We start from the raw sequence: 230,686 nt of genomic DNA, 5'->3' as shown, positions 1-230,686 counted from the left end.
TGGATCGGGTCGAGTGATCGAACGATGGCGGCGAGATACAGCTCATGACCCGTCTCGGGGTGAGGGTGCACGCTATCGGGAGCAAAGATAAACTTACCCACCATTGCCTTCTTCTCCTCATCCGTTTTTGGCAGCGGGGCTTTCCACACCAGCGTGCCTTCTTTGGCCAGCTTTGCGACTTCCAGCCCCATGTGAATGGTCGGGATGCCGTAGTGTTCAGCGATCTTTTCCATGGCACTGGCGGAGCGTTGGAACTTGCCCTCCTTTAGCGGTGCCACGAGAGCTTCCGTTACCGTATAGACAAAACAGATGTCGCACTCCGGCAGCGCCTTCCAGGTCTGGCGCACAATGCCCTCCATGCACCTGAAGATCTGTTCGGGGGCAGCTCCGCCATCGTTCACAGCAAATTCCACAAACATGAGATCTGGCTTTTGATCCAAGACATCTTGCTTCAAGCGAAATACCCCCAAGTCTGATCCTGTGCCGCCGATGGCCGCGTGGATTTGGTCGATCTTTGCCTGCGGATAGGTCGTCTGGAAATGTGCCAGTGTCTTAGGCCTCCAGCCCTCTTGGGCTGTGATGCTTCCACCGAGGTAAGCGATTTTCACTTCTGCGCCCGGCTGCTTGACCTTGGCCAAGAAATTCGGCAGACCATTGCGGGGACGGCATTCCTGAGCAGGTGCCAGAGGAAAATCTTCAGCGGCCATCAGAGCTGCCGAGAGGGAGACAAGGCTGAATAAAGTGAGAGCGAGTAAGCGCATGAGGTATCTAGGGTGGAAAGCCTGCTGCGCTTTGGCAAGAGATTCCACTGGTGGAAACGTCATGCTAAGTGCCTTGGGGTTCACGGGGGAAGGGAAGCGACATGCGGTCTTTCGGTTGCTTTACCGGTGGTTTTCGTGGATTCGCTAGAATCACCTGCCACCTCCTGCCGTGCTGACCTCTGATTTTGATTATCACCTGCCACCTGAATTGATTGCCAGTGAGCCGCTGCCGGATCGAGCGGCTTCTCGCATGCTGGTGGTGGATCGGCAGTCGGGCACGATCACGCATCGGATGTTCACGGACTTGCCAGAGTTTGTGCGGGAGGGGGATTTGTTTGTCATGAACAACACGCGAGTGGTCCCGGCTCGATATTTTTCCAATGAAGGCTCGCGCGAGGTGCTGCGTCTGGAGCCACTGACGGCGACGCGCTGGCGCTGTATGGTGAAGCCGGGAAAGAAGTTTCGCATCGGCCACACGGTGGAGATTGGCGAGGCAACGGGGACGGTAGAGCAGATTCTGGAGAATGGCGAGCGTGTCATCCAGTGGGATCGCGAGGTGGATGAGGCGGCGCATGGGCACCTGGCACTGCCGCATTACATGGGCCGGGATGATCAGCCAGCGGATCGGGAGCGTTATCAGACCGTTTTTGCCCAGGCGGCGGGAGCCATTGCAGCCCCAACAGCAGGGCTGCATTTCACACCGGAGATTCTAGCCCAGCTGCCGCATGCCTTTGTGACGCTGCACGTCGGTGTGGGCACCTTTCAGCCCGTGAAGGCGGAAAAAATAGCCGAGCATGTGATGCACAGCGAGCAGTATGAGGTGACTGAGGAGACGGCAGTGGCCATCGGTCAGGCGAAGCGGGTGGTGGCGGTGGGCACGACGGCGATGCGTACGTTGGAGACGGTGGCGCGGGACAATGCCGGGCGGGTAGTGGCCCAGAGCGGTAGCACGGACATCTTCATCTATCCAGGTTATGAGTTTCGCGCCGTGGGGGCGATGCTAACGAACTTTCACCTGCCGAAATCCACGCTGATCATGCTTGTTAGCGCCTTTGCCGGGAAGGAACTGATCTTGCGGGCCTATGAAGAGGCGATCCGAGAGCGGTATCGTTTCTTCAGCTATGGCGACTGCATGCTGATCCTCTGACGCAACAAAAAGGGCCAGCGCTGGGCTGGCCCTGTCGAAAATGACTGGAAGCGATCCGTTAGATCATGCCGAGCTTCATCTTGCCCTCGATGGAGATCATACCTTGATTCCAGGCAGGCTCCCAGACGAGTTCGACGGCTGCGTCGTCCATGTCTTCGATGGTCATAATGCGGCTCTGGGCATCGGCGGCGATGGTGGGGCCCATGCCGCAGCCCGGGGCGGTGAGGGTCATCTTGACCACAGCGCGGTTTTTGCCCTCATCGGTCTGCTCGACATGGCAGTCATAGACAAGGCCGAGGTCGACGATGTTGACGGGGATTTCGGGGTCATAGACGTTCTTGAGCTGGTTCCAGACCTGAGCTTCGAGGTCGCTGGCATTCTCGGGAATGTTGGAGGAGGTGCTCTCAGATTCTTTTTTCGAGGCCTCGGGGTCAATGCCGAGGGCGTCCACATCCTTGGCGCTGATACGGGCGAGGCCGAAGTCAGTCGCCACGGTATAGGTGCCACCGAGGGATTGGGTGATGATCACCTTCATGCCGAGGGGCAGTTTGATGGAGTCACCACTGGGGATCTGGATGGCGTCCACTTCACGTTTCAGTTCGAGGGAGGAGTGCATGGAAAAAAGATAAAGATTGTCTGAGGATGGAGGTGGCAAGGCCAGTGTCAACCAAGAGAGCTAGGGATACGCTTATGAGGAAGAGATGAGTGAAGGCTTGTTTGTCCAAGTTTGCCAAGGCGAGAGGCTTCTCAAAAAAGAGACGAGAGGTTTTGGCAATGGAGACCTGAACGAACACTTGAGAATCAATTCTGAATCGCCTTTTGAGGGGGAAGTGAGGGGAATTTGGAAGGGGAGGCTCTGGTTTCTCTAGCTGGAGCAGAAAAAGTAATCATAAGCTGGAAAATCGAACTCATTTCTGACAAAATTTTCATAAATTATGAAAATTATCGTATCGGCCTTGTGATTTCTCGATATTAGACCATTGAATTCCGATTCCCCCCCCGACAAATGCGGCTTCTTCTCACACTCGACGATATTGAAAAATCCCTACATTCGCTTCCTGGTTGGAAGCGAGAAGGGGCGGAGTTGGTGAAAACCTATCGTTTCGCCTCCTACCTAACGGGTATCGAGTTTGTTCGGTTGCTCGGCACGGCGGCAGAAGCGGCGAATCATCATCCAGATCTCGCTGTCGGTTGGAGAAAGGTCACCGTTAAGCTTACTACACACAGCGAGGGCGGCATCACCTCTCTGGATGTAGAAATGGCCCAGAATGCCGAACGTCTGAGCAAAGCAGCGGAAGAAACAGCATCGCCTAAATGAGTGAGGTCAGGGCTAGAGTTTCTTGAGCAGCCCTTGGAGGAGATCACCGAGGCCATCACCCTGGAGGAGGTTCTTGAGAACACGGTCCACCTTGGGTTTCACTTTGGGACTGGAGAGAGAGCCTTCGGACTCGATGTCGAAAGTCATGCGGCCTTGCTCGTCTGAGAGAGCTTTAGTGACAGCCCGGGCCAGGGAATCCCCGAGCTTAGCATTGGCAATGCCCGTGGTCAGGCGACTCTGAAGGGCTGGTCCGCAGGACAGCCGAAGTTCGATCTCATGCTTGTCCTGAGCGGCATTCACCCAAGATTTGGGTTCGATGGCCACCTCGTATTCGGGAAAGACGAAACGGGTGAGGGAACGAGTCTGGAAGCGGTCATTGGCAAAGGTCCCTGTGACCACGGCATCCGCCTGCAGCGGCCCTCCGATCACCACGGGAGCGAGGTCCACCCCGTATTCCTGAAGTTTGCGCAGGTCTTTGCCCGCAGCATCGCCGATGGTCATGTGGCCAGCCAAGACGGAGCTTTTAGCTAGGGTGAGCGTAAGATTCGAAACGGGGTGCCACTCTTTCGTGGCTGGGCTGAGAGGGGCGATGTCTCCCTGACCACTCAAAATGAGGTGAGCCAGCTCAGCGGGGCGCTTGGCCCCCTGAATGCGGGCCATGCCGGAGACATTCACCACAGCGCTGAGTGCCGCTTTCATTTGGTTGTGATTGACCAAGTCATTGGTGTTCACATCGATATCGGTGAGCGCGAAGTCTAGATCTTGAATGACGACCTTCGTGGTGCCATTGGCAATATCCAGGTTACCTTTCTCAATCCGGGCCGATTTGACGGCGTAAGCGAAGGCTGGGGCGGGGCTGCTCTCTGAGGCGGCTTTGGTTTCGACCTGGGCGGGGGGCGGAGAGGTCTCGGGGGTGGCGGCGACAGCTTCGGCGCTGCCGGGTTTTTTAAAGAGAGCCTCCAGGGAGCTTTTGCCTTTGGCGTCCTGAGTCTCCCGCACGCTGGGGCGGATAATGCTAAGCTGCTCGACAAAGAGGCGGCGATTGAGGAGGTCATCCAACTTCACTTCGAGAGTGATCTCCGGGATCTCCACGAGCGCGCTGACGGCGGGCAAGGGGGCGCGTTCCGCATAAGGCTTGGCGACTTCGAGATCACGAGGAGCCAGCCGCACTCCGGTGAATTTCAGGGTGGCCGGGCGAGTGAAGAGGCTGAGGTGAGCGTCATCGATCTGAGCTCGGCAATTCCAGTTTTTTTCTGCCAGTTCCACCCAGGTTTCTGGCCCCATTTTCTGCATGACCCACCAGGAAACGGCGCCTAGGGCCGTGGCGGTGAGCAGGCCGAGGGCAACCAGGATGTAGAGCAGCTTTTTCATGCTCTCAGGCTAGTCCTGATACCGCAGCATTCAAGAGAAGAAGGTAGCGACTCCGAAGGGCGGCTCGATCTTCATCTCTTCGTTGAAATGTCCTTAGGCGTCAGTTTAGGCTCCAGAGGCATCTGAGGCGGCAGCACTTTTCCGTTCGTTCACGATGCGGTCCACGGCGTGCTTGGTCACGATATTGCCCTGAGAGTCGCGACCTTTGATCGCGAGGGCAGCCACGGGGAACTTCAGGGAAAGGGTGCGCAGATACAGGGCCGGTTTGAGATGAACCAGCAGGTTCTGGGCATCGCTGTCCGCTTCGTTTTCGTGGCGGGCAAAGAAGAGCACCATGGTGCCGGGTTTGCCCTTGGCGAGGTTATACACCTTATCCCGTGTGATACCGCCAATGCGGAAGCGTTTAGCTAAAACGGGACCGTTTTTGCCATCGCGGTAGATGAGGGTGTAAACGGCCTCTTCGTCTTTCTTGAAGAGATTGATGTAGATGGGGTTTTTCCCCACGTGGATCTTCGGCGCGACTTTGGAGACGGTCATCGTGCCTTCCTTGCTGAAGTAGATGATGTCATCCAGAGGCGAGCATTTGCAGATGGCTTCGCCCTCTTTCTTCAATCCGGTTCCAGCGAAACCTTCCTTGGCATCCAAGTAGAGGGTTTCGTTGGCAATGATCACCTGGGCGGCGGCCACGCGGTCAAAGCTGCTGACGTCGGTGCGGCGCTCTTTGCCGGGGCCATAGGTTTTTTTCAAACGCTCAAAGTGAGCAATGGCAAAGCGGGTGAGCTGCTTCAGGTTTTTTTGCACCTGATCGATGTCCTTCTCCAAGCTGCGGATATGTTCGTCGGCTTCGAAGCTGTTGAACTTGGAGATGCGCTTGATTTTGATCTCCGTCAGACGAGCGACATCCTCATCAGTCACGGCTCGCTTTAAGACGCCGAGATGAGGTTTGAGACCCTTCCAGATGGCGGCCATGACGGCATCCCAGGTCTCGGCTTCTTCAATCTTCCGGTAGATGCGGTTCTCGATGAAAATCTTTTCCAAGGAGCTGAAGTGCCATTTCTCTTCCAGTTCGTTGAGTTGGATTTCCAACTCCTCACCGAGAAGCTTTTTGGTGTGCTCGGCGCTCTCCTTGAGGAGATCGTTGACGTTGACGAAACGTGGCTTGTCATTCTGGATGACCACCGTGTTGGGGGCGAGGGATACCTCACAATCCGTGAAGGCATAAAGGGCCTGGATGGTGGTCTCCACATCCGTGCCGGGAGGCAGTTGCACGACGATCTCGACAAACTCTGCCGTGTTGTCATCCACACGGGCGATCTTAATTTTGCCCTTCTCATTGGCTGCCACGATGCTGTCCATGACGCCGCCCGTGGTGGTGCCATAGGGGATCTCGTAGATGCGCAGGGTGTTCTTCTTGGAGCCCTCTTCGATCTTGGCTCGGACACGGACACGACCACCGCGCAGACCGCCATTGTAATCCGTGGCATCCATGATGCCGCCCTGAGGGAAATCGGGCACCAGGCTCACTTCCTCTCCCCGGAGCGCCGCGATGCTGGCTTCGCAAAGTTCGATGAAGTTATGCGGCAGAATACGGCAGCTCAGACCGACGGCGATGCCTTCTACTCCTTGAACAAGAAGCAGGGGAAACTTCACCGGCAGGGTCACAGGCTCCTTGTTACGACCATCGTAGCTGGCCGACCAATCGGTGACCTTGGGGCTGAACACGACGTCCAGCGCAAATTTGGACAGCCGCGCCTCGATGTATCGTGGTGCAGCGGCGTTGTCACCGGTGAGGATGTTGCCCCAGTTTCCCTGGGTATCGATGAGCAGGTCCTTCTGCCCGATCTGCACGATGGCATCACCGATGCTGGCATCCCCGTGCGGGTGGTATTTCATCGTGTTCCCCACGACGTTGGCCACCTTGTTGTAACGACCATCTTCCAGCTCATCCAGGCTGTGCATGATGCGCCGCTGCACGGGTTTGAAGCCGTCATTGATGTGCGGCACCGCACGTTCCAGGATCACATAGCTGGCATAGTCCAGAAACCAATCCCCATAGAGATCATCCACCGGTTTGATCTCGATGGGGGCGCTGTCTGCCAGGATGGGGGAAGTGTCTTCGGTCTTGGAGGATTTTTTAGCCACGATGAAAGGGGAGGGGTGGTTTTGAACGACCAGTTAGCCCCCGTCGAGGCTTAGCTGGGAATTAAAACGGCCCGCGAGAATAGACAGACTAGCCGGGCTGGCAAGCCTGGGTTGCCAGATCAGGTGTTCAGAGGCGCAGTTGAGGAGGCGGGCCGTCCGAACGAGCCCACCAATTTCGCCCCAGGGATTACAGCTTTGGGGCTTTCGGTTTGATCGGGGCCTGCTGTCCGCTGACCACACCGTGAACCTTCGTTGGGCGCTTGTAGAGGGTATCCCTGCAGGCGATGACGAGTTCGCTGAGATCCTTGCCACCAAAGCAGACATCGGTGGCTTCCGTGGGGGTGGGAATGATGAAGTTGACACGTCCGGCTTGATCACAGACCTGGATGCCGAGGGAGGTGGCGACGTAGAGACGACCTTCGGTATCGACGCAGAGACCACCGGAGTGAGTGTCGCCGGCTTGAAGGGCATCGAGCTGGTAGAACTTTTGCCCCTGACTCAGCAGGCCACCCACTGGGAAACTATAAACGTATTCGGAGTCGGGTTTTTTGGCGTAGAGGAGGGTTTGATCGGGCGAGAGGGTGGTGCTGCTGGAGGCCCAATCATCCGTGAGGGCAGGTTGAGGTAGCGAGGTCTGCCCTTGAAGCCGCGTGCGGGCGTTGGCGGTTGCGGTGAGGCTGATCTCTCCGGTGACGGAACTCTGAAGAACGTGGCCCTGGGCACCTTTGGGGGAGGCGAGGGGCTGCCATGCCCCCATGTCCACCACCTCATATCCCTTCCACTTGGATTCGCCTTTGACGTTAGCTTTTACCTCGAGGTTGGTTTGCCAATCCTTCCAGAGCCAGCGGAGGGCATCGGGGAAGACTTGGCTGGCATGCTTTTGGTTATGTCCGCCTTCGCCCCAGGCGTGGTTGACCTCGTAGCCTGCCCAGGTGAGGCTGCGTTCCATCATTTGATTGGCCATCCACCAGTCGCCGCAATAGAGGTTGTTGTCGTTGGTGCCGCTTTGCAGGAAAACACGCAGGGGCTTCGGCTCGATCTTACGGACGAGCACCGGGAGTTGATCGGCTCCATGGATGCCGACATAGGTGCCGACTCCCGTGAAGACACGATGAAAGCGGTCGGGACGATGCCAGGCCACCATGTAGGCGCAGATGCCCCCGCTGCTGTTTCCGGCGATGGCGGCTTGATCGGGATTCGTACTCAGAGAGAGACGATGTTTTTGCTCGATGGCGGGCAGAAATTCATCGAGGAGGAAGCGCGAGTATTCGGCCGTGACGCTGTCATACTCATAGCTGCGATTGAAGCGAGGCAGGGCGTTGTCATTTGCCGCAGGAACCACCCCAGGTCGGATGAAGATGCCAATGAGCGGTGGGATGTCTTTTTTGGCAATCAGATTGTCAAAGACGACAGGAGCCTGATAGAGGACGCCATCCTGAAAGACCATGAAGGCGGCGGACTTGTCGCGATCCAGTCCGGCGGGGATGTAGATCTGATAGTCGCGCTGGGTGCCGGGGAAGACGCTGGCCTGTCGCGCGGTGTAGGTGTCCTTAATCAAGCTGCCCTGAGGCACCCCCGGCTGGGATTTTGAATCCGCCGTCAGGGGAAATTCGGGCTCGGCGGCAGATAGAGATACGGTGAGGCTGAGGAGTCCGAGCAAGGGAGACAAATATTTCATGGTGGGACAGGGGATTGCGGGATGGGTGACAACGATATTAGGGACGGGATTCTGCCAGATGATTGGGATTGATAACGTTTCGGCATCATAGCGATGCTGGATGGGGATTTTATTTGTAGCGGAGATGGCGGATGTCATGCGCCATGAAACTCCTTGGCACCACCGTGATCTTTTCCGTGCTGTGGCTGGTGCTGATCACCGGTTTGCACGGGAAGCTGAATTTGAACTGGTTTGTCCCTAAAGCTGAAGGGTCAGCGAAGGGTGAGAAGTATAAGATCGGTTTCTTGCCCGTGACCTGCCATCTCACCTGCCCGGTGACGGATTTCATCAATAAGGAGACGACGGGGGATGGGATCTTTGAGCCGGTGCGCTTCAGCGGCTGGCCGGAATTGAAGGAGGCGTATCTATCCGGTTATACGCCAGCGACTTTCATTCTTGCGCCGATGGCGATTGCGCTTCGTGAGCAGGGTGTGCCGATCAAAATCGTCTATCTCGGCCATCGGGATGGTAGCGCGGTGATGGTCCACAAGGACTCGAAGATTTATCGGATGGAAGATCTACGTGGGAAGAAAGTGGCAGTGCCGAATCGTTACTCGAACCAGAGGCTATTGATCTTCCGCGCATTGAAACAGGCTGGCATGACGGTGAATGATATCCAACTGGTTGAGATGCCGCCTCCAGATATGCCTGCGGCACTGTATTCCAAGGCGGTCGATGCCATCTCCAGCGGTGAGCCTTTCATGGCGCAGACGGAGTTGGATGGTTATGGTCGTGTGCTTTGGCTGACCAAGGATGTGTGGCCGAATTTCATCTCCTGCGTGCTGGCTGTGCATGAGGATATGATCAAAAACGATCGTCCGGCGGTGCAGAAACTGGTCGATGGTATTGCCAGTAGCGGCAAGTGGCTGGATGAGACGATGGAGCATCGGATGGACGCGGCACAGTTTGTGGCAAAGAATTACTACAACCAGCATCCCCGCCTGCTGACCTTCGTGCTAAGCAAGCCACCGGATCGGGTGAAATACACGAATCTGGCGCTGAGGAAGAAGGACTTTGAGGAGATCGAGGAGTTGGGAAAAGACGCTGGCATTGTGAATGGCAGTGCACGCTTTGAAGACTACACCGATACCTCTTTTGTCCCGGATGAGTCTCTGGTGAAACCTTATGTGTTTGAAGGCACTGGTAAGACGGAAGCGAAGTGAAGGGCTCTAGGAAACGATTGATTCGATGACATGAAAAACTCTTCTCTACGAGGCATTCTGTTACCCCTCCTGACGGCCGCGTTCTTTCTCGTGATCTGGCACGTCTTGGTGCGTCTTTCGGGTAGCGATCTTTTCCCCACGCCCGTGGATGTCGTGAAAGGTATCCGCGAGCTTTTTGATAAAGGCCTTTTAGCTAAATACATCGTGGCTTCTCTCTTCCGCGTGAGCTGGGGTTTTTCTCTGGCTGTGATCGTTGGAGTGCCGCTGGGGTTGGCTTTGGGATGGTTTAAGATGGCCTATGAGGCCCTGAATCCGATGATTCAGATCCTGCGGCCCATTTCACCCATCGCTTGGATCCCGGTAGCGATTTTGTGGTTTGGCATTGATGACACCGCTCCGGTGTTTTTGATTTTCCTGGCCAGTGTCTTCCCCATCACGGTATCGGCCATGGCGGCAGTGCAGAATATGCAGTTGGTCTATCTACGTGCCGCACGGAACTTTGGCGTGCAGGGCACACAGCTCTTTCGTCGGGTGATTCTTCCGGCCGCGCTGCCCCAGATCATCACAGGGATTCGGATCGCATTGGGCATCGCTTGGCTAGTCGTGGTGGCAGCTGAGATGATCGCGGTGAATAGCGGCCTGGGGTATTTGATCATCGATGCTCGCAATGCGGGCAAACGTTACGACTTGGTGGTGGCAGGCATGGTGATGATTGGCCTGATCGGTCTGGTTCTGGATCTACTCGTGCGCCAACTCGAAAAATTTGATGAAGTTCGCTGGGGCTATGGACAACGCTGATCTCAAACCTCTCATTCAAGTCCGGGATTGCTGGAAGTCATTCCCAGGCAAAGCCAGTGAAACCATTCATGTGCTGGAGCATGTGAATTTGGATATCCATGAAGGCGAATTCGTCTGCATTGTGGGCCCATCGGGCTGTGGGAAATCCACGCTGCTGAACATCATCGGGGGATTCATCAAAGAAAGCCGGGGACAGGTGCGTGTGGACGGTTCCCCCGTGAATGGCCCTAGCCCCAAACGCATTTTCGTTTTCCAGGAAAACGGTGTTTTCCCATGGCTGACGGTGGAGGAAAATGTGGGGTTTGGTTTGATGTCACGTCCACAGAAGGAACGTGAGGAACGCGTGTCGCACTACATCGAAATGGTGGGCTTGAAGGGGTTTGAAAAATCTTATCCGCGCGAGCTTTCCGGCGGGATGCGTCAGCGGGTGGAGATTGCCCGCGCCTTAGCCGCAGATGCGGACGTTCTTTACATGGATGAGCCGTTTGGCGCTCTGGATTTCCTCACACGTCTAAAGATGCGTGCGGATCTGATCCGCATCTGGCAGGCGGAGAAGAAGACGATCCTTTTTGTCACGCATGATATCGAGGAGGCGGTACAGTTGGCGGATCGAGTCGTGGTCATGAGCCGCAGACCGGCGACTGTGGCTGAGACGGTGACCGTGGAGTTGGCTCGGCCTCGGGATTTGGACGCTCCAGGTTACCTTTCCACGCGTGACCGAATCTTTGACATCATGGGAATGGATGTACACGGCGGGGGCTTATCGCAATAGGGCATCACTCTCATGCGTGAATTCGATCATGGAAGCGTTATTGCAAAACGTAAATGATTCCGAGAGCTTCTCTCGTTACGAATTTCCAAGACATGAACAGTCCTTATGACGTCCTCATCATCGGTGGTGGTCCTGCCGGTGCCAGCACTGCCACCATTTTGGCCGAGCATGGCCATCGGGTCCTGGTGATTGAGCGCGAGAAGTTTCCTCGTTACCATGTGGGCGAGTCGCTGATCCCTTTCACCTTCGGTCCGTTGGAGCGGCTGGGCATGATCCCGAAGATGAAGAAGAGCCACTTCATGAAGAAGTATAGCGTCAGCTTTGTGCAGCCGGACGGACGGCGCTCCCAGCCCTTTTATTTCTACACGCGTTACGATAAGGAGACGGTAGCTCAGACCTGGCAGGTGCTGCGCTCGGAGTTTGATGAAATGCTCCTGAACAATGCCCGCGAGCGTGGGGCCGAAGTGCGTGAAGAGACCACCGTGACTCGGTTGCTCAAAAACGACAGCGGTCATGTCATCGGTGTCGAGGTGAAGAATAAGGACGGCAGTCTGGAGTCCCTGTATAGCAGCATGGTCATTGATGCCTCGGGTAAAGAAGCCTTTGCCTCGAATCGAGAAGGATGGCGTGTGGGAGATCCCTACCTCAACAAGATCGCGGTCTGGACCTACTACAAAGGGTCCAAGCGCGCCAAGGATCTGGATGAAGGGGCGACGACAATTGCGTTCATTCCTGAGCGGGGCTGGTTCTGGCACATTCCCCAACACAACGACATGGTGAGCGTGGGCGTGGTGGCCGAGGGCAAATACCTGACTCGTGATGGCGTGCGTGACCCGAAAGCCATGTTCGAGCGTGAGATCTCCGAGAACAAGTGGATCGCTGAACACCTCTCGGCAGGCGAGTGCACCGGAGAGTATTGGCTGACGAGTGAGTATTCTCGTCACTCCCGCTACTGCGCTTCACCCGGGCTCTTGTTGGTAGGCGATGCTTTTGCCTTCCTCGACCCCGTTTTCAGTAGCGGTGTGATGTTGGCTTTGAAAAGCGGTGTGCTTGCGGCTGATGCCGTGCATGAGGCTCTGAAGGCCAATGACTTGTCTCCCGAGCGATTTTCGGGATACAGTGATCAGATCCGTGAAGGCGTGGAAAACATGCGCAAGCTGGTGTATGCGTTTTACGATCCCAACTTCTCCTTCAAGGATGTGGTGATGAAGTATCCTGAGGCCGGGGCTGAGATCACGGATTGTCTTTCGGGGGATCTGAACAAGGACTACACCACCCTGTGGAATCGCATCCGTGAATTTGCCGATTTGCCGGATGAACTGCCTTATGGGGTGCCCTTGGCGGCGTGACCGTTAGCCGCTTCGTTTGACCAAACCCACGACTGCCAGAAAGACGGCGATCACCGTGAAGCCGATGGTGTTTTCCTGCCATGTGGGTGGGAAGATCAGGAGGTAGTTCTTGTCTTTGACCAAGGCGGCAAAGCTGCTCACGCAGAAAGGCATTAAGAAGAGTCGAAACATTACCCACGGGTCCATCGGCGGTCGGGGGCCGTGGCTGGGGCGTGTGCTGATGATCAGTGCCAGACCGATGATGCCGCTGAGCCCCAGCGAGGTTAACCAAATGCGTGGACGAGGATCGAAATGGTGGATCACATTGACCCCATACCAGATGGCATAACACCAAAGAATGATGCGACCGGCGGAAAGATTTTGGAGGTAACGGATCAGCCAAAGCATGCGAGCGAACGTGCCAGAATTCAGGACACTCAGGTTGAGTGAGGAGCAAGTCCCAACCCATGCCCAACGAGAATTACAATTCGTCCGTCAGCGGAACAAAGTTCATTTGATGCGCCTTGGCCACAGCTTCGTTATGAAGCTGACCATTCATCACATTGATGCCACCGATCAAGGCCCGTTGTTTTTGACAGGCTTCTTGCAGCCCATGATCAGCGAGCAATTCGATGTAGCGATGCGTGACATTGATGAGCGCCTGAGTCGCCGTGCGGGCATAGGCCCCGGGCATATTCGCCACACAGTAATGCGTCACCCCTTCCTCAATATACACCGGATCATGATGCGTGGTCGGGCGTGTCGTTTCCGCACAGCCACCCTGATCCACGGCAATGTCCACCAGCATACTGCCAGGGCGCATGCGACGCAGCATCTCACGGCTAATGAGTTTCGGCGCACGTGCCCCTGGCACCAGCACTGCACCGATCAGCAGATCCACGTTCGGTAGCAACTCCATGAGGTGGCTTTCATTCGAGTAGAGCGTGTGCGCGGTATGAATGGTGATGTCGAGGAAGCGCATGCGTTCCACATCCACCTCAAGGATAGTCACATCTGCGCCCAGTCCTGTGGCCATGCGCGCCGCATTGATGCCCGCCACTCCACCGCCCAGCACCACGACGCGCCCCGGCAAGACCCCCGGCACACCGCCCAAGAGCGTGCCACTCCCACCCGCATGTTTGGCCAGAAAATACCCTCCCACCAGCACCGACATGCGCCCCGCGATCTCGCTCATCGGCTCCAGCAGGGGCAGACGGTGATTCACCTCGATCGTTTCATAAGCCAGCGCCGTCACGCCCGAGTCGAGCAAGGCCTCCGTCAGCGTGCGATTGGCCGCAAGGTGCAAGTAGGTGAAGAGAAGCTGTCCCCGCCTCAGCAGAGAGTATTCAGTCGGCAGAGGTTCCTTCACCTTCACAATCATCCCCGCCTGCTCAAAGACCGCTGCATGATCATGGATCAGTGTGGCTCCCACCGCCTCGTAATCCGCATCTGGAAACCCTGATCCCGCGCCTGCCTGTGTCTCCACCAGGACCTCATGCCCACGCTTGATGAGCTGATAAGCGGCCGAAGGGGTGACCGAGACTCGGTTTTCCTGTTCCTTGATTTCCTTGGGGACGCCGATCTTCATGGGAGGTCAGATGTGTGAGGATTCGATGGCCTTGCTAAAGCATCATCTCTATTTCGTCCAGCAACGGCCCGTGGACGCTAGCAACCCCGGTTCAGAGCCACGGCTTATTCACGTGATGCCGCTACGAGGCAGGGAATCGGCGGGACCAGCAGACGGGTTTCCAAACATAGGTTGTCTGAAACTCTCAGGTTTCTGACTTCTCCGACTCCATGCGGCGATGAGTCCGCCCGCAAGCATGAGCCATGCAGGAATCAGAACAACCCTGTGTCGGTCCTTGAGCGCGAGACTCAACTCGCGCATTGCGCCCGAAGCCTGATTCCGGGTAAGCGTGTCGCCGGGAGGCAGGTGTTGTGACTGCCAAACCCACGTCAAATAGGAGTCCATGACAAAGCCACTCGCAACATCCCACGCGATCCAAAGAAACCCGACGATTAACAATACGATTCCGAGAAGTCTCATGGCGCTTGTCTCTTCACACCTTCCGGGGTGTAACGCAACCAGCGTCGATCCAATGCCAACACCGCCTGGGCAAGGACCGTGACGACACCGCCGCACTCTGGGTGCTCTCGCAGGGTCCACTTATCGTTACCGCTTCGGGTCTCTGACTGCACAAGTTGCACAATATAGGTCGAACCGCACTCAAGGCAACGTGGGCCTGACAAACGGGTGCGACGCCATGCCATCCGCGACTCCAGGTCTTGGATTCGACGGGTGAGCAACTCCTCAGGCGTGATGGTGGACTAACAAGGTGTGTGGCCAAGAGTTCTCCGGCTCTCGATCCATTCCCATGGCTCGCGAAGTCGCCCGACCGGAGCGCGTGTATGCTGAGCGAAGCGAAGGCTACTCGCCATTTGTCCTGCCTGCGATGCCGCACGGCCAAGGCCCATGCGATAGCCAAGACCAGCTCAGCTTTCTCGGTCTTCCCTATCCTGGGAAAGTGAGGTGAGTAGGCTCCGCCATACTCGCGCTCCGGTCGCTCGGCCTGCGCTGTCTCTCGATAGGGGGAGATCATGGTGTGAGGCCATCCTGGCCTCATTGACGGCAGGATGCTCTGGGGAACGTAGGCTGGGTTTGTCCGGCTGGGGACTCCCTTTCGCTCAGCGACTTCGTTGCCGAATAACCCGGCTCTTAGTGCGTTGGCTGCTTTTCAAAAAAACACGCCTACTCCGTCTCCGCCCGGGGATCGCGGGAGAGTAGGGTGCGCATGGCTTCACGGGCGGGTTTGGCTTCGTAGAGCATGGCGTAGATTTCATCCAGCAGGGGGGTGCGGACGCCTTTAGCGCGGGCGGCTTGGTGGAGGCTGGCGGTGTTGGGCACGCCTTCGGCCACCATGCGCGTGCTGGACATGATTTCCTGGAGCGGCATGCCTTCGCCGAGGAGTCGCCCCACGCGATGGTTGCGGCTATGCTGGGAGTAGCAGGTGGCCATGAGATCGCCGACACCGCCGAGGCCCATGAAGGACTCGGGGCGGCCCCCCATCGCGCTGCCCATGCGCACCATCTCGGCTAGGGCACGGGTGACGAGGGCGGCGATGGCGTTGTCCCCCAGCTTCAGCCCCAGGGCGATGCCTGCGGCGATGGCGTAGGGGTTCTTCATGGCTCCGGCCCATTCCACTCCTGTGACGTCGTCGCTGGTGTAACTGCGGAACCAGGGCAGGGTGAAGCAGGTCTGCACATCGCGGGCGATGTTTTCCTGGTCACAGGCCACAACGGCGGCGGTGGCCATGCGTTGGGAAACCTCTTCGGCATGATTTGGACCCGTGAGCACGGCCAGAGGTGTGTGGGTAAAGGACTCGGCGAGGATCTGCGTGAGACGTTTGCCGGTTTCCAGTTCCACGCCTTTGGCACAGGAAATGACCACCTGAGTCTGCTGGAGCGCGGGATGCGCGACCATGATCGCTGCGGTTTCACGAACGGCCTTGGAAGGCACCACAAACATCACCAGATCGGCAGGACGCAGAGCCTCCAGATCCGAGATCGCCTGGATGGAATCGGCCAGCACGAGGCCGGGCAGATAGCGCGTGTTTCGGCGGGTGGTCTGGATCTCCTCCATCAGCACCGGATCGCGACCCCAGAATTGAACCTGCAGGCCGCGCTCGGCCAGCACTGCGGCCAGGGCAGTGCCCCAGCTACCGGCTCCGATGACAAGGGCGTTGGAATAGGGAAGGGTGGGCATGAAAAGGGAGAGGGTTTATCAAAGAGCAGTCCAGCCCACCTTGCCAGTGCGTTCTGTGGAAGATGTTCTCTCTTCAAACAGGTGGATGCCGGTGGCTCTGGAAAGGTGTTTCCATTAACGTCACTCGGCATTCCTTGGCCACCCCGACTTTTTCATCATGAATCCTCTGACCCATGCGGAAGGTCGCCGTCAACTGGCGGCCTTTTATCGAGATACACTGCTCCATGATGTGATGCCGTTTTGGCTGAAGCACGGCATGGATGCAGAGCATGATGGCATCATGACGGCGCTGGATCGGGATGGCAGCCTTTTGGATACGGACAAGAGCATTTGGTTCCAGGGACGTGCGGGCTGGATGTTTGCCACCCTGTTTAACACGCTGGCTCCGGATCGGGCCTTCTTTGATGCCGCAGGATCGTGTCTCGCCTTTCTGGAGAAGCATGGCTATGCCACGGATGGTAAGCTCTTCTTCACGGTGACACGTGAGGGCAAGCCCCTGCGCATGCGCCGCTATGTGTATAGCGAGGCCTTCTCCGCCATTGCCAATGCCTCCTATGCCAAGGCCTCGGGGGATGAGCGCTATGCGGATGCCGCCCGGCGCGACTTTGCCTTTTATCTGAGGCATTCGTTTGAGCCAGGATTCATGACGCCCAAGGTGGACTCCACCACTCGGCCCATGGTGGGGATCGGAGCCTTGATGATCGGCATCGTGACGGCTCAGGAACTGCGTGCCAATCTGGATCACTTCGAGGTGGGGGGACGCACGGCCACGGAGTGGATCGATCTCTTCATCCTGGATATCCAGCGCTTGTTCTTTAAACCCGACCTGGAGGTGGTGATGGAAACCGTCGCGCCGGATGGACGCTTGCTGGATCATCTGGAAGGGCGGTTGCTCAATCCCGGGCATGCCATCGAGTGCGCCTGGTTCATTCTCCATGAAGGTCGGCTTCGAGGGGAGAAGGGCTACATTCAGCTCGGGTTACGCATGCTGGATTGCATGTGGAAACGTGGCTGGGATCAGGAGATGGGCGGCCTGTTTTACTATCGTGATGTGGATGACAAACCGGTGCAGGAATATTGGCATGACATGAAATTCTGGTGGAATCACAACGAAACCATCATCGCCACGCTGCTGGCCCATGAGGTGACTGGCGACGCCAAATATGCGGAGATGCATCGTCAGGTGCATGACTGGAGTTTCAAACACTTCCCCGATCCCGAATACGGCGAGTGGTATGGCTATCTGCACCGCGACGGTCGTGTCTCCCAGCAAGCGAAGGGCAACATGTTCAAAGGCCCGTTTCACCTGCCGCGCATGCTGTGGTATTGCACGCAGTTGTTGGAGGAGCAAGACGAGAAGAGGGGATGATGGATTGTTGGTTAGGGGCAGTGGCGTTCAAGCCCAACGGGCTTGTGTCTTTCAGCCCGGGGTTGTTCAAACCCTGGGTGTGTTGGCGCACTGCATCAAATTCAAGGGGGAAGCCTGTAGGGCTTTTGTCCATGGGGGCAACTGATCGGATCATGTGACTAACACCCCAATGGACGGAACCCCGGATGGGGTTCGACGGTGGGCGGAATGTCTCGTGGATCTCATTCCCCAGGGTTAGGGCAACCCTGGGCTCAATGACGCAAACCCTTTGGGTTTGATTCACCCAGAGGCGGCTTATTCGGCAATGGTCTGTCAGGGCGTGGGTGAATCCCTAGCCGAACAAAGCCGCCCTACGGTTTGGCTGCTTCACTTGGTGCGTTTTCCGGGTAGGGCACGTTGTCCTCAACGTGCCGTGTGGGGCCGAGTGACCTCGTCGGCCTGACCCAGTAAATCGACACCCTTAATCGGCATGCGGTGGATGCCGCATTTTCGTCTCACCCGATGGCGCATGGAGGGCAAACACCCTACCATCGATGGCTCTCACTTCGTCACTATCACCTCCACTCTCACACCGCTCCCGCGACCCTTCAGGCCGCGACAGGGCTAATGCATGTCATTCGCCGAATCCCAGGCCTTGCGGCCTGGGCCGCATCCGAGCGACCTTTCAGGCCGCATCCGGATCTCTGTAGTGGAGCCTACTTCGTCACCATCTCATCCAGATTCAGCAGGAGATTCGTTACCAGAGTCCAGGCGGCGAGTTGATCGGCAGGCAGGGAGGTATCGGCTTTGGATTCACCGTAGGCGATGACCTGCTTCGCCTCTTCGGGGCGCGACTGATAGGCTGCGAGGTGTTGATCCAGGGTCTCGCCAATGATCTGGGCTTCCTGAGCCGTGGGGTATCGGCTGGTGACCTTGCGGAAGGCCAGGCTGATGCGGCTATCTCGCGTGAGGTTCGGTGTTTTTAAAAGCTCCTCGGCAAAATGACGCGCGGCCTCGAAATACTGCACATCGTTCATCAGGTTCAGCGCCTGGAGCGGGGTGTTGCTGCGTTCTCGACGCAGGCAGTAAGACTCGCGGTTAGGCGCGTCGAAGGTGGTCATGGAGGGCGGGGGAGCGGTGCGCTTCCAGAAGGTGTAGAGACTGCGTCGGTAGAGAGATTCGCCGGTGTCCTGCACATAATTGCGGGTGTTGCTGCCGCCGAAACCGACCGGCTCCCAGATGTTCTCCGGCTGATACGGGCGCACCCCTTTGCCGCCGATCTTCGGGCTCAGCAGACCACTGACGAAGAGGGCGCTATCTCGCACCACCTCGGCATCGGCACGGAATCGCGGGCCACGGGCCAGCAGCCGGTTTTCAGGATCTTTTTGCAGCACCTCGGGCTGGACTTCCGCACTCTGCCTGTAGGCATGGGAGGTCACCAGCAGCTTCACAAAGGCCTTCATGTCCCAGCCGCTTTCCCGGAAAGTGACCGCCAGCCAATCCAGCAACTCGGGATGACTTGGAGGTTCACCTTGAGAGCCAAAGTCGTTGCTGGTTTTCACCAAACCGGTGCCGAAGAACTGCTGCCAGAGACGATTGACCTCGACTCGGGCCGTCAGCGGATGCTCAGGGGAAAGCAGCCAGTTGGCCAGATCCAGGCGGGTGGGTTCAGCGCCCGCTTTCGTGGTCAGCGGCGGGAAGATGGCGGGTGTGCCGCGGCGGACTTTTTCCCCCGGCTTGTCATACTGCCCGCGCTCCATCACGAAGCTTTCACGAGGCTCGGGTAGATCCGCCATGATGAAGGTGGCCGGGATGACGTCTTCTAAAGCCTTGCGTTTCGATTCGAGCGCCAGCTTCTGCCCGCGCACGCCCTGCACGATCTCACGCGCGCCTTGATACTCGTTTTCAAACCACCAGTGCTGGAGACGCTTCGTCTCTTCCGGTGTCCATTCGGTGGCCTTTTTGCCTCGGACCAGCATTTGCAGATCCTGCGGCAGCTCCGCCACACGGCGACCCTGATTCTTTGCGATCCACTGACTCCACGACCACTGCGGATCTTTGGCGGGATCAACCCGCGAACTCATCGTCATGCGGTCCCAGGTGACCGTGCCGCCGAATTGGGTGAAGGCATAGCCGGTGACCTTCATGCCGGGTTTCAGCCCCACTTTATCAATCGGGATGTCCAGCTTCACCCACTCCCCGGCTTTCGGCATCGCGCCCATCTTCACGCGCTCCGGCGTGCGCACTTTGCCAAAGGGAATGGCACCTTCTTCACCCCAGTAGGCACGATGATTCCACCCGCCCACATGAAACTGAATCATGATGGAGGACGGCGGATTCTTTTCATCGATGAAGCACTGGGCGGTGATGCGGCCATTGGCCGGCACGTCATAGGTGATGCCACCGCTGAAGTAATCCTGAGCCACGGCGGTGGCCGTGCGTTGCAGAGCGCGGTCACCACTGGCCACGGGGCCGTCTTTCTTGCTGATGAAGCGTGTGGGTTCACCCGCACTCTGCACCTTCACGCCGGTGGGAAACTCATCTTCAAACCACACCGCCTCACTGGTCTGCACCGGCGGTGGTGGCTGCTGCGTGGCGGGGTCGGTGTAGGTGAGTTTGGCAATGGACTCCTGAATCTCCGTCTGTTTCGCGGCGATCTGCTGATCCAGCTCCACCAGTTGCTTTGCCTGTTCCGTGCTTGAGAGGCGCAGGATGGGCGGAGTCAGCAGGATGTTGCCATCCATGGCGGGATCGGCAGCGCTATTGAAGAAGGCGTAGAGAGAGTAAAATTCCTTCTGGCTCAGCGGATCATACTTGTGATCATGACACACCGCGCAGCCTGCGGTGAGGCCCATCCACACCGCTACCGTGGTGTCCGTGCGATCCACGGCATAACGAAATGTAAATTCTTCCGGAATGGACCCGCCTTCACTGGTGGTGACATTGCAGCGATTGAACCCTGAAGCGATCTGCTGCTCCATGGTCGGGTTGGGTAAAAGATCCCCGGCCAGCTGCCAGCGCGTGAAGTCGTCAAAGGGCAGATCCGCATTGAACGCCCGCACCACCCAGTCACGATACGGCCACATGCTGCGTTCATTGTCCAGATGCAGACCGTGCGTATCGGCATAACGGGCCGCGTCTAACCAATAACGCGCCATGTGCTCGCCATAGCGTTCCGACTTCAGCAGGCGGCTCACCACTTTTTCATAAGCCTCCGGGCTGTTATCGGCCAAATAGGCATCCACCTCCGCGGGCGTGGGCGGCAGGCCTGTCAGGTCCAGCGTCACTCGTCGGATCAGGATTTCCTTGGAGGCTTCAGGACTGGCGGTGAGCCCCTCATGCGCCAGCCGATCTTGGAGAAAGGCGTCGATTGGGTTGCGGATCGCCCCGCCTGGAATGGCAGGCACCGCAGGCTTCACTGGTTTTTCAAAGGCCCAGTGCTTCTGATACTCCGCCCCTTCACGAATCCAGCGTTGCAGGATCTCCACCTGCTGCGCGGTCACTTTCTTGTGCGACTCCGGCGGTGGCATCACCTCATCCTCATCCGTGCTCAGGATGCGCTGGATGATCGTGCTCAGCTTGGGGTCGCCGGGTTTGATCGCTTGTTCCCCATCCTTCGCTTCATACGCCCCTTCTGCCGTATCCAGTCGCAGACCTGCTTTCCGCTTCTTGGCATCGAACCCATGGCAGGCAAAGCAGTTGTCACTGAGGATGGGGCGGATGTCTCGATTGAAATCGAGCTTCGTGGCCGCCTCAGCAGGCAGCACCACGGCGAAGGCGAAAGTGAAAGCGGAAAGGGTGACAGGAAAGAAACGCATTCCCCACCCCTTACGAAGACGAACCACCTCCCTTATCAAAACCCCCGCCGATAGGCAGAGATCTGCCTGGGCCGTAGCGCGATTGACCAAAGCCTCGTGGTGGGGCTTTGCGGGTTGTCATTGGTAGGTCCGCCGCTGCGACCGCGTTCCCGGGGAGCGCACCCGTCCCGCGTGCAGATCGAGGCGTCCCGCCGCGATCCGTTCTGATGTGTCGAATGCAAGCCTTCCCCGGTGCTGAAAGGGTCCCGCAGTCGTCTCCGAGAACAGTGCCCCGCGAGGACGCAGGCCCCAGCAGGCGAGACGCCCTCGCTCCATGTGTGCCGCTCAGGCCGGTCCCAGAATGGATGCATTGCGGCCTCGGGTTGGGCCTGAACGCAGAAAGCCATGGCTCCAAGTGAAATCGTTGATCATCAATGTTTTGTCCGAAAGGGCTTGTTGAGAAGCCATGGAGGTTTTGGGACGATCCTATAAGTTTTCGCCAGATCCTCTAGGTTTGTGTGAACTCCTTCGAGTTTTCTGAAAAACCATCATGCTTTTTCAAAATTCCTTTAGGTTTTCTGCAAAACCTGAAGGTTTCCGCCAGATCCTTTCGCTTTTCCCAGAGACCGCCTAGTTTTTTCCAAAGGTCTTCAGGTTCTCAGAAAAACCTTCGAGGTGCTGGAAGGTTTCTTCAAGGATTCGCCCGAACGCATAGGACCTGGAGAATCTTTGGCGGCGTGGTGTTACCTATAAAACTCTCAGAACGCCAGCTCATGCATTTCGCTTGCTTGTTGCCTCTAGACAGCTTGGATAAGTAAAAGATGCCAAGTATGCTTTTTGACTGACACTCTGAGGTGATCGGGATCAGTTTATTCAAAATACTCATGCTCAAATCCTATGGCGATATCGCAAATAGTGAATGAAAATCAATTGGATCATTGGGTGCGCGCTAATTCAAGAATTGCGCAAGGCTTAATAGTGGAGCTGGTCTGGCGTTTGGTTTGCGCATCGTGTCCTAGGCCTACTCACCGCAGATTTCCACTTGGAGATAGTATCGGTCAACATGGGGCTGACGGGGAACTGGAAACCGCGCTTGGCCATGATCCATTTGTTCCAGAGGGTAAGAGTCACTGGGAAATTGGGACCAATAACAATGCGCGACAGAAGGCTAATGATGACTACGGCGACTCAACATTGGCAGTGCCACCAGAGGTAAGGAAGGAGGCAACCTTTGTGTTTGTCACCCCCTTATCAGGTCTGCGGGACTGGAAAGACACATGGAAGCAAGACGGGATCGAGACATGGATCAATGAAAAAAAATCGCGCAACGAATGGATGGATATTCGTGTTATTGATGGTGCACAGTTGATTGATTGGGTGTTCCAATTTCCTGCTATTGGACATTGGCTGGGAACTTCGATAGGCCTTTATCTATCTGATTTTGATACAGCAGAGTCTCATTGGAAACTTCTGCGAGGGTTTGGAACTCCACCTGATTTGTGTACCGAACTCTTCACTGTAGGCCGAGCTAATGCTGAAGCAAAGCTCAGACGCTTGATTCTCGATCGAAATGATACGGAACTCCGCTTCGACACCCGTTTTCCGCGCCACCCTAAAGACTACATCAGCGCGTTTGTCGCAGCATTACCCGATGATGAGCGGTTAGAAGTTCAGAACCGTGTGCTTATCTTTGAGTCTGAGCAAGCATTCAAACATGCATGCTCACTGAGCGAGAGGCATGTCTTAGTTGCGGACTTTGATCTCAGTAGCGAGATTGGCGCACAACTCATCCAAAGGGCCAAGCAGCGTCATGCCGTCATTTACTCTTCGCTCCCCGGTGGTCTTCCGCACGGCAATGCTTGTGAGCTTATTCAACCTAGAGTTCATGAAATGAAGGAGGCTTTAGTCAAAGCCGGATATCAAGATGAAAGGGCTCGTATGCTCACCAATAGAGCGGGACGAGATCTTAATATTTTGTTACGACTGGTTCAAGGTTTGTCTGTTCATCCTGATTGGGCAACTCAGTCAGAGGCGGCTGATCTCGCCATTGCTCAGTTGATAGGCGAATGGGAGGATGAAAACAAAGGGGACAGGGAAGCGATTGAGGAACTTTCGGGAAACGGTTATGGGGAGTGGATCGATCAGATTCGCCAAGCCGCCAGCGCCAAGGCCGCTCCCCTTGAGTTTGCGATTGGGCGCTGGAAGTTTACCTCCCGTTATGAGCCATGGATCTATCTCGGAAATCTAATCGGTCCCGACATACTTGAGCGTTTTAAGGTGGTCGCCATCAAAGTGCTTTCGGAGCTTGACCCACGGTTGGGGCTCCCCAAAGAAGAGCGCTTCGCAGCAAGCTTTTACGGACGTAGCCGCATCTATTCGCATCGGGTGAGAGAAGGTATTGCGGAAACCTTAGCTCTCCTTGGTTCCCATGGTGAATCGTTGACGTCATGTCGAGGCAGACTTCCTCAAAATGTGGCAACACAGGTTGTTCGCGAATTACTTGCCGATGCCGATTCGCATCGATGGGCGAGTTTGAATGATGTGCTTCCATTGCTCGCGGAAGCATCGCCAGACGAATTTCTCCGAGCCGTTGGTGGCGCAAGCGAGAAGCCTGATGAACCTTTTTCAGGTGTCTTTTCTGAGGAAGGGGATTGGTTTAGTGGTGGCACTTTTATCACGGGCCTTTTGTGGGCACTCGAGTCACTAGCTTGGAGTGAAAGCTATCTTATCCGCGTATGTGGGATTCTTTCCAATCTCGCCTCTGTCGATCCAGGTGGGAACTGGTCGAATCGGCCTTCAAATTCATTGAGAGGCATTCTTCTCCCGTGGTTTCCTCAAACAGCTGCTAATCCTGATCGCCGTCATGCTGCAGTAAGGTCTATTATCCGTGATCATTCCGATGTGGGGTGGAGGCTATTGTTACAGCTTCTTCCTGAGAATCATTCAACTGGTCATCCTACTCATCGCCCAAAATGGCAGAACTTCGTCCCAGAAAATTGGGAAGATGGAGTAACCAATGGTCAACGATTGGCGGATGAGGGTTTCTATGCGGATCTAGCCTTGGAAATTGCGGGTAACGATCCCGTAAAGCTGACGGAACTTTTGGAGTTCTTTTTTTACATCCATCCGCGGTTTAGTAATTTCGCGGAGAATTATCGAAAACGGCTTCTTTCTGAGGGAGTTTTAAGCTTGCCGGAAGAGCAAAGGTTGTCTTTGTGGATCGAGATTGCGAGTAAAATCTCAAACCATCGTAAATATGCGGACAGCGATGCATGGATGGTGCCAGAAGATCTGCTGCTTCAGCTTGAGGCGGTAGCTGAAAAGTTAAAACCTCAGCAGCTTGAAGTCAGGCACCGTCGATTGTTTTCGGGCCGTGATTCTGAACTCTACGAAGAAAAAGGAAACTGGCAGGAACAGCGTCAACTTCTACTGACCAAGCGGATTGATGCTCTGAAGGAGATTCAGAAGAAAGGTGGCATCCATGCATTGCAAAGCTTCTGGCGTTCTGTGGAGTCGCCTCATGAAGTAGGCAATGCTTGTGGTGCTGATGAGGAGTTGGCTCATGACGCCGCTTTTCTACCCACCTTGCTAGAGTCGGAAACGGACACTGATGTTCGTTTTGCAGTTTCCTATACCTGGCGACGATTCCAAACCAAATCATGGGATTGGATTGACAGTATGGATCGTTCTGGCTGGACTGTCAGAGCGAAGGTTGAGTTTTTTGTGGTTCTTCCGGCGATTAAAAAAGTGTGGCAGCAAGCCGAATTAGAGTTGGGGTATAATCAAGCAGAGTATTGGAAGCGCGTGCGTATCCAGCCCAGTAAAGATGAACACGAAGGTCTTGATTATGCGATTGAACAACTGCTTGCAAATGGGCGTGCGGATGCTGCGATTCAATGCTTGTGGCTCGAAGAAATGTGGGTAGGGCCGTATCCAGAACTGGCTTTAAAGTCACTTGAGACCTTTGACCCTTCTATTAACCACATTGATGTTCACGAAATTTGCGAGGTGTTCCACCACTTGCAGAAGATCAACGAGATCGATGAGGCGCGTCTCGCCTATATGGAGGTGAAGTTCCTTGCTCTATTGGATCGCTTCAATGGGGCACGCCCCCGGACACTGTATCGCCAATTGTCAGAGCGCCCAGAGTTCTTTTGTGAAGTCATTCGAATGATTTATCGCTCGCGACACAAGGTTATAGACTCTGATTCAGATCAGGAGAAACAGGATGAGAATTTGTCAGAAGCTAATGAAACTAAAGGTTCCATGGTGCGGAATGCATACCGATTGTTAAATGACTGGAATCATCCACCTGGCTTGTGCCTGGACGGTGATTTTGACGATGCAAAACTCAGATCCTGGATAGCATCGGTGAAAGAGATTTGCACTGCTTCTGGACATTGGGAAGTGGCCTCTCATCAAATCGGGGAAGTCATATACTATACACCCAAAGATGAAAATGGACTTTGGAGGGAAGCTGTTTGTGAGTTGCTCGATTCTAAAGACGATCCTGAGTTTCGCATGGGTTTGAGAATTCGTATCTTCAATTCACGGGGTGTTCATGGCTTTAGTGGAGGCAAAGAGGAGGTCGAACTTGCTGAGAAATGGGAGAGAATTGCTTCTCAAGCGGAGGACAGAGGATTCTGTAGGCTTGGAGCTACTCTCCGATCTCTCGCTCAAAACTACCGAGAAGATGCCGAACAATCTGTTATCCGACATCGATACGAATTTGATTAGTTAAACTATGCTGTCCCAAATAATCTGTCTGGAAGCGACCGTGTTTCACCGACGACTTTGCAGCTTTCAGTCGCTAGCAATCGGCATGACTTTGTGATCTGATCACCGAATACCGATCTCCGCCCACCCCCAATGCCCCTCCGTCCGTTTATCCTTCTCCTAGCCCTCCTCGTGCTCAGCGTGCAGGTGCAGGCGCAGGAGCTACTCCGCCATGCGGCGGAGGTGCGGGCGTTGCCGCCGGATCGGGCGTTGGCGGGGGTGCCGGCGGAGTTGGAGGTGGTGGTGGGGTTCATTGAGTCGCCTTCGAGCGGGACGGTGTTTGTGCAGGATGAGACGGGCGGGACTTACTTTCGGGTGAATCCCCATGGGGCGGCGCTGAAGGTGGGGGATCGGGTGCGGCTGCGGGGGAAGAGCGTGCCGGGGCTGTATCTGGCGGGGGTGGAGGCGCAGAGCTATGAGGTGATCGGCACGGGGGAGCCGCCGATCCCGGTGACGGCGGATTATGAGGATCTGGCCTCGGGCAGGTATCACTATCAGCGGGTGCAGGTGGAGGGGATCGGGCGTCAGCTTTCGGTGCCGGAGGAAAATCGCACGATCCTGCATCTGGCGCTAGGCAGTCGCGTGATCGAGGTGCGGGTGGATGCGCCGCTGCCGGAAGCGATGGATGACTATGTGGATGCGAAGCTGCAAATCACGGCCTTGGCGGCGGGCGGCATCAATGATCGGCGGCAGCTCGTGTTTCCCTACCTGCGAGTCACAGACTGGAGCGATGTGAAAATCCTCAAAGCGGCCCCGGCGATTCAAGACCTGGGAATCATCTCGGCGGCTCGGCTGCTGCGTTTCGATCCGAGTCGCACGCAGGAATTCGGGCATCGGGTGCGCACGACGGGGATCGTCCTGGCGGCTTTCCCGGATGGGCAGGTCTTCCTGCGCGATCTGGATCAATACGTGCCGGTGCCGACCTCCTCCAAGGGGGCTGACAAAGCGAGCGTGTCGGCGCGTCCTGCGGCACTGGCGGTGCGTCTGGCCAAGCCCTACCGACTGCTGACTGGGCAACAGGTGGATGTGGCGGGTTTTCCTAACATGCTGGGCTTTAGCGCCAGTCTGGTGGATGCGGTGCCGGTGAATGAACCGTCCGGCACGGAGCAGGCGGTGGTGCCGGTGAACGTGACGGTGAAGGAGATTATGGAGGGCAATCTGGACGCAGATCTCGTCACACTGGAGGCGCAGATGGTGGATGCCTATCGCACGGCGGCGGGCTGGGAGCTGCGCTTGCTCTCCGCCGAGCAGCCGCTGAAAGCTCTGGTGCCTGGGTTTGAGCCCTCGGAACTGGTGAAACCGGGGGCGCTGCTGAAGCTGACGGGGATCTGCCGAGTGGAGTCCTCCACCGATAAAGGTTTTCGCTCGCGACCGGACCGAGCCATGCTGCTGCTGCGCGGCCCGGAGGATCTGATCGTGCTCCGGGCGCCGTCTTGGTGGACGGTGGAACGGCTGATCGGCTTGGTGGCGCTGCTGCTTGCGGTGGTGGCCATTGGCGTGCTGTGGATCACCCTGCTGCGGCGTCAGGTGGTCAAGCAAGGGGAGGCGCTGCGGCGGCGGATTTCCCATGAAGCGGTGCTGGAGGAGCGGCAGCGCATCGCTCGTGAGTTCCACGATACCTTGGAGCAGGAATTGGCGGGCCTGTCCCTGCGCCTGGACGCGGCGGTGACGCGGCCTTTGGAAGATAAAGCCAAGGGCCTGCTGGAGTCCTCCAGGCATCTGGTGTCACGCGTGCAGACGGAAGCGCGGAATCTGGTGGCGGACCTGCGCGCTGAACCCGATAGCGTGACGGATCTGCCTGCGGCCTTGCAGGAGCTAGCGGATCGCACGCTGAGTGACTCCTTGCATGTGTCGGTGCATGTCCTGCCGCCGTTGCCGAACCTACCGGTGCATGTGGCGCATCACCTGCGCATGATCGCTCAAGAGGCGGTGACCAATGTGCTGAAGCATGCGCAAGCCAGCTCCATCGCCTTGGGATTGCGAGTCGAAGACGGGAAGCTTTGCCTCACCATCTCCGATGATGGTGTCGGTGTGGAGGCTGTATCCACCCAAGGTCAGAAGGGGCACTTCGGCTGCATGGGAATTCGAGAGCGTTGTCAGCGGATCGGTGCTTCTGTGGAGTGGTTGAATGTCACTCCGCATGGCACTCAGGTGCAGGTGCATCTCCCGCTGAGTGCGCTGTGATGCGCTGTGGCTTTGGTTTCCATTTTCTTACTTTTTCGTTCTCATGTCTTTGCCTTCGATTACTCTTTTGCTCGTGGATGATCACTTCGTGGTGCGCAGTGGCATCGCGGCGTCTCTGGAGCTGGAGGATGATCTGAAGGTGGTGGGCGAAGTGGAGCGCGGCGAGTTGGCGCTTGAGGCTTACACGCGCTTGCAGCCCAGCGTGGTTTTGATGGATCTCCAGCTCCCGGGCATCTCGGGCATCGACGCAGCAGCGCGCATCTTGGAGGCGCGTGCCGATGCCAAGGTGCTGATGTTTTCCACCTTTGCCCGCGATGATGAGATCCAGGCGGCGCTGCGTGCGGGGGCCTTGGGGTATCTGCAAAAATCGTCTTCGCGTGATGATTTACTGGCTGCCATCCGAACGGTGGCAGGAGGAAAGCGATGGCTAGCGGCCGATCTGGAAGCCCGACTGCGTGAGCGAACTGCGGAGCCCGAGATCACCCCACGTGAGAGGGAGATCCTGACGCTGGTGACGCAAGGCAATGCGAATAAAGAGATCGCGGCCATCCTCGGCATCAGTGAGGACACGGTGAAACAGCACGTGAGCCGAATCCTGGGAAAATTGAAGGTCAATGATCGCGCTCAAGCCACCGCCGAGGCGATCCGGCGTGGGCTAGTTTCGGTGTGACGGGGGATGGGATTTCAGGATATAGGCGACAGACCTTACAAACAGCCCCTCACCCCGCAAGCGGGGAGAGGTTAAGTGAGGGGCTGAGTGCGATGATGCTCTCCTTGTCGATCTCACCTCCGTATCAAGCCCCCTTCCGGCTGATGCGGGAAATCACGACCTCGCGGGTCTTTTTGATGATGCCGTAAAAGAGGTTAGGCTCTTTCGGGTCCCACGAGAAGGCTTGGCCTTCGGCAGACATGGGGATGGTATCCACCCATTTCAGCACGGAGCCTGCGGTGGGGAATTTTAAAACGAAGAGCTGCTTGGCATCATGGCCGGTGATGAAGAGGGTGCCATCGGACGTGATGCTGCCGCCGGAGCTGCTGGAGCCGCCGAAGATCTCAACGATGCCTGCTGGAAAAGTCCAGCCACCCGTGCGTCGCCATTCGGCATCGTATTGCACCAGTTCCGTCCAGGAGGGATCACGACCTGTCTTGGGTTGATTCTTGGCGTAGTGGGCAAAACAGGCCAGCCAGTGATTCTCATGCCAGACGATCCAGGTGAGCGACCCTGGGGCAATGCCGAGGCTGTGAGTGCCGATGTGTTGCATGCTCACGGGATCGAAGATCTCGATGGAGCTGGTCATGGGCACACCAGGGAAATTGGAGTGGGCGCAATACAGCTTGCCCTCATGCATGAGGCCGGCATTCAGATGAATAAAGGGGCCGTCTTTGGCATCCTTCCAGCCACCGACTCGCTCGAAGGTATCTTTGCGATACTTGCCGATTTCGACATTGGAAATCACATAGAGATACTCGTCATCGGCGACGACGCCTTGATTGGCTTCTTTGGCTGGGAATCGCTTCAGCTCCTCATGCTGCCACTGACCCGTGCTGATGACTGGCGACGCAGGCGCTGTGGCGCTGTCGGCACCATGGACATAACATGTCAGAAGAGTTAGGCTGAGACTGAGTCCAAGAAAGGCAGGGGGGATTTTCATACGGAAGCGGGAAAGCGACGATCCGACTGCTGGCGAAAGCCTTTCAGGCGCAGAGAACCATCGGCCAGCACATCCAGCAGCGAGTAACTATTGTGCTCCGCACCTGTGCCCTCGATCATTGCCGCGAGGGTGCAGTAAGGAATGCCCGAGATGTCTTGCAGATCGTTCTTGTGAGAGTGGCCCTGAAAGACGGCGGTGACCTTGCCGGATTTCTCCAGAAGAGCGCGCACTTCCGCTGCGTTTTTCACGGCATGGGCCTTGTCCAGATCCAAGCGCTGATGGGCCAGAATGATCACGGGTCCACTGGCTTGGCTCAGTTCATTCTCCAGCCACTTCAGTTCGGCATTCGGAATCGCTGAGTCTTTCCAGTGGGCGTTGTTGCGTCCATACGGCACGCCATCCTCTCGGTAACACGCATCCAGTAGGATGAAACGCGCTCCCTGGATTTCGAAAGAACTGTAGCCTGTGGGCGCGAGTGCGGTGTGATTGGCGAACTCCTGCTTGGTCAAGGTGGTGACACAATGGTTGCCTAACACATAGTGTCGCGGTGAAGTCAGCTTGGCGTAGTGCGACTCCATGGTTTTGAGCCACTCGAGTTCTTGATCCACATCCGGGGCTTGATCAATGAAGTCGCCCAATTCGATAACGGCGGCGGGCTTTTCCCGGTTCATCACCTCCACCGCTTCATCCAGCTTGCCCAGAGCCTCTTGGTAAAAGCGGGTCTTGGTCGCAGGCTTATCCGCGTAGTGCAGATCGGTCATCAAGCCGATACGCAGCAGAGGCTGAGCCTCCGCCTCGGTAGCCAAGACTGAGCGACCTGAAGTCAGACCCGCGATGCAAAGCGTGCCCTGCTGGAGAAAGGATCGGCGTGTCATGAACGAGAGAGTTACTGGGCAGCGTGTTCTTGCAGTCTCCAGTAGGCCGATTCGACCGGGAAGAACTGAGAGAGGTGGGCTTTGTCGAAACGGTAGTGCGTGATGACTTTTTCAATCGCAGCCTGCTGTGTTTCCACATAGGCCTTATCGGGACAAAGACTGACCACCCAAGCGGCAAAGCAAGGCTCGCGCAGATAATCTTTCTCTAGGTGCAGGCGAGGGGAGTTGCGGCTTTGCACACGCAGCCCGGCTACGGCAACATCTACGGCATCTTTTTCGCTGGTTTGGGGCCGCCAGGCTTCGTTCATGACGCGCCAGTCGATGTTAAAGACTTCGGTGCCGTTGACATCGAACTTCTCGATGAGGGAGAGGCTCTTGGCGGAGAGTTCAGCACTGTGGCGCAGTCCTTCGGCATAGAGGGCTTTGAGCTCAGGATCTTTTTCCATTTCCCAAAGCGCGCGCAGGCAGACCACACCCTCGGAGCCGGTCCAGGAATGACGCGGCCCTTGCCCAGGATCGAAGACCATGCCTTCACGACAGAAGTCGATGCGTGGGCGTTCCTTTTTCCCCACCTTCTCATGGGCGGCTGCCAGATAGCGTTTCTGCCAGCTCTCATCACTCGTGAAGTGATACATGGCCTTCAGGCAAAACAGGATGCGCGGCACCCCTTCCCACGTGGGTTTGAGGAAGTCACCACGATAAGGGCAGGGAGGGCCATCCGTGGGCATCTTCCAATCGTGCTGATCGAGGATCTTCATGTTCTCGATGAAGGCCGCGGTCAGTTTGGTTTTTTCTTCCGGTGTCGCTAAGCCGTCGGTGAGGAACCGGTAGATCCCATAGTGCCAAGGCGTCGTTTGGTCATTGGAGCCGAGCGGGTAGGTGGTCTTACCATCGGTGGCGATACCGCGCGCGATGAAGCCCGGTGTTTTACCGACGGTCGAGACGCGGAGCAGACCGTTGATCAGGCGACGTGCCTTGGCGCGGATGTCTTCATCCTGGGTCAGCTTCCAATGGGTGCACAGCGCGTCGAGGTAGAGGCCGTTGAACATGGGGCCGTCTTCATTGGGCACACCCCAACTCAAGGCGCTGGGCTTCATCTCGCGACAGTCTTCTGGCGTCGGTCGGATGATGGTTCCATCCAGAGCGGTGTAGTCGAGAACGAGGTCGTATTCGTCCACGAAGCGCTTCCAGATTTCATCATGAGCCTTCTGCGCGGCTTGCTCAGGCGTGTCGGCGAAGGCGGGAAGTAAAAGACCTGCGATGAGGCAGGCGAGGAAGGTAGGTGAACGAAGCATGGCGAAAAATGAAGGAGGCTCCATACGCTGTCAGAGCCTTCATCTTTGCCTGCTTTGTGAACCTTAGGCGAGATCAAAAATGACCTTGCCTCGTCTTCCCCCCTCCTGAGCACGCTTCAGAGCACGTGTATGTTCCGTCATGGGAAAGATCTCATCCACTGCGGTAACGATTTCACCATGCAGGACCATCTTGGCCAAAGGCTCCAGCACTTCGGCAAGTTCCAGGGAACTGGCCTGCTCAAACCAACGGGTGATCCAGAGGCCTTGAAGATGCAGATTTTTAAAGATGAGGAATTTGTTAGGCACCTTTAAACTGCGGCGGCTCATGGCTCCATAGGTGACCATCGTGCCTTCGGCAGAGAGCAGTTCCATCAACCGGATCGCGCTATCCCCACCGACTGCATTGGCGGCGAGGCGGAGTTCATGTTCGGACAAAAAGTCTTTGGCTTGGGCTAGCCCTTCGTCGGTATCTAAAAAGACGGCGTCCGCACCGAGGGAGGTGAGTTCTTCAACAAGCTCTGGTCGACGGACGAAGCTGGCGGTTTTAAGACCTAAACTCTTGGCGATTTGAATCAGGGCACGGCCGACGCCTGAGTTGCCCGCATTTTGTAGCACCCATGAGCCTTCTTCTAAGGAAGTATAGTTCTTGAGCAAATGCCAAGCCGTGACTGGGTTGATCCTGAGCATGGATGCCTGCACCCGATCAATGCCGGCGGGTAGCTTGGCGAAGTGCAGCTCGGCGGCCGTCATGTATTGACTCCAGCAACCCCCACTGATCAGAGGCATGACCACGTCTCCGACAGCCAGGGAAGTCACCAAGGGCCCAATCTCGACCACTTCACCACAGCCCTCATGGCCGGGAATGGCAGGAGGATGCGCGGCACGGCCATAGGTGCCTTCGATGAAGTTGATGTCGGCAGGATTGATGGGTGCATAACGCATATGCACACGGACCTCATGCCCATGTAGCGGGGCCAGAGGACGTTCGATGTGTTCGATGACATCCACTGGATTGCCAGTAGTGGAGAAAGACAGGCAGTATGACATGTCAGATGATTGGCACAGGTTGGGAGGGATGCAAAAAGAGTCACCAGCACGGCGCGCGTGTTTGGCTATCACGTACTACGTGGGATGAGGGCTTTTAGGGCGGGTGCAACATGACCAAACCGTGGGCTCTTCACTTTTGCTTTCGCAACGCCCATTCAAGGAAACGATAGACGGCTTCGTTGGATTCCTCATTGGGTGAATGATCCGGGCGGTTGGTCATGGCGACACCGTGTTTTTGGCCTAACAAGGAATTTAGATCAATGAGGTGGTTCAAAGGAACCCAGCGTTTGGGTGGATCCTCGGCTCCTCCCGAAACGAGGAAGGGGCGAGGCGCCATGAGGGCTTGGAATTCGACGAGATCATGACCGCGGTCGATTAAGGTTTTATAAGCACCCGTGCGCGGACTGTCTGCACGCACCAGGCCCCGTGGACGAGTGTAAGCGGGATCAAAACCCAGATACCAAGGTTCCTGGTAATTGATGCTCTGGCGTGTTTCATCAAAGACGATGCCGGGATCTGACCAAACGCCGCAGGCATACTTCTCCCACAGGCACGCGCCGAACATGGACCATTTTCCACCATAAGAGTGCCCCATGATCCCGATGCATTTTGAATCCACTTCAGGTCGTTGCGAGAGCGCTGTCCAGGCATTGGCTGAGACATAACCCAAGTAGCTTAGAGGCTGGCATTTGGTGCCAGGGGTTAACACAGGAAGGCGCGCGTCTCCTCCGGGGGAGCCGATGCTGAGGGTGACAAAGCCACGCTTGGTCAGTTGATAGGCAAAGTCCCGAAAGGGTTTCTCGCTGAGACCGATGCTCGTTTCAGGATCGTAGAAAGGGACGAAGACAGCAGGGAAGGGGCCTTGGCCTTCAGGGATCAAAAGGTAGCCGTCACCGGTTTGTTCAGCTGCGATTTGCAGGCGGATTTTATGCTGGGTAAAGTTTTCCCTCGGGGTGGTTTCGATCACCTCCAACTGTGGCTTTTCCAACAGAGGCGGCCATTCGCCCATGATGACATGCCATTGCTGGAGGATCTCGGCTCGGCGGGCCGGCCACTCGCTTGCTGTTTTGACTTGGTGACCGTCTTGAAAGATCAGGGGAGAGCGATAGTCACCCTTTTGCTCAGCGAACTCTGCGGGTGGTGTGAATATCGGAGCGATGGAATCCCACAGGGGATCGGCAGCACACGCAGTGGAGACTAAAAAGGCGAAAAGGCAGGCGCGAGTCATGAACGGACTCATACGCACTGCCTGAACGGAATCTTGAGCGTGTTGGTGATGGGTCTAGATACTTAGCTCTCCATGAGCTTCGTGCTCAGGCGATCCACCATGGCCCGAAAGTCGGTCGTATCATTCATACGCTGGCTGACCACCTTGCAGGCATGGATGACGGTGCCGTGATCGCGGCCACCGAATTCTTCGCCGATCTGGATCAGCGGCAGCTTCACCATGTGGCGGGTCAGATACATGGCCACTTGGCGGGCTTCAGCGATGTTTTTCGGGCGGCGGGGGCCGGTCAGGTCACTGACCCGCAGATCATAATGGTTGGCCACTGCTCTCTGCACGCGATCCACGGTGACGGACTTGGTCGGCTCTTCGTCGATGACGTCATGGAGGAATGCCGCCAGTGCGCTTTCGTTCTGCATGGTGCCCTCAAGAGAGACGTGAGCTGCGACGCGCATCAGAGCACCTTCGAGTTTGCGCACGTTGGTGCGCACCCGCTTGGCGATGAACTCCAGAATCCAGGGCTCGATGGAGACATTGAAGTCACTCATCTTCCGGCGGAGAATGGCCACGCGTGTTTCGAAATCAGGCGTTTGGATCTGAGTCGTCAGACCCCACTCGAAGCGGGAGACGAGACGGCTTTCCAGGTTCTTGATCTCACTTGGCGGACGGTCGCTGGCCAGGACGATCTGCTTGGCGTTATTGAACAGTTCATTGAAGGTGTGGAAGAACTCCTCCTGAGTGCTGTCCTTACCGCCGAAGAAGTGAACGTCATCGATCAGCAGCACATCCACTTTGCGATACTTCTGGCGGAACTGGCTGAAGCTTTGCTTTTTAATCGCTTCCACGAATTCGTTGGTGAACTGCTCTGAGGTCACATAGCGCACGATGGCCTTCTTTTTGCGCAGGAGGACTTCCTGGCCGATGGCCTGCATGAGGTGCGTTTTGCCCAGTCCTGTGGCCCCCCAGAAGAACAGGGGGTTGTAGATGCGGCCGGGTTTCTCCGACACCGCTTTAGCGACTGCTGCTGAGTAGCTGCAATTGGCACCGACGACGAAGCTGTCGAAGTTGAACTTCGGATTCAGGCCTGCATCAGCAAAAGAGCGGATGCCTTGGTTGTTGTCGGCGGAGACATGAGGGCTGGCCAGAGGACGATCATCATGACGCGTGGAGATGGCACGTGCCGCCTTCAGTTCAGGCTGAGCTGAGGAGGTCAGTGTCATCGGAATCGTCATCAGCGGCTCGCTGGCGACGCTGAATTCAATGCTTGCCGCCGTTCCCAAGACTTCTGCTGCAGCATCAGCCAGGGTGCCAGAAAAGTTGCTTTCGATCCACAGTTGATGAATCGGGTTGGGTACATTCACCACAAAGCGATGACCATCAACGATCTGAGCCGTGGTTCCCGAGAAACAGCGTTGGAAATTATCCTGTCCGAGCTTCTTCAACAGAATGTGACAGATCTGATCCCAGGCCGTGGGCTGAAGCTTAAAGAGGTCAGAACCTTCGACGCCTTGTGCAGGAAGGGAGTGAGTAGGAACTGAGTCTTCATGAGCGGTCTCCATGGGATGTTGATGCATGTCGAAAAAAACGGGAGGGGACAAATTAGGCGCTGATTCTGGGGAGGAATGCAGCGCCGTCATTTGTTTTTAAAATCTGCCTCTGTGTATGTCGAAACTGACACCATTCACAAGCAAATCTTGAGCTAAATTTTAAAGTTTTTAAAGCTTGATCGTGCAGTCTTCAAAATTAATTCACGGCATGTCTTAAATATCTATGAACAACCGGTGAATAAGTTGTGAAAATGCTGTGAGAAGCTGTGTCCAACCTCTTTCTGGCACAGTTCATGAAACGCTCTCTTGGCATTCGCCCAGTTTGCAGCAAAAGAGATACGGATTCTTTCATGACGGATCCCACGCAGCATCTCTGGCCTCAGACCTTGGCGGTTCTGGTGGGGCTGATTGTGGGCTTATGGTTACATCTTCGATGGCATCCTTTGAGGGAGTTTTTTTCAGAGGCTTTCAGTCTTTTGCAAGGGATGCCTTGGCTCGTGATCGGCCTTGTTGTCTGCTATGGCCTCACCGTTTCTCCAGAGCCCTGGACCGTGCCACTCGATGATCCGCAATGGGCGTCGTTAAGCCTCAAGTCACAACTCTTTCACATGCTGCCTCATGCAGGTTTGGGACTGGCAATGATGATCCAAGGTCTCGTGCCTCCTTGGCCTCTTGCCTTGGGTTTGCCGGGCTTGTTGGTCTGGCTGCTCTTGAAGTCGAAGGTGCCAATGCGCCGAGCATCGCAACGTCAAAAAAGTCGGCTCAATCATGGTCGTCTGCCGCTGGCTTTGCTCATGGTCGTTTCATGGATTTGGCTCTTGCTCGAAGGTGTGGCCTGCCTGGGGGTGATGCCCACTTGGGGGAGCTGGATCGTCCATGGTCTGCGCTTGGGTATGGAATCCTTCACGATGGTTCTGGGGCAGTTGAGTTTGATCACGTGGGTGATCCTCCGCAAGGAATGTTCGGCATGGGATGTGGAGAAAAGCGTCGAAGATGTGAGGGAGCGCCTCCAGAGCCGATGGCTGGCTGTCACTGTTACCGCAGGGCTGGGGCTCTTGTGGATCTTGGCCTGGCGGGGCGTGGATCCTGCCGAGCCCGGCTTGGCGGAGTTTTTGGTGGTGGAGGCGGCGGTTCTTTTTGCGGCTTTACCGATGGTGGTGGCTCAGGTTCGTGGCTCGCTGACGTTCATCCTCGCTCGGGTGATGCAGGTGCTAAGAGTCACTGCTCTGCCTCTGCTGGCGTGGGTGATCTCAGCTCTTGCCATTTTGGTTTTGGTTGATTTCTCCGGGCAGAGTTTTTTATCTCTGGCTGGTGGCTCTGGCTTCGGGCGTTGGGCAGTTCGTATCTTCAATGCATTGGTGCTTGCCACGATGCAGAGTTGGTTGTTTCTAGCGCTTGTGCTCACCCTTTTACGTCATGGTTTTAACGCTCCCGCTCGTCCTGCGGCGGGGAAATGATGTGTCATGACGGATTCCTCTCTTTCTTCAACGGAAGTGGCTCAGCGTGCCAAGTCGAATCTGGCTCTCGCTCTCGCGTGTTTGCCCGAGGAAAGGCGGCGGGACATGATTTCATTCTATGCCTTTTGCCGTGTGGTGGATGACATCGCGGATGACGTGGCCACGAGTGAGGAGGAAAAAGAAAAGGAACTCCACCACTGGAAGCAATGCGTGAGTGAAGGCATCGCTCCCGGGCATCCCGTGCTGGATGAGGTGGTGCATCTTCCCCGGAAGTATGGATTTCCCCGCGCGTGGCTGACGGAGATCGTCGATGGGGTGGCGAGTGACATCGTGCATGTCCGCTACCAGACCTATGAAGAGCTGCTGACCTACTGCTATAAAGTGGCTTCGGTGGTGGGGCTCGTCAGCGCAGAGATCTTTGGAGCCACGCAGCTACGAGCTCGTGATTATGCGGTGAAATTGGGCTATGCCTTGCAGTTGACCAATATCATCCGTGATGTTGGCCAAGACGCCCGAGAAACCGGTCGCATTTATCTCCCCTTGGAAGACTTGGCGAAGTTCGGAGTCACGGAAAGGGAGATTCTCGAAGGTCGTCACAATCAACGGTTCATTCAGTTGATGGACTTTGAGTATGAACGGGCGCGTCAGCTCTATGACGAAGCGGCTCGACTCCTCCCGGCCCAAGATCGGGTGGCCCTCATCCCAGCCCGCATGATGGGGCAGGTGTATTTCGAGATTCTGGAGAAGCTACATCGGCAGCGGTATCCGGTCTTCGAAAGCCGCTGCCGCCTATCGGCAGCGCGGAAGCTCTGGATCCTCATCCGTTACATGAGCCGTGCCTGGCTGGCGCGTTGGCTTGGCATCGCTTCTTAGAGGGCTTTTTTGTGCTGAACAAATCCATCTGAGGTTTCGTCAGAGCTAGAAGCCCCTTTTCTCGCGGATACCGAGGGCGAGCGGCTGCTTTCAAGAATCTTCTTGAATGAGACACAATTTAAGAAACCTTAAGCATATGAAAAATCGATCCCTTCCAGGGCGCAAGACCCCAAGGCTTTGGCAGGTGCTCATCCTCTGTGGCTTGGCTTTGCCCGCCGTGGCGCAGCAGGGCTACAGCTATCCGCCACCTCCTGGGTATGGCCAATCGCCAGCCTATCCTCAACAGGGGTATGGCCAGCGCGGCTATCCGCAGCAAGGGTATAGCCAGCCTCAATACAGCCAGCCACGCACCGAGTATGTGAGTCCGATGGAGTTCTTGCCGACTTTCGGCCGGAAGTTTGGGGACATGTTCCGTCGCATGTTTTACGGCGATTCTGCTCCCCAAGGCTACTCTTCCCAGCCCCAGTCTCAGCATGGCGGTTACCCTCAAGGCCGCAGCTTGGACAATGCACCGCCCTCCTATCAGAGCCACTACGGTCAGTATCCACAGCAGGGCTATGCCACTCAGCCTAGCTACCCCTCGCAGCAGCCGCGTTATCAGCAGCCCACCGCGCAAGGGCAAATGCCTCCGCAGCAGCCTCAATACCAGACTCCTCCCCAGCAGAGACTGCCGACGAATCCTCCCACACAGCAGGGGAGTCGTATGAACTCCTCTCCGCCTCCGCGGGTTTCGGTCAAGCCGAAGGCTCCCCAGTCCTCTCCTCCGGCCAAATACACGCCTCCGACGATCACCAAGAAGAGTTCTCCAGCAGTTCAAGACACGCCGCCTTCACCTCCAAAAAAAGAAGTGAAGCAATCCAAGTCATCATCTTCATCGGAATACTACCCGCTGCCTGGGGCACAACCCAAGAAAGAAGAAGCTCCTCCTTCGAGCACAGCCTCTTCTTCTAAACCCAAGACGAATAGCAGTTCCACGGCCGGGAATAGCGGTTCATTCCTCAAAGGCAAACGTGCGGGCAAGGAGGGTCGTGTCATCAGTCCCTATCCACCTTATCAAGAACTGGATGTCACCGGTCTGAGCAGCGGTTCATTGGCCTTGGACCCGACCACCCAGAAGGTCTTTGAAGTGCCATAACTTTAGGATGAAACGTTTAGCCCTGAGCTCGGATGTTCAGGGCTAAACGTTCGGTCTGACAGATCTGTGGAGTGCGGAGCCCTAGAGCCTTGGTATCCTACTTTCAGGACTCCGTCCAATTTGGATCAGGGCATGCCTCTCAGACTTGCTCTTTCTTCAGGAGATCACGGATCTCCGTGAGTAGCTTGACCTCTTCAGGCACGGGAGGCGGGACTGGAGAATTCGGTTTGCTGGAAAGGGCGCGGAGCTTGTTGATCGGTTTCACAAAGATGAAGAAGACCACAGCCGCAAGAAGCAGGAAATTCAGGATTCCATTGCCGAGGTCCCAGACGCCTTGCACTAAGGATGGCCAGGTATCTTCTCCTTTGACCATGTTCACGACGGGGCCAATGACGCCTTTAACGACGCCATCCACGAGCTTGCTGAAAGCTCCACCGATGACAACACCGACAGCGAGGTCGATGATGTTGCCCCGCATAACAAACTCTTTGAATTCTTTGATCATGCTCATGAGTATAGGTTTGTTCAGCTCTAACGGTTAAGATTCGATCTGAAAAATGGAGAATTGACCAGCCGATTCTTTGCCAAGATGGGACGGATTTGTTTCGACGGTCATGCGGCGCATGATCTCCAATGGTTTAGTGTCGAGTTCAATGCGCAGCTGATGAACACCGTGGTCGAAAACGTCGGTTTCAGTCCAACGAGGAGCTTTCCGGAAGGAGGCCTGAGAAGGGGCGTAATGCGCAAGCCGTCCGATGTTTTCGTCGATCAATTCAGAGTGTGCCTTACCGGTGAGGTGCGTCACGACCACATGACAGCCGAGTTCGACGGCACGTGCCGACGCGCAGCGATCGACACGCTCGACGCCCAGGATGGTTTCCGTGGCGCTGGGGCAAATGATCAGGTCCACTTCCTGCCCACGCAGACAGGAAGAGATCTCAGGAATCTCGATGTCCAGGCAGATGATCACAGCGATCTTGAACCCGTGGAAGTGCCACAAATGGAGGGTTTTACCAGGGCTAAAGGCCCTCTCCCAAGGCGTGAGATGCAGTTTGTCTTGATGCAACAGTTTGCCGTTTACAAGGATGGGCGCTCGGTTGTGAATGAGTCCTGACGCGGCTTCCTCAAAGGGCACGGTCCCCATCACAACGGCTTTCTCTTCAGTGACTAAACGGCTGCTGATTCTCGGTAGCAGCGTTTGCCAAAAGAGGTCTGAGATCACCGCATGTACATCACGCTGTTTGGTCTCATCTTTGATCAGAGGCTCGAGGCCCATCCAGGTGAACTCTGGTAGCACCGTCAAATCGGCTCCGCTTTCCCAGGAATCAGAAATCAGACGAATCACTTCATCGGCATAAGCCGTGGGTGAAGCGGCGTGAAAACCTGGATCAAAGGTTAAAAGATCGACAATCATGGCCAAAACCAAAAGACATGGCTAAACGATGCGTAGCTTAAGCCAAGGTCTTCGTCCAGAAAGTCAGTGTTTTTGCGGATTCGTGCTCTTCATTCACATCTTTCCAATGAAAGGTCGCCTGCATGTCTGGCTGTTTCACGTAGCCACGCGATTGCCAGAAACTGTCGAGCGATTGGTAATTCGCTGGACGTAGAGAGTGATCCAAAGGCCGATTCACCGCACAGAAGGTGGTCATGCGCATGCCCAAAGATTGAGCATGTTTTTCCCGCTCGATGAAGAATTTTTTGCCCACGCCCCGACCTCGGTATTGCGATAGCAGGATTGATTCTCCCAAGTAGCAAATCTTCGAGAGGTCATGGTCATTTCGGCGAAACGGTTCTTGAAATTCGGGCCCCTCGTCCTCCATGGGCATGCAGGTGGAAGCACCCACGACGGCGTCACCATGGAAAGCCAACACCGCCATACTGCGAGGGCACTCCATGTAAACCTTCAAATAATCCCGCTCATAATCCAGATTCCCATCATACAGATACGGGAAGTCCCGAAACACGGTGATTCGGAGAGCCCCAAGTGCATCCAGATAGGGTTCAATCTCCTGGCCCTGGAAGTTTTGAAGACGCAGCATGGTGAGGGTTAAAACGAGGATTAACGATGAAAATTAGGAGGGAAAACGTGCTTGATGAATGGATTCGCAAGACAAGTGTTTTTCTGTCGTGTTGATTTACGCTGCAAGGAGGCTGTTCATGGCTTGAATGGCTGTTTTTTTAGCCACACGCTATCGCCTTTATGGATAAGCCCACATTTCTCTGGCTGAATGGACGTTTATGGAACGCTCAGGAGGCTTCGATCTCGCCCTTCGATCACGGGCTGTTGGTTGGCGATGGTGTCTTTGAGACTTTGGTGGTTCGTGAGGGACGTCCTGTAGGCGTGAAACCTCACTATGAAAGGTTGGTGCGCTCTTGTCAGACTATTGGTTTGGCTTGCATCACGGAGGCTGAATTTCGACAGGGCATCCAGGCGGTTCTAGAAGCCAATGGGCTGACTGATGCCCGAGTCCGGGTGACCTTGACGAGTGGTGACGGCCCCTTGGGCTCGGATCGAGGTCAAGGCTTGGGCACGGTCATGGCGGTGGCGACAGCGCTTAAACCATGGCCACCTGCGGAGGAGGTCTGGATCGTGCCGTGGGTGAGAAATTCTCGCAGTGCCTTAGCTGGGGTGAAGAGCCTGTCTTATGGGGAAAACGTGCGCTGTCTGTTGCATGCCAAGAACTTGGGATCTGGCGAAGCTCTCTTGTTGAATGAACGTGATGAGCTGTGCGAGGGCACAGGATCGAATGTTTTTATCGTCTCTGAGGGGCGTTTGATGACACCGCCCTTGTCCTCGGGCTGCTTGGCTGGCACCACCCGTGCTTGGGTCTTACAGGCCTGTGAGGTAGCTGGCATTGAATGTCTGCAGTGTGATATCCCTGCTGCTTGGCTTGAAGGCTGTGCTGAGGCATTTTTAACATCCTCGACACGGGATGTGCATCCCATCTCGCGATTGAACGGGAAGCCCTTAACTGCGCCGGGGCCACTGACACGGCGAGTGCAGCAAGCCTATGCCGAATTTGTGGAACGGGAGACCGCTTAACCCGTCACTCCCTGGCCACCACTTCGGTGCCGTCCTTGACGGTATCGGGTGGGTGCATGAGGACTTGATCTCCGGCCTTGAGCCCATCGATCACCTGAGTCCATTTACCATCGGAACGTCCTACGGTGACAGCGACGCTGTGTGCTTTGCCTGCGTTGAACAAAAAGCATTTCCAAGCTGAACCCTCACGAAACAGGGAGCCGCTGGGGGCTTGCAAGACCTGGTCCTCATGCCAGATGGCCACGCGGACTTCGACACGATAACGATCTCCGAGAGCCGCGGCCATGTCGGCCTCGGTATTGTCCAGATCACACAACACAATGACCCGCTGTTCCTCGACTCCTAATGCAGAGACCTTGGTAAAAGCGGCGGGTTCTACACGCCGCACGTGGGCTTTCAAAGGCTTATCGCCACCCCATTGCTCCACACTCACCTCAGCTCCGGGCCGGATGAGCACGGCATCGCGGGAAAGGATTTCTGCTTCAATCTCGAGATCCCGCACGTCCCCGATCTCCAAGATGGCTGTGCCTGCGGCGACGACGAGGGCACTCTCCTGTTCCACTCGGAGGACGCGACCTGAGACGGGTGACTTAACCTCCAGAGGAGTGCCTTGGGCTTCTGGATGGGCGAATTGAATCAACGCCGCCTTGGCTTGGGTGACCTCATAGCCAGCGACCTTTAGGGCAAATTCCTGTGCACGGACTTCTTTCGCCCGAACTTCGGCTTCACGCTCGATGTTGTCGCGATCATTCGCTGAGATGCTTCCTGCGGTAGCGTTCGAGCGGACACGGTCCCAGTTGGTTTGAGCGAACCGGGCGGAAGTCTTGGTCATTTCGAGCGCTTGCTGCGCTTGGGATAAGGCTGCTTCAGCCGCCGCCACTCGTGCTTCGGCTTGAGCTTTGGTGCGGGCATCCAGGAGTGGAGAGAGGCCTGGCTCGATGACCGTGAGCACCGTTTTATTCGCCTCGACTTCATCGCCTGCTTTCAACGATACCCGCTTCATCTGGCCACTCACGGGAGCTGCGACCACATACCGGTTACGGATGCGGGTTTTACCCTCCTCCATGACGTGCACGGTGAGGGGAGCCGTGCGCACCTGGGCTAACTCGACTTCGATCGGTCGTGGCTTCAGGCCATAGAGAACCAAGAGCAAGACACCGGTTGCAATTGACCAAAGAATGATTTTACGCAGGAGCCCACGTTTTGAAGAGGCCTTTTTCGCTTCCCAAGGGGGAGTGGGGGACTTGCCTGTTTGCTCCTCGTTCGCCATTTGTTTCATCTTAACCAGACTCGTGAATAGAGCAGGTGAAATTTTGCGTTTGATGGGTCTGAATTCCTGGTGGCTCTCTGCTTGCCAGAAATATCGGCCCTCCTACCATGATCACTCCTATGAAAGTCTCGTTGCTCTATACATTACTCACGCTGGCCTGCGGTTCTCTGTGCGCTGGTGATGCCGTTTCCCTATTTGATGGTCAGACCTTGAATGGCTGGACGGGAGCTGACGGTGCTGCCCCTGGAGCAGGGTGGGTGATCGAGGGCGGTGTCCTGCATTTGAATGGCACGCCAGGGGGCAATTTGCTGTCTGAAAAAGAATACACCGACTTCGATCTCGAGTGGGAGTGGAAGGTGGAAGACGGCGGTAACAACGGCATCAAATACTGGGTGGCCAAGATCGGTAGCAAGGAGTGGCTGGGCATTGAGTATCAGATGATTGATGATGAGAAGCACCCGGACGGTAAGCGTGGCGGCAGCCACACCACAGCTTCCATCTATGACATCAAAGAGCCGGCCGCTGATAAGCCTCTGAATCCCCCTGGCCAATGGAACAGCAGCCGCGTTGTTGTGCAGGCGGGCAAGATCCAGCATTGGCTGAATGGTCAACTGGTGTGTGAAGCGGATACTACGTCAGACGACTGGAAGGCGCGTATTGCCGCGAGTAAATTTAAAAGTAAGGTGGGTTTCGCTCCTGGCAAAGGCCGCCTGATGCTCACGGATCATCATGACAAAGTCTGGATCCGCAGCATCAAGATCAAAGAGCTGTAATAGTCCGATCAGTCACTCGCTTCAGGCAGCTTGGCCTCGTTCATGGGGCCAGGCTTTTTTGACCGCGAAGTTCTCTGCCGCAGGCACTTGCCAGACGAGATATTTCGAGAGCAGACGCATCAAGCTGCGGCTGTAAAGGGAGCGTGTGTAGCCGCCGGAAGCCATGCTGGCGATGTGGAAGGTGGAATGCCTCTCCATAATGCTGGCTAGATTAAAGGGGGAGGGCTTCATCGCGAGATTCTTGCCCGCAAGATGGATGCGGAAGATGCGCCCATCGTAAAAATAATTCACCAACTCGGTCCAAGCATGGTGCCACTGCACGATGCGGCGGCTGTAGGCGGCTAGGGCTTTCTGGAGAGCCTGGGGATGGTTCAGGATGTCCGCACCTTTTGCAAAGACACAGGCATCCAATTGGCGGGCTCCTTCCAAGGACATGAAGAGCCCCGGCGATAACATGGGGTCCACGAAACCAAAGGCATCCCCCAGCAGAACCCACCCTGGTCCATAACCTTGTGTGGAGAGCAATTGGTAGTTCGTGTAGGTCATGACGGGCGTGAGGCGTTTAGCGCGACGGCCTTTGGCCGCCAGCATAGGCTCCTCACGCAGTGCCGTTTCCAAGCGTTCTTCCGCAGTCGTGCCTAATGTTTTGGCATGGTCTTTATCCACGACAATGCCGACTGAAAGACGACCGGGCAGGGGGATACGCCAACTCCATCCCGCTTTGAGCACAGAAATGATCACTTGGCCGGGCTCCACCTCATCATGGTCGAAGTCTTCGTAGTGAGCAAAATAGGCAATATCATCCCTGCCGCCACGGATGGCTGGAATCTGCATCGCCCGGGCAAAACAACGAGCGCGTCCACTGGCATCGATCAGCAGCGGCTGAGCATCGAGTGGTAAACCCGCCTGCTTCAGACTGGTCTCAGAGAGCCGGACCGTCGGATGTCCCATCTGTTCTGAGGCGATCACCTCAGCCCGTGCATGAATGAATTTGGCACCGAGTTCTTCAGCTCTCAGGCGAAGCAGGTTGTCCAATTCTGGCCGTGGACTGTTAAAAGAATAGGGGGGGAGGTGACCTTCGACATTCTTGAAACTAAAGTGAATTCTAGGGCCATCACCCGTCACAAAAAACGAAGCTCCTGGCTTTCTGACGGAGATCTCCGCGACACGGTCTTCGATGCCGAGTTGGCGAAAAACGGGGACAACACCAGGGATGAGTGACTCCCCGACCAAGAGGTCGGGGCGCTTGTCATCATCAAACACCACACAGGAAAGGCCACGCTGAGCCAGGAATGCGGCTAGCGTGCAGCCCGCTGGACCCGCGCCTACAATCACGATTTGGGGCAGACGATTTGTCATTGAGGGAGAGACATGATTCCGAATACGCGCACCAGCAAGCTGAAGGATGATGCGGACCTCACTCGTTTTATGTGGGTGAGGTTAATGGGTTAAGTGAAAATCGTATGAACGCTAAAGGGTGTCAATCAAGCCGAGGGGTGTTTTTTGCTCACCTTCGGCGTTTTAAATCTTTTTATGTGGCAAATTGCACGTTTATGAAAACAGTAAACACTATATGTGTTCACAAAGTCTTCGACCTCGCTCTTCTGTAACTATTTCATGCAAGTTTATGAGTGATCGATTAATGTTTAACAGTATTGAAAATGAATGTTTTATCACATGCACATGAGCGGTTTCAAAGTAAGTTAATAAATGGTAGTTTTTGATTAACGACTTATTTTAGGTTACCATCTTTGATTTTTGCCCTTGTGAATAATCTTCTTGACCCATTCATCCGTTCTGGACAAACAGGTTACCGTCATTCGAAGGGGACGTCCCCAGTTCATTTTTATTTCATTCTCCTTCATTAAAAGATGTCCGCAGATTCCTCAACATTAGTGTCCGGCACCTCCGGACTTGTAGGAGAGAACCTCAGCATCATTGTGTGCAGGAACAGTCAGGGTGCAGAGGTGCGTGGCACCGTGCATCGACTGAGTCGACACTTGGCTGTTTTTGAAGTTTATAATCCCTACAGTATTCTCCAGCTTTCCGAGGTGCTTACGGATTTCCGAGTTACTGTGAATGACCGGATGCTTTATTCGGGGCGCGCTGTTATTACCAATCTAGTGAATACGGGGATCATGCTGATCCTTGAAGTGTCTCTTGATGATGAGGCCTGGATTGACGTTGATGTATTTAATCCAGTTCAGCAGCAGGAGCGATTGGTTGCGGAGTTTACTGAGTTTTTACAGCAGACCGAACGCACCTATAAAGTTTGGCCAGATTTCAAGGTGGTGGTGGCGGATATGCAGACGCTTCTTACCGATCTGCGCCGCTGGATGGAGCAGGTCGAGTTAGGTGTCCGCTCTATGCCTGCGGGGGACCGTCACCAAGCGGAAATTGAGATCATTCAAAAACTGGAAGCTCCTGTTGTTCCGATCGTTTTGCCGTTAATGCGCCGTTTCGAGGATATTGCCAATCAGATTCCTCAAGACATTCAGCCTGTGCATCGCAGTTACATCAAGCGTCAGTTGCATCCGCTTGTTCTGTGCGCGCCCTTCGTCTATCGCACCTATGCCAAACCGCTCGGCTATGCGGGAGATTACGAAATGGTGAGCATGATGCTCCGGGATCCCTATGAAGGGAGTTCTGTTTTCGCTAAACTCCTGAACAAGCTCTATCTGGAGATTCCGCCGGTGATCGCTCACCGCAATCGTATCATTTACTTGGTGGAACAGTTGACGGCGGAAACACAACGCGCCACGCAATTGCGCGGCAGAGCGCGAATCTATAACCTGGGATGTGGCCCTGCTCAGGAGATTCAGAGATTCCTGAAATCGGATGTCGCGGATACGGCTTGCTTTGACCTCTTGGATTTCAACGATGAAACCCTGGAAAGCACCAGTGGCGTTCTCGGTGAGATCAAGATCGAGAATCGTCGATCAACGGAGATTCAGTTCGAAAAGCGATCCGTGCATCAGATTTTGAAAGAGGCGGGTCGTCCAAATCCGGCGACTCAGGGGCAATACGACGTGGTGTATTGTGCCGGTTTGTTCGATTACCTTTCGGATCGTATCTGCCGCCGCCTGCTGGAGATTTTTTACGACATGTTGGCTCCTGGGGGGCTTTTGATTGCCACCAATGTTCATACCAGCAACCCCTGGCGGAACTGGATGGAGTATTTGGCGGAATGGCATCTCGTCTATCGCGATGAAGAGCAATTTTTGAAACTAGCTCCCTCTCGAGCTCCTGCTGGCGCTTCGTCAGTAAAGGCAGAAGAAACAGGCGTGAATATCTTTTTGGAGGTGAGAAAACCGGGCTCTTGATATGACCGCCGTCTCCAGTCCAGCCTCCAGTGCTGAAACGCTGTCCGCTCCTGAATTGATGCGGCAGTTTCAGGACTATGAGCGCGGCATCCGGGTGAAGAACTATCGGATGTGCGGTGTGCTGGCCTGTATCTTCATGCTGGGTGGCAGCACCCTTGATTGGGTGGTGTATCAAGAGGAAGGCGTGAAGCAGTTCTTTCCGTTTCGCGTCGTTACGGTCGTCATTTTGATCATCATCCGGATGGTCCTAGGCACGGAGTTCGGTCGTCACTGGCACCGTGTCTTCGGGCTGGCCATGGCCGCCCCGTTGATGGGGTCCATTGCTTGGATGATCTATGTGCGGGAGGGCTTTGCCTCTCCTTACTATGCGGGGTTGAACCTCGTCATGCTTGGGGCGGCCATCCTGATGCGCTGGCCTTTGGCTGAAAGCATTGCCGTGGTCTTGATGACGATCTTGATGTATCTGGCGGCGTGTTTCGCGCACGGTCCGATCGAGAAGCCGAGCATCTTTTATAACAACTTGTATTTCCTCTTTGTGACTGGTGTGTTCACCGCTGCGGGCACCTGGTTTTACAACAACATTCGTCTCACCGAGTTTGAACTCCGCCAGCGGCTGGATAGCAGTCGGGAAAAACTCCAGGATGCCAATGATCGTCTGGCCGATTCCTACGGTCAACTTGAGCAATCCAAGACACAGCTTGAAGATTCCAACGCGAAATTGGAGGAGAATAACAAGAAGCTTCGGGAGTTGGATGAAGCGAAGAGCCGTTTCTTCGCCAATGTCAGCCATGAATTGCGCACTCCGCTGACGCTGCTGCTGGCACCGATCGAGACGCTGAAGACACGCGGGCCGCACATGGTCGAGCAGGAGCGGGATGATCTCTTGGCGACGATGCATAATAATGCGATGCGGTTGCTGAAGCTCATCAATGATCTCTTGGACCTCGTCCGATTGGAGTCGGGCACCATTCAGATTCGCAAAGCTCCCGTCGCTTTGGAGGAGTTTGTGCGTGGGTTAGGGAATGCTGCTGGTGGTGTGGCCAAAGATAAGCGGATTCATCTGAGCGTGGATTGTGATTCAGGGCTCGGCCGAATCATGGCGGATTCAGAGAAGCTTGAGCGCATCTGTCTGAATCTCTTGTTCAATGCCTTGAAATTTACCCCATCGGGCGGTTCGGTAAATCTGACGGCTCGGAAAGATGGTGAGTGGCTGCGTTTGGATGTCCGCGATTCCGGTGTGGGCATCGCTCCAGAAGATCTCCCCAATATCTTCAGTCGTTTTTGGCAAGCTGATACCTCCTCTCAGCGCAAGTATCAGGGTATGGGGATCGGCCTATCGCTGGTCAAAGAGATTGCGGAAGCTCATGGCGGTAGTGTCTCCGTGGAAAGTGAGCGAGGCAAAGGGACGACCATGTCGGTCCTGCTGCCCTTCCAAGAAGCCGAAGACGAGGCTGAAGCTCCGCCAGAGACGGATGGTCATGACATGGCTCCTGCCGAGCAAAAAGAATGGATCAGTGATCTGTATCGCCGGGCCGAGTTGTTCCCGGCGATGACTTCTCTCCAGGCTACTCTCCGGCCTGTCGAAGTCTCGATCGGTAAACGCAGCAAGAAACCGAAGCTCCTCATCGCTGATGATGAGCCTGATATGCTACGTTTTCTGCGCACCCAGCTCTCTGAGAGTTTCGAAATTATCGAAGCTGTCGATGGCTATCAGGCTGTCGAGAAAGCGGCTCAATTCCTGCCAGATATCATCCTGTCTGACATGATGATGCCTGAGAAAGACGGCCTTCAGGTGTGTCGGGAACTCCGCGAGCGCACTTCGACGAAAAACATCCCCGTGGTGTTACTCACCGCACGGGCTGATGAGAAGACGAAAATCGACTGTCTTACTGCGGGTGCCAGCGACTTCCTCGGCAAACCTTTCTCGCTGACAGAGCTTTCCGTCCGTCTGAAAAACCTCACGGATTCGCACCTTTATCAACGCGAGTTGGCAGTTCAGAAGCAGCGCTTGGAAGCTGCTCTGGAGCAAGTGAAGGAGACGGAAGCCCTACTCGTCCGAAATGAGAAACTGGCGTCTCTGGGACGCCTGAGCGCTGGCCTGATCCACGAGATTAACAATCCGCTTAACTACGCGAAACAAGCACTCTTCGTTCTCCGGGACACGACAGGGAAGCTGGCAGAGTCAGATCGCCCAGACTTCGTCGAAACGCTGGGCGATATCGAAAACGGGGTGGACCGTGTGGCACGCATCATTAGTGATTTGCGCGGATTCTCGCGTAACTCCAGCCAAGTGGCGGCTTCATTCAATCTCGCTCAAGCTGTCGAGACAACCTTGCGCTTTTTCTCACACGCCTTTAAAGAAGGTGTGGATGTGAATACGGACCTTCCTGCCTATGTGGAGGCTCATGGAGACCAGAACCAATTCATCCAAGTACTCATCAATTTGATTCAAAATGCTCTGGATGCGATGGCGGAAAAACAATACCCAGAGGGGCAACAGCGCGCCCTCAAGATCTGGGCCGTTGAGAAGGGAGATTATATCTCTCTGCACATCCGCGATAATGGCCCTGGCATCCCCGAAGGCATCCGCAATAACATCTTTGATCCGTTTTTCACCACCAAGGATGTGGGGGCAGGCATGGGCCTGGGACTCTCCATCTGTCACCAGATTATCGCTGAGCATGGTGGCCGGATTTTGCTTGAAAGCAATCCTGGTGAGTTCTGTGAATTTGTTTTGGAAATTCCTGTTACCCCTCCCATACTCGAAGCCTAAGCCCTAAACGCCTAATCGTCCCCTCATGCAAAACCTCTACGACTATAAACGCTACGCGATCCTTTACGTGGATGATGAAGAAATGGCGCTCAAATACTTTGAGAAGACTTTCGGCGGAGAGTTTCGCATCATCACTGCGACCAATGCCAACGACGGATTAAAGCTGATTGAATCCCGTGGGGATGAAATCGGTGTGTTGCTCACTGACCAGCGCATGCCGGGTCAGAAAGGCGTTCAGCTCTTGGAGCGGGCACGCCAGATCCGCCCTAAGATCGTCCGAATGATGATCACGGCCTTTGCTGACTTCGGGGTCACGGTGGATGCGGTCAACCTGGGAAACGTCTTCCGCTATGTCTCCAAGCCTCTTCAGGTCGAAGACATGCGCAATACCCTGCGCCGAGCGATGGAGTTCTTCTTGCTCCAGCGTGAGCGGGATGACCTCCTGCGTGAAAAGCTGAGCGTGCTGCAGAATATGGTGATTACAGATCGTGTGATCAGTCTCGGCGTGCTTGCCAGTGGCCTATGCCAGCACCTGCGCAATCCGTTGGAAGCGGTTCAGACCTTTCTCAATCTCACCCCGAGCAAGCTGCGTGAGGAAGCGGTGGACATGGATCGTCTTCAGAATCCTTCGTTCTGGCAAGATTTCCACTCGCAGGTTCTGCGTCAAGCCGGCCGGATTTCCGAACTCATCGGTCAATTGGATGGTGCGAGTTTAACGGACTCCGCCAAGGCCGAATCTCAAGTCAATCCGAAGGAAGCCCTGCTGTCCGTCGTGTCATCCCTGATGCCTGCCTTGGAAGCCAAAGGCATGAGGCTAGATTTGGATGTTGGAGATGATTTGCCTGAAATCTCTTCCGATGGCCGTCGCTTCGAGCGCATGTTTCAGCTTCTCCTCCAAGATGAAGTCGATGTTCTCCCTGCAGGTTCTCGCATTGCAGTGTCTGCTCGCGCCCAGCGCTTCGCTGATAAGCCGGTGTCCATTCAGTTCGTGGTTCAAGACAACGGTCCAGGCTTGCCTCAAAGTTCACTCCGCTCCGTGTTCGATCCGTTTGCTATGCATGCGGAAACCGGGCCTGACTTTGGTCTGAATCTCATGGCGGTTTACTTCCTCGTCTTCCACCATGGTGGGCACATTCAGGCAGAAAATACAGCCGATCAGGGCGCTCGGTTCACCATCGATCTGCCACTGCTGGCGGAGAGCCCTGCTCCCACTGCGACGAGCAGCCGTGACTTCGTCACCAAGGTGCTGATGAACGATCTGCTCTGGGAGCGCCTCTTGGCTGGGGATTGATCCGATGGATAACAAAACGCCGCTCGGCTAAGAGTGGCGTGTTTTCAAACAAGCCCCGGGGTTAATTAAAAGCCTCCGGGTTTTGTTTTTTAGAGTGGAGTCTTCAAGCTCGGGGCCTCAAGGGCAGACTATTTTTTGCGTTCTTTCGGTTGTTTACCTCGCACACTCATGCGGAAGGGCACACCAGGGGCGGGCCATTCTTTGCGGATCACACTCTCGAGGAAGCGCAGATAGCCTTCGGTCATCTTGGCGGCTCGGTTAGCAAACATAACGAAGTGAGGCACGGGGATGGCGACATCCTCGGTTTCGTTAACCTGAGTGACATAGAGCAGCTTGAAGGTTTGTGGACTGCGTCCCAGGGGCCCAGGGGTATTCTCGATCGTTTCATGCATCAGGCGATTCAGCACGCCTGTGCCGATGCGACCTTGAGCTCCTTTACGCACGTTTTCGATCTGGACGAAGAGCTTACCGATATTCTCGCTGTTCTTGGCGGAGGTAGCAATCAACGGGGCGTAACTGAGGAAGAAGAACTCGCGGCGCATGACCTCGGTTAGCTCTTCGATACGATCTTTCTGCTTCGCGTGAGGGTGAAAGAGATCGAACTTGTTCATCACCAGGATGCACGGCTTGTTCTCTTCCACAATCATCTGAGCCACCTTGCGGTCCTGCATTTTGGCTCCGCCGGCGCAGTCGATCACCAACAGGCAGAGGTCTGCTCGTTTGATGGCTTGATAGCTCCGCTGAATGCTAAAGATCTCCACTTGGTCATCCACCTTGGCTTGCTTGCGAATCCCTGCGGTATCAATCAGCTGATAGTTCTTGCCGTTGAAGGTGCAGAAGACATCCAGGCTGTCGCGGGTGGTCCCTGGAACATCACTTACGATGGCACGCTCCTGACCCAGAATCGCATTCACCAGGGAAGACTTGCCCGCATTGGGACGGCCCACGATGGCGAGCTTTAAAGGGCGGGCGTTGCGTCTTTTTTCCTGCTCATCTTCAGGCTCCTCCTCTGCGATGTCGAGGGTTTCGACAATGGTTGTTACGAGATCATTGATACCGTGCCCATGGACCGCGCTGACTTCTGCGGGGTCACCAAAGCCCATGCGCGTAAATTCAGCCGTTCCCATCCGGCGCTTTTCTGAATCGGCTTTGTTGGCCACCAGCAGCACGGGTTTTTTGGTTCGGCGCAGAATTAGGGCCAGGGATTCGTCGATGGTGGTGATACCTGCGGTGACATCCACGACAAACAGCAGTAGGTCTGCCACATCCAGGGCGATGGCGGCTTCCACCTGCACCTGCTCGGTCAACACATCTTCCGTATTGGCACCAATACCTCCGGTGTCCATGATGTTAAACACCTGGGGACCGCGTCGGCATTCAGCGGTGATACGATCCCGAGTCACTCCGGCCAAATCATGGACAATGGAAATGTTCATCCCGGCCAGGCGGTTGAACAGGGCGGATTTGCCCACGTTCGGGCGGCCTACGATGGCGACGGTTTTACGCATGAGGGAAAATGGAGGGCTGAATCTGACGAAAAATGAAGAGGAAGAGATGGCGGCGGAGGGGCGGTGGGTCAAGGGGAGGAAAACCCCTGCGATGCCACAGGATCATCGACTAAACATGCTTACCGCTATGCTTCTGTACCTGACGGACGCCCGCTGCTAAATTTAAGAAGCCGGAGACGGCGGTGAAGGCACCTGCGACGGCTGTCGGCCAAGCCAGGGCTGGGAAATCGAGCATCAACCAGAGGATAGCAGCAAATTGAGCAAAGGTCGCCACTTTGCCCGTCCAGTGCGGCTGGATGACGCATTTCCCCGTGAGGTAGTCGATGAGAAAGGCACCTCCGATGCTGGCGAGGTCACGGGAGATCACAAGCACGGGAAACCACAGGGGGAAATGCTGGCGCCAGCCTGTGAAGCTCAGGGTGATGATGGCGGAGAGCAGCAAGAGTTTATCTGCCAAAGGATCCAAAATAGCGCCTAAACGACTCTTTTGATTGAAGTGGCGAGCGACATAGCCATCCACCGCATCGCTTAGCGCCGCCGTTGCAAACACCGCAATGGTCCACCAACGTAGCATTTCGTTGGCCTGGCCCAAAGCGACGCTATCCCCATAATAGATCGCCAACCCAACGAAGACGGGGATGAGGAGGATGCGAAAGAGCGTGATCTGGGTGGCAAAGGTCACAGAGCGGACCTGTTCTTTAACCCGCTAAGGGCATGATTGCAATGAGACGTTGTCTTTTCCCACAGGAGCGGGGATTCGGAAGTCTTTTTCGACGTGGATGTCTCCCAGACTCTCTGAGCGCGTCTGCACCGGGAAATGAGCATCTGTGTCCGATTTCGTATAAAAGTTGTCCTAGGGAGTGGCTAGAGGGCGAGCGTTATCATGCACGAACTTAAAAGCTGTTAGCCCAACCATGAAGCGTCTCTGCATTTCTCTTTTGTTGATTCCCTTATTCATCTTGGCGGACCGACCCTCGGAAGGGCCGATCCGTGTGCTTTATGTTGATCATGAGGGGGCGGAGCAGACTCAGGTGGGACCGTTGCACGACCTGATGAAGAATCTCGGCCGCGATGCGATTTGGTTCGATTATGCTCAAGACGACTCACGAGCCCATGAGTATGACGTCGTGATTCAATCGTCGGAAGCGGGGTCTTTTGACGAGGTTCGGGAGCGTGTTTTGAAGGCCCTTTCCCCTCAGCGTCGCGATTCCTACATGGCGTTCATCGAGAAGCGAGAACCTGAAATCCGTGAGAGCCATCCGATGGTGGCCAACTACGAGAAACGTCCGCAACCGGTGACCTTTCAACATCCCTTCAGCGTCAAAGGCAGCATGGAGCGCACACAAGTACCAGCTGATGTTGAACTGAAGCTGTTTGCGGCTGAGCCTGACATCCGTAAACCCATTGCCATGGCATGGGATGCGCGTGGACGCTGCTGGGTGTGTGAAACCAGCGATTACCCTCACGGCTTAGAGGAGGATGGACGTGGGCATGATTCCATCAAGATCTGCGAAGACACGGATGGAGATGGGCGTGCAGATAAATTCACCGTGTTCGCCGACCATCTCAATATTCCCACGGCGCTCGTCTTTGCCAACGGTGGGGTGATCGTCAGTCAACCTCCCCGATTCATGTTCCTGAAAGATACAGACGGCGATGATAAGGCGGACATCCGCCAGGATATCATCACGGGTTATGGCATCCGGGATACTCATGCTCAAGCGAGCAATCTTCATTACGGCTTGGATAACTGGATTTACGGCTGCGTCGGTTACAGTGGGTTTGACGGTGAGGTTGGTGGGAAAAAGCTCAGCTTTACCATGGGCACGTATCGTTTCCGCGCCGATGGCAGTGCTTTGGAGTTCTTGCATCAGTTCACCAACAATGCCTGGGGGCATAGTGCCAACGCAGCAGGAGATCAGTTTGGCGGCACGGCCAATGGGGCCCCACTCTTCTATGGAGGTATCCCGGCCACGATCGCCCCGGCAGGGATCCGGGTCATGACGGCCAAGAAAATCAATCAGGTCGATACCGTCCACTCGATCACGCCAAACTTTCGGCAGGTGGATGTCTTCAATGGCTACACGGCTGCTGCTGGATGTGCATTCATTGAGAGCAAGGCACTCCCTGATCGCTTGCAAGGCATGGCCATGGTGTGCGAGCCGACGATGAAGGTCATCTCTCTGATGAATGTTCAAGCGGATGGCGCAGGTTACATCGCCAAGGATGCATTTAATCTGGTGGCGAGTTCGGATGAATGGATGTCGCCAGTTTTTGCCGAAGTGGGACCCGACGGAGCGATCTGGTTTGCCGACTTTCAGAACTTCATCATTCAGCATAATCCCACCCCGAGTATCGAACGAGGCGGCTTTAAGGGGGAGACGGGTGTAGGGGGAGCACACAAGAACGATTTGCGCGATCATACTCGCGGCCGAATTTATCGAGTCGTGGCTAAAGGGAAATCCGCTGTCGTTAAGGCACCCGCCTTGGATGGAGACACTCAGTGGTCCCGGCTGACTGCTCAACGGGAGTTCGTGGAAGCTGGAGAAGTCGATGATGCGGATCTTGTTAGGCGGATCAAGGCGGGTGGTATCGGGGCAGTGCATGCTTTATGGGCGCTGCACGGCCTTGGACGCTTGGATGAGGCGACCCATCGCTCCGCATTACTGTCTCCTGACGGCGTGCTGCGTCGAAATGCGATACGGGCACTGGGGCGTGACGCAGGGGCGTCTTCGATGCTCTTCGGTTCAGGTGTCGTCCAAGATCCTAATTTGCAGACTCGTCTCGCCGCTTGGGTTAAGGTAGCCGAATTTGAAACCTCCGACGAAATCAAAACCCTGGTCGGTCAGTTGATCGCAGATCCTGCGACAGCTCAGGATGAATGGTTGTTAGAGGCAAGCCGTGTCTTGTCGAAAAAGCATCACGTGCAACTCTATCAAGAAGGGCCCAACCTCTTGGTAAACGCTGGATTTGAAAAAGTGGGCGCTGATGGCCTTCCAGAAGGGTGGCGTCGTCGTGACTATGGAGAAAAGCCAGGAAATGCCAAGGCCGAGTGGGCAAGTCTGACAGGTGAGGGTAACGCTCATGATGGGGAACGAGCGGTCCGCTGCATTACCCGCGATGAGGCGGACACCAGCCTGTATCAGGATGTCGCATTAAAGCCTGGTAGAACCTATCGCCTGCGTGGTTGGGTGAAGACGCATGCGTTGAAAGGCAAGGTCAGTTTTAATGATCACATCGGTCGCCACGAGACCGAAAAGGACACCGCAAAAGACAGTGATTGGAATGAGGTGGAAGTGATCTTTACCAATCCGGATAAGACGCGTGCGAGTATCAATTTGCTACACGTCGCCAAAGGGGATGGCTACTTTGATGATGTCAGCTTGTGTGAATTGATTGTTCCCGCAGGGACCCAAGACAAACCTCTCATCGGGGATCGTGAGCGTGGTGAACAAATTTTTTGGAAGCATCCTGTGGCCGCTTGTGTCACCTGCCATTCACTGAGGGGTAAAGGTAGCACTGTGGGTCCTGCCTTGGACGGAATAGCAGGCCGTAAAGACGATGCCTATTTGATCGAGTCCTTGGTCAATCCAAACGCCAAGCTGGCGGAGGGTTATACCGCCACGCCGATCAGCCCGATGCCGCCCATGCAATTGATCTTGAAGCCGCAAGAGTATGAGGACGTCAAAGCTTTCATTCTGAGTCTCAAGTGAAACGGTCAAGAGAGTTTGGAGCGTTACAGCCTCTTGGATAATAGCACGCCGTCACTGAGATCAGCGTAAGGATAGGGTCAGTCTAATTGCTCCGGTAGTTCCGTGAAGATGGTTGTAGGATTTGTTAGGCGTCTCTTCCTTATTCACTACTGCGTCTATGCCTTGATGGATGCTGGGTGATGTTATTGATTGTTAGGTGTCCTTGCGGCTTGTTCTGTGGGTTGAGAAATGAAAAAAACCGCGCTCGATTGAGCGCGGTTTTTCAATGTTTACCTAACTGAATGTGAGTTCTGTGGCTTGCTAAACTTATTGTTTGGCTGAGGCGACCTCTACGGTTTCATCTTTCGTTGCCGCGAATTCAGGTCCCGGATCACGTGTGATTGGCCAATAGGCTTCCATGTTCAGGCTTTCTGGAGGGGTCAATGCAAGGCTATCCGCCCCAGCTTTGGACACTGCTTGATACGCGAGCGGCACCACAGTCACGCACATCCGATCTTCTTCCATCCGCTGGACATGCAACGCGGAGGCATAGTTGCGCTTTTGGAGATTGAATGTGTCTCCGGTGGTGAAGGGAGGCGAGTCTTTGGTTAGCCCTGGCAGGACCAATTCAAGATCCACATCTTCAAGGTCACTGGCACGAGCACGAACGATCCAGCCTTTGGTAAACACATCTGAATCGGTCAGTGCGCGGACATTGAGAACGCGGAAACTGCCCAGCAGGTAGAGGGGCTGTTCGTGTTGGTAATTTTTGAGATAGGAACGCTTCAGCATGTCATTACGCACGCTGAGCTGCTCATAGTTATAGGAATAAAACTCCGCCAACAGATCCCGCGGGCCGAAGGACTTCCCATTAGGAGCGGTGTAGATCGTATAAGGACGAAGTGGCGTAAGTTTTTTAAATTTTGCCAGAACCTTGTAATTGAAGGGTTTTTCAGGGTGTGAAAAAACCATGATGCTGAAAAACCAGCAGAAAGTTGCAGCCCCCATAAGGAGGGTAATCAAAATGGCCCACCAGAAGATGCCACCGCCCTCTTTTTTCTGGGAAAGGCTACCACCACCGTAAGAGCGGTATTCGCTGCCGTCGCTGAGAAAACGAACTTGCATATCAAAAATGAGAAAATTATTAAAAACTGTAAAAGTAGCTCTATGAAATTTTACTGGTTCAAACCAAAAAGAAAAGTTTTTTTTGTGAATAAACCGAAATTTTGTTCCTCACATCTATTCCTTTGGTTCAAAGGATGTTCCACAGCCGCAGCTGCGGGTTGCGTTCGGGTTGATGACTCGGAAGCCTGAATCATTCAGATCGTCCACGTAATCAATTGTGCTACCTTCAAGAAGGCGAAGGCTGTCACGATCCACAATGAGGGTGACACCCCCATCGGTAAAAAGATGATCGGAGGGTTGAGGCTGGGTAATGCTCATTGCATATTGCCATCCAGCACATCCGCCCTTTTCCACACCGATCCGGAGCCCGCTGCCAGCGACAGCCTGCTTGGCGGTCAGCATCTGGGAAAGCTCGCTAATGGCGTTCGAAGTGAGTTGAATCATATTAAAAACAAAGGTCAGGAGGGAAATTGGGAAAACCAGGTGTCGCAATCTGGTGTGATCGTGTCACATGATGGGTTACGTGCATTCGTCCTGCACTATTTGCAGTGTTATGTCAAAAATTCGTATTCTTTCGGATTCTTTAGCCAGCCAAGTGGCGGCAGGAGAGGTGGTGGAGCGCCCCGCCGCCGTCATCCGTGAACTGGTGGAAAACAGCCTGGATGCTGGCGCGAAGCATGTGACGGTCGAGGTGCAGCGTGGCGGCACGGCACTCATACGCATCACCGACGACGGATGCGGGATGGACCGGGAAGATGCCTTGCTTTGCATGGAGCGGCACGCGACGAGCAAGATCCGGACCAAAGAGGACCTGGCAGCGATTCGAACGTTTGGATTTCGCGGAGAAGCTTTGCCGAGCATCGCCAGTGTGAGCCGATTTCGTCTCGCGACACGGGAACGCGATGTCTTGAGTGGGACGGAAATCGAGGTGTTAGGAGGTAAGCTCAGTGGCGTGCGCGACCATGGCGGCGCAGCCGGGACGGTCATTGAAGTGCGTTCGCTTTTTTTCAATGTGCCTGCTCGACGGAAGTTTCTGCGGACGGAAGCCACTGAATATGCCCATATCGAGCAACAGTTTCGGCTGCACGCGATTGCCAATCCCGGCACGGCATTCACGTTGATTCGAGATGGAAGTGTGGCGTTCCATCTACCAGCGACGGAAGATCCCTTGGAGCGTATTCGTGGATTGGTGGGAGAAGATCTGGTATTGCGGTTGATCAAGCTGCCTGAGGTGGAGCATCTGGGCGTCAGTGTGGCGGGTTATGTCGGGGGGCCAGGGTTGAGCCGCTCCAGCCGCCAGCAGCAGATTACTTTTTTGAATGGTCGCCCGATCGAGAGCCCTGCGATCAACTACGGTTTGAAGGAGGGCTTTCACAATGCACTGATGAAGGGGCAGTATCCGGTGACTTTCATGTTCCTGGAGATGGATGCCCACGCTTTTGACATCAACGTGCATCCCGCAAAAAAGGAAGTGCGTTTTCACGATGGTTTTGCGGTTCGTGAAGCCGTGGCCAGAGCTGTCAAAAGGGCTTTGGAGACCGGGAGTAAGCTTCCTACGGGGCATGTGCCCGCCCAACGCCCAGCGGCTCCATCACCTGCGCCTGAACAGGTGGAATTAGCGATGCCATCCGCAGGGCCGGTCCTAGCGCCGCGTTTGAATAGCGAGTTCCCCGCGCAACAGGGGAGCTTACGCATGAAGGACAAGCCCGATTTTGCGCCAGCGTGGCGGGAGAAACCCGCCGAGCCGGTGACGCCTCAGGTCGTTTCCCCCAGCCTTCCTCCACGAGAGGTGGTGGCGCCGATTGAAGAAGCTCCGGATAGGCTGTCTGCTGAAAAAGGGGAGCCGATGGGCCATGATGCATCTTCTTCAGTCGATGGAGGCGAGTCGCCGGATTCGATGTCTCGCATGCCCTCCTTTCGCATCATCGGCGTGCTGCATAAACTGTATGTCCTCATGGAAAGCGCCGAGGGTCTTGTGGTAATGGATCAGCATGCAGCTCACGAACGCGTCAATTTCGAAAAGATGCGCAAAGCCATGGAAAAAGGCGGTGTGCCCTCTCAGAGGCTGCTGATGCCTCTGACGCTCCAGACCAGTCCCCGAGAAGCGGATTTACTGAAACGCCATCTGGATGCGCTGGCGAGGCTGGGAATCGAAGCAGAGCCTTTCGGGCCTAATACCTTTAAGATTGAGGCGCTGCCGACTTTTCTGAAAACCGACGACCCGTTGGCTTGGTTGGACCAGGTGATTGAGGAACTGCAGAGCTTGAGTTCGAAGACCTCAGCGCTGCGGTTGGGGGAGGATATGATCGCTACGACCGTATGTCGCCACTCCGTGAAAGCCAATGACCGACTTTCCATGCCAGAGTTGCAGGCATTGCTGAATGATCTCTTCGCATGCGAGATGCCGTATTGCTGCCCCCATGGACGCCCGACCTTGATTCAAATGTCTTTGGGAGAGCTGGAGAGAAAGTTCGGACGGCAGGCTCCTTGATAAGGTTTCAAAAAAAGCTCGCAACTCGTCTGGCCTAACCGGGTTTCACGTCATCGTAAAAATCGATGACGGCCATGAAGGTATTCTCCAGCCTCTTTTTCTCATTGATCTGGACTGCGGCGCTGAGTGCAGCGTCGGCAGAGATCATGAGCGGTGCCCATGCTGAAGTTTCAGCGGATCAGTTGCAGTTCTTTGAAAAGAACATCCGCCCGGTCTTGGTGGAGCATTGTTACAAGTGTCACTCGGCGGCGTCGGATAAGATTAAAGGGGGGCTGACGCTCGACACCAAGCAAGGATTGCAGCTCGGCGGTGAGTCTGGCCATGCCGGCGTGACTCCCGGTAGCGTCGGCGAAAGCTCCATTTACGAGGCCATGACCTGGCAGCGGGATGACATGCAAATGCCTCCGAAAAACAAGCTGCCCGAAGAGGTGATCAGCAACTTCAAAAAGTGGATTGAGATGGGGGCTCCCGATCCACGTGAGCAAACAGTGGCCAACGCTACGGGGGGGAGACGTGAGATCAATATGAAGGAAGGGCGGCAGCACTGGTCTTTTCAGAAACCGAAGCTGTCGGTTGTGCCTGAATTGAAGGACGCCAGTTGGGCTCGTTCCACCATTGATCAGTGGGTGCAGGCGGGCTATGAAAAAGCGGGGCTTAAACCTGCTCCGGACGCCGAAAGGCGCACCTTGATTCGCCGCATCGCCTTTGACCTGACCGGGCTGCCACCCAGCCCAGAAGAAGTCGAGGCGTATCTCAAAGACACTTCTCCACAAGCCACAGAGCAGGTCATTCAGCAGTATCTCGATTCACCTCGATTTGGTGAGCGCTGGGGGCGTTATTGGCTGGATGTGGCCCGCTATGGGGAGAGCAGTGGTAAGGAAGTGAACGTGCTTTATCCCCATGCCTGGCGTTATCGGGATTATGTCATTGATGCCTTCAATCGCGACAAACCCTACGACCAGTTTGTGAAAGAGCAGATTGCTGGTGATCTCATGCGTCATGAGAGTCAACGCGATCAGGCGGAAAAGATCGTGGCCACTGGTTTTTTGGCCATAGGGTCGAAAGGGCACAACAACCGAGACCGCCGCCAGTTTACGATGGATATGGTGGATGAGCAGATCGATGCGATTTCTCAATCCATGCTGGGGCTAACGCTGGCCTGTGCGCGCTGCCATGATCATAAGTTCGATCCCGTGACGCAGCGCGACTACTATGCGCTGGCGGGTATTTTCCTCAGCAGTGAGACGCTGTATGGCACGAATCGGCAACTCCAGAATAACAATCCGAGTTCGTTGATCGAGCTGGAACCTGGGGCTGGGCAAATCTCAGGATTGGCCTCCATCTCGGCCTCGGAGTATGCCGAGCTCAAACAGCGTTATGAGACGGCGAACGCCTCCGCTGAAGAGGCTGAGCGGGCTGTCTTGGCGCAACGCCGAGAGAGGAGGGAAAACAACAACGCGGCTGATTTGCTGCGCATTCGTGCAGCACGGGATCGGTCGGAGGCTCTCAAGGCCGATCTGGATCAGTTTTACGACGATGGCTCGGTTCGTTCGTTGGCGATGGGGGTCCTGGATCGTGATCTCCCGGTCAACAGCCCGTTGCTCGTGCGTGGGGATTTGAAGCAACCTGGGGATGTCGTTCCTCGTGGCTTGGTCGAGGTGCTATGTGCGGAGGATGAGCCTCGTAACATCAGTCAGGGCAGTGGCCGATTGGATTTGGCTTGGTTCATCGCGAGTTCGGACAATCCCTTAACCGCACGCGTCATGGTGAATCGCATCTGGTCGAAGCTCATGGGGGCAGGTATCGTGACGACTCCCGACAATTTTGGATTCATGGGGCAGAAGCCCAGCCACCCAGAGCTGTTGGATTATTTGGCGATCTCCTTCGTGAAAAAAGGCTGGTCGGTGAAGTCGATGATCCGCGAGATCATGCTCAGTCGCAGTTATCAAATGGCATCGACCTACGACGTGGCCAACTATGCGGTGGACCCAGACAACAAATGGCATTGGCGGATGAATCAGCGTCGGTTGGATGCAGAGGCGTTGCGGGATTCCATGCTTGCTGTCGCAGGCACGCTGAATCTTTATCCCGTGGACGGTTCCCCTGTCGCTCGTGCAGGCGAGGGGAGGGAAGGCTTAGTGACCTTGTTCCGTGACATCTCGACTCCGTCCTACAACTACCGCAGCATCTACCTGCCCATTTTGAGGGATCAGATCCCAGAGTTTCTCACCGTGTTCGATTTCCCAGATGCAAGTTTGGTCAATGGCGAGCGCGATACCACCAATGTGCCGAGCCAAAGTCTGTTCTTGATGAACAATCCGCAGGTGTTGAGTGCCGCCGATGCCTTTGCTGAAAGGTTGGGCAAATATCCCGGCACAGCCCTGGATCGTCTGCACTACGCTTATCAGCTCGCTTTTTCACGAGTTCCCTCGGCTGAGGAATGGACTGCGATCAAGAGTTTTTGGTCGCGCTTTGTGCCTGAGGCGACTGAGGGCAAAGGTTCCCAGCAAGCAAAGGATCGAGCTCAAAAAGTCGCCCTCTCAGCCTTTTGTCAAAGTCTCTTGGCCAGTGCTGAATTCCGTTACCTGAACTGAATCGATTTCCTGATTCCACCTCCTTGATGCCATGAATCCGTTTTTCAATCGCCGTCAGTTTTTGAAGACCACGTCCAATGGCTTCGGCTATCTGGCCTTTGCCGCACTGGCTCAGCAACAGGCCTTGCGCGCCAGTTCCGCTTTAGCGGCCAAGTCACCCCACTTTGCACCGCGGGCAAAGCATGTGATTTTCCTGTGCATGCAGGGGGCACCGTCTCATGTGGATTTGTTGGACTATAAACCCAAGCTGATGGCGGATGATGGTAAAAGTGCGCCCTCAATCGCCGGGCGTTATGGCCAGGCGAAACTGATGCGCTCGCCCTGGAAGTTTAGCCAGTATGGGAAAAGCGGCTTGTGGGTTTCTGAACTGCTGCCGCATTTGGCCAAGCAGGCGGATGACCTGTGCCTCATTCATTCCATGTCCACGGATCTCCCTGCGCATCCGCAGGCAGTGACCCAGATGCATACGGGGACAACCCAGTTTGTCAGACCTTCATTGGGGTCATGGGCTCTCTATGGGTTAGGCACGCAGAATGAAAACCTGCCCGGGTTTATCACCATCAATCCGCCGGGCAATGCCACGCGGAGCTATGGCAGTGCTTTTTTACCCGCTATTTATCAAGGCACAAAAATCGGCGGTGCCGGAGTTCCTGGCGGTGGTGCTTTGGCGCGCCGTTTTGGGCGGGGTGGGGATCAGGCCAGCATGGCGAACATCCAGAACAATCGCTTTAGCACGGAGGCGCAGCGCACCCAGTTGGACTTGGTCCAGGCGCTCAACCAGTCTCGCATGCAGCAGGATGGTGGGGTGAGTGCTGAAGTGGAGGGCGTCATCGAATCCTATGAGCTGGCTTTCCGTATGCAAGCGGAGGTGCCCAAGGTGCTCGATCTCAGTAAGGAAAGCTCAGCGACAAAAGCGCTCTATGGCATCGGCAATGAGACCACGGACACCTTTGGCAAGCAGTGCCTCATGGCGCGGAAGCTGGTGGAAGCTGGGGTGCGCTTCATTGAGATCACACATGGAAATTGGGACCATCATTTCAATCTGCGCACGGCTCTGGAGCGCAATTGCAGTGAGATTGATCAGCCGATCTCGGGTCTTCTTCAGGACCTCAAACAGCGTGGGCTACTCAAAGATACTCTGGTCATCTGGGGCGGAGAGTTTGGCCGCACGCCGTACAGTCAGGGCGAAGATGGTCGGGATCATAACAACAAAGGGTTTACCCTCTGGATGGCAGGCGGTGGGGTCAAAGGCGGCATGACCTATGGCCGCACGGATGACTACGGTTATGAAGCGGTGGAAAACAAGATGCACATTCACGACTGGCACGCCACGGTTCTGCATCTGTTGGGCCTGGATCACGAGAAGCTCACTTACCGCTACGCCGGACGCGACTTCCGGCTGACCGATGTTTATGGAACCGTTGCCAAGGAAATCATGGCCTGAAATCTTATCACGAAGAGTGTGATGGAGACTTTATTCCTGTCCATTCGCTCCTAGAATGTCCGCCAATGACGTTGGAAGACATCGGCTGGAATAAGACCTGGGAAGAACTGTTTGCCCCTTACTACAAGCAAGGCTGGCAACCTGCGCGGCTGACCCGTGACAACAAGATCGCTTACGGGGCTCTCGTGGGTGATGGCGAGGAGTATGAAGCCATCATGAGTGGCAAGGTCTATCATGATGCCGAGACGGATGCGGAGTTGCCTGCGGTGGGAGATTGGGTGGCTCTGGATGTCGGCGATGAAGGCGAGGAGCATGTCATCCGTGCGCGCCTGCCCCGGCACACCTGCTTTTCACGTAAAATGGCAGGCAAGAGCACGGAGGAGCAGGTCCTCGCCGCCAATGTGGATGTGGTGGTGGTGGTGACGGATGCGGGCACCGATTTCAGTCTCGGTCGCATGGAGCGCTACTTCACCCTCATCAAGCGCAGTGGGGCTAAAGCGGTGGTTCTCGTCAATAAATCCGATCTCTACGAGAAGGAGGATAATGAAGAGGCGGCGGCCGAGATTCAGGAGCTCAATCCCGACGCGGATGTCTTCATCACCTGCGCGAATAAGAAGCGCACGCTGTCGGTGCTCCGGCAGTATCTCAAAAAAGGGCAGACCGTGACACTGATTGGCTCCAGCGGCGTGGGGAAATCCTCCATCCTCAATCAGCTCTTGGGCGATGAGTATCAGTGGACGGATGACGTCAATGAACTCACGGGCAAGGGGCGACATACGACGACGGCGCGCGAATTGATCATCCTGCCCAAAGGCGGTGTTCTCATCGACAATCCCGGCATCAAAGAGGTGCAGATGTGGACGGATGAAAAGACCTTGCGGGAGGGCTTTTTGGACATTGAAGAACTGGCTTTGCAGTGCCGATTTTCAGACTGTAAACACGGTAAGGATGCTGGCTGTGCCATCCGGGCCGCCCTTGAGGCGGAGCAACTGGACCCGCGGCGCTATGAGAGCTATCTCCTGCTGGACGAAGAGATCGAGAAACTCCGCCAGAGCCGCCGCAAGCGCCAAATGACGGTGGAGCGTCGCTCCAAGCGGGAGCTGAAAAGCAAGGTGAGGCAGTATGAAAAGCGTCGGGACCCAGATCACGAGTTGGAGCCGAGGGAGCGGCGCCAGCGTTAGTCACTACCGAGTTGTCCACTTGTTTCGGCTTCGATGCCGCTCGGCCAAGGCCCCTGCGACGGTCAAAACCACCCCCACCTTTTTCGGTATTCGTCATCCTGGGAATGCTAGGCGAGTATGGCGGAGCCCTACTCGCGCTCCGGTCCATCGGCCTGCCGCGTCGTTGGCACTGAGGCGGCGGGTGGCCCGATGTGCCCACGATTCCGCCGGAAGTGCGCGCTTGGGGTCCCTGTGTCAGGTGCGTTTGGTGACCGCCTTCTGCTGAATTGTGGGTTTCGAGGCAAATAGAGAATCTTTTGCGGCAAAAAAACGTGGTTCTGTCGTTTTGAACATAGAGGTCCTGTCTTGACTCTCTACCTGCCACCATTGAGCTTTCCTGCCGCATGTCTGTTTCTGTATCACCGCCAGCCATTCCTGATTCAACTTCCATTGAAAAAGCATCCACGTGGGTTGCTCCGTTGCGGGCCGAGATTGCCCGCGTGCTCGTCGGGCAGACGGAGCTTGTGGATCGATTGCTGGTCGCCCTCCTGACCAATGGCCACGTGCTTTTGGAAGGTGTTCCTGGCTTAGCGAAGACACTCGCCGTGCGCACCTTGTCGGGGGCACTGCACGCACAGTTCAAGCGCATCCAGTTTACTCCGGATCTCCTGCCTGCGGATGTGTTGGGCACTATGGTTTATCACCCGAAGGACGGCAGCTTTTCACCTCGCCTGGGGCCGATTTTTGCCAATCTCGTGCTGGCTGACGAAATCAACCGTGCTCCTGCCAAGGTGCAGAGCGCCCTGCTGGAAGCCATGCAGGAGCGTCAGGTGACGATCGGTGACAACACCTACAAGCTTCCTGATCCCTTCATGGTGCTGGCCACTCAGAACCCGATCGATCAGGAGGGGACTTACACGCTCCCTGAGGCGCAGCTCGACCGCTTCCTTTTCAAAGTGCGGGTGGTGTATCCCAGCCCAGCAGAGGAGCGGAAGGTGTTGGATGCGATGGCTACGAGCTCTCCCAAGCTGGAAGTCAGTCAAGTGGCCAAGGCGGAAGACGTTGTCGCCAGCCGTGTTCTGGTGAACTCTCTGTATATGGATGAGAAAATCCGCGACTACATCGTGGCCATCATCCAGGCCACACGTGCGCCAGAGACATTCGCCCCTCACCTGAAACTGCTGATTCGCTGCGGAGCTTCACCTCGTGGCACCATCAATTTGGCTCTGGCTGCCAAAGCCTATGCGTTCTTGGCGGGTCGCAATTACGTCACGCCTCAGGACATCAAGGATCTGGCACCGGATATCTTGCGCCACCGCATTCTGCTTTCGTATGAGGCCGAGGCGGAGGGCGTCAGCAGTGAAGAGGTGATCAAACAACTGCTCGATAAGCTGCCTGTGCCGTGAGTCTGGCCGATGCTCTCGCTTCGGTTTTCAGGTCTCAAGCTCACGCTGTTTCATTTAAGTCCAGCCGGTCTCCATGCTGAATACCCCAGACAACGACGAACAACTCACCCGCATTCTCAAGCGGGTGAGGCGCATTGAATTGATCACCCGTGGCATGGTGAAAGAGACTTTGGGCGGTCAATATCATTCCCGCTTTAAAGGGCAGGGGATCGAGTTCGATGATTTCCGTGAGTATCAAGCGGGGGATGACGTGCGCTTCTTGGATTGGAACGTCACGGCTCGTATGAACGAGCCCTTTGTGCGCAAGTACATTGAGGAGCGTGAGCTGACGGTCATGATCGTTGTGGATGTCAGTGGCTCGGGCGACTATGGCAGCCAGGAGGATAGCAAAAGGGAACGCGCTGCCGAGGTGGCCGCGGTCTTTGCCTTCAGTGCGGTGCAGAATCAAGACAAGGTGGGATTGATCCTCGTCTCAGATCGGATCGAGCACTATCTGCCGGCGCGAAAGGGCAGCCCTCATGCCTTGCGGATCTTGCGAGACATCCTGACCATTCGTCCTAAAAGCGCGAAGACAGATTTGGCTCCAGCGTTGGATTTGGCCATCGAGCGGATCGCTCATCGTGCCCTCGTGGTGGTGGTTTCAGACTTCCTGACGCCGAATGCGAATTGGGAGCACAACCTCCGCGCCGTGGCTGCGAAGCATGATGTCGTCGCCGCCCAAATCAGTGATCCCCGGGAGTGGGAGTTGCCCAAGGTCGGCCGCATCTGTCTGCAGGACCCTGAAACCGGAGAGCAATTTGTCGTTAACACGTCCCATCCTGGGGTGCGGCAGCAATACGCGCAGGCCGTCGGCGAGCGCCAGGATGGCCTGATGCGCATGCTGCGCAAAAACGGGGTCGAGCGCATCGATGTGCGGCTGGATGATGATTATGCTCCCGCGATGAAGGCTTACTTTAGAGCTCGCAGAAGGAGGAAGCGCTGATGATGAATCTTTGGTTAGCCCAGGCGCAGGCCCCGGCAGGGCCGCCTCTTCAGCCCCTGCCGCATCCTGACTTGCCTCAAGTTTTTCTTCCCCCAGCACCGGTTCCGGTCTGGGTTTACCTGCTGGCAGCGCTGCTTTTGGTGGCGTTGCTGACCTTGGTTCTGTGGCTTTTGCTGCGGCCTCGCCAGCCCTCGCCTCCGGCCCCGAAGAAGCCCTGGAGCATTGCCATGAACGCGCTGAAAAATTTGCTGCCGCAAGCGGCCAGCCAGCCACCGGGACAAACAAGCGCGGAGGTATCGGAGATCCTGCGGCGATACTTTTTTGACCGTTACAATATTCCAGCCCCCTTCCGCACCACCCGGGAGATTTTTGAGAGCACTGAAACACCCCCAGCCTCTCCTCGGCTGATGAAGTATGCGTCTCTCGCCGCTCTATGGGATGAGTTGTCGTTTGCTCCCGTGCCTTCGAGTTCCCAGGCTGCACAGGCCTTGGTTGAAAAAGCCATCGGTTATCTGGAGGAGGATCGCCCATGAATGTGCCCTTTCTGCCTGACATCATCTTAGCTCGGCCGGAATGGCTGTATGCGCTGGTCTTACTGCCGCTGATGGCTTGGTGGCGTGGCAAGCCGGGGAAGGCCCCGGCGGTGAATTTTCCCACCGCCTTCATTCTCAAAGATCTGGGTTTTAAGGCCAAATCTTCGAGGGGGAATACCTTGCTGGGATGGGTGTTGTTCAGCCTCTTTGCCGCCATTGTGGCTTTAGCACGACCTCAGAAGGTCATTTCGCATGATGAAGATAAAACGGAGGGCATCGCCATCTGCCTGACGGTGGACGTTTCATTGTCCATGCTGATCGAGGACTTTTACATCGGCGGTTCTCCGGTCAACCGCCTCACGGCCGCTAAGCGGGTGATGCGTGATTTCATTCGTGGGCGTAACAATGACCGTGTGGGCATTGTGGCGTTTGCGGGCGCACCTTATCAACCTTGTCCGCTGACTTTGGATCACGAGTGGCTTGAATCGAACCTGGATCGTGTGCAGACAGGCGTGATGGAGGATGGCACCGCGATTGGTTCCGGCTTGGCGGCTGCGGCACGGCGTCTGGATAAAGAGGATGTGCCGAGTAAGGTCATCATCTTGCTGACCGATGGCGCGAACAACAGCGGTAAGCTGAGCCCGCAGGATGCAGCTAAACTGGCGGCCACTCTGGGACAGAAGATCTACACCATTGCCATCGGCACGCCCGGGGTTCACATGATTCCGTTGCCGAATGGCCGAGTCATCACCAGTGGCCGTCAGGAGTTCGATGAAGGCACGCTCCAGGAGGTCGCACGGATCGGGGGGGGCAATTTCTACATGGCGCAGGATCTGTCCGCACTGAAGGACATTTTTGATACCATTGACCGCTTGGAGAAATCCGAGATCAAAAAGCGCAGCATTGTCGAGACCGAGGAACTCTTCTTTGTGCCGGCGGCTCTAGCCGCTGCCTTGCTCGCGCTGGGCTTGCTGCTGCGCTTCACTTTACTCGATACGGCTCCCGTGGCTGTGGCTACTTGACCTGTTCTCATGACGTTCGCTTCTCCTCATCTGCTTTATCTGCTGCTCGCTCTGCCGATCTTAATCGGCCTGCGCTGGTGGTCAGGTCAGCGTGCTCAAAGCATTGTCAGCGGGATGACGGCCCCGCGCTTGCGTGAGCAACTGGTCACGCGTCTGCCCAGCGGACAAGCGTGGGGGATCTTTGTGCTGCAATTGCTCGCTCTGACCTGTTTCATCATCACCATCGCCCAACCACGTTGGGGGGAAGATAAAACCGTGCAGATGGAGTCAGGGCGTAATGTAATTATTGCGATCGATACCTCCCGCTCGATGCTGTCCAATGACATCACTCCGGATCGACTCACTCGTGCTCGGCTGGCAGCGCAGGATCTCCTGGCGACGTTGACGTCAGATCGAGTCGGATTGATCGCTTTTGCGGGCAATGCCTATCTCCAGGCCCCTCTGACCACCGATCATGAAGCCGTGATCGAGGCGATTCAGTCTCTGGACTTCACTTCGGTGCCCCGCGGTGGCAGTGATTTGGGCAAGGCTCTCAAGTTGGCCATGGAAACTTTCGAAAAGAGTCCGGCTCGTAATCATGGTCTGATCCTTTTCAGCGATGGAGGTGAGCCGAATGAGCAGATTCGTGAGCTCGCTCAGCAAGCGACGAAAAAAAATATCCTCGTCCTCACCGTCGGGGTGGGCACCGATGCCGGGTCGCTGATCCCAGATCCAGATCCTGAGCGTCAGGGAGACTACATCCGAGATCGTCAGGGCAATGTGGTGAAGACCAAGTTGGAGAGCACTGTTCTGCAAGAGATCGCCACCACCACTCGGGGTAGATATTTGAAGCTCGGGTCCCAGCCGCTGGCGGCTTCGGTGGTCCGAGAGCTGCTTTCGGCTCTTCAGGCTCAAACGAATGAGGCGAAGCAACTCGTCAAGCCAATCGAACGTTTTCAATGGCCGTTGTCTATGGGAGTATTGTTACTTATGACTGCGTGGTTTATCCGATCTTCCCCCAGGGCTCGCCGGATGGCTCCAGCCTTGGCCTTGCTCAGCTTAGGCTTGAGTGAACCGAATGCTTCCGCAGCGGGTTTCGACTGGAATCATAAAATCGCTTCCATCTTCAGCAGCCAGGAAGCGGATCCAGAAAAAGCCGAAGAGGCTCTGAAGAACGGGAATCATAAATTGGCGGCTGATCTGTTCGGCAAGCTGCTGGATGACCATCCCGCGGACACCGTGCGCTATCGCTATGCGCAGGCGCTGGGATACTCCAGTCATCAGATCAAGGACTATGATCGCTCTGTGGGCGCTTTCAGCGATGCTTTAGAATCTCCTGAAGCTGAGGTTCAGGAGCAAGCACATCAGGGGCTGGCACACAGTCTGTATGATCAAGGAGATCGGGTGCTGGCTAAACAACCGAAGTTCACCCTGAAAGCATGGCGAGATTCGGTGAAGCACTTTGATGCGGCCTTAAAGCTTGATCCCGAAAACAAGGAACTGGAAGAAAATCGTGACTTTGTGAAAAAGCGTCTGGAAGAACTCCAGAAGCAGATGGACCAGCAAGAGCAGCAGGGGAACAAAGGCCAAAAGGGCGACAAACAAAAAGGCCAAAAGGGCGAGAAAGGCGAAGAAGGGGACGAAGAGGGTGAGGATGGTGATCCTAACGGTCAGGGCAAAGGCAATAAAGACCGCAGCCGCAAAGAAAGCTTAGGCAAACAAAAAGGAGAGAAAGAAGAAAAAGAAGACCTTCCCGAAGGACAAATCCAGGCTGGCGATGAAGGCAAGCAGGATGAGCCTGGGGAAGGAAAAGAGCAGGCTCAGATGGCGGAAGAAGGTGAAGAAACCAATGACGCCACCGGGTTCAGCCGCAACGAAGCGCGTGCCTTCCTGCGCACCTATGCGGATGATCACAAGAAAGCTCAACTCGTCCGCCCACGTGACCCCGCGCCGAATGGCAAGGATTGGTGATTGCTTGGCGAACCTCTATTAGGACTCATGACAAGTGTGAAGAAACAAATCCTTTCCCTAACTTGGCTATTAGCGGCCGCGAGTATGGCTGAGGCCGCGACTGTGCGGGCCTATGTCCAACCTGAAACGGCGCGGCCGAATCAGATTGTCTCGTATGTCATTACCGTTCAGGATGGTCAGCTCGATGGCATCCCGGAACTGCGCCTGCCTCTCCAGATCGGTCAAAACACAGCGGTTTCCACCTCCACTCAGCTTCAGATCACCAATGGCGTCAGGACGACTTCATTGCGTCTGACTTGGGGATTGGCGGCTTCGGAACCCGGTGAGTTTGTGATCCCGGCTCAGGCGCTGAGAGTGGATGGTCAGACCCTGACCACCAACGAAGTGAAGTTGACCGTTGAGCAAGGTGGCGGGGCGGTCGGAGCGGATGCGGATGATCCGAATCAGCCGATCCTCCAGATCGAGTTATCGAGGAAAGAAATCTATCAAGGCGAGGTCATGCCCGTGATATGCAGCCTCTATGTGCCTCGGCAGACTCAACTGCGGCGGTTGGGGCTCATTGACATCGAAAAGAGTGACTTTGCGATCGCTCGTTTTCCTCAACAGAGTGAGCAGACCATCACTGTGATTGATGGGGTTAGTTATGTGGTGCTGACCTTCCGAAGCACCTTATCCTCCCTCCGCACAGGAGAGCTGAAAGTAGGCCCTGCGACCATGGAGATTTTGGTGGAGGTGCCCATGGAAGGGGCTCAGCAGCGGGGCAATATGTTTCCCCCTGGTTTCCCGCAAGGGTTTTTCGGCGTGCCCACGGAGCCCCGCAAAATCACCGTCAAGAGCCAGGAAGTGACCTTGAAAGTGCTGCCGCTACCAGCTGAGGGAAAACCGGCTAATTTCAGCGGAGCTGTGGGAGATTTTTCGCTCAGTGCGACCGCCACTCCGACAGATCTCACGGTGGGAGATCCCATCGCGGTCGAACTGGAAGTCTCCGGGGCGGGTAACTTCGATGCCTTGACCCCTCCGGCACTGACGTCGCTGGATGGCTGGAAATCATATCCGGCTAAACGTTACAACATCGAAGGTCAACTCGATCAAAATCAAGTGCCAACTCTGGAGCGTCGGGTAGGTTACTCCCAGGTATTCATACCGGAGGCCGTTCATTCGTCTTTGCCACCGTTTGAGACGAGCTTCTTCAGCCCCACGAAGAAGCAATACGTGACTCTGCGCACAGAGGCTATTCCACTGACGATGAAGCCTGCCCCCGCACCCGCGCAAACGGAAGCAGCTTCGGGAGCCGTGAGCCAACCCGTGGAAGCGCCCCCGCTGGTGACTCCACCTCAGCCGGACATCACGGACATCGTGATCAATCCGCCGAGCGCCTCCAAGTGGCTTTCTCCTACGGGGGTGTTGTTAGTGAAAAGCAGTGCGTTTTGGACGGTTCAGGCTGTGCCGGTCGGCCTCGTTTTCCTGGCCAGTGTTCTGGCCGTGTTGCGTCGCCGAAAGGAGGCCCGGCTGGCTGGTCGCGCGGGTGAACTTCGTGCGGCATGGAACGCATTTGAGCCAACCACCAGCAGCGACACCGAGTTTTTGCGGGGTGCGGCTCAGTTCATTCACACCGCCCAGAACGGGACTCCGGTGAAAGATGCGGACTTACAAGCCATTCTAAATCGCTACCAGACGGCGAATTTTTCGGGGGTATCTTCAGCACCGCTATCGACTGAGGAACGCAGCCGGATGCTGGCTGCTTTGGGGGATCTTTTCCGCCGTGCTTTGTCGAAAGTCTCAGTCCTGCTTTTCTTGGGAGCCTTAGTCAGTGGAGCGCTTCAGGCTCAGACGCCCACGACCACCTCTCCTGATGCGGTTTATCAAGAAGCGGTGGCCGAAATGGCCAAAGGTAATTTCACTCGCGCTCAATACTTGGCCGAGTCTCTGACGAAAAAGAATCCGCCTCATCTCAGTTCGGAAGTCCTTCAGATGATCGGGCATGCACGGTATCGCCAAGAGGATTTGGGGAGAGCGGTCCTGTGGTATCAGCGGGCGCAGTTGCTGGATCCATGGTCACCTGAACTTCGTCAAAATCTCTTTCATTTGGATGAGCGACTGCGTTTTCTAACCTTTGGTTATGACTCTCCTCTCACCGAGTGGAGCCTGTGGTTAAAGCCGAATCAATGGATCATCTTGGCGGCGTCCGGGTTTTGGCTGGTCTTGCTCTCCATCGCATGGCGGATCTGGGCGGGGAGACGTAGCCTCGGATGGGCGGTGGCGGTATCGATGGTCGGGTTTACCTTGGCTGTCCCCGCGACTGCTCTAGCCGCCGTGCGCCCTCTGGGAGCAGAGCGTGTGCGTGATATTTCATTGGTCATCATGCCCGATGTCCGGGCCTTCACCGCCGCCACAGTCACGGCAGGCACAGTGATGGATCTGCCTCCTGGCTCTGAAGTGCGTATCCTCGAGCGGCGAGGTGCTTGGTGCTATGTCGAGATACCGGCCCAGCCTCAAACGCTGCGAGGTTGGGTGGAGGCGGGAACGATCACACCCTTGTGGATTTGGGACGAGAATTTGGTGCCCTGATTTTTCGTGACATCGCACGGAATAAACCCTGCTGTTCTCGTATCTTATGAACGGTCTGGGGGATCTCAATGTCTCTCAGAGGTCAGATATCCTAACAACTCATTCATCCCGTTGCCTATGAAAGCCGTCCTCATCCTGTCTCTCGCCGCCCTCAGCTTGGGTCTCTCAAGCTGCGCCAACTGCTGCAAAAAGAAGACCGCCTCCGAGTGTTCTTCCTGCTCTTCCTGTGAAATGAAGAAGAAGTAAATCGGCTCAGGCTGATGGCCTTGTGAGATACTGAAAACGTAATCGATTCATGGAGTTCGAGCAGCTCGTCCAGGAGCATTATCAGGGGCTTTATCGTTTCGCACTGAGTCTGACTCAGCGTGAGGCGGACGCTGCTGACTTGACTCAGCAGACGTTTCTGCGCTGGGCCACCCGTGGGTTTCAGCTTCGAGATCGAAACAAGGCCAAGACTTGGCTGTTCACGACTTTGTATCGGGAGTTCCTCAATGGACATCGTCGCTCGGTCCGTTATCCCCAGGTGGATTTGGCCGATGCAGAGTCTGAACTCCCTTCTGTGCAAGCGCGGACGACGGAGGATGTGGATAGCCAATCCGCCTTAGATGCCTTGAGCCAACTCGACGACACTTTTCGAGCCCCGCTAAGCCTCTTTTACCTTCAGCAGCACAGTTATCAGGAGATATCGGAAATTTTAGATGTGCCGATCGGCACCGTGATGTCGAGGCTGTCGCGAGGTAAAGCCCAGCTACGCCAAAAACTCTCCCAAGTTAAGACCGAGAACGAACAAGTTCCTACCTCTGCCAACGTCAACGTCATTCCTTTTGAACCCGCACGAACCCGCCGTCATGGATGATGCAGAAATCCAGCTTCGTTTGAGTGCCTGTCGGCCCAATGGTCAGGACAATGATGATCCCTGCTTACGGGAAGCCATGGAAACCTTGCCCTGTCGCCCTGAGTTGGCTGCTTGGTTTTCACAGGAACAGGCTTTTGACCGCTGCCTATGCAAGGCCATCTCCGAGATGCCGATTCCTGAAAATCTGCGTGCCGAAATTTTAGCCGCTGCGAAACTCAGTGCCGCGGTGCCACGTTGGCAGCGGCTTCCGTGGTTAGCGACAGCCGCCGCTGTTTTGCTGGGAGGCTTGATCTTTGTCATTCGTGAGCCTGAGCCTAAGCAGACCTCATTGGCTCAATTTGAGACAGAGATCGTGGATATGTTTGATCACATGAAGACCGAGGGATTCGGTCTGGAGCATGTGACGGGAGAGCTATCCAATGTCAGTGCTTGGCTCGGTAACCAAGGTGCACCGAAGCCCTACATCGTTCAGCCAGGCACGAAAGAGGCACGGCCGTTTGGCTGCCGCATCGTCACTTGGCGCGGGCAAAAGGTGGCCATGGTTTGTTTCGGGAGAGGCAATCAGGAGGCCCATCTTTTTGTGGTGCTTCGTGATTCTTTGAATGACATGCCGGCGAATATTGAGCCTCAGAAAGTGGAGCATGTGGATGGTTATCCCGTGGCTGCTTGGTCTTGCCGAAAATGCGCCTATGTCATGATGGGGAGCTCGCCGGAAACTAAACTGGAAGAGTTCCTGGCTGATGATTCAGATCTCAAATGAGACGGGTTGGCGGACTTTTTCTCGCTCAAGCACATCGTGGAGAGTGGTGTTGGCGAGCCAGTCGTTGACTTGATTTCTCAAGCCCATGAACACTTGCCCCAGGCTGCAACCTCCCGTGATGCCGCACTCGCATTTATCGCCTGGATGCTGAATCATCATGGAGCAATGGATGGGCTCAAACGGACCATCGATCAGCTGAACGATCTCTCCCAAGGAGATGCGTTGAGGTGCTTTCTGGAACTGATACCCTCCCCCTACGCCGCGCTTGCTGCGCAATAGCCCGCCATTCTTGAGCATGAGGAGGATTTGCTCGAGAAACTTGAGGGGAATGTTTTCACGAGTGGCGATGTCTTGAATGGAAAAAGTGGATGTATCGGAGGTGCGTGCCATGGCCAGTAAGGCGCGCATGGCGTATTCGGCTTTACGAGACAGCTTCATTCTAGATGGGGTAGGGGGGCTTTTCAGTAGTGGCAACCGTCAAAGATGGCTTTAGCGAAACTTTTTTTTGACAACTCGCTTCATTTCTGGCCAAACTCGAAATGTCCTTATGAAATGGATTATAACCCTTCTTTCCCTTTGCGTTCTTTCTTCTTGCAGCACGAAGCCCTACATGGTGGGCAGCGTGAATGAGATGTTTTATAAGCGTTACATGACGCCTGGGAAACGCTGGTATAAGCGCTCCAAGGAAATTCAAACCTATGCCGCTGAGGCACCTCCCGCTGCTCCTTATACCAGCAGCAAATAACTCAATTTGAGGCAGTTTTTTTAAGCAAAGCGGTCCCGAGCCGGGACCGCTTTTGTTTTCATTTTCGATCAGCGTTTGCTGATGCCAGATTGTGAAAAACTCAAAAATAGGCCTTGATTTTCGGGTATCATCCCGCATTCTCCTCCTCCCCAAAAGTTCGTAATCGTTTTTTGATCTCATGGCAGTAGCAATCCGTCTCCGTCAAGAAGGCTCCAAAGGCCATCTATTTTATCGCGTCGTCGCCGCTGATCAGCGCTACAAGCGTGATGGTCGTTTCATTGAAGTCCTTGGCACCTATGATCCCCAGAAGAAGGGTGAGAATAACGCCAATCTTGACCTCGCTAAAGTCAACGAGTGGATCTCTAAAGGCGCTCAGCCTACCGAAACTGTGCGTAGCCTCATTAAGAAGGCTAGCAAGGCTGCTGCTAAGTAACGTCTGCGCGTCGCTTTTCCCCATTTCTGGGGTTGCCGGGGCTTGTGGAAAAGCTTAATTGCTGTCATGGACGCCCCAGAAGCACTTCGCGAATTCTTGACCTATGTGGTGGCCAATTTAATTGACCACCCCCAACAAGCCTCTATCGCCATTGGTCATAATGCCAATGGCGTTTTGGTTTTCAGGGTGCAGCTCGCTCCTGAAGATGTGAAGCATGTGCTCGGTAAGAATGGCATGACGGCCAGTTCTATTCGCTCGCTACTCAGCGCTGCGGCTGAGAAACACGGTGTCCGGGTCAATCTCAAAATCGGTGCCGTGCGTGAAGCGGCGGAGGGGGACGATGAAGGGCTTGAAGCAGAGCCGATTCGTGACAGTGAAAAGGCTTCGGCGGACTGTTGATTCCAGTCATTCGACGTCCTATCCGCCTGGGTTTTGATTCACCCAAGGTTGCACACGCTGCCGCTTCGTTGTAATCCCGCGTCTTCTTTTTCATGTCGTTGACCCTTTTTGAAACTCTTTCGCGCACCCAACGGGTGGTGGCACCTTTGGACGGTCAAACGCTGCGTTTTTACTGCTGCGGCCCCACGGTGTATGGCCCAGCTCATATCGGTAACTTCCGCACCTTTGTGGCTCAGGATGTTTTTCGCCGAGTGGTCGAGCAAGGTGGTCTCGCGACACTGCATGTGCGCAACCTCACCGATGTGGATGACAAGACCATTCGGGACTCGCAAAAGGCTGGGCAATCCCTGACTGACTTTACTCAGTATTGGACGGCAAAGTTCCACGCGGATTGCGCAGCGCTCAATCTCTTGCCGCCACATGTGGAGCCCAGTGCTGTGGCTCATATCCCACATCAGATCCGCATGATCGAGACGCTGATCGAGCGGGGACATGCCTACGCCACTCCCGATGGCAGTGTCTATTTCAAGGTCTCTTCCTTCGCGGATTACGGACGTCTTTCACACCTTGAAGATCGCGAACTCAAGCTCGGTGCTTCCACGGCAGCCAGTGCCACCGATAGCGATGAATACACCAAGGATTCCTTAGCGGACTTCGCGTTGTGGAAAGGACGTAAGCCCGAAGATGGGCCTAACTACTGGCCGAGCCCTTGGGGTGAAGGACGCCCTGGCTGGCATCTTGAGTGCAGCGCCATGTCTCTGGAATACCTTGGCGAAGACTTCGACGTTCATGGCGGTGGGGTGGATTTGATCTTCCCTCACCATGAGAATGAGATCGCGCAGAGCTGCTGCGCGACGCATGGTAAGTTTGCACGTCATTGGTTCCACGTGACTCACCTGCTGGTGGATGGTGGTAAGATGAGCAAGAGCCTGGGGAATCTCTACACGCTCGAAGATCTTCAGAAGCGGGGTTATTCCCCCGCCGAGGTGCGCTACGTTTTGATCAGTGGTCACTATCGGACTCCGCTGAACTTTACTCTGCATTCTCTGGATTCTGCGCGTCAGGCCATCCAAAAGCTGGCGAAGTTTGAGCGCGTTCTACGTGTGGCATCGGAAGTGACGGCCGAAGTTCAAGGTAAAGCTCCAGGGCCTTTTGAAGCGGCTTGGACGACCTTGAATGACGACCTGAATGTCCCCGGCGCACTTGGCGATATCTTTGGTGTGATCAATAAGATCAAACCTGCCGGTCTAACCAAAGATGAAGCTGGTGCAGCTCTGGATGGCTTGCACTTCCTATTGCAAGCTCTCGGGCTGAAACTTCCGGCGGCTGTGGAGGAGTCTGAGGTTGACGTGCCTGCCGAGATTGCTGAAAAAGCCAAGAAGCGTTGGTTGGCTAAACAGAACAAAGATTGGGCAACCGCCGACGTCCTCCGTAAAGAACTGGAGGCCGAGGGCTGGATCATTAAGGACAGCAAGGATGGTTATCAGATCATCAAAAAGTAGCAGTCGTGTTGTGCCCTTGATGGGATGGAACGCTGAGCACAGAGTGGCTCAGCGGTTCTCCATGATGGCGAGCTCCCAGGGCAGATCGTTGTAGTTGTAGTCGTCTTTCACCTGGCTGCCGTCGAAGCCTTGGAACAGGAGTTTCAGGCGGTAGTCTGGGACTTCAAGGCGCTGATCAATGCCAGAGCGGATTAGCTCGGGGTGGCTGACTTGAGTGTATCGGAGGCAACGTGTGCCGTCAGGATTAAACAAATGATCTCTCTCGGCGAGGAATTCGTTTTCGGAGGGCTCGACCCGTGTCCATGGCCCTTCCAGTCGCTCGGCGGTGAAGGCGAGCATGAAGCGATTTCGCGAGTCCCGTGCTTCCATCACATTTTTACGGACCGGATGGGAGTATCCGCCTTCGAGCAGGGCGAGGTAACGTCCGTCACTCTGCACGCGATAGATGTGAGCGGCTTCGTGAAAGTTCCAAGCTCCACGTTCACTCACCCCGCTGGCTTGCAAGGCGAGCTGCTCCTGCGCTGAGGATAGGCCTTGAGGAAACTCGGCTAAGGGGCACTCCATGCGCCAGAGTTTATCGGTGTGATCCGAATAAAAGAGATGGGCTTTGGCCTCATCGCAGATGACCCAAAAATCAATCCAGGTGCGAGTCGCTTGCCGATTGGTTTGGAGTCGTTGCATGGGTATCCAGCCTTGGACGTTGGCTATGTCGGGATTGGTGGAAAAGACGGGCTGCAGTTTTTTATCCACCAAGGTATGCCCAATGAGATACCAGAGCTTTTGCGGTGCGAAGTAGAAGACCTGAGGTGCGATCATCACACCACCCAAGATGGGCAGCATTTGAATATGCTCGGCCTTGTGGAGTCCTTCCAGAGAGCTTGCGGTTGCATACCCGAGCTCAGCAGGCACACGCTCTTTGGAGCTTTTGGGTTTGGCCGTGTAAAAGACATGCCATTGCCCCTCATGCTGAACAATCGTCGGATCTTTGACGGCAATCTCATCGAAGCTGCCTGGCGGGCCTGCTCGAAAAAGCTGGCTGTGGGTGACGGTCCAATGCTGGCCGTTGAGTGCAGGACGTGGCGTATCGGCGGCGTGTGAAATGCAGATGAAAGGAAGCAGGAAACTGAGATGAATGGAGGCTCTCATGATGGAGAAGGGATAAGTTCTTCAACGCCCTTTGACTCCTGACTTGGGGCACCATTGGCTATCGTAAACGCACACGGTCTTAATCACAAAAAAACCGCGCTGGGGGCACCAGCACGGTTGAATGAAGGGACTGTCCTTGTGAAGCCAGAATTACTTCACGGCGGCCTTGAGGGCCTCAGCCTTGTCGGTGATTTCCCAAGTCAGATCTGGATCGTCGATCTTGCCGAAGTGACCGTAGTTGGTGGACTTCGAGTAGATCGGGCGGAGCAGGTTGAGCTGGCTGACGATGTCGGCAGGCTTGAAGGAGAACACCGCATTCACGGCGTCGAGGATCTTGTCGTCGCTGACGGTGCCAGTGCCGAAAGTGTCCACGTGGACGCTGACGGGCTTTGGATGGCCGATGGCGTAGGCAAACTGGACTTCGCACTTGGAAGCGAGACCGGCAGCCACAACGTTCTTGGCGACCCAGCGGCCCATGTAGGCGGCGCTGCGGTCCACTTTGGATGGGTCTTTACCGGAGAAGGCACCACCACCGTGACGGCCCATGCCGCCGTAGGTGTCCACGATGATCTTACGGCCAGTCAGACCACTGTCACCCTGAGGACCGCCAACAACGAACTTGCCGGTTGGGTTGATGAGATACTCCGTCTCAGCCGTCAGCATGTTGGCAGGGAGGACCTTCTTGATCACTTCCTCGATGCAGAACTTCTCGATCTCAGCGTGCTCGACGTCAGCAGCGTGCTGAGTGGAGATCACGACGTTGACGATGCGGGTCGGCTTGCCGTCCACATATTCCACAGACACCTGGCTCTTGGCGTCTGGACGCAGCCACTTGGCCAGCTTGCCTTCCTTACGGATGCGAGTCATCTCACGGCCCAGGCGGTGGGCATACATGATCGGAGCTGGCATGAGTTCTTCGGTTTCATCGCAGGCATAACCAAACATGATGCCCTGGTCACCAGCGCCCTGTTCCGCGGTCTTTTTGCCTTCGGCCGCAGCGTCGTCCACACCTTGAGCGATGTCGGGGCTCTGGATGGTGAGGTAGTTGTTGATGAAGATCTGGTCGGCGTGGAAAACGTCGTCGTTATTGACATAACCGATGCCACGGACAGCGTCACGGATGACCTTGCCGACATTGATCACTTCGTCGATTGGCTTGGTGGTGCCTTTGGACTTGTCCTGGAGGGAAGGGATGGTGATTTCACCACCGACGACGACGATGTTGCTCTTGGCGAAGGTTTCGCAGGCCACACGGCTCTTGGGGTCCACGGTCAAGCAGGCGTCCAGAATGGCGTCAGAGATCGTGTCGCAAACTTTGTCAGGGTGGCCTTCGCCGACGGACTCAGAAGAGAAGATGTAAGAGCGGGACATGGTTAGGTTCTGTTTTATATGGACGAATGATGATGCGTTGATACGTCCGCCTCAGAGTATCGCCGCTAAGGGTGGCGTCAATGTGAATTCCGAGTCGGCGGTGAGGATAAAAAGAAGCGCCCCCTGGCGGTGAAGGCGAGGGGGCGTAAGAATGGTGGATGAGAAGGACTGAATCCAGTCTCAATGAACGAATCAATAGACGTCGCGGCGGTAGCGCTTGGCGTCCTTGAAGGCGGTCATGTATTCCACAGCTTGTTCAGGCGTCATGCTGCCTTCGTTTTCGATGATAGTGTGAAGAGCCTTGTCAACATCCACCGCCATGCGTGCGGCGTCACCGCAGACATAGACGATGGCACCTTGCTGAAGCCAAGCAAAGATCTCGGCACTGTTTTCCAGCATCTTGTGCTGCACGTAGATTTTCTCCGCCTGATCACGGCTCCAGGCAGTGGTCAGTTTGGTCAGGGTGCCATCGGCCAAGTAACCGTCGAATTCATCTTTGTAGAAGAAGCAGGTCTTCTCGCTGACTTCGCCGAAGAACAGCCAAGCTTTGCCTTTAGCACCTGTGGCTTTACGCTCTTCCACGAAAGCACGGAATGGGGCAATGCCAGTGCCTGGGCCGATCATGATGACCGGTGTCTCTTCTTCGGGCTCAGGCAGGCGGAAGCCTTTGCCATGATTGACGAAGACGGGGATGGGCGTCTCAGGGGTGATGCGCTCAGCCAGGAAGGTGGAGGCGACACCACCACGCTCACGGCCATGGCTGGTGTATTTCACCGTAGCGATGGTCAGATGCACTTCTTCAGGATGGGCTTTCTGGCTGCTGCTGATGGAGTAGAGACGGATGTTCAGCTTCTTCAGGCAAGCCATGAACTCCGCAGGCTCGAACTTAGCATCGGGGTTTTCGATCAGAAGATCGATCACGAAACGGCCCCAGAGGTAGTCTTTCAGGGCTTGTTTGGTCTCTGGCGTGTTCATGTCTGCCAGGAGGGTCTGTCCGTTGGTTTTTTCGATGATGGCTTTGATCAGTTTGTTATCCACCTCGGTGATCAGGCTACCTTCGATCAAGGCCTGGCGAATCGGCACTTGGGCAGCTGTTTTTGGGTGGGTCACAATCTCTTCACCCGTGAAGCCCAGCACCTGAATCATGTCGTCCACCAGCGCAGGATCATTCTGAGGCTGCACAGCCAGGGAGTCGCCGGGGGTGTATTCCAGACCGCTGCCGCTGAGATCGATTTCGTAGTGGCGCGTGTTCTTGGGGGCGCCAGGGCCGGACAGGTCATAGGCCTTCTTCACCTTGGCGATGAATGGATTTTTGACATTATAGACGGGTTTGCCAGGCGCAGGGGTGCTCATTGAGGGTCAGATTTGATGTGAAAAAAGGGGCGGGAGACTAGACCGCTGAGATTGGTTGTCAACAGGCCCACAGCAAGGGGCGTGCCGGAAGCTCCGCCATGCTGAAAGTTGATTGCGTTAAATTGGTGCGGTTTTGATGTTGGCATGCGGCAGATCTTTATGTTATAATTTTCAACACTACTCCAATAATTGTAAAGTTAACCAAAGGCGAATATGTTGATTTTCAAGACCTTGACCGCGCGTGGTCAGAATATGGCAGCGCTCAGCATCGCCATTCTAGGGGGACTTGTTATACTGGATTATGCCACCGGCCATGAATTGGTGTTTTCTGCCGCCTACCTGATTCCTGTTTCCTTAGCGGCTTGGCATTGCAGCCGGTCGATCGTTTGGATCTTGTCCATCGCCTGCTCCATCATCACCTTGGCCATGGATCATGTCGAAGGGCATTCCTATTCCCATCTTTTCTATCATTATTGGAAGAGCTTCTCCTGCTTGGTGATTTCGCTCACCACAGGTCATCTGCTGGGCCGTTTACGCGACACGCTGCGCGAACGCAAACAGGCCAATGACGACCTGCAACGAGCGCTACGGGAGCTACAGGCCTCCACAGAGGAGATTCGTCAGTTGCAGAACGGTCTCCAGGTGGTGTGTGCGTGGACCAAGCAGATCAAGGTGGGGGAGGAGTGGATGTCTCCCGATGAGTTTTTGAGCTCAAGACTGCATCTGAATCTGACGCACGGGATCTCCCCTGAAGCCTACCAAGAACTGGCTAAACAATGGATGAAACCGGGGGCGCAATCGGCCTAACGAAGGGGCCCTGATGCGGAGTGTGCCTCGAAGCTTAGGCTAGAGAGCCCAGCACGGCCTCGGCCGCGCGGCGGCCACTGATGAGTGCACCGTTGATCGAGGCGTCTTCACACCAGTCCCCACAGCGATACAGGCCTGGGGCGAGCACGGCTTGGAGCGGACCGTCTCCAAGTCTGAGTTGGCGTCCCTCGGGCAAGGCATGGCGGATCTGGTAGCTGCGGAGATGCCGCCACTGATAAGCCCCCTCACCAAACCAGCGAGCCATTTGATCTCGAACGACGTTTTCCAACTCCGTGCTGGAAGGTGCGCCGATGATGCTGGTGGAAATCAAATGCTGCCCAGGCGGGGCATAGTCAGGAGAGATTTTGGAGAGGATGCACGCGCTGTTCACCGGTCCTTTGCCATCGCCATCCAGATAAATGATCGGCAGATCGGGCAGGGGTTGTTCTGTGGTGAAATAGAGGCTGGTCGTGCTGCGCGCGGGCAGAAGTTTATCGGGGAGAGCCTCGGGCATTAAGCGGGCGGCGGCTTCTTCGCTGACGGCGAGGATGATGTGATCAGCCTTGACGATCTCGCCACTGGTCAGCGTGATTTCCCCAGCTTGCAGGGATGCGACGGGACAGTTCAGACGCAGGGAGCCGGGCGGCAATGAAATGGCCAACTGCTCTGGGATGGACTGCATCCCACGAGCGGGGATGGCTGCGCCTCCGGTGCTAAACATGGAGTAGAGGAAAAGAAACATCCGCGCTGAGGTGCGCAGATCTTTTTCCAGGAACACGCCGCCGAAGAAAGTGCGGAAGAAGCGATCGATGAACTCCTCGGTGAACCCAAAATCGCGCAGGTAGTCCTCCGTCTCCATCTCTGGAATTCGGCGCTCGATTTTGCGGGTGGTGAGCACCTCTTTACGCAAAACGAGGGTGCGCCATTTATCCATCCACGAGACAAACGGATCACGCGTGTGTTTGATCGAGTCTCTGGGATGGGTGAAGGGGTCCGCAAGGCGGTGAAAGCGACCTTTGTAAAAGACATCTGCGCCGCGATAAAAGGGGCGAAGCTCCAGATCATCGTAGTCCAGCACGCGGCGTGCTTCGGGATAGGAGGGCAGCAGAACCTGAAAGCCCCGATCCAGCGTGAAGCCATCCACCACATCAGACCGGACACGCCCGCCGACGGCGTCTCCCGCCTCATAAATCGTAAACTTGAAACCGGCTTTCGTCAGCACACGGGCGCACGACAGTCCTGAAAGACCGGCGCCGATGATGGCAATGCTGGGCTGGGGGCGGCTCATTGTGAATAAGCTCCAACATGAATGCCTCATTTCCGATTGCAAGCTGCACGGGCAGCATCTGTGATACTTCCCGCATGCTTTCGCGTCCTCGCCTTCTCATTCTTGGTGCTTCTGGCCGTCTCGGACAGGTGCTGGCGGCTCAATTGACCTCGGATTATGAGATCATCGCTCCAGGACGATCCATTGTGGATTTGGCTGAACCGGAGACCTTGAAGGTGAAGCTTGGCGAGTTAGCGTTTGATCTGGCGCTCAATGCTGCGGCCTTGACCAGCCCAGACGTCTGTGAGGAGCAGCCCGAGTTGGCTCGCCGAATCAATGCTGAGTCTCCTCTGGCGCTTGCTGAACTCTGTGCCGATCGGGGTGCGAGGCTCATCCATTTTAGCACCGACTACGTCTTCGCGGGAAATGGGTGCGTGTTCCTCGATGAGCATGCACCCACGGCATCGCCCAGTGTTTATGGGCAAACTAAAGCGGCAGGTGAGAACGCTGTCTTGGCGGCATGTCCTGCAGCCTTGGTCGGGCGAGTATCGTGGCTGTTCGGCCCTGGGGGCGGAGGTGTGCCCGAGACGGTGCTTCAGCGGGTCAGAGCAGGAGAGCCTCTAGGATTTATCGAGGACAAATGGAGTGTGCCAACCAGCACGCTCGATATAGCCCAATGGGTGAAACGACTGCTGACAGACCTCGCACAGGTCTCCGGCATCCTGCATCTGTGCAATACAGGCGTGGCGACCTGGCGTGACTATGCTCAGGTCACGCTCGATTGCGCTCATCAGCATGGTTTGTTAGACCGGGCTCATGCCGCACATGGTTTGAAACTGCGTGATTTCCCGCAATTCAAAGCCCCACGCCCGCCATTCACCGTGATGAGCAACAATCGGCTGGCTTTTCTTTTGGGGGAAACACCACGGCGCTGGCAAGATGCCCTGGAAGCGCATATCATCTCTCGCGTTCGTTAACAAGACTGCATGAGAGCTTCTCGCCGTCATTTCCTGCACCTGTTGTCTGGGCTGGCTGCCACCTCCGGATCGGCCGCTGAAGCGCCATCGCTGAACGTGAATGCCGCCGCTAAGTATGTGGCTTCCACCAAAGGCTATGCCCTTTACGTCAAGCAGCGTGGTAAAGTCATCCATGAGAGCTACTTCAATGGTGCGAAGAGCGGTGAGGCACGCCGCATTTACAGCGGCACCAAAGGCTTCTGGGGCTTGGCTGCCATGGCGGCGGTGGAGGACGGGGTGTTGACCTTGGAGGAGAAAGTTTCGGCCACTCTCCCTGAGTGGAGCGGTGAGAAAAAGAACATCACCATCGAGCAACTGCTCGACTTCACCTGTGGCCTGGAGCGCTGCCTGCGGCTGCATCAGGATGGGTTGAAGAACCGCAATAAGATGGCCTGGGAGCGCCCGCTGGTGGGCACGCCGGGGCGGAGTTTCATCTACGGCCCGAGTGCCCTCCAGGTCTTCCATGAAGTCTTGAAGCGGAAACTGGCGGCGAGGAAGCGCGCTGAAAGCCCCACGCATTACATGGAGCGCCGCGTCCTGCGTCTGATGGGCCTGGGGCCACAGCGTTATCTGCCCGATGCGAGTGGCAATCCTTTGCTGGCAGCAGGTTTTTTGCTCTCTCCCCGTCAATGGGCCTGGATGGGGGATCTACTTCTTGCCAAAGGGCATCCGGTTTTGAAATCCTCTTCCATGGAGCCTCTGCTGGAGGGTTCCTCCGCCAATGCTGCCTACAGCTTCGGTTTCTGGAATAACCGAGCGGCGGGGCGGCTGGGTGCCCGGGAAATGGATATCGAGGACATGTTGGAGCTGGATTGGGATCGGCAGAACTGGTCCCGTGTGTGCATTGCCAAAGGCGTGCCTTCAGATCTCATCGCCTGCATCGGCAGCAGCTATCAGCGTCTCTACGCCATTCCGTCACTCGACTTGGTCGTTGTGCGCCAGGGGCTGAATGCCAAATTTTCCGACGGGCATTTTCTCCGCACCTTGCTCGGTTAGGCAAGTTGGGCAGAAGGACCGCGCTTTCCTTGACTCGCCGCCTCTCCCCGGCAAGATGCGCGGCCCATGACTGATGCCATCTCCAATGTCCTTGCCGAACGTTACGCCACCCCCGCCATGCGCGCCCTCTGGTCGGGCGAAGGAAAGGTGCGGTTGGAGCGCGATTACTGGATCGCCGTTCTGAAGGGCCAGCGCGATCTCGGCATCCCGGTGCCGGAGGGCGTCATCGAGAGTTATGAAAGGGTGAAGGATCAGGTGAACCTGACCTCCATCATGGAGCGGGAGCGCGTGACCCGTCATGATGTGAAAGCCCGCATCGAGGAATTCTGCGATCTGGCCGGCCACGAACACATTCACAAGGGCATGACCAGCCGCGATCTCACGGAGAATGTGGAGCAACTCCAGGTCTTCCGTGCGCTTTTGGAAGTGCGCAAAAAGAGCGTCGCCGCCTTGGCTGGTTTCGCCCGTCGTGCCGCGCAGACTCGCGACATTCCGATGACGGCCCGCACGCACAACGTCGCCGCTCAGGTCACCACCGTGGGCAAGCGCATCGCGATGTTTGGTGAGGAAATGCTTCTCGGCGTCCAGGCTCTGAATGATCTCATCGCCAGTTATCCTGCCCGTGGTTTGAAAGGCGCTGTCGGCACCCGTCTGGACCAGATCACTCTTTTCAATGGCGACGCCGCCAAGGCCCGGGCTCTGGAAGAGCGCATCCTGCATCACCTCGGCATCAGTGCCGCTCTGGATGCCGTCGGTCAGGTCTATCCTCGCAGCCTGGATATGCAGGTCGTTTCCACCCTCACCCACGTGGCCAGCGGTGCAGGCAGCTTTGCCAAGACTCTGCGCCTGATGGCGGGTCATGAGCTCGCCAGCGAAGGTTTTGCCAAAGGGCAGGTCGGTAGCTCCGCCATGCCGCACAAGATGAACAGCCGCTCCTGCGAGCGCATCAATGGCTTCCATGTCATCCTCAAAGGTTACCTCGCTATGGCCGCCGGTCTGGCTGGCGACCAGTGGAATGAAGGCGACGTGTCCTGCTCCGTGGTTCGCCGCGTGATGCTGCCAGATGCCTTCCTGGCCATGGATGGTCTGTTGGAAACCCTGCTCACCGTACTCAACCAAATGGAAGTCTTTGAAGCCGTCGTTGAACAGGAACTCATGCGTTATCTGCCCTTCCTGCTCACCACCACCGTGCTGATGGAAGCGGTCAAAGCCGGTGCTGGCCGTGAAGCCGCTCACGAGGCGATCAAGGAACACGCCGTGGCCGTTGCTCGTGACATGCGCACGGGCAAAGTCAGCCACAACGACCTGTTGGCTCGTCTGGCTGCCGATAGCCGCCTGGGTTTGAATGCGACTGCTCTCGATGCCGTCATGGCCCAAGGCAAAGCCAACTCTGGGGATGCCCCTGAGCAGGTGGATCACTTCGTGGCTCGTGTGGACAAGCTCCTCGCTGCCTATCCCGAAGCGGCTGGGTATGAGCCCGGGAGCATTCTGTAATCGCGAGTGTCCAGGTGGAGGCTCGGCCTCTGAAGTGGCCCGCGCACTCCGTGTGCGGAAAGCCAAGCCTTGCGCACTCCAGTGTCCGCTTTCCGATATTCCATCTGGCATAAGCCTCTTTAATCTGGACGGGAGACCTTGAGGTTGATCCCTCGGCCTTCCACGCGCTCACCCGCACACGGAGTGTGCGGACCCCTTGGGGTAAGAATGGGCGATGTCGTTGGGTGGATTTGCACTTTCCTGGCGAAAGAATTGCCGAATGCGGGAGGCGATTGACGTGCCCTGGGAACACGCGCCATGCTTGATGAATGAAGGAACAACCGCTGCGCACCTCAGTCATTGGGAGTTACCCCTTTCCGGGGTGGCTGGAGTTTTCTGCTCAGCATTTGGACCAGTTTGGCCGTGCGGATCTGACCGAGATGCAGGACGATGCCGCGATGGTGGCGATTCAGGATCAGATCGCGGCAGGTTTGGACGTGATCACGGATGGCGAGCAGACCCGGTTTGATTTTAACCTGTCCTTCTACGGGTTCCTCGAAGGCATCGCTCTTGAGCCCGCCAGCCCGCGTCGGTTTGGCCCCCCCGCCCATGATCAGCGTGGCAAGCACGAGATCATTGGCGAACTGAAAGCGCCTCGGGGACTCGGTGCAGTGGAAGAGTTTCAGCGCTTGAAGCGGTTGGCTGGCGGTTCGGGCAAACGCCTGAAGGTCAGCGTGCCTGGTCCCTACACCTTGAGTGGTCGTCTCGCGCCTAACGCACAGTATGCGGATCGTTATGCGATCACGGAGGCGCTATTACCCCTCGTGCGACAGGAGATCGCCGACCTTGTCGAAGCCGGAGCGGAAGAGATCTGCGTGGATGAGCCGAGCATGAGTTGTTATGGCTTCCGTGAGGATACCCGCCGTTTCGTGGATATCTTCAATCGCACCGTGGAGAGCGGTTATGGTCGCGCTCGCATCTGCACCCACCTCTGTTTCGGTAACTTCAAAGGCCATCCCGTGGGGTATCGCAAATACGCGCCCCTCTTCCCAGCCTTCCTGGATTTGCACTGCGATGAAGTGCACGTGGAGATGGCGAATCGCGAGTATGCCGAACTGGAGATCATCGGCGAGATCGCCAAACGCACCGATGTGGCCGTGGGGGTGATCGATGTGAAGAGCTATTACATCGAGACCCCAGACAACGTGGCCGATGCCGTGCGGGCTTGTTTAAAGCATGCGCCTGCGGATCGCCTCGTCTTCGCTCCCGACTGCGGCCTCAGCCAAACCGCCCGCTGGGCCGCCAAGCAGAAACTAGCGAACATGGTCGCTGGCGTGGCGAAGGTGCGCGGGGAATTGTGATGCAAACAAGGCGTGAGGGCACCTGCCCTCATGATGAGGCCACGATGGCCTCACACCTTGTTGGATGAGACGCAGTTCGCCCCTACCAACCCTATCGAGAGACCGCGCAGGCCGAGCGACTGGAGCGCGAGTATGGCGAAGCCTACTCGCCTAACTTTCCCAGGATGAGGAAAACCCGTGAAAGGTGGTGCGGTCTCGACGCTCGCAGAGGCCTTGGCCGTTCGATAATCGCAAGAGTACAAATGGCGAGTAGCCTCGCTACGCTCAGCATACACGCGCTCCGGTCGGGCGACTGCGTGAGCCGGAGGGAAGGGACGAGAGTTGAAGACCACTTGACGAGAGTTGAAGACCACTTGACGAGAGTTGAAGACCACTTTTCACTCTCGCCCTCGGCGGTGCGTCGGGACAACGCCCCTACCCAAGGCGTGAGGGCATCCTGTCCTCATGATGAGGCCGCGATGGCATGACGCCCTGGAATGACTCAATCCGCCTCTTGAAATATCATGCGACCGGAAAGGATCGGCGCATTTTTCGCCGGGTTCTCCGGCAGGAGGAAGTAACCCTCGGCTCGGTTCAGATTGGGAATGATTAACCCAACCGCTGTGCCAGGGCGTTGGCGCAGGAGGCCGGGGTTTTCGGGATCGATATCCATCGCTTTGCCACTGCCAGTGATCATGCCTGTCTTCGCATTCACTTTGAGGGCAAGCTGATGCGGATTGCTGATGCCGCTGAAGTCCGCCACATTTTTGCTGCGCAGGCTGAAATACTGCGTGAAACCGGTGAACAGTCCGCCGTCGCTAAAGGTGAGTGCCGCATTGAACGAGACGAGAGGCAGACTCAAAACGAGGGCAGGGGAGATCGGTGGGGTGTAGCGACTGCCCGTGCCTGTGAGATCGTGAACCAGGAATCCAGAACTGTAACTGCGGGAACCGAGTTGAGGGGACTTGAACCAGTCCATGTCGGCATCCACGCTCGGGAGTGTGGAGTCAAAGGTGAGTGTGCCCTGAAGCGATCCCAGGTTTTTATAAAGCATGTGGTGGATGGGCAGGAATCCCTCTCCGCAAGGTATGGCACTGCCTGTGATGCTGGTGCCATCGGCGAGACGACCGCTGTAGCTGACTCGGCCTTTCGTGGTCAGCGTCGTCGAAATGAAACCGCTGCCGAGAGGGTAGTCGTCGCTGATTTGGGAGGTAAGCAGTGGGACATTGAATAACCCGGGCGCATCCTCAAAATTCTCCGGTAATCCTGTCCATTGTTTGGCAGCGGAGATAGACGCGAAGTGTTCATCCTCTTCGAGACCGAGGCTGCCATCGAGTTGATCATCAGATAACCCAAAGGTGAGGTTGAGGGGCGCGTCGAAGGCTGGATCACGTAAGCTGATGGTGCCTGTCGAGAAGATCTCTCCCGCATAGGTATCCAGCATGCCTTTGAATGAACTCCGCGTTTTACCTCGGGTCACCGTGCCGCTGAAGCTGCCGGTCTTGCCAATCGTCAGCGTAAAGGAGCCGCCGTAACCTCCATTGTAGATCCCGTTCCTGTCCACCAGACCACGGTAGGTGCCAACCGTTCCTGGTGGCAGATCTTCGACCACCCACGTAAAGGTGTAAGCGGAGCTGGAGCCTGCAGCGTTGCTGGCGATGAAGGTGACGGTGTAACTGCCAGGCTTGGTGGGGCGTCCGGTGATGATGCCTGTTTTAGTGTTGAGCTTGAGTCCAGGCGGCAAGCCGCTGGCTCGGTAAGCGGTGGCTCCATTTTCTGCTTCAATCGCATACTCGATCAAGCCGCTGACGATGCCGTCACCCGGGGACTCCAGAGAATCCAAGGTGGGGGGCACCATGATGCTGAGTGTGGCAAAGGCACTGTTGATCGGCGACAGGTCCTTCAGGCTGACCCGGCAGTAATAGTCTTGGGCATCGGAGGATTCGACTTTACGGATGGTTAGCTTGGCCGTGCGACTGCCACTGATGCGATCATCGTCGCGCAAGGGGCTGCTGCCGATAAACCATTGGTATCGGAGATCCGGGCCACTGGTCATCACTGTAAAGGTTGCGGTGTGACCTAACAAAATATGCTGGGATGGGACTGCGCGTCGAACGACACCGAGGGCCGCTGAGGCTTCGATCGTGCCCGTCAGATTTTTCGCAGTGTAGGTGTAGGTCCCTCCATCGGTCAGTTTGACGGTGTTGAAGGTGAGGGCCCCTGTCGTGGCCCCCGGAATGATCTTCCCATTCTTCAGCCACTGATGCTCGGTGCGGCCGTGGGTGCTGATCACAGTGTTAAAGCTAGCGGCGGCATCTTCGGCCACCAGAACATCTGAGGGGGCACTGGCAAGCTGAACGTCTGGATAAGCCGTGCCGTGGAGTCGGATGGTCACGGCATTCAGCGTACCATTGACATCATCATCCTTTTCCGTGGTCACCACGGCCCAAACACCACGGGAAGATTCCCCCCAATGTCGAATGCTGCTGAAAGTCCAGTTGCTGTAGTTGGCTCCGGTATCACGACTCGTCGCGGAGGCGAGCACACTGACGGTGCCGCTGGGAGAAATTAGCTTCAGCGTGAGATCGCCTTTACGGCTGTGGGTGGCATCCACCGTCACCGTGACGTTTTCGACTCGGAGGGCAGTGTTTTCCGAGAAGTCCACATTGAGGCGAGACACTTTGGTTTTCGTGCTGGGTTTGGTTTCCTCCGGCAGATAAATCGGGGTGCCTGCCATCGGCTGGATCGCACGACTTGCGGAGCGGTCTGCAGGAGCGCTGCTGCCTGAGACGGCCGCTTCCGTCTGCTGAATAGAAACCATTTCGCCCAAGCTGGGCCATTGCTCGGCAAGGGATACCGCAGCGGCGGCATTGACCAAGCCACCTCCGAACGAGTGGTGATGCTTGATGGCGGGAAAAGGGGCTTCCCAAGTGTCGCGGTTAGGATGCTCCACCCAATCTTTGTCTTTGGGGGAAAGCTTGGTGGAGGAACGCAGGAGGATCTCTTTGACATCACGCCAATTGAGATCGGGATTGGCTTCCAGCATGAGGGCCACGACTCCTGAGACAATCGGAGCAGAGGCTGATGTTCCACCAAATTGATTGGTGTAATCGACCTCTGAAAAGTCACTGGTACTGCCTGAGTTATATCCTGCGATACCGACAAGATCCGTCGTGGCAATGCCCACTTTGCCTTCCAGGGAAGGGGCAACCACGTTGATGTTACTACCGGTTTCACTGTAAGAAACCAAAGCGCCCTTGTGGCTGACTGCACCGACAGTGACCGCATAGATGGAATTGCTGTAACCATCTTTATTGCTCTGGCCTCCTTGCGGTCGTCCATTGCCTGCGGCCCAGACGAAGACCGTGCCCAGCCCGCCCCGGCCTGCGGTGGTGGCCGTTTTCATGGCCTCAGTCATCAGCTCCCCCGTGTAGCCCAGTTCGAAGGGGATTTCAGGATTTCCCCAACTGTTGTTTTTGATTTGGATCAAGTCTGCTCCGCGGGTGGCAGACTCGGCTTCGGTTTCATCCGTGACGAGGCCGGCGATGAGCCGAAAGCCGACTAAGGTGGACTGGGGCGCCACGCCACTCACGCCCAGATTGTTGTTGCCTCGTGCACCGGCTAAACCGCCGACCGCAGTGCCGTGCACATCATGTGCGGTGTCGGGCGAGGGATCGGTGTCATTGTCATTCCAATCGAAGTGATTCCCGATATCCACATTCGGGCTGAGATCGGGGTGCGTGAGTTGAAGTCCATCATCCACGATGGCGATGCGGACGCCTGTGCCTTGGTATTGATCCCAAACGCTTTCGACACCGATATCCAGTCCGATGGTGCCTTTGGTCTGGCCGGTGTTTTTCAGATGCCATTCATCTTGGTAGTAAGGGTCATCTGGCACCGTGCTGGGCGCCGGTTGCCGCATGAGCAGGGGCTGCACCGTCAGTAGGTGGGTATCTTGGCCGAGTGAGGCGATGGCGTCCACGGCAGCCAATGGACTGGCCGCAGCCAGGACGAGATGCTGGGGCGCATACGCAGGGCGATTGGTGATTTTCAGGCCATAGGTCGCGGCGACTGCTTCTGCGTGATTGAGATCGCTGCTCTTAAGCAAGATTTGGCCGGTGAGCACACGCATACGGGCAGGTGTCGCTGGACCATCTTCTGGGTAAATAACCAATCCCGGCCACTGTTCCGAGGTCGTGGCTACTTGGTGCGCCCATTGAAGAAGTTCTTGGGCGTTGGCGTAAGAGGGGATCTGCCGGAGCCGGTCATGCACAGGCTTTTGTGGCTCATAGACTTGATTCAGAGCTAACCGATAGCGGCGGATTTGTCCGCGGTCTCTCAGGGCAAAGGGGCGTCCCGCACGCAGATCTCGCCCAGCGGATTCGAGCTGCGCTATCAACTCAACTTCCGAGGGCGTGGGAGATTTGGGCTCAGATATCGAAGGACTCTGCGGGGCATGGCCATGCTTTTTGTGGGCTTCAATGACCTGGGATGGATTGGCAGCGCTGGCAGAAGCCATCGATTCTCTCTGAGAAAGCATAATGGACCCCAGCCACAACCCTGCTGCCAAAAGCAACAAGGAAAGAGGCAGAAGGAGGCGTCTAGGAGAAGCAGTCAGACGAGCCATGGCGGGATAATGCTGGAAACATCGGCTCTTACGCCCCTTAAGCCAAGTTTATTTTATGGAAATTATGATTTATCCCAATTGTTATCTTTCGGCGAAAACGAACGGTCTGCGGGTTAGGCCAGCTGGTTTTGAGCCAGAGTCATAGTGATATAAATGCCATAAATCAGCAAAAGCACGAATCCCCTCCACTGGCCGAGATGGCCGCCACGACCGGGTAAAATGAGCAGAACAGTCGCCACACCGGCCAGCAAACTGGGGCGCAATTCACCGAGCTGCACGGGGTAAGGATGAATGAGGGCTGCCACGGCGGCGATGAACATGGCGTTGAAGATGTTGCTGCCGAGGATGTTTCCCAAACCCACATCATCGTGGCCGCGCATCCGAGAAACCAAGGTGGTAGCCAGCTCTGGTGTGCTGGTGGCTATGGCGACGACGACCGCCCCAACAATGAATGGGCTCCATCCTAGAGCGGTGGCAACGCCCTTACCACCTGTCACGACTAGTTGCGCTGCCCCGATCAGGATGGCTAGGCCGAGGATGGAGAGAAAGATGGAGCGGGACAGCGGGGCTTTTTTCTCCACGCCTTCCATCAGTTCCTCGGCGGAGGCATAGGCACGAGCATGGGCTCTGGCATGGAGGATCACCACCGTCAGCCAGACCAAGAAGCAGGCCAGCAGGACGAGCGCATCAATTCGGGAAAACCAGCCATCCCACAGGACCGCATAAATGAGTCCTGGGACCGCCAGGGCACACCACCAGTCCCGCCGAATGCCACTGTCGCCTGCCTTCATCCCTGAGAGTGCCAGGACGATGGCCAAGACCAGAGCCACATTGACCACATTACTGCCGAGGACATCTCCCAGCGAAATTTGAGGCACCCCATCGATGGCGGAGTGGATGGCGACTAACAGTTCAGGGGAGGACGTTCCGAAGGCGGCCACCGTGACGCCGATCACAGCCGTGGGCCAGCGCGCCCACAGTGCGAGACCCACCCCACCCTTTACGAAGATCTCTCCGCCAAACCAAGCGAGAATAACCCCTGCTGCCAGCAGGATCAGGGAATAAGTCATGAACGAATCAAAAGGTCTTCGAATTAACGGATCACCAGAACATCACAGGCCGCCTGGCGCACGACTTTTTCGGTGACGCTTCCCAACAGCATGTGCTTAAGCGCGGAGTGGCCATGGGCAGAGATGAAAATGGCCTCAGCCTTTTCTTCCTGTGCGGCTTTGCAGATGGCATCGGCTGGTCGTCCTTCGATGATCCTCAGTGTTAAGCCTTCAGTTCCTGAGAATGTCTGGGCCGCCAGATCCTTGAGCGCGGTCTCCGCTTCCTCTCGGATCTTTTCATGCAGGTCCTGAGTGTGAATCCGGAGACCTTCGTATGAAGGTTCTGTTACATGGAGTAAGATAACCTCCGTTTGCGCATCTCGATGCAATTGAGCTGCCTTGTGAACGGCTGCTTGAGACCAATCGGAAAAATCCGTCGGCACGAGAACCTTTTTCCACAGAGTGAGAGTCGAAGTGGGTTTCATCAATTTGAATAAGCCTGATTTTTCACTTTCCGGCAATCATGATCATGGGATGTATGCGACTCCAATTGTCTTTTTCATCATTCATTCATGTCTGATTCCTCCTCTACGCTAGCGAACCGTGGTGGCTTGCTGTTGCAAATCATGGTCTTGATTGTAGTCACGGCCGCCGTGCTCGGTTTTCAGACCCACACGGGTGTCTGGACTTCTGACATTGGAGCGGATCCAGATGAACCTGCCCATGCGGTGACCAGCTTGATGGTGAGAGACTACGTGGCTGAAGGTTTGGGCGGGTCTCCTTTGGTTTTTGCTCAGCGTTACTATGACACCTTTCCGAAGGTGGCTCTGGGGCATTATCCGCCAAGCTATTATGCGCTTACGGCACTCTTTCTTTTGCCCTGGCCGCATCCAGAGGTTTTCTTTGGGCTGCAGGCATTACTTTGCGGTGTGCTAGCAATGCAGGTTGTGCGGATGGCCAGCCGATTGGGGATGAGTCCCATGGCTTCGGTGTGTGCGGCGTTGATCACCATCAGTTTGCCCATCACGCTGAAACTCAGCCAACTGGTGATGGCGGACTTGTTGCTGGCCTGTCTGTGTTTGCTCGCTGTTGAGTTCTGGAGCCGATACAGTGAGAAGCCGCGCGTTAGTATGGCACTGCTGTTCGGGTTGACTTCGGCAGCGGCCATCTTAACCAAAGGTTCGGGCATGGCTTTGGCTTTGGTCCCTGCGGTGAGTTTGGTGGGCTTGTGGAGATGGGATTGGCTTAAAAAACCCTCGTTTTGGCTGGCAGGCCTTCCCGTGGCCGTCATTGCGGGGCCATGGATGCTTTATTCCTCCAAGATCACCAAAGAGGGGATGGTGGATACACCGCTGGTGAAATACATTTTGGATGGGCTCTCTTTTTATGCCACCAGTCTGGGAGCTTCTATGTCTTACCCGATTGTGGTTTTGGCGATCTTGGGCGGGGCGCTGTGGTTGAGTCGTCGTTCCACTCAAGCGGCTCGATGCACCGCCTTATTGGGATTGGTGCTTGGGACGGTCTCGATCATGTTGCTGGTGCCCGCAGGTTACAGCACACGCTACTTCATGCCGCTGTTACCTGTCGTGGCTTTGATGGCTGTATGGCCATTGGACCAATGGCTCCCCCGTGCTTCTTGGCGTGTGGGTGCCTCCTTCGCATTGGTCGTTATCGTGTGGTTGCATTATCCGTGGTTCGCTATACCCGATAAGAATGTCGCAGGGTATCGGCAAGCGGTTGAAGAAGCCCTGCATGAGCGGGGTGGTGACAGTCCGGAGCAATGGTTGGTTTCTGGAGATCCGCGGGGTGAAGGTGCGGTGATTGCCACAACAGCCTTTGTGCTGCCACATCGCGTGCCAAGCCCCGTGCGGGTTCATCGTGCCAGTAAGGAGTTGGCGGCGACCGATTGGTTAGGCCGAGGTTACAAAGCCGCTTTTACTACCCCTGACGAGGTCTTGGGATATTTGGATCAAAGTCGGATCACCTGTGTTTTTGTGGATCAGTTGCCGAAGGATCATGCGCATTGGCCGCATGAAGAGGTTTTGCTCGAAGCTCTGCAAAAAAGTGATCGTTGGAAATTGGTTCATGAAGGCCCGGCAACGAGGCCTTATCAGAACGAAGCCAACACTCTCAAGGTCTTTCGGTTGCAGCGTTGATGCGGTTAATGCCGCCGCCACTGATCCACTAAAACCGCACCCAGGATGACGCCGCCCAAGACGACCTTTTGAGTGTAGCTTTCAACATTGGTGAGGTTCATGCCATTCTGGATGACCGCGATGATGAAGGCTCCCGTTAGGGTGCCGAGCATGGTGCCTTTACCACCGCTAAGACTGGTTCCACCTACCACTACGGCCGCGATGACGTAGAGCTCATACATCCCTCCGTAAGTGGGAGAGCCACTCTTGAGTTGTGATGCCATGACCACACCTCCCAGACCCGCCAGCAAGCCACTGATAACGTAAGCAAAGAGCAGGACGCGATTGACGGGGACGCCTGAGATATGGGCGGCTTCGCGGTTGCCTCCCACCGCATACAGATAACGCCCGATGCGCGTTTGTGTCATGATGACATGAGCGAGACCATAGAGCACTCCCATGAGTAAGACGGCGTTGGGCAGACGAAACAAATCGGCGCCACGTCCGAGCCAGACAAACGAGTCAGGGACTTGGTAGATGGATTGACCTTCCGAAAGGGTGTAAGCGAATCCACTGGTCACTAACATCATCGCCAGGGTAACGATGAAAGGCGGGATGTTAAAGCGGGTGATCATCAGTCCCGAAAACCCCCCAGCTGCGCCACACAAGAGAATGGCCAGAAAACAAGCGACTAGCATGCCGCCAGCACTGGCCTCCTGAGCCCCTGCGTATTCACGGATGAACCAGGATGCCCCTACGGCTGCTAAGGCCAGGAGGCTGCCTACCGATAGATCGATACCTGCCGTGATGATCACCATCGTCATGCCGATGGCGATGATGGCAATCACGGCGATTTGATTGGCAATGTTCAGTAGGTTGTCAGTCTTTAAAAAGTTAGGCCAGCGGTAGCTCTCGGGTTTGAGCAAGAGGGGTGAACCGATGGATGGGAACTCGGCGGAGGCTTCGGATAAGATCAGCCAACGGGCGCTCTCAGGACCTGCGACAATGATATCCAGCGGTTGTTTTTGCTGGCTCAGCACCGAGCGCACATCCGCAGGTGAACCCTTGATCACCGCAATGACTTGGGCTCCTATCGCCTTAGTCTTGGCCGCGATGGCATCCGCCAGAGCCGACTCTTCAGTCGCAGGACGTGTGGCGATGAGGACACGATGTTCTTTCCGAATCGAGGCAGTGATCTGCTCCACAGCGGTATCTCCTGTTATGGATTGTTCCGTCAAGGTCACGGCACTGAAAAATGCGCCTAACAAAAGGAGGATCAAAATCATGCCGTGCTCAGACAGCAGACGTAAAGCGTGAGTCTTCATGTCAAAAGAGGCGGATTAGGTTACTCCAACTCAGGATCCTTCAGGGCATCAGCCTGTCGATAAAGTTGAGTTGGGATCAAGATTTGTTCTGGCTGAGGAAGACCACGAGACCACGTCATGATGGAATGAACAAGCTGCACGCCCATCTTATCGGGGAACTGAATCGGGTCGGCGTAGATCTTTCCATCCTTGATCGCCTGTTTTCCTTCAGGCTGACCATCAAAGCCGATGATCGTGACTTGATTCTCTTTACCCGCCTTTTCCAGGGCCGCACGAGCGCCGAGTGCTGCAGGGTCGTTGATGGCAAAGATGCCGCGTAGATCTGGATGGGCTTGCAGGGTGTCCTCGGCAGCTTTGTAACCGAGGTCCTTGGCTCCGCCGCTCTCCAGTTCCGCCACGATTTCGATAGCGGGTTTGCCACTGGCATTGTGGGCATCGATGACTTCTCGAAATCCCTGCACTCGTAAGATGCAGGACTCCACTTGCTTCAGATGGAGAATGGCGACTTTGCCACCTTGCGGGCCGAGTGCTTCGATCATGGCTGCTCCGGCTTCTTTCCCGCCACCATAATTGTCCGTGGCGATTTGCGTTACCAGCTTAACTCCCGGTTCGTTGCAGGGGACATCCACGGTGAAGACAGGGATGCCTGCGGCATTGGCCTCTTGAATGACGGGCACAATGGATTTGCTATCGCAGGGGCTGAGCACGATGGCGCTGACCTTTTTAACAATGAAGTCTTTCACCTGATTGCTCTGCTTAGCCACATCCTTGTCTCCGCTGACAACGACGACATCATACCCCTGCTTTTGGCCCTCCGAGGTGAGGTGATCGCCGATGACTTTGAAAAACGGATTGTCCAATGTCAGTAGCGAAGCCGCTATGGTGCCGCGTGGGGCAGTTGGTGAGGAGGTTTTGCCACAGCTCGCCAGACAAAGGCTGAGAATGAGACCGAGCAGACATGAAAGCACTTTCATCAGCATCTCTGGGGGTTGGTTAGAGCGATTTTGCGAGTTTAGTATCGAAAGGACAAGGCTAGAATACGAGAAAGCTGTGTAATCATCGGCGTAGGTAATGGTGTGATGTTACGTCTTGCTCTTGGAATTGCCGTTTTGTCGTGCTTGGCAGCTGTGCAGTCTGCTGAGGTATTGTTTCAAGCTCAACCGTTCACCCGCGCCGGGTTATTCACTGATGGTATCGAAGGTCCGGCCTGTGATGCTCAGGGGAATATCTATTGTGTGAAATTCGGTGGTGAGCACACGCTGGGGAAAACCACCCCGAAAGGCGAAAGTGAGCTGTTTATCACGCTGCCTGAGGGCAGCACCGCCAATGGCATTCGTTTCGCGCCCGATGGGTATCTGTATGTGGCCGACTACACGGGGCATCAGATCCTGAAGGTGCATCCCACTACAGGCGATCTCACAGTCTTCGCCCATGAGCCGAAGATGAATCAGCCCAATGACCTTGCCATTGCTCCTGATGGCAGTTTCTACGCGAGTGACCCAGATTGGAAAAATGGAACGGGGCAAATTTGGCGGTTTGATCGGGCCGGGAAGTCCTCGCGGGTCGCGAAGGACATGGGGACAACCAATGGCATCGATCTCAGCCCGGATGGCCAAGTCCTCTATGTGAATGAAAGTGTGCAGCGCCGTGTCTGGGCGTTTTCCGTATCTGCCGATGGCAGCTTAAAAAATAAGCGGCTCATCAAAGAGTTCCCGGATTTCGGATTCGATGGAATGCGGGTAGATGCGAAGGGCGATCTTTACATCACCCGACACGGCAAAGGGACGGTGGTCAAACTCTCCCCCCAAGGGAAGATCCTCAAGGAAATTGAGCTGCCTGGGAGCAAACCCTCGAATCTCTGCTTTGGCGGACCCGATGGCCGCACGATCTACGTCACTGAGATGGAGCATGGTCGTTTAATCTCCTTCCGCGTGGATGAGCCGGGGCTGGAATGGCTGCGAATGCAGGAATGGCAGCGTCCGTGACAGGGCTTCGGGGAATAGACAGAGTTTTCTTGTGCTCTTATACGGAACCTGCTGAAAAGCAGTCTTGCACCCGGCCAGAGGCTCACCACATTCGTTCACTCTTTCCCCACCCTTTTATTCATGGAAAACGTCATCATCATCGGCACCGGCTGCGCGGGATACACCGCGGCTATTTACACAGGACGAGCGAATCTCAATCCCCTCATTCTCTCGGGGAATCAGCCAGGTGGGCAGCTCACGACGACGACGGAAGTTGAAAATTTCCCGGGCTTCCCCAACGGCATCATGGGGCCCGAGTTGATGATGAACATGCAGTCCCAAGCGGAGAAGTTCGGTGCTCGTATCGAATACACGCTGGTGACGAGCGTCGCCAAAACCCCTGAAGGCCATTTCAACATCACCAGTGAAGACGGCACCGTCCGCCAAGCCAAGGCTGTGATCATCGCGACGGGGGCTTCCCCCAAGCACCTCGGCTTGCCCAATGAAAAAGGGCTGATCGGCCATGGTTTGACCAGCTGTGCTACCTGCGATGGCGCTTTCTACCGCAACGTTCCCGTGTGCGTCATTGGTGGTGGTGACAGTGCTACGGAGGAGGCCAGCTTCCTGACCAAATTTGCGAGCAAGGTCTATCTGATCCATCGTCGTGATTCCCTGCGTGCGTCTAAGATCATGGCGGATCGCGCTTTGGCCAATCCGAAGATTGAGCCCGTCTGGAATAGCACGGTGGCGGAATACCTCACGGATGATAAAGGCGAGATGCGGGCCGTGACTCTCGAAAATCTAGTGACTGGAGAGAAGAGTGAGCTGGAAGTGAAATGTGTTTTCGTCGCCATCGGCCATGTTCCAAACGCGGCCTTCCTGGGTGATCTCGTGGATACCGATGAAAACGGCTACATCCTCCAGAAAGGACGAACCACAGAGACCAAGACTGAAGGTCTGTTCGCTGCGGGTGATGTCTCGGATCACGTTTATCGCCAAGCCATCACTGCGGCAGGGCAGGGCTGTGCGGCTGCATTGGAAGCCGAGCGCTATCTGGCCAACATCGGCGTGCACTGAGGCGCAGGCTTCGAAATGAGTGCAGATAAGATTGACCCATGCCGTGATTCATTCAGGGAATGGGTTTCTTGTTGCGGTTAGGCTCGCGTGATCAAACTGTGGAAGCGCTTTTAAGCAATGGATACCGTTCCGGGTGGAGATTCCGCAGGAACGTCCTTTTTAGGTTTCGCTAACCAGAGGCTGACTTTCTCCATGTAGAGGTAGAAAACTGGTGTGATGTAAAGGGTCAGGAGTTGGGACAATAGCAGCCCGCCGACCACAGCGAGACCCAAGGGGCGGCGTGCCTCGGCTCCAGCCCCCAGGCCCAGGGCGATTGGGAGGGCTCCCATAATCGCGGCAAAGGTGGTCATCATGATGGGGCGGAAACGGACCAAGCAGGCCTCAAAGATGGCATCACTGGGCGTCTTGTCGTCCTTGCGCTCTGCTTCGAGAGCAAAATCGATCATCATGATGGCATTCTTTTTCACGATACCGATCAGCATTAGCACGCCGACGAAGCCATAGAGATTCAATTCGTATCCGAACAGCCACAAGGTTAGCAGCGCACCCACCCCGGCCGAGGGAAGTCCGGAAAGAATGGTCAGCGGATGAATGAAGCTTTCATAGAGGATGCCCAGCACCAGATAGATGACCACAACGGCCATGGCCAAAAGAAGCCCCAACCCTTTGAGTGAGGATTGGAAAGCCTCAGCTTCACCTTGAAAAGCGGTGCTGATTCCCGCCGGGAGTTCCTTGGTGACCGCGGCATTGATCGCATCCACGGCTTGGCCAATGGAGACACCAGGACGGGTGGCGAAACTAATGGTGACGCTCGGAAGTTGACCTGAGTGAGTGACGGTCAGCGGCCCCACGGTGCGAGTGATGTCGGCGACACTGGCGAGAGGCACGAGCTCGCTCGTCGTGCCACTGCGCAGATAAAGCATCCCCAGGGAATCGATGTCAGACCGGTATTTGGGATCGACCTCGAGGATGACATAATATTGGTTAGTCGGCGTGTAGATGGCGGACACCTGACGAGAGCCGTAGGCATTGTAGAGCGCGTTTTCCACCTGAGTGGCGGTGATGCCCAGTGAGGAGGCCTTGTTACGGTTCACCTCCACGAAAACCTGCGGGCTGGTAACGAGCAGGTCGCTGGTCACATCCGCCAATTCTGGCAGGGCGGCGATCGTCGCTTCAATCTTGGGGGCGACTTCGAACAGTTGCTTCAGATCGACTCCGGCGAGGGTAAATTGATAGGGGCTCTTACTGCTGCGTCCACCGATGCGAATGCTGGAGGGGACTTGAGGAAAGGCACGGATGCCAGGGATGGCGGCCATCTGCGTGCGCAGTTCATTCACGATGTCTTGGGCCGCAGGGCGTTCACTGCGAGGTTTGAGGCTGACAAACATGCGCCCGCTGTTGCCGGTGGAGCTTGAGCCGCTGGACCCGACACTTGAACTGAAGGCTGCGATGTAAGGGTTCTTAGCAATGATCTTAGCGACTTCCTGCTGATGGCGAACCATCGTTTCAAAGGAAGCATCTTGAGCTCCCTCCGTCATCACTTGGAGCTGACCGGTGTCTTCCGTGGGAATGAATCCTTTGGGCAAATGCAGGAACAACCAAGCGGTGCCAACGACTGTGGCCAAGGTCACCACCATCATGCTGATCCGGTGCCTCATGGTGAAACGAAGTGTCTTCTCATAGAGCCGCAGCAACCCTTCGAAGACAGATTCTGTGACCCGATAAAACCAGCCGTGGCGCTCCTGAGGCTGATGCGGCTTTAGAAATCGACTGCACAGCATGGGCGTCAGCGTCAGCGAGACAAAACCGGATACCAGAATCGCGACGCCAATCGTCACGGCAAACTCATTCAACAAGCGGCCGAGAATGCCGCCCATGAAGAGCACCGGTAAGAAGACGGCCGCCAAAGACAGTGTCATGGAAATGACGGTGAAGGTGATCTCCTTGGCACCTTTTAAAGCCGCATCCCACACCGATTCTCCCAGCTCAATGTGGCGCACGATGTTTTCCAAGACGACGATGGCATCATCGACGATGAATCCGACGCTTAGAGTCAGCGCCATCAGGGAGATGTTATTCATGCTGAATCCCAGCAGATACATGACCGCAAAGGTGCCTACGATCGATAACGGAATGGCAATGCTGGGGATGATCGTGGCTCGCAAATTTCTCAGAAACATGAAAATCACGATGACCACGAGAACGATGGTTAGCACCAGGGTGAGCTGCACATCATGCACGGATTCGCGAATGGCCTGAGAGCGGTCGATCAAGATGCTCAGCTCCATCGCCGCGGGCATCTGGGCATTCACGGTTGGAAGCAGTTCTTTGATCGCATTCACCACCGCCACCGTGTTAGCTCCCGGCTGGCGCTGCACGGCGAGCAAGATGGAACGTGCGCCCAAACCATCCCAGTTAGCGATTTGATTGTCTTCGACACTGTCGATGACGGTGGCCACCTGTTCCAGCCTCACAGGCGCACCTTCGCGATAGGCCACGATCAAGGGCCGAAAAGCCTCGGCGGTGAGAAGCTTACCACTGGTCTGCACCGTGAAGTTCTGGTCTGTGCCCTGAAGGACCCCGGCTGGCAGATTGCTATTGCCTGCATTGATGGCATTGCGCACCTCATCCAGACTGATGCCGCGTGAGCTCAGCTTGAGCGGATCGACCTGCACGCGCACGGCATATTTTTGGGAGCCAAAAACGCGTACTTGGGCGACTCCCTCCACCATGCCGATGCGTTGCCCGAGGGCGGTCTGAGCATACTCGTCCACCGTGGAGATGGGCAGGGTAGGGGAGCTGAGCTGAAGGATCAGGACCGGAAAGTCAGCCGGATTGACCTTACGAAAATAAGGCGGGCTCGGCATGTCATCTGGCAGGTAGCGCTGAGCTGAGGAAATGGCGGATTGAACATCCAGAGAGGCTCCGTCGATATCACGGTCCAGACTGAACTGGATGGTGATGTTGGTGGAGCCCAGAGCACTGGTGCTGCTCATGGAGTCAATGCCCGCGATGGTCGAGAACTGTTTCTCGAGAGGGGTGGCGACGGAGGCCGCCATGGTCTCTGGGCTAGCTCCTGGCATCCCGGCGGTGACTGAGATGGTCGGGAAATCCACATTGGGCAGGTCATTGACCGGCAGTTTTTCAAAAGCCAGGAGCCCAAAAGCTAGGATGCCGATCATGACCAGGGTCGTCATCACCGGGCGGTGAATGCAGCGTTCTGGAGTCATGGTGTGGTCTCAGTCGCTTGCGAAAGTTGGTTGTCAGTCTTAGCCGCGCTTTGGCTGATTCCCACAGGTGGCTTCGTTTCGACCTTCACACCTGGTGTTAGACGAAGTTGACCATCGATCACCACCACTTCACCTTTTTGGAGGCCTTTGCGGATCACGGCCAGGGCACCGATGGTGCGGTCCAGTTCAATGCTGCGCAGTTCCACCGTCTCATCCTCTTTCACGACGAAGACGTATTGGCCTTCTTGGCCCGTCTGCACAGCCGGGGCGGGGATGAGAATAGCGTTGGGTTGGGTGGTCAGTGTCAATGAAACCTCGCCGTATTGTCCAGGCCACAAAGCGAGATCTTGATTGTCCATGGTGGCCTTCATCTCCAGGGTGCCAGTGGCAGCTTTGATGGCATTATCCAAGAAGGTGAGCACACCGGTGATTTTTCGGCTAGCACTGCCACTGGGAGTGATGCTGACCTTCAGTTTCTCCTGCTTCATGTATTTCTGAATGTCACCGAAATACTGTTCGGGCACGGAGAAGAGCACTTCCACAGGCTGGAGTTGATTGATCACGACGAGATCCGTTTCATCCTCCTTCACCACGTTTCCGGCATCGATGGCTCGGCGTCCCGCCCGTCCGGTGATGGGGGAAAGCACGGTGCAGTAGCTCAGTTCGAGTTCGGCTTCTCTGACCGCCGCTGCCGCTGCTTCGGTGTTGGACAGGGCTGCGTCTGCGGCGCTTTTGAGGTTGTCCACTTCTTCTCGGGAAACCCCGCCGCTTTGGACCAGTCCAGTGTATCGAAGGGCCTGTTTTTTAGCGATTTCGGCCTGGATGGTCGCTTGGGTGAGTCGAGCTTTGGCCTGGGCCAGCACCACTTCGAAGGGTGCGGGATCGATTTTCACCAGCACATCCCCCTCCTTCACATCCTGACCCTCTTCGAAATAGACCTTGGCGATCTGCCCGGTGACACGTGGTTTGACGGCGACGGTGGCTTTGGCTCGGACGTTTCCGATCGCCCGCAACTCGACGGGTGCCTCCCTTTGTTCCGCCGTGGCGACAACCACGGGAACGACTTGGGCCTTCCTGTTGGACCCTGACGAGGTTTGTTCTTTGGATTTTGAACAGCACGTCAGGCTCAACAAAAGGCAGAGAGGGATGAATTGCGATGGGGGGAAACGCATGGGGTGGAAAAAACGCTGACTCGCGAGTGAGATGCCATGGCGAATTCGCAGGGGGCACTTCTCGTGCTCGTGTCGATAAAGACGAGCCGATTGAGGGAGAGATTCAATGAGCCCTTTCTTTATTACGTTCCTTCCGAGGGGGAATTTGGAGAAAAATGACGGGAGCCGACCGGACGGTGGATCACGTGTTTGAAGGCGTGGCCAGCGCCTTCAGGATCGAGCAAAAAGGCGGTTTTTTCATCGTGCTGTCGGGTGGGGACATGGCGGCGGATCAACTCTGCTTGAGTGCCCCACGAGGTTTCCTGCCAGCCGAGGTCCTGAGCCCAGCTTCGGTAGTCGCTGAAATTGATGTCTGCGGTGATGTCTTGGCGGCCACTATTTTGATAAATGTCAGAACCGGTCAAACGGTGCTGGAGCAGATAGGCTCGCAGGGAGCCCATGGGGCGACGATGATAAAGCGCAGGGAACTCATCGCCGTAGTCCACCGTTAACATGGCACCCTCCTGCCATCCTGGAGCCCAGCCCTGCATCCAAGCACGGATTGAGGGATGCAACTCCACGCGTTGCCGGGCGGCCTTACCTACCCAGGATTGCAGGGCATGAAAGGCATGCCGTTCTTCCTCCGGCCAGGTTAAAGCGACTAAATGCTCGCGTCCCTCAGGCGTGATGTAGATTTCCTGCCAGCCTTCGTCTTGCCACTGTAAAAGGGTAGCGGGGAAGGCATCCAGGAGTTCATTGTGATAGATGAAGGCCCTGCCTGCACTGGCCGCCAGGGCGGTTTGGATCTCCTGATGCCAAATGACCTGGTTCCCCAGTCTTTGGATTTGCTGGGATTTCAGGACCGGAGAGGTGTCCACGATGTGCCACTGAAAGCGCCGCCTCTGCCACCAGCCTAGAGACTGGCGGACCGTTGCCATGAGATCGCCTGTGCCGGCACCGATCTCAATGATGTGCCGGATACCGGGCTGGCGGGCAGCTTCTTCACGCAGCCACCCGGCTACGGCTCGACCAAGGAGGGGCGAGAGCGTGGCGCTGGTGGAAAAGTCCCCCCGAGAACCGACGGTCTGGATTCGACGCGCATAATAACCGCGCTCCGGGTCATAAAGAGCGCGGGCCATGAAGGCTGAAAAGGGCACGGCGGAGGACATGGATCATGCCATACCGCTGGATGGGTTCCCTGCAAGGCCGGGCGGTTTCCTCACTTTACACTCCCCGCATCCACCGCCATCCGTATTCCCTACCTATGAACCGCCAAGAGAATCTCGAAATCTTCTTCCGCGACGGCAAAACCGTTATCCTTCCGATCGATCACGCTGTTGCCATTCCCGTGCCAGGCATGGAGAACCCCTTTGCATTGATCGATTCCGTGAGCCCCTACGTGGACGGTTATGTCATGAATCTGGGAGTCGCCATGCGGGCCGCTGATTCCATGGCTGGAAAAGGGATTTGCTTGCGCACGGATGTGTATAACACCCGGACCACCGGCGAAGGGGCCGGTAGCATCAATGTCTATGGCGTCGAGGAAGCTGAAGTGGTAGGCGCTAACGCGGTGATGAACATGCTTTACCCGAATGGTTTCAATGAGCGCATCAATTTCCAGGAATGCGCGGACATCATTCGCAGCAGCCTTGATCTGGACATTCCAGTGATCATCGAAGCTCTGCCTTATGGCCTGGGGCAGAGTGATAAATACACCGTGGAGAATGTAGCCTTTGCCGCTCGCTTGGCTGCCGAATTGGGGGCTGATGTGGTGAAAGTGCCCTATCCCGTGGATGCTAAGCCTGGGGACTTTCGCAAGATCGTCGATCAGGTCTGGGTCCCCGTCATTATCTTGGGTGGCGCTTCTCTCAATGATGACGCTGCGCTTCTGAAGATGACGGAAGACGCGATGACGGAAGGTGCCGCCGGCATCGCCATCGGGCGCAATGTCTGGCAGCATCAGAATCCCGCCGCCATCGCCCGCAGTCTGTCCGCTGTCGTGCATGACGATATGTCGGCCCTGGAAGCTCTGGCGCTGTTGAAAGAACCTCTTGCCTGATCCTGTTTCGCTCATTTGCCATGATGAAAAAGACCGCTCTTTTCGCTTCCTCGCTGATCCTGTTTTCACAGGCCTTGAGTGCCGAGTTGAAGACCTTCACCTTCACCGCTGATGAATGGCCTGAAGGGGACCCGCCAAAAGAAGTCTTCGTGGTGGATGGCACGATCAAAGTCGGAGCTAAAGATGGCAATAAAGCCGTCATGATCTCTCCAGACAATCTGGTGGATGCGAGTGCGCAGTTTGCCGTCTCTGCGGCAGGCGATTCGGTGATCAAAGCGCGTGTCTTTGCCAGTAAAAAGGGCCGCAGCAATCCACGCTTTGGCATTGCTGTTCATGGCATGAGTGGCTATCGCCTGCTCGCCAATGCACCCAAAAAGCAATTGGAGTTGGTCAAAAACGAAGAGGTTCTGGCCAGCGTGCCTTTGACATGGACCAGTGATGCTTGGGTGTGGATGAAACTGGAAGCCCGCAAGCAAGGGGATGAATGGATCATCACCGGCAAGACATGGGCGGCTGATGCGAGCGAGCCCGCTGAAGCACAACTCACCCACAAGGATAAAGGGCTCAAAGGACAGGGCAAAGCCAGCGTTTGGGCCACGCCTTATTCAGGCACACCGATCTATTTCGATGACATCGAAGTGGGGGTCGAAGTGCCTGCTGAGACAAAGTGAAATATTCTTCAAAAGAGGATCATTTTCCGCTTGCGTAATTCAGTGGATCCATTAGCATCTTCGTCCACTCACGAAGGCTTTGGAGCGGTAGCTCAATTGGTTAGAGCGCCAGCCTGTCACGTTGGAGGTTGCGGGTTCAAGCCCCGTCCGTTCCGCCAGTGAGTTTAAGGCAAAAAGCCCCGATCAGAAATGACCGGGGCTTTTGTTTTTCCAATGCGAGACTAAGAGGCAAAAAGGGGCTTGGTCGTATACCCGCAGAAGAGGTTTTATCACCGATCTAGCAAGGCTTACCAACTTCCCTTGGTATCTTAAATCCGAGGGCAATGGATTTAAGGAACTGGTTTGAAAAAGCATTCTCCAGATCGATGCAAAAATGATCTTTTAAAAGCTCGATTCGCTTGCGTAATCCAAGGGACGCTATTAGTATCGCCCTCCACTCACAAAGGCCCTGGAGCGGTAGCTCAATTGGTTAGAGCGCCAGCCTGTCACGTTGGAGGTTGCGGGTTCAAGCCCCGTCCGTTCCGCCAGTGAGTTTAAGGCAAAAAGCCCCGATCAGAAATGACCGGGGCTTTTGTTTTTATACCTCTTTTAATGCAACGCACATACGGTAGCGTTGCTCGCTGTCTGCTTGGGAGAATTCACTCACCGTGAAGTGCTTTTGACGGGACTGGTCTGAACGCAAAAATAGTTAGACGTGCCTCCTGCAACGTCAGATTTCCAGTTGCGAGGAGAAAATAGTTTAAAGCGCAAGGTGTCCGAGGGCCAAGAGGCCGTAGTAGGTGTATTCGGGATCGAGGGTGTCGTCGGTCCAGTTGCCGTGGAAGCCCCCGGCGGCGCTCCAGAGGCTGTCGATGAAATCGAGGCAGGGTTCGCGAAGGCGATTGAGGGCTTCGGTATTTCCGCTGAGGGCATGGAGGGCGACGGCGGTGGAGAGGAGATCGGGGATCGGGGCGCCGGGGATGGCCAGGAAGCCGCCACCAGGGAGGCATTGCCGCACGAGCCACTCCACCGCAGCCGTGGGCGCGGGCATCTGGAGATGGCGGTAGAGGGAAAGCATGGCGGCTGTGGCGGTGGTGGAGCCGATGGAGATGCCGGGTTCATTGGACCAAGCGCCATCGGGTGTTTCCAGGCTATCCATGCAGCGGGCGATGTCCCACGGATTGGGCGGCAGGAGGCCGAGGTCCTGATAGCCGCCCCACGCGATGAGGCAGCCGTAGGCGCTGCCGTTTTTCCGCCCCGGGGCTTGATGATAACCACCGTCGGGCGTGCGGTAGGCTTCGATGCGTTGGGCGAGCGCGACGCGGCGGTCCTCAGGCAAGCCTTGGATGCCGACGCCTGCCCAGCAGCGAGCGAGGCAGTTGAGGTGGACAAAGTCGAGTCCTTCTCCATCGCTATACTGGCCTAACCAAAGGCGTGTTGGCTCTGAGTCAGGGGTTTCCTGCAAGGCCATGAGGCCCTCAAGGCCAAAGACGGTGTAGTAGAGATCACGCTTGCCATCACGGTCCAGGAAGCCGCCTTCGAGATGCTGGCGACTGCGCAGGAAGTCGGCAACGAGAGAGGTGGACTCGCCGAGAAGCTTGGGAGCAACTCGGGCGACCTGGAGCATTTCAAGCCGGAAGGACATGAGGAGGGGAAAGCTTGAGTGGAAGGAAAGGCGGAGGTTTCAGGGGGGGCAAAACGGGATTCCAGGGATGAACTCCATGTTGACCCCTCACCTAACCTCTCCCCCAGGGGGAGAGGAATGGTTGTTTGGACTGCTGGAGCGAAGCCCCAAAGGAATTCGCTATATTCTCTCTCCTGGACAATGCCTCTCACCCTGCGAAGGGCACGGAGGGGACGCCTTGGGCTCCGGGGCGGCAGACGAAGAGACGGCCTGCGGTGGCTTCTTCCAGGCTAGGTTTGACACCCGTGACGACGTAGAGATCGCGCAGCTCGGGGCCGCCGAAGGCGCAGGCGGTGGTCTCGATGCAGGGGAAGTCCACCTGCTGCACGACACTGGAGGTGGCGGGATCGAAACAGACGACTTTGCCGCCGTGACAGAAGGCGACCCAGAGGCGGTCTTCGCTATCGATGGTCATGCCATCGGGGCTGGTGGAATCGGCACTGGTATCCCAGATGACGCGTTCGTGGCTGATGCTGCCCGTGGCGACATCGAAGTCGAAGGCGCGGATCTTTTTGGACGGGGTGTCGATGTAATACATGGTGGCACCATCACGGGTCCAGACGATGCCGTTGGAGTTGGTGACAGGGCTGAATTTCTTGGTGACGCTGAGGTCGGTATCCAGGCAGTAGAGGGATGCCTCCGGCTGCTTTTTCAGATTGATGGTTCCAGCCCAGAGACGGCCTGCAGGATCGCACTTGCCATCGTTGAAACGATTGTCGGGCAGTTCAGGCTCAGGGTCGGCGATGAGGGTGCTGATGCCGGTGGCTTCATCGAGGAAGAAGAAACCTTCGTCGCCCGCCCAGACGAGGCCACCTTTTTTGCGCACGACCACGGTGCCGACGCGTTGGCCGACATCCCAGACTTTTTCCTCCCCGGTGGCAGGGGTGTAGGCGATGATTTTATAGGCCTCGATATCCACATAGAGCAGGCGAGCGCGCTCAGCGTCCCAGAGTGGGCCTTCGCCCCAGACCGATGTGTATGTGCCGACAAGTTCAGGTGTGATCATGATTGGCCTTGGAGATAGGCGGGGGCAGGGGACTGGTCAAGTGATGCAGTCTCAGCGCAGGATGAGGCTGGCACGCCAAAAGCGGCCGCATGCCTCGGCCTCAGCGCAGGTAGATGAACTCATTGGCCATCATGAGCGACTGGCAGAGTAGCTCCCAAGCGCGGGTCTGGCGCTCCTCATAATCCTGAATGCTGGACGCGAGGATCCCATCCGCTGCGATGAGGAAGTCGTGCGCATTGGCGATGTCCTCTGCCTCGGCATCCCGTGTGTAGGCGAGGCGAATGGCCTGAGCGATGCGTTCCTGGGGATCACGATGGCTTTGCAGCACGCGTTTCGCGAGGCCACGCGAGGCTTGGTCCGCCAGCGGGCTATTCATGAGCAGCAGAGCCTGCGGTGAGACGACGGTGCTATTGCGCTGACCTGTGGAGACGGCGGGATCGGGATAGTCGAACTGCTGGAAGAGGTCGTAGAGATTGTTGCGGATGATGGGCAGATACAGAGCGCGGCGGGTACTGTCGTATTTGGTCGCGTCTTTGGAGGTGTGGTTAAAAACGAACTGCCGGTTACGCAGTGGCACCGTTTTACCGCCAATGTTGAGATCAAGCTGACCCGAGACACTGAGCAGGGCATCGCGGACTTCCTCGGCTTGGAGACGACGAATGGGGAAGTGATGCAGGAGGTGATTTTCGGGGTCCTTCTCCACGCTAGGCCCACTGGCTTGCTGATAGGTGGCGCTGGTGAGGATGAGGCGATGAAGGTCTTTCAGGCTCCAGCCGTTGGCAGGCAACCAGGTGGCGAGGTAATCGAGAAGTTCAGGATGGGTGGGGCTCTCGCCTAACAAACCAAAGTTGTCAGGGGTGCGCACGAGACCTTGATCGAAGTGCCATGTCCAGACGCGATTGACAATGACGCGCGCGGTGAGTGGATGTTCCGGGCGGGCAAGCCACTGTGCCAACTCCAAACGACCGCTTTTATCGGCGGGGAAATGAGGTTTTGGCGCTAAAGAAGCTTCCATAACTTTGGGGAAACCGCGTTCGACGGGTTTACCCAACGTGAGGTGACTGCCGCGAATGTGAATCGGCACGGTGGGGGTGATGGCGCTGTCCGTGACCCCGACAACGGTGGGGAGATCGGGCAGATTCTTTTCCACCTGATCCATTTCATCCATGAGCTGCTCCACGCGTTTTTTGCTCTCAGGACCTGGGTTTTTCTTCTCCTCACTGCGGGCTGTAGCGAGTTCTTGCTTCTTCGCTGCAAGGGCTAACTCTGCGGTCTTGACGGCGGCGAAGTCTTCGAGATCCCCGATGGGGGTTTCAAACCAGAAGGAGATAGCGCCATTCTTCTCATCCGCGAAGGAGCGAGTGCTCTTAAAGATCGCGGCGAGGGCGTAGTAGTCTTCGTGTGAAATGGGATCGAACTTATGATCGTGGCAACGGACACAGCCAAGGGTCATCGCTAGGAAGGCACGACCGGTGGTTTCGATCTGTTCATCCACCACATCCATGACCAGCTTTTCCTTATCGGCTTCGGCCAGAACTTTGGCTCCGAGATTGAGGAAGGCGGTGGCGGTGGCGTGTTCATGCCGTTCCTCCAGAGACTTGGCGGGCAAGAGATCACCTGCGATTTGTTCGATCAGGAAACGGTCAAAGGGCTTGTCGGTATTGAAACTCTTCACCACATAATCGCGATATCTCCAGGCGGTGCCGAGCGCGACGTTTTCATCCAGACCGTTGGAGTCAGCGTAGCGTGCGACATCCAGCCAATGGCGGCCCCACTTCTCACCGTAATGAGGCGAGCCCAATAAACGATCAATCAAGGTGCGGATGGCCTTTTGAGGATCTTTCCCATAACTCGACACAAAGGTGGTGGTTTCCTCGGGTGTCGGTGGCAGGCCGATGAGGTCAAAGCTCATCCGACGCAGAAGAGTGACCGGATCGGCGGGGCGGGAAAGCGAGAGGCCTTTCTGAGTCAGAGCGGTGGTGGTGAAAGCATCGATCGGATGGCTATGGGTAGCCTGAGGAGGAAGGGCGTTTGCAATGGGGCGGAAGGCCCAGTGCTCGCGGCCCTTTTCAATGTTCACCTTTTGGGGACCATGGGCGATGGTTTGCGTGCGTGGATCGGGTGCACCGCGTTGGACCCACTCTTCCAGGATTTTGATCTCTGCGGCAGGCATGGCGCTTTTGGGCGGCATCTGCATATCGCGGTTTTTGTAGCGGATGGCCTCGATGATGAGGCTCTTATCCGGTGCACCCGCTACTAGAGCAGGTCCATTGTCACCGCCTTGCAGAAGGCCAGACTTCGAATCGACCGTTAGATTGGCTTTGCTCTTACCACTCTCCACGGAGTGGCACTCATAGCAGCGCTCGATCAAAATAGGCCTAACCTTCTTCTCGAAAAAATCGAGATCAGAAGTGGAGATGTCACTGGCCGATAATGGTTCGGCCAGCAGCCCCAAAGAGATCGCTGGAAGAAGATAACGGAACGTAGACACGGCAGAAAGCATGGCGACGGCAAAAACTACGCCGTCTAACCTGTGCTTCTTGCGTGCCAGGAGTTTAGCGATCTTTCAGACGCACAAAGGTTTTGGCTTCACCAAACAGCTTATCCCAGTCGGGTTTTGCGGTTGAAAGGGCCTGTAAAGTCGTCGCTGCGCTGGCCGTGTGGTCGCCTTCGGATTTAAGTGGACGAATACTCAGTTTACCTTCGCCGGATTTTTCGACGAGGACTAAAGTATAAGTCGGAATATCTTGCTGAGGTAAGCCATCTTCAAAAGTGGCAGCTAAGCGAATTTGCCAAATATCTTTGCCTGCAAATTGGAGCGCTTTCACTTCAAAATAGCTGCCTCCCTTAGTGCCAACCGGATAATGCAGGGCGAAGGAATCGCTGCCCATGGGGGCTAAAACGGCAAACTCGCGGCCTCGTTCATCGCCCGTTTCGTCGTCGGTAAAATAAACCCCGGCGACGCTGGAATCCGGCTTAATAAAGCCTTCGGTGAAGACTGGTTCACGAAACAAACAGGACGAGAGCGCTGCGGTAAGGAAGGCAAAGGCAAATAATTTGAGGGCAGTTTTCATGGTCGGGAAGAGGGAACAGAGATTCGACTGTCTTCACACGCGGAAGATTCAAAGTTTTCTTGGGAAATCAGGTCCGCTTGGCTCAATGATGCCTTGGGATATCTGGTTATACTTAGCCGGGCTAGTCTTCGAGTCCCGAACTTGCAGACGGCAAGGTTATCGATTCAACTAATCGTGCAATTGGCAATTATGTAAGTTTGATTGACGTCAAGTTCACCTAGGAGACTCGCTTCGGCACGGCCCTTGCAGACTGATGAAAGAGAAGCGTGGCAACGACGCGCAACAACTCAACCTGAAGTCATCATGAAACGCATTTTCATCACAATGATAGCAATCAGTTCTCTGGCCTCCTGCGCCACAGGTCCTAACGCCCAGCGAGGGGCCGTGATCGGCGGGCTCGGTGGTGCTGCGGTGGGCGGGATCATCGGTAACCAAAGTGGCCGTGGCTTGGAAGGCGCTGCCATCGGCGCCGGTCTGGGGGCCTTGGCCGGGAATGCCATCGGCGATTCTCAAGACCGCCGCTACTACTACAACGACCGGTATTACAACCACCGCGGGTATCGCCACGGTCGCTACTACTACTACGATTGATTCAAAGGGCTAAAGCACCCGCGCTTGGTCGGTGACCGCACGGGCTGCTTCCACCTCATCGTTGATGACCACGGTGGCTCCGAAACGTTTGAGCCTCTCGACATCTGAAGCGAATCGAGCTCTCGCGAGCACTGGAATATCTTTCCGGTGCTCGCGGATCAGTGCCAGGGCTTCGAGCGTGAGTGTGGCATCTGGAAAGGTGAATGCCACCATTCGTGCCTGCATTAGACGGGTAAGCTCCCAGGTTTCTGCATGGGTAGCGTCAGCGAACAGGACGGCCTGCCCTTGGCGCTTGAGTCGATGCACGGTTTCTGCATTCAGCTCAACGATCAAGGTGGGCACGCCTTCGGCGATGAGGGATTTGTTCAGCTGCTGGCCCACCGGACCGAATCCGCAGATGATGGCGTGGTTTTCCATCAGGCGCATTTTTTTCCGAATCGGCGCTGACTCGGGGAGCACGGGTTTTCTGCGGCCCCATCCCAGTTTCTCTAACTTGGCTCCCAATGGGTCACCTGCTTTCATCATGGCAGGTAAAAGCCCCATGCTGAGAGCGGCGCTCGCTATGAAGGTCTGCTGGAGACCGATGTCCCAGACACCGGCATGCCCAGCCTTTTGCAGCAAAACCAGCGAGAACTCGCCCGCGCTGGAGAGGCCAATACCCGCCATCAACGCTTGGCGATGCACGAGACCCAATTTGCGGGCAATCAGCGTGATGACGCCAGCCTTGGTCACCATCAGGACGAGGGTGAGCGCAAGGATCGGTTTCCAGTAGATCGCAGCGACTTGGAGATCGACCATGAGGCCCACGGAGACGAAGAAGAGGGTCAGAAACAGATCCTTGATCGGCATGATGTCGGCCAAGATGCGATGCTTAAAAATCGACTCACTGACGGCGAGCCCCGCGACGAAGGCACCGAGAGCGAGTCCGAGTTGAAGAAGGCCACCAACAAAGGCTAAGCCTAAGCAGGAACCCACCACGCTCAATGTAAAGAGCTCGCGGTTACGCGTCCGTGTCACGACATTGAGAAGAGTCGGAATAATCCAACGTGCGGCGATGCCTGCGAGCAGGACGAACAGGCCCCCACGACCGAGGAGCGAACCGATGCGAATCCAAATGCTCTCCTCGCGGTGCCCAGGATCCAGCAGGAGCGGCAGCACGAGGAAGAAGACGATGATGAAGAGATCCTGAAAAATAGCCACAGCCAGGGCCATGCGTGCGCCTGGACTGGACTCTAACCCGAGGTCTTGAAAGCTCTTTAGACTGACGGCGGTGGAACTCATGGCCAAGGCTACGGCTAGGAGAATGGAGCCTGTCACCGAGATGCCAAACCACCAGGCTGTGAGTCCCCCGAGCACTCCACAAAGCCCCATCTGCCAGCCCCCTCCGACGAAGGCCAATCTTCGGACATAACGAAGATCACTCAGAGAGAACTCCATGCCGAGTGTGAACATCAGGAGCATGACGCCAAACTCAGACATCTGCGCAATACGAGCCTCGGACTCGCCGCCGCCGAGTAAATCGAGGATGCCACTGTTAGCGACGATGATACCGCAAATGAAGTAGCCCGCGAGGAGGGACTGTTGGAGTCTCAGCAGCAGAAGGGAGACGATCACCACGGTGGTGAGCATGACTGCGAGCAGCGTGAAAAGCGGCGGCAGTCCCTCAGCGGCAGCAAGCAGAGGCTTCAGGTGAAACGGCATGCGCTGTCTTGGACAGGACAGCCCCTTCACTCAAGCGGGATTTCTCAATCTCCCGCAATTTACGACGCTAGCGCGGATGACTCACCCTAATAAATCATGGTGTTCTCTGGGGCCGTGGTTTCCTCCACATGGGTGGCATTGATCACGGGCACGGTTTGATCGCCCTCTTTCTCGTAGCTCATGGTCCCGGAGATCTTCACCCAGGTCATCTCCTTGAAATCAGGGGCCTTTTTACCAAAGTCCACCGGCACCGAGTAAGGTCGGGCGTCAGCAGCACAGCACTGCACCAGCATGCGGAAGATACGCACCCGATGTCCGTCTGCATTGTTCACCTTCTCAGGCAGGATTTGAGCCGTGGTTTCGATCGGCTGCCCGGTGATGACCTTCTGCACTTCGATGTCACCACCGGTGTAGTAGATCTCTGGCACTTCGAGGACGAATTCACCTTTGCTGTTTTGCGGTACCTGCTGCTTCAGATCCTCTAAAGTGAAGCTGCCATAGCTTTGCGCTTCCTTCGGTTTGGCGGCATCTGCTTTGACTACTTCAGTAGCATCGTTGAACTTCTCCGGTGCCGGAAGGGGTGTGTCGGGCATCGGCACAGGTTGGGGTGTTGCGCGGTTGGGTTTGGCTTCGTTGCCGCGCAGAGTGAACTCGTCAGCCCGAGCGGTAGAGCCGTAGTTCTGATTGTAAACGCCCTTGTTCATCACCGCGTAGGCGCTGAAGCGATCAGGCGTTTTGAAGGCAGCCCAAGTGATCGGAGCGAAAAGGATCAGAATCGCCACCATGCGCCCTGTCCAGCCGCTCTCTTCGAGGATGCCATGGCCATGGGCTTCGTGGGAGGGTGAATGGTCGTGCCCACAGCAACCACCGGCATGCGAATGGTCTTCATGTGCGTGGGGGCGATGGTCGTGATCATGCCCGCAGCAACCTTCTTTGTGATCGTGTCCATGGTCATGACCGCAGGTGGGCTTGTGATCATGAGCATGCGCATGATGGTGCTCGTGATCATGGTCATGGTCGCAACAGCCGTTGTGAGCGTGGTTGTGCTCATGCTTGTGGTCGTGACCGCAGCACTCGTGTTTATGAGAGCCTCCAGATTTGCCATCTGGGCTGCCGTGATCATGATCATGGCCCTCGCAGCCAGCGTCTTCTGTTCCCATGGTGAGGAGATTGAAGAGCCCGATGACGGCAAGCCCGATGCCGGTGACTAAAACCATCGGGCGGAAAATGCCGTCCCCAGGCAGGTATTGATTCACCCGGCCGGAGTAATGAAAGTAAAGGAGGATGGCGCTCCAGACGAAAAGGATGGAGACGCTGATGAGATGAACGAGGGTGCGTGTTCCACTCATGGCTTGGAAGGGGTGTTTTGAAGAAGTTGAACCAGTGCCGTCCAAGGTTCAGCCAGAACGGCGATGAGGAGGGCCGTGCCAAGCAACATGGCGATGACCATGCGGCGTTTGAACACGGCAGCATACATGAACATCAGCTTGATGTCCATCATCGGGCCAAAGACCAGGAAGGCCAGTTTAGCGCCCATGGAGAACGCGGCCATCGGCGCAGCAATGAAGGCATCGGAGGTGCTGCACAGAGACAGAATGAACGCCAGCCCCATGATCGAGGGAATGGCCAGAAGCCCGTTTTTGGCGACGTTGTCGAGGATGCTCTGGTCCACCTGGGTATTGAATACCGAAGTGATGATGACCCCGATGGTGAAATACATCCCTGTGTCCAGGAAATCGCCCATCGCTGTGCGGAAGGCATGCACGAGCTTGCCATTGAAGCTGGATTTAGGCGCGTGACTATGCCCCGCCGAAGCGTCGTCTCCAGAGGGCTCAATGCTGTTGGCGATGCTGGGTTTGAGGAGTTGCGCGGGCTTGAAACGCAGAACGACCAACCCGACGATGACCGCGACTAGATAACCCAGGGAGAGACGAGCGATGGTCATGCTCGCATTTCCCAGGGTGCTGAAACCTGTGATTTTCTCAAACTCCTTGAAAGCCGTGAGTGTACTGACGGCCACGATAGGGTTCATGATCGGCGCGGCCAGCATGTAAGAGAGGGCGCAGGAAAGCGGCAGCCCCTTTTTCACCAGACGGCGGATGACAGGCACCACGGCACACTCACAGACCGGGAAGATCAGGCCCAAGAAACCAGCGATGAGGGTGGAGAGAACCTTGTTTCGCGGTAGGACACGATCCAAGAGCTTCGCAGGCAGGAAAGCATCAATGAGCCCGGAAAGCAGGGTCCCGATCATGATGTAGGGAGCTCCTTCGAAAAGGATGCTCAAAAAGGCCATCAAGACATCGCCAAAGCGGCTGGGTTCGGGCAGTGCTGCTAAAATCATGGTGCGGGGCTGGCTTTAAACGTGCGCCGCTGAGGGATTCAAGCGAGAAACCTTCACCATGAGCAATTTAGGCTCTTAAATCCGCAGCACAGCGTCACTCGAAACAAACGCTTGTCGTCACGGAAAGGCTTCACTCCGCTCTGCCCAATCCTGCATCGGGATCGGGTTCGAGGAAACCGAGCTCGACAAAGAACTCATCCATGGCCATCAGCGTGGCTTCATACATCTCGAAAGAGAGGTTGAAGTTGAAGAAGCCATGACCCTGTCCTTCAAATTCGATAAGACGGCAGAAGTTCTTTTTCTTGGAGGCCTTGCGGGCAAACTCATAGGTGCCGCCAAAAGGAACCACTCGGTCAGCCGTGCCATGCATGATCAGCATCGGGGGTAACCCTGGGCGAATGGCGCGAATCAGATTAGCGTCTTTAGCGACACCAGCATCTGGGAAGCGATCCAGGCCAAAGCCTTTCTTCGAAGTATCCAGCACGGGGTTGAAGAGAACCAAGGCGTTCGGGGCAGGACTGCTATCCAGGATATCTGCCGGGTCATCAAAGCCACTCAACAGGGCTGCTGAGGTAATGGCATGGGCCCCACCGCTACCGCCGACACCGACGATCTTGCCTGGGTTGATGCCTAACTCGACCGCATTGAGGCGAATCCAGCGGATGGCCGAACGTGCATCAGCAATGGCTTCCAACGGGCCACCCTTGTTACGGTTAGCGATTCGATAATCGAACGCCATGGTCATCATGCCACGGGAGGCAAAATAAACGCAGTGCGGAGCAAACTGAGCAATCTGGCCATTATCCCAGCCACTGCTAAAGAAAAAGGCCGCCACCGATTTGGGGTACGGAGGCGCTTTGTCAGCCTCGGGTTCCCAAATGTACACAGGAAGGCTGACATCTCCCACCGTCTTGTAAATTTCTTCACGAGCGGTTTTGAGAAGTTCTCGATTTCGGTCGAGCGGGAGAGTTCGTTGATGTCCTTCGCCGAGGGAGTCCATGTGTGCGTGTGCCAGAATTGTGACTCTCGCGAAAAAGCTTGGATCATCAACATCTTTTCCTCGCCCGACAGCCTCATTCACGCTGTAGTGAAGTGCTTTTCTGAACCGGGACCCCTTTCCCAGAACCATTTGTGAGTTCAATGTGCCGATTTTTATCTCTGATCCTGCTTTTTGCCATGTCGTCGCCGATCTCGGCACAGACTTCTGATCCAACGTTGCGGATCACCTTGGAGCGGGCCTATCAGCAATGGAGAGAAGCTGTGCTGGCGCAGGATTCTCGCGCCTGGGCGGCGTCCATTACGATTTATCGCCAGACGGTCACCCGGAACATGATCGTAAGTCAGCGTAAATCGTTTCCCAAAGCCGTCTTTGACGTGCCGATCGACCCGCCCGATCTTTCTGGATTGCGCTTGCTGGAAGCTCAGGCGGTGGGGGAAACTGCGCACCTCCTTTATTTTGGTAAAATGGAGAGCGGAGCCGATGCTGCCAAGGTTCCCGAAAGCACGTTGATGCTGAAATTCTTCAATGAGCGGGGCGTCTGGAAGTTTGACAGTACCAAACTGCTGAGCCTGCAGGATCAGCCTGAAATCGTGGCCCAGATCAAGTCGGGACGCCCGCTGGAATTCTTAGACTATCCGGAGTTTACCCCCCCCGGTAAGGCACCTGAAGTGCCTGCGCTTTGTGAGGTGCCGGAAAATGTGGCGGGCAGCACGCTGCAATCGTTCGGCTATGAAGCCAAGATGAGGATCAATGGCTTCGATTATTCTGTGATTCAAGACAGCGCCCAGAAGATGTTTGTCATCGGTGGGCTCAAAAATGGGGTGAATGAGGTGAGCGTCGTGGTGAAACGCACTGACATCCCAGCCGGAGAAAAGCGTCTGCTTCAGCTCGATTTCTTTGTTCTCACGGGTATTCCTAACAAACCGCCCATCCGAGTTTTTCACTATGAATCGGAAGCCAACGATTTGGACGGTTCGATCAAGATGCCCGTGGTCATCACGGCGGATGTCTTGAGTCAGGGGCGCTGAGATTATTTCGTCTCACGATGTTTTCCAAAGATGGCTAAGGTGCGATCCCGCTCCTCATGATGATCGACCATGGGGAGAGGATACCCTGGTGCGAGTGACCGTCCATCTTTGGGCGGAGCTGTGAATCGTTCTGGAGAGACACCGCGTAGTTCCGGCACCCATTGGCGGATGTAGGTCCCTTCGGGATCATACGTCTTGGTTTGGATCCAGGGATTTTGAATGCGGAAGTAAGGAGCCGCATCAGCTCCAGTGCCGGCACTCCACTGCCAGCCGCCGTTGTTACTGGCGTTCTCTCCATCGACTAAATGCTGCATAAAGAAGCTTTCGCCTAACCGCCAATGACAGTGCAGGTCTTTGGTCAGAAACATGGAAACGATCATGCGCACACGGTTGTGCATGAAGCCGGTGGCCAGCAGTTCGCGGATGCCGGCATCCACGATGGGGAACCCCGTCTGGCCTTGCTTCCACACTTGGAATTGCTCATCACTGCCTGGCCAAGGCATACCCCGAAATTCAGGCGCGAATTCTTCGTCAAACACTTCGGGGTAATGCCAGAGGATGGCCAAGTAGAACTCACGCCACGCGAGTTCCTTGAGGTAGGTGGCGACTGATTTTTGATCGTCAGACGGACTTTGAGCAGACGTTGCGGCTGAGCACCGGGTGTAGAGTTCACGGATGGAAATGAGGCCAAATCGGAGATCCTGGCCTAGACGCGAGGTGGTCACCCCCGCAGGGATATTCCGCTTCTGCGCATAAGCGTTGAGGGTGCGGCTTTCGATGAAATCCTTCATCCGCTGCCGTGCAGCGCGTTCTCCTGGGGCTGGTAAGCTAGCTTGGGTAGGCTCCAGCTTCCAGTGCCCCAAATCGGGCAGGGGATGAGAGGTCAGATCCTTCGCTGGGGCTTTGCCGAGCGTGGTGGGCTTTCCCTGCGGTGCTGTTTTTTCTAAACTGAGCCAATTTTTCGAGTAGGGCGTATAAACGCGGTAGGGACCACCACTGCCCGTCAGCACTTCATCAGGTTCATGGAGGACCCGATCTTTGTAAGTGAGGCAGGGGATGCCAAACCGATGGCAGACTTCCTCCACTTTCTTTTCCATGTCACGACCGTAGGGATCGTAATCGCGATTGAGGTAAACAGCCTCCGCCTTGGTTTCTTTGATCAGTTTCTCCAGTTCTTGATCAGCCTGTCCGCAACGCAGGATGAGGCGACTTCCGAGAGCGCCCAGATTTTTATCCAAAGACTCCAAGCACCCACACAAAAACTGCTGCCGGATGGAGCCTGTCCAGGCGTGACGCTTCTGCCAATCACTGAGAATGTAAACCGGGATGACTTGAGCGGCATCTTGGGCCGCCTGGTGCAAGGCGGTATTGTCTGTCAGCCGCAGGTCACGGCGAAACCAATGGATGACGGTGGAATAGGAAGGCATTGGCGCTTTTACGCCTCGCAGCAACCCTAGGACGAGACAAATTCGCTTCAGTGAATCAAGAGGCTGATTTGCCAAAGAACATCATGTGTTGCCAGGGCAGTTCATTGAATTCACGGACGAGCTTGAATCCATTGCCGGTCATCTCTTTGTTGATCTGCTCCTTCGACATCTTGTGTTCCGGTTTGATGGGGACCGTTTCATCCTCCGCACGATATTCGACGAGGACGATGACACCGTCCGGCTTCAGGGCCTTTCGCATGCCGGAGAGCATCTGCTCTGGATGGGAGAACTCGTGATACACATCTACGAGGAGAATCATGTCGCAGGTATTTTCAGGCAGCATCGGGTCATGGGGCGCTCCGAGAATGCGGATGATATTGCTGATACCTTGGGCCTCTGCCCGCTTCTTCAGCATGTCCAGCATCTCAGGCTGAACGTCCACGGCGTAAACTTTCCCTTTTTCTCCCACCGCTTGGGCCATGGGTAGCGTGTGGTAGCCGTTGCCACTGCCCATATCACAGACGGACATGCCGGGGGTGAGCTTGAGCTCTTCACGCATCTTCAGGGTCGCTTCTTCGCGATCACGCTTGTGGCGTATCAGCCACCCCGCACCTTGCCAATGCATCGTTTGGGCAATGACACGGCCCTTATATTCATGGAGAGCAGGTGGCGGTGGCTCACTCTGAGCAAGGACGTTTAGGCCGAAAGCGAAAAAGAGGGGAACGAAAAGGGAGCGCAGCATGTCAAAACACTAAACGCAGGCACCAAGCCCTCCCCTGCGCGGAGACGTGAGAAAGTCACCACCAACAAGAGAATTGCTCACGTATTCCAAAAATTATGGAAATATAAAATATTTGTTGTTGCAATAATTTTAATAATTTATAAAATATCAACGCATCCCGATCAAATTATGAAAAAGCTGATCCTCATCCAGAATGACTATCCATCCACTGGCAAGAGCACGCTGGCTCATTGCTGTTCCCGCTACCTCAATCAATATGGCGCGCCGCACCAGCTTCTTTCCCTCGTGGATGATGCCGGGGAAGACCGCACGGGGCGTGTTTTCGATGCGACGTCGCTGACGGTGGATAACCTGCTCGACCGCCTGGAGGAATGCCCCATCACGATCCTCGAAGTCGCCACGGGGATGGGAGAGTTTTTTGAAAAACTGTATCAGAATGAACAGCTGGATGTGGTCTTGAATGAGGCCAGCGTGAGCCTGTCGGTGGTGCTGCCCGTCACAAGTGATCATGACAGCTTCGATTCCGTTATGGAAGCGGCGGAAGTCTATTCCGATCACGCTGAATACACCATCGCCCACCTGATCACCAGCAGCTACGAAGACGATGACAAGGTCTGGGATACCAGTTACGCAGCCCGCGTCATGGACATGTTTGAAGCGGTGGAACTCTACATCCCCGAGATCGGCATGCACTTGGAGACGGAACTGCGCAGCCGCCATGCCAGCCTCAACGATGCGCTTCTCGATCCGATGGCGGATGAGCATTTTGGCAAAGACTTCACCAAGTGGATGGGCCGTGTCATGGGCCAGGTAGACAGTGCCCGCCAATATCTTTTCGGCGAGGCGTTTCGTCCGACGACTGCACCGAAGCCAGCTCCCGCTAAAAAGACTCGGGCCAAAGCCGAGCGTGTGCTGTAAGCGTTCCCTTTTCTTCAGGTTGGTTGCTTCATAGGATCAAGATCAGTCGGTGATTCATTCATCGACTGATCTTTTTTGATCGGCTTGAGCGTGCGGGCTTCTCGCGCAATGTCGCCGCATGCGAGATCGCCGTTTCATCGCCGTGCATCGAGGTGGCCCTTTGATCCGTGAGGATCATGCAGCGTTGGCCCGCTGGGCGGCGGATTGTGCGGAGGCGATATTGCCTTGGTTTGAAAGGGAAAGCGACGACCCTCGTCCGCTCCAGGCGGTAGAGATCGCTCGATGGTGGGCGGATGGCCGCGTGAAAACCGGTGTGGCCATGAAGGCCGCCCTCGCCGCTCATGCCGCGGCCCGTACCATCAAACACCCTGTTGCGGTGGCCGTCGCGCGTTCGGCGGGGCATGCCGTCGCCACTGCCCATGCGGCGGATCACAGTCTGGGAGCCTTGCTCTATGCGCTCAAAGCCCATCAGCACGCGGGACTGAGCGTGAATGATTTTTTCGAAATGCAGATGGCTCGATTGCCTAACCACCTCTACGGCATGGTGGCTGATGGCATGATCTGGCGCACGAAAGCGATGAAGATCGCTGTGTAGGAGCAGGTCTGAATGATCTCGGTGCGCCGGTGGACGGAACCCCGTTGAGGTTCCCTGCGAGGTGAAGTCGTTCACGGATCAAGATCCCAGGGTTCAAGGAACCCTGGGCTGAATGACACAAACCCGTTGGGTTTGAAGAATGGGGAGGCAAGGTAGGATTTTGATGGCTTGGCGGCTTCGTCGGCGCGAAAGTAATCGTCTGTTTGGGTCCAGCACCGGCGCTTGGTGACCAAGCGCCCTACCACAAGCGGCATCAGGGCAACTACTTCGCCCGCGTTGAGCAACGGCGCACACCCAAGGACCGGAGCGCGAGTAGGGCGGAGCCTACTCGCCTGATTTTCCAGGATGGTGAAGTCCGAGAAAGGTGGTGCGGTCTTGGATGCGGCAAGGGGCTTGGCCGAGCGGGCTCGAGAGCAAGACAAAGGGCGAGTCGCATTTGCTTCGTTCAGCACACTCGCGTTCTGATGGTAGCAGGTGTGCGATGGTCGGATTCGATGAAACGTATCGTGTTAGGCGTTGCGGTCATTGGAGTTAGCCGTTGACGTCAACGACCACACGTCCTCTCACCTCGCCGTTGAGAAGCTGCGTAGCGAGGGGCATCACTTCGCTCAGGCCGACTTCCTTACTGATCGCGGCCAGCTTCGAGAGATCGAGATCGGTCCCAAGTCGTCGCCAAGCTTCCATCCGCACCGTCCGAGGGCACATCACGCTGTCAATGCCTGCCAGGGTCACCCCGCGCAGGATGAAGGGCGCGACGGTGGCCGGGAAATCCATGCCGCCAGCCAGCCCACAGGCGGTGACGACACCGCCGTATTTCGTCGTCGCACAGACATTCGCGAGTGTGTGGCTGCCCACGACATCCACCGCACCTGCCCAGCGCTCCTTGCCAAGAGGTTTGCCGGGCGTGGTGAACATCGCCCGATCCAGCACCTCCACGGCACCCAAGCTTTTGAGGTAATCCGCTTCCGCCGGCCTGCCACTCACGGCGACGACTTGGAAGCCCAGCCGAGTCAAAACCGCCGTGGCGACGCTGCCCACGCCACCCGCAGCGCCAGTCACGAGAATCTCTCCATGGTCAGGCGTGATGCCGTGCCGCTCCAGTGCCAGCACGCAAAGCATCGCGGTGTAGCCCGCCGTGCCAATGGCCATCGCCTGCTGCGGTGTGAATTGGGGCGGCAGCGGCACCAGCCAGTTGCCATGGACTCGCGCCTTCTGCGCAAGGCCACCCCAGTGCGTTTCACCCACTCCCCAGCCATTCAGAATCACCGCATCGCCGGTTCTGTAATCGGCATGTGTCGAGTGTTCCACCGTCCCCGCCAGATCAATGCCGGGCACCATGGGAAACTTGCGCACGACCGGTCCCTTGCCTGTGATCGCCAGGGCATCCTTGTAGTTGAGCGTCGAATGGCTCACCCGCACCGTCACGTCGCCTTCGGGCAAAGCTGCTTCGTCGAGGTGGGTCAGTGAGGCCCGATAACCTGCTTCGTCTTTCTCAATCAAGATGCCTTTGAACATGGTTTTGTATTTCTCTGTTAAACCTAGATGAACCGCCAGCTAAGGGTGCCGAGCGTCTAGCTCAGCTGCGGCAAGAATAGAAGTTTGGATTCAAACAGGACGCCTATTGCTGTAGGATGGGGCGTCTTGTTCGTCAGGGGTATAAGTGATGGATGGTTTTTATTGCGGTGTGATTTGGCGCTCTGTAAGCTCACTCGGGCTTAGAATATGCCGGAAAGTAAGGCTGATTCGGGCATCGTTGGTTTCCGTCCTCTTGACCGCATGGGTCCAGTAATCCTGAGTCAATTGGGTCATGTAAAATAGAGATCCGTGTGGCAGTGGGAGATGAATTACGAGGCTCTGATCGGTCTTGCTTCGAAAAGTAAGGTTCCGCTCTGATCCAAGGGAAACAATCGCAACGCCTGTGCCCTCAGCCAAATTATGTGTGGCGTCGGAGTGAAAGCCCATCGTAGAGCGCCCAGTCTCGTAATAATTCAGGAGGCAGTTCGTGGGCCTGAAACCTAACTGCCTTTCGATTGCATCGCACAAGGGTATGAGGAGCGGATGCATTGTAACGACCTGATAGTCCACCCCTGAGTCATCATAGGTTTGGCCAAAACAAGCCGTCTTTCTAGCCTTCATTCGCTCGTCCCATTGAACTTGAGTTAGCAAAGAATCGAACAACGCAGTTGCCTCATCTGGCGTGAGAAAGCTGGGCTTCACGGTAGCTTCAGGAGTAGTTTCAATCGAACTCATGGTATCGTATGGTGCTTGTCACAGCCTACACCTTAGACCTTGAATGGCTTCGAGTTGTTGTATTCCTGGTCGTGGCTCTCATTGCAAAGGCACTTGAGAGGGGTGCATGAGGTAGGCGATGAGGTCGCGGATCTGATCGGGCTGAAAGGCCATCAAAAGCCCCTCGGGCATCATGGAGACCGGGGAGGTGTCTTGTTTGGCGATCTCGCTTTTCTCGACGGTGGTCTCCTCCGTCATCAGTCGCAGGGTGAGGGTGCGGTCGGTCTGTTTGCTGATCACACCACTGAGCACGCGACCATCCTTCAGCGTCAAGATGCTCATGCGATAGTCCGCGCTGACCACGCCGCTGGGATCCACAATGTTTTCAAGCAGGTAGTCGATGTTGGAACGACCCGAGCCGGTGAGATCGGGGCCGACTTTGCCGCCTTCACCGTAAAGCGTGTGGCAGGCGGAACAGATTTGATACATGGCCCGTCCGTTGCGGAGATCGGCTTTGGCCAGCACGTCAGGCGTGAGTTTGGCTTTGAGGTCTTCGATCATCTTGGCCTTGTCGCCGGCGGATTCACGCAGTTCTCCCCAGACCTCGGTCAGACGTTGGGTCAGGGCATCGTCATTGAGGCTGCGGATCTGGCGGGCGTGGAAGGCCGAGAGATCTGCCCGGGCGATTTTTCCGGTCGCCATTTGATCCAGCAGCACCTTGGCAAAGGCAGGGCGGGAAACCAAAACGGCGATGACTTCGGGCCGATCCTGGCTGTTGAACTTGCGGTAGCTATCCACCAGCTTTTTGCCAATGGCCGGATCGTTGAATTGAGCCAGGCCTTTGGCTGCCATGACATTGAGACCCCGAACCTCAAGGAGCTTTTCACAAACCTCACGCAGATCATCCGGGCGTGCATCAATGAGGGTCTTGAGGGCGGAGGTGCGGTTTTCCACGGAGGCTTGGGCATCGAGAGCCAGCTTTTTCACCTCATCGAGAGCGCGTCCATCGCCGAAGAGACTGCTGAGTTCACGGACGGTCTGAGCGGTTTCGGGATCCGCCTTGATGGAGGTCGAAAAGGCTGCCCAGGCGGTGGGTTGGGGTGCCTTACGCCAGCCTTGAAAGGCTTCCGAAAGGCCCTGAAGAAGGGCTTGTTGGACGCGTGCGGGGGCTTGGCTCAGCAGGGCATTGATCGGCTCGGGCTGGGTTTCAATACGGCTGGCGAGATTCCGAGTGATCCAGCGGGTGGTGCTCGGCCACTGGCAGTCCTTCGCAATGGCGACGACCGCGTCAGGCTGAGATTGAGCCAAGGGAATGAGGCCATACCAAACCATGGACGGCAGGTTTTTATCCTCCGCATACTCGGCATGCTTCACCAGAGCTTTCGCGAGGTCGGCACGTTTATTGAGAGGCAGGCGTTGCAGGGTGGAAGCCAGGGTGAGTTGGACGAGGCTGGAGGTGTCCGTTTTGGCCAGTTTAACCAATTGTGTGTATGTGGATTCATCGAAGACTTCACGCTTCGGGCGTTGGCTGGTGAGGCTATCGAGCGGCCAGAAGTCGGTAAGCAACCGGATGGCCCAGGCACGCACATGTTCATCGCTGTCGGTCAACAGGCCTTGAAGCATGGCCGGGGTGGCTTTGCCTTCCTGATACTGTTTCCACAACGCGGGCAGGGGACCGGAGGCGAGCATGCAGCGCGGGTAGAGGGCGGGTTTCGGCTGGCCTGGGGTGCCGTAGCTGATTTTGAAAATGCGGCCGCTGGTGCGGTGCACGCCAGTGGATTCATGGCACTCGCCGGTATCGCTCCAGTCCAGGATGTAACCGCTGCCATCGGGACCGGTGCTGATCTCGATGCCACGGAACCAAGGATCATCGCTGAGGAAGACATCGGGCTCATGACGCCCCACATAACCGGAGCCGAGACGCTCCAGCCGCTCCACATTGGCTCGGCGTCCATGCATGTTCAGCGTGAAGAGTTTGTTGCGATAGGCTTCAGGCCACTGATCCGCCTGATAGATCATCATGCCGATGTGGGCGTGACCGCCGCCGAGGCTGTTGGCTTTACCATCTCGGCTATCCTGCCAACTGCCACTGGTATCGAAGTGATAGTGATCCGCGATCATATCAATCCGCTCATACACACCTGGGTTCTGCGATGGGCTGGTGTCATGCAAATGCGCTCCGGGGATGAGGTGCCAGAGGTGGCCGGTGACGGTGTTGATGAAAAACAGCTCACCATTTTTGTCCCAATCATGGCCCCAGGGATTGGTGGTGCCGTGGGTCAGGACCTCGGCGATTTTTGTCTCAGGATGGAAGCGCCAGATGCCGCCTTTCATGGGCACGCGCTCTTCGTCGGGTGTGCCGGGCACGCCGATATTGGCCGGGCAGGAATGCCCACAGCGACCATACAGCCAACCGTCAGGTCCCCAGCGCAGGCCGTTGGCAAAGTTGTGGTAGTTATCCTTGGCGACGGTGAAGCCATCCAGCACGACTTGAGGCGGGCCATCGGGGATGGCGTCGCCATTGGCATCGGGCACGAACAACACCTGAGGCGGGCACATGAGCCAGACTCCTCCACGGCCCACTTCCACACTGGTGAGCATCTGGATGTTATCGAGGAACACCGTGCGGCTCTCCGCATGACCATCGTGGTCCTTATCTTCCAGAACGATGACCCGGTCATTCATGGAGAGATCGAAGCGCTTGGACCGCTCGGCATACGTGTAGTTTTCAGCCACCCACATGCGGCCTTGGGCATCCCAGGCCATCGCTACGGGGTTTTGCACACCGGGCTCGGACGCGTAGAGTGTGGCCTTGAATCCCTCGGGCAGGTGTAGCTTGCTCAAAGCTTCCTTGGCACTTATCGGCTCGGGATTACCCGGCTCACTGTTGTGCAGTTCAGGGAAAGCAGCCGGAAGGCTGCATGGGAGCAGGAGCGAGAGAAGCCAAGGGGTGAGACGTGATGGCATGGGCGGGTTGGGGGCAGAAGGTATTCTACGCAGTATCATGGACAATGCTGATGTGTTTTTTCATCAAATCGGTGTGCCTTTCAGGCTTGCCAGAGGGCAAGGTCTCCGCTGGGATAGGAATACCCCAACCATGAAAATCACATTCTGCGGAGCGGCAGGCACGACGACGGGATCCAAGCATCTGATTGAAATTAATGGCGTACGTATCCTTTTGGATTGTGGCCTTTACCAAGGCCGTCGCAAAGAAGCGATGGAGCGGAATCGGGACTTCCCGTTTGATCCGGCTCAGATTGATTGCGTGGTGCTTTCCCATGCGCACATCGATCACGCGGGGAATCTGCCGCATCTTTGTAAGCGGGGCTTCAGCGGTAACATCTATGCCACACCGCCTACACGTGATCTCTGCAGCATCATGCTGCCGGATGCGGCCCACATCCATGAGAGTGACATTCAGTGGCTGAATAAGCACCGTAAGCGCGAAGACTTACCCCTGCTGCTGCCGAGCTATACGAAGCTGGATGCGGAAAACTGCATGAAGCAGTTTGTGACCCTGAGTTACAATAGGCCCATGATCATCGCTGATGGGGTGAGTCTGACCTTCATTGATGCGGGCCATATTTTAGGCAGTGCCCAGGTCATTCTCGATCTGGAAGAACGCGCCACGGGCAAACGCAGCCGCCTGCTTTTCAGTGGGGATGTGGGGCGGCCTGAAAACGATCTGCTGGAAGCCGCGGCTCCCTCGGCGGATGTGGACTATGTGATCATGGAGAGCACGTACGGTGGGCGTAAGCATGAGCTGCCTGCCCAGACCTCGGAGCACATCTGCCACCTGATTCGTCTGATCCAGCAGCGGCGTGCCCACATGATCATCCCCGCCTTCGCGGTGGAGCGCACTCAGCAGCTGCTTTACACGCTGGATAAGCTCCGCGCGGAGAACTGCTTCTCGCCAGTGCCCACCTATGTGGATAGTCCTCTGGCCGTGCGCGCCACGGAGATCTTCCGTCTGCATCTGGAGGACCTGAAGGCCACCGTGCGGGAGTCGGTCTTCATGCGGAATGATCCGTTTGGATTCGAGGGACTGCATCTGGTGCGCAGTGTGGATGAGTCGAAGTCACTCAATAAAATCAAAGGCCCGGCGATCATCATCTCGGCCTCCGGCATGGCGGAAAGCGGACGTATTCTGCATCACCTGCGAAACAACGTCAGCAACGAAGATAACATCATTCTCTTCGTCGGCTATTGCGCGGAGAACACCCTGGGCTGGAAGCTGCGCAATGGGAACCCGAAGGTGAATATCCTGGGGGATGAATTTGCCGTGAATGCCCAGATCGAAACGCTGGATTCCTTCTCCGGTCATGCGGATCACGATGAACTCCTGGCTTACTTTGATCGGATCAAGGGGAGCAAGCAGCGGGTTTTCCTCGTCCATGGCGAGCCCGAGCGGTCGAGCGTGCTGTGTGAGGCCCTGAAAGAACGGCATCCGCAGGGGAAAGTCGAGGTAGCTTCCATGATGCAAAGCGTGGAGCTCTAGCGGCTCGGTGCGGGGCATTTCCCTAGTTGCACTTTGCCCCTGCTGCGCCTAGTTGCGCGCCCCTTGTATGAGCAGCGAGCAGCGCAAAGCATTTCCTTTTTCTGAATTTGAGCCCCAATGGCAGGCCACCTGGGAGGCGAAAAAAGCCTTCCGAACGCCGAACCCTGGGGACGCGGATTTTGATGCCTCCAAGCCGAAGTACTTCGTGCTCGATATGTTCCCCTATCCGAGCGGGGCAGGGCTGCATGTCGGCCACCCAGAGGGCTACACGGCTACGGACATCATTGGCCGTTACAAGAAGATGAATGGCTTCAACGTCCTGCACCCGATGGGGTGGGACGCCTTCGGTCTGCCTGCGGAGCAGTATGCCATCAAGACCGGCCAACATCCACGCACGACCACGGAGCAAAACATCGAGGGCTTCCGCGGACAGTTGAAGCGCCTGGGCTTTGCCTATGACTGGGATCGTGAAGTGAACACCACCGACCCAGACTACTTTAAATGGACGCAGTGGATCTTCCTGAAGCTGTATAACAGCTATGTGAATGAAGCGGGCAAAGCGGCACCGATCAGCGAGCTGGAAGCACAAGGGCTGAGCCGTGCCGAGATCGATGCGCGCCGTCTGGCCTACGTCAGCGAGGCTCCGGTGAACTGGTGTCCGCAACTGGGCACCGTGCTGGCCAATGAAGAAGTCGTCGATGGCAAAAGTGAAGTGGGTGGTTTCCCCGTGGAGCGTCGCCCCATGCGCCAGTGGATGCTGCGCATCACCGCCTTTGCCCAGCGCCTGATCGATGAGCTGGATGGCCTGGATTGGCCCGAAAGCATCAAGCTGCTGCAGCGCAACTGGATCGGCCGCAGTGAAGGTGCCGAGGTGAAGTTCACGGTGGCTGATCGCAGCGAGACGATCACCGTTTTCACCACTCGCCCGGACACGCTGTTCGGGGCGACTTACATGGTCATCGCACCTGAGCATCCGCTGGTGGAGAGCATCACCACGGCCGAACAAAAAGCAGCGGTAGAAGCTTACCAGAAGAGCGTGGCCTCCAAGTCCGATCTGGAGCGCACCGAGCTGGCCAAGGAGAAGACCGGTGTCTTTACGGGTGGCTTTGCCATCAACCCCGTCAATGGCGAGAAGATCCCCGTGTGGATCGCCGACTACGTGATGATGGGCTACGGCACCGGAGCCATCATGGCAGTGCCTGCCCATGATGAACGTGACTGGGAGTTTGCCACCAAGTTCCATTTGCCGATCCGTGAGGTCGTTGCCGCAGCACCGAAGCTGGAAGGCGAAGGCGGGGCGGTGTGTGAAATGGAGCCTGCGGCCTGTTTCGCCAGCGAAGGTTATGCCGTCAACTCCGGCTTCCTGAATGGCTTGTCCACGGCCGAAGCCAAAAAGAAGATGGCCATCTGGCTGGAAGAGAAAGGTCTGGGTAAAGGCACCGTGAATTACAAGCTGCGTGACTGGTTGTTCAGCCGTCAGCGCTACTGGGGTGAGCCTTTCCCGATTGTCTGGGAAAACGGCCAGCACGCCTCCATTCCTGAGAGCGAGCTGCCCCTGCTGCCACCGACTCTGGAAGACTTCAAACCGACGGGTACGCCCGAGCCTCCGTTGTCCAAGGCTACCGATTGGGTGAAGTATTCGGACACCGCGACTCGTGAGCTGAATACGATGCCGCAGTGGGCGGGGTCCTGCTGGTATTACCTGCGCTATTGCGACGCCAAGAATAACGAACGATTCATCAGCGAAGAAGCGGAGAAGTACTGGATGGGCGGTGGTAAGCCCGGCGGTGTGGATCTGTATGTGGGCGGCACTGAACACGCCGTGCTGCACCTGCTGTATGCTCGTTTCTGGCACAAGGTACTGTTTGATCTGGGCTTTGTGAGCACCCCTGAGCCCTTCCAGCGTCTGGTGAACCAGGGCCTGATCATGGGTGAGGACGGTCAGAAGATGTCCAAGAGCCGTGGTAACGTGGTGAACCCGGACGATGTCGTGCGCGAATACGGGGCCGACTCCCTGCGTCTGTATGAGATGTTCATGGGCCCGCTGGAGCAGGTGAAGCCCTGGAGCATGAAAGGCGTGGAAGGGGTTTATCGCTTCCTGGCCCGCGTCTGGCGCTTGGTCATGGAGCAGAATGCAGAAGGCGAGTGGAGTATCTCTGCGGGTCTCCAGGATGCGCCTGCGGATAAGCAGGTCATCAAGGTGCTGCATGAAACCATCAAGAAGTGTGGCGAAGACATCGAGAAGCTGAGCTTTAACACCGCCATTTCTCAAATGATGATCTGCACGAATTCCTTCACCGCAGCGGCGGTGAAACCCGTGAAAGAGATCATCACCTTCCTGAAGGTGTTGGGTCCGTTTGCACCGCATCTGGCTGAAGAGCTGAATGCACGCATCGCCACGAAGTTCCGCGAGATCGCCGTGAGTGGGCTGCTGAGTGATCAGACTTGGCCTGTCTTTGACCCAGCGGCCTTGATCGAAGACGAGGTAGAAATCGTCTTCCAGGTCAATGGTAAGCTGCGTGACAAAGCTCGCGTGCCGATCCAAGCCACGAAAGAGGAGATCGAAAAGATCGCCCTCGCCAGCGCTCGTGTGCAGGAGTTCATGGAAGGCAAACCTGTAAAGAAGGTCATTGTCGTTCCAGGCAAGCTGGTGAACGTGGTGGTTTGATCTTCCTGTATGTTTGAGGTGGGTAGGTTGTTTGATTTGGCCTACTCACCTTTTGTTCTGCTTCAAGCCCCAATCCTTGAGTCGAATGATTCGGATAATATTTTTTGCAGCGTCTTTAGCAGCGTCTCCGCAGTGTAAGGTTTGGGAATGAAGTGCCGGACACCAGCATTGACGGCACGGGCAACCATTCCGTTTACATTCAAGCCGCTGGCAGCGATGATTCGCGCATGGGGATTCATGCGCATGAGCACTGGGATCATGGTGGGGCCGTCCATGATGGGCATCATCATATCGGTCAAAACGACTGCGATGTCTTCTTTTCGGGTGGCATAGGTCGCCGTAGCTTCGGCACCGTCTGAGGCTAAGAGAACTTGATAGCCAAAGGCCTCCAAAGTCTCGCGAGTGATTTGCCTCACCGTGGCCTCATCATCCACGACAAGAATGAGTTCGTTATTGCCACGTGGAAGCTCGACGATGACTTGGCCGCTACTGGCCGAGGCGGAACGTTCCTGAGCGGGTAGGTAAACACGAAACTTAGTGCCAATGCCAGCTTCGCTATAAACTCGCATAAAGCCTCCATGGCTCTTGATGATAGCGAGACTTGTGGAGAGCCCGAGCCCTGTGCCTTTGCCAAGTTCCTTGGTGGTGAAGAAAGGCTCAAAAATACGCTCGATGACTTCGGGCGGCATGCCTGTGCCTGTGTCTTCGACCTGAATCACCACATAGGGGCCTGCCTTGGCTTCAAGGTTCATGCCTGAGTAATGTTCATCCAGCACTTCATTGGTTGCCGTGAGGGTCAGAGTGCCGCCCTGCGGCATGGCATCACGGGCGTTGACGCAAAGATTGAGAATGACTTGGTGAAGTTGAGTGGGGTCACCCAAGACGATCCAAAGGTTCTCTGGGATCGCGCATCGAATGTGGATGCTCTTGAGAAAGGTTTCGTTGGCAATTTTTTCCAACTCCCTGAGCAAACGGCCTATTTGCACTTCAACCAGTTGCGCATCGACGCCTCGTGCAAAGGAGAGCACTTGGCTGACCATGTCAGCTCCGCGTTTGGCGCTGCTCTCAATCGCCGATAGGATGCTCAGGCGTTTCGGATTGCTCTCTTGGAGGCGCAGCAACTCAATCGACATCATGATGGGAGACAGGACGTTATTAAGGTCATGCGCGATTCCTCCTGCTAAGGTCCCGATGCTCTCCATACGCTGGGCGCGGAGGAATTGTTGCTCTAGCTTTCTTCGCTCCGTGATGTCGGTATTGATGGCCAGGATGGATTTCGGCTGGTTATGCTCGTCACGAACGAGCGTCCATCGTGCTTCCACCACCAGTTGTTTGCCGCTTTTGGTGATCTGCTGGAGTTCGCCACTCCATTCACCCTTTTCAATGGTCGCCTGCGTGGCGGTAATGAACGCTGAAGGATCTTTATACAAAAGATCTTTGATGGAACTGCCCACAGCTTCCTCAGACGTCCACCCATACATTCTTTCGGCACTGCGATTCCAATACAGAATGTTGTGGTTTAGATCGCGGACCAAGATGGCATCTTGCGCCTTGTCCAAAAGAGTCGCTTGCTCACGCAGCTTTTCTTCGGCTTGTCTTCGTGTCGTGATGTCCAACGTGGAGCCGACCATGCGGGAAGCTTTCCCTGAGGTATCATAGATCGCCTGTCCAGTGGCGCGGAACCAGCGATAGCTACCACGTTTTGTTTTGAGGCGAAAATCCGCATCGAAGCGTTGGCGCTCGTTCGAGACGTGGATGGAGAGCGCTTTCTGAAAACCACCTTCATCGTCAGGATGAAGATGTTGGAGGAACGATTCAATCCGTGGTGGGAACTCTGCTTCGGAATAACCCAGCATTTCGAGGAAAAGGGGAGCATAATAGACTGCTCCCGTGGTCATGTTCCAATCCCAAATAGCCGCTGCTGACCCCTGAACTGCGAGCTGAAAACGCTGCTCACTTTCGCGCAGGGCTTCTTCAGCATTTTTGCGCTCGGTGATATCGGCTCGAATTGCGACATATTGGCGAGGGATTCCTGTTTCATCAAGGAAGGGGACAATAGTCGTGGCGACCCAATACAGACTGCCGTCTTTGGCCTTGTTGTGAATCTCTCCATGCCAGGCCTTGCCTGAGCGGATGGTGTCCCAGAGTTCACGGATGAACTCTTTCGAGTGATACCCTGAATTGATGATGCGATGATCTTTAGCCAAGAGTTCTTCGCGAGAAAACTGGGAGATGGCACAGAACTTGTCATTCACATAGATGATTCTCCCCTTGGCATCTGTGCGGGCTACGATGGCATGCTCATCAAGAGCGGTGCACAGATCGGCGTTTTCTTTGAGGAGTGCCTTGAGTTGGATTTCAGCCTCTTTCTGGAGCGTGATGTCTCGTGAAATGCCCAGCAGACCGATCAGATTCCCGTCTTGATCTTGGTAAGGGCTTTTGGTCGCTAAAAAAGTGCGTGTGACGCCTGCAACCGTCAGCACTTCTTCTGCAATGCTCATCTGGCCCGACTGCATGATCCGTCGGTCATTCTCGATGAGTGCAAGGCCCGCTTCTTCTCCAAACAGCAGCGTATCGTCTTGGCCGATCACTTCTTCCACCGTGCGGCCTACCAGTTTGGCTGCACCTTCGTTGAACAGCAGATATCGCCCGTGAAGATCCTTGATGAAAATGGCATCCGGCGTGCCGTCAGTGACGGCCTTAAGCAAGTCATTGGCTCGTCGGATTTCGAGTTCGGCTTTTTTTCGCGCGGTGATATCTTGGGCGGCACCGATCATTTTCAGAGGCTTGCCACTCACTTCATCGAAGATCGGTTGAGCGATCTGATGGATGATCCGCTCCTGTCCGTCGAGACGAATCAAACGGTAGGTGATGGTGTATTGGCTCTGCGTTTCGATGGCTTCTGAGAAAGCCATCTGAATAGCATCATGATCCTCTGGAGGAATCAGGCTGTAAAAAAGCTCACGTGTAGCAATGACCTCCGTCGGGTCATAACCGGCAATGCGATACATCTCATCCGACCAGGTCAGTGGATTGCTATCCGGTGAGGTAAGCTTTTCGAGATCAAGCTCCCAGCTTCCGATGCCTGCGATGCTCTGGGCCGTGGCCAGACTAGCTTCGCTACTGCGTAGCGATTGCTCGGCCAGGGTTCGTTTTCGCTCTTCCTCCAGGGATTCGAGAGCGAAGGACAGATCATCGGCCACTGCAAGCATGAGGCGAATCTCGTCTTCTTGGAAATACTCAGCTTCGCCAGCATAAAGGGCAAGCACCGCCACGATTTCATTGTGCAGCTTAATAGGGAAGGCTGCACAGGCCAGGAAGCCATGCTCAAGAGCCCGGCTTCTCCACGGTTCCACTCGCGGGTCCTCTTTGAAATTGTTGCAGATGTTGTAAGAGCCTGTTCGGAAGGCTGTCCCCATGGGACCTTGCCCCAGTCTACCACCATCGGCCGTGATCGTGATGCCCTGGAAGTGATCTTGCCCTTCTCCCCACACCGCACGTGGCTCGACGATGCGCGTTTCTGGATTCAACTCCGTGATGAAGGCTGTCCTCAGGTGACCGTGCTCGACGATGATGCGGCAGACTTGCTCGTAAAGGTCCTGCTTGTGTCGAAGACGGATGGTGGCTTCGCTGACCTTGCTGAGAACTGCGTGGAGGCGATTGAGACGATGAAGGCGCAGTTCAGTGATTTTGCGCGAAGTGATGTTTTCAAAGACTGCGATGAAGTATTTGGCTGCGCCCTCGGGTGTCCTTTCCAGCGTTACCGCCAGACTGATCCACGCCATTTCGCCATCCTTTTTGAGATACCGCTTTTCAGTTCTGTAAAAGGCCTGCGAACCTTCAATGAGTTCACGCAAAGCCCGTTGACTGGTGAAACGGTCTTCAGGTGCGGTCAATTCGACGAAGGACCTGCCGATCAATTCGCTTTGATCATAACCGAGGATTTTGCAGACTTTGTCGTTGGCCTTCTCGATCTGGCCATTCAAAGACACATGAGCGATGCCTACCCCAGCGCGCTCGAAAGTGCCGCGGAAGCGATCTTCACTATCGCGCAAGGCCTCCTCAGCGAGCTTTCTTTCCGTGATATCCGCATGCATCACGACCGCACCCGGACGGTTAGAGTCTCGGATCGGAGTCGCCATCAGGCGATACCAACGCTGTGCGGGGGGCTTCGAGATGGGATACTCCAGGACGAAGCTGGGCTGTTCACCTGTTAAGACTTGGCGGATGCCCTCCGATGCTTGCTGGGAGATAATAGAGCTCTCACAAGGGAATTCCTCCCAGGCGCTGATGTAATTGCTGCCGATAGAAAGGGCTTCATTGCCGCCTTCATTGAGGGCAGTGAACTCCATCCACTTTTGATTGGCGGCAATGATTACCCCGTCGGAATCAAGCAAAGCAATGCTGGCTGGCAAGGCATCCAGGATGGAAGCCTGTGTTTCGCTTAAAATTTGTTGCTCGCGGATTTTCTGCCGGAGTTGGAGTTGGGAGATCACCTGCTTGGCCAACACTTCTAAGGCCTGCTTTTGCGATTCATCGAGGTGCCGTGGATTTTGATCGATGACACAGAGGCTTCCCAACACTTCACCGTCAGGCATCATCAGAGGAGCGCCTGCGTAAAATCGTATCCGCGGTTCATTCTGCACCAGCGGATTTTGAGCAAAGCGGTCATCATCGAGGGCGTCAGGGACGAGGAACAGTTCTTTTCCTAAAATCGCATGGGCGCAAAAAGCGTGATCACGTGGGGTCTCCTTGAGTGACGTGCCAACTTTAGATTTGAACCACTGCCGGGACTCATCCACAAAGGAGATTAGAGAAATGGGCGTCTTACAGATGCCCGCCGCGAGTTTGGCGATGTCATCGAATTCTGGCTCTTCATCCGAGTCGAGAATATCAAAGCTCCGCAACGCAATCAGACGCTGATGTTCGTTGTGTGGAATCGGCGCGATCATAATCTTTTTGAGGCGTATCGGTGAGGAAGCGGATCAATTAGCCTTGAGTCTAGTTTTATGGTATGATGTCGATACCAGATAAGCGGAGTATTTTATCCATGCTTTGTATGGTCGCGGTAGTAAAATTTTTCAAAAGTGTGACAGAGCATCGCGGTGTGAGGCTTCAAGTGGACTTTTGCCAGCGGTCGGATAAATTTGATTCCGGTCTGGACCCATCTCGTTGTGACCTGCTGACTCTGTGAATAACTGAGAGTTTTTTATTTGACAGGGCTCTAGAAGATTATACTCTCGCGCCCCTCATTTTAACGCGGCAGTTCATGGCTGTGCGCGCCCTTACAAGAACCTTATGAAGACATTCTCTGCTAAAGCCGAAGACGTGAACCGCCAGTGGTGGGTCATTGATGCCAAGGATAAAGTCCTGGGCCAGGTCGCTGTGGCTGCTGCCAATTTGATTCGCGGAAAGACCCGCCCGACCTTTACTCCTCACGTGGACACTGGTGATTTCGTCGTCGTCATCAACGCTGATAAAGTGCGTGTGACTGGCAAGAAAGAGCAGCAGAAAGTTTACACCAGCAAGAAAGGTTACATCGGTAACCAGAAGGTGGAGACCGTTGAGAAAGTGCGCCAGCGTCGCCCTGAACTGTTGGTCCATCGCGCTGTCAAAGGCATGGTGCCCCACAATCGTCTTGGCAATGCCATTGTGACCAAGCTGAAGGTCTATGCGGGTGACGAGCACCCCCATGCCGCTCAGAATCCAAAGCCTTTCGCGGTTGCTTAATCTAACCATTTTTGATTACGTTTCATGAGCAAGCCTATCACCAACGCTACTGGCCGCCGCAAGACCGCTATTGCCCGCGTGCACATCCTCGCCGGTTCTGGTTCCATCACCGTCAACGGTCGTGATTTCGAAGAGTATTTCCCTACAGTGGCTCTTCAGAATCAGATCCTGACTCCTCTGGCTCTGACCAACACACGTCAGCAGTATGATTTCAACGTGAACGCCAGTGGTGGAGGGATCACTGGTCAGGTTGGTGCCGTTAAGCTTGGCATCTCTCGCGCTCTGATTTCCGTGAACCCGGAGCTTCGCCCAACCTTGAAGCAGGCTGGTCTCTTGACTCGTGACTCTCGCGCTAAAGAGCGTAAGAAGCCTGGTCGTCCAGGTGCCCGCAAGCGCTTCCAGTTCTCCAAGCGTTAATCGCTCCTTACTGTTTCTCGTTGTTTGTTTCGAAAAACCCCGTCTTTCAAGACGGGGTTTTTTATTGGCGCAGTTAAGTGTCGAAAGGGGGGCGAATGAAAGCGACTGCGTGGGCCTTGGCGATGCTTCGGAGAGTTAATCTCTTCTCGGCGAATTCTTATGCCTGGGGAAGGCGGTCGCTTCCGTTCTCTGCTTTCCTTCGATTGTTTCGCTGCGTTCGTGTCGAAGGCAAGATGGCGGCTCTTACAAATCGTTGGCGCGGCTCTTCAGTGCTTTGAGCATTGTTTCGAGCTGATTGGTGATCTTGGTGGCTGCGGGAACTTCAAGATAGCTGCTGCGGGCGCGCCATGTCTCGTAACCGCCCATGGCATGGTCTTCTTCGGTGGGCAAATAGCCGTTGTAGCCATTGGCGAGCGAGATGGTGAAATGCCGAACAAAAGGTGTGTCGCGTTTGAGCTGGAGGCCGATCTGAACGAAAACTTCGCAGGGGATGGCGGCGATGCTCAAATTACCGATCCGCTGCGCTTGAAGCTTAACAGGGACAGTGTCGGGATACTCGGAGAGAAGCATTGTTTCTCGGGCATAAATGGCTTTTTTGTCGGACCACTGGCCGTCTGCATCTTTGGGGATGGTGCTCATCCATTCCTTAGCCTGGGTCATCTCTTCACGGGTGCCCTTACGCACTCCTAACTGAAGGTCAGTCTCTTCGGAATCAATCACAGGCGCTTTTTGCCATTGAATGCTCTCATAAGCTGCGAGTGCAGCATCCGCTACGCTGCGGGCAACGATGGAGATCTGTTCGCCGGGATTTCGTTTGAATCGGATGGAAGAGCCGAAATTGATGTTGTTGATGTTACCGCTGGTGCCGTTGGACATGATGCCCACGAAGGCAGGTTTTTGGCTGTAGCGTGAGTCATCCGCATGGAGGCGGGTGCCAATCTCGCGTGCAAAAGCGCCATAATAGTCAGCACTGATGGCAGGATTGCCGCCAACATAATGCAGGCTGTAATTGGCCAACAGCCCGATCGGGCGCTGGTCTGCCTTGGCTCGCACAGCCATTACGGCGACATCTTGGTCCACGGGGGCGGTTGGGATAGAAACGCTGGGGCTGACGTTGCCAGGATTCATGCGCGCTCGGTCTGTGGTGATGCCGAAGGGGTTTTCATAAAACTGCCCTTCTTTCATGTGCCAACGGCGATTGAAAACGTGCGTGGGATCACTGCCAAAAGCCCAGCCAAACTCGGCAGGCTCCATATTTTTGAAGGCTTGAATGATGCCTTGAGCAATCCGTGGGGCGACGGTTTTGACATAAAGGGGATCGGGGTCACTCTGGAAAACCCCCGCCAGGGTGGCGGCTGAATGGGTGTGGGTGGCGGAGATCAGAATATGCGCGGAAGGCACCCCCGTTTCTTGGCTGGCGATTCGTTTGGCGTCTTCGCAGATTTGCCGGGGAATCATGCAGGCATCGACCACCACATAGATGAGGGATCTATGCCCGTCATTCATGGCGAGACATCGGGCGTGCATGGGATCAGAAATACCTTTAGCGTATCCACCTTTCATGCTGCCATTGACGGGCGTTGGAAATTCAGAGGGGGAAATATCCTGCGCAAAGGCTCCGGCACGAAATTCGGCTCGAGCGGAGGAGAATCCTGCTAAAAGCAGGCTGATGACGCTTACAACGAGGCGTGTGTGGGACATACAGTGCCCCGGATACGCACCCAAAAAGCCAATTCTCTCGCTCAAGACTCTGCTGTTTAGAGATCGTCACTTCGCGGCGATAAACGCCGAATGAATGGAATATAAACGCCTTGGATATGTAAAATAAACGTTTTGCTGAAGAATGAAGAAAAATCTTTACTTGAGGACGCGTCTTTCATCAAATCGAGGGGTTAAGACACGGAAATCCGACCCCACCTGTGTCTTCTCTGCCAATCGTGTTTGCCTCTGACCCCAGTGCTCCCCCCACGTCTGGGAAAAGTCATGCTCTCGTCCGATTTGCCTAATGAGTGCCCTCGGCTTTTTCTGTATTTCGCCATGACTACCTTGCGTCGTAATCGATTCATTATTAACGTTTTTTTAACGTTGTTGATTTGTTCGTGGCAGGTCGCAAAGCCTCTGCGAGCTGCCACATATACCTGGAGCCCTACAGCAAGTGGAACTTATTCTTGGGGAACCGATTCATTTTGGATCCCCTCCACCGGATTTCCTTTTGAGTCAGGTGATGTGGCAAACTTAACAAATGCGATCACCGGAAATCAAACGATCAACCTTGATCAGGTGATTAAGCTTGGAGCGCTGAATATAGGGGGGGGTTCAGGCGCTGAAACCTTTACGTTAGCTGGTGGGACCGGCGGGTATTTGATTTTTGATGGTGCGGGGCCGTTGACCATCAATAAGAGTGCGGGTGGTGCGGATACGATCTCGGCAGGTATTCAATTCAATGATGATCTAACCATCACCAACGACGCGCTTAGCGCGAATGTGCTGACTTTGTCAGGTGGTATGCGGAGTATTTTGTCGGATGTTATCTTCGCTGGCAGTGGCAATACAACGGTAGTGACCACGGCAATCGTAACGGGTGGGAATCTGATCAAAAATGGAACGGGATTGTTAAATCTCAATGTTGGCAATACCTATGCAGGAGCGACAACCATCAATCAGGGAACTCTGACGGTTTCAAGCACCACGGGCCTACCCATTCGTTCGGCGGTCACTATTGCTTCGGGCGCGATCATGGAGGTCAACAATGCCTTCACGATTGGATCGCTCAGTGGTTCAGGTCTGGTGACCAACACTTCAACCACAAGCCGTATTTTGACGATTGGTCGTGACGATACCAACACCACGTTCTCAGGGACCATTTCACCCACAACAACGGCACGAGTGGCCATTACCAAGGTCGGCGCGGGAACACTGACCTTGGCTCCAACTGTTGCCAGCACTTACACGGGCAACACGGTGATCAATGGCGGTGCTATTTTGCTGGATTTTACCGCGGGTTCTTTGAGCAGCATCTTGGCGTCTGGATCGGCGTTGACCATCGGTGGGGGAAATTTGGCATTGAAGGGACGCTCTGGAGCGACGGTGAGCCAGAGCATGGGCAATTTTACCTTAGGCGCGAGTGGCGGTTCCATCCTCATGGACAATAATGGAGGGACATCCACAACGTTGGCACTTGGGACGATTACCTCCAGCGCAGCAGGCGGCTCGCTTCTGGTTTCTTCTCCAGCGAACACGACAGTTACGTTTAACCAAGCACTCAATACGGCCACCACTGTGAACGGTCGAGTCGTCTTTACAGATGGGGCAGGGGCCTACAATTGGGCTGCGAACACGGGAGTCAATACCGCTACAGTGGGGTTGAGCACCTACACGGATGTGGCGGGATCGACAATGGCGGCTTCCAATACGGTGAATTCGCGAATCGACTCTACCGTAGTCGGAGAGATCACTTCGGTAACCAATCCTACCTCCACGACGAATTCCCTCAAAATCAATGCTGGTGCTTCGGGGCAAAGCTTGGCCATCGGCACCAATGGCTTGGTTCTTACCAGTGGTGGCCTCTTGTTCACGGGTGCGAACAACTACACGATTAGCGGCAGCACGGGAACTCTGAAAAGCAATACGGCGACGAACTCGGATCTCGTGATCCATCAATACGGCTCAGGCACCCTAACCATCAGTGCCGCCATTGCCAATGGTATTGGTAATTCCACCCTGACGAAGGCTGGCACCGGTAAGTTGGTTTTGACCGGAACCAATACATTTACAGGGGGCATCTTCATCAATGGTGGCACGCTCAGTTTTAGCACGGTTGCCAACGGTGCAGGAGGCTTAGGCGCTGGTGTCGCGACGGCAGTCACGATTGGGGATGGAGCGACGCTGCAATATACCGGTGCCACGGGAACGATAGCGAGCGGAACATCGGCTGGTAGCCACACCTTTGCTTTGACCGGTGGCATGGCGACCATCGAGGTGACGAATGCGGCGACGGCATTGACGTTTGCAGGAGCCGTTACAGGCACCACGGGAGGAGGATTCAACAAGACCGGCCCAGGAACGCTGGTATTGGCAGCAACTGGAACTTACGTCGGGCCGACCAACATCGTCGAAGGGACCTTGCAAATGGGTAACGGCGCGAATGGCATCACCTCATCAAGTCCTGTGACGATTGCTTCCATAGCCACCCTCGATATGTTGGCTTCGGCAGGCAGCCAAACACTGACTGTTGGGTCAATCGCCGGGAGTGGAACGATCGTCAATTCAGGGACCAGCACCAAGACATTGGCTGTTGGCGGTAACAACACTTCAACGACCTTCTCGGGTATCTTTGCGGCAGGTGGTGCGGCTGGCAACGTCTTGACCAAGACGGGAACAGGTACCTTGACGTTGGCCAATACCACAACCAGCGCTTGGACAGGTGGAACAAACGTCAATGGTGGGATTTTGCGTCTCGCCGTGAGCAATGCACTTTCATCTACGGGCACCATGGTGATTGCGAATGCTGCTGGACCAGCTCGCCTTGAGCTCGATCCTGGTGTGGCACAAACCTTGGCCGCGATAACGATCAATGGTTCAAGTTCGGCTGCGACTAGCCAAGGTAACATCATTTTAGGCCTTGGATCGGTGTTGACGTTGGGGGGCACTCTGACGGTCAACAATAACAATAATCCCCAGGCATCGATGATCACTGGGGCTGGGACGGTGGCTCTGAGCGCGACAAGAACTTTTGCCGTGAATAACAGCACCGCGGTGCCGAACAATTTGCCTGAGCTAACGGTGACGGTGCCTCTCACTTCGACCGGAGGCATCACTAAATCGGGCAATGGTAACATGCTTCTGTCCGGCAACAATACCTTCACCGGGACACTCACGGTTGGCGGTTTGGGGACTGTTTGGATGACGGGTGATAATATCGCCATGACCGGCGCGACGACTTTGAACGCAGGGACTTTGGTGCTTGATTACACTGCGGAAAACGCTGTTAAAGTGGGAACGGGTGCGCTGAGTCTCCTCGGGGGAGAGCTCGTTATGAATGGTAACGCGGGTGACAACTCCAGCCATACCGTGGCCAGCACGACCTTCGCCGCCGGTGGCGCCGCGACGGTCACTCTGAATGCCGGTAGCGGTCAGGAGATTGTTCTCAACTTGGGTGCCTTGACCCGAGCTGTCGGAGCAGGGGCAGGCACCGTCCGCTTTAATCTTCCCGATGGGATTCAGAGCGCGACACACGGGGTCACCACGACAACGCTGAATAACGCAACTACAGGTTTGTTAGGTGCAGGCGCGGCTTTTGCGACCGTGACAGACAGCAGTGGAACAAATTTTGCCATCAATGCCACCAATACAGCCGGGGGAAATATCGTGGGCATCACCTCGACCGTGAGCGATGATGTGAATGCGTGGAGCGCTGGACTGAATGCGACAGATGCGGGTGGCTACACTGGGTCCCTGGCTTCTTCATTAAGCCTCAATACGCTGCGTTTCAATGCGGCTGGAGCTTCGACGGTTACCATTGCCAATGGTGAAACTTTGACTATTGGAAGCGGCGGTATTCTGCAAACCAGCAATGTTACAGGCATCAGTTCCATTACGGGTGGGCGATTGACATCTGGGTTGAGTGGAGATTTGATTTTTATCGTGGATGGCTCGCAGTATTTGGACGTGAGTTCCACCATTGCTGCAGGGGATACCATTGCTAAATCAGGGAAGGGAACGCTTCGTCTCACTGGCGTGAATACTTCTTCCGGAACGATTACGATCCAGGATGGAACCATTGAGTTGACGGGAGGAAAATCAATTGCTGACAGCACTTCTGTCGCATTGCTAAACCTGGGCGGAAGTCCAACCTTGAGTTTGTTAGCTGGGCAGACTGAAACCATCGGGGCACTCAGCGGCGGTGGATCTTCGAGTAGCGCCAATGTGCTGCTTGGAGCCAGTTCAGTGCTGACGCTGAATCAAGTCTCGAACTCCACTTATTCGGGGGCCTTTACAGTGCCTGCCAATGCGACGATCATCAAGAATGGAACGGGCACTCTCACCTACAATGGTAATTCATCGGTCTCCTTTGCGGGTAAATTGATCATCAATGGTGGGGTGATGGTTCTAAGCGGTAGCGGTGTTGGCCGCCTGGGGACACTGGACATTGTTGTCAATGGCAGTGAATTGCAGAATCTACAGGATCAGAGTAGCAGCCAAGATCGATTGGCGAACACAGGTGTGGTCACGCTTAACAACACAGCTGGGACCAATGGCCTGCATTTGAATGCCAGTAATAATGGCGCTCGTGGAGACACGATGGGAACCATCGCTCTGGGAGCGGGACAAAACGTCATTACACTCAACGGTTCAGGCGGAAGCAGTGCTGTCGGGACTTTGACCGTGGGCAACGCCATTCCGCTGACTCGCGACAACAATGCAACTGCGCTCGTGCGTGGGCGCTCACTGGGGGCCTCTTCGGGACAACGCGGACAACTGATTCTGAGCAATGCTCCGACGGGAACGTTGGCAGCCATCGGTGGTGGTGGTGCCGCAGCAACAACGACGATTAGCATTTTCCCATATCTGATTGGACACAGTACATCAGGAACTCCTGGGACGACTGAACTTGGGAATACCTTCGTCATGAATACGGGGACCACAAATGGCCTCCGTCCATTATCCACGGCGAGCGGAGCTGGCGCGGAATACATCTTCGATCAAGCGGGTTATAATGGGATGACAGCGTCATCGACCAATAATGTTCGATTTACCGCAACTCCAACCGGTAGTTTGACCGCCGTTAGTGGCGCGCGGACGATCAACGCACTTGCGATTGATTCTACCAGCGCGGCAGTGACCGTTACAGGTCCAGCCTCCGACAGCTTGATGCTGACAGCCGGTGCTCTATTATCGACAGGCGCTTCGGCCAACAATACGGCCCTGACAGGCTTTTCTGGCATCACCACGAACACGAGCGAATACATCGTTTTTGTGACGAACGACCGGTTCACATTGGGCTCACCCCTGACAACGACCGGGGCTGCTTTGACGAAGGCAAGCGCAGGAACATTGGTCTTGAACGGCCTAACCAATTCATACACGGGCGGGACCTATTTCAATGAAGGTGCGATCGAGATCAATGCTCTCGGTGCGCTGGGTTCGGGTAATCTTAACTTCTTTGGAGGCGCTCTGCGCTGGGCAACGGGAAGTGCCTTTGACGTCTCCACACGGACTATCAATTTCGGTAGTGGGGGGGGGATTTTTGATACCAACGGTAACAATGTAGTGCTGGCCAATGTCTTTGGTAACAATACGACGGGAGGTATGACCAAGGCGGGATTAGGAAGTCTGACTTTGAACGCGACTCCCGCTTACACGGGTAACACAACAATCAATGGCGGCTCATTGGTTTTAGGTCTGAATCAGGCGATTCCCAATACGGGGCTTGTCCTTGGTGGTGGCACGCTGAACCTAGCTGGGTTTAATGCTTCAGTTCCTACCCTGACCCTCTCTGGAGCGGACAGCTTGATCACAGGCAGCGGTGTGCTCACAGTAACGGGTGAGATCATCGCGAACCAAGGGCGTGTGGATTCCATTTTGTCTGGGAGTGCTAACTTTATCAAACAGACCGCAGGGCAGACCGTGGTGCTCACCAACGCTCTGAACAATTACACAGGCTACACGCATATTCAGGACGGAAGCCTGAGTATCCCCTCCGTTCCTGTCGCAGGAGTTCCTGGATATTTAGGGAATCAAACTGGCGACAATGCCACTATTCGCCTTGGTCAGGGAACCACAACGGGTATGCTGGTGGTGACCGGAGCGGGCGGAACCATTAATCGCAATTTTGACCTTGTCGGAACGACAGGTGGCGGGGGTATCGACAATGATGGCACCTCCGCCGTCACTCTGAATGGAACCATTACCTCCACAACAGCGGGTTCGAAATCTCTGGTGTTGGCTGGAGATTCCACAGGTTTTGTCAACGTTTTCGCTGGCTCATTCAGTAGTAACATTGCCACACTTGGTATCACCAAGAACGAGGCAAGCACTTGGAGCATTCCTGGGAACTACACCTATACCGGCAACACGGTCGTCAACGGAGGTGTTCTAAACATCAGCGGTTCAATCACGGGAAATACGACCTCATCAACTCTCGCCTATGGTGGCAATGCAGGAAATGCAGTGGTGAATGTTAGTGGTGATATGACGCTGTTTTCGACAACAGGGGGAAATGCTTCGGGAGCTGTTGCAGTTTATAATCAGACTGCAGGAACAGTGACCGTCACTCCAGGCACGGGTAACTCTCAATATGTGGCTCGTGCTGCGGGGTCCTATGGGTATTTCAATCTGACAGGAGGAACTTACAAAAATAGCAACCGCTGGGATACCAACGCTTCGGGAAGTCTGGGCAGTGCTCTCAATACAGCGACCTCGTCAGTCGGCGTGGTATATGTCGGAGGCACAGGATTCCTCGATCACACGAATGCGGAGTGGTTTATCAACGGTTACAGCTTAGGCCAGATCACCGTTGCTGGGAATGGTGCTATCGATCACACGGGATCTAACAATCCTTTCGCCATCTTCATGGATTCGACGACGACTGGTGGAACTTATGGTGTTCTGAATTTGGCTGGCGGCACAGTGACGGTGGGTGCCCAGCCGATCCGGTTTGGTAACAACACGACGAACGGCAGCGGCAACACGGGTTTTGTCAACTTGGCTGGAGGCACTTTGAGTGTTGGTTCAGCCATCAGTAGCAGTGTGAATGCCTCGGGAGCTAACAATGCCTATTTGGCTTTCTCGGGAGGCACTCTGAAATTCACCGGTTCTGTTTCAAGCTGGATCCCGGCTTCGACGGCTGGAATCACCTACACCGCAACGTTGTTTGGAGCGATTGATAATAGCAGCGTGAGCGGTGCTCCGTCTTTCGGTGGTGGACTCACGGTGGATACCAATGGGTTCAATACGACGCTGAACGATTCCTCCAGTGTGCTGAAAGGGGCGAGTGGCACGGGTGTCACTCAGGCCAATCTCCAGGTGACTGGTGGCAGTGGCTACGTGGGAGCTCCAGCCGTTGTGTTTAGCACAGCAGGTGTCGTGGCAGGTGGCACCCCGGCTGCCGGTTATGCTTTGATTAGCAATGGTGCTGTCACGGGTATCGTCATCACGAACCCTGGAACGTATACCGCAGGAACAGTGCCCACGATCACCCTTTCAGGTGGTGGTGGCACAGGGGCATCAGTCACCTCTTTACCCTTGAATACTGCGAACGTCTCGGGCGGTCTAACTAAAACGGGGGACGGTGTTTTGACTCTGACAGGTGTGCAAACCTACAGCGGTGCCACGGTGGTGAATGGTGGAGCCTTGTCGGTCGCCAGCAATGTGCTGCCCAACACATCGAGTCTGAGAGTCGGTGAAACGGGTTCAGCTTCCTTCAATCTCTATCCTGATGGAGTGGGGAGCACCATGACCTTGGCTCTGAATGCCAACATTATCTTGGGTGGGACTTCGACCGGTGGTTCGCTGGGCTTCCAGCTGGGAACGACGTCAGACCGGATTCAGTTGAACGGGGGGAATTTGATCATCAATGCGGGTGGTGGCTACATTGACGCCATTGCTGGCAGTGGATTTGATCTGGGCTCCTACCAGGTCATCACTGGAGCTGCTAGCATTACTGGGACTCCGCAGCTAGGTTCACTGCCTGGGGGATATATGTATAGCTTATCCACTACCAGTAGCAGTGTGACGCTCAATGTGTTGAGCACAGCAGCCAGTGGTGATGTGTATTGGACCGGAGATGTCAATAACAGTTGGGCCACATTGGCTGGAGGAAATACGAACTGGTCCTTGGCTGCCAATGGTGTTGGCGATGCAGGGTTCACTCCGGGTGTTGGCAATGTGGTGAACTTTAGTGCCAGCAATGTGGTTGCTTCACCGATCACGACGACCTTGGATAACAACTATAGCATCCAAGGGCTGAAATTCCTGTCTTCGACCACCTCTGGCATCACCATTGCGGCAGGCAGTCTGGGCTCATTGACTCTGGGAAGCGATGGCATTGTGATGCAACCTGGTGCAGCCGCGAACGTGGCTATTTCCGTGCCGGTCGCTCTATCGACCAGTCAGACGTGGACGGTGGATGATACGACATCGCTCCTATCTGTCAGTGGGGTGGTCTCTGGTGCAGGTAATTTAACGATCAATGGCGGTGGCACAGTCATGCTATCCGGTGTGAATACTTTTACAGGCAACGTGTTGATTGATGGTGCGGGCTCGACCTTGTCGGTCGCTGTATCACAACTGAACAATGCGGACGCCAATAGCCCGATCGGTGCAGCGGGAGCTCACTCCTACACTCTTCAGAATGGAGGCATTTTCAGCCTGAGCAGCGCAAACACGCTGAATCCCACCGCTGCCAGCGGTAAAAGTTTTGTCATCGGTTCTGGCGGCGGCACGATTGATGTAGGCAATGCAAGCGGCATCCTTCAATTGGACGATGCGAATCAGTTCTATCTAACTCCCGGAACGACCCTCACGAAAACCGGAGTGGGCACTCTCCTTCTAGGAAGCACAACCGATGCTAACGTGGCTGCGAGCACAACGGTAGTTGTCAATGGAGGCACCTTGCGGTTGCAAGCCGCAGGCTCCTTGGGGACGACGAATAAATCACTCATCAACCTCGCTTCAGGCACTCTCGATATCCGTATCAATAGCGGGGCGATTCTGGCCAATAACGTGGTCGTGACTGGAGACTCGACCATTTCGACCGGAAGAACCACGGCATCGAATGCGAACATCACCCAAACCCTGGGGGTGCTGGTGATCGGCAACAACACGCTGAACTATATCAACGGCAACGGTAACACCGCTCCTGGAGTCGCAAACTTAACCTTTGGGAATACCGTCCTCGTCGGCACGCCTACGTTTAATGTCAATAACGTCAATGGCGCTGGTGTGGGGACATTGACTTTAGGGTCTGTCGTCGGCACCGGTTTTGGCATCAATAAAACTGGCGCGGGCATCCTGCTGATGTCGGCCGGTAATACCTACACGGGGCCGACCAATGTTCTGGCGGGCACCCTCCAGCTCAGCCGTCTAACATCTCTGTATAACAACAATTTGGCCTCCTGGACCACTTCGAACATCGTTGTCGAATCGGGTGCGACTCTCGGCGTCAATGTGGGGGGTAGTGGGGAATTTACTTCTGCTGAGTTGGATACCCTTCTCGGTCTTGGGAATGCAACCGGAGGATTCAAAAACGGCTCTGCTATTGCTCTGGACACCACTAACGCAGCCAATGGCCACTTTGTTTATGACAGCGATATCGCCAACACAAATGGCGGTGCCAACGCAATCGGGGTCACTAAATCAGGAACGGGCACTTTGACTCTTACCGGAACACAAACCTACACAGGGCCGACAACCATCACTGGGGGAGCTCTTGCTGGTAATCTCGGAGTTGGTAACCTTGTTTTAAAAGGTGGTGTGTATGAAGGCAGCGGCACATTCACCAGTGCTTTAGGCACGGGTGATGGACAGGTTCAGTGGGCTGTCGGTGCCAATGGCGGCTTCTCTGCACGGGGAGGAGATCTTACAGTATTGCTTGGAGGTTCTGCGACCTCTCTGACTTGGGACAGTACGGCCAATTTTGTGTCCAGCACGGGTCAGCTCTTGTTCGGTTCAACCACTTCGGATAGTACGGTGTTTTTCCCACACAGTATCAACCTGAACGGTGCCGTGAGAACGATTCAGGTGGTGGATAATCCATCTTCTGCTTCCGAAAAAACGGTCCTCAGTGGGCGGTTGTCGGGAGTGAATGGAGGCATTAACAAAACAGGGACAGGTGTTCTCGAGCTGGCTGCAGCTAACACTTACACAGGCACAACCACCCTGACTTTGGGCACTCTGCAACTTAACAATGCCAGCAATGGCGGTCTCGGTAGTGGGCAACTGGTGTTGACTGCCGGAACCCTTCAGGCGTTGATGCCTGGGATCTCACTAACTAACGATGTTTCACTAACCGCCGTGACGGTGTCCGGTGACCAAAGCCTGACGCTCAATGGCACGGTTACAGGTCTTACGGGGGGCAGCCGCACTCTGACCAGCAGTATCAATGGTGGCACGTTGACACTCGGAAACGTTGCTATCAATACGGATACCGCTAGTGCTCGAACACTGACCTTGGCTGGAACGGGCGCAACGACCATCAATGGCGTTATTTCCAACGGCAATGGCAATACTCAGGCGAATAGCTTGTCGATTACCAACACGGGTCTAACCACGCTTAACGGAACGAACACTTACACGGGCAACACCACCATCAACGTCGGAATAGGCAGTGTGGTTCTGGCTAGCAATGGTAAGATCGGCACGGGTAACCTGACCGTCAATTCGGGTGACCTAACGATTGGCTCATCCCAGGATCAGTCTGTGGCCCTGCTGACAATGGCGGGCGGTGCAGCCGGATCAGATTCGCTGATCACCATTGGCACTGGCCGTAAGCTCAGCGTGACTGGAGTGACCTACAGTGGCACCAACAATAACCTCACTTCGGTGATCAATGGAGCCGGGACCTTAGACTTAGGCACTGTAGGAATCACGGTGAATATCGCGAATAGCACTGTTGCCGATATCGACATGTCTTGGGAAATGAACACCTTGATCGGTAGTGGATTGTTCACCAAGGATGGTGCTGGAACTCTCGATCTCCGTGGTGTCACCAACAATAACTATGCGGCGACAGGGTATCAGATTAACGCGGGTGCGATCCTCGGGCTCAATGCAATCACGGCCAACTTGATTCTCAATGGTGGTGTCTATGAAGGAAGTGGTTCCTTTACCCGAGCCTTGGGCACGGGGAATAATCAAGTCCAATGGCTTGCCAATGGAGGTGGTTTCTCTGCGCGTGGGGCGGATCTTTCGGTCACCCTCAGTGGTGCTGCGAATCCGTTGGTGTGGGGAAGCACAACGAATTTTGTGCCGAGTGGAGCACCCTTGATTTTCGGTTCCGTAACCGCAGATAGTGCAGTGACATTCACTCACAATATCGACCTGAATGGAGGCAGCCGCACCGTCCAAGTGGTGGATAACACAGCGCTTACCACTGATTTAGCCATTCTCCCGGGTGTGATCAGTAATGGCAGTCTGGTCAAAACAGGAACAGGAATCCTGCGCTTGACGGGTAATAACACGTTCACCGGTGGCATCACGATTACTCAGGGCACTTTGGAGTTCAGCACCGTGAGTAATAATGGCGGGGCCGCAAGCCACTTGGGTCAGGGAAGCGACGGCATTTCTTTGGGTGGAGGTATTTTAAGCTTCATCGGAAATGTTGATCAGAGCACCAATCGTGCGATCAGTGTGACGGCTGCCAGCAGCTTGTTTGCGAATGGCACTTCTGACGCCTCGATCACTTATACAGGGGCCATCACCACCACGGCGAATATTGGACTGACGTTGGGTGGTTCGGGCAAGGGCATCATCTCCGGTGGTGTCACTGTAGCGCCACCAGCGAGCGGCACAGCAACAGCAGACATTACAGTCACGGGAGGAAACTGGACACTTACAGGAGGGGCTACCAGTATCGCGGACGACTTCTTGATCAACAACGGCACCGTGACGCTTCAAGATACGGTGGTGACAGTCAATGATGATATCGTTGTGACAGGTGCGAGCACTGTCTTGAATTTGAACACCACAGGGGTCTGGAATGCGGCCTCTCCGAGTGGAACAAGCAGCGGTCTGTATGCTCGTGGCGGTGCCGTCATTAACCTCAATGCCCATGACATCAACGGGGCAGCGAATGCGAATGGCTTGGACTTCATCCTCCTAGCCGATGGCACCACGAGTGGCACAGGCACCCTGAATACGAATATTTATAACATTACGACACCTCGCCTGGATATCGGTTCGATTGCCGATGGCTACGAGGGGGCTGTTTTAGGTTCTGGAACAGTGACGGTGACCTACACGGGCAATGATTGGCTCAGTGGTATCCGTCTTTTCCGAGGCAGCATCGAAGCTGATCTGGCCGGTGTGGCAAGCATTCTGAAACAAGGGATGAGCGATGTGACTCTGAAAGGGGATAACAGTGGCCTGACTGCTACAGTGGCCAGCCGCCTTGATTCGGGAAATCTGATTCTGGACTACAGCCTCGATAACAACTCTAAATTGAGCACCGCTGCGGCTTTAGACATGCGCGGTGGTACGCTGACACTCAATGGCGGTGTTCTCGACCATACCATCCAGAATGTGGCCAGCTTTACTCTAGCGAACGGAGGTGCCAACCAGATCAATGTCAATGGCACGGCCACCTACACGACCACTCTCAACCTGGGAGCGATCACGCGTGCAGCAAGTGCAGGAACGATTCGTTTTGTGACCGGGCTTGGCGGTGTCATCACCACGACCACCACAAACAACGCGACAACGGGTTTGTTGGGCACAGGCACGGCCTTCTCCACCATCAATGATGGCACAGGGACCTACTTCGCCATCAATGACGGGGCTAACAAAATCGTGGCTCTGACTTATGCTGCTGCCAAGAATGATATCAGCACCTGGTTGACTGGAGATCATGTGACCAATGCGGGAGCCGGTTTCACAGGCACGGTAAATGTTGCGAACATTAACAGCCTGCGTTTCGATGCTGCTACAGGATCGACCATCACCATCGAATCTATCGGGAACCTCACGATTGGCAGTGGTGGTATCCTTCAGACTGAAAATGTCACGACAGGTCCGACGGTGATCACTGGTGGACGACTGATTTCTGGCACGGGCGAGTTGGTCGTGACGACGGATAGCACCAGCAGCAGCTTCCGTATTTCATCTTACCTTTCGGGGACGACCGTTCTGACCAAAGCCGGGGCAGGCACATTGATTCTGGACGGCTCCAATCACTATGGTGGCAATACCAATCTTCAGAATGGCACGATCCAAGTTTCTGGAGGCAACGCCATTGGAGATCGCTCTGTAGTTACATTGGCAGATGATCATTTCAGCACTTTGGAACTGTTAGACAGCGAGACCATTGGCAGCTTGCAGGGTGGTTCAGCGACTACCGGTTTGAATAACCTTGCCCTGGTTTCAGTGGGATCGAATACACTGACGATCAATCAGATCTCCACCACGACCTATGCAGGGGTGATTTCTGGAGACGGACGCATTGTCAAAACAGGCGCAAGCACACTTTCTCTGTCGGGAGTTAACACCTTCACCGGTGATCTGATCGTCAATCAAGGTCAATTGACTCTCGGTTCTCGAACCATCGCGAACTTTACCAATGTCGGGTCGGTTACTTTGAATGCGGGTTCGATGCTACTTGATTTCACGGGTGGAAATGAGAGCTCGGCGAACAAAATCAATAACAATGCTCCAGTCACGATGATCAATACGGGCGGGATCGATGGTTTGCGGGCGAACAACGATCGTAACGACGCTAACAAAGCGGAAAGCATTGGTGCTCTCACTTTCCTTGGCGGTGCCAATACGGTGACAGTGAGTGCGAGCAACACCTCTGGCACCACTCAACGTAACATGACGATCACGGCGGCTTCTTTGATTCGTAGTAACCGGGCGACCTTGCTGGTGCGTGGACAGAATCTGGGCACCACTTCGACCACTCCTGGAGACCCGATTCATACAGGACGCTTCGTGGCGGCGACTGTACCGACTTTGACGGGCGGTGCTGGAGCTGCGGGAACATCGACCCTCAGCATATTGCCATGGGCCATTGGGTCTAACAGCATTACTGGCACCGGTAACAGCTTCATTACCCATGCGACCACGACGGGTTTCCGCCCGCTGGATTTAAGCACTGAGTATGAGCAGCTCACGGCTGCTGGTGGGATTACTCTTTTCAACAACGTTCGTTATTCGAGCGCAGCTGATTTGACTTTGGATGCTTCGACGGCCCGCATCATGAACTCGCTGTTCATTGACAATACGAGCACCACGGCGGGTATCACCCTTGCTGGTGCCGGTGCTCTGCTCAATATCAACTCAGGGGCTTTCCTGATTACTGGAACCCAAGGTGTAACGCTCAGCGGTTTCAGCGGGATTACCACAGGCACTTCGAATGAATATATCTTCCACGTGCCCAACACTGCTACAGCAGGGGTGACCGTCAGTTCTCCGTTCACTTCGCTCGGTGCTTCGCTCACCAAATCTGGAGCGGGGACTCTGATCCTCACCAGCACGGGCAGCAGCTACACTGGGCCGACCACCGTAAATCAAGGGGTGCTGCAAATCGACTCTCTCAATAAACTCGGGAGCATGGGGATCGGTGGCTTGGTGTTTAACGCAGGCGTGCTGAAATTTGGTGCGGCATTCGATGTTTCTGCCGCACCTGTGACCTTTGGCGTGGCTGCAACCAGCACCGTTGAAACCACCACAGGTGGCACTTTTGATACCAACGGTTTCAACATCGTCTTGGCCAACTCCATCGGTAACGGTGGCAATGGCGGTTTTACCAAAATCGGTGCCGGCACGTTGACCTTGAATGCGGTGGCCAAATACGCTGGTGCTACCACCCTGACGACTGGAACCTTGGTCTATGGGGTTAGCAATGCTCTGCCAACGACCACCGATTTGACGATGTCCGCCAGCACGACACTCACCTTGGGCAGCAATTCAGCTCAACTGAGAGGCCTGAATTTGCTCGGATCGGCCGCCATTGGCGGTTCTGCTCCATTGACCTTTACTGGAAACGTCTTGCAGACAGGGGGGAGCTACACCCTCACATTGACCAATACCCAAGCGACGGTGTTTGACGGAGACTATTTGCAACTCACGGATACTGCCACGGCCAGGACTCTGACCTTGTCTTCCACAGGGCCTGTGACGATCAACAGCGCTATCATCGACGGACCCGGTGCCGCAAGTGCGTTCACCAAGTCGGGTGCAGGAACGATCGAACTGACCGGAGCCAACGTTTACAACGGCACCACGACCAACTCGACGGGCACCATGATTTTGTCGGGTAGCAACGCGGGCACTGGAGGCACGACACTCACCTCGGGCACGCTTCAGTTGAATAATAACAACAACGGTGGCTTGGCCAGTGGAACACTGACGTTGACGACAGGAACCGTCCAGACCCTCAATGCTGCCAGAACCATTTCCAACAATACGATTGTGGGCGGTTCTGTGACAGTGAGTGGTGTCGGACTCACTATCAATGGCAGTTTCACCAACAGTGGTGGGAGCCGGACTCTGACCAACAATACCACGACGGGAAATGCGCTAAATCTAGCGGGTTCAGTTTATTTGTCTGAAGCCACAGCGACGGGGAGAACTTTGACGATCACAGGCACAGGTTCGACAATCATCAGTGGAGTGATTTCAAACTTTAACGGCTCCGGCATCGCAGGCGGGCTGATCAAATCAGGCACTGGTGTTCTGACGCTATCGGGTGCAAATCTATACACAGGTCCTACCTCTCTGGACGTCGGAACTCTGTTGGTTAACAACTCCACGGGTTCGGCGATCGGATCGGGTAACTTGACGGCTGCGGCCAGCACGGTGTTTGGGGGGATAGGCAGCATTTCGGGCTCTTTGACGACCAGTGGTTCGATTTCACCGGGCTCCTTTGATGCGAGTAACGTCAGCATGATCGGACAACTGACTGTCGGCACATTGACGGCTAACACAGGGTCTTCGCTCTTCCTACAGGTCGGAGGAGCCACGCTGATAGATGCAGATGGAGTGTCGGCTTACCTGTCGAGTCCGAGTACATTTGCTGTGCCTGCTTCCTGGACCAACAGCTATGAATCGGGAACGACTCAGCATGACCAACTTTATGTTAGCGGTTCTGCTTCACCCACTCTGAACTCAACGATCACGGTTTCAAGCAGCTTCCTCAATAGCTACAACCCTAGTTATGGTGCGATCTTCCAGGTTGTCGATTGGGCGTCCCTGGGCACCAATAACATCGCCGGGACTCAGACGTTCAACCTGCCTGCTCTTACAGGTGGCCTGAGTTGGAACACGGATCTCTTTAAGTCTTACGGTGTCCTGATGGTCGTTGGAGTCGTGCCAGAGCCTAGCCGTCTTCTGCTTGTGATGCTGGGCTTGTTGCTTGTCTTTGCTCGCCGCCGCCGCCGTTAGTTCTTGGTTCAAATCCCTTCGTGATACACCTATTTTCCCTGGGGTGGGAGAATGGGTGTTTTGCTTTCTAGGGAAGAAAAGCGGCTTTTAAAAAAGGTTGTGGATTGCAAGGGTGGCCGTTGACAGATTTCGGCAGATATCCCGACGTTTGCTCGCAGAAAGTCTTTTAACGGTTAAAATAAAAAGAAATGCCCTGTCTGAGCTCGTGTTTGTCGAAACGGACAAGGGGTTTTGGTTTATATAGTATAAGAAAAACCTTGTTTATTGGTTTTGCGAATCTGTGAGGACCCAATTTATTGAGGGAACTTGCATCGGAAAATTCGCGTTTTTTAGGACGCCAATGCCGCTTTTTGAGAATCAATGAAGCTTTTTTGTGATAGGTGTAAGGTTTACATGGTTGGTTGGTGCATTTTTCGGATGAAAATTTAGTCTGGAGGTCAGAAATAGGTTTCGGATACAAGCCGGGGAATCCGCGAAATTCTGAATTTGGAAATTTGGACATTCGCATTTCAACCCCCCTCCATAAAGCTATGCGCGCTCATCAGTGCCCATTTTTCCGTGCTTCTCTGGCTTCTGGTTTACTTTGCTTTCTCTTCGGCCTTACAGAGGAGACCCGAGCCGTGGCTACGGTGTGGACCGCGGGAAGTGGCACGGACTTCAGTTGGAACAACCCTGCCAATTGGAGTGTCGGTGTGCCCGCCGCCGATAATGACGTGATTTTGCCTTTTTTGGTTTCAGATCCGCAGATTTTGCTGCTCAACACGGGAAGCTTGGGAGGCAGCTTGAGTGTGGGGGGCGATTATCGCCTCATGGGTGGCTCACTGGAACTGGAGACTGGAATGCTCAGGGTAGGCATGGGGCGTCTGCTTACCCTGGACACCCAATTCAAGGGTACCAACGGACTTTCTCTGACTGGAGGCGGAACCTTGAGGTTAAACAATTCCCTGAGTGATTACACTGGGGTAACCACCATCAGTAATGGCACGCTCGTCATCAACGACTTGGCGCAATTGGGGACAGACACATCGGCGATAGTCGTTTCTGGGTCTGCATCACGTGGTTTCGGTGGAGGGAGCTTGGTTCTCGAAAGCGCCTATGGGTCCTCTCTTGATTTCACCCGTGGACTCGTTCTCCAAGGTTACGGTCCTATCTCTGATCGTGGTTCGGCCTTGATCAGCATTGGCTCGAATACGATCACGACAGACATTCAATATGGTGAGGCAAATATCGCAACTGGCATTCATTCGACAGCGGGAATGCTGACGATCTCGGGAGACTTACTGTCCAGTGGCACCGGGCAATTGCGTTTTGGCACGGTGAACTTTGCTGGTGTGGGATCGTACCGTGTGACGGGTGAAATCGTGAGTTCGGGCAACATCGAAAAATTGGGCGGCGGCACTCTCATTTTGGAAGGCAACAACCGGTCGTTTACAGGATCGGTCTTGGTTACGGCCGGGTCGGTGCGTGCCTCCAATGGCGCAGGCCTCGGTTTCGGCACTGCGAATGGAGCCCTGACATTGGGTGGCGGTGCGGGCACGCTTGAGCTTCGCACGGCTGAGCCGGACTCTTTTGCCAGCCGCCGCCTAACCATGGGAACGTCTTCAAATGCGACTTTATTTTTAGACCATGACGTGGGGGGATCTCTACTGAATCAGAGCGTTTCCTTAGCTCCATTAGTACTCACTGCCGGATCGACTACGCGGACCTTGACCATCAATAGTCGAAATGGTTATGGAGTGACCTTCGTGGGCGACAGCGTCGGGGGGAGTTTGGGCGGAAATAACAGCCTGACGATCAATACGAGTGGCCCAGTGACCATCCAAGGAGATTTTTGGAACAATACGAGCACGACGGCCCGGACCATGACGATTACGACGGGAACGGGGGCTCTGATGGTGGTGACTGGGGATGTGCTTGCCACAGGGGCAGACCACATTTTGACCAAAGCGGGTGCGGGGACATTGAGGATATTGGGAGAAACCTCAAATTATACGGGCGTGACAAACTTGAATGTTGGAACGCTCGAAATCGCGCATTTTGGTTCGATCAACAACGATGCAGGCACCGTCAATCTAGGCACGACGACAAACGCAGCTACCCTGACTATCATGGGTAGCTATCTGGAGGCTTCTCAAACGACGACGAATAAAATCATCAACCTGTCGGGCACCACAGGAACGGTCTCCATTCTGGCGAACCAATCGCTCAATAGTGCTGGAGTCATCTTTAACAATGATTTTACCGCCACTGGCGCGGGTAGTAAGACCCTGGTGCTGGGCGGAACGAGCGATGTGGGCGCCGCCAATGAAATTCGCGGTGCCATCGTGGACGGCAGTGGGACCACCAGTCTGCAAAAGACCGGATCGAATATGTGGGTTCTTTCTGGAGCCAACACCTTCAGCGGAGCGACCACCATCAACAATGGGGTTTTGAAAATTCAGGATGTCTTTTCAGGCACATCCAGAGACGTTTTGAGCGATGGTGTCGCCATCGGATTCGGCGAGGCGGCTGCCACTGTTGGCACTGCTGGAGGCACCCTGATGTATGTAGGTGCAGATGGTGAGGCGAGCTCGGAAACCCTGGGAGTCTTTTCTGCAAGCCAGGGGGCTGGGACGATTCGTGTCATGGCAGGCATGGGGGGAACTGCAACTCTGAACCTTACCTCAATCAGCTCGGTGGCAGGAACGAGCTCCGTCAACTTCGCGGTCGATGCAAACAGTTCGATTTCAATAGGCGGTGTCTCGATCGTTGGATTGCTGGCAGGGAATGCATATTTCAACGGAGCTGACTTCGCCTATGTGCCTACCCTCGGCACAGCAACGTTAAGAGCGCCGATTTATGATTCGGATGTTGGTTTTGTTACGGCAACAGTGGGGCTAGAGGCCGCCGCGCACGTTCAAGTCATGGATGATGTTCTCGTGGCGGCTCCAACCAGTGTGCGCTCTCTCAAACTGCTCGGGACCACCAGCCCAGAGCTGTCAGTCACGGCTCTGCTAACGATCAACAGTGATGGTGTGGGAACGATAGGCGGTATCTTAGCGACGGGTGGTAGCTCGACCATCTCGGGAACCGGGACGGTGACTTCCGGCGGAGTGGGGGCCTTGGCGATTCGTGTCAACGAAACCTCGGACATTTTATATTTAAACACGCCTGTAGCGAGTTCGACAACGGGTGGGCTTACGAAAACAGGAGCGGGCACTTTGGTCATTGGTGCCACCAATGCTCAGACAGGGACGACAAACCTTCTCGAAGGAACAATCCAATTGGCAGCGGGGGGAAGGCTGAGTGCCGACTCCGTGAATTTGACCATGCGTCAAGGAACGGTCTTGGACTTGAATGGTGTGAGCATCGCGCGGACTTTGACTACTTCATCCATCAGCATCTTCAATGGCAGTGGCACGGTGACGAATTCCAGCAGTGATCCTGTCGTGTTTGCCATGAGTGGCAATGGCGGCACATTCAATGGTTCCATTGATGAAACGAATGGTCGCATCAGTGTCGTCAAGATGGGGACAACGACAGGACAAACGTTCACTGGCATCAGTAACTACACAGGTAGCACGACCATTGGAGCGCCTGGAAATGGCACGACAGGATCGCTCACCGTTTCCTTTTTAGCGGACATTGGCCAGCCCAGCAGCATTGGCCGAGGAGATTCCACCAATGCGGCGACCAATGCCGCCAGTCTGATTTTCGGGGGAACGACAGGTGGGCTCACCTACACAGGCAATGCTTCGGTCTCGATCAATCGTTTGTTTACCCTTGCTGGAACATCATCGACTGCTGGCGCAACCATCACGAACAACGGTATCAATAATGCGGCACTGATTTTCAGTAACGTCGCTCCGATTGCCTTCAGTGGCAATGCCAATCAGTTATTCCGTCTGAGCGGGACCTCTACCGCAGACAACTGGTTCTATCCGCAACTTGTTGATAACACCAGTGCGGGTGCGGTCACGCGTTTTTCGAAGGTGGGGGCAGGCACATGGATTCTAGGCAACCTCAACAATACCTACACGGGCACTACCACCATTGAAGACGGAATTCTGCAAGCTCAAGACGGTTTGTCGTTGCCGACAAATAGCGGACTGATCCTTGGTGGCACCACATCAACAACAGCCGTGTTTCAAAGCAGTGGTGTCTTTACTCGGCGTCTAGCCGCCGTTGCAAGTGCGGGGAGTGATACTGTTTCCTGGAACACTGCGCTTACGACGGGTGGGGCCGGTTTTGCAGCCTCGACTGATAAACTTGTGGTGGCGATTGGTGGTGAGGCGAGCCCGACCGCGCTGAGTTGGAATTTGAATGGCTTTGTCAAAACCGGTGCTTCGCTGGTGTTGAATTCCGCCAACGCCTTAGCCGAGGTCGAATTTAGAAATGCGATCAATCTGAATGGGGCCTCACGGACCATTGTCGTGAATGACAATAGCAGTACATTCACCGATTTTGCCACCATCAGTGGCGTGATCAGCAATAGCACGGGAACCGCAGGTCTAACAAAAACAGGCAATGGAACTTTACAGTTGGTCGGTGAAAACACCTATAACGGTGTGACTTCGGTCACGGCGGGCACCTTGGTTGTCAATTCACTGGGATCGAGTCTGATTGCCGGACCATCTAGCGTTGGCAGCACCACAAATGCGGCGACAACGACAGGGGCTGTCACTTTAGGGAACGCAACCACAGGTGCGGCGATTCTTCAATACATCGGGCCAGGGGAGGTCTCCGACCGAATGATCCGTCTCAATGCCACGACGGGAACTCAGCAGATTCATGCCGATGGCTCAGGTCCTCTCGTGCTTAGCAATGTGGTCAATAACATGGTCGGGGGGGCAAAGACATTGGCGCTTCGGGGTTCGAACACCATGGGCAACATGATCACTAGCGATCTTCGTGATAATGGCGGTGCCTTGAGCATCACGATTGATGGCGGTGCCACTTGGATTTTGACGGGCTCCAATGATTATTCAGGCAATACCACCGTGAGTGCCGGTGCCTTGGGCATCGGCGGTGACGGTGCTCTTGGGGCGGGCACCTTGGTGCTCAGCAACGGCAATGTTTTTGCCTATGGCGCAGATCGTGTGATCACCAATAGCGTGACTCAGAGTAACAATACGGGGGTCGCTTTTATTGGTGATTACAGCATCGAGATCGTCAGCGACTACGTGTTGGGGGCGACTTCAAGTAACCCGAGTTCAACCACCAATAACATAAGTGATGGTAAAATGCTGACTTTTGCCAATGTGACTGCGGATGCGATCACGGCCGCTCGCACATGGACATTAACCGGTGCAGGGGACACCTTCGTCAATGGCAATATCACATCGACGACCGCATTTGGGCTCAACTTATCCTACACAGGGAATGGCACTCTGACTCTCGCTGGTGCCAATACGACGGGCGGCAATACGACGCTCAACAACGTCAATGGAACGCTGTTGCTGACAGGAAGTGGAAAGCTTGGGTCAGGCAATCTCACGGTCAATGCAGGCTCCTTATTCATCCAAAGTGTTGATCAATCGGTCGGGACCCTGACGATGGGGAATGTGGCTAACACCACGGCTTTGATCGAAGTTGCAAGTGGTCTGACGCTTTCCCCAACGGCCATTACCTTTTCGGGAACCACGACTTTGACGTCCACCATCTCCGGTCTGGGCACTTTGAATCTTGGCAATGCGGGTATCACGGTGAATATCGCCGATAATGTCAATCAAGACGTGGATATGGCGTGGTCGATTGCCAATCTGAATGGCAGCGGTGTATTCAATAAAACAGGGGCTGGCAATCTTGATATCAGGGGGATTTCCAACAACAACTTTACAGGCTCTTATCAGTTGAGTGGCGGTGCCATTTTAGGGCTCGGTGCCTTGGACAATAATTTGGTGCTCAGTGGCGGTGTCTATCAAGCTGCAGGAACCTTCAGTCGCAGTTTGGGAACAGGGGATAACCAAGTGCAATGGAGCGGTTCAGGCGGCGGCGGTTTTGCGGCGGCGGGGGGAGACCTCGTCGTCACCCTTTCAGGCGCACCCGTGCCTCTCGTTTGGGGCTCAACTGCCCTTTTTGTAGCAGATGGTGCTCCTCTTATTTTTGGCTCTACCAGCGCGGATAGCATCGTCACTTTCACGCATGATATTGATCTGAACGGTGGGACGAGAACGGTTTCGGTGGTCGATAATGTGGCGTTGGCGACTGATAAAGCGGTGCTTTCGGGCGTGCTCAGCAGTTCCGGCGGCTTAACCAAAACGGGCAATGGTATCCTGCAACTCACTGCGGCCAATACTTTTACAGGAGCCATCACGGTCTCCGCAGGGACTCTGCAATTCAGCACCGTGAGCAACAATGGTGGTGCAGCAAGCAATCTGGGGCAGGGGACGAATGGATTGACTTTGGGGAGCGGGAGATTGCAGTTTGTGGGCAATGTCAATCAAAGCACTAACCGTGCGATTACGTTGACGGGCACAGGAACACTGGATGCTTCGGGGACAGACGACGCCGTGATCACCTTCAGCGGTGCTGTGGATGCGGCCGGTTCTACGTTGAATCTGGATGGCAGTGGTTACGGTGTGTTGAGCGGTGTGCTCACACAGACTGGCACGACAGCGGATTTGACGAAGCTTGGCACCGGAACTTGGAGGCTCGATGCGGCCCCTACAATTGTGGATGATTTGTTCGTCAATGAGGGACTGCTTATTCTGAATGCCGTGAATGCACACACTGGGGATGACTTGTTCATCCGTTCGGGCACACTTCGTCTTGCCGTGAATGGCGCTTTGTCAAAAGACATGGATGATCTTCAAATTTCGGGAGAGACTAGCGGAGGTGGTGTGCTGGATATTTTTGGAACCACGGGCTCTGCAGCCACGGATATTATCGTCGGACGTCTGAGCCCCAACCCTCAGACTGTCCCTGATCTTGCCGGCTCCATGATTGATAGTGTTGGGGGCGGTTCGTTTTCGGTCACGACGCTGAACGTGCGTAACGGTTCCGTTTCAGCCAATGTCACCACGATTGGAACCACGACATTAGGCGGAACTGTCAGCGCCGACGATGGTGGTCTTTATTCCAGTGCCGGTGTCATATCAGGAAATCTGAATTTGGACACAGGTGCTTCCTTGGTGCTCTACAACGGAGATATCTCTGGAAACATCACCTTTGGTTCTGGGGTGACGATGGCTAAGCATTCACCGAATACGGTGACTCTTTCTGGAACCAATACGGTAGCTGGTGCAGGACTGACCACGATCAATAATGGTGTTTTGCTTTTGGATTACTCCTCGAATGTGAATGCCAAGATCGGCAACGGTGGGCTGACCATGACCGGAGGCACTTTAGAAATCGACGGAAATGGCGTTACCCCTATCAGTGTGAATGTTGGCAATATGATCCTGGGCGCAGCAGCGGACCCAACTGCTGCTGTGGTGCGGATAAACACGGTAGGCGCACAGACCTCACTGCAGGTGGGCACCATCACACGCAATGTGGGCAGCACTTTGCGCTTCAATCCTTCTTCGTCTGACGCTCATTTTCTGACTTCGGCCACCAATGGAACCAGCACGATTTTAGGAGGGTGGGCCACTTACCAAATGGGAAGCGGATCGACTTTGTTTGCTACGATCAGTGGCGGTGAGATTGTCGGCTTCAATAGCACGATCATGAATGATGTCAGTTCCTGGGCGACAGGAGCGGACGTTACGGACAGCACCGGTTTTACAGGGGCCCTTACGGGCAGTGTGAGTATCAACAGTCTGCGTTTCGATGCGGCCGTAGGAACCGCCACGATCAACATCGGAGCCAATGATATTTTCGATGTTGCCAGTGGAGGGCTGTTAATCACCAGTAATGTAAGTTCGGGCAATTTGGCCATCACTGGGGGGCTCATTACAAGCAGCATCGCCAATGAATGGATCGTGACACACGACGGTGCTGCGACTCTCACCATCGGATCACGCATCTCTGGGAACATGAATATGACCAAGGCTGGCACTGGGCTGATGGTCATCGATGGCCTAACGAATAATTCCAATGGAACCCTGCGTTTAGCTGGAGGCACGGTGCGTCTTCAAGGTGGTGGTGCCATTGGCGATTATGGTGCGGTCATCCTCGATCCTTCCGGAACAACTCTTGAAGTCATGGATTCCGAGGTCATCGGATCTTTGTCGGGAGGCAGTTCGACGAATTATAAGAACATGGAGATCAAAATTGCCGGGGGGCAGGAGTTGACGATCAATCAAACGGCTTCCGGCAACTACTTCGGCAATATCAGTTCGGATGGCAGCTCGGCCATCTTGACGAAGATTGGAGCTGGCGCTTTAACAGTCACGGATGGATTGATCGATCTTGGATCAGAGGGAGCTCTCAATATCATTGGTGGTCGATTAACTTTAGATATCAATGGCAACAACAATCAGCTCACCCAGCTCGCTGATGGAATGACGGTCAATATCAGTAACGGGGGGAGCCTGTTCATTGAGCATAATGGCATTAGCCTGATCAGTTCTACGCCCGGGCGCATTGCAGACAATGTCAGCTTCGTGTTGAACAGTGGCGGTTCGACGACCGATTCCCTGTTTTTACGCCATGATCAGAACGGTGGTTATACGGAATTGATTGGCCAAGTAACCTTCGGCTCGGGCGTCAGTTCGATTCGTGTGGAAACTTCATCAACGGGAACCAGCGCTTTAGCTGCTTTGCGCGCAGCTAGTGTCAGCCGTGAAAATCAAGCAACCATGGTTCTGCGTGGAACCGCTACTCAGAATACCGCTAATCCTCGGGGACAATTCCAATCGGGATCCGTCTTTGTGGGAGCCTATGGCTCTGGCACAGGCACCAGTTTGCCAGTGATTCCTTGGGCGATCGGCTCCTCCTCAGGAGGTGTTGCCGCTTCGGATACCTTTCTGACCACGACAGGAGCTGCGAATGCCGCTTGGCGTCCACTTAACTTAGCAACTGAATATGCCAATGTCAGCGATGCTACCTCATGGGGAATCACGAGCAGCTCTGAAAACGTCTTGCTAAGCCAATCGATTGTCGCAGCCAGTGGATCGAAGGCCATTCGTTCACTTCTTGTGGCGACAGGGAGCAGTGAGGTCAACCTCACAGGGGCTGATACAGGCAATCTGACAGTTCAAAGTGGAGGTTTCTTATTCAGCGGCACAGGCAGTTCGATCATCAGTGGATTCGCTGGGATCGAAGTTAGTGCGACCGCTGGAGAGTATGTGTTCCATGTGATGGGAAGTTCAGCCAGCATTCAGTCTCCGTTGGTGACGGCCGGAGCCAAACTGACCAAATCGGGGCCAGGTGCACTGGTGCTCAGTGGCAATAACACGGCGATCAGTGATGTTGCCCTCAACGAAGGGATCTTGGAAATCGGGGATTTGGACCACATGGGCGGTGACAGTGGACGCTTGTTATTTGCAGGTGGGACTCTTCGGTTAGGAGCGACCTATTCAGGGGATGATCTTTCGACACGCACGATCACAATGCTGTCAGGTGGTGGCACCTTGGATACGGCCGGGCATGATCTCATTTTCGCCAATAGCATCGGTAATGGTGGGACTGGCGGCTTTAGGAAAGCAGGAGAAGGTATCCTCACCTTGAATTCCGCTATAGATTACAGCGGTGTGACCAGCTTGGCTGGAGGCACTTTGCGTTATGGGCTTGCAAATGCTTTGCCGAGCGGAGCGGACATTGCCTTTGAAGGAGGAACCTTGGATTTAGGCGGTTACAGCACCACCTTGGGCGGGATCACCATGAATGCCAACGGCATCCTCAACGTGGAGACGGATCTGACCGTCAATGGCACGCTGCTGAATGTGGGTGGAACACGCACGCTCAGTTTTACAGGAGGTGGCACCACGACCGTGAATGGCGATGTGCAGCTGGCCAATACGACGACGAGCCGCACGCTCGTGCTGTCCGTTCTGGATGGTGGCACGGTCATTGTCAAGGGTTCGGTGATCAATGGGACTGCGTCAGCCAGTGCCTTGCAAAAAACCGGTGATGGTCTTTTGGAATTGCGTGCCCGAAACGCTTATCATGGGACCACCACAGTGGGTTCCTCCACTGCTGTGGGGGGCACGCTCAAGCTTACTGGAGATGCGACTTTAAGTCCGGGCAATTTGACGCTGAACAATGGCGCGGTGCTCCTTGAGACCAGTGTTAGCAATCAATCTGTAGCCACCTTAACGATGGGGGGAGGACCGGCTGGAACATCTTCTTTGATCGCCATCGGTTCGGGCATCACACTGACACCCAGTGCTATTTCTTTCAGTGCGACGAATAACAACCAGACCGCAGTTATTCAAGGCGATGGCACTTTAAATCTGGGCTCCAATGGTATCACCGTCACGGTGAACAACAGCTCGATCGTGGAGGTGGATATGTCTTGGGAGATGGACACTGTCATCGGGAGCGGCTTGTTTATCAAAGCCGGGGCTGGAACACTCGATATTCGTGGGGTGACCAACTACAATTTCACAGGCAGCTATCAGATCAATGCGGGGGCCATTTTGGGGCTGGGGGCTATCGAGAGCAATTTAGTTCTCAACGGCGGTGTCTATGAGGATAGTGGCACATTCACAAGAAGTTTGGGCACTGGAAACAATCAAGTCCAGTGGTTGGGAACAGGTGGTGGTGGATTTTCAGCTCGGGGCGGATTGTTGACGGTCGCTTTTGCGGGTGCCACGGATCCATTGGTCTGGGGAAGCACTGCCTTTTTCGTGCCATCAGGAGCACCGCTGATCTTTGGCTCCACCACGGCGGATGATGTGGTGGATTTCACCCATGATATCAATCTCAATGGAGCGGCGCGCACGATCCAGGTCGTGGACAATCCCACGGTTACCACCGATAAAGCAGTGCTTTCCGGTGACATCACGGGGGGAACGATCACCAAAACAGGAAACGGCACGCTTCAGTTGTCGGGAACCAATTCCTTTACGGGGCCGATCATCATCAATGGACAAAATGGGACCTTGGAGTTTTCCTCGGAAGCCAATCTGGGAGGTTCAGGAACCGACATCTCACTCCAGTCTGGCTATTTGAGTTTTGTTGGCGACTCCAGCCTAACGATCAATAACGTCATCAACATCAATCCGGGAACGGATTCCCAAACCGTTTCACTGCAAAATCTGGCAGCCAATGGCACCAACGATGCCGTCATTACCTTTGCAGGAGCAATCAACACCGGTGCTAATATCCTAACTCTGGCAGGATCTGGGGCAGGTGTCATTTCCTCGGGTATCGTTCAGACCGGCACTGCCGCAGATGTTTATGTAACGTCAGGCACCTGGACACTGCGTGGTTCCAGCACCCTCGCCGATGATCTCGTCGCGCAAGGACCGACGGCAGTCTTGAATTTAGATGGCACTGGCATCATCAGTCATAGCTCTGGATCAAGCAATGGCTTGTATTCACGCAATGGAGCCATTGTTAACTTGCTGGCTGACAATCCCTTTGTCGAACCCGGAGGATTGGATTTTATTTTGTTAGGTGATTCAGGCGGTGTTTTGCCGGGAACGCTTAACATGAATGGATTCAGTCTTACCACACCGCGTCTGGACCTGGGGCAAGTCGGTGCAGATCTGACGGGCGTCGTGACGGGTAGCGGAACGTTGACGGTCAATACTGCCATCAACCTTTATCGAGGAAGTGTGGAAGCCAATTTAGCCGGGGCTGGAGCTATCGTTAAAAATGGTCAGGGAGAAGTCCTTTTCAGCGGCGACAACTCAGGGCTCAATGGGTCGACATCTCTGATCAATGGGACACTGCGTCTGAATTATGAAGATCATAATACTCGGAAGATTGCATCCGGTTTGCTCAATCTGTATGGCGGCGCTTTGATCGTCGAGGGAAGCAGCCTTGGCGATACTGTCGAAACGGTCGCCAGTCTCAATATCGGTGGCGGCGTCGGCACAAATTTGGGAGCTTCAACTGTCGAAGTTATTCATGGATCAGGTCACTCGGCGACTTTGAATCTTGGTGATATCACTCGTTCTACGGTGGGCGGCACCGTCAATTTCGTGACATCGTCCTCAAGTGCAATTTCAACGAGCAGCATTAATCCGTTAGGTCTGACTTCATTGGGAGGTTGGGCGACCTTTGGCTGCGCCGCATTTGCGACAATTGATGCTGGCAATATTGTGGCGGTGAATACTGTGGCTAAAGACAATGTCAGTAGCTGGAACCTCAGTGACAATGTGACCGACTCCTCTGGGTATGCAGGGATCCTCGGCGCTAGCAGTGTAAACAGCATTGTCTTTAATGCCGCTTCGGGCTCGAGCCTGATGATTGCGGACGACATCCGTTTCACCATCACAAGCGGTGGTATTCTGGTAACGGCCAATGCGGGTAGTGGAGGTATCTCGGGAGGTTTGATTACCAGTGGCTTGCCGGTGGGGACATCCACATCTCTGACGGAATTGCTGATCCATCAGTATAGTTCGAACGACTTTACGGTGACATCGCGTTTGAACGGAAACCTCGCGCTAACAAAAAGTGGCACCGGCATTTTAATCGTGGATGGTTACAATCTTTACACGGGGCAGACGACGATCAATGCAGGCACTTTGAGTGTGATGGGAGGCAAGGCCATCGGAGATCGCTCCATCGTAAACATCAAAAACCGTCCCGATGCCATTTTGGATTTGAACAATAGTTCAGAGACTGTTGCTGGGTTGACGGGTGGCGGTGTGGATGGTGGGACGGTTAAAATCGGTTCAGGCACCCTGCATGTGCTCAATAACTCTGGAACGACACCCGTCTTTATCGGTGTGATCGAGGGCTCTGGGACATTCATTAAGAGTGGGGCGAATACACAAGAATTGGAAGGGAATAGCTTGGACTTTACAGGGGATGTGATTGTCAACCGAGGTCTGTTGCACTTGGATTCAGGAGCAGGAGCTCTCCCCAGCGCAGCAACGATCACGCTGAATGCGGCAGAGTTGCTCAGTGATCAGGATCAGTCAGGTAACCGTGATAGGTTGGGGAATTCGACCATCGTCACGCTGAACAATACCGCAGGCACCCGCGGATTGTGGTTGCGCACGCAGAGCCAAAATGCCGCCCGAGCTGATACGGTGGGAGGTGTCATTCTTGGAGCAGGTCATAACGTGATTCAGGCGACCAATGATGGCGGTGCTCAAGGCACAAGCCAGGTGGGCACGCTGACCATCACCAATTTCAGCCGACAAAGTCATGCCACGGCTCTCGTGCGCGGTCAGAACTTAGGGGGAGGCAGTGGAATACGTGGTCGCATTACCATGCCGAGTGCACCTGCGGGTTCCATCGGTGGTGGGGGAGCTGCGGGATCAACGACGATAACGATTGCCCCTTATTTGATTGGTGTTGCAGGTCTAGCTGGAAGCACCACCGATGCGAATGTAGCGTTGGAGTTGGGGAACTCTTTTGTCACTTGGGTGAGTTCAGGAGAAGGCTTACGGCCTTTGAATTTGACCACTGAATACACGCTAAACCAAATCGGTTATAACGGTCTGTCTGGAGTGACGGCCAACAATGTTCGATTTGCAGCGAATCCTGATGCGGTCTTGGCCGGGGGTAGCAAAACCATCAACGCCCTGGTTTTGGACTCCAGCACCGCAGCCCTTACGATCAATGGTGATTCCGCTGATGCGCTGACGTTGGCCAGCGGCGCCTTGCTAGCGACAACAACGACGGCTACCAATGCCATCTCTTTGGGCGGATTCAGTGAATTGAAGACGGCAACCAACGAATACATCGTCTTTGTCACCAACGCTGCGAATACGCTGACGGTTTCCACGACCTTGAGCAGTCAAGCTTCTCTGACGAAGTCGGGTGCGGGGACTTTGGTTCTTACTGGAACCAATACCTATGATGGGGGCACATGGTTTAACCAAGGCGTCATTGAGGCCGCGGCCATCGCCAATTTGGGAACCGGTGATTTTGCCTTTGAGGGAGGAAGCCTGCGCTGGGGAACCGGGGCCTCGTTTGACATCACGACTCGTTCGGTCACGCTCGGATTGGGAGGGGCTATTTTCGATACCAACGGAAATAACATCACCTTCAATCAAGCTTTCGGAAATGGAGGTCTGGGGGGCTTTTCCAAAATTGGGGCAGGAGACTTGACCTTGAATGCGATAGGAAATTTTTCGGGTCCTGTATCTCTGAGCGCAGGCTCTTTGATACTCGGTGTGGCGAATGCTCTGCCGACAATGACAAATTTGACTTTGAGCGGTGGCTTCTTGGATGTTGGAGCCTTTGATCTTACTCTCGGGTCTCTGGACTTCTTGGCCAATGCCACGATTGACGGGGCCGCTAACCTAACATTCAAAGGCGATTTCAATCAGTCCACTGGTAGCCGGACTCTGACCATCAATAACACTGGGACAACGACCTTTGATGGCGATCTGATGATCATCACCAATGCCTCAACCACAGCTCGCACACTCGGGCTCTCCATCGGCTCTGGAGCTACGGTGGTGATCAATAGCCAGATCACAGATGGCAGTGCCAGTGGAGCTTTGAGCAAATCAGGTGTGGGAACTCTAGTCTTAAATTCAGCGAATTTCTACACCGGGCTTACCACCTTGAACGGCGGAACGACGATCATTGGCGACAGCGGCGCATTGGGATCAGCGGTTGGAGCTCTTACCCTTACCTCCGGCACCTTACAAGGCAATGGAACAGGCGAAAAAGTGATCGCCCGCAATGTCAGCCAAGGCGGAACCTTTGTGATCGCCGGTGATGACAAGATCACCTTCACAGGAACGTGGTTGAACAATACCGGTAGCCGGACTCTGACTGTTGACAGCACTGGCGGTGTGGAATTGGCTGGCCAAGTCGATCTCTCAGAACATGCTACCACGGGTCGGACGCTGACCGTCAATGGCAGCGGCAATGTGATCATCTCGGGCTCTGTCACCAATGGCGTGGGAACGGGCAACAGCGCATTGACTTATTCAGGAACCGGTCGCCTAACATTGAGCAATGCCAACACCTATGGGGGGACGACCCGTGTGAGTTCAGGGATGCTGGTGGTAAGTAACACCCTGGGATCTGCGACTGGGACCGGTTCGGTGATCGTCGATGCGGCTGGGACTCTTGCGGGGAGCGGTAGCATTTCAGGTTCGGTAACGTTGTTTGGGCGGCTATCTCCGGGTAATGTAGATGCCACAGGCAACGGTTTGTTTGGACAGCTCACGGTGGGAACGATCACGGTCAATACTGGGTCTGAATTGTTCTTCCAATTGGGAGGCGCAACGATTTCTGACCCTCTCGGTGTGGCGCAATATTTAGACGACCCTGGAAGCTTTACCTTTCCAAATTCTTGGCTGCAATATGAGTCGGGTGTCACACAGCACGATCAACTCTACATCTCTAATACGGGAGCCCCGACGCTGACCACGACTATCACCATCTCAGATACCTACCTGAATGGATATGTGCCTCAATATGGGGATGTCTTCCAGATCGTTGATTGGGCCTCTTTGGGCACCCAAGGCATTGGAGGCATTCAGAACTTCAACCTCCCGACGGATGATTGGGATACAAGTTGGTTCAATAGCGCAGGCATCATCATCTACGTGGGGGTGGTCCCTGAGCCCACCCGGTTACTTCTGTTCGGCCTGGGCCTTGTGGCACTGGTGATGCGTCGCCGCCGTTCTCGCTAGTCAGAGACTGTTGAAAACCGATCACACGCTCAGGCCATGATGGCCTGAGCGACTTGAGCGGATGCCGTGGAATCGTAGAGAAGGGTGATGAGTTCGAGCCCAAAAGGCAGAGCCGTTCCCGCACCTCGCGAGGTGGTGATCAGGCCATCCGTGAGGACGGCCACGTCCGCTTGTGCGGACGTCAGCTCAGCATAGGTGGAGTGGTGGGCGGTATAGCGTTTAGCCTCGAGCAGACCCGCATCGTGCAGCACCAAGGGAGCGGCGCAGATGGCGGCGACCGGTTTCTGGTTCTGAATGAAAGCGCGAGCGAGTGTGGCTGGGCGCAGGTCTTCACGGAGCACTTTCACGGCAGGGCCTCCAGGAATGAAAAGCAGATCAAAGCCTGTCGGGTCAGGGATCGCCGCCAGCGTCGTATCCGCATGCATGACAATGCCGCTGCGGCCTGTAACATGGAGGCTCTCGCTCAGAGATGCCATGACCACCTCGGCCCCGGCTCGGCGTAGCAGATCGACGGGAGTCACCGTCTCGATTTCTTCAAAACCATCCGCGAGAAGGCAGAGAACACGTTTCGACATAGGGAGTGAGCGATTAAGATTTAGAGCCCGGTGATTGACGATATTGAGCGATCAACTCACGAATGCGTTCCGCACGATTGGTGGGGGCCGGATGGGTGCTCATAAACTCAGGTTGATTGCTGCCGCTGCTGGCCTTGGCGAGGATGTCCATCACGCCGATCATCGCTTCAGGGTTGTATCCGGCCTCGATGAGGAAACGAACCCCGAGAGCGTCAGACTCCAGCTCATCATCCCGCCCATACTTCATCACCCGCATATTCGCCACCATGCCCGCGATTTGTGCGCCTGCGTTACTTTGCCCATCCGAGAGCAGCACCCCGGCACCCTGGGCCAAGCCACTCCAGAGACGGCTCGTGGCCATTTGTTCATTGGAGTGTCGGCCCACCACGTGACCGATTTCATGGCCCAGCACCCCGGCCAATTGGTCTTCGTTCTTGAGTAAGCGGAAAAGAGCCTCGGTGATGAAGATCTGGCCGCCAGGGAGGGCGAAGGCGTTGATCGTTTGTCGATCTCCCAGCAGATGAAACTCGAAGCGATAGGGCGTCTGTCGGGCCAGCGTGCTCCTAACCAATTTTTCTCCCACCCGATCCACCAGCCCCTGGGCCTGCATGTCTCGGGATTGCCCTCCCATCTGCCGGATCATCATCGGCGCGGATTGTAGCCCGAGCGCGATCTCCTCCTCGGGGGTGGCAAAAGCGAGTCGTTGAGTGCGCCCGGTGAACTCGTTTTGATACTCCGTCGTTCCGAGATAATGATAGGCCAGAGTTCCACCTATGATCAGCACGGCTAAGAGCAGCCGAGGATGACAGCCGATCCCTCGGCGCCCCTCTCCATCGAAAGAAGGGCTGATCGAGGCATAGAAACGAGAGAAAAATCGCATCATGGGAATTTATTATAAGCGGGCTTGCTCCGATGTCACGACTGGCCAAATGAAAAACCCGCTGGCGATAACACCAGCGGGTCATTCTGATAGAGTTAGGACTCTGAAATGTGATTAATCTTCGCTCTCGCGGCGGTCGCCTGGAGCGATGGGCTTGGCACCACTGAGTTGGAGGGCGCGGCTCATGAAATCTTTACCACTGAGCTCCTGCACAGCGCGGCGTGCTTCTTCCACGTTGGACATGGTGACGAAGGCAAAGCCTTTAGAGCGTTGGGTGCGGTTGTTGACCACGACTTCACAGTTGCGGACGGAACCAACGCCGCTGAAAAGCTCAAAGAGGTCACTCTCAGTGGCGTCGTAGGAGAGGTTGCCCACGTAGAGGCGTTCGGTGGTGATGTCGGCAGGGTTGACCTGCTGAGGCTCACGGCGGGGTTTGGGCTCACGTGGTGGGCGTGGGGATTCGTTGCGGGAGCCATTGCTAGGCTGTGGCTGCCTGGACTGAGGCTGAGCAGCGCGGGGAAGGGCTTTCGGTTTGCCGAGCAGGCCGAAGCTGATGACGCTGAGGAATTTCTGAAGGCCGGTAGGCTCTTTATGTCCGGCCCGTGGGGTGCTGCCAGGGCGAGGGCCCTGACCACTGCGATTCCTGCCTCCGCGGTTGCGGCGGCGGCGGTTGTTGCCTTGTGTTGTCGTATCTGACATGGATGTACTTTCGTTCTGGGGTGGGTTGGGTTGGTGGCACCGCGCCATGAGGCGTGCTAAGGGGCGACAGTCGGGAGGGACCGCAGGTGGTCCCGTCCTCGAGGTCGAGCCGTGTGACTAGCCGCCAATGCGGATCGTCGCAGCCCCACAGGGTGCCGCAGTCAAAAGGGCCGGACCATCTGGGTCCCCGGTGCTGGGTGTGACACTCACGAGTCACGAAGAAGCCGCCCCGCGATGCAATCGCTGGTCCATTCAAAGCATAAGGCACGTTCAGAGAACTGTCGTGGCGCATTCCGCAAGTAGGTGGGGGAGTTCGGCCTCAGAGCACCGATGCCCTGGCTTAACTGCGAAATCAGCCTAACTGTCTGCGTGACGTCGGTCAACTGCGGATTCAGCCCCCCCTGGGGAAACTCTTCATCGAAAGAAACTTTCCCTCGCCAACGATAATGCCGACTGACATTCTCCTTTTCATGAAGACCGCCCTCGTTTTGTCCTCCCTATGTTTGGCCACTTTTGCTGTGGCAAAGTCGGACTGGAGCCGTTTCAGAGGGCCCAATGGCACGGGTGTGGCGGAGGCTGCCGGACTTCCCACCGAAGTCACGGCTGACAATACGGTTTGGAGTGTGCCTCTCGATAAAGGGTGGTCTTCACCGGTTTTGTGGGAGGACCGAATTTTTGTCACGGCGGAGACCGGGGCAGGAAAACACGGGGTGATTTCGCTCGATGCAAAGACTGGAAAGGAAGTCTGGCGTTACGAGGATGTCTTTACCGAGCATAAGAAGCACAATTTCAACAGCTTTGCCAGCAGCTCCGTTTTTGTGGATGCCGAGCGCATCTATATCAATTGGGAGACGGGAAACACCATCCAGGCTCTGGCCCTGGATCATCAGGGAAAGCTGATCTGGAAAAATGAGCACGTCGCCGACTACATCCACGAGCACGGAACAGGTGTGTCGCCCATCGTCGTGGATGGGATCTTGATTGTGCGCAGCGAATTCGACTGGCAGCGGGACGGTAAAATTTACACGGAAGACCCCACCGAGCAGACGTGGAAAAGCTGCATCGTCGGGCTCAATGCTGCCACAGGGAAGCAGGTGTGGAAGCTGGAGATTCCTAACTGCCTGAATACTTATTCCACGCCCGTGGTGAACGTGAAGGCGGATGGTAAAAAAGAGATCATCTGTGCCAACAATGCCAGCGGGGTGATGGGCATCGATCCTGCACAGGGCAAGATCAACTGGCAATACAACCCCGGTTTCAAGCAACGCAGTTTAGGCTCAGGAGTTCTCCATGAGGGGGTCTATTTCTGCACCTTCGGCACCGGTGGTGGTGTTAAAGAGTTCGCGGCCATTGATGTCACGGGACCACAGCCCAAACCTGTGGACTTCGCCTTCAGTAAAGGCCTGCCTTATGTGCCCTCGCCGTTGGTGATGGGTGACAACATGTATTTGCTGGGAGATGGCGGCATCCTCAAGACGGTGAAGTTTAAGACGGGTGAGTTGATCTATGAAGAGCGGGTCAATGGCAGCAAAGGCAGCAGCAAGTTTTTCAGCAGCCCTGTCGCAGGGGATGGGAAAATTTATTGCGGCAGTCAGCAGGGGGATTTGATCGTCATCAAGGCTGGCGATAAGTTTGAGCAGCTTTCCGCCAACAAGTTGGATAGTCCCATCAATGCCTCACCCGCAATCGGTGACGGTCGAGTTTATGTGCGCACGGAGAAGATGCTGTGGTGCATCGGTGCCAAGACACCGCCCCTGCCTTGAGTCTGCATCTTCGGTGAAGACTGAGACACGGCGGGAAAATCGTGATGCATTTGGCACGATTTTACGGGTTTGTGATTTCGTTTCATTTTGCAATGAAATTGAAATTTTAGGGCATTTTCTCGTGCAATATGGGCAAAATGAGGTGAACGATGAACAAAGTGCTGGCTCAGCGCTTCCAAAACTGAGTCATGAAACGCATCATACCTCTTCTCCTCCTGACTCTAGCCGTGCCTGTGTCAGGAGAGACAACGGTGAAAAAGCCCGCCAGTTCCTCCAAGAGCGATGGCACAAAGGAAGCGGGCTCTAACGCAACCGCAGGGTCTTCGTCTCAGCCCAGGTCATCCAAACCGAAGACGGACGACGTCAAGGAAGGCCCTCAGACGGAAGGCCCTCCCGTAGCTGCGGTGAGCAGCATTGATCCCGAGGACATTCAGGGCTTCGAGCATTATGCCCCTCAAATTCAGGAACTGATTCGCAAGTGCTTAGGGCTGACCAAGTTGAACTTAACCTATTCCTTCGGTTCAGCGGATCCTAAAAACGGAGGCATGGATTGTTCGGGGACGATTTACTTTGTCCTCCATGATTTCGGTTTCAAAGGGGTGCCGCGGCAGTCCAATGAAATGGCGGAGTGGGTGGAGGATAAAACGCTCCTGTATCGGGTGGATTCTGCCGATTCCTTATCCCATGCCGAGTTTTCATCGCTCCAGCCGGGGAACCTCTTGTTTTGGTCGGGGACCTACGATGCCGGGCCTCGTAAGACACCTGTCACGCATGTGATGCTCTACTTGGGCAAGCTGAAGAGCAGTGGCAAGCACATCGTCTTCGGCGCGAGTGATGGCCGCGCGTATCAGGGCAAAAGGCGCTCGGGAGTCAGTGTGTTTGACTTCTCTCTTCCGAAATCAGCCAGCACCGCCAAATTTTATGGCTATGGGATGATTCCCGGTGTGGGAAAAATAGATCCACCGAAACCCGAACCCAAGCCTGTGCCGCCCCAAGTCGTAGCGAGCCAGCCCCTAACCCCGACCAAAGCCCAGTCGGCAGAGGTCAAAAAAACGGTGAAGGTGGCATCTGTCGCGCCCACGGAAACGGTGAAAAAGAAGGAGCCCCCTCCTCAGACCGAGACGATGGCGAAACCTCGCACAGTGCCCGTCATCGTCGTGGCAGAAGCTGGACCCAAGCCTGAGACATCGTTAGCGGTGACCAAGCCCATGGAAGAAGTCCGTCCGGCAATCCGCGTCGAATCTGACGCGAGCGATCCGCCTGGGGTGGCCAAGGAAAATAAGCCCGTTCAAGTGGCCAGTTCATCCAGCAAAAGTCTGGATCAAAGCTCAGTGAACTCGGTGAAAAACACCTCCGCCATCAAAAAGCCAACCTCATCGAGTTCGAGCCAAAAATCGAAACCTGTGGTGAAGCGCAAACCTGCGCCTCCACCGCCGACACCGATGGAACGGGCTCAGCGTGCGGCCAAAAACTTCTTTGAAAATGTGAAGCGATCCTTCCCCTAGGGCGGGTTTGGGGGCGAGCGGAAGCCTCGCGGTGGAATATCATGCCAAGTAAGCTCTTGCACTCTGGCGTTTTCCCCCGAATTTCCGCGCCCCTATCGTTTAGCCATGATTCCAAACGCCTACCGCTCTCTTCATTGCAATGCCGTCCGTCCCGAGCACATCGGCCAGAACGTCACGCTGAGTGGATGGGTCAATTCGGCTCGTGACCATGGCGGCGTGATTTTCATTGACCTTCGTGACCGTGAAGGCCTGACCCAGGTCGTCTTCCGCCCCGAAGAAAACGCTGACGTGGCTGCCCTGAGCCACACCCTGCGTGATGAGGACGTGCTGCAAATCACGGGTCGTGTGGAAAAGCGTCTGACGGGCACGGAGAACGCCAAACTGCCAACGGGTGAAGTCGAGATCGTCGCCAGCGAGTTGAAGATTCTCAACAAATCTGACGTGCTGCCTTTCCACCTCGACCGTGAGCTGTCCAACGAGGACATGCGCATGAAGTATCGTTACCTGGATCTGCGCCGCGAGCGCATGAACCGGAACATCCGCACGCGCCACAAGATCACCAACGCCGCCCGTAACTATCTCGACGGTGAAGGTTTCATCGAGGTCGAAACGCCAATCCTTTCCAACCCGACGCCAGAAGGTGCTCGTGACTTCCTCGTGCCTGCACGTCTGAGCCCAAGCAAGTTCTTCGCCCTGCCTCAGGCTCCGCAGCAGTATAAGCAGCTTCTCATGGTCGCGGGTCTGGAGCGTTACTTCCAGATCGCCCGCTGCTTCCGTGACGAAGACCTGCGTGCTGACCGTCAGCCTGAGTTCACTCAGATCGACATTGAGGCGAGCTTCATCGAGCAGAACGACATCATCAATCTGGTGGAAGGTCTACTAGCCAGCATGTTCAAGGCCGGTCAGGGCGTGGACATCCCGCTACCTTTCCAACGCATCACCTATCAGGAAGCCATGGACCGTTTTGGCTCCGACAAGCCAGACACCCGCTATGGCAACGAGATCGTGGACATGGCCGATGTGTTCGCCAACTCCGGCTTCAAAATCTTCCGCACCACGCTGGAGAACGGCGGTGTCGTGCGTGCGATCAACGCCAAAGGTTTCGCCGGTATCACCACCGGTCAGATGATCCGCCTCAATGAATTGGCCATCCAGGCTGGCATGAAGGTGAAGCAGCTTGCTTTCATCAAGGTGGAGCGCAACGAAGCCGGTGTGCTGGAATACAAGAGCCCGCTATGGAAGTTTTTCGGTGAAGACGAGCAGAAGGCACTGATCGCCAAACTGAATGTCGAAGAAAACGACATCGTATTCTTCTATGCCGGTTCCTGGGATGAAGCCTGCAACATCCTTGGCCGCGTGCGCATCGAGATCGCCAACATGATGGAGCTCACCAAGGGCAGCAAAGCTCTGAACTTCCTCTGGGTGGTGGATTTCCCATTGCTCGCTTTCAGCCCTGAAGATCAGAGCTGGGTGGCCGTGCACCATCCGTTCACGCGTCCAAAAGCCGAAGACGTGGCTCTTCTGGATGCCGGTGAGTATGCCAAGGTGCGTGCCGAAGCCTATGACGTGGTCCTCAACGGCTACGAACTCGGCGGCGGCTCGATCCGAATTCATGAGAGTGATCTTCAGGCGAAGATGTTCAGTGTGCTCGGCGTGACACCTGAAGAGCAGGAACTGAAGTTCAGCCACATCCTCGAAGCCTTCAAATTTGGTGCGCCTCCGCATGGTGGCCTTGCCCTTGGTTTGGACCGTATCTCCATGTTGGTTTCCGGTGAGGACAGCATCCGCGAAGTGATCGCCTTCCCGAAAAACAACAAGGCCTGCGACCTCATGACCGACAGCCCGACCACGGTGGACTTCAAGCAACTCCGCGAGCTGTATGTGCAGAGCACCTGGAAGGAGAAGAAGAAGGAAGAAGCCACTGCGACCGTGCAGCCTGTCGCTTAATTCCGATCCCATTCTGAAGACCCCGCACGATGTATCATCGCTGCGGGGTTTTCTTTTTGCAGAGCAACTGGACGTCGGCTCCAAGCGTTCTTGAATGATGGGTTATTTATGCCTGAATCCATTCTTACGGCCACAGACTTGCAGCGCAGTTACATCCTGTCTGAGGCGACGGTGCCAGCTCTGCGCGGTGTTTCTCTTTCCTTGGACGAGGGTTCATTTACCGCCATCATGGGGCCGTCCGGATGTGGTAAATCCACGTTGCTTCAGCTTTGTGGGGCCATGGATAAGCCTGACAGTGGTTCGTTGAGGTTGGCAGGAGATGAGATCAGCAAGCTCACGGATGAAGAGCTGACGCTTTTACGGCGCACCAAGATCGGCTTCGTTTTTCAGTTCTTTAACCTGCTGCCAACGTTGACGATTCAGGAGAATATTGCCATGCCCTTGCTGCTGGCACGGCAGTCAGAAAAGATCGCGTTTGATCGTGCCCGTCACCTTGCCTCACAGCTTGGGATTGAGCACAGGCTGGGGCATTATCCGAATCAAATCTCGGGAGGCGAGGCTCAGCGGGCAGCTTTAGCGCGTGCGATCATTCATGAACCGGTTCTCCTGATCGCAGATGAACCCACAGGAAGCCTGGATAGTGTGAATGGAGGTAAGGTTCTGGAGTTGTTTCAATCCTTGAATCAAGATCTCGGCATCAGTATCCTGATGGCTACCCATGATGCGCATGTGGCTCAAGCGGCCAAGGTCACGATTCACATGAAAGATGGAAAGGTGGTGCTTTGATGACGCCTAACCATGAACGGGGATTGAGTGGCGGCCCCAGCGAACGCTCGGCCTTGTCTGCGTTCGGCTCCTTGTTTTATCGCTTCATTTTACGGCCCTTCCTTGCTGAGCCTGTGCGCACGGCCCTGACGGTTTTGGGCATCATGTTGGGAGTGGCGGTCATGCTTGCCATACAGTTGGCGAATAGCGGTTCCTTGCGCGGATTCTCTGCGGCACTGGATGCCGTTTCAGGTAAGGCATCTTTGGAGATCACGGCTCCGCCGTTAGGTATTGATGAACGATGGCTTCCTGATTTGGCTTGGTTGAGAGAGTATGGTGTCGCGACCCCACTGATCGAGGCGGATGTTTTGTCGGTGACGGACCATGGGCGTGAGACTCTGCGCTTAATCGGTGTGGATGCCCTTCGTGATCCGGCTCTGCGTGACTATGCGATTGGCCATGAAGGTGATGATGCCGTTGCAGCTACCGGCATGCAGCTCATGAGTTTTCTGGGAGAACCGGAGACCATGCTTCTCTCGGCCTCGTTTGCGAAGCGCCATGGCCTTCAAGCTGGGGATCCCATCAAACTGTGGATTGGAGATCGTGAGCGAGTCTGTCGTATTGCGGGTGTTTTTGGGGAAGCCTCGGCGGCCAATTCAGCCACTCCTGGGGCAGCTTTAGCGGCTCAATCTCTGGCGATCCTGGACATCGCCAATGCACAAGTATTGCTGGATAAGGCAGGTCGAGTGGATCGCCTGGAGCTTCGACTTGATGAAGGCGTGGATGTTGCAGAGGCCGAACAAGGTATCCGACAACGATTGCCCGAACGGTTCACACTCCAGCGTCCGCAGCGGCGAACGGCGGCGGTGGAGAAAATGCTGGCGGCCTTTCATTTCAATCTGACCATGCTGTCAGGCATCGCTCTGGTGGTCGGCGTGTTTCTGATCTATAACACCATTTCAGTCGCCGTCATGACGCGGCGTCGTGAAGTGGGGATGCTGCGAACTCTCGGGGTGACTCAACGGCAGGTGATGAGCTTGTTTCTGGGTAAAGCAGCTCTATTAGGAGTCTGTGGTGCCCTGTTGGGGGTGCCTTTGGCCAAAGGCTTGGCCGAGGCAGCGGTGGCATTAACCTCCACCACGGTGGATACGCTTTACATCGCGGCCGCTGCTCAGGTGCCTGAACTGAACTGGCTGCACTTCGTTTTAGCCTTGGGCGTTGCAGTGCCGCTGTCTCTTCTTGCGGCTATGCTCCCCGTGCGCGAAGTCGGTCGTGTTTCTCCGGTGGAAGCGATGCGTGAAAGTGAAGGGCATGGAGTTCAAACGGTGTCGAAGACACAGGCCCTGCGGGCTTGGCTTGGAGCTTTGGCCAGTGGCGGTGCTGGTTACTGGGCAAGCCAACAACCCGCTGTCTCTGGCTTGCCGTTGTGGGGATACTTCACTTGTTTTTGTGCGATCATCGGGATGTCTCTGTTGGTGCCCCTGCTTTTACGCGGAACCGCTCAAGCGTTGAGGGGTGTGTTGGGCCGTGTCTTTGGGATCGAGGGGAGGTTAGCGGTGGCTCAGATTCGGGCTTCAACGCATCGTCTGTCCATTTCTGTTGCCGCTCTTGCTGTGAGTCTGGCGCTCACGGTTGCCATTGCCGTGATGGTGGGGAGTTTCAGACAAACGGTTCTGTATTGGGTGGATCAGACTTTGGGAGCGGACTTGTATGTTCGTCCCGGCACGCCTGCACGGAGTCAAAGTCCCCCCACGCTTTCTGACGAGACCTTGCAGACCTTGCGTGATCACCCCTCTGTTGAGGTTGTCGAGACCTACCGCTCGACCGATATGCTATATCAAGATCGAATGATCAAACTGGGCGCGGGAGACTTCGCTATTCAATTGCAGCATGGTCGGATTGCGTTCAAGACACGTGGGGATTCAAAGCAATTGCTGAAACAAGCGAAGGAGCAGCAGCAGGTCTTTGTGTCGGAAAGTTTTGCTCTGCGATTTCAGGTGAGGGAAGGGGATGTGATTTCCTTGAGGACACCGAAGGGAGAAACTCGGTTTACCATCGCAGCCTTGTTCTATGATTACTCCAACGATAGCGGGACCATCAGCATGGATCGTGAATGGTTCCAATACTGGTTTGGGGAAAGTCAGCCGACCCACGTGGCAATGTATTTGAAAGCGAGAGCCGATCCTGAGACTGTGAAAGCCGACTTGGTGCAACGACTGGATGGCCGCGGCTTCGTTTCGATTTTCACCAATGCCGGATTGAAATCAGAGGTGCTTCGAATCTTCGATAGCACGTTTGCCATCACCTGGGCGTTGGAGATCATCGCTGTCCTTGTGGCGATGGCGGGCATTGCGGTGACGATGATGACCTTGGTGTTGGAGCGCCAAGCGGAGATCCGGTTGTTGAGGATTGCAGGTGCGGAAGTGGCTCAGGTCCGACGCACGTTAATGTTGGAGTCTGGCTTTCTTGGAGCTGTGAGTCAGGGCTTGGGTTTGGTGGTCGGGCTGCTGCTCTCGTTGGTTCTGATTCATGTGATCAATCCGCAGAGCTTTGGTTGGAGCATCCGTTTTCATATGCCATGGGGCTTTTTGATGGGGGCGACTCTGCTCACCATTGCCGGAACGGTGTTCGCCGGTTTATGGCCTGCACGCCGTATTTTAGCCAAGGGGCTAGGTGTCGTTGTGTTGTGGATGGGCTTCACGCATCACAGCATCCAGGCTCAGTCTCCCGAGTGGAAACCCGCAGTTCCAGGCTATCAATACCAGTTTCCACGCGATCACGGCCAGCATCCTGAGCACAAGATCGAGTGGTGGTATTTCACAGGCAATCTTCAGGGCGACCAGGGAAACAAGTTGGGCTATCAACTGACGTTTTTTAGAATCGGGGCGGTCAATGTACCCCAAGTGAAATCCCCTTGGGCTCTGCGTGACGTGTGGATGGCGCATTTTGCCATTAGCGATCTGAGCGGGCAAAAGTATCGTTGTGGAGATCGCTTGAATCGCGAAGGCCCGGGTTTGGCGGGGGCCAACGAAAAGCGTGTTTGGAATGAAGATTGGCAATGCACAATGACTTCCGAGGGAGCCTTTCATCTCCAAGCGAAAGATCGGGACTTTGCTCTCGATTTGACTCTGCAATCCGGTAAGCCCGCCGTGATTCATGGCCAGGACGGAATCAGCCAAAAAGGAGTGACACCCGGCAATGCGAGTCACTACTACTCGCTGACGCGCATGCCTACTCAGGGGGAGGTCGTGTTAGGCACCAAGCGTTTTAGCGTGTCTGGCGAGAGTTGGATGGATCATGAATTTGGCACCAGCTTTTTGGAGCCGGGCACGGTGGGCTGGGATTGGTTCAGCATTCAATTGGATGATGGCCATGAACTGATGTTGTTTCAGTTGCGAGGTGGGTCGGCGGATCAATCGAGTGCCGGAACGATCATCGATCCCCGGGGGCAGGTGACGAGTCTCAACGCTGAAGATTTTCAGCTCACGCCGGGGGCCGTGTGGACCTCTCCTGGCGGGGCTCGTTATCCGGTCGAGTGGCAGATCAGCATTCCCAAAAATGGGATCCAGTTACACAGCCGAACGAGATTGCAGGATCAGGAATTTCAATCCGAAGCGACACCGGGACTTGGCTACTGGGAAGGCGCCGTCGAGTATGGGGGAGAGGTGCAGGGAAAACCCGTGCAGGGGCGTGGCTACCTGGAAATGACTGGCTACTCAGGAAAATCCATGAGCCTATGGTTCGGCCAGAAATGAAGACGGCCTCTCCTTGCTACGGGGAGCTATTCGGGTTGGTCCATGTCGGGCGTGTGAAGCTCTACCGGCTGGAGGTTTTCAGACTCGTTCGGTTGAGTCAGCACTTTATAGAGGCACCAGGACCACAGGCTTGCGACTGTAGTGACGGAGACAATCATGATTAGGAGTCCACTGGTGGTCATGATAAGTCAGACGGTTTGGATTTATAGGCCGGAGAGATGGAGATGAGCAGGGCCATGGCAATCCCCACGCCAGCAATCAGAACGACACTCAGCCATGAAATGAGATCAGGCTCGATGAACAGGGCTTTCACATAGCCACTGACACCGCTGGATCCTTTGCTGAAGTCGATCCCAAAAATGTTTTTGGCCACCCACATCGAGAAGATCGTCAAAAGGAAGGCAGGGCAGACATATTTGAAGATCGGTCTGAAAAAAGTGGGGATTCGAATGGCCGCGCCATCATGCATTTCTTCCCAGCCCTTTTTCATTCCAAAGACCCAGCCGAAAAGAATGATCTGAATCGTTGCCAAGACGAAGATCAAAAAGGTGCCGACCCAGAAGTCCAGGGTATCCAGGGCTTTTAGATCCTTGGTGAAGTAGGCGGTGAAGCCCGTGCCGAACGCGGTAACGAGGGCTAGAATGGTGACGGAAGCTCTGCGCTTGATGGCTAAAGCTTCTTCCAAGAGGGCGATCCCAGGCTGAAGCATGGAGAGTGAACTGGTCACGGCGGCTAAAAAGAGAACCAGAAAGAAGAAAGCACCGAACAAACTGCCAAGTGGCATTTCACTGAAGACCAGAGGCAAGACATTGAACCCAAGTCCAAAGGTGCCTTTGCCAGCCACGCCCATCACGCCGAGATAGGCGACGCCTGCCGGGAGAGTGATGAGGCCTCCGAGACCCACCTCACAGAGTTCATTGGTGCTGCTGGCGGTTAGGCCACTGAGCACCACATCCTGACGGCGCTGCATGTAGCTGGCGTAAACCAAGATGACGCCAAACCCGACCGAAAGGGAGAAGAAGATCTGACTGGCGGCGGCGAGCCACACATCGGGATTCTGAAGCTGCTGCCAAGGCGTTAGCTCGATCACGGTCTGCCCCACTTTACCCTGGATGTCCTGGGTGGCTTGCTCCTTGGCCTGCGGACCGACATATTCTTTGATGACGGCATCTTTGCCATCCACGGATTCGATCACTTTAACCTTGGAGGGGTTCCACATGTAACCGAGGCCATTTTGCACATTGTTTTCAGCCTTGGCGGCGTCGGGAGTGCCAAGCGTGAGCACGCGCACCAGCACAATGACGGCTAGGACGATCAGGACCGGCATGCCGATTTGGCAGGCTTTTTCAATGCCCTTGGAAATGCCACGGAAGATCAGCCAGAGATTGAGTGCAAAAACAATCAGGAGCCAAGGCAAGAGGGTATCCCAACTGAAGGTGAAAGCGGAGCCGTCCGCGCCGAGGCCGACAAAAGATTCAAAGAAGCTGCCGGAGGCTTCAACATTGTGAAAGCGTAAGGAAGGATCGAAAATCGCTCGGATAAAACGAACGGTGTAACCGAGTGTCCATGCCTCGATCATCACGTAATACATGAAGATGACCACCGGGATGATGGCCCCGAGAACGCCCAGGTATTTGCTCCACGACGGTTTGACCAGGCAGTGAAAGACGCCTGCGGCTGAATTGAAGCCACGCTGCCCTGCGTAACGGCCCATGGCCCACTCGGCCCAGCCAATGGGGAGACCGATGATCAGAAAGCTGATCGCATACGCCAGCATGAAGGCCCCGCCGCCGTATTGGGCAGCTTGACCGGGGAAACGTAGAAAATTACCCAGACCGACGGCGCTGCCGGCGACGGCCATGATGACGCCTAATCTTGATCCCCAAGCTTCCTTTTGCTGTGACATGGGTGGCAGGGTAGAAAGCTCCATGCCAGGAGACAAGTATCAATTTGGCTGTAAAATAAGATGAAACAAAAGACCAAACCTGGGGTCTTATCCCACATCCCATGAATTCCTGGCTCAAAAGTCTCATCGCCCTCAGCATCCTTGTCTGCGTGGGGGCGTTTGGCATTTTGGGCTGGCTGGCCTTGCAAACCACCCGTGCACCGGAGGCTGCGGGTAAGTCTTCAGGGTGGAAGCGGATGTTTCCAGAGTCCGTGCCCGGCAGGGATGTCGTCAATCAAGCTCTGGATCAGGCTGCCGCAGCGGCTTTCCAGTCATTGGATCAACTGGCGGAAAAACTCCGTCAACTGAATGGCATTCCTGGCGTGAAGCCTAACGAGCTGTTGCTGACCTTCAAGTCAGAGCAGGCTCTCAAAGACTTCCGCGAGAGGGCTGCTAAAGCTGGTATCACCATCTTGAGTGATGATCCCCGGCTTTTATCCGCCCATGTGCGCTACACCGATCCGGACGCGATGGCGAAGGAACTGCGACAGAATGCTGGTAATCTGGACAATGTCGGTCTCAACTATGTGGCTTGGGTCCCCGGTTTGCCCGATTTGAATCAAGTCGATGCAACGAACGCTGGAGGGGCTGCGCCCTACAACAACAGCGGCCTCGATGCGATCGGAGCCAATGGGAATCGATCCACATGGGGGAAGGGGATCAAGGTCGCGGTGCTGGATACAGGCGTGACGGATCATCCGAGTTTGCTGGGAGCCGGTGTGGTTCATTATGATCTCGTTAAGGATGGCCAGACTCCCAATGGTCATGGCACAGCCATGGCTTCATTGATCGCGGGTGATGACCCCGTGAATGGAGGCGTGGCTCCGGCGGTGCAGATCCTCGATATCCGAGTGGCGGATCCTCAAGGAGAAAGCACCACCGCTCTGGTGGCGCAGGGCATCATGCAGGCGGTGGATGAAGGGGCTGTGGTGATCAATATCAGCCTAGGCACCACGGGGGATTCCACGGTGTTGCATCGAGCCATTGAATACGCTCAGCAGCAGGGTGTCGTCGTCGTAGCGGCAGCTGGGAACGATCAACAAACCGCCCTGTCTTATCCCGCCGGATATGAAGGGGTGGTGAGTGTGGCTGCCGTGGATGCCTATGGAAATCAGGCGTTCTTCTCCAATTCGGGAGAAACGCTCACCATTTCAGCGCCTGGGGTCGGAATTGTATCGGCTTACAGCGATAATCGCATGGTGGTTAGCAGCGGCACTTCGCAGGCGACGGCGATTACTTCGGGTGTTGTCTCCACCATGCTGAGTTGGGGATACAACTCGCAAAACATCGTCCAGGCCTTGGTGAACAATGCGCAGTCCACTGGGGCTCCGAGTTATCAAGTCGGCGCAGGAATTGTGCAGATTCCCAAACCTTAGGCAGCGCTCGGGCGGCGGCGTTTTTGCCACTGGCCTTGGCCGATGATACCCAGTGTTACCAGAAGCGTCAGCATCGAGAAGGCATCGCCATACTTCGCATAAAAGGTTATGCGTGCTTGTTGGGGAATCTTGACCTCACCGGGCAGACAGCCTTCGATGAAGGTGTTGTTCGTTTCGGGATCGGCGAGACGTGATTCCACATGACCGAAGACATCAATGAAACAACTGATCCCGGTATTGGCCGCACGAACCATAGGGCGTCGGAGTTCTACAGCACGGAACTTCGCATTGGCCAGATGGACTTCGGTTTCGATGCTTTCGAGGAACCAGCCATCGTTGGTGATGTTCACGATCATCTGAGGCACTGGACGAGTGAATTTCCGAGCGAGATCGCCGACCGTGTCTTCAAAACAAATGAGCGGAATGATCTGCACTTCGGGTTTAGCCAGAAGTAACGGTTCTGTTTTCCCTCCAGGGGCGAAATCCCCTGGAAGCACGCCTTGTAAAAATGAAAAAGGCGGGATGTTTCGGAAGGGCAGGTATTCGCCGAATGGCACGAGATGCACCTTGTGATAGAGCTGGCGTTGATCATAACCGCCTTTGAAAAGCACGGCGGAAACATGGCCTCGGCGTTCGGGTTCGTGAATCTCCGTGCCCGTCAGCAGACTGTAATCGCCGAGGCTGAGTAGTTCGTTGAAGTAAGGTTCATGATCCCTCAAACCATAGAGATGCACAGGGAGGGCGCTCTCCGGCCAAATAACCAGATCGACATGCGTCACCCCATCTCGTGCTTCCGCATACAGGCGGGTGAAATCAGCGAGCTTGTGGTAAACCTCAGGTCCGAGATCCCCCGACCATGCGTCCACTTGGGCCACATTGGGTTGCACTAACACGGTGCGGACTTTGATCATTTCCCCCTGCGACGCGGTCAGTTTCAGCATGCCATAACCAGCGACACCAAGGAGGACGATCATCGCGAGGGTGAAGTCGAGACGTGAGCGGCAAGTGCCCTCTCCACGGTAACCCCACACCACGCGGGTCAGTGTATTCCAGGCGGTGCAGGCAATGAAGGTCGGGAGAAAGGACAGCCCGGTTACACCCACCACGTCAGCGATTTGAATCAAGACGGCATTTCGATGCAGGGCCACGCCCAAACCATTCCAGCCAAAGCCCGTAAATAGCCATCCGCGCACCCATTCCAAGGCGGTCCACACCGCAGCGGCGGCTAAAGAACGTGAAAGCGAATGCCAAGTGCTGGATTGCCATCTGCCTGTGGCAAGGCGATCCGGGGAAGGGCGGATGAATCGGCTGACAATCCACGCCCAGAGGCCAAAATACAGAGCGCAATAAAGCGCGAGTCCGAGCACGGCCCCGGCCCCCATCAATTCATTGTCAAAGCCCACCCAGGTATCGTCACGAGCTCCGGCGATGACTCGTGAGGAATGGCGTAGCCAAGAGAGGTTGGGGATCCAAAAAGCCAGTCCTGCCAACCAGCCCATCAAAAAAGGACGTTTGACCTGCGGCTCTCCGTTCATGGGCCAAATCACCGCCAGTAATGGCAGTAGCCAGAGCCAGACCGCGATCTCCAAATTCCAGCCAGGATAAGCGAACGACAGAATCGCACCACCCAGCAAAGGAAGCAGATATCGGAGAAAGGGACGGAAAGCGGTCATGGGCACAGTCTGGTTGATCGACTTCCAGAACGAGCCGACAGAAACCGCTGTTCGAGGTCTCTGTCAAACGGGGGCGTGCTTGGTGATTCGTGCTCTTGCGTTGTCTGAAGCTTGAAATTTCAGGCGTGTTTCTTCAGCATAGACCGAATAGATGGAAGACATGGATTTCGAGGCGCTTCAGCAGTTGACGGTATCTTTCGGATTGGGGCTCTTGTTGGGACTGGAACGAGAGCGCTCGGAGAGTTCCATTGCGGGGATTCGCACCTTTCCCTTCATCTCCCTTTTTGGGACCATTTGTGCTCAGGTGGGGATGCTGACTTCTGCCTGGTTGATTGCCGCAGGAATGCTCGCCGTGGTGGCCATCGTCATCTTTGCCAACTATGCCAAGCTGAAGAATGGATCGGATGATGTCGGCACGACGACGGAGTTTGCGGCCATGCTGCTGTATGCCGTGGGGGCTTTGATCGTGGTGGGGAGTCTTGAGATTGCTTTGGTTGTCGGTGGCGTGATGGCCCTCTTGCTTCATCTGAAAGCGCCGATGCATCGGATGGTCACCGCCATGGGGGAGCATGATATGCGGGCCATGATGCAGTTCGTGCTCATCAGCATGATCATTCTGCCTGTCTTGCCCAACGAGACCTACGGGCCCTATGACGTGTGGAACCCCTTCAAGATCTGGCTGATGGTGGTCTTCATCGTCGGTATCAGCTTGTCGGGTTATGTGGTTTACAAAGTGTTTGGCGCGCGTGCCGGGACGTTTCTCGGCGGGATCATCGGTGGGTTGGTTTCCAGCACAGCGACGACGGTGAGTTATGCTCGGCGCTGTGCCGCTGAGGCCTCGCTCGCGCCGCTGGGGGCCTTTGTGGTGATGACAGCCTCATGCATTTCTCTGGTGCGGGTATTGGTGGAGATTGCGGTGGTCGCTCCCCACACTTTTCCGACTCTCGCCATGCCGCTCGGGATCATGCTGGGCTGGTGCATGTTGTTGGCTCTGTGGCTCTATCTACGCAGCCGCAGTAACGGCCAACAAATGCCGGAACAGAAGAACCCGGCAGAGTTGAAGTCGGCCATCTTCTTTGGGGCTTTGTATGCCTTGGTGCTTCTCGGTGTAGCCGCTGCGAAAGATCACTTCGGTGAGGCGGGCCTGTATGTGATCAGTTGCATCTCCGGCCTCACGGATATGGATGCGATCACGCTATCCACCGCTCAGTTAGCTGGCAACGGCGGCATACCGACGAGGCTCGCTTGGCATGCGATTCTGCTCGCTGCGATGTCGAACTTCATCTTCAAATTTGCCACCGTCGCCGTGCTGGGGTCGCGCGAGTTAGTGTGGCGGGTGGGCGTCGCGTTTGGCTTAGCCCTCGCTGGCGGCTCGACATTATTGATCCTGTGGCCTTGGTGATCTGTGGGTTTCTCCCCATCTGAAAATCACGCTTCAGCGCTTTAGCCCCTCTCCCCAGAGGGGCGAGGGAGGACGTCATTTGGCTTTCGATGAAACAGACCAAGGATCGTCCCTCTCTCCCTTGGCTAGAGGCCAATGTGAGGAGGGGGGATTCCACGACCCAAATTGGGCTCGTTCTTTCGGGGAAGTCGTCTTACTTCTCCGACAGGATCTTTGCCGCTTCCTCTTTGCCGATTTCACGGACAAACAGATTACGCCAACGGATCTCACCACCGTGGGTCTGGAGCATGATTGGGCCCGTGGCAGCCAGGGGTTGAGTGCGGTCCCAGAAGTTTTCCATGACAGCGCCATCCACGACGAGTTTGTCATTGAGCCAGACCCAGGTGCGATCACCGATCTGGCGAATGCGGAAGCTGTTCCATTCACCGAAAGGCTTGTCGGCGAGCACCAGAGGATCCCGGCCTGGCGTCTTGGGCGTGTTGTTGAAAAGACCACCGGAGCCGAGATTGGGGTGACGGTCGGGTTTCTTCGGGTCATCCGGCTGATTGATATCCCAGATCTGCACCTGCGGCGTGCCGCGCAGGTAGATGCCGCTATCGGCCTTCGCCACGGTTTTGTATTCGATGAGAAACTCGATGTCGCCAAACAGCTCATCGGTTGTGGCATAGGGACCCGTGCCAATGTTAACCAGTTCACCATTTTCCACATGCCAGTGAGCGGCGAATTCCTCGCGCATCTTGGCGAGGGCGGCGTCTTTCTTTTCTCCGGTCAGCTTCACCACGGAGTGAGGATTGAGGCCGTGCCAGCCAGTCAAGTCACGGCCATTGAAGATCGCTCGGAACCCTGGAGGTGGTGTCGGTTCGTCGGCGGAAAGAGAGCTTAAAGCGAGGGCGAACCCGCAGAGGGAGAGGAAAGCGATTTTCATGAGCAACGACCACAACGGCAGCTATGAGCACCGTCATGCGTCCGGCTGGCACCGGGATTCAGCTTTTTGTGCTGTGCGGAAGTTTGTGCCGTTCGGTTGCACAGATGAAGAGGACGCGCTAGATAGCTAGCCCTCCATGTCTGCTCCAGCCAACCGAATTGACCGTCACTTTGCGGAACTGAAAACCTCCGGCAAGCGTGCCTTTGTCGCGTATGTCTGCGCTGGAGATCCCACGTTGGACAAGACCATTGACGTCGTTCTTGGCCTGGAGAGAGCTGGGGTCGATATTGTCGAACTGGGTTTACCCTTCTCCGATCCTTTGGCCGATGGCGTCGTCAATCAGATGGCTGCCGACCGTGCTCTGAAGGCAGGTGCCACGACCAAGAAGGTGCTGGAAATGATCCAGACCCTGCGCAGCAAGACACAGATTCCTCTGGTGCTCTTCACCTACCTGAACCCCATCTATGCCTATGGCTATGAGCAGTTCCATCACGATGCTGCAGCCGCAGGTGCGGATGGCATTCTGGTACTGGATTTGCCCCCTGAAGAGGCACTGCAAAACGCGGAGTTGAAGCCCACCCCTGAGCTTCGCCACATCCAGCTCATTGCACCGACATCCCCTGCAGATCGCATCCAGCTTATCGCCAAGCAGGCGGAAGGTTTTGTCTATTACGTCTCTCGTCTCGGCGTGACCGGCGCGCAGGTGGAGATCGCCAGCGGCATCTCCGAGCAGGTGGCCGCAATCAAAAACTCCACTGAGGTGCCTGTGTGCGTCGGCTTCGGCGTCTCCAATCCCGAGCAAGCGGCCACCGTGGCCAGCATGGCCGATGGCGTGGTCGTCGGCAGTGCCATCGTAAAGCTGATTGAGAAAAACGGTGCCGCGGCGGATCTCGGCGATCAGGTCGAGGCTTTTGTGAAACCTCTCGTCACGGCTGTCAAAGCTCTATCTTGATTGATCTTCGGCGACGTATCCTCTCTTACCCCTGGATTCTTTGACACCTTGACGGTCTCCCTTTCGACCTCCTCTCCCATGACTCTGAACTTTTGGAAAATGAACGGCGCTGGCAATGACTTCGTCATGCTGGACAATCGCGATCTCTCTCTGGCGCTGACCCAGGATCAAATTGAGCGCCTGTGTGATCGCCATCGTGGCATTGGAGCCGATGGCCTGCTCTGTGTGGAGCCCGCCACGGAAGGTGGTGACTTCAAGATGCGCTATTACAACGCCGATGGCGGCGAGGCCGAAATGTGTGGCAATGGCGCCCGCTGCTTCGGTCGCTTCGTCAATCGCCTGCACAACGATTCGCTCACTAACATCCGCTTTGAAACCCTGGCTGGGATGATTTCCGCCGAGTTTGAAGCCGGGCAGGTGCGCATCAACATGAGCGCCCCTCACAGCCTGCGCCTGAATGACACGCTCCCTGTCGAAGGTGAGAGTCTGACCGTTCATAGTGTGAACACCGGTGTGCCTCATGCCGTCGTCTTTGTTGAGGATCTCGACAATGTGCCCGTCCGTCCTTGGGGCGCAGGTCTGCGTTATCATGAGGCGTTCAAGCCCAAAGGCACCAACGCCAATTTCGCCAAAGAGCTGGCTCCTGGAAGCATTTCCATCCGCACCTACGAGCGCGGTGTGGAGGATGAAACCCTGGCCTGCGGCACCGGCATGGTCGCCTGTGCTTTGATCCATCACGAACTGACGGGTGCCCCCAGCCCCGTGTCAGTTCTCGTCAAAGGTGGCGATACCCTCCGCGTCGGTTTCACGGAAACTGCCCCGCATGAATACACCGATGTTACCCTGTTCGGTCCGGCGGATTTTGTTTTCCATGGAAGCGTCGAGATTTGACTCCATCTGAGGATGAAAAGCGTGACCACTAAGGCCAACGTCCCGATTCGAAAGCGACGCTAGCCGCTCTTCGATTCACATTTTTCATTTCGCAGTTTTCAATTTTCAGTCTCCCTCTATTTTCCCCACTCCCATGTTCGCAGGAACCCACACCGCCATCGTCACCCCTTTTCGCAACGGCAAGCTTGATGAAGAAGCCCTGAAAAAGCTCATCGACTTCCAGTTCGACAACGGCGTCTCCGGCGTGGTCCCCTGCGGCACGACGGGCGAATCCCCCACACTGGATTATGATGAGCATGAGCAGGTGGTGAAACTGACTGTCGAGTATGCTCGCGGTCGTGGCATCGTCATGGCTGGCACAGGCTCCAACAGCACCCGTGAAGCCGTGGAGATGACCCAGGAAGCGGAAGCTGCCGGGGCAACCGCCATCCTCCAGGTGGCTCCGTATTACAACAAGCCGACACCCGAAGGCCTGTATCAGCATTTCAAGGCCGTAGCCGACAGCACCAAGCTGCCGATCATGCTGTATAGCATCCCTGGCCGCTGCGGCATTGAGATCGGTCTCGATGTGGTGGCTCGCCTTGCCGAGAACTGCCCGAACGTCCGCGCCATCAAAGAGGCCGGGGGCAACCCGGAGCGTGTCAGTCAGATGAAGCAGATCCTGCCTGCCGACTTCGAAATCCTTTCCGGTGACGATGGTCTCACGCTGCCCTTCATGTCCGTCGGTGGCGTCGGTGTGGTCAGTGTGGCCTCCAACCTCATTCCAAAGCAGATCAGCGACATGGTGAAGCTCGCCCTCAAAGGCGACTACACCGGAGCCCTCGGCATCCATCAGCAGTATTACCCGCTGTTCGCCGCCTTCCTGAAGCTCGCCACCAACCCCATCCCGATCAAAACCGCGATGGCCATGGCCGGTCACTGCACCCACGAACTCCGTCTGCCTCTCGTGCCGATGGACGACGCCAAAAACGCCGAACTGGAAGCAACGCTGAAGAAGCTGGCGCTGATTTGATTGGATCGACTGGTGATTGAATCTGCCTCCGGTAGGTTGGGATAATCAAAACTAAACGGGCATCGGGAGAAACACCCGATGCCCGTTTTGTCGCGAAGAGCTTGATAATGTCGCCAAGAGCAACACTCCTTTAATAGGGGCGTGTCACGATGACATAGCTGCTGCCGGAAGGGCGATACCAGGTATCCCGATGCGTGTAATACACATTGCCGCGATACATCACCCGACGAGCCTCACTCGGCAGCACGACCCGGCCACCGGGGCTGTAAGGGCTGCGGGGGTCACGGGGGTCACGGGGGCTGAGATGATCGTGACGATCATGGTCATGGTAAGAGTCTCGGTAGCCTGAAGGGCGGCTGACTACGACATAACCACTGCCAGAGGGGCGATACCAAGTATCCCGATGGGTGTAATAAACATTGCCACGGTAGCTGATGCGGCGTGCCTCACGAGGCAAGACGACCACTCCGCCAGGGCTCAGCGGACTGCGAGGATGAACCACCGGTGGGCCGGGAGGAAGAGGGGCATAGGGCCCGCCAGCCACTGGGGTGACGTAGCAGGAAGTCAGAAGCATGGCCGGAGCCAGAAGTGCGGCGTAAAGAATCGGTTTCATGAGGGTTCAGGGAAGATTGAATGTTCCTCTCTATTCGTAGGAACGCGTTTTCTTGGACGGGGTTGCCGTATTTTGGATTCATTTCCTTTTCAACAGACGTAGAAAGGGACGCGCATTAGCTTTCGTTTGACTGCTCCCTTTCGCGCCCTCTTTTCCCACCTCCTACCATGACACCCGAAGAAGCCCAAGCCCAGCTCGACCAGCAAGTCCGCGAAACCATCCAATGGCACTTCAGCCCTGAAACTGGCTGTCCGTTCTGGCTGGACTTCGCCAAAAAGAACTTCGACCCTCGCGGCGTGGTCAACAGCTTCGCGGATCTCATTGCGAAATTCGATCACTTCCAGGACGAGTCCCTGCGTGATCTCCAACCTGAAGTCTGGGTCCCAGCGGCCTTCAAAGGCAAGCCCTTCAACATCTTCGAAACCGGTGGCACCACAGGCATGCCCAAGCAGCGCATCGGGTGGAACGACTACAAGACCGATTACGAGGAATTCAGTGGCAAGATCAGTGACGAGCACTTCCCCCCAGGTGGTGCCTGGCTCATGGTCGGCCCTACCGGCCCACGCCGTCTCCGCCTGGCTATTGAGCATCTGGCTAACTTCCGTGGCAGTTCCTGCTACTTCATTGATCTCGACCCACGCTTTGTGAAGAAGCTCATCTCGAACAAGCAGTTCGACGTCGCACGTCAGTACATGGATCATGTTGTGGACCAAGCCACGCTCATCCTGAAAAACCGCAAGGTCACGGGTCTCTTCACCACCCCCAAGCTGCTGGAAGCGCTGGCAGAGAAAGTGGATCTCTATGACGCCGGTATCCGCGGTGCGTTCGTGGGAGGCACGACCATGACACCTCAATACGTTCGTTTCATGGTGGAAGAGGTGCTCGAAGGCCGCATTGGCTTCTACCCCACCTATGGCAACACCCTCATGGGGCTGGCCGCCAGCGTGCCGATCACACCTGAGGACCAGTTCTCCGTCACCTACTACGCTCCACAGCCCCGTGCCGTGCTGCGCGTCGTGGATCCGAAAAACACCGCCCAAGTCGTGGACTACGATACCTGGGGCCGTGTGGAACTGACCACCCTCACCAAGGAATTCTTCATGCCCCGCTTCCTAGAGCGTGACGAAGCCATCCGCCGCCGCCCACGCAATCAATATGCTTGGGATGGTGTCGCCGACGTGCGTCCCTTCGGTGCCATGGAGAAGACCATCGTCGAAGGCGTGTATTGATCTCAGAAAGGTTGCTCAAAAACCTACTGCCAAAGCGCAAGACTTCGGTCTTGCGCTTTTTAGTTGGCTCGGGGTCTAACCACAAAAAAGCCCCGGTCTGATAAGGACCGGGGCTTTTTATGAAGTCACTTCACTTACACCAGCATCAGAGCGGGGCTTTCGATGAACTTGCGCATCTCAGCCAGGAAGGTGGCTGCAACGGCACCGTCCACCACGCGGTGGTCACCGCTGAGGCCGACCCACATGCGCTGGCCGACGACGATCTGACCTTTGTCGTTCACCACAGGAGCATTGCGGATGCTGCCGATGGCGATGATGGCGGCCTGGGGCGGGTTGATGATGGCGGAGAACTGGTCAATGCCGTAAGCGCCGAGGTTGGACACGGTGATCGTGCCGCCTGCGAAGTCATCGGGGCTCAGCTTCTTGTTCTTGGCCTTACCGGCGAGGTCTTTGACGCTCTGGCTGATTTCCAGGAGGGTCTTCTTCTCGGCTCCCTTGATGACCGGGGTCACCAGCCCGTCATCAATGGCGATGGCGACGCTGAGGCCGACGGACTTGAATTTAACGATGGCATCGCCATCCCAAGCCGCATTGATGGCAGGTTGGGCCTGAGCGGCGCGGATGACGGCCTTCAGGATGAAGTCGTTGACGGTGTACTTGTTGCCACCGCTCTTCTCGTTGGAGGCGTTCAAGTTCGCACGGAATTCCATCAACGGGCCCGCATCGACTTCCATCTGGAGGTAGAAGTGTGGGATCTGGGTCTTCGAGGCCAGGAGGCGCTCGGCGATGATATTGCGCATGCTACTGGTCGGCACGCGCTCATCTTCTGGACCATAGGTCGGGCGGATGGCTGGGGTGGCAGGAGCGCCACCACGGACGGCACCACCTTTAGGTGCGGCCTCCACATCGGCACGAACGATACGTCCGCCAGGGCCGGTGCCTTCCAGGGTGCTCAGATCCACACCTTTTTCGTCGGCGATCTTGCGAGCCAGAGGGGAAGCTTTCACGCGGGCGTTGCTTGCAGCCGCACGGCGGTTAGGCTGGGGAGCTGTGGGCAGGCGTGGGCCTGGGGCAGACACGGTTTTCTTCGCACCTGCAGCAGGCTTCTCAGCCTTCGGAGCGGGGGCCGCAGCCGCCTGAGCATTCGCAATGATTTCATCCAGGTTGGCCGGGACTTCCTCGCCTTCTTCCAGCACGATGGCCAGAGGGGCATTGAGGGGAGCCTTTTCACCCGCTTTCACCAGGATCTTGTGGAGGGTGCCCTCAAAGAAGCAGGGCATTTCCATCGTGGCCTTGTCCGTTTCCACATCAGCCAGCGTCTGGCCGGTGGTGACCTTGTCCCCTTCTTTGACGGTCCATTTAGCGAGGGTCCCCTCGGTCATGGTGTCACTCAGTTTGGGCATTTCAATGATTTTGGGCATGGCAGAAAAAAGCGTTGGAGGAGAAAAAGAAAAGCGAGGAGTGCGAGAGAGCTCGAGTCAGGAAAGCAAGGCGATCAGATCAGCAGATGGACAGAACCTTGGCGATGACCACATCGGCAGTCGGAAGCTGAAGGGCCTCCAGCGGCGGGCTGTAGATGGCGGGGGAGTCCAGGCTATTCACGCGCAGAACCGGGGCATCCAACTCATCGAAGATCTGGGCCTGGATGGTGTAAGCGATCTGGGAACCCACGCCGCAGAAAGGCTTGCCTTCTTCCACATAGATGGCGCGGTGCGTCTTGGCCACGGAGTTGAGGATGGTTTCCTCATCCAGCGGACGGATGCTCCTCAAGTCCACCACTTCAGCGTTGATGCCATGCTCTTCTTCCAGGATGCGGGCGGCTTCCAAGCAGGTGATCACGGCTTTGCCATGAGCGATCAGGGAAATGTCTGTGCCTTCGCGCTTGATGTCAGCGACACCGAGAGGGATGAAAAGCTCGCCATTCGGCAGTTCATCGTTGGAGGGCACTTCCCACTCTTCACCGTAGAGCTTCGTGCTTTCCATGAACATCACGGGGTCGTTGTCGCGGATGGCCGCCTTCATCAGGCCTTTGGCGTCATAGGCATTGCTCGGCACCACGCACTTCATGCCGGGGAAGTTGGCCATGATGTTTTCCGGCGTGTGGCTGTGGGTTGCCCCCACGCTGGTGCCCCCGTTGGCCGGACCACGCACCACGATCGGGCAGTTGATCTTACCCCCGCTCATGTAGCGGACCATCGCGGCGTTGTTCACGATCTGGTCCCAGGCGACGGTGTAAAAGCTCCAGAACATCAGCTCCATCACCGGACGCACGCCCAGCATGGAGGCACCCACGCCCATCCCGATGAAACCGGCCTCACTGATCGGGGTATCCACGAGGCGCTTGTCACCCCATTTGTCCCACAGACCCTGGGTCACTTTGTAGGCTCCGTTGTATTGAGCCACCTCTTCCCCCATCACCACGACCATCGGGTCGCGGGCGATCTCTTCGTCCAGGGCTTCACGGATGGCGTCGCGGTAGGTGATTCGGCGGGGCATTGGATCAGGGGTAGGGATAGAAAAAAAGGAAGCCAAGTAGTTCGGCGGCTGACGGTCAGAGTCAAGAGCAGGAAAGCGCCCAAGCATGAACGATTTGCCAGAACGCTCTGTCCCAAACCCGCACGCTTTCGCATTGCATCAGACCCGCCCTCCACGCAACATCTGCGCACATGAATTTCCCCCGCTTCATCCCCCGAGCCGCTCTTTTCCTCCTCGTCACCGGCGTCAGTGCCCTCTCCCTGACCGCTGCCGAGCCCTCCGGAAAGTGGACCCCGCCCCCCACCGATGGCAGCTTTTGGAAGCACGCGCCCACCTCGCTCGCCTTTCCGCCTTTCCTGGGTGACTACCGGTTTGCTGGTCACTTCGACTACAAGGACGATGGCGTTCTCCTCCGTTACGAAAACCTGGAAGAGCAGGCTCGCATGGACATCTTTCTCTTCAAGGCTGGAGCCCCTCTCCCCACACTGGAGGATAAACACCGCCGCATTTTGGCCGAAATGGACATCGTCTCGCGCGATATGGAAAGTATGGTCAAACAGGGCCGCTATAAAAACCTCTCCGAAAGCGAGCTCCAGGGCGGCGAGCTGGAACTCTGGCAAAAACAGTCCCTCCCCATCGCCACCCGCGTCATCACCGCCACCCGCATGGGCATTTCTGACACCGGCAGCGCCGAGGCCGTTGTCCGCCAGTGGGTGGGCATCACCCTTCTCGATGACTACCTCATCACCCTCCGTCACATGCGCCCTGCCGCCACTGGCGACGCCGGCGAGGAATCCATGAAGCGCCTCATCGGCCTCGTCTTCCAGGTGATCAAAGACCCCGCCCTGCGCAGCCACATCCAGAGCCTCATCAAGGACTACCAGGCCGATCCCTTCTCTGAGTATGGTGTGCAAGCCGCCGCCGCCGTCCTGGCCTACCTTCAGCAGACCCCCTATTTCCCCATCAACATCCCCGAGCACCCCGTCGCTCAATGGCTGGAGCACGCAAAAGCCATCGCCCCCGGCACTGAGGAAACCCTCCTGCGCGCCTTCATGCTCGGCAGCGCCAAAGCCGCCCTCACCGGTGGCGACGCCGAAACCTGCCTCCAGGAAGGCTCCCGCCAATTCGCCAAAATCTACCGCCAACTCGTCACCCAACACCCCCAGATCGCCCGCCCCGAGATCGACGACTTCGTCACCGCCGCCGAAAAAGGCGAGGGCCACGTCTGGATGCGGAAATACACCCGCGTGACGCAGTGAGGAGGGCGCAGTGTTCAGTAAACGGTGATCAATGTTCAGTTTACAAGGGGCAAACCACCCCCTTGTCTCGACTCGCGCAGTCGGCCGACCGGAGCGCGACTATATGCTGAGCGCAGCGAACGCGACGAGCCATTTGTTCCCGCCTGCGATGCCGCGCCTTCCTTATCTCAGGAAAGTTACGCGAGTAGGCTCCGCCATACTCGCGCTCCGGTCCACTGGCCTGCGTCAACGCTTGATAGGCTTGGTTCCGTGTTTGGAATATTCACACCTTGGCTTTGGCCCGCTCATTAGAGTAAGGACTCCCTTTTCTGTCGGAGATAAAGCGGGTGACAAAACAACAAACTTGTCGATGATTCTCCTGTTAGGCAACTCCACGTCTTTCGACTGACTCACTATGGCCCAAGACTACATCATGCGCTTGACGCAACAGGTTGTCGCCATGCTTGCCGCGATCATCGCCAAGCGACGCGCCGGCCAAGTCGAAGACGCGAAACAGGATCTCGCCACTCTCTGCCGCCAGAACGTCGGCCTGAACCTCGACACCGTGAAGCAGCTTTCTCCCGACGCGCTGGCGGCTCAACTCACCTCATCCGGCGCGCTGCGGTATCCTCGCTCCGTGATGCTGGCCGAATTTCTCATTCAGGACGCAGAGATCCAGGAGGAGCAGGGGCAGCCGCAGCAGGCATTGCCAAACTATATCCACGCCTTTTGTCTCCTGTCCGACGCTATCGACTTTCTCACGCGGGAGGAGCAGGACGTTTTCCGACCCAAACTCGAAGAGCTAGCCACAAAGCTCGAACAACTCCCGCCGAATCCCTACACCAGTGAGCGACTCCGCGCTTATCGAACCCCAGCCTAACTATGAGCTGCATCGAACCCGGCTAGAGCGTCGAGGTTGCAGTCGTAGCTTCCAGTAGGCCGCACCGCGGGCCCTAAGCTCGTTAGGCAGTGCTCGCTCACACTGGAATGGAATCAAAACACATCTAACGTGCGCACAACGACATTCTTCGAGATCATCTTGCAGACAGCGGATTTTACATTCAGCGGTCGTGACGAGATTGAGGATCCGCTCGACGAGGCGCTGCAGGCAGCGGGCCTCGGTGAGGCTACGGGCGGAGGAAGCGGCAGGGGCATCACCAACATCGACATTGAGGTGACAGACACTCAGCGTGGCCTCGCCCTGATCTGGGATGTTCTCCAAACTCTCAGAGTCGCACCCAGCACAATCATCCGGCAGTCAGGTTCACCAGCCCTTGAGCACGCTGCGTATGACTTCAGCACATAACCAAGCACCGCCGCGAACGGCTCCAACAGCGCTTCCGTCCCCAAGGTTCCCATTCTTCAAACCCAACGGGTTTGCGTCATTCAGCCCAGGGTTCCCCGAACCCTGGGACCTTGGATCCATCAACGCCCTGATCCTGGCGAACCTCAACGAGGTTCCGTCTAACCCGTTGTGCCGAGCCTTCCAGTCCTTTTGTCCCGATCACGGAGGCTATCCTTCCGTCTGAGTCGGCCAAGCGAGGTGAAGCGCCCTCCTCCGGCCTAGCAGTTCCTGACCTCCGCTTTTCATGCTTCCTCTTAATGAAATGTTTGGCGAGCCGCAAAAAACCGATAGTCTTGAAAACAAATGATGCGCCGCTTTGCTACAACGTTCTTCGTACTGATTCTGGCGAGCTGCGCGTATCGCGACGATGTGACGGCTATCCACCCCCATCGGGAGTCTCTGCTTGGACCTTCAAAAACAACCAAGACGCTCTACTTACAGGTTAAGGGAAAGGACGGATACTTTGCGAGCCGCTTCGAACCTGTACGCTACCAGCTTCAGGACGATGGAAGTTGGACTGCCATCCATCTTCCAGCGGACATGATCCTTCCTCCAGGAACGCTTATCATTGTCGATCACATCTACTTGGGTGCGAGCATGAGCGCGGGGCCTCACACGAGCCTCGTTGGAAGAGCATTTCCACAAGGCCCGCAATCTCCGGTGAAGATATCCTCATTTCATGAGTCTCTCCAGATTGACCTGGTGAAGTGGGAGCATGAGCATGGGATTTTCTCGAGGCCAAAGACGACTGATTACTTGAATCTAACGAAATATTCATCGCCCCGATGGTAATGAGCAAAACGCGCATAGGGCGCGGTTGCCTCCTTACCAGCCTTCTGTTTCATCGGCGTGTTATTGCATCAGGTGGCAGACAAAGAACCCAGCGGCGTGCTCTTAAAACAGATCAGCCAGCATGATCCCCATGCGGCATGGGGTCATTGAGATGGATCGGGCTTCCACCCAAGCGGCGTGGATAGCTGAATACCGACAATGGGGGGAAAGCTCTGAGACATGCTGCTAGACGGGCTGTGCAACCGCTGGAAATGCCCGAATCATCTGGAGGAGCAGACGACGCAATGGCTGAAAGGGATTTGGTTGGCACCAAGACAAATCAACTCGTTGATGGATCAAGGTTGGCTGCTTTTACAACCAACTGTTTGTTCCGCACCCTTTATACCCGTTAAATAATCAGAGAGGCATCACTTCACAATGGGAACGAGCAGCCGTGACGGATGCTCCTTTTCATGCAGGATGGTGTGTGTGGCGGTCTGGGTTTCCTGCATCCATTCGGTATGCATCTTACCGCCGGTTTGATTGTTGGGCTCATAGAGCGGGGCTCCTGTGCTTGAAAGGGTGACTTGAAGGCGGTGGCCGGAGTTGAGGATGATGCTGGTCCAGCCGATGCGCCATTTCAACTGGGCAGGTTGGCCAGGAATAAGCAAGACCTGCTTATCAAAACCTTCGCGATAACGGGCACGTAGGGGGTAATCCATGATCAGGATGCTGCGGCCATCCGGGTACACATCGGAGACACGGACAATAAAATCAGTATCGGGGGCGGTGGATTTCACCCAGAGTTCGGCCTGGACGGCGCCGGTGATTTCCAGAGGCTTCGTGAGGGGTTCAGTCGCCCAGGTGCGAACTTCTTTTTGCTGGTCGAAGGCTCGGGTATCCTTGGCACCTGGGAAGGACCGACCTGGGATCTCCATGGGATGCAGCGGATCACAATCATAAGAGGTGCCGCTGGTGGCCGATGCAGGGGAGGTGTCTTTCAGGACCGCACCTTCATGCAGGTAGAATGAAGTCTCGGTTGCTGCAGGCGGCCAGTCGGAGGCTTCGCGCCAGACATTGCCTGGAGCATTGGTTTCCCCGACGGCTCCCATAACGTAGTAGCGCACGGCAGGTTCCTTTTCGACGCCGTTATCCACGCCTTTCAGCCAATGATCGAACCATCGCACCATGTGCTCCAGCTCCGGCCAGGTCGCATTGTTGGGATAGACGAGGTCGCCGACCTTGCTGCCTTTGTTCAAACGACCGTGCAGCCAGGGGCCTAACAAGAGTTGCTGAGTTGCATTCGGCTTGCGGCCCTGGAAGCTGAGAATGCTGCCCTGTACCATGAAATCATACCAACTCCCGATGGTGAAACAGGGCACGTTCATCTGGTCGAAATGGAGACCACAATCTTCGGCGCGCCAGTAGGCGTCATAGTTGGGATGCTGGTCCCATTCGCGCAGCAAGGCCGCGTTGTCGTCTGGATTGCGACAGTTGGACTTGAAGGCCTCAAACCGCAGCGGGCGGGTGATACCTCCGATACGATAACCTTCCTGAAAGAGGCTGACGCCCGTGTCCACCATGTACTGGCAGATCAGATGTGGAGGACGGGTGACCGCGAGGAAGTTTTGGGCAAAACCGCCCTGAGAGCTGCCAAAGCTGCCAACCTTTCCCGTACTCCATGGCTGTGTGGCCAGCCACTCGCAGGTATCATAACCATCCTTCAATTCGCCCCAAGCCAGCGCTCGGTAGCCCACATAGGTCCCTTCGCTCTGCTGCGAGCCGCGGAAGTTCACCATGGCCACGACATAACCTCGCCGGGCCAGATCCGCCGAGCTTTTGCGTGTGCCACTTCCCGTAAGAGAGGCATACCGCTGCTCAAACACGACCGGCCATTTCCCCTCGCCCTCCGGCAGGTACACATACGCAGAAAGTCTCACGCCATCCCGCATGGGAATCATCACATGCTGCTCTCGAACGCCTTGAAGATCAATGGGAGGTAGAGGCGCGGAGTCGGCATGGGCGCGGTCAAAACAGAGGCTACAAAGCAGAGCGAGAATCGGGACGTAGGATTTCACCTGCATTCCTACGTGAACGGAAAGCCAGATTCATCGACCAACTCCATCGACAACGATTTGGAGAGGTCTCATCGGCCCAACAATCCGCTTGCATTGCCCGTGCTTAATCCACCCCGTGATGGATATGAAAATGAAACCTCGTTCTAGAAATGACCATCGCCACTGGAAAGCGTGGGTGGACAGGATGCTGGCACAGCCGGAAATGCCAGGAGACGGCTTGAGCCTTTTTGAGCCATCCATGAGCCACGGTTAAAACCATGCAAGGGTTCATTCCCAAAGAACGACGACCAAAGATCGTCCGAAAAAGAGCCCAAAATCAAAAGCTCTACAAAAGGCATCAAAACTCAACAAAAGCACTCCAGCATCCCCGCCTAAGCACGAGGACGTTACCCCTCAGACAGACTTTTTGCCAAAAGCGAGGAGACAGCGAAACGGAGTTCTGATAGGAAGCGTTTTTCTGATCTCGGTTATGAAAGTCTTGCTGCCCCTTTTCCTCCTGCTGGCCACCTCGGTGTGGGCCAATTCCCTGAAGGCTCCGCTGGAGGAGATCCGTGCGGTGGGTAAGGAGGGGGCGGGCAATGAGAAGGCCACAGCGGCCTGGCAGGCACTGACTCAGGCGGACCCAGCAACGCTGCCGGAGGTGCTGGCGGGCATGAATGGTGCGAATCCGCTGGCAGAGAACTGGCTGCGGGCGGCGGTGGGGGTGATCGCGGACAAGGCGCTGGAGCAAAAGACGCTGCCGGTGAAGGCGGTGCAGGCGTTTTTGGACGATACCAAGAACAGCCCGACCGCACGGGTGGTGGCCTTTGACCTCATCCAACGCGCCGAGCCTGAGCTGGCGGAGAAGATCACCCCGAGCCTCCTGGAAGACCCTAGCAGTGAACTGCGCAGGCATCCCGTGGCCAAGCTGACAGAGGCAGGGGATGAAGCTCTGGCTCAGGATAAAAAAGACGCTGCGCTGGCGGCCTATCAGCAGGCGATGAACAGCGCGCGCGATGAAGATCAGATCAAGGCGCTGGCGAAGAAGCTGAAGGACCTGGGCCAACCCGTGGATCTGCCCAAGCACTTCGGTTTCCTCATGAGCTGGAAGGTCATCGCGCCTTTCCCCAATGTGGAGCGCAAGGGTTTCGATACCGTGTTCCCACCGGAAAAGGAGATCAAGCTGGATGCCAGCTACCCTGGTAAAACCGGTGACGTGAAATGGCAGGAGTTCACCAGCCAGGATGACTATGGCATGATCGACTTTAACAAGCCCTTCACCATGCTCAAGGAGGTGACGGGTTATGCCTACACCGAGTTTGACTCCGCTGAAGAACGCGATGCCCAGATCCGTCTCGGCTGCAAAAACGGCTGGAAGGTGTGGCTGAATGGCGAGCTACTCTTTGCCCGTGATGAATACCATCGCGGCGCAAAACTGGATCAATACAAGCTTCCGGTTAGGCTCAAGAAAGGCAAGAACGCCATCTTGGTGAAGCTTTGCCAAAACGAGCAGACGGAGCAGTGGACGGTGGAGTGGCAGTTCCAGCTCCGCGTCTGCGATGCCACTGGCACGGCGATTGCCGAGGCGAAGTGAGTTTTCCTCCCCATGCCATCTCGTCCTTTGATGATCTCATGAAACTCGTTCGATTCTTTGGCTGGACGATCCATTGGAGCCTTCAAGGCCTGAAATTGTGGCTGTTGGGCGTGGTCGCCATGTACAGCGTTTCGCCATTGACTTATCTAGCCACGCTTTTGCAGCGAGAGGGACCTGCCGACCGTGAACTTAACCGATCGGTCGAGGTTTGTTTGATGGTGATGGCTATTCTCTGCCTCCTCATCTCACTGGCAGCCTTCACGGCTATTTTTGCCAAATTTCTGGAGGTTTTTCCTCTCACTCCTTATTCGAGCAAGACTCCCTCTCATCCAACCGAAGATGAGTCCGTTTTTAACCCGTCAAAATCCCACCTTTCCTAACCGACATGATCCGAACACTTTTTTCAGCGCTCTTCATCCTAACTCTCACTCCTTCGATTGAAGCCGAGGACTTCACCCCGGAGCCAGGCTTCACCAGCCTCTTCAATGGCAAGGATCTCACGGGGTGGTGCTTCCGTGAAAAGGTGGATCGCAAGGCCCCTGCCGTGGGTGCCGTGGCGGTGACCCATGATGGCAAAACCGAAGCCTCAGATGGCGGGCTGTATCTGGTGAAGGACGGAGTTTTCACCATCCGCTTTCCCGAGGAGATGGATAAGCTGACTGGGCAGATTTACACGGTGCAGGAGTTCCCGAAAAACTTCATCCTGAAGCTGGAGTTTCGCGCTTCCGTCAATGCCGACAGCGGCATCTTCATCCGTCGCCCACAGCTTCAGTGCCGCGATTATCTCGTGGCCGGGCCCGAGGCTTACAAAGGCCTGAAGAACTACAAAGCCCAGGATTGGAATCAGATCGAGATCATCGTGAAGGACAGCGTTGCTCACTGCACCTGCAATGGCGAGGTGCTGGAAGAAGCCCTGAAGCTCCCTGAAACCGGCCCCATCGGTCTGGAGGGAGATCGCGGTCAGATGGAGTATCGCCACATCCAGATCAAGGAACTGCCTTAACCGCAGACGAGACACGCACTGCGTATGAAAGGCCTGTTCATGATTGTCGTGGAACTGTTTCAGCCCCCAGATGGCGGGCCATACACGAAATTCTTCATGGGCCAAATGATCCCGGGCGTGATCAGTTTGTATGTGCTGTTTGCTCTGCTCATCGGAGAGACGGTGATCCCAGTGAAAGGTTTCCCCAAGGTGCCGGGACTGCCCGGGGCTCTCGTTGCCCTCATCTATCTCGGCGTCGCAGGGCTGTTTTATTTCCACTGGAACTGGGGCCTCTCGCATGAGCGCTGGCATCTGAGTGTACGTGCCAAATGGGGCGCGTTTACCCTGATCACCCTTAGTTTGTTAGGTCTTATCGCTCCCCTGGTTTTTCATTCGTGATTTTGTTTTCTGCTTAACCGCTTTCGATCTTATGAAGCCTTCTTTCACTCTCAGTCTCCTGCTTTCCTCAGTCGCCCTTTTGCATTCGTCCTTCTCCGCCGATTGGCCTCAGTTCCGGGGACCCAACGCCTCGGCCGTGTCCACGGAAGCGGCTCCTGGGCCGAATCTGGAGATTGCTTGGAGTGTGGACTTGCCTGGGCGCGGCCTCAGCAGCCCCATCATCGTGGGCGATAAGGTCTTTCTCACCTGCTCCAGCGGACCCGATCAATCCAACCTGCATGTGTTTTGCTTCAGTGCGACCGATGGCAAAAAGCTGTGGGAACGCGTGATGAAGGCCACGGGACGCACCATGTCGCACAACAAGACCTGCGTGGCCGCCCCCACACCCTGCAGCGATGGCAAGCGCGTGTTTGCTCTGTATTCGTCCAACGATCTCTTTGCCTTTGATCTCGATGGCAATCTGCTCTGGCTCCGCGGCCTAACCTATGATTACGCCAACGCCAGCAACAGCCTCGGCATGTCGTCCTCCCCCGTGGTCGTGGGTGATACCCTCATCGTGCAAAGCGAGAATGACAGTGAATCCCTCGCCGTCGGCATTGATGTCACGACCGGAAAGAATCGCTGGAAGAAAGAGCGCCCGAAAGCGGCCAACTGGACCAGCGCCGTGATCTATCAAGATGTGGTGGCGCTGCAATCCAGCAAGGGCCTCACCGGCGTGAATCCACAGACCGGTGAAATCGTGTGGGATTACACCGACGGAGCCTCTACCATCCCGAGCTCTGCCGTGACCCAGACGGCCATCTACGTGCCCTCCAATGGCGTCACCGCTCTGGCCCCCGAAAAAGGCGCAGCCTCTCAACTCTGGCGAGCCGAGGGGCTGAAACCCGGCACGGGCAGCCCGCTGGTCATCGGAGACTCCATCTACGTGCTGAACAACACAGGCGTGCTCATCAAGGCCAGCACCGCCAACGGCGACGAAGCGTGGAAACTCCGCCTCAAGGGCCCCAGCAGCGGCTCACCTGTGGCGGCCGGGAAATACATCTACATCGCCAGTGAACGCGGCTTTTTCCAGGTCGTGGATACCACTGCCCCCGAGGGTGAAGTCGTCCACACCGTCGAGCTCAAAGACACCATCCTCAGCTCCGCCGCCATCAGCCACGGCGCGGTCTATGTGCGCAGTGACAAGAAGCTGTGGAAGCTGAAGTGAGGCTCTTCTTTTCAGGAGTCCGTAGTCGGCTCATGCGCTGTCCTATATAGATAACTGGTAACGGCAATCTGCGGTGTCGTGGGACCAGAAAGCTCTGTCACCTCACAGCCGCCCTCCAGCTGTTGGAGTTCTCCGTTCAGGTCGGCCAGAGGCTGGAGTTGAGACAGCAGGTCTTCAAAGCTCAAGCCCGGCCCCACGTCCGACTCGGGTTTGCCGATATCTCGAGGCAGTCGCAAACAGAGGCGGACTTCCTTCTCCCTCTCGCTGATATTGAAGTCGACGGAAAGAACGCCATGAGCGAGAAGATTCCGTAAATCTCGCAGGCTTTCTATTTGCTCAAATAAGATCTGAAACTGGGCGTGCTGGGGCTGCAAATCGGGGGCTTGCTCGACCATCTGCCGCATGCGTTTCACCCGATCCTGAAAATGCATCCGCTCCAGCTTCGCCGTCTCTTCGGCGGGCGATCTTCGCTTCACGAAGTTCAGCACGCTTAGATCCAGCATGCTGAAGTTCAGCAAGTAATTGCCGATGGCCGAGGGCCAATTTATGTGAATAGGCAGGACGGAAGACATGACGGGATTCAGGTTAGGGAGGGAAAGAAAGTTTCGCGCTTTGTCTTCACTCCAAGGTTCGTGGCTTTACTCGGAAATCTCGCCCAATGGCTCTCCGTGAGAAGTATCTAAGGGCTCGATGAACTGCTTCACGGCTTGATAGAGCCGAATGAGCCGATCGCTGATTTCTTGCTGCTGCTGAGGTCAAGTCTCCTTATGAGAAGCCCCATACTGAGAGAGGGTAGTGAGGATGCTGCCTGAGTTTTTAAGGGGCTGTGGACTCCACTGCAAAGCCTCCCCAAAGGCTGCTTCGATCTCGTATTGGTGGTTTTTGAGTGTCTCAAAGTTTTCAAGCCCTTTAGGGCCACGACAGGAAATCCAAACCGCGCTCTCTTTTTTAACGGTGCTGAAGTAAGCCTTCAGTCGAAAGGTATGCCAGCCGACCATAAAAACCGTATCTTTACGACGCAGGGGGGCAACCCGTTGGAGGGGAAGGTCTTGCGCTTGGACTTGATCGTAAATGGGCTGCCAAAAATCGAGGCACAACTGCTGTTTATCGTTGTTAGGATGTCGCGCCTCAATGACTCGCCTTGTCCAGGCATTGGGTTTGCTGACGATATTGAACTTAGGGGCTACGGGTGAATTTCCGATTCTCCATAATTCGACCTCCAGCCCAAAGAAGTTCACCCCTTCTTGGGTCTTTTCATTCAGCCAATCCAACGCCGCTCGATGTTCATCGGTAAAGCGTTCAGCGATCCAGACGATGCTCACCGCCGAAAGGCCTGCTGCATAGGTAAGAAGTTGCCCAAGATGAGAATGATCGGTGCGCTCCAATTGATTTTCGATCAGGACCCAGGAGTCATCCGAGCGGTCTCGGCATAATATGTCCGCCCGGAACGGTCCTACCCGCTTTTCTTGGAACTCCGTCTCCAGATCCATCTCCAAGGCTTGCCCCAGTAGAGCCAGGTTTTTTCCTTGAGCAAGCCATGGCGTAAAGTCTTGAGCTTCAGTCAGCCAAGCTTCTCTCAATGATACCTTTTCCAAACGGCCTAACTCGGGAACTCTCATGAAGCTACCTTACTGATTTGTCGGGGATGCTGTCATGGATTTTTGCATATTTTAGCCTTTCTAAAGTCTCCTAGCTTGATCCTGAGTCCAACAGAACAGAAACGGTCTTGGGCTGCGGGTTGGGCTCTCGGAGCGGCAATTTGGGGCCACCATTCCGACCGCCAGACCTTGCCTTGCGAGCGAATCCATCCTTGCTTTTCCCGCATTTACGCCTAAAACCCTCGCTCTCTATGGCATCTACCCCAGTCATCAACCTCCGCAAGGGGCACGCGGTTCGTTACAACAACGAAGTCTGCACTGTGTCCGATTTCGAACTCAAGACGCCTCCGCGTATGGCGTCCTATGTGCAGATGTCCATCCGCACGCTCAGCACCGGCAAGGTTTATAACCTGCGCATGACTTCCAACGAGTCTCTGGAGTCCGTGAACCTGAACCGTGAGCCGCATGAGTATAGCTACAAGGACGGCGAAGATTATCACTTCATGCACCCTGAAACCTTTGAGGACGTGATCCTCATGGAGAGTCAGGTGAAGAACGCCAAGGACTACCTCATCGAAGGTCAGAAATACACTGTTCAGTTCGCTGACGATGTGGTCGTCGGCATCGAACTGCCACCATCCGTGGTCATGGAAGTGACCGAGTCCCCTGAAGGTGTGAAGGGCGACTCCGCCAACAACGTTTACAAGGCAGCCACTCTGGAAACCGGTCTGATCGTTCAGGTGCCTCTTTTCATTGGCCCTGGTGACAAGATCAGCGTCAAGACGGAAGACAACAGCTACCTGGGCCGCGCGAACTAATTCGTTCGCTCGCCTAACCCCATTCAAAACCTCTCCAAGTCCCGGTCACAAGCCGGGGCTTTTTTTTGTGGGATTTACTGAAGCCATTCTCCCATCAGCAAGCAGCAAAACCACCGTGTGGAATCGATTCAATCGCGCTTTGGGACTCGCTTATTTAGACAAGACGTAAGCCAAAAAATCGCGTCATCCCCGATGAGTTCATGAAACGCTTTTACTGCATCGCCATGCATCAAAGAATTGCACCGATATCCGCTTAACGTACCGTTTAGCTTATGAAAAACGACCCCGACGCGATCCTCTTCATAGCCTTTGCCATTGTCTGGGGTATTCTTGCCCTTGGGTCGACACTTCACGTTCGTTCACGCCCGACACCCCAGGAGAAGAAAAAGTGGTTTGATCGTTGGGCCATTGCCGCCGGAGTCATTTTTATCGGGGTCGTCATTCTGCTCCTGATAAGCTGGAAGCAGTATCTCAGTATTCCGGTGTGGATGGTCCTCGTCGCCGGCATCATTTTTTTGACCATCCGTAATACCTATTTCTGTAGCACCTGTGACAAACGTTCCCGTTCAAACGACTGGTTCGGCAAAAGCTACCATTGCCCACATTGTGGCAACCGTTTGAGGTGATGCCTAGGCATGCTCAGCGTTCATTCTTCCATGACACCTTCCGTCAAGCTCCGTTCATGGCGCGAGGAGGACTTCGTCCCCTTTGCAGCCATGAACGCTGATCCAGAAGTCATGCAGTACTTTCCTCGTCTTCTGACGGAGGAAGAATCTCGGGCCACTTTCGAGCGTTTTCGTGACGGCATCGCTCAACGCGGGTGGGGACTGTGGGCCGTCGAGGTGGAGGGGCAATTCGCTGGATTCACCGGATTGTCCGAGCCCAAGTTTACCGCTCACTTCACTCCTTGTATCGAGATCGGCTGGCGCCTTCATCGTGCTTACTGGGGCCGTAGCATCGCCTATGCTGCGGCTCAGCAGGCCATTCATGATGCATTCCATCAACGTCGCCTGAATCAGCTCGTCTCCTTCACCGCTGTCCTCAATCACCGTTCCCGCCGCCTCATGGAACGTCTCGGTTTCACCCACGATCCTTGCGACGACTTTCTGCATCCCGCCCTGGAGGAAAACCACCCGCTGCGACCGCACGTGCTTTATCGGTTGGCAAAAAACAACCATCCAGTTAGGCTCCATTCATCCCAGTGCACAGAGGTTCGAGACCTCCGGAATGCCACCTACCCCTGCAGCCCCATCAGCGCCAGGATGTTCATCACTGCCTTGGGCACAAAGGAACCCGGCTCCACATACTCGGGGAGTTTGCTACCATCGGCGCTGCGCTCGGAGCAATGCGCATTGCCCCCCGCAGGCCCCATGGCATCCAGTGTTGGCGCAAGGTGACAGAGATAGTTCGCATCGCTGAGGCCACCACGAGCCATGGAGAGCACAGGGATTTGCATTTGAGCACCCGCTTGTTGCCAGGCTTCAAGAAGCCGCTGCGTTTCCACACCTCCCGGCCAAGCGGCGGTGGTGCCGATTCGCTCCACGGTGATCGTCGCGCCCGCATCCGTCTTGCCCGCCATGGCTTCCAGAGCCATCCCTGCGGTTTCCAGCACAACGGGATCGAAGGCACGCATCTCCAGCTCAGCCTGGGCCAGATGCGGCACGCGATTCAGCACCGTGCCACCTTGCACATGGGCCACATTCACGGTTAGGCCATCGTCAGGATCATTCAGCGCATGCACATAGGGCAGCACTCGTGCTAGCTCCACCACGGCATTGATACCCACCGCGTGATTGCTCCCCGCATGGGCAGCTCTTCCCTCACAAGAGATGCGATATTCCAGTCGGCCTTTGCGGGAGGTTACGATGTGATATCCCGCCTTATCGACGGGCCCACCTTCGAAGACCAACACACAGCGCGCTCCCTCGGCACATCGTTCAGTCGTCCGTTCGGCGAAGTCAGAGCCGATGACTTCCTCCGCGGAATTCGCAGCGATGAGCCAATGCGTCTGCTCAAACAGCTCCGGCAACACATCCCGCAGCGTGCGCAGCATTAGCCAGATCAGCACGGTGCCGCCTTTGTTATCCACGGTGCCCGGACCGTAAATCCGAGAGCCTTCCTCCTGCCAATGAAAGTGATTGAGCTTCTCCTCCTCAGGAGGAAAAACCGTGTCCAAATGCGTGACTAAGACCACCGGCGCAGCCTTCTTCTCAGCATCTCGCCGACGCAGAAACAAATGCGGTCCGTGTTCCAAGTGCCGTGCAGACACGAGCTCCGCCGTGAAGCCCAGGGGGGCAAAGCAAGCCGCTGTCAGTCGGCCCAAAGACTCCACGCCTTCGCTATTCGTGGTGAAGCTATTGATCTCCACCATGCGCTGAAGCCACTCCAGAGCTTTCGGCAAATGACGTTGGGCACTGGCAGTGAGTTCTTCGATCATGTCGCTCATACGATACGCTCTCCATTTTAAACACGATGACGCGGCTTGGCACCGATTCCCGATCCCTCCGGCATTTGCAGATGGCCCGAGGCATCAAAAGTGATGCCTACATAATCATCATCCGCCAGATACAGGTGGCCGTCCAGATCCACATAATCCGCCCAGGGTGCCAAATGCGCCGCCGCCGTGGTGCCCAGGCTACTTTCGATCATGCAACCCAGGATCACGCCTAACCGACATTGCCGAGTCGCCTGAATCATCTCCACGGCACCGGTGAAAGAGGCACACTTCAGCAGCTTCACATTCACCCCATCCACGTAGAGTGCCAGACGCTGCACATCCTCCGCATTCTGCACCGATTCATCGGCATACAGAGGCAAGCCCACCCGCTGTCTAACAGCTGCCAACGCTTGCCATCCTGCGATGTCCAGGTTGTGATGAATCGGCTGCTCCACCAGTGCCAGATGTGGGGCCAGCTTCGGCAGCAGTTCTTCAGTCTGCGACACCGTCCAGCCACCATTCACATCCGCCATCAGTGTGGCTCCAGCCGCATTCTCAGAAGCCGTGCGCACGATGGCCTCATCATGCGCCAGATCACCACTGCCCAGCTTCAGCTTCAGCACGCGAAACTGCCTCGCCGTCTCCCGCACCTGCTCCGCGAAGGCCGCCAGATCGGTGGGAATGCTGAAGGAACGACAGGCCAGGATTTCCGCCCATTTCCTCCCCGGCCCCAGGCTCTGCTCTGCCACCCGCCAAGTCGGTTCAGGCATTTGATCCAGCCTTAAAAGATCCAGAGCCAGCCGAACCGGGCGCGGCATCTCCCCCTGCGTTTCCCCCTGGAGCCAAGCCAGCGAATCCTCCGGACGATCCGCGTAATACGGCACAAAGGGAGCCTCGCCCACCGCCGCGCCCTCCCGCAGTCGCAGCACCTGTCGCTCCGACGAGGCTCCGTGAGCGATTCGAAACGGGGTCGTCAGACGCAGAGTTTTCAGCTCGATTTCCGGCATGGTGGAGCAAAATGACGACGGTTTCTGTGCATTGAGAAGTGAAATCTCCAAAACCTGTGCCATAGCTGCCGATTCCAGCCGCATCGCCCATGTCCCGTCCCTATCCTCAGCGCCGTCCCGCCTCCGCCCCTAAACCACCGCCTGCTGGCAGTGAGAACTGGGCACGCCCCTGGGCGCAGATGAAGTATTTCTCCTACCATCCGGCGATCTATCCCAACATGGTCGGTGCCACCTCCGACGATGCCGCCGCTGGGGATCTGGTGAACGTCTATAACAAAGAGGGCAACCTCTTCGGGGCTGGCTTCCTCAATCCCAAAGCCCGCGTCCCTCTCCGCGTCATTCATCACGGCAGTGAACCTTTCACCGAGGCCGATCTCGACGCCCGCCTCCTCCAGGCCATCCGCCTGCGTCGTGATGTCCTGAAGCTGGATAAAACCACCGAAGCCTACCGCGTCATCCACTCCGATGCCGACGGCATCAGCGGCCTCATTGTCGATCGCTACGCTCAGACCCTCTCCATCCTCGTCACCACCCTCGGCGTCTGGCGTCGCATCCGCCGCTGGCTGCCGCTCCTTCATAAGGAACTCGGCACCAGCAACCACGTCATCCAGACCGATCCCGATATCTCCCTGATCGAAAACATGCGTATCAGCGAGGTGCCCGAGGTGGATGATCCCGGCCCCCGCGTCGTCCGCGTCCGTGAAAACGACGTCCGTTACCTCGTCAACTTCGAGGACGGTCATAAGACGGGATTCTTCTGCGACCAGCGCGACAACCGCCTCCGCTTCGGTCAGATGGCCCATGGCCGCGTTCTCGATCTCTGCACCTACACCGGCGGCTTTGCCCTCTCCGCCAAGATCATCGGCGGCTGTGAAGACGTCACCGGCGTGGACCTCGATGAAAAAGCCATCGCCCAGGCCAAGCAAAACGCCAACCTCAACCAAACCAAGATCAACTGGACCCAGGGCGACGCCTTCGGCTGGTCCCGCCAGATGATCAAAAACGGCGAGCTCTGGGACACCGTCGTGCTGGATCCTCCCAAACTCATCCATCACCGCGATAGCCAGGAGGAAGGCATCTTTAAATACCGCGACCTTAACGGCCTCGCCATTCAGCTCGTCAAGCGAGGCGGCCTCTTCGTCACCTGCTCCTGCTCCGGCCTCATTTCCCCCGCCGATTTCGAGGAACTCGTCGTCGGCGTCGCCCACCGTCACGGTCGCAAGCTGCAAATCCTCGACCACACCGGCCCCGGCATGGACCACCCCGTCATGTCCAACTGCCCCGAGAGCCGGTATTTGAAGGTGGTGTGGGCCGTGGTGGTGTGAGTTAGGCCTCTCGTCTCGTTAGCCGTCTATTAGATTGGCCAAGGAAGAGCACTCTCCAGAGACTGGAGAGTGCTCCATAGTTATCGAACGTCGTGTATCCTAAAACCCTTCGCGGGTGTAGCTGCCGTCCACGTAGCGCAGTGCTTGGGTGGGATTGGCATTCTGGAGGGCTTCAGGCAGGCAGTCATCGGGGAAACCCTGATAGCAGACCGGACGCACGAAGCGGTAGATGCTGTCGGTGCCGATGCTGGTGAAGTAGCTGTGACTTGCGGCGGGATAAGGGCCTCCATGGTGCATGGAAGGGCAGGGCTCGATGCCGGTGCCGAACCCATTGAAAATGATGCGTCCGACTTTGCGCTCCAGGACACGGATGAGGGCCGCGTGTTCGCGCAGGTCGTCCGGCGTGCCATGGACAGCTGCCGTGAGTTGACCTTCCAGCCCTCGGGCAAAGTTAAGCATCTCTTCCTGAGTGGGGCACTGGGTGACGATTGAGCAGGGGCCGAAGACCTCGCGGCGTAGTTCTTCGTGAGATTCCAGCACATCCAGGGTGGTGGTGTAGATGCGGCAGGCCGCCTGGGTGGCTTCATGGTTAGGTTCGGCGGAGGATTGGCCGGCCAATTGCAGCCCATTGATGGTGGCCCACACGGCGGTGCCGGCATCATAGCTCTCACAGATGCCCCTATGCAGCATGGATTGCGGAGCCACTTTTTGAGCGAACTCTCCAGCTTTTTCGACAAACTGGCTCAGCTCCGGACTCTGCAGCCCAAGGACGATGGCAGGGTTGGTGCAAAATTGCCCCACGCCCATGGTCACGGAGGTGACGTATGCCTCGGCCACTTTGGCGGCATTTTCCTTCAGGGCACCTGGCAAGACAAAGACGGGGTTGATGGAACCCATCTCGCCGTAGAAGGGGATCGGCTGGGGACGTGCCGCCGCCACGTCCATGAGGGCGCGACCCCCACGGAGCGAGCCAGTGAAGGCCACGGCTTGTGTAAGTGGATGTTTCACCAACTCAATGCCGATCTCGGTGCCACGGCCATGCAGCATGGAGAAACAGGCGTCTGGCAGCCCCGTCTTGCGTAGAGCACTGAAGACGGCGCGAGCGAGCAATTCACAGGTTCCGGGATGAGCGGGGTGGGCTTTCACCACCACAGGGCATCCGGCCGCCAAGGCGCAGACGGTATCCGTGCCGATGACGCCGATGGCGAAGGGAAAGTTACTGGCACCAAAGACCACCACGGGGCCGATGGGGAGCAGCACCTTACGGACGTCCGGCTTTGGCAGGGGCTGGCGGTCCGGCAGCGCACGGTCGATGGTGGCATCAGCCCAGGAACCTTCTCGAATCAGCGTGGCAAACATCTTGCACTGATTGATGGCTCGACCCCGCTCACCCGTGAGGCGGGCCATGGGGAGTGCCGTCTCGGCATGGGCACGCTCAAGCAGCGTGTCTCCGAGTGCCAAGATTTCGTCAGCCAGTGTTTCTAGAAACTGAGCACGTTGTTCTGGGGCGGCACTGCGCAGAGCATCAAAGGCTCCATCGGCTGCCCGAAGCGCTTCGTCTGCCTGGGCGGTGGTCGCTTCACAGAAAGCTGGCTCCAGAGACTCGTTGGTGGTGGGATTGACAGCGTGATAGGGGGCGTGGTCGCAAGGGGCTTCGCGGCCGGCGATGAGTTGGTGTCCGGTGATCATGGGGCAGGGGAAAGGGCGGGTAAAAGAAGTGGGGGAGGTGGCTTGCAAGCTTAGCCCATCGGATTCACGAGAGTGCCGATCCCGTCAATCGTGATGCTGACCAGATCACCCCGTTGCAGGGTAAATTCGTCACCCGGGACAATTCCGGTTCCTGTCATCAGCAGGGCTCCGGTGGGGAAGGTATTGTCCTGATAAAGGAAGCCTGCCAGTTCGCTCGGGGTGCGCTTCAGTTGATCCAGAGTGGCTTGACCTTCAAAGACCGTTTCTCCCCTGCGTTGGATCTTAAGCTGGATGCGGGTCTCTTGGGGCAATGCCGCTTGAGTGATCAGGAGGCAGGGGCCCACGGCTGCGCAGAGTTTGAAACATTTGGCCTGGGGGAGATACAGCGGGTTTTCCCCCTCGATGTCCCGGCAGGAAAGATCGTTGCCGACGGTATAACCGATGATCTGCCCTTGATTGTTGATGGCCAGCGTCAACTCCGGTTCTGGCACCATCCAGGTGGAGTCGCTGCGCAGATGCATGGACTGTCCTGGGTGGGCCACACGTTGTGGAGTGGCTTTGAAAAAGATCTCGGGTCTCACAGCCTCATACACACGGTCATAGAAGGTGCCGCCTCCGGCATCCTTACTCTCTTCCATGCGTGCCGTGCGGCTGCGGAAATAGGTCACACCGGCGGCCCAAACTTCTTGCGAGGAGATCGGTGCCAGGAGGGTATCTGCGGCTGGTTCCGGAACAGCGGTGTAGGTGCTGGCGACCTCTTCCAGGTAGGCATGCAGATTTTCATGATTGAATAATGCATCCCATTCGAAGTCGGCGAGGCGATACCAATGTGGATCGTTGTAGAGATAGACGCCGTGTGTGGTGCGATAGAGATGCATGGCTGGGTAAAGCCGAGCGTAGCGGGTGCACCTCCCGTGTCAAACCTCAGAGTCACCTTGTGGTGGACAGTTCATTTAAAATCCGGTCAAGGCTGTCCAGATCCTGCCCCCACCAGACATTGCTTAGCTGAAGCCTCTCTTGATAACCAGGGGCTGCGCGCCCCCCCACAACGAGGGCGATGGATTCGGGCAGCAAGTTTCGCAGTTTCACCAGCTTTTCTTCAATGATTGGACATTGATCTGGATAGACGAGGCTGACAGCCACAGCTCGAACCCGGCGAGCCCGGGCACAGACCACGATTTCCTCGGTAGGCAGATTGGGTCCGAGATAGGCGACTCTCCAGCCCAGGTCCCGCGCCGAGGCGGCTACCAGCAGTGCCCCCAGTTCATGCACCTCCCCGGATAAAGTCGAGACCACCAATTCAGGTGCATTCGTGGCCACAGTGCTGCCAGGGACTGGGGTCATTAGAATCTCACGAATCACGGCTGTCGCAATGTGCTCATGACTTGGGCGCATCTCCCCGGCTTGCCAAGATTCTCCGATGTGGGCGATGAGAGGGCAGATGACTCGGAGAATGAGAGCTCGCTGGCCAAACTGAAGACGGGCACGGAGGAGCAATCTGCGTAAACGGTCCGAGTCGTAATTTTTAGCCGCTTCACTGCATAGGACGACATAGCCGTGTTCGGTGTCTTCATCGCCCATGGAATCCACGGAGAAACTGACCCGTAGAGAAACGCACTCGGTGAGGGACTTTTTGAGCAGGCTATCTAGCTCTTCGGAGCTCAAGTGGGCGATGCTGCCGATCCGATGGCCTTTTTCTGTCAGCTCTCTCAGGAGGACCAGTCTGGAGATGTCGTCCTCGGAATACATGCGACGGTTCGTGCCTGTCCGGGTCGGTGTCAGCGCCTCATAACGCCGTTCCCAGATGCGGATGACGTGTGGGCTCAACCCACTGCGGATACTCGCGGCCTGGATGGTGGAATGCATAGATCAAGTTTACAAAGTATCTTACGGCAAGAACGTTTTCAGGGGAACTGGCGATGCACTCATTTCAAGTAAAGTTCGGGTTGAATCTTCTTCTTCAGGCATTCCTCTTGGCGGCATGCTGAATTATATCTGGGCGTCACTCATTCTCATCGGCCTACTCGTCGCTGGATTGCTCGGAAGGTTCACGGGAGACAGTGGCGTCATCACCTCTGCCCTCAATATCTCGAAGACGGCCGTGATGGATATCGCCCTGCCACTGGCGGGCATGATGATGTTTTGGCTCGGCATCATGCGGCTCATGGAGAAAGCCGGCCTGCTCGAGTTAGCGGCCCGCGCTTTGGCCCCGATTATGACTCGTCTTTTCCCGGATGTGCCGCGTGACCATCCTGCGATGAGCGCCATGATCATGAATCTGGCGGCCAATATGCTGGGGTTAGGCAACAATGCCACGCCTCTCGGCTTGAAGGCGATGACGCATCTTCAGGAACTGAACCCGCATAAGGATACGGCCAGCAACGCCATGGTCACCTTCCTGGCCATGAACACCGCCGCCTTTACCCTCATCCCCATGACGGTGATTAACTACCTCAGCGCTGCAGGCGTGAAGGGGGCTTACCAGATCATCGTGCCAACCATTCTCGCCACTGCCTGCACGACCCTTACGGCTATTTTCGTGGCGAAGGCTTTGCAAAAGTTGCCCGTTTTCCGTATTCAGCCACAGTCTTCTCCGCCCCATGTGTCCTTAACCGCTCCCAATCCCGGTTCTGACGTTGCAGCCCCGGGCCCCACGGCGGTGGACGTGGCTGAAGAACATCCGCAGCGCGCTACGCCGAAAGCTCGCTTTCTATTCATGCTGTTACTGGTTCTTTTTGCAGGTGGGGTTGTCCTGGAACTCGCCGCTCCGAGCCTACGCCAAGGGGTATTGGAGGCCACGGGCCTTTCCCAGGTGATGGCTGCGGCAGATCAGCGCGCAGCCGAAGCTAAAGCTGCAAGCGCTGCCGTCACGGCTGACGCCACGGCACAGGCGAGCCCGCTACGCCGTCTGATGGATGGCGCGTCTGGTGTCGCGATTCCTCTGCTGCTCGTCATCACCCTCGGGGTCGCTTTAATCCGAGGCGTGAAGGTGTATGAAGAATTTGTGGAGGGTGCCAAGGAGGGGTTCTCGGTGGCGACCCGAATCATGCCTTTCCTGGTCGCCATGCTGGCCGCACTGGCCATCTTCCGCAGTTCTGGTGCCCTCTTGATTCTGGAATACGTCCTCACCCCCGTGCTCAATCTCATTGCTTTCCCGGTGGAGCTTCTGCCCATGGCCCTCATGAGGCCGCTCAGCGGCAGTGGCTCTCTGGGTATTCTCAATGAACTCTTGGCTCGTAGCGACATCCTGGAGTACATCAAATACACCGCCGCCATCATGTTTGGTTCCACGGAGACGACCTTCTATGTGCTGGCAGTCTATTTCGGCTCGATCAGCATCCGCAAGACTCGGCATGCCTTAGCTGCGGGACTGACAGCCGATTTCGTTGGCCTAACCATGTCAGTCGTGATTGGTAGGCTGATGTTTGCTTGATGAATCGATAGCTAAACACCAGGAGCTAATCATAAGAATAACCCGTCGCAGCAAACCTAAAATTAGGTTTATGGGCCATCCATTCTTGCCGTGATTCTCGAAGAGATGACTTCCAAATAAATCATTACTCCTGCACGGGAACGGCCTTGGGGGCGGCGCGGAAGGCGGTGCCTACGATCAAGGAAGAAACCCCCGGTTTCCATTGATACCCGAAGCCAAAGGGGATGGGGCCGGCGGTCGATGTCTTGAAGGCGGCGTCCAGATCGGTTTGGAAGTGTTGTTTGAAGAGCTCGATAGGACCTGGGTAGTAACCGTATAAGCTCACCATCCAGTCATTGCCATTGAAAAACTTCAAGGGGATGCCGCTATCGTCTTCGATGATGCTGCGGCTATTGGAGAGGAGGAAATCTCGCACCGTGGTGAACTCACTCATGTGCATGAGATAAGAGGCGGCTTTGACAAAGGCATTGCCTTGCCCATGGCTCTTACAGAACTGCATGAAGGCGGGATTGCTTTTGATGCCCCAATTGGACAGATCCGTCGTGAAGTAATACAGCGTCTGTGATTGGCCTTGGGTGCCGATAAAGGAGATTCTCACTCCTGGGGTCTTCGATTTTCCAGTCGTGAGTTCCCCGGCATCATTCAGTTTGACCAGTTGCGCATCGGTAACGCGGCAGCCTGCTCGGGCAAGGAAGACATAGAGCACAGGGATGGTGCCACTGAGCTGAGTCTGGGTCAGGTCGTTCTTCATATCCGCGGTGATGAAGAAGCTAAAGCTTAAAATAGCATTCAGAGCGGTGCGTAGATTACCCAGCGCATTGGCTCGGTCTCCACTGCTGAGTGAGGCGACATCGGGCAACGTGCCGACAGGTTCACGACCGCATAAAATGTAGGTTTGTGCGTTTGGAAAAAAGGTGTTGGCGTAGAGGAAATCAGGGCCACTGAAGGTATAAAACAGCGGGCTGCTATCCTCATAAATGTATTTCAAGGTGGTGGGCATCCATTGCCTGATTTTGGATAACTGCCTCTCCTCAAGATCCAGCCAGGCACGATGAAACGCCGATGAGTGATCGGCCCAAGATGCCTCTCTGGCGAATGGCTCTAGCTCAGTGGCATCCACGGAAAGCCCGGCTAGAAAACGTGCCTGATGATCGGGAGGCGCAACAGCCTGAAGCTGACTAACGAAACAAAGCAGGCCGAGGAAGAGTCTTTTCATGCACAGAAAAAAACGATCACGGGCAAACTACAGCAGCCCTCCCGCCAGCTAGCGAGTAGAAAAGCGATTTTTTCTTATGCTTGATGATGGCTGGCTAGACCTTGGCCGTCACGATCTCATAGGCATGACCGACGAACTCCCAGTTCACCACTTTCCACCAAGCATCGATGTATTGCTCTCGATCTTCGCCATATTGCTCACAGTAGCTGTGCTCCCACAGGTCCAACGCCAAGATGGGTCTGCCCGCTAGGTGCCAGGGGATGTGATCCTTCATCAGGGGATTGTCTTCATTGGGCGTGGTGCTGACCACCAGGCAACCGTCTGGGCGATAGGTGAGCCATGCCCAGCCTGATCCAGGATGGGCTAAAGCAGCTTCCTTGAAGACCCGTCGAAAGGTTTTCACACTGCCAAAATCTTCGACAATGGCTCTTGCTGCCCGCCCTTGCGGGCCCGAGGGCCCCGATTCAGGTGGGCAGAGAAAGCGCCAAAAGACCGTGTGATTGATATGTCCACCGCCTGCCATTCGAATGGCTTTAAGGGATTCTTTGGAGAGCTTTTGCGGCTCCTGAAAGGAGAGGCCACTGCTGAGCAGTCTGCCCAGAGGCAGCTTGGAGTCAGCTCTGGGCGGATGGGCCATGTGGCTCATGCCAGGCATGAGGGAGGTCACATTCCCGACCGTCATATCGGCGGCGGCAAGCGTTTCTCGGAGCTCGCGGAGATAGTTGGCGTGGTGCTCCTCGTAATGTCGGCGCAGGGTGCGGGCATTCAAGAAGGGCTCAAGCTCTTCAAAGGCGAAGGCCAAAGGTTCTTGACGCAGCGGCACTCCCAGAGGAGTGGGGGGAACATCACTGCCTAACACTGAGCTAGAAAGCGCAGCAGTGAGGGTTGTCAGAAAACCGCGACGTGTCGTCTGTGAGAGAGGCATTCGGAGATTTTATCCGAAAAACAAAAAACACGGCAAGATCACTAAAATTACCATTTGGTAATCTCCGTTCCCTTCGATCAGTCGCAGGCTTTCTGTGGGCTCTTTGGAGAAAGGAGATAGATCAAGAGGCCCGCCAAAATGGTGGCCAAGCCAGCCAAAGACTCGGTGGGCTTTGCTTGCCAAACGAAGATTAACATCCAGAGGCTAATGCCCAGGAAAATGAGCGGAGTCAGGGGATATCCCCAGCAGCGCACGGGGCGTGGGAGATCAGGATGAGTCCAGCGTAGGATCATCATTCCCAGTACGGTGGCAAAGGAACAAAGCTGAATGCTGAACTGAACGTAGTTCATGACGGATTCGAAGCTGGCCGTCAGCAAGAGGCCGATCACGATGGCCAGTTGGACCAGCAGCGCGACGATGGGGACGCCGCTACGGGTGCGCACGGCAAAAGGGCGAAGCAGTGCCAGATCCTGGCCCATCGACATCGTCACGCGCGGCCCCACCCAGGTCATGGCACTGATGCTGGAGACGAGGCCGAGGCAGATCAGCCCAGACATCAAATTGCCGCCGACCTTTCCAAAGATATAGTCTGCAGCGACATGGCCGACCTCGATCTTGCCCTCCAGAGCACTCATGGGGGCGGCATGGAGAAAGATGGCATTCAGTCCCACATAAAGCAGGGCTACCAAGCCGGTGCCGAAGGCGATAGCGCGCGGCACGTTCTTTGCCGGTTCGCGGATTTCTCCAATGATGTAAGTGGCCGCATTCCAGCCAGCATAGGCATACATCACATACACCAGACTGACTGCAAAGGAGTGGCTGGTAAGCAAGGCTGCATCACCAGGGACAGGTGAGAATGTGATGGGCTGGCCCTCTCCAAGCAGAGCTCCTGCAATGATGAAGACCAAAATCAAGGTTACCTTACCCCAGGTGGCCAGATTTTGAAATCGAGCGGCGACCTGAATTCCCCGCATGTGCACCAGGGTCACGAGGATGCTGACTCCTATTGATAAGTGCAGCGCCGAAAAGCCCGAAAAGATTCCGGTGAAGTATTTGCCAAAGGCCATCGCTGCGAGAGCGATCGGAGCCGCAAAACCCACGGTGGCCGAGAGCCAACCAGCAACAAAACCCGCTGCGGGATGGAAGATGCGGGAGAGGAAATGGTATTCACCGCCGGATCTGGGCAGTGCGGCCGCGAGCTCGCCATAGGCGAGAGCACCACAGAAAGCGCAGATGCCGCCCACAGCCCAGAGCGCGAGAATGGCGAAGCCTGAAGGCAGACCGCCCACCTGATAGCCGAGGCTCGTAAAGACCCCGGTGCCGATCATATTGGCCACGACCACCGCCGTGGCTGTGAGAAGAGAAACTCCCGGCTTCGTTGGAGAGCTGTGGGTAGGCATAAAAAAACCGAGGAACAGAATCCATTTGAATCCTGTCCTCGGTCAGAATGCAAGCAACTCAACGGCCAAAATCACTGACGGGCAGCAATTCGGTCGAGATCGGTGCCATCGAGCCCGAGCTTGTCAGCGCGATTGCATCATCGCCTTCGAAGTGGCGACTGAGCAGGATGCTCTCGATTTTCAGAGCATCGCTCTGCGGAGTAGCCTCTTTAATCAACTCGCTGTCCACGGCAAAGGAGGGGCGATTTTGTAATGCCGACGGCAGAGGTTCAGCGGCGGCAACAGCCATGCTGGAGTTGTTGTGGCTATTACCCACCACACCCAGAGTGGCCCAGGCTGCCGTGATGGCGAATGCTGCTGTGGCTGCAGCCGTCGCCCATTTTGGCGATACAAGATCACTGAAAAAAGTGTTCACGCGTTCCCAGAGGAGGCCACGTGCAGATTGACGAAGAAGCTCAGACCGCTGGCGCTCGCGGAACTGGGTCACAAAGTCTTCCACAAAATCTTCACCGGGAGTTTCATACCGTTTGAGTCGAAGCAGCCGCTGAATGTTTTCGAAGTCGTTCATGGTAGATAGATCGTCGGTTTTGGGCGGGATTTCTGTCAGGTGTTAGCAGGAACTATGTCACTTTACAAAATCTTCCAGATAGGTCTGGAGAAGACGATGGGCGTAGAACAATCTCGATCTCACAGTGCCTTCAGACACGCCAAGGATCTTGCTGATCTCGTTGTGCTGTAGGCCCTGAACATCATAGAGTGTCACTACGGTCCGGTGATCTTCCGACAGCTTCATCATGGCATCGTTCAATCTTTTTTGCAGTTCGTGAATATTCACTTCCCGAACCGTGTCGCGATTCGTCGTGGTGAGCTTCACAAAATCCGGATCGTTGTGGATGCCATTATCCACATCATCCAGGCTGACCTTGGCGTAGCGGCCACGCTTTTTCAGGAAGTTCAGCGTCATGTTCACCGCGATCGAATAGATCCAGGTGTAGAAGGACGATTTTCCCATGAATCGCTTCAGGGAGCGATAGGCCTTGGCAAAGATTTCCTGGAGGAGATCGGCGGTATCCTCTCGGTTCGAGGTCATGTTATAGACCAGACCGTAGAGCTTCGGAGTGTATTTGCGGATCAGTTCATCGAAGGCCCGGGTATCTCCAGCCTGAGCACGCTCCACCAGCGCGCGATCTTCAGCTGCGCTGACATTCGTTGGGGGCTGATCCATCGGGGTCTCCATGCGTCCACTCACCGGGCGATCCGTGTCGCACGATTTTTGAAGCAAACCATTCATCGGGGAGTCAGACAAGCTTTTCTTGGGAGTTGAGGGTGAATCAGGGGCGGGTCAGATGCACAGCCACACAATCGCAGCCAGGAAGAATACGTTTGCGGAGTGTCACTGTGACGCCTTTGGCACCAAACTCGCTCAAAATGCATTGAGACATTTCGGCAGCGAGGGTTTCGATGAGTTGCCGCGGGCGCTCCGCTGCCAGATTTCGCAGCCGGATCGCCACCGCTGAGTAGTCGATCGTGCAGGTCAGGTCATCGGCCATGGCTTCAAACCGACGCTCGATGCGCATCACCACGTCCGCTTGCAGCGTCTGCCAACCCGCCCGCTCCTCTTCCGGCACGCCGATCTGCACCGGCAGGTCCAGGCCATGAAGGCGGATTTCGTCCAAGGGGGCAGGGGAGTTCATGCGTGGGAGGGGATGGGGGGGCGCATCAGTTGGGTCAGAGCCGAGAGATTCTTCACTAAGATATCGGGCTCCGCTGACATCAAGGTCGTCACAGATTCATAACCCGTGGCGGTGCCGATGGTGATCAGCCCGCCCGCTTTTCCCGCCAGGATATCATGACGCATATCCCCAATGAAAGCCGTTTCCTGCGGCAGCAGATGATGTTGACGCAGGAGTTCATGCACGTGGCCGCATTTGTCGATGACTCCGCAGTGCAGATGCTCAAAGAAATGCGCCACCCCATTCGTCTCCGCCTGCGCTTGCACATGCTCCAGCGGCGCACTGCTGCACACGAACATCCGTCGGCCTGTTTCCTGGGCGAATTGGAGAAACTCGCGCGCGTGCTCGATCATCGGCACCTCATGCTGATCATCTTCCGGGAAGTGCTCCAGATACAGTGCCTGCAGTTCATGCAGCGGGGTGTCCGGCAGGATGTTGCGATAAAACTCCGTGTAAGGGAGCTGGAAGACCTCCCGAAATTGTTCCCGGGTGAAAGGCGGCTTGTCATAGTGGGCCATCACCCGGTTCGTCGCGGTGATGACCGCACCGAGATCATCGGCCAGCGTGCCGGACCAGTCGAGAATGAGGTTTCGGATCATGGGGGAATCAGGACGGGTTCGCGCTGGAGGATGGCGCGTTAGTGTGAAAGGGGCGGTAGCGCGGCGTTGCCCGGTAGCTGCCGAGATTGGAGTTGAAAAAAGAATTGCTGGCTCGGTCCTGGTCGGCCCCGGTCCTCGGATTGTAAAAGTTGGCCTGCTGAGGCGTGCCAGACCTGCAACCGGCCAGAGCCATGAGCAAAAGTAGGGCGATGTAGTTCATCCGAAAGAATCCTGAGGGCTTCGTTTTTAAAGCAGCACGTTCGCGTTGCAATCTCCTTTCTCCCTGTCGCCGTCAGCCGTGTAACCTTCGTCTCCGATTCCTTGTCTTTTACAGCCTGAATCCTGAAGACCTCCGCCTTTCCTCGCTTCCCCTCAAATTCACTGCTGGACATCCCGAAAGCCGTCGTTTCAAATGGCACGCTCCGGATTTCCCGGCGCTTTTTCTTAGCGATCCATCCCCAACTACCGAACCCATCCCTACCACAATGGCAAAAATTCAATTCGGCTCCGAAGTCTACACCTGGTTCATGCAGGGCACAGGCAAAGGCTACGACAACAAGCTGGACCACATGATCAAGATCGCCTCCCAAGCCGGTTTCACCGGCATCGAGCCCATGGTGCTCGAGATCTCGGAAAGCGCCCTCGGCTGTGGCAAATACTGGCTCGGTGACTTCTGCGATCCCATCAAGCTCAAGGACACCCTTCAGCAGTATAACATGAAGCTCGCCGGTCTGGCCCTCGTCTGCGCCTGGGATGGTGAAACCGAAGCTCCGAATGAGCGCGCCGCGGCTGACTTCACCCTGGATTTCCTCCAGCACTTCCCCGGCTCCATGCTGGGCACTGTGACCCTGCCGAGCGGTCGCACCAAGGACCTCCAGAATCGCCGACTGAACGTGGCTAAAAACGTCAACGCCGTCTCCAAGCGAGCCGCTGAGCTGGGCATCAAGGCCTCCTATCACCCGAACAGCCCCCCAGCCTCCATCGTCCGCACCCAGGAAGACTACGATGTCGTCCTCAGCAGCCTGGACCCCACCGTCACCGGCTGGACCCCAGACGTCGGTCACATCATCCGTGGTGGCATGGACGTCATCGCTACGCTGAATAAGTGGCAGCATCTGGTGAACCACATCCATTACAAAGACTACTCCGGCAACGGTGCTGAGCCGTGGGCTCAGATGGGCACCGGTAAGCTCGACTTCCACAAGATCACCGAGTGGCTCGTCCTGCGGAACTACGAAGGCTGGATCATCTGCGAAGACGAGGCCCACATCGCTGTCGAAGATCCGGATGGTGTCACCCTCCAGAACGGTCAGTGGTGCAAAGACAATCTCTACCCGATCGTCGGCCTGTAAGCCACGGTTCCGAGTCTAGCATCGCGGGTGTGAGGGCTACCAGCCCTCATGCTTCCCAAGACAGGCCCCACGGCCTGTCTTTTTTGTTGTCCCCCGGTTGAAGTGCCGTTTCTTGCCACCGAGCTTGTCTGAACGAGGATAAGCCGGAATATGCAATAGGAAGCCAAAGAGGGAGATGAAAGGGCGTGTGGACGAGAGAGGGGGAGATGTGGCAGGATCACCGTGATGGTGAATCTACCCATTGAGTATTCCGACAAGTCCGTGACGCCTTTTGGAGGCCTAGCGATCCTCAAGCGTTTTATTGACCAGACTGGCATCCGTGAGCATCTGGCCACCTTGGATCTGCCGGAAGGCGGCTCTAACCGCGCTTATGATCCGGTGCACATCATTGAGAGCTTCTGGCTCGGGATCTGGACAGGAGCCAGCCGTTACATCCACTGCGACTGGCTGCGTCAGGACTCGACACTAGCGGCCCTTTTTGGTTACGTGAACCTGCCCAGCCAAAGCACCTACAGCCGGTTCTTTGGCAAGTTCTCCCAAGCACGCAACACAGCGGTGTTCCCGCCGTTGCAGCAGTGGTTCTTCCAGCAGATCAACGTGGGAGCCGTGACGGTGGA

The 230,686-nt window shown here is 55.7% G+C and carries 158 protein-coding genes, 2 tRNA genes and 2 pseudogenes (1 of these 162 cut by a window edge); 84 read left to right on the top strand and 78 right to left on the bottom strand.

Going from position 1 to position 230,686, the window contains the following annotated elements; genetic code table 11:
• Window positions 1–824 carry the 5' portion of an SGNH/GDSL hydrolase family protein gene (locus tag B5D61_RS13780; protein WP_217698977.1) on the bottom strand. The gene continues 532 nt to the left of window position 1, outside the view, so the window shows 824 of its 1,356 coding nt (coding positions 1–824); it begins with the start codon at window positions 822–824; the stop codon falls past the left edge of the window.
• A gap of 106 nt (window positions 825–930) precedes the next feature.
• On the opposite strand from B5D61_RS13780, the gene queA reads away from it, so the two are divergent.
• Window positions 931–1,908, top strand: a complete 978-nt coding sequence (gene queA, locus B5D61_RS13775) for a tRNA preQ1(34) S-adenosylmethionine ribosyltransferase-isomerase QueA (RefSeq protein ID WP_078813949.1) — start codon at window positions 931–933, stop codon at window positions 1,906–1,908.
• Between the two features lie 58 nt (window positions 1,909–1,966).
• On the opposite strand, the gene sufT is transcribed toward queA, so the two are convergent.
• A complete protein-coding gene (gene sufT, locus B5D61_RS13770; protein ID WP_078813948.1) occupies window positions 1,967–2,524 on the bottom strand; it encodes a putative Fe-S cluster assembly protein SufT in 558 nt (185 codons plus the stop codon).
• A 390-nt stretch (window positions 2,525–2,914) separates the two neighbouring features.
• Between sufT and B5D61_RS13765 the strand changes: the two genes are divergently transcribed.
• A complete protein-coding gene (locus B5D61_RS13765) occupies window positions 2,915–3,226 on the top strand; it encodes a 4a-hydroxytetrahydrobiopterin dehydratase (RefSeq protein ID WP_078813947.1) in 312 nt (103 codons plus the stop codon).
• 12 nt (window positions 3,227–3,238) lie between these two features.
• On the opposite strand, the gene B5D61_RS13760 is transcribed toward B5D61_RS13765, so the two are convergent.
• The 3 genes from B5D61_RS13760 to B5D61_RS13750 form a co-directional block, all read right to left on the bottom strand.
• Window positions 3,239–4,597 carry an AsmA family protein gene (locus B5D61_RS13760; protein ID WP_078813946.1) on the bottom strand — a complete coding sequence of 453 codons (1,359 nt, stop codon included), beginning with the start codon at window positions 4,595–4,597 and terminating at the stop codon, window positions 3,239–3,241.
• 105 nt (window positions 4,598–4,702) lie between these two features.
• A complete protein-coding gene (locus B5D61_RS13755) occupies window positions 4,703–6,739 on the bottom strand; it encodes a DNA gyrase/topoisomerase IV subunit A (protein ID WP_245846541.1) in 2,037 nt (678 codons plus the stop codon).
• Between the two features lie 187 nt (window positions 6,740–6,926).
• The gene (locus tag B5D61_RS13750; RefSeq protein WP_176159425.1) at window positions 6,927–8,417 is read right to left on the bottom strand and encodes an alpha/beta hydrolase-fold protein; all 1,491 of its coding nucleotides are present in this window, start codon (window positions 8,415–8,417) and stop codon (window positions 6,927–6,929) included.
• A gap of 143 nt (window positions 8,418–8,560) precedes the next feature.
• Between B5D61_RS13750 and B5D61_RS13745 the strand changes: the two genes are divergently transcribed.
• The 4 genes from B5D61_RS13745 (at window position 8,561) to B5D61_RS13730 (ending at window position 12,538) form a co-directional block, all read left to right on the top strand.
• Complete coding sequence (locus tag B5D61_RS13745) at window positions 8,561–9,619, top strand: ABC transporter substrate-binding protein (protein ID WP_176159424.1); 1,059 nt, start codon at window positions 8,561–8,563, stop codon at window positions 9,617–9,619.
• Window positions 9,620–9,649: 30 nt separating this feature from the next.
• Window positions 9,650–10,417, top strand: coding sequence for an ABC transporter permease (locus B5D61_RS13740; RefSeq protein ID WP_078813943.1), 768 nt, complete (start codon window positions 9,650–9,652; stop codon window positions 10,415–10,417).
• Entirely contained in the window at window positions 10,404–11,189 is a 786-nt protein-coding gene (locus B5D61_RS13735; protein WP_078813942.1) for an ABC transporter ATP-binding protein, read from the top strand. Before B5D61_RS13740 ends, B5D61_RS13735 begins: the two co-directional genes overlap by 14 nt.
• Before the next feature lie 92 nt (window positions 11,190–11,281).
• On the top strand, window positions 11,282–12,538 hold the full coding sequence (locus B5D61_RS13730) for an NAD(P)/FAD-dependent oxidoreductase (RefSeq protein ID WP_078813941.1): 1,257 nt from the start codon (window positions 11,282–11,284) through the stop codon (window positions 12,536–12,538).
• A gap of 3 nt (window positions 12,539–12,541) precedes the next feature.
• Here B5D61_RS13730 and B5D61_RS13725 read toward each other — a convergent pair whose 3' ends face one another.
• Both B5D61_RS13725 and ald read right to left on the bottom strand, forming a co-directional pair.
• Window positions 12,542–12,925: a hypothetical protein gene (locus tag B5D61_RS13725; protein WP_245846540.1), complete on the bottom strand. Its 384-nt coding sequence runs from the start codon at window positions 12,923–12,925 to the stop codon at window positions 12,542–12,544.
• Window positions 12,926–12,998: 73 nt separating this feature from the next.
• Window positions 12,999–14,105 carry an alanine dehydrogenase gene (ald, locus tag B5D61_RS13720; RefSeq protein WP_078813940.1) on the bottom strand — a complete coding sequence of 369 codons (1,107 nt, stop codon included), beginning with the start codon at window positions 14,103–14,105 and terminating at the stop codon, window positions 12,999–13,001.
• Window positions 14,106–14,892: 787 nt separating this feature from the next.
• On the opposite strand from ald, the gene B5D61_RS26325 reads away from it, so the two are divergent.
• Entirely contained in the window at window positions 14,893–15,051 is a 159-nt protein-coding gene (locus tag B5D61_RS26325) for a hypothetical protein (RefSeq protein ID WP_176159423.1), read from the top strand.
• A 215-nt stretch (window positions 15,052–15,266) separates the two neighbouring features.
• Here the strand turns inward: B5D61_RS26325 and B5D61_RS13710 are convergent, their stop codons facing one another.
• A complete protein-coding gene (locus B5D61_RS13710; RefSeq protein ID WP_078813938.1) occupies window positions 15,267–16,280 on the bottom strand; it encodes an NAD(P)H-dependent glycerol-3-phosphate dehydrogenase in 1,014 nt (337 codons plus the stop codon).
• A 157-nt stretch (window positions 16,281–16,437) separates the two neighbouring features.
• Between B5D61_RS13710 and B5D61_RS13705 the strand changes: the two genes are divergently transcribed.
• The gene (locus tag B5D61_RS13705; protein WP_078813937.1) at window positions 16,438–17,649 is read left to right on the top strand and encodes an AGE family epimerase/isomerase; all 1,212 of its coding nucleotides are present in this window, start codon (window positions 16,438–16,440) and stop codon (window positions 17,647–17,649) included.
• A 695-nt stretch (window positions 17,650–18,344) separates the two neighbouring features.
• Here the strand turns inward: B5D61_RS13705 and B5D61_RS13700 are convergent.
• Entirely contained in the window at window positions 18,345–21,446 is a 3,102-nt protein-coding gene (locus B5D61_RS13700) for a PSD1 and planctomycete cytochrome C domain-containing protein (RefSeq protein WP_078813936.1), read from the bottom strand.
• Between the two features lie 876 nt (window positions 21,447–22,322).
• Between B5D61_RS13700 and B5D61_RS13695 the strand changes: the two genes are divergently transcribed.
• The 3 genes from B5D61_RS13695 (at window position 22,323) to B5D61_RS13685 (ending at window position 29,055) form a co-directional block, all read left to right on the top strand.
• Window positions 22,323–26,162 carry a hypothetical protein gene (locus tag B5D61_RS13695; protein ID WP_078813935.1) on the top strand — a complete coding sequence of 1,280 codons (3,840 nt, stop codon included), beginning with the start codon at window positions 22,323–22,325 and terminating at the stop codon, window positions 26,160–26,162.
• Between the two features lie 132 nt (window positions 26,163–26,294).
• Window positions 26,295–28,385: a histidine kinase gene (locus tag B5D61_RS13690; RefSeq protein ID WP_078813934.1), complete on the top strand. Its 2,091-nt coding sequence runs from the start codon at window positions 26,295–26,297 to the stop codon at window positions 28,383–28,385.
• A 43-nt stretch (window positions 28,386–28,428) separates the two neighbouring features.
• Window positions 28,429–29,055, top strand: a complete 627-nt coding sequence (locus B5D61_RS13685) for a response regulator (protein WP_078814032.1) — start codon at window positions 28,429–28,431, stop codon at window positions 29,053–29,055.
• Between the two features lie 124 nt (window positions 29,056–29,179).
• On the opposite strand, the gene B5D61_RS13680 is transcribed toward B5D61_RS13685, so the two are convergent.
• From B5D61_RS13680 to dnaA, 6 genes are all read right to left on the bottom strand, one after another.
• Entirely contained in the window at window positions 29,180–30,037 is an 858-nt protein-coding gene (locus tag B5D61_RS13680; protein WP_078813933.1) for a hypothetical protein, read from the bottom strand.
• Window positions 30,034–30,912, bottom strand: a complete 879-nt coding sequence (locus tag B5D61_RS13675) for a metallophosphoesterase (protein ID WP_078813932.1) — start codon at window positions 30,910–30,912, stop codon at window positions 30,034–30,036. Before B5D61_RS13675 ends, B5D61_RS13680 begins: the two co-directional genes overlap by 4 nt.
• 11 nt (window positions 30,913–30,923) lie before the next feature.
• On the bottom strand, window positions 30,924–32,207 hold the full coding sequence (locus B5D61_RS13670) for a hypothetical protein (RefSeq protein ID WP_139373253.1): 1,284 nt from the start codon (window positions 32,205–32,207) through the stop codon (window positions 30,924–30,926).
• A 63-nt stretch (window positions 32,208–32,270) separates the two neighbouring features.
• On the bottom strand, window positions 32,271–33,254 hold the full coding sequence (locus B5D61_RS13665; RefSeq protein WP_078813930.1) for an MDR family NADPH-dependent oxidoreductase: 984 nt from the start codon (window positions 33,252–33,254) through the stop codon (window positions 32,271–32,273).
• Window positions 33,255–33,384: 130 nt separating this feature from the next.
• The gene (locus tag B5D61_RS13660) at window positions 33,385–34,482 is read right to left on the bottom strand and encodes a sialidase (RefSeq protein ID WP_078813929.1); all 1,098 of its coding nucleotides are present in this window, start codon (window positions 34,480–34,482) and stop codon (window positions 33,385–33,387) included.
• Window positions 34,483–34,544: 62 nt separating this feature from the next.
• Window positions 34,545–36,053, bottom strand: a complete 1,509-nt coding sequence (gene dnaA / locus B5D61_RS13655; RefSeq protein ID WP_176159422.1) for a chromosomal replication initiator protein DnaA — start codon at window positions 36,051–36,053, stop codon at window positions 34,545–34,547.
• A 266-nt stretch (window positions 36,054–36,319) separates the two neighbouring features.
• On the opposite strand from dnaA, the gene B5D61_RS13650 reads away from it, so the two are divergent.
• The 3 genes from B5D61_RS13650 to B5D61_RS13640 all read left to right on the top strand — a co-directional run bounded on the left by B5D61_RS13650 (window position 36,320) and on the right by B5D61_RS13640 (window position 39,491).
• Window positions 36,320–37,483, top strand: a complete 1,164-nt coding sequence (locus tag B5D61_RS13650) for a hypothetical protein (RefSeq protein ID WP_176159421.1) — start codon at window positions 36,320–36,322, stop codon at window positions 37,481–37,483.
• Between the two features lie 6 nt (window positions 37,484–37,489).
• Window positions 37,490–38,356, top strand: a complete 867-nt coding sequence (locus B5D61_RS13645) for a phytoene/squalene synthase family protein (RefSeq protein ID WP_078813926.1) — start codon at window positions 37,490–37,492, stop codon at window positions 38,354–38,356.
• Window positions 38,357–38,492: 136 nt separating this feature from the next.
• Window positions 38,493–39,491, top strand: a complete 999-nt coding sequence (locus B5D61_RS13640; protein WP_078813925.1) for a polyadenylate binding domain-containing protein — start codon at window positions 38,493–38,495, stop codon at window positions 39,489–39,491.
• Between the two features lie 139 nt (window positions 39,492–39,630).
• Here the strand turns inward: B5D61_RS13640 and mscL are convergent, their stop codons facing one another.
• Genes mscL through B5D61_RS13625 form a run of 3 tightly spaced genes read right to left on the bottom strand, consistent with a single transcriptional unit; the run spans window position 39,631 to window position 41,530 of the window.
• Entirely contained in the window at window positions 39,631–40,002 is a 372-nt protein-coding gene (gene mscL, locus B5D61_RS13635) for a large conductance mechanosensitive channel protein MscL (protein ID WP_078813924.1), read from the bottom strand.
• A gap of 27 nt (window positions 40,003–40,029) precedes the next feature.
• The gene (locus B5D61_RS13630; protein ID WP_139373251.1) at window positions 40,030–40,905 is read right to left on the bottom strand and encodes a nitrilase-related carbon-nitrogen hydrolase; all 876 of its coding nucleotides are present in this window, start codon (window positions 40,903–40,905) and stop codon (window positions 40,030–40,032) included.
• A 37-nt stretch (window positions 40,906–40,942) separates the two neighbouring features.
• Entirely contained in the window at window positions 40,943–41,530 is a 588-nt protein-coding gene (locus B5D61_RS13625; protein ID WP_078813922.1) for a GNAT family N-acetyltransferase, read from the bottom strand.
• A gap of 161 nt (window positions 41,531–41,691) precedes the next feature.
• On the opposite strand from B5D61_RS13625, the gene B5D61_RS13620 reads away from it, so the two are divergent.
• Complete coding sequence (locus B5D61_RS13620) at window positions 41,692–42,534, top strand: aminotransferase class IV (RefSeq protein ID WP_078813921.1); 843 nt, start codon at window positions 41,692–41,694, stop codon at window positions 42,532–42,534.
• A gap of 4 nt (window positions 42,535–42,538) precedes the next feature.
• Here the strand turns inward: B5D61_RS13620 and B5D61_RS13615 are convergent, their stop codons facing one another.
• Window positions 42,539–43,687: an efflux RND transporter periplasmic adaptor subunit gene (locus tag B5D61_RS13615; RefSeq protein WP_176159420.1), complete on the bottom strand. Its 1,149-nt coding sequence runs from the start codon at window positions 43,685–43,687 to the stop codon at window positions 42,539–42,541.
• A gap of 236 nt (window positions 43,688–43,923) precedes the next feature.
• Here B5D61_RS13615 and B5D61_RS13610 point away from each other — a divergent pair, with 236 nt between their 5' ends.
• Window positions 43,924–44,577: a 3-keto-disaccharide hydrolase gene (locus B5D61_RS13610; protein WP_176159419.1), complete on the top strand. Its 654-nt coding sequence runs from the start codon at window positions 43,924–43,926 to the stop codon at window positions 44,575–44,577.
• Between the two features lie 21 nt (window positions 44,578–44,598).
• On the opposite strand, the gene B5D61_RS13605 is transcribed toward B5D61_RS13610, so the two are convergent.
• On the bottom strand, window positions 44,599–45,936 hold the full coding sequence (locus B5D61_RS13605) for an NAD(P)/FAD-dependent oxidoreductase (protein ID WP_078813918.1): 1,338 nt from the start codon (window positions 45,934–45,936) through the stop codon (window positions 44,599–44,601).
• A gap of 512 nt (window positions 45,937–46,448) precedes the next feature.
• Here B5D61_RS13605 and B5D61_RS13600 point away from each other — a divergent pair.
• From B5D61_RS13600 to B5D61_RS13590, 3 genes are read left to right on the top strand one after another with little or no spacing between them, the layout of a single operon-like run.
• On the top strand, window positions 46,449–47,900 hold the full coding sequence (locus B5D61_RS13600) for a class I SAM-dependent methyltransferase (protein WP_139373250.1): 1,452 nt from the start codon (window positions 46,449–46,451) through the stop codon (window positions 47,898–47,900).
• Window position 47,901: 1 nt separating this feature from the next.
• A complete protein-coding gene (locus B5D61_RS13595; protein WP_078813916.1) occupies window positions 47,902–50,673 on the top strand; it encodes an ATP-binding protein in 2,772 nt (923 codons plus the stop codon).
• Between the two features lie 25 nt (window positions 50,674–50,698).
• The gene (locus B5D61_RS13590) at window positions 50,699–51,964 is read left to right on the top strand and encodes a hybrid sensor histidine kinase/response regulator (RefSeq protein ID WP_078813915.1); all 1,266 of its coding nucleotides are present in this window, start codon (window positions 50,699–50,701) and stop codon (window positions 51,962–51,964) included.
• Window positions 51,965–52,092: 128 nt separating this feature from the next.
• On the opposite strand, the gene der is transcribed toward B5D61_RS13590, so the two are convergent.
• Both der and pgsA read right to left on the bottom strand, forming a co-directional pair.
• Entirely contained in the window at window positions 52,093–53,472 is a 1,380-nt protein-coding gene (der, locus tag B5D61_RS13585) for a ribosome biogenesis GTPase Der (protein ID WP_078813914.1), read from the bottom strand.
• 109 nt (window positions 53,473–53,581) lie between these two features.
• Window positions 53,582–54,154 carry a CDP-diacylglycerol--glycerol-3-phosphate 3-phosphatidyltransferase gene (pgsA, locus tag B5D61_RS13580; protein WP_078813913.1) on the bottom strand — a complete coding sequence of 191 codons (573 nt, stop codon included), beginning with the start codon at window positions 54,152–54,154 and terminating at the stop codon, window positions 53,582–53,584.
• 232 nt (window positions 54,155–54,386) lie between these two features.
• On the opposite strand from pgsA, the gene B5D61_RS13575 reads away from it, so the two are divergent.
• Window positions 54,387–57,185 carry a PVC-type heme-binding CxxCH protein gene (locus B5D61_RS13575; RefSeq protein ID WP_078813912.1) on the top strand — a complete coding sequence of 933 codons (2,799 nt, stop codon included), beginning with the start codon at window positions 54,387–54,389 and terminating at the stop codon, window positions 57,183–57,185.
• Between the two features lie 306 nt (window positions 57,186–57,491).
• On the opposite strand, the gene B5D61_RS13570 is transcribed toward B5D61_RS13575, so the two are convergent.
• Both B5D61_RS13570 and B5D61_RS13565 read right to left on the bottom strand, forming a co-directional pair.
• On the bottom strand, window positions 57,492–58,289 hold the full coding sequence (locus tag B5D61_RS13570) for a hypothetical protein (RefSeq protein ID WP_078813911.1): 798 nt from the start codon (window positions 58,287–58,289) through the stop codon (window positions 57,492–57,494).
• Window positions 58,290–58,403: 114 nt separating this feature from the next.
• Complete coding sequence (locus B5D61_RS13565; protein WP_078813910.1) at window positions 58,404–58,733, bottom strand: HesB/IscA family protein; 330 nt, start codon at window positions 58,731–58,733, stop codon at window positions 58,404–58,406.
• 109 nt (window positions 58,734–58,842) lie between these two features.
• Between B5D61_RS13565 and mutL the strand changes: the two genes are divergently transcribed.
• The 12 genes from mutL (at window position 58,843) to B5D61_RS13505 (ending at window position 76,055) form a co-directional block, all read left to right on the top strand.
• Window positions 58,843–60,780, top strand: a complete 1,938-nt coding sequence (gene mutL / locus B5D61_RS13560) for a DNA mismatch repair endonuclease MutL (RefSeq protein WP_078813909.1) — start codon at window positions 58,843–58,845, stop codon at window positions 60,778–60,780.
• A gap of 146 nt (window positions 60,781–60,926) precedes the next feature.
• Window positions 60,927–63,374, top strand: coding sequence for a PSD1 and planctomycete cytochrome C domain-containing protein (locus B5D61_RS13555; RefSeq protein ID WP_245846538.1), 2,448 nt, complete (start codon window positions 60,927–60,929; stop codon window positions 63,372–63,374).
• A gap of 31 nt (window positions 63,375–63,405) precedes the next feature.
• Window positions 63,406–64,818, top strand: a complete 1,413-nt coding sequence (locus B5D61_RS13550; RefSeq protein WP_078813908.1) for a DUF1501 domain-containing protein — start codon at window positions 63,406–63,408, stop codon at window positions 64,816–64,818.
• Between the two features lie 65 nt (window positions 64,819–64,883).
• On the top strand, window positions 64,884–65,999 hold the full coding sequence (rsgA, locus tag B5D61_RS13545; RefSeq protein ID WP_078813907.1) for a ribosome small subunit-dependent GTPase A: 1,116 nt from the start codon (window positions 64,884–64,886) through the stop codon (window positions 65,997–65,999).
• Between the two features lie 383 nt (window positions 66,000–66,382).
• Window positions 66,383–67,384, top strand: a complete 1,002-nt coding sequence (locus B5D61_RS13540) for an AAA family ATPase (RefSeq protein WP_078813906.1) — start codon at window positions 66,383–66,385, stop codon at window positions 67,382–67,384.
• A gap of 73 nt (window positions 67,385–67,457) precedes the next feature.
• On the top strand, window positions 67,458–68,366 hold the full coding sequence (locus B5D61_RS13535) for a DUF58 domain-containing protein (protein WP_078813905.1): 909 nt from the start codon (window positions 67,458–67,460) through the stop codon (window positions 68,364–68,366).
• Window positions 68,366–68,899 carry a DUF4381 family protein gene (locus B5D61_RS13530; RefSeq protein ID WP_078813904.1) on the top strand — a complete coding sequence of 178 codons (534 nt, stop codon included), beginning with the start codon at window positions 68,366–68,368 and terminating at the stop codon, window positions 68,897–68,899. Before B5D61_RS13535 ends, B5D61_RS13530 begins: the two co-directional genes overlap by 1 nt.
• Entirely contained in the window at window positions 68,896–69,921 is a 1,026-nt protein-coding gene (locus B5D61_RS13525; RefSeq protein WP_078813903.1) for a vWA domain-containing protein, read from the top strand. Before B5D61_RS13530 ends, B5D61_RS13525 begins: the two co-directional genes overlap by 4 nt.
• Before the next feature lie 9 nt (window positions 69,922–69,930).
• The gene (locus tag B5D61_RS13520) at window positions 69,931–71,871 is read left to right on the top strand and encodes a vWA domain-containing protein (RefSeq protein WP_078813902.1); all 1,941 of its coding nucleotides are present in this window, start codon (window positions 69,931–69,933) and stop codon (window positions 71,869–71,871) included.
• Window positions 71,872–71,907: 36 nt separating this feature from the next.
• Complete coding sequence (locus B5D61_RS13515; RefSeq protein WP_176159418.1) at window positions 71,908–74,439, top strand: BatD family protein; 2,532 nt, start codon at window positions 71,908–71,910, stop codon at window positions 74,437–74,439.
• A gap of 295 nt (window positions 74,440–74,734) precedes the next feature.
• Window positions 74,735–75,295 carry an RNA polymerase sigma factor gene (locus B5D61_RS13510; RefSeq protein ID WP_078813900.1) on the top strand — a complete coding sequence of 187 codons (561 nt, stop codon included), beginning with the start codon at window positions 74,735–74,737 and terminating at the stop codon, window positions 75,293–75,295.
• On the top strand, window positions 75,288–76,055 hold the full coding sequence (locus tag B5D61_RS13505; RefSeq protein ID WP_078813899.1) for a hypothetical protein: 768 nt from the start codon (window positions 75,288–75,290) through the stop codon (window positions 76,053–76,055). Before B5D61_RS13510 ends, B5D61_RS13505 begins: the two co-directional genes overlap by 8 nt.
• On the opposite strand, the gene B5D61_RS13500 is transcribed toward B5D61_RS13505, so the two are convergent.
• Window positions 76,041–76,493, bottom strand: coding sequence for an RrF2 family transcriptional regulator (locus tag B5D61_RS13500; protein WP_078813898.1), 453 nt, complete (start codon window positions 76,491–76,493; stop codon window positions 76,041–76,043). The genes B5D61_RS13505 and B5D61_RS13500 overlap by 15 nt on opposite strands.
• Before the next feature lie 109 nt (window positions 76,494–76,602).
• On the opposite strand from B5D61_RS13500, the gene B5D61_RS25760 reads away from it, so the two are divergent.
• The 4 genes from B5D61_RS25760 to cysS all read left to right on the top strand — a co-directional run bounded on the left by B5D61_RS25760 (window position 76,603) and on the right by cysS (window position 79,134).
• Window positions 76,603–76,800: a hypothetical protein gene (locus tag B5D61_RS25760; RefSeq protein WP_139373249.1), complete on the top strand. Its 198-nt coding sequence runs from the start codon at window positions 76,603–76,605 to the stop codon at window positions 76,798–76,800.
• Between the two features lie 178 nt (window positions 76,801–76,978).
• A complete protein-coding gene (gene rpsP, locus B5D61_RS13495) occupies window positions 76,979–77,233 on the top strand; it encodes a 30S ribosomal protein S16 (RefSeq protein ID WP_078813897.1) in 255 nt (84 codons plus the stop codon).
• Between the two features lie 66 nt (window positions 77,234–77,299).
• Window positions 77,300–77,632: a KH domain-containing protein gene (locus tag B5D61_RS13490; protein WP_078813896.1), complete on the top strand. Its 333-nt coding sequence runs from the start codon at window positions 77,300–77,302 to the stop codon at window positions 77,630–77,632.
• A 92-nt stretch (window positions 77,633–77,724) separates the two neighbouring features.
• Window positions 77,725–79,134, top strand: a complete 1,410-nt coding sequence (cysS, locus tag B5D61_RS13485; RefSeq protein WP_078813895.1) for a cysteine--tRNA ligase — start codon at window positions 77,725–77,727, stop codon at window positions 79,132–79,134.
• Between the two features lie 48 nt (window positions 79,135–79,182).
• On the opposite strand, the gene B5D61_RS13480 is transcribed toward cysS, so the two are convergent.
• The 3 genes from B5D61_RS13480 to B5D61_RS13470 form a co-directional block, all read right to left on the bottom strand.
• Window positions 79,183–80,280 (bottom strand): non-reducing end alpha-L-arabinofuranosidase family hydrolase, encoded by a 1,098-nt coding sequence (locus tag B5D61_RS13480; protein ID WP_078813894.1) that lies wholly within the window; start codon window positions 80,278–80,280, stop codon window positions 79,183–79,185.
• A 150-nt stretch (window positions 80,281–80,430) separates the two neighbouring features.
• The gene (gene metK, locus B5D61_RS13475; protein WP_078813893.1) at window positions 80,431–81,651 is read right to left on the bottom strand and encodes a methionine adenosyltransferase; all 1,221 of its coding nucleotides are present in this window, start codon (window positions 81,649–81,651) and stop codon (window positions 80,431–80,433) included.
• 192 nt (window positions 81,652–81,843) lie between these two features.
• Window positions 81,844–83,004, bottom strand: a complete 1,161-nt coding sequence (locus B5D61_RS13470) for a diflavin oxidoreductase (RefSeq protein WP_078813892.1) — start codon at window positions 83,002–83,004, stop codon at window positions 81,844–81,846.
• Window positions 83,005–83,217: 213 nt separating this feature from the next.
• Between B5D61_RS13470 and B5D61_RS13465 the strand changes: the two genes are divergently transcribed.
• Window positions 83,218–83,811 carry a hypothetical protein gene (locus B5D61_RS13465; RefSeq protein WP_078813891.1) on the top strand — a complete coding sequence of 198 codons (594 nt, stop codon included), beginning with the start codon at window positions 83,218–83,220 and terminating at the stop codon, window positions 83,809–83,811.
• 34 nt (window positions 83,812–83,845) lie between these two features.
• On the opposite strand, the gene B5D61_RS13460 is transcribed toward B5D61_RS13465, so the two are convergent.
• Window positions 83,846–85,099, bottom strand: coding sequence for an NAD(P)/FAD-dependent oxidoreductase (locus tag B5D61_RS13460; RefSeq protein ID WP_176159416.1), 1,254 nt, complete (start codon window positions 85,097–85,099; stop codon window positions 83,846–83,848).
• Window positions 85,100–85,116: 17 nt separating this feature from the next.
• Here B5D61_RS13460 and B5D61_RS13455 point away from each other — a divergent pair, with 17 nt between their 5' ends.
• The 4 genes from B5D61_RS13455 (at window position 85,117) to B5D61_RS13440 (ending at window position 89,924) form a co-directional block, all read left to right on the top strand.
• Complete coding sequence (locus B5D61_RS13455; RefSeq protein ID WP_078814030.1) at window positions 85,117–86,055, top strand: SDR family oxidoreductase; 939 nt, start codon at window positions 85,117–85,119, stop codon at window positions 86,053–86,055.
• Between the two features lie 9 nt (window positions 86,056–86,064).
• Window positions 86,065–87,090: a serine hydrolase domain-containing protein gene (locus tag B5D61_RS13450; RefSeq protein WP_078813889.1), complete on the top strand. Its 1,026-nt coding sequence runs from the start codon at window positions 86,065–86,067 to the stop codon at window positions 87,088–87,090.
• A 66-nt stretch (window positions 87,091–87,156) separates the two neighbouring features.
• A complete protein-coding gene (gene purB / locus B5D61_RS13445) occupies window positions 87,157–88,584 on the top strand; it encodes an adenylosuccinate lyase (protein ID WP_078813888.1) in 1,428 nt (475 codons plus the stop codon).
• Window positions 88,585–88,892: 308 nt separating this feature from the next.
• Window positions 88,893–89,924 carry a methionine synthase gene (locus B5D61_RS13440; protein WP_078813887.1) on the top strand — a complete coding sequence of 344 codons (1,032 nt, stop codon included), beginning with the start codon at window positions 88,893–88,895 and terminating at the stop codon, window positions 89,922–89,924.
• A 481-nt stretch (window positions 89,925–90,405) separates the two neighbouring features.
• Here B5D61_RS13440 and B5D61_RS13435 read toward each other — a convergent pair whose 3' ends face one another.
• The 3 genes from B5D61_RS13435 to B5D61_RS13425 all read right to left on the bottom strand — a co-directional run bounded on the left by B5D61_RS13435 (window position 90,406) and on the right by B5D61_RS13425 (window position 96,064).
• The gene (locus B5D61_RS13435; protein WP_176159415.1) at window positions 90,406–94,422 is read right to left on the bottom strand and encodes a S8 family serine peptidase; all 4,017 of its coding nucleotides are present in this window, start codon (window positions 94,420–94,422) and stop codon (window positions 90,406–90,408) included.
• A gap of 221 nt (window positions 94,423–94,643) precedes the next feature.
• Entirely contained in the window at window positions 94,644–95,600 is a 957-nt protein-coding gene (locus B5D61_RS13430) for a calcium/sodium antiporter (protein WP_078813885.1), read from the bottom strand.
• A gap of 23 nt (window positions 95,601–95,623) precedes the next feature.
• Window positions 95,624–96,064, bottom strand: coding sequence for a universal stress protein (locus B5D61_RS13425; protein WP_078813884.1), 441 nt, complete (start codon window positions 96,062–96,064; stop codon window positions 95,624–95,626).
• 87 nt (window positions 96,065–96,151) lie between these two features.
• Here B5D61_RS13425 and B5D61_RS13420 point away from each other — a divergent pair, with 87 nt between their 5' ends.
• Window positions 96,152–97,735 (top strand): ArnT family glycosyltransferase, encoded by a 1,584-nt coding sequence (locus B5D61_RS13420; RefSeq protein ID WP_078813883.1) that lies wholly within the window; start codon window positions 96,152–96,154, stop codon window positions 97,733–97,735.
• 5 nt (window positions 97,736–97,740) lie between these two features.
• Here B5D61_RS13420 and B5D61_RS13415 read toward each other — a convergent pair whose 3' ends face one another.
• Together B5D61_RS13415 and B5D61_RS13410 are read right to left on the bottom strand one after the other, a co-directional pair.
• Window positions 97,741–99,039 carry an ABC transporter permease gene (locus B5D61_RS13415; protein ID WP_078813882.1) on the bottom strand — a complete coding sequence of 433 codons (1,299 nt, stop codon included), beginning with the start codon at window positions 99,037–99,039 and terminating at the stop codon, window positions 97,741–97,743.
• A gap of 20 nt (window positions 99,040–99,059) precedes the next feature.
• Complete coding sequence (locus tag B5D61_RS13410; protein WP_217698976.1) at window positions 99,060–100,013, bottom strand: substrate-binding domain-containing protein; 954 nt, start codon at window positions 100,011–100,013, stop codon at window positions 99,060–99,062.
• A 105-nt stretch (window positions 100,014–100,118) separates the two neighbouring features.
• On the opposite strand from B5D61_RS13410, the gene B5D61_RS13405 reads away from it, so the two are divergent.
• Window positions 100,119–101,024, top strand: a complete 906-nt coding sequence (locus B5D61_RS13405; RefSeq protein WP_078813880.1) for an SMP-30/gluconolactonase/LRE family protein — start codon at window positions 100,119–100,121, stop codon at window positions 101,022–101,024.
• 120 nt (window positions 101,025–101,144) lie between these two features.
• On the top strand, window positions 101,145–102,080 hold the full coding sequence (gene trxB, locus B5D61_RS13400; protein WP_078813879.1) for a thioredoxin-disulfide reductase: 936 nt from the start codon (window positions 101,145–101,147) through the stop codon (window positions 102,078–102,080).
• A gap of 110 nt (window positions 102,081–102,190) precedes the next feature.
• Here trxB and B5D61_RS13395 read toward each other — a convergent pair whose 3' ends face one another.
• The 3 genes from B5D61_RS13395 to B5D61_RS13385 all read right to left on the bottom strand — a co-directional run bounded on the left by B5D61_RS13395 (window position 102,191) and on the right by B5D61_RS13385 (window position 107,630).
• Window positions 102,191–105,310, bottom strand: coding sequence for an efflux RND transporter permease subunit (locus tag B5D61_RS13395; protein WP_078813878.1), 3,120 nt, complete (start codon window positions 105,308–105,310; stop codon window positions 102,191–102,193).
• The gene (locus B5D61_RS13390; RefSeq protein WP_078813877.1) at window positions 105,307–106,482 is read right to left on the bottom strand and encodes an efflux RND transporter periplasmic adaptor subunit; all 1,176 of its coding nucleotides are present in this window, start codon (window positions 106,480–106,482) and stop codon (window positions 105,307–105,309) included. Before B5D61_RS13390 ends, B5D61_RS13395 begins: the two co-directional genes overlap by 4 nt.
• A gap of 122 nt (window positions 106,483–106,604) precedes the next feature.
• The gene (locus tag B5D61_RS13385) at window positions 106,605–107,630 is read right to left on the bottom strand and encodes an SAM-dependent methyltransferase (protein WP_078813876.1); all 1,026 of its coding nucleotides are present in this window, start codon (window positions 107,628–107,630) and stop codon (window positions 106,605–106,607) included.
• A 95-nt stretch (window positions 107,631–107,725) separates the two neighbouring features.
• On the opposite strand from B5D61_RS13385, the gene B5D61_RS13380 reads away from it, so the two are divergent.
• The 4 genes from B5D61_RS13380 to B5D61_RS13365 all read left to right on the top strand — a co-directional run bounded on the left by B5D61_RS13380 (window position 107,726) and on the right by B5D61_RS13365 (window position 109,718).
• Window positions 107,726–108,520, top strand: a complete 795-nt coding sequence (locus B5D61_RS13380; RefSeq protein ID WP_217698975.1) for a class I fructose-bisphosphate aldolase — start codon at window positions 107,726–107,728, stop codon at window positions 108,518–108,520.
• Between the two features lie 20 nt (window positions 108,521–108,540).
• A complete protein-coding gene (locus B5D61_RS13375; protein ID WP_078813874.1) occupies window positions 108,541–109,191 on the top strand; it encodes a hypothetical protein in 651 nt (216 codons plus the stop codon).
• An 81-nt stretch (window positions 109,192–109,272) separates the two neighbouring features.
• A tRNA-Asp gene (locus tag B5D61_RS13370) sits at window positions 109,273–109,349 on the top strand.
• Between the two features lie 292 nt (window positions 109,350–109,641).
• Window positions 109,642–109,718, top strand: a tRNA-Asp gene (locus tag B5D61_RS13365).
• 212 nt (window positions 109,719–109,930) lie between these two features.
• On the opposite strand, the gene B5D61_RS13360 is transcribed toward B5D61_RS13365, so the two are convergent.
• The 4 genes from B5D61_RS13360 to B5D61_RS13345 all read right to left on the bottom strand — a co-directional run bounded on the left by B5D61_RS13360 (window position 109,931) and on the right by B5D61_RS13345 (window position 114,934).
• On the bottom strand, window positions 109,931–110,815 hold the full coding sequence (locus B5D61_RS13360; protein WP_078813873.1) for a prenyltransferase/squalene oxidase repeat-containing protein: 885 nt from the start codon (window positions 110,813–110,815) through the stop codon (window positions 109,931–109,933).
• Between the two features lie 187 nt (window positions 110,816–111,002).
• The gene (locus B5D61_RS13355) at window positions 111,003–111,860 is read right to left on the bottom strand and encodes an SMP-30/gluconolactonase/LRE family protein (RefSeq protein WP_078813872.1); all 858 of its coding nucleotides are present in this window, start codon (window positions 111,858–111,860) and stop codon (window positions 111,003–111,005) included.
• 100 nt (window positions 111,861–111,960) lie between these two features.
• Window positions 111,961–114,351 (bottom strand): PSD1 and planctomycete cytochrome C domain-containing protein, encoded by a 2,391-nt coding sequence (locus tag B5D61_RS13350; protein ID WP_176159414.1) that lies wholly within the window; start codon window positions 114,349–114,351, stop codon window positions 111,961–111,963.
• Window positions 114,352–114,415: 64 nt separating this feature from the next.
• A complete protein-coding gene (locus B5D61_RS13345; protein WP_078813870.1) occupies window positions 114,416–114,934 on the bottom strand; it encodes a hypothetical protein in 519 nt (172 codons plus the stop codon).
• Window positions 114,935–115,237: 303 nt separating this feature from the next.
• On the opposite strand from B5D61_RS13345, the gene B5D61_RS13340 reads away from it, so the two are divergent.
• Window positions 115,238–115,525, top strand: coding sequence for a glycine zipper domain-containing protein (locus B5D61_RS13340; RefSeq protein ID WP_078813869.1), 288 nt, complete (start codon window positions 115,238–115,240; stop codon window positions 115,523–115,525).
• Between the two features lie 9 nt (window positions 115,526–115,534).
• On the opposite strand, the gene B5D61_RS13335 is transcribed toward B5D61_RS13340, so the two are convergent.
• The 4 genes from B5D61_RS13335 to B5D61_RS13310 all read right to left on the bottom strand — a co-directional run bounded on the left by B5D61_RS13335 (window position 115,535) and on the right by B5D61_RS13310 (window position 120,570).
• Complete coding sequence (locus B5D61_RS13335; RefSeq protein ID WP_078813868.1) at window positions 115,535–117,226, bottom strand: cation:proton antiporter domain-containing protein; 1,692 nt, start codon at window positions 117,224–117,226, stop codon at window positions 115,535–115,537.
• Between the two features lie 86 nt (window positions 117,227–117,312).
• Window positions 117,313–118,575: a TIGR03943 family putative permease subunit gene (locus tag B5D61_RS26650; protein WP_139373248.1), complete on the bottom strand. Its 1,263-nt coding sequence runs from the start codon at window positions 118,573–118,575 to the stop codon at window positions 117,313–117,315.
• Window positions 118,572–119,570 (bottom strand): permease, encoded by a 999-nt coding sequence (locus B5D61_RS13315; RefSeq protein WP_078813864.1) that lies wholly within the window; start codon window positions 119,568–119,570, stop codon window positions 118,572–118,574. Before B5D61_RS13315 ends, B5D61_RS26650 begins: the two co-directional genes overlap by 4 nt.
• Window positions 119,571–119,700: 130 nt before the next feature.
• The gene (locus B5D61_RS13310; RefSeq protein ID WP_176159413.1) at window positions 119,701–120,570 is read right to left on the bottom strand and encodes an alpha/beta hydrolase; all 870 of its coding nucleotides are present in this window, start codon (window positions 120,568–120,570) and stop codon (window positions 119,701–119,703) included.
• Between the two features lie 176 nt (window positions 120,571–120,746).
• Between B5D61_RS13310 and B5D61_RS13305 the strand changes: the two genes are divergently transcribed.
• A complete protein-coding gene (locus tag B5D61_RS13305) occupies window positions 120,747–121,598 on the top strand; it encodes a hypothetical protein (protein ID WP_139373247.1) in 852 nt (283 codons plus the stop codon).
• Between the two features lie 2 nt (window positions 121,599–121,600).
• On the opposite strand, the gene B5D61_RS13300 is transcribed toward B5D61_RS13305, so the two are convergent.
• Together B5D61_RS13300 and B5D61_RS13295 are read right to left on the bottom strand one after the other, a co-directional pair.
• Window positions 121,601–123,025 carry a cryptochrome/photolyase family protein gene (locus B5D61_RS13300; protein WP_078813861.1) on the bottom strand — a complete coding sequence of 475 codons (1,425 nt, stop codon included), beginning with the start codon at window positions 123,023–123,025 and terminating at the stop codon, window positions 121,601–121,603.
• 55 nt (window positions 123,026–123,080) lie between these two features.
• Window positions 123,081–123,767 (bottom strand): class I SAM-dependent methyltransferase, encoded by a 687-nt coding sequence (locus tag B5D61_RS13295; RefSeq protein WP_078813860.1) that lies wholly within the window; start codon window positions 123,765–123,767, stop codon window positions 123,081–123,083.
• A 168-nt stretch (window positions 123,768–123,935) separates the two neighbouring features.
• Between B5D61_RS13295 and B5D61_RS13290 the strand changes: the two genes are divergently transcribed.
• Together B5D61_RS13290 and B5D61_RS13285 are read left to right on the top strand one after the other, a co-directional pair.
• The gene (locus B5D61_RS13290; protein ID WP_078813859.1) at window positions 123,936–124,685 is read left to right on the top strand and encodes an amidinotransferase domain-containing protein; all 750 of its coding nucleotides are present in this window, start codon (window positions 123,936–123,938) and stop codon (window positions 124,683–124,685) included.
• A 118-nt stretch (window positions 124,686–124,803) separates the two neighbouring features.
• Window positions 124,804–125,280: a putative immunity protein gene (locus tag B5D61_RS13285; protein ID WP_078813858.1), complete on the top strand. Its 477-nt coding sequence runs from the start codon at window positions 124,804–124,806 to the stop codon at window positions 125,278–125,280.
• A gap of 531 nt (window positions 125,281–125,811) precedes the next feature.
• On the opposite strand, the gene acuI is transcribed toward B5D61_RS13285, so the two are convergent.
• From acuI to B5D61_RS13270, 3 genes are all read right to left on the bottom strand, one after another.
• Complete coding sequence (gene acuI, locus B5D61_RS13280) at window positions 125,812–126,795, bottom strand: acrylyl-CoA reductase (NADPH) (RefSeq protein WP_078813857.1); 984 nt, start codon at window positions 126,793–126,795, stop codon at window positions 125,812–125,814.
• 159 nt (window positions 126,796–126,954) lie between these two features.
• Window positions 126,955–127,530 (bottom strand): alpha-ketoglutarate-dependent dioxygenase AlkB family protein, encoded by a 576-nt coding sequence (locus B5D61_RS13275; protein WP_078813856.1) that lies wholly within the window; start codon window positions 127,528–127,530, stop codon window positions 126,955–126,957.
• 78 nt (window positions 127,531–127,608) lie between these two features.
• Window positions 127,609–130,476 (bottom strand): PVC-type heme-binding CxxCH protein, encoded by a 2,868-nt coding sequence (locus B5D61_RS13270; protein ID WP_217698974.1) that lies wholly within the window; start codon window positions 130,474–130,476, stop codon window positions 127,609–127,611.
• Between the two features lie 130 nt (window positions 130,477–130,606).
• Between B5D61_RS13270 and B5D61_RS13265 the strand changes: the two genes are divergently transcribed.
• On the top strand, window positions 130,607–132,007 hold the full coding sequence (locus B5D61_RS13265) for an MBL fold metallo-hydrolase RNA specificity domain-containing protein (protein WP_078814029.1): 1,401 nt from the start codon (window positions 130,607–130,609) through the stop codon (window positions 132,005–132,007).
• Between the two features lie 67 nt (window positions 132,008–132,074).
• On the top strand, window positions 132,075–134,675 hold the full coding sequence (leuS, locus tag B5D61_RS13260) for a leucine--tRNA ligase (protein ID WP_078813854.1): 2,601 nt from the start codon (window positions 132,075–132,077) through the stop codon (window positions 134,673–134,675).
• Window positions 134,676–134,737: 62 nt separating this feature from the next.
• Here leuS and B5D61_RS13255 read toward each other — a convergent pair whose 3' ends face one another.
• The gene (locus B5D61_RS13255) at window positions 134,738–139,627 is read right to left on the bottom strand and encodes a PAS domain S-box protein (RefSeq protein WP_078813853.1); all 4,890 of its coding nucleotides are present in this window, start codon (window positions 139,625–139,627) and stop codon (window positions 134,738–134,740) included.
• A gap of 346 nt (window positions 139,628–139,973) precedes the next feature.
• Between B5D61_RS13255 and rplM the strand changes: the two genes are divergently transcribed.
• Both rplM and rpsI read left to right on the top strand, forming a co-directional pair.
• Window positions 139,974–140,405: a 50S ribosomal protein L13 gene (gene rplM, locus B5D61_RS13250; protein ID WP_078813852.1), complete on the top strand. Its 432-nt coding sequence runs from the start codon at window positions 139,974–139,976 to the stop codon at window positions 140,403–140,405.
• 24 nt (window positions 140,406–140,429) lie between these two features.
• Window positions 140,430–140,822, top strand: coding sequence for a 30S ribosomal protein S9 (gene rpsI, locus B5D61_RS13245; RefSeq protein ID WP_078813851.1), 393 nt, complete (start codon window positions 140,430–140,432; stop codon window positions 140,820–140,822).
• A 243-nt stretch (window positions 140,823–141,065) separates the two neighbouring features.
• Here rpsI and B5D61_RS13240 read toward each other — a convergent pair whose 3' ends face one another.
• Window positions 141,066–142,523, bottom strand: coding sequence for a neutral/alkaline non-lysosomal ceramidase N-terminal domain-containing protein (locus tag B5D61_RS13240; RefSeq protein WP_078813850.1), 1,458 nt, complete (start codon window positions 142,521–142,523; stop codon window positions 141,066–141,068).
• 684 nt (window positions 142,524–143,207) lie between these two features.
• Between B5D61_RS13240 and B5D61_RS25750 the strand changes: the two genes are divergently transcribed.
• Together B5D61_RS25750 and B5D61_RS25745 are read left to right on the top strand one after the other, a co-directional pair.
• Window positions 143,208–158,918, top strand: a complete 15,711-nt coding sequence (locus B5D61_RS25750) for a beta strand repeat-containing protein (RefSeq protein WP_176159412.1) — start codon at window positions 143,208–143,210, stop codon at window positions 158,916–158,918.
• Window positions 158,919–159,448: 530 nt separating this feature from the next.
• Window positions 159,449–174,562 carry an autotransporter-associated beta strand repeat-containing protein gene (locus tag B5D61_RS25745; RefSeq protein WP_139373245.1) on the top strand — a complete coding sequence of 5,038 codons (15,114 nt, stop codon included), beginning with the start codon at window positions 159,449–159,451 and terminating at the stop codon, window positions 174,560–174,562.
• A gap of 29 nt (window positions 174,563–174,591) precedes the next feature.
• On the opposite strand, the gene B5D61_RS13095 is transcribed toward B5D61_RS25745, so the two are convergent.
• The 3 genes from B5D61_RS13095 to B5D61_RS13085 form a co-directional block, all read right to left on the bottom strand.
• On the bottom strand, window positions 174,592–175,137 hold the full coding sequence (locus B5D61_RS13095; protein ID WP_078813849.1) for a DJ-1/PfpI family protein: 546 nt from the start codon (window positions 175,135–175,137) through the stop codon (window positions 174,592–174,594).
• Between the two features lie 13 nt (window positions 175,138–175,150).
• On the bottom strand, window positions 175,151–176,020 hold the full coding sequence (locus B5D61_RS13090; protein ID WP_245846537.1) for a M48 family metalloprotease: 870 nt from the start codon (window positions 176,018–176,020) through the stop codon (window positions 175,151–175,153).
• A 111-nt stretch (window positions 176,021–176,131) separates the two neighbouring features.
• The gene (locus B5D61_RS13085; RefSeq protein ID WP_176159411.1) at window positions 176,132–176,716 is read right to left on the bottom strand and encodes an RNA recognition motif domain-containing protein; all 585 of its coding nucleotides are present in this window, start codon (window positions 176,714–176,716) and stop codon (window positions 176,132–176,134) included.
• Between the two features lie 470 nt (window positions 176,717–177,186).
• Here B5D61_RS13085 and B5D61_RS13080 point away from each other — a divergent pair, with 470 nt between their 5' ends.
• From B5D61_RS13080 to B5D61_RS13060, 5 genes are all read left to right on the top strand, one after another.
• Window positions 177,187–178,479 carry an outer membrane protein assembly factor BamB family protein gene (locus B5D61_RS13080; RefSeq protein ID WP_176159410.1) on the top strand — a complete coding sequence of 431 codons (1,293 nt, stop codon included), beginning with the start codon at window positions 177,187–177,189 and terminating at the stop codon, window positions 178,477–178,479.
• Window positions 178,480–178,667: 188 nt separating this feature from the next.
• The gene (locus B5D61_RS13075) at window positions 178,668–179,984 is read left to right on the top strand and encodes a C40 family peptidase (RefSeq protein ID WP_078813846.1); all 1,317 of its coding nucleotides are present in this window, start codon (window positions 178,668–178,670) and stop codon (window positions 179,982–179,984) included.
• Between the two features lie 105 nt (window positions 179,985–180,089).
• On the top strand, window positions 180,090–181,931 hold the full coding sequence (gene aspS / locus B5D61_RS13070) for an aspartate--tRNA ligase (protein ID WP_078813845.1): 1,842 nt from the start codon (window positions 180,090–180,092) through the stop codon (window positions 181,929–181,931).
• 108 nt (window positions 181,932–182,039) lie between these two features.
• Complete coding sequence (locus tag B5D61_RS13065; protein ID WP_078813844.1) at window positions 182,040–182,717, top strand: ABC transporter ATP-binding protein; 678 nt, start codon at window positions 182,040–182,042, stop codon at window positions 182,715–182,717.
• Window positions 182,718–182,770: 53 nt separating this feature from the next.
• Window positions 182,771–186,451, top strand: coding sequence for a lipocalin-like domain-containing protein (locus tag B5D61_RS13060; protein WP_176159409.1), 3,681 nt, complete (start codon window positions 182,771–182,773; stop codon window positions 186,449–186,451).
• Window positions 186,452–186,477: 26 nt separating this feature from the next.
• Here the strand turns inward: B5D61_RS13060 and B5D61_RS27000 are convergent, their stop codons facing one another.
• Window positions 186,478–186,609, bottom strand: coding sequence for a hypothetical protein (locus tag B5D61_RS27000; protein ID WP_281251782.1), 132 nt, complete (start codon window positions 186,607–186,609; stop codon window positions 186,478–186,480).
• Window positions 186,610–186,629: 20 nt separating this feature from the next.
• Window positions 186,630–188,357 (bottom strand): SLC5/6 family protein, encoded by a 1,728-nt coding sequence (locus B5D61_RS13055; RefSeq protein WP_078814025.1) that lies wholly within the window; start codon window positions 188,355–188,357, stop codon window positions 186,630–186,632.
• Window positions 188,358–188,458: 101 nt separating this feature from the next.
• Between B5D61_RS13055 and B5D61_RS13050 the strand changes: the two genes are divergently transcribed.
• Window positions 188,459–189,772, top strand: coding sequence for a S8 family peptidase (locus B5D61_RS13050; RefSeq protein WP_078813842.1), 1,314 nt, complete (start codon window positions 188,459–188,461; stop codon window positions 189,770–189,772).
• Here B5D61_RS13050 and lnt read toward each other — a convergent pair.
• Window positions 189,769–191,445: an apolipoprotein N-acyltransferase gene (gene lnt, locus B5D61_RS13045; protein ID WP_078813841.1), complete on the bottom strand. Its 1,677-nt coding sequence runs from the start codon at window positions 191,443–191,445 to the stop codon at window positions 189,769–189,771. The genes B5D61_RS13050 and lnt overlap by 4 nt on opposite strands.
• Window positions 191,446–191,596: 151 nt before the next feature.
• Between lnt and B5D61_RS13040 the strand changes: the two genes are divergently transcribed.
• Window positions 191,597–192,847: an MgtC/SapB family protein gene (locus B5D61_RS13040; protein ID WP_245846536.1), complete on the top strand. Its 1,251-nt coding sequence runs from the start codon at window positions 191,597–191,599 to the stop codon at window positions 192,845–192,847.
• Window positions 192,848–193,040: 193 nt separating this feature from the next.
• Here the strand turns inward: B5D61_RS13040 and B5D61_RS13035 are convergent, their stop codons facing one another.
• Window positions 193,041–193,772 carry a 3-keto-disaccharide hydrolase gene (locus B5D61_RS13035; protein WP_078813840.1) on the bottom strand — a complete coding sequence of 244 codons (732 nt, stop codon included), beginning with the start codon at window positions 193,770–193,772 and terminating at the stop codon, window positions 193,041–193,043.
• 136 nt (window positions 193,773–193,908) lie between these two features.
• Between B5D61_RS13035 and trpA the strand changes: the two genes are divergently transcribed.
• The 3 genes from trpA to dapA all read left to right on the top strand — a co-directional run bounded on the left by trpA (window position 193,909) and on the right by dapA (window position 196,627).
• Window positions 193,909–194,724: a tryptophan synthase subunit alpha gene (trpA, locus tag B5D61_RS13030; protein ID WP_078813839.1), complete on the top strand. Its 816-nt coding sequence runs from the start codon at window positions 193,909–193,911 to the stop codon at window positions 194,722–194,724.
• A gap of 78 nt (window positions 194,725–194,802) precedes the next feature.
• Window positions 194,803–195,615: a diaminopimelate epimerase gene (gene dapF, locus B5D61_RS13025; protein ID WP_078814023.1), complete on the top strand. Its 813-nt coding sequence runs from the start codon at window positions 194,803–194,805 to the stop codon at window positions 195,613–195,615.
• Between the two features lie 133 nt (window positions 195,616–195,748).
• Window positions 195,749–196,627 (top strand): 4-hydroxy-tetrahydrodipicolinate synthase, encoded by an 879-nt coding sequence (gene dapA / locus B5D61_RS13020; protein ID WP_078813838.1) that lies wholly within the window; start codon window positions 195,749–195,751, stop codon window positions 196,625–196,627.
• A 130-nt stretch (window positions 196,628–196,757) separates the two neighbouring features.
• On the opposite strand, the gene B5D61_RS13015 is transcribed toward dapA, so the two are convergent.
• Complete coding sequence (locus B5D61_RS13015) at window positions 196,758–197,240, bottom strand: hypothetical protein (RefSeq protein WP_078813837.1); 483 nt, start codon at window positions 197,238–197,240, stop codon at window positions 196,758–196,760.
• 167 nt (window positions 197,241–197,407) lie between these two features.
• On the opposite strand from B5D61_RS13015, the gene B5D61_RS13010 reads away from it, so the two are divergent.
• The gene (locus B5D61_RS13010) at window positions 197,408–198,469 is read left to right on the top strand and encodes a phenylacetate--CoA ligase family protein (protein WP_078813836.1); all 1,062 of its coding nucleotides are present in this window, start codon (window positions 197,408–197,410) and stop codon (window positions 198,467–198,469) included.
• A gap of 134 nt (window positions 198,470–198,603) precedes the next feature.
• Here B5D61_RS13010 and B5D61_RS13005 read toward each other — a convergent pair whose 3' ends face one another.
• Together B5D61_RS13005 and B5D61_RS13000 are read right to left on the bottom strand one after the other, a co-directional pair.
• On the bottom strand, window positions 198,604–199,890 hold the full coding sequence (locus B5D61_RS13005; protein WP_078813835.1) for a pyruvate dehydrogenase complex dihydrolipoamide acetyltransferase: 1,287 nt from the start codon (window positions 199,888–199,890) through the stop codon (window positions 198,604–198,606).
• A gap of 79 nt (window positions 199,891–199,969) precedes the next feature.
• Window positions 199,970–200,965, bottom strand: coding sequence for an alpha-ketoacid dehydrogenase subunit beta (locus B5D61_RS13000; RefSeq protein ID WP_078814022.1), 996 nt, complete (start codon window positions 200,963–200,965; stop codon window positions 199,970–199,972).
• A gap of 170 nt (window positions 200,966–201,135) precedes the next feature.
• Between B5D61_RS13000 and B5D61_RS12995 the strand changes: the two genes are divergently transcribed.
• The 3 genes from B5D61_RS12995 to B5D61_RS12985 all read left to right on the top strand — a co-directional run bounded on the left by B5D61_RS12995 (window position 201,136) and on the right by B5D61_RS12985 (window position 203,488).
• The gene (locus B5D61_RS12995) at window positions 201,136–202,203 is read left to right on the top strand and encodes a hypothetical protein (RefSeq protein ID WP_078813834.1); all 1,068 of its coding nucleotides are present in this window, start codon (window positions 201,136–201,138) and stop codon (window positions 202,201–202,203) included.
• 394 nt (window positions 202,204–202,597) lie between these two features.
• Window positions 202,598–203,062 carry a hypothetical protein gene (locus tag B5D61_RS12990; RefSeq protein ID WP_078813833.1) on the top strand — a complete coding sequence of 155 codons (465 nt, stop codon included), beginning with the start codon at window positions 202,598–202,600 and terminating at the stop codon, window positions 203,060–203,062.
• A gap of 129 nt (window positions 203,063–203,191) precedes the next feature.
• Entirely contained in the window at window positions 203,192–203,488 is a 297-nt protein-coding gene (locus B5D61_RS12985) for a hypothetical protein (protein ID WP_078813832.1), read from the top strand.
• Window positions 203,489–204,726: 1,238 nt separating this feature from the next.
• Here the strand turns inward: B5D61_RS12985 and B5D61_RS12975 are convergent.
• Entirely contained in the window at window positions 204,727–206,376 is a 1,650-nt protein-coding gene (locus B5D61_RS12975; protein ID WP_245846535.1) for a CocE/NonD family hydrolase, read from the bottom strand.
• Window positions 206,377–206,845: 469 nt separating this feature from the next.
• Here B5D61_RS12975 and B5D61_RS12970 point away from each other — a divergent pair, with 469 nt between their 5' ends.
• The 5 genes from B5D61_RS12970 to B5D61_RS12950 are packed head-to-tail and all read left to right on the top strand — an operon-like array spanning window position 206,846 to window position 210,537.
• Window positions 206,846–207,949 (top strand): hypothetical protein, encoded by a 1,104-nt coding sequence (locus B5D61_RS12970; protein ID WP_078813829.1) that lies wholly within the window; start codon window positions 206,846–206,848, stop codon window positions 207,947–207,949.
• 38 nt (window positions 207,950–207,987) lie between these two features.
• Window positions 207,988–208,329, top strand: a complete 342-nt coding sequence (locus tag B5D61_RS26315; RefSeq protein WP_176159408.1) for a hypothetical protein — start codon at window positions 207,988–207,990, stop codon at window positions 208,327–208,329.
• 5 nt (window positions 208,330–208,334) lie between these two features.
• A complete protein-coding gene (locus B5D61_RS12960) occupies window positions 208,335–208,952 on the top strand; it encodes a 3-keto-disaccharide hydrolase (protein ID WP_176159407.1) in 618 nt (205 codons plus the stop codon).
• 24 nt (window positions 208,953–208,976) lie between these two features.
• Window positions 208,977–209,330, top strand: a complete 354-nt coding sequence (locus tag B5D61_RS12955; protein WP_078813827.1) for a hypothetical protein — start codon at window positions 208,977–208,979, stop codon at window positions 209,328–209,330.
• Window positions 209,331–209,361: 31 nt separating this feature from the next.
• A complete protein-coding gene (locus B5D61_RS12950) occupies window positions 209,362–210,537 on the top strand; it encodes an outer membrane protein assembly factor BamB family protein (protein ID WP_078813826.1) in 1,176 nt (391 codons plus the stop codon).
• An 11-nt stretch (window positions 210,538–210,548) separates the two neighbouring features.
• Here B5D61_RS12950 and B5D61_RS12945 read toward each other — a convergent pair whose 3' ends face one another.
• Both B5D61_RS12945 and B5D61_RS26310 read right to left on the bottom strand, forming a co-directional pair.
• Window positions 210,549–211,109, bottom strand: coding sequence for a hypothetical protein (locus B5D61_RS12945; protein ID WP_078813825.1), 561 nt, complete (start codon window positions 211,107–211,109; stop codon window positions 210,549–210,551).
• A 183-nt stretch (window positions 211,110–211,292) separates the two neighbouring features.
• Window positions 211,293–212,156, bottom strand: a complete 864-nt coding sequence (locus tag B5D61_RS26310) for a DUF4268 domain-containing protein (protein ID WP_176159406.1) — start codon at window positions 212,154–212,156, stop codon at window positions 211,293–211,295.
• 230 nt (window positions 212,157–212,386) lie between these two features.
• On the opposite strand from B5D61_RS26310, the gene efp reads away from it, so the two are divergent.
• The 3 genes and pseudogenes from efp to B5D61_RS27075 all read left to right on the top strand — a co-directional run.
• Window positions 212,387–212,953 carry an elongation factor P gene (efp, locus tag B5D61_RS12935; protein ID WP_078813823.1) on the top strand — a complete coding sequence of 189 codons (567 nt, stop codon included), beginning with the start codon at window positions 212,387–212,389 and terminating at the stop codon, window positions 212,951–212,953.
• A 272-nt stretch (window positions 212,954–213,225) separates the two neighbouring features.
• Entirely contained in the window at window positions 213,226–213,579 is a 354-nt protein-coding gene (locus tag B5D61_RS12930) for a hypothetical protein (protein ID WP_078813822.1), read from the top strand.
• 9 nt (window positions 213,580–213,588) lie between these two features.
• A pseudogene (locus B5D61_RS27075) lies at window positions 213,589–213,978 on the top strand (GNAT family N-acetyltransferase); the annotation flags it as partial.
• Window positions 213,979–214,187: 209 nt separating this feature from the next.
• On the opposite strand, the gene B5D61_RS26640 reads toward B5D61_RS27075, so the two are convergent.
• The gene (locus B5D61_RS26640) at window positions 214,188–215,390 is read right to left on the bottom strand and encodes a M20/M25/M40 family metallo-hydrolase (RefSeq protein ID WP_217698973.1); all 1,203 of its coding nucleotides are present in this window, start codon (window positions 215,388–215,390) and stop codon (window positions 214,188–214,190) included.
• A 26-nt stretch (window positions 215,391–215,416) separates the two neighbouring features.
• A complete protein-coding gene (locus B5D61_RS12915; protein ID WP_176159405.1) occupies window positions 215,417–216,397 on the bottom strand; it encodes an enolase C-terminal domain-like protein in 981 nt (326 codons plus the stop codon).
• An 89-nt stretch (window positions 216,398–216,486) separates the two neighbouring features.
• On the opposite strand from B5D61_RS12915, the gene B5D61_RS12910 reads away from it, so the two are divergent.
• Window positions 216,487–217,722, top strand: coding sequence for a class I SAM-dependent rRNA methyltransferase (locus B5D61_RS12910; protein WP_078813818.1), 1,236 nt, complete (start codon window positions 216,487–216,489; stop codon window positions 217,720–217,722).
• A gap of 99 nt (window positions 217,723–217,821) precedes the next feature.
• Here B5D61_RS12910 and B5D61_RS12905 read toward each other — a convergent pair whose 3' ends face one another.
• From B5D61_RS12905 to B5D61_RS25735, 3 genes are read right to left on the bottom strand one after another with little or no spacing between them, the layout of a single operon-like run.
• On the bottom strand, window positions 217,822–219,411 hold the full coding sequence (locus B5D61_RS12905) for an aldehyde dehydrogenase (NADP(+)) (RefSeq protein ID WP_078814020.1): 1,590 nt from the start codon (window positions 219,409–219,411) through the stop codon (window positions 217,822–217,824).
• Window positions 219,412–219,461: 50 nt separating this feature from the next.
• Window positions 219,462–220,289 carry a fumarylacetoacetate hydrolase family protein gene (locus B5D61_RS12900; protein WP_078813817.1) on the bottom strand — a complete coding sequence of 276 codons (828 nt, stop codon included), beginning with the start codon at window positions 220,287–220,289 and terminating at the stop codon, window positions 219,462–219,464.
• Between the two features lie 52 nt (window positions 220,290–220,341).
• Window positions 220,342–221,277 (bottom strand): MerR family transcriptional regulator, encoded by a 936-nt coding sequence (locus B5D61_RS25735; RefSeq protein ID WP_139373244.1) that lies wholly within the window; start codon window positions 221,275–221,277, stop codon window positions 220,342–220,344.
• Between the two features lie 115 nt (window positions 221,278–221,392).
• Between B5D61_RS25735 and B5D61_RS12885 the strand changes: the two genes are divergently transcribed.
• The gene (locus B5D61_RS12885; RefSeq protein WP_139373243.1) at window positions 221,393–222,844 is read left to right on the top strand and encodes a nucleoside recognition domain-containing protein; all 1,452 of its coding nucleotides are present in this window, start codon (window positions 221,393–221,395) and stop codon (window positions 222,842–222,844) included.
• Between the two features lie 124 nt (window positions 222,845–222,968).
• Here B5D61_RS12885 and B5D61_RS12880 read toward each other — a convergent pair whose 3' ends face one another.
• The 8 genes from B5D61_RS12880 to B5D61_RS26305 all read right to left on the bottom strand — a co-directional run bounded on the left by B5D61_RS12880 (window position 222,969) and on the right by B5D61_RS26305 (window position 228,937).
• Window positions 222,969–224,060 (bottom strand): hypothetical protein, encoded by a 1,092-nt coding sequence (locus B5D61_RS12880; protein WP_078813814.1) that lies wholly within the window; start codon window positions 224,058–224,060, stop codon window positions 222,969–222,971.
• A gap of 94 nt (window positions 224,061–224,154) precedes the next feature.
• Complete coding sequence (locus B5D61_RS12875) at window positions 224,155–224,985, bottom strand: superoxide dismutase (RefSeq protein WP_078813813.1); 831 nt, start codon at window positions 224,983–224,985, stop codon at window positions 224,155–224,157.
• Window positions 224,986–225,062: 77 nt separating this feature from the next.
• Entirely contained in the window at window positions 225,063–226,385 is a 1,323-nt protein-coding gene (locus tag B5D61_RS12870; protein ID WP_078813812.1) for an APC family permease, read from the bottom strand.
• Between the two features lie 58 nt (window positions 226,386–226,443).
• On the bottom strand, window positions 226,444–226,953 hold the full coding sequence (locus tag B5D61_RS12865; RefSeq protein ID WP_078813811.1) for a hypothetical protein: 510 nt from the start codon (window positions 226,951–226,953) through the stop codon (window positions 226,444–226,446).
• A 57-nt stretch (window positions 226,954–227,010) separates the two neighbouring features.
• Window positions 227,011–227,676, bottom strand: coding sequence for a sigma-70 family RNA polymerase sigma factor (locus B5D61_RS12860; protein ID WP_245846534.1), 666 nt, complete (start codon window positions 227,674–227,676; stop codon window positions 227,011–227,013).
• A 40-nt stretch (window positions 227,677–227,716) separates the two neighbouring features.
• On the bottom strand, window positions 227,717–228,079 hold the full coding sequence (locus tag B5D61_RS12855) for a dihydroneopterin aldolase (RefSeq protein WP_078813810.1): 363 nt from the start codon (window positions 228,077–228,079) through the stop codon (window positions 227,717–227,719).
• A complete protein-coding gene (locus B5D61_RS12850; protein WP_078813809.1) occupies window positions 228,076–228,717 on the bottom strand; it encodes an HAD family hydrolase in 642 nt (213 codons plus the stop codon). Before B5D61_RS12850 ends, B5D61_RS12855 begins: the two co-directional genes overlap by 4 nt.
• Before the next feature lie 7 nt (window positions 228,718–228,724).
• Complete coding sequence (locus tag B5D61_RS26305) at window positions 228,725–228,937, bottom strand: hypothetical protein (RefSeq protein ID WP_176159404.1); 213 nt, start codon at window positions 228,935–228,937, stop codon at window positions 228,725–228,727.
• Window positions 228,938–229,202: 265 nt separating this feature from the next.
• Here B5D61_RS26305 and B5D61_RS12840 point away from each other — a divergent pair, with 265 nt between their 5' ends.
• Complete coding sequence (locus B5D61_RS12840; protein ID WP_078813807.1) at window positions 229,203–230,069, top strand: sugar phosphate isomerase/epimerase family protein; 867 nt, start codon at window positions 229,203–229,205, stop codon at window positions 230,067–230,069.
• A 225-nt stretch (window positions 230,070–230,294) separates the two neighbouring features.
• Window positions 230,295–230,686: pseudogene (locus B5D61_RS12835) on the top strand (hypothetical protein); the annotation flags it as partial.

It is taken from the genome of Prosthecobacter debontii, from assembly GCF_900167535.1.
Classification (GTDB): domain Bacteria; phylum Verrucomicrobiota; class Verrucomicrobiia; order Verrucomicrobiales; family Verrucomicrobiaceae; genus Prosthecobacter; species Prosthecobacter debontii.
Note: the sequence above shows the minus strand (reverse complement) of the source record. Positions and strands in the feature narration are given on the sequence as shown.

Bases quoted from the DNA above. Each gene is read 5' to 3' on its own strand.
- B5D61_RS25735 (WP_139373244.1), bottom strand. From the start codon at position 221,277: ATGCATTCCACCATCCAGGCCGCGAGTATCCGCAGTGGGTTGAGCCCA.
- B5D61_RS13730 (WP_078813941.1), top strand. From the start codon at position 11,282: ATGAACAGTCCTTATGACGTCCTCATCATCGGTGGTGGTCCTGCCGGT.
- B5D61_RS13285 (WP_078813858.1), top strand. From the start codon at position 124,804: ATGCGAGATCGCCGTTTCATCGCCGTGCATCGAGGTGGCCCTTTGATC.
- B5D61_RS13335 (WP_078813868.1), bottom strand. From the start codon at position 117,226: ATGCCGTTTCACCTGAAGCCTCTGCTTGCTGCCGCTGAGGGACTGCCG.
- B5D61_RS13000 (WP_078814022.1), bottom strand. From the start codon at position 200,965: ATGCCCCGCCGAATCACCTACCGCGACGCCATCCGTGAAGCCCTGGAC.
- B5D61_RS13745 (WP_176159424.1), top strand. From the start codon at position 8,561: ATGAAACTCCTTGGCACCACCGTGATCTTTTCCGTGCTGTGGCTGGTG.
- B5D61_RS13405 (WP_078813880.1), top strand. From the start codon at position 100,119: ATGTTACGTCTTGCTCTTGGAATTGCCGTTTTGTCGTGCTTGGCAGCT.
- B5D61_RS12870 (WP_078813812.1), bottom strand. From the start codon at position 226,385: ATGCCTACCCACAGCTCTCCAACGAAGCCGGGAGTTTCTCTTCTCACA.
- B5D61_RS13380 (WP_217698975.1), top strand. From the start codon at position 107,726: ATGAACCGCCAAGAGAATCTCGAAATCTTCTTCCGCGACGGCAAAACC.
- B5D61_RS13345 (WP_078813870.1), bottom strand. From the start codon at position 114,934: ATGAAAACTGCCCTCAAATTATTTGCCTTTGCCTTCCTTACCGCAGCG.
- trpA (WP_078813839.1), top strand. From the start codon at position 193,909: ATGTCTGCTCCAGCCAACCGAATTGACCGTCACTTTGCGGAACTGAAA.
- B5D61_RS13275 (WP_078813856.1), bottom strand. From the start codon at position 127,530: ATGAGTTCGATTGAAACTACTCCTGAAGCTACCGTGAAGCCCAGCTTT.
- rpsP (WP_078813897.1), top strand. From the start codon at position 76,979: ATGGCAGTAGCAATCCGTCTCCGTCAAGAAGGCTCCAAAGGCCATCTA.
- rplM (WP_078813852.1), top strand. From the start codon at position 139,974: ATGAAGACATTCTCTGCTAAAGCCGAAGACGTGAACCGCCAGTGGTGG.
- B5D61_RS13575 (WP_078813912.1), top strand. From the start codon at position 54,387: ATGAAGCGTCTCTGCATTTCTCTTTTGTTGATTCCCTTATTCATCTTG.
- B5D61_RS13270 (WP_217698974.1), bottom strand. From the start codon at position 130,476: ATGCCATCACGTCTCACCCCTTGGCTTCTCTCGCTCCTGCTCCCATGC.
- B5D61_RS13690 (WP_078813934.1), top strand. From the start codon at position 26,295: ATGCCCCTCCGTCCGTTTATCCTTCTCCTAGCCCTCCTCGTGCTCAGC.
- B5D61_RS13680 (WP_078813933.1), bottom strand. From the start codon at position 30,037: ATGAAAATCCCCCCTGCCTTTCTTGGACTCAGTCTCAGCCTAACTCTT.
- B5D61_RS13650 (WP_176159421.1), top strand. From the start codon at position 36,320: ATGAAACGCTCTCTTGGCATTCGCCCAGTTTGCAGCAAAAGAGATACG.
- B5D61_RS13640 (WP_078813925.1), top strand. From the start codon at position 38,493: ATGAAAAATCGATCCCTTCCAGGGCGCAAGACCCCAAGGCTTTGGCAG.
- B5D61_RS13465 (WP_078813891.1), top strand. From the start codon at position 83,218: ATGTTGATTTTCAAGACCTTGACCGCGCGTGGTCAGAATATGGCAGCG.
- B5D61_RS13685 (WP_078814032.1), top strand. From the start codon at position 28,429: ATGTCTTTGCCTTCGATTACTCTTTTGCTCGTGGATGATCACTTCGTG.
- B5D61_RS12900 (WP_078813817.1), bottom strand. From the start codon at position 220,289: ATGCATCTCTATCGCACCACACACGGCGTCTATCTCTACAACGATCCA.
- B5D61_RS25760 (WP_139373249.1), top strand. From the start codon at position 76,603: ATGAAATGGATTATAACCCTTCTTTCCCTTTGCGTTCTTTCTTCTTGC.
- B5D61_RS12910 (WP_078813818.1), top strand. From the start codon at position 216,487: ATGTCCCGTCCCTATCCTCAGCGCCGTCCCGCCTCCGCCCCTAAACCA.
- ald (WP_078813940.1), bottom strand. From the start codon at position 14,105: ATGAAGATCGGCGTCCCCAAGGAAATCAAGGAACAGGAAAACCGAGTC.
- B5D61_RS13535 (WP_078813905.1), top strand. From the start codon at position 67,458: ATGCTGAATACCCCAGACAACGACGAACAACTCACCCGCATTCTCAAG.
- B5D61_RS12995 (WP_078813834.1), top strand. From the start codon at position 201,136: ATGAATTTCCCCCGCTTCATCCCCCGAGCCGCTCTTTTCCTCCTCGTC.
- mscL (WP_078813924.1), bottom strand. From the start codon at position 40,002: ATGAGCATGATCAAAGAATTCAAAGAGTTTGTTATGCGGGGCAACATC.
- B5D61_RS26305 (WP_176159404.1), bottom strand. From the start codon at position 228,937: ATGAACTACATCGCCCTACTTTTGCTCATGGCTCTGGCCGGTTGCAGG.
- B5D61_RS13505 (WP_078813899.1), top strand. From the start codon at position 75,288: ATGGATGATGCAGAAATCCAGCTTCGTTTGAGTGCCTGTCGGCCCAAT.
- B5D61_RS13035 (WP_078813840.1), bottom strand. From the start codon at position 193,772: ATGAAAATCGCTTTCCTCTCCCTCTGCGGGTTCGCCCTCGCTTTAAGC.
- B5D61_RS13005 (WP_078813835.1), bottom strand. From the start codon at position 199,890: ATGCCCAAAATCATTGAAATGCCCAAACTGAGTGACACCATGACCGAG.
- B5D61_RS13470 (WP_078813892.1), bottom strand. From the start codon at position 83,004: ATGAGCACCCCTGCGCCTGGCAAACCCGTCTATAATGTCAAAAATCCA.
- B5D61_RS13630 (WP_139373251.1), bottom strand. From the start codon at position 40,905: ATGATTGTCGATCTTTTAACCTTTGATCCAGGTTTTCACGCCGCTTCA.
- B5D61_RS13710 (WP_078813938.1), bottom strand. From the start codon at position 16,280: ATGCCCACCCTTCCCTATTCCAACGCCCTTGTCATCGGAGCCGGTAGC.
- B5D61_RS13305 (WP_139373247.1), top strand. From the start codon at position 120,747: ATGTCGTCGCCGATCTCGGCACAGACTTCTGATCCAACGTTGCGGATC.
- mutL (WP_078813909.1), top strand. From the start codon at position 58,843: ATGTCAAAAATTCGTATTCTTTCGGATTCTTTAGCCAGCCAAGTGGCG.
- B5D61_RS13705 (WP_078813937.1), top strand. From the start codon at position 16,438: ATGAATCCTCTGACCCATGCGGAAGGTCGCCGTCAACTGGCGGCCTTT.
- B5D61_RS13425 (WP_078813884.1), bottom strand. From the start codon at position 96,064: ATGAAACCCACTTCGACTCTCACTCTGTGGAAAAAGGTTCTCGTGCCG.
- B5D61_RS13665 (WP_078813930.1), bottom strand. From the start codon at position 33,254: ATGTCATACTGCCTGTCTTTCTCCACTACTGGCAATCCAGTGGATGTC.
- B5D61_RS13450 (WP_078813889.1), top strand. From the start codon at position 86,065: ATGAGAGCTTCTCGCCGTCATTTCCTGCACCTGTTGTCTGGGCTGGCT.
- B5D61_RS13085 (WP_176159411.1), bottom strand. From the start codon at position 176,716: ATGTCAGATACGACAACACAAGGCAACAACCGCCGCCGCCGCAACCGC.
- B5D61_RS13310 (WP_176159413.1), bottom strand. From the start codon at position 120,570: ATGGACTCCCTCGGCGAAGGACATCAACGAACTCTCCCGCTCGACCGA.
- B5D61_RS13500 (WP_078813898.1), bottom strand. From the start codon at position 76,493: ATGAAGCTGTCTCGTAAAGCCGAATACGCCATGCGCGCCTTACTGGCC.
- B5D61_RS13645 (WP_078813926.1), top strand. From the start codon at position 37,490: ATGACGGATTCCTCTCTTTCTTCAACGGAAGTGGCTCAGCGTGCCAAG.
- B5D61_RS13240 (WP_078813850.1), bottom strand. From the start codon at position 142,523: ATGTCCCACACACGCCTCGTTGTAAGCGTCATCAGCCTGCTTTTAGCA.
- B5D61_RS13600 (WP_139373250.1), top strand. From the start codon at position 46,449: ATGTCCGCAGATTCCTCAACATTAGTGTCCGGCACCTCCGGACTTGTA.
- B5D61_RS13520 (WP_078813902.1), top strand. From the start codon at position 69,931: ATGACGTTCGCTTCTCCTCATCTGCTTTATCTGCTGCTCGCTCTGCCG.
- B5D61_RS13440 (WP_078813887.1), top strand. From the start codon at position 88,893: ATGAAGGAACAACCGCTGCGCACCTCAGTCATTGGGAGTTACCCCTTT.
- B5D61_RS13620 (WP_078813921.1), top strand. From the start codon at position 41,692: ATGGATAAGCCCACATTTCTCTGGCTGAATGGACGTTTATGGAACGCT.
- B5D61_RS13435 (WP_176159415.1), bottom strand. From the start codon at position 94,422: ATGGCTTCTGCCAGCGCTGCCAATCCATCCCAGGTCATTGAAGCCCAC.
- leuS (WP_078813854.1), top strand. From the start codon at position 132,075: ATGAGCAGCGAGCAGCGCAAAGCATTTCCTTTTTCTGAATTTGAGCCC.
- B5D61_RS13420 (WP_078813883.1), top strand. From the start codon at position 96,152: ATGTCTGATTCCTCCTCTACGCTAGCGAACCGTGGTGGCTTGCTGTTG.
- B5D61_RS13265 (WP_078814029.1), top strand. From the start codon at position 130,607: ATGAAAATCACATTCTGCGGAGCGGCAGGCACGACGACGGGATCCAAG.
- B5D61_RS13410 (WP_217698976.1), bottom strand. From the start codon at position 100,013: ATGAAAGTGCTTTCATGTCTGCTCGGTCTCATTCTCAGCCTTTGTCTG.
- B5D61_RS12970 (WP_078813829.1), top strand. From the start codon at position 206,846: ATGAAAGTCTTGCTGCCCCTTTTCCTCCTGCTGGCCACCTCGGTGTGG.
- B5D61_RS13095 (WP_078813849.1), bottom strand. From the start codon at position 175,137: ATGTCGAAACGTGTTCTCTGCCTTCTCGCGGATGGTTTTGAAGAAATC.
- B5D61_RS13385 (WP_078813876.1), bottom strand. From the start codon at position 107,630: ATGTCCTCCGCCGTGCCCTTTTCAGCCTTCATGGCCCGCGCTCTTTAT.
- B5D61_RS13360 (WP_078813873.1), bottom strand. From the start codon at position 110,815: ATGTCCTTCCGGCTTGAAATGCTCCAGGTCGCCCGAGTTGCTCCCAAG.
- B5D61_RS13080 (WP_176159410.1), top strand. From the start codon at position 177,187: ATGAAGACCGCCCTCGTTTTGTCCTCCCTATGTTTGGCCACTTTTGCT.
- acuI (WP_078813857.1), bottom strand. From the start codon at position 126,795: ATGTTCAAAGGCATCTTGATTGAGAAAGACGAAGCAGGTTATCGGGCC.
- B5D61_RS13015 (WP_078813837.1), bottom strand. From the start codon at position 197,240: ATGAAACCGATTCTTTACGCCGCACTTCTGGCTCCGGCCATGCTTCTG.
- B5D61_RS13415 (WP_078813882.1), bottom strand. From the start codon at position 99,039: ATGAAGACTCACGCTTTACGTCTGCTGTCTGAGCACGGCATGATTTTG.
- B5D61_RS12885 (WP_139373243.1), top strand. From the start codon at position 221,393: ATGCTGAATTATATCTGGGCGTCACTCATTCTCATCGGCCTACTCGTC.
- B5D61_RS13455 (WP_078814030.1), top strand. From the start codon at position 85,117: ATGAATGCCTCATTTCCGATTGCAAGCTGCACGGGCAGCATCTGTGAT.
- B5D61_RS13290 (WP_078813859.1), top strand. From the start codon at position 123,936: ATGAAAAAGCTGATCCTCATCCAGAATGACTATCCATCCACTGGCAAG.
- B5D61_RS13595 (WP_078813916.1), top strand. From the start codon at position 47,902: ATGACCGCCGTCTCCAGTCCAGCCTCCAGTGCTGAAACGCTGTCCGCT.
- B5D61_RS13765 (WP_078813947.1), top strand. From the start codon at position 2,915: ATGCGGCTTCTTCTCACACTCGACGATATTGAAAAATCCCTACATTCG.
- sufT (WP_078813948.1), bottom strand. From the start codon at position 2,524: ATGCACTCCTCCCTCGAACTGAAACGTGAAGTGGACGCCATCCAGATC.
- B5D61_RS12860 (WP_245846534.1), bottom strand. From the start codon at position 227,676: ATGAATGGTTTGCTTCAAAAATCGTGCGACACGGATCGCCCGGTGAGT.
- B5D61_RS13430 (WP_078813885.1), bottom strand. From the start codon at position 95,600: ATGACTTATTCCCTGATCCTGCTGGCAGCAGGGGTTATTCTCGCTTGG.
- B5D61_RS13550 (WP_078813908.1), top strand. From the start codon at position 63,406: ATGAATCCGTTTTTCAATCGCCGTCAGTTTTTGAAGACCACGTCCAAT.
- B5D61_RS12950 (WP_078813826.1), top strand. From the start codon at position 209,362: ATGAAGCCTTCTTTCACTCTCAGTCTCCTGCTTTCCTCAGTCGCCCTT.
- B5D61_RS13760 (WP_078813946.1), bottom strand. From the start codon at position 4,597: ATGAAAAAGCTGCTCTACATCCTGGTTGCCCTCGGCCTGCTCACCGCC.
- B5D61_RS26650 (WP_139373248.1), bottom strand. From the start codon at position 118,575: ATGAGTGGAACACGCACCCTCGTTCATCTCATCAGCGTCTCCATCCTT.
- B5D61_RS13055 (WP_078814025.1), bottom strand. From the start codon at position 188,357: ATGTCACAGCAAAAGGAAGCTTGGGGATCAAGATTAGGCGTCATCATG.
- B5D61_RS13530 (WP_078813904.1), top strand. From the start codon at position 68,366: ATGATGAATCTTTGGTTAGCCCAGGCGCAGGCCCCGGCAGGGCCGCCT.
- B5D61_RS12990 (WP_078813833.1), top strand. From the start codon at position 202,598: ATGGCCCAAGACTACATCATGCGCTTGACGCAACAGGTTGTCGCCATG.
- B5D61_RS13565 (WP_078813910.1), bottom strand. From the start codon at position 58,733: ATGATTCAACTCACTTCGAACGCCATTAGCGAGCTTTCCCAGATGCTG.
- B5D61_RS13375 (WP_078813874.1), top strand. From the start codon at position 108,541: ATGATGAAAAAGACCGCTCTTTTCGCTTCCTCGCTGATCCTGTTTTCA.
- B5D61_RS13590 (WP_078813915.1), top strand. From the start codon at position 50,699: ATGCAAAACCTCTACGACTATAAACGCTACGCGATCCTTTACGTGGAT.
- B5D61_RS13315 (WP_078813864.1), bottom strand. From the start codon at position 119,570: ATGATTTTAGCAGCACTGCCCGAACCCAGCCGCTTTGGCGATGTCTTG.
- B5D61_RS13525 (WP_078813903.1), top strand. From the start codon at position 68,896: ATGAATGTGCCCTTTCTGCCTGACATCATCTTAGCTCGGCCGGAATGG.
- B5D61_RS13750 (WP_176159425.1), bottom strand. From the start codon at position 8,417: ATGAAATATTTGTCTCCCTTGCTCGGACTCCTCAGCCTCACCGTATCT.
- B5D61_RS13010 (WP_078813836.1), top strand. From the start codon at position 197,408: ATGACACCCGAAGAAGCCCAAGCCCAGCTCGACCAGCAAGTCCGCGAA.
- B5D61_RS13340 (WP_078813869.1), top strand. From the start codon at position 115,238: ATGAAACGCATTTTCATCACAATGATAGCAATCAGTTCTCTGGCCTCC.
- B5D61_RS12855 (WP_078813810.1), bottom strand. From the start codon at position 228,079: ATGAACTCCCCTGCCCCCTTGGACGAAATCCGCCTTCATGGCCTGGAC.
- B5D61_RS13255 (WP_078813853.1), bottom strand. From the start codon at position 139,627: ATGATCGCGCCGATTCCACACAACGAACATCAGCGTCTGATTGCGTTG.
- B5D61_RS13300 (WP_078813861.1), bottom strand. From the start codon at position 123,025: ATGCCTTCCTATTCCACCGTCATCCATTGGTTTCGCCGTGACCTGCGG.
- B5D61_RS12880 (WP_078813814.1), bottom strand. From the start codon at position 224,060: ATGAAAAGACTCTTCCTCGGCCTGCTTTGTTTCGTTAGTCAGCTTCAG.
- B5D61_RS12840 (WP_078813807.1), top strand. From the start codon at position 229,203: ATGGCAAAAATTCAATTCGGCTCCGAAGTCTACACCTGGTTCATGCAG.
- B5D61_RS12945 (WP_078813825.1), bottom strand. From the start codon at position 211,109: ATGTCTTCCGTCCTGCCTATTCACATAAATTGGCCCTCGGCCATCGGC.
- B5D61_RS12955 (WP_078813827.1), top strand. From the start codon at position 208,977: ATGAAAGGCCTGTTCATGATTGTCGTGGAACTGTTTCAGCCCCCAGAT.
- lnt (WP_078813841.1), bottom strand. From the start codon at position 191,445: ATGACCGCTTTCCGTCCCTTTCTCCGATATCTGCTTCCTTTGCTGGGT.
- B5D61_RS13610 (WP_176159419.1), top strand. From the start codon at position 43,924: ATGAAAGTCTCGTTGCTCTATACATTACTCACGCTGGCCTGCGGTTCT.
- B5D61_RS13090 (WP_245846537.1), bottom strand. From the start codon at position 176,020: ATGATGCGATTTTTCTCTCGTTTCTATGCCTCGATCAGCCCTTCTTTC.
- B5D61_RS13555 (WP_245846538.1), top strand. From the start codon at position 60,927: ATGAGCGGTGCCCATGCTGAAGTTTCAGCGGATCAGTTGCAGTTCTTT.
- dnaA (WP_176159422.1), bottom strand. From the start codon at position 36,053: ATGCATCAACATCCCATGGAGACCGCTCATGAAGACTCAGTTCCTACT.
- B5D61_RS13735 (WP_078813942.1), top strand. From the start codon at position 10,404: ATGGACAACGCTGATCTCAAACCTCTCATTCAAGTCCGGGATTGCTGG.
- purB (WP_078813888.1), top strand. From the start codon at position 87,157: ATGACTGATGCCATCTCCAATGTCCTTGCCGAACGTTACGCCACCCCC.
- B5D61_RS13675 (WP_078813932.1), bottom strand. From the start codon at position 30,912: ATGACACGCCGATCCTTTCTCCAGCAGGGCACGCTTTGCATCGCGGGT.
- B5D61_RS13065 (WP_078813844.1), top strand. From the start codon at position 182,040: ATGCCTGAATCCATTCTTACGGCCACAGACTTGCAGCGCAGTTACATC.
- B5D61_RS13480 (WP_078813894.1), bottom strand. From the start codon at position 80,280: ATGAGAGCCTCCATTCATCTCAGTTTCCTGCTTCCTTTCATCTGCATT.
- B5D61_RS12905 (WP_078814020.1), bottom strand. From the start codon at position 219,411: ATGATCACCGGACACCAACTCATCGCCGGCCGCGAAGCCCCTTGCGAC.
- B5D61_RS25745 (WP_139373245.1), top strand. From the start codon at position 159,449: ATGCGCGCTCATCAGTGCCCATTTTTCCGTGCTTCTCTGGCTTCTGGT.
- B5D61_RS13740 (WP_078813943.1), top strand. From the start codon at position 9,650: ATGAAAAACTCTTCTCTACGAGGCATTCTGTTACCCCTCCTGACGGCC.
- B5D61_RS12875 (WP_078813813.1), bottom strand. From the start codon at position 224,985: ATGCCTCTCTCACAGACGACACGTCGCGGTTTTCTGACAACCCTCACT.
- dapA (WP_078813838.1), top strand. From the start codon at position 195,749: ATGTTCGCAGGAACCCACACCGCCATCGTCACCCCTTTTCGCAACGGC.
- rpsI (WP_078813851.1), top strand. From the start codon at position 140,430: ATGAGCAAGCCTATCACCAACGCTACTGGCCGCCGCAAGACCGCTATT.
- B5D61_RS27000 (WP_281251782.1), bottom strand. From the start codon at position 186,609: ATGATTGTCTCCGTCACTACAGTCGCAAGCCTGTGGTCCTGGTGCCTC.
- B5D61_RS12865 (WP_078813811.1), bottom strand. From the start codon at position 226,953: ATGAACGACTTCGAAAACATTCAGCGGCTGCTTCGACTCAAACGGTAT.
- aspS (WP_078813845.1), top strand. From the start codon at position 180,090: ATGATTCCAAACGCCTACCGCTCTCTTCATTGCAATGCCGTCCGTCCC.
- B5D61_RS13700 (WP_078813936.1), bottom strand. From the start codon at position 21,446: ATGCGTTTCTTTCCTGTCACCCTTTCCGCTTTCACTTTCGCCTTCGCC.
- B5D61_RS13605 (WP_078813918.1), bottom strand. From the start codon at position 45,936: ATGACAAATCGTCTGCCCCAAATCGTGATTGTAGGCGCGGGTCCAGCG.
- B5D61_RS13725 (WP_245846540.1), bottom strand. From the start codon at position 12,925: ATGCTTTGGCTGATCCGTTACCTCCAAAATCTTTCCGCCGGTCGCATC.
- B5D61_RS13570 (WP_078813911.1), bottom strand. From the start codon at position 58,289: ATGCAAGTTCGTTTTCTCAGCGACGGCAGCGAATACCGCTCTTACGGT.
- cysS (WP_078813895.1), top strand. From the start codon at position 77,725: ATGTCGTTGACCCTTTTTGAAACTCTTTCGCGCACCCAACGGGTGGTG.
- B5D61_RS12930 (WP_078813822.1), top strand. From the start codon at position 213,226: ATGAAAAACGACCCCGACGCGATCCTCTTCATAGCCTTTGCCATTGTC.
- B5D61_RS13395 (WP_078813878.1), bottom strand. From the start codon at position 105,310: ATGACTCCAGAACGCTGCATTCACCGCCCGGTGATGACGACCCTGGTC.
- B5D61_RS13355 (WP_078813872.1), bottom strand. From the start codon at position 111,860: ATGATCACACCTGAACTTGTCGGCACATACACATCGGTCTGGGGCGAA.
- metK (WP_078813893.1), bottom strand. From the start codon at position 81,651: ATGTCCCGCTCTTACATCTTCTCTTCTGAGTCCGTCGGCGAAGGCCAC.
- rsgA (WP_078813907.1), top strand. From the start codon at position 64,884: ATGACGTTGGAAGACATCGGCTGGAATAAGACCTGGGAAGAACTGTTT.
- B5D61_RS12850 (WP_078813809.1), bottom strand. From the start codon at position 228,717: ATGATCCGAAACCTCATTCTCGACTGGTCCGGCACGCTGGCCGATGAT.
- trxB (WP_078813879.1), top strand. From the start codon at position 101,145: ATGGAAAACGTCATCATCATCGGCACCGGCTGCGCGGGATACACCGCG.
- B5D61_RS13040 (WP_245846536.1), top strand. From the start codon at position 191,597: ATGGAAGACATGGATTTCGAGGCGCTTCAGCAGTTGACGGTATCTTTC.
- B5D61_RS13695 (WP_078813935.1), top strand. From the start codon at position 22,323: ATGGCGATATCGCAAATAGTGAATGAAAATCAATTGGATCATTGGGTG.
- B5D61_RS26325 (WP_176159423.1), top strand. From the start codon at position 14,893: ATGGCTCGCGAAGTCGCCCGACCGGAGCGCGTGTATGCTGAGCGAAGC.
- B5D61_RS26310 (WP_176159406.1), bottom strand. From the start codon at position 212,156: ATGAGAGTTCCCGAGTTAGGCCGTTTGGAAAAGGTATCATTGAGAGAA.
- B5D61_RS13490 (WP_078813896.1), top strand. From the start codon at position 77,300: ATGGACGCCCCAGAAGCACTTCGCGAATTCTTGACCTATGTGGTGGCC.
- B5D61_RS13660 (WP_078813929.1), bottom strand. From the start codon at position 34,482: ATGACTCGCGCCTGCCTTTTCGCCTTTTTAGTCTCCACTGCGTGTGCT.
- B5D61_RS26640 (WP_217698973.1), bottom strand. From the start codon at position 215,390: ATGATCGAAGAACTCACTGCCAGTGCCCAACGTCATTTGCCGAAAGCT.
- B5D61_RS12960 (WP_176159407.1), top strand. From the start codon at position 208,335: ATGATCCGAACACTTTTTTCAGCGCTCTTCATCCTAACTCTCACTCCT.
- B5D61_RS13460 (WP_176159416.1), bottom strand. From the start codon at position 85,099: ATGAGCCGCCCCCAGCCCAGCATTGCCATCATCGGCGCCGGTCTTTCA.
- B5D61_RS13050 (WP_078813842.1), top strand. From the start codon at position 188,459: ATGAATTCCTGGCTCAAAAGTCTCATCGCCCTCAGCATCCTTGTCTGC.
- efp (WP_078813823.1), top strand. From the start codon at position 212,387: ATGGCATCTACCCCAGTCATCAACCTCCGCAAGGGGCACGCGGTTCGT.
- B5D61_RS12915 (WP_176159405.1), bottom strand. From the start codon at position 216,397: ATGCCGGAAATCGAGCTGAAAACTCTGCGTCTGACGACCCCGTTTCGA.
- B5D61_RS13390 (WP_078813877.1), bottom strand. From the start codon at position 106,482: ATGCGTTTCCCCCCATCGCAATTCATCCCTCTCTGCCTTTTGTTGAGC.
- B5D61_RS13625 (WP_078813922.1), bottom strand. From the start codon at position 41,530: ATGCTGCGTCTTCAAAACTTCCAGGGCCAGGAGATTGAACCCTATCTG.
- B5D61_RS13075 (WP_078813846.1), top strand. From the start codon at position 178,668: ATGAAACGCATCATACCTCTTCTCCTCCTGACTCTAGCCGTGCCTGTG.
- B5D61_RS26315 (WP_176159408.1), top strand. From the start codon at position 207,988: ATGAAACTCGTTCGATTCTTTGGCTGGACGATCCATTGGAGCCTTCAA.
- der (WP_078813914.1), bottom strand. From the start codon at position 53,472: ATGCGTAAAACCGTCGCCATCGTAGGCCGCCCGAACGTGGGCAAATCC.
- B5D61_RS13670 (WP_139373253.1), bottom strand. From the start codon at position 32,207: ATGCTTCGTTCACCTACCTTCCTCGCCTGCCTCATCGCAGGTCTTTTA.
- dapF (WP_078814023.1), top strand. From the start codon at position 194,803: ATGACTCTGAACTTTTGGAAAATGAACGGCGCTGGCAATGACTTCGTC.
- B5D61_RS13540 (WP_078813906.1), top strand. From the start codon at position 66,383: ATGTCTGTTTCTGTATCACCGCCAGCCATTCCTGATTCAACTTCCATT.
- B5D61_RS13510 (WP_078813900.1), top strand. From the start codon at position 74,735: ATGGAGTTCGAGCAGCTCGTCCAGGAGCATTATCAGGGGCTTTATCGT.
- B5D61_RS13295 (WP_078813860.1), bottom strand. From the start codon at position 123,767: ATGCTGCGCTCCCTTTTCGTTCCCCTCTTTTTCGCTTTCGGCCTAAAC.